The sequence below is a fragment of the Rhizobium sp. SYY.PMSO genome, from assembly GCF_046840415.1.
GTDB lineage: Bacteria > Pseudomonadota > Alphaproteobacteria > Rhizobiales > Rhizobiaceae > Rhizobium.
Genome location: NZ_CP177350.1, coordinates 627,290 through 855,516, shown reverse-complemented (window position 1 = coordinate 855,516; position 228,227 = coordinate 627,290). Strand labels below are relative to the sequence as shown.

At 61.8% G+C, this 228,227-nt stretch carries 205 protein-coding genes, 7 pseudogenes and 2 riboswitches (2 of these 214 running past the window's edge); of the genes and pseudogenes, 89 read left to right on the top strand and 123 right to left on the bottom strand.

The genetic code is table 11. The features are described 5' to 3' along the window. The 5 genes from otnK to ACJJVH_RS22340 form a co-directional block, all read left to right on the top strand. Positions 1-605, top strand: the final stretch of a protein-coding gene (gene otnK, locus ACJJVH_RS22360) for a 3-oxo-tetronate kinase (protein WP_412066161.1). The gene continues 670 nt to the left of window position 1, outside the view; only the last 605 of its 1,275 coding nucleotides appear in the window; its start codon lies beyond the left edge, outside the window; its stop codon occupies positions 603-605. After that, the gene (gene otnC / locus ACJJVH_RS22355) at positions 602-1,252 is read left to right on the top strand and encodes a 3-oxo-tetronate 4-phosphate decarboxylase (RefSeq protein WP_113369999.1); all 651 of its coding nucleotides are present in this window, start codon (positions 602-604) and stop codon (positions 1,250-1,252) included. Before otnK ends, otnC begins: the two co-directional genes overlap by 4 nt. A gap of 2 nt (positions 1,253-1,254) precedes the next feature. Next, positions 1,255-2,019, top strand: a complete 765-nt coding sequence (locus ACJJVH_RS22350) for a hydroxypyruvate isomerase family protein (protein ID WP_412066160.1) — start codon at positions 1,255-1,257, stop codon at positions 2,017-2,019. 99 nt (positions 2,020-2,118) lie between these two features. After that, a complete protein-coding gene (gene denD / locus ACJJVH_RS22345) occupies positions 2,119-3,105 on the top strand; it encodes a D-erythronate dehydrogenase (RefSeq protein ID WP_112799720.1) in 987 nt (328 codons plus the stop codon). After that, positions 3,102-3,878, top strand: coding sequence for an SDR family oxidoreductase (locus tag ACJJVH_RS22340; protein ID WP_112799718.1), 777 nt, complete (start codon positions 3,102-3,104; stop codon positions 3,876-3,878). Before denD ends, ACJJVH_RS22340 begins: the two co-directional genes overlap by 4 nt. A 59-nt stretch (positions 3,879-3,937) precedes the next feature. Here the strand turns inward: ACJJVH_RS22340 and ACJJVH_RS22335 are convergent, their stop codons facing one another. The 3 genes from ACJJVH_RS22335 to ACJJVH_RS22325 form a co-directional block, all read right to left on the bottom strand. Then, a complete protein-coding gene (locus tag ACJJVH_RS22335) occupies positions 3,938-4,900 on the bottom strand; it encodes a S1C family serine protease (RefSeq protein ID WP_412066159.1) in 963 nt (320 codons plus the stop codon). 164 nt (positions 4,901-5,064) lie between these two features. Beyond that, positions 5,065-6,648, bottom strand: a complete 1,584-nt coding sequence (locus ACJJVH_RS22330) for a diguanylate cyclase domain-containing protein (protein WP_412066158.1) — start codon at positions 6,646-6,648, stop codon at positions 5,065-5,067. A gap of 106 nt (positions 6,649-6,754) precedes the next feature. Next, positions 6,755-7,261 carry a hypothetical protein gene (locus ACJJVH_RS22325; protein WP_113356908.1) on the bottom strand — a complete coding sequence of 169 codons (507 nt, stop codon included), beginning with the start codon at positions 7,259-7,261 and terminating at the stop codon, positions 6,755-6,757. A 296-nt stretch (positions 7,262-7,557) separates the two neighbouring features. Between ACJJVH_RS22325 and ACJJVH_RS22320 the strand changes: the two genes are divergently transcribed. Both ACJJVH_RS22320 and ACJJVH_RS22315 read left to right on the top strand, forming a co-directional pair. After that, complete coding sequence (locus tag ACJJVH_RS22320; RefSeq protein WP_113393995.1) at positions 7,558-8,625, top strand: IS110 family transposase; 1,068 nt, start codon at positions 7,558-7,560, stop codon at positions 8,623-8,625. A gap of 268 nt (positions 8,626-8,893) precedes the next feature. Continuing rightward, positions 8,894-9,526 (top strand): hypothetical protein, encoded by a 633-nt coding sequence (locus ACJJVH_RS22315; protein WP_113502858.1) that lies wholly within the window; start codon positions 8,894-8,896, stop codon positions 9,524-9,526. A 171-nt stretch (positions 9,527-9,697) separates the two neighbouring features. Here ACJJVH_RS22315 and ACJJVH_RS22310 read toward each other — a convergent pair whose 3' ends face one another. Genes ACJJVH_RS22310 through ACJJVH_RS22300 form a run of 3 tightly spaced genes read right to left on the bottom strand, consistent with a single transcriptional unit; the run spans position 9,698 to position 13,456 of the window. Next, positions 9,698-10,924: a cytochrome c gene (locus ACJJVH_RS22310; protein ID WP_113503034.1), complete on the bottom strand. Its 1,227-nt coding sequence runs from the start codon at positions 10,922-10,924 to the stop codon at positions 9,698-9,700. Further along, a complete protein-coding gene (locus ACJJVH_RS22305) occupies positions 10,924-12,690 on the bottom strand; it encodes a GMC family oxidoreductase (RefSeq protein ID WP_113356910.1) in 1,767 nt (588 codons plus the stop codon). Before ACJJVH_RS22305 ends, ACJJVH_RS22310 begins: the two co-directional genes overlap by 1 nt. 10 nt (positions 12,691-12,700) lie before the next feature. Continuing rightward, positions 12,701-13,456 (bottom strand): gluconate 2-dehydrogenase subunit 3 family protein, encoded by a 756-nt coding sequence (locus ACJJVH_RS22300; RefSeq protein WP_412066157.1) that lies wholly within the window; start codon positions 13,454-13,456, stop codon positions 12,701-12,703. 691 nt (positions 13,457-14,147) lie between these two features. Between ACJJVH_RS22300 and ACJJVH_RS22295 the strand changes: the two genes are divergently transcribed. After that, positions 14,148-15,365, top strand: coding sequence for an ROK family transcriptional regulator (locus ACJJVH_RS22295; protein WP_412066156.1), 1,218 nt, complete (start codon positions 14,148-14,150; stop codon positions 15,363-15,365). 96 nt (positions 15,366-15,461) lie between these two features. Here ACJJVH_RS22295 and ACJJVH_RS22290 read toward each other — a convergent pair whose 3' ends face one another. From ACJJVH_RS22290 to ACJJVH_RS22240, 11 genes are all read right to left on the bottom strand, one after another. Next, positions 15,462-17,489 carry a beta-N-acetylhexosaminidase gene (locus ACJJVH_RS22290; RefSeq protein WP_412066155.1) on the bottom strand — a complete coding sequence of 676 codons (2,028 nt, stop codon included), beginning with the start codon at positions 17,487-17,489 and terminating at the stop codon, positions 15,462-15,464. Positions 17,490-17,511: 22 nt separating this feature from the next. Then, the gene (locus tag ACJJVH_RS22285; protein WP_412066154.1) at positions 17,512-17,982 is read right to left on the bottom strand and encodes a GNAT family N-acetyltransferase; all 471 of its coding nucleotides are present in this window, start codon (positions 17,980-17,982) and stop codon (positions 17,512-17,514) included. Between the two features lie 13 nt (positions 17,983-17,995). Further along, positions 17,996-18,922, bottom strand: coding sequence for an ABC transporter ATP-binding protein (locus tag ACJJVH_RS22280; protein WP_412066153.1), 927 nt, complete (start codon positions 18,920-18,922; stop codon positions 17,996-17,998). Further along, entirely contained in the window at positions 18,919-19,734 is an 816-nt protein-coding gene (locus ACJJVH_RS22275) for an ABC transporter ATP-binding protein (RefSeq protein WP_412066152.1), read from the bottom strand. Before ACJJVH_RS22275 ends, ACJJVH_RS22280 begins: the two co-directional genes overlap by 4 nt. Continuing rightward, complete coding sequence (locus tag ACJJVH_RS22270; RefSeq protein WP_113356915.1) at positions 19,731-20,633, bottom strand: ABC transporter permease; 903 nt, start codon at positions 20,631-20,633, stop codon at positions 19,731-19,733. Before ACJJVH_RS22270 ends, ACJJVH_RS22275 begins: the two co-directional genes overlap by 4 nt. After that, positions 20,630-21,613 (bottom strand): ABC transporter permease, encoded by a 984-nt coding sequence (locus ACJJVH_RS22265; protein ID WP_112799697.1) that lies wholly within the window; start codon positions 21,611-21,613, stop codon positions 20,630-20,632. Before ACJJVH_RS22265 ends, ACJJVH_RS22270 begins: the two co-directional genes overlap by 4 nt. A 21-nt stretch (positions 21,614-21,634) precedes the next feature. Then, positions 21,635-23,326: an ABC transporter substrate-binding protein gene (locus ACJJVH_RS22260; protein ID WP_412066151.1), complete on the bottom strand. Its 1,692-nt coding sequence runs from the start codon at positions 23,324-23,326 to the stop codon at positions 21,635-21,637. Positions 23,327-23,676: 350 nt separating this feature from the next. After that, positions 23,677-24,072: a RidA family protein gene (locus ACJJVH_RS22255; protein WP_112799692.1), complete on the bottom strand. Its 396-nt coding sequence runs from the start codon at positions 24,070-24,072 to the stop codon at positions 23,677-23,679. 244 nt (positions 24,073-24,316) lie between these two features. Beyond that, a complete protein-coding gene (locus ACJJVH_RS22250; RefSeq protein WP_412066150.1) occupies positions 24,317-26,116 on the bottom strand; it encodes an NAD(P)-binding domain-containing protein in 1,800 nt (599 codons plus the stop codon). A gap of 64 nt (positions 26,117-26,180) precedes the next feature. Continuing rightward, a complete protein-coding gene (locus ACJJVH_RS22245; protein ID WP_412066149.1) occupies positions 26,181-27,254 on the bottom strand; it encodes a 2,3-butanediol dehydrogenase in 1,074 nt (357 codons plus the stop codon). Between the two features lie 164 nt (positions 27,255-27,418). Further along, entirely contained in the window at positions 27,419-29,293 is a 1,875-nt protein-coding gene (locus ACJJVH_RS22240; RefSeq protein WP_412066148.1) for a sigma-54-dependent Fis family transcriptional regulator, read from the bottom strand. A 248-nt stretch (positions 29,294-29,541) separates the two neighbouring features. Between ACJJVH_RS22240 and ACJJVH_RS22235 the strand changes: the two genes are divergently transcribed. Together ACJJVH_RS22235 and ligD are read left to right on the top strand one after the other, a co-directional pair. Beyond that, on the top strand, positions 29,542-30,336 hold the full coding sequence (locus ACJJVH_RS22235; RefSeq protein ID WP_113356921.1) for an SDR family oxidoreductase: 795 nt from the start codon (positions 29,542-29,544) through the stop codon (positions 30,334-30,336). Between the two features lie 91 nt (positions 30,337-30,427). Continuing rightward, the gene (gene ligD, locus ACJJVH_RS22230; RefSeq protein WP_412066147.1) at positions 30,428-31,312 is read left to right on the top strand and encodes a non-homologous end-joining DNA ligase; all 885 of its coding nucleotides are present in this window, start codon (positions 30,428-30,430) and stop codon (positions 31,310-31,312) included. A gap of 15 nt (positions 31,313-31,327) precedes the next feature. On the opposite strand, the gene ACJJVH_RS22225 is transcribed toward ligD, so the two are convergent. From ACJJVH_RS22225 to ACJJVH_RS22205, 5 genes are all read right to left on the bottom strand, one after another. Further along, the gene (locus ACJJVH_RS22225; RefSeq protein ID WP_412066146.1) at positions 31,328-31,894 is read right to left on the bottom strand and encodes a methyltransferase family protein; all 567 of its coding nucleotides are present in this window, start codon (positions 31,892-31,894) and stop codon (positions 31,328-31,330) included. Between the two features lie 3 nt (positions 31,895-31,897). Further along, positions 31,898-32,635, bottom strand: a complete 738-nt coding sequence (locus ACJJVH_RS22220; protein ID WP_113434708.1) for a glutathione S-transferase — start codon at positions 32,633-32,635, stop codon at positions 31,898-31,900. Between the two features lie 171 nt (positions 32,636-32,806). Beyond that, positions 32,807-33,121, bottom strand: coding sequence for a plasmid stabilization protein (locus ACJJVH_RS22215; protein ID WP_112799678.1), 315 nt, complete (start codon positions 33,119-33,121; stop codon positions 32,807-32,809). A 38-nt stretch (positions 33,122-33,159) separates the two neighbouring features. Further along, positions 33,160-33,453 (bottom strand): hypothetical protein, encoded by a 294-nt coding sequence (locus ACJJVH_RS22210; RefSeq protein ID WP_412066145.1) that lies wholly within the window; start codon positions 33,451-33,453, stop codon positions 33,160-33,162. A 173-nt stretch (positions 33,454-33,626) separates the two neighbouring features. After that, positions 33,627-33,905: a DUF2934 domain-containing protein gene (locus ACJJVH_RS22205; RefSeq protein WP_112800262.1), complete on the bottom strand. Its 279-nt coding sequence runs from the start codon at positions 33,903-33,905 to the stop codon at positions 33,627-33,629. 96 nt (positions 33,906-34,001) lie between these two features. Between ACJJVH_RS22205 and ACJJVH_RS22200 the strand changes: the two genes are divergently transcribed. From ACJJVH_RS22200 to ACJJVH_RS22185, 4 genes are all read left to right on the top strand, one after another. After that, positions 34,002-34,256: a hypothetical protein gene (locus ACJJVH_RS22200; RefSeq protein WP_112799674.1), complete on the top strand. Its 255-nt coding sequence runs from the start codon at positions 34,002-34,004 to the stop codon at positions 34,254-34,256. Then, positions 34,253-35,716, top strand: coding sequence for a phospholipase D-like domain-containing protein (locus ACJJVH_RS22195; protein ID WP_113405705.1), 1,464 nt, complete (start codon positions 34,253-34,255; stop codon positions 35,714-35,716). Before ACJJVH_RS22200 ends, ACJJVH_RS22195 begins: the two co-directional genes overlap by 4 nt. A 123-nt stretch (positions 35,717-35,839) precedes the next feature. After that, positions 35,840-36,679, top strand: coding sequence for an endonuclease/exonuclease/phosphatase family protein (locus ACJJVH_RS22190; protein ID WP_412066144.1), 840 nt, complete (start codon positions 35,840-35,842; stop codon positions 36,677-36,679). A gap of 154 nt (positions 36,680-36,833) precedes the next feature. Continuing rightward, positions 36,834-37,631 (top strand): NAD-dependent epimerase/dehydratase family protein, encoded by a 798-nt coding sequence (locus tag ACJJVH_RS22185; protein WP_113384417.1) that lies wholly within the window; start codon positions 36,834-36,836, stop codon positions 37,629-37,631. A gap of 31 nt (positions 37,632-37,662) precedes the next feature. On the opposite strand, the gene ACJJVH_RS22180 is transcribed toward ACJJVH_RS22185, so the two are convergent. The 12 genes from ACJJVH_RS22180 to kdpF form a co-directional block, all read right to left on the bottom strand. Further along, positions 37,663-38,709, bottom strand: coding sequence for a sulfate/molybdate ABC transporter ATP-binding protein (locus ACJJVH_RS22180; RefSeq protein WP_112800261.1), 1,047 nt, complete (start codon positions 38,707-38,709; stop codon positions 37,663-37,665). An 11-nt stretch (positions 38,710-38,720) separates the two neighbouring features. Then, entirely contained in the window at positions 38,721-39,593 is an 873-nt protein-coding gene (gene cysW, locus ACJJVH_RS22175) for a sulfate ABC transporter permease subunit CysW (protein ID WP_112799667.1), read from the bottom strand. Next, the gene (cysT, locus tag ACJJVH_RS22170; RefSeq protein ID WP_113356929.1) at positions 39,583-40,440 is read right to left on the bottom strand and encodes a sulfate ABC transporter permease subunit CysT; all 858 of its coding nucleotides are present in this window, start codon (positions 40,438-40,440) and stop codon (positions 39,583-39,585) included. Before cysT ends, cysW begins: the two co-directional genes overlap by 11 nt. A 6-nt stretch (positions 40,441-40,446) precedes the next feature. Then, a complete protein-coding gene (locus tag ACJJVH_RS22165) occupies positions 40,447-41,475 on the bottom strand; it encodes a sulfate ABC transporter substrate-binding protein (protein ID WP_113356930.1) in 1,029 nt (342 codons plus the stop codon). Between the two features lie 158 nt (positions 41,476-41,633). After that, positions 41,634-42,089 carry a PTS sugar transporter subunit IIA gene (locus ACJJVH_RS22160; RefSeq protein ID WP_412066143.1) on the bottom strand — a complete coding sequence of 152 codons (456 nt, stop codon included), beginning with the start codon at positions 42,087-42,089 and terminating at the stop codon, positions 41,634-41,636. A gap of 101 nt (positions 42,090-42,190) precedes the next feature. Beyond that, positions 42,191-42,883 carry a response regulator transcription factor gene (locus ACJJVH_RS22155; protein WP_112799660.1) on the bottom strand — a complete coding sequence of 231 codons (693 nt, stop codon included), beginning with the start codon at positions 42,881-42,883 and terminating at the stop codon, positions 42,191-42,193. Continuing rightward, entirely contained in the window at positions 42,880-45,591 is a 2,712-nt protein-coding gene (locus ACJJVH_RS22150) for a DUF4118 domain-containing protein (protein ID WP_412066142.1), read from the bottom strand. The genes ACJJVH_RS22155 and ACJJVH_RS22150 overlap by 4 nt, the downstream gene beginning before the upstream one ends. Before the next feature lie 59 nt (positions 45,592-45,650). After that, positions 45,651-46,256: a K(+)-transporting ATPase subunit C gene (locus ACJJVH_RS22145; protein WP_412066141.1), complete on the bottom strand. Its 606-nt coding sequence runs from the start codon at positions 46,254-46,256 to the stop codon at positions 45,651-45,653. Between the two features lie 12 nt (positions 46,257-46,268). Continuing rightward, positions 46,269-48,356: a potassium-transporting ATPase subunit KdpB gene (kdpB, locus tag ACJJVH_RS22140; RefSeq protein ID WP_113356934.1), complete on the bottom strand. Its 2,088-nt coding sequence runs from the start codon at positions 48,354-48,356 to the stop codon at positions 46,269-46,271. A gap of 47 nt (positions 48,357-48,403) precedes the next feature. After that, positions 48,404-48,565, bottom strand: coding sequence for a hypothetical protein (locus ACJJVH_RS22135; protein ID WP_162704008.1), 162 nt, complete (start codon positions 48,563-48,565; stop codon positions 48,404-48,406). Between the two features lie 11 nt (positions 48,566-48,576). Continuing rightward, a complete protein-coding gene (gene kdpA / locus ACJJVH_RS22130) occupies positions 48,577-50,280 on the bottom strand; it encodes a potassium-transporting ATPase subunit KdpA (RefSeq protein ID WP_113356935.1) in 1,704 nt (567 codons plus the stop codon). A gap of 27 nt (positions 50,281-50,307) precedes the next feature. Then, positions 50,308-50,397, bottom strand: a complete 90-nt coding sequence (kdpF, locus tag ACJJVH_RS22125) for a K(+)-transporting ATPase subunit F (RefSeq protein WP_112799649.1) — start codon at positions 50,395-50,397, stop codon at positions 50,308-50,310. 558 nt (positions 50,398-50,955) lie between these two features. Here kdpF and ACJJVH_RS22120 point away from each other — a divergent pair. Continuing rightward, positions 50,956-51,975, top strand: coding sequence for a LacI family DNA-binding transcriptional regulator (locus ACJJVH_RS22120; RefSeq protein ID WP_412066140.1), 1,020 nt, complete (start codon positions 50,956-50,958; stop codon positions 51,973-51,975). Positions 51,976-51,999: 24 nt separating this feature from the next. Here the strand turns inward: ACJJVH_RS22120 and ACJJVH_RS22115 are convergent, their stop codons facing one another. From ACJJVH_RS22115 to ACJJVH_RS22085, 7 genes are all read right to left on the bottom strand, one after another. After that, positions 52,000-53,010: a zinc-dependent alcohol dehydrogenase family protein gene (locus tag ACJJVH_RS22115; RefSeq protein ID WP_113434718.1), complete on the bottom strand. Its 1,011-nt coding sequence runs from the start codon at positions 53,008-53,010 to the stop codon at positions 52,000-52,002. 100 nt (positions 53,011-53,110) lie between these two features. Next, on the bottom strand, positions 53,111-54,160 hold the full coding sequence (locus tag ACJJVH_RS22110) for a carbohydrate kinase family protein (protein WP_412066139.1): 1,050 nt from the start codon (positions 54,158-54,160) through the stop codon (positions 53,111-53,113). Beyond that, positions 54,160-54,831, bottom strand: a complete 672-nt coding sequence (locus ACJJVH_RS22105) for a D-lyxose/D-mannose family sugar isomerase (protein WP_412066138.1) — start codon at positions 54,829-54,831, stop codon at positions 54,160-54,162. The genes ACJJVH_RS22110 and ACJJVH_RS22105 overlap by 1 nt, the downstream gene beginning before the upstream one ends. Beyond that, entirely contained in the window at positions 54,828-55,985 is a 1,158-nt protein-coding gene (locus ACJJVH_RS22100; RefSeq protein ID WP_412066137.1) for a Gfo/Idh/MocA family protein, read from the bottom strand. Before ACJJVH_RS22100 ends, ACJJVH_RS22105 begins: the two co-directional genes overlap by 4 nt. A 22-nt stretch (positions 55,986-56,007) precedes the next feature. Then, positions 56,008-56,832, bottom strand: coding sequence for an aldolase (locus ACJJVH_RS22095; RefSeq protein ID WP_113384411.1), 825 nt, complete (start codon positions 56,830-56,832; stop codon positions 56,008-56,010). A gap of 193 nt (positions 56,833-57,025) precedes the next feature. Then, positions 57,026-58,018 (bottom strand): Tim44 domain-containing protein, encoded by a 993-nt coding sequence (locus ACJJVH_RS22090; protein ID WP_113384410.1) that lies wholly within the window; start codon positions 58,016-58,018, stop codon positions 57,026-57,028. A gap of 200 nt (positions 58,019-58,218) precedes the next feature. Next, positions 58,219-58,440: a hypothetical protein gene (locus ACJJVH_RS22085; RefSeq protein WP_113356942.1), complete on the bottom strand. Its 222-nt coding sequence runs from the start codon at positions 58,438-58,440 to the stop codon at positions 58,219-58,221. Between the two features lie 340 nt (positions 58,441-58,780). On the opposite strand from ACJJVH_RS22085, the gene ACJJVH_RS22080 reads away from it, so the two are divergent. Further along, positions 58,781-59,059 carry an HU family DNA-binding protein gene (locus ACJJVH_RS22080; RefSeq protein WP_112799632.1) on the top strand — a complete coding sequence of 93 codons (279 nt, stop codon included), beginning with the start codon at positions 58,781-58,783 and terminating at the stop codon, positions 59,057-59,059. Positions 59,060-59,382: 323 nt separating this feature from the next. Here ACJJVH_RS22080 and nrdF read toward each other — a convergent pair whose 3' ends face one another. The 4 genes from nrdF to nrdH all read right to left on the bottom strand — a co-directional run bounded on the left by nrdF (position 59,383) and on the right by nrdH (position 63,206). After that, on the bottom strand, positions 59,383-60,357 hold the full coding sequence (gene nrdF, locus ACJJVH_RS22075) for a class 1b ribonucleoside-diphosphate reductase subunit beta (RefSeq protein WP_113356943.1): 975 nt from the start codon (positions 60,355-60,357) through the stop codon (positions 59,383-59,385). 25 nt (positions 60,358-60,382) lie between these two features. Continuing rightward, positions 60,383-62,464, bottom strand: a complete 2,082-nt coding sequence (gene nrdE / locus ACJJVH_RS22070; protein WP_412066203.1) for a class 1b ribonucleoside-diphosphate reductase subunit alpha — start codon at positions 62,462-62,464, stop codon at positions 60,383-60,385. Positions 62,465-62,577: 113 nt separating this feature from the next. After that, positions 62,578-62,973 (bottom strand): class Ib ribonucleoside-diphosphate reductase assembly flavoprotein NrdI, encoded by a 396-nt coding sequence (gene nrdI / locus ACJJVH_RS22065; protein ID WP_113370036.1) that lies wholly within the window; start codon positions 62,971-62,973, stop codon positions 62,578-62,580. A gap of 11 nt (positions 62,974-62,984) precedes the next feature. Beyond that, positions 62,985-63,206, bottom strand: coding sequence for a glutaredoxin-like protein NrdH (gene nrdH / locus ACJJVH_RS22060; protein ID WP_112799624.1), 222 nt, complete (start codon positions 63,204-63,206; stop codon positions 62,985-62,987). A gap of 251 nt (positions 63,207-63,457) precedes the next feature. Then, positions 63,458-63,676, bottom strand: a riboswitch (cobalamin riboswitch). 357 nt (positions 63,677-64,033) lie between these two features. On the opposite strand from nrdH, the gene ACJJVH_RS22055 reads away from it, so the two are divergent. The 6 genes from ACJJVH_RS22055 to ACJJVH_RS22030 are packed head-to-tail and all read left to right on the top strand — an operon-like array spanning position 64,034 to position 71,339. Continuing rightward, on the top strand, positions 64,034-65,047 hold the full coding sequence (locus ACJJVH_RS22055; protein WP_112799622.1) for a LacI family DNA-binding transcriptional regulator: 1,014 nt from the start codon (positions 64,034-64,036) through the stop codon (positions 65,045-65,047). A gap of 21 nt (positions 65,048-65,068) precedes the next feature. Next, positions 65,069-66,388, top strand: coding sequence for an ABC transporter substrate-binding protein (locus ACJJVH_RS22050; protein ID WP_412066136.1), 1,320 nt, complete (start codon positions 65,069-65,071; stop codon positions 66,386-66,388). Positions 66,389-66,439: 51 nt separating this feature from the next. Beyond that, positions 66,440-67,285, top strand: a complete 846-nt coding sequence (locus tag ACJJVH_RS22045) for a carbohydrate ABC transporter permease (RefSeq protein WP_112799619.1) — start codon at positions 66,440-66,442, stop codon at positions 67,283-67,285. Continuing rightward, complete coding sequence (locus ACJJVH_RS22040; protein ID WP_112799617.1) at positions 67,282-68,115, top strand: carbohydrate ABC transporter permease; 834 nt, start codon at positions 67,282-67,284, stop codon at positions 68,113-68,115. The genes ACJJVH_RS22045 and ACJJVH_RS22040 overlap by 4 nt, the downstream gene beginning before the upstream one ends. Positions 68,116-68,145: 30 nt before the next feature. Beyond that, a complete protein-coding gene (locus ACJJVH_RS22035; RefSeq protein WP_412066135.1) occupies positions 68,146-70,254 on the top strand; it encodes an ADP-ribosylglycohydrolase family protein in 2,109 nt (702 codons plus the stop codon). Further along, complete coding sequence (locus ACJJVH_RS22030) at positions 70,254-71,339, top strand: ABC transporter ATP-binding protein (RefSeq protein ID WP_412066202.1); 1,086 nt, start codon at positions 70,254-70,256, stop codon at positions 71,337-71,339. The genes ACJJVH_RS22035 and ACJJVH_RS22030 overlap by 1 nt, the downstream gene beginning before the upstream one ends. 87 nt (positions 71,340-71,426) lie before the next feature. On the opposite strand, the gene ACJJVH_RS22025 is transcribed toward ACJJVH_RS22030, so the two are convergent. Beyond that, the gene (locus tag ACJJVH_RS22025; protein WP_412066134.1) at positions 71,427-72,233 is read right to left on the bottom strand and encodes a GntR family transcriptional regulator; all 807 of its coding nucleotides are present in this window, start codon (positions 72,231-72,233) and stop codon (positions 71,427-71,429) included. An 84-nt stretch (positions 72,234-72,317) separates the two neighbouring features. Here ACJJVH_RS22025 and ACJJVH_RS22020 point away from each other — a divergent pair, with 84 nt between their 5' ends. Both ACJJVH_RS22020 and manD read left to right on the top strand, forming a co-directional pair. Beyond that, positions 72,318-73,631 (top strand): MFS transporter, encoded by a 1,314-nt coding sequence (locus ACJJVH_RS22020; RefSeq protein WP_112799612.1) that lies wholly within the window; start codon positions 72,318-72,320, stop codon positions 73,629-73,631. Between the two features lie 30 nt (positions 73,632-73,661). Further along, positions 73,662-74,864 (top strand): D-mannonate dehydratase ManD, encoded by a 1,203-nt coding sequence (gene manD / locus ACJJVH_RS22015; protein ID WP_412066133.1) that lies wholly within the window; start codon positions 73,662-73,664, stop codon positions 74,862-74,864. A 45-nt stretch (positions 74,865-74,909) separates the two neighbouring features. Here manD and ACJJVH_RS22010 read toward each other — a convergent pair whose 3' ends face one another. The 4 genes from ACJJVH_RS22010 to ACJJVH_RS21995 all read right to left on the bottom strand — a co-directional run bounded on the left by ACJJVH_RS22010 (position 74,910) and on the right by ACJJVH_RS21995 (position 78,971). Beyond that, positions 74,910-75,953, bottom strand: a complete 1,044-nt coding sequence (locus ACJJVH_RS22010) for an FUSC family protein (RefSeq protein WP_162704006.1) — start codon at positions 75,951-75,953, stop codon at positions 74,910-74,912. 303 nt (positions 75,954-76,256) lie between these two features. After that, a complete protein-coding gene (locus ACJJVH_RS22005) occupies positions 76,257-76,811 on the bottom strand; it encodes a DUF1269 domain-containing protein (protein ID WP_113356951.1) in 555 nt (184 codons plus the stop codon). Positions 76,812-76,861: 50 nt separating this feature from the next. Further along, a complete protein-coding gene (locus tag ACJJVH_RS22000; protein WP_112799604.1) occupies positions 76,862-77,152 on the bottom strand; it encodes a hypothetical protein in 291 nt (96 codons plus the stop codon). A gap of 187 nt (positions 77,153-77,339) precedes the next feature. Next, complete coding sequence (locus tag ACJJVH_RS21995) at positions 77,340-78,971, bottom strand: Na+/H+ antiporter (RefSeq protein WP_112799602.1); 1,632 nt, start codon at positions 78,969-78,971, stop codon at positions 77,340-77,342. Positions 78,972-79,232: 261 nt separating this feature from the next. On the opposite strand from ACJJVH_RS21995, the gene ACJJVH_RS21990 reads away from it, so the two are divergent. Next, positions 79,233-79,712 carry a pyridoxamine 5'-phosphate oxidase family protein gene (locus ACJJVH_RS21990; protein ID WP_112799600.1) on the top strand — a complete coding sequence of 160 codons (480 nt, stop codon included), beginning with the start codon at positions 79,233-79,235 and terminating at the stop codon, positions 79,710-79,712. Positions 79,713-79,789: 77 nt separating this feature from the next. On the opposite strand, the gene ACJJVH_RS21985 is transcribed toward ACJJVH_RS21990, so the two are convergent. Further along, positions 79,790-80,014, bottom strand: coding sequence for a hypothetical protein (locus ACJJVH_RS21985; protein WP_113356953.1), 225 nt, complete (start codon positions 80,012-80,014; stop codon positions 79,790-79,792). 301 nt (positions 80,015-80,315) lie between these two features. After that, entirely contained in the window at positions 80,316-80,483 is a 168-nt protein-coding gene (locus ACJJVH_RS21980; protein ID WP_412066132.1) for a hypothetical protein, read from the bottom strand. Between the two features lie 172 nt (positions 80,484-80,655). On the opposite strand from ACJJVH_RS21980, the gene ACJJVH_RS21975 reads away from it, so the two are divergent. After that, positions 80,656-81,420: a nucleotide-diphospho-sugar transferase gene (locus ACJJVH_RS21975; RefSeq protein WP_412066131.1), complete on the top strand. Its 765-nt coding sequence runs from the start codon at positions 80,656-80,658 to the stop codon at positions 81,418-81,420. 34 nt (positions 81,421-81,454) lie between these two features. On the opposite strand, the gene ACJJVH_RS21970 is transcribed toward ACJJVH_RS21975, so the two are convergent. After that, on the bottom strand, positions 81,455-82,384 hold the full coding sequence (locus ACJJVH_RS21970) for a phytanoyl-CoA dioxygenase family protein (protein WP_412066130.1): 930 nt from the start codon (positions 82,382-82,384) through the stop codon (positions 81,455-81,457). A gap of 97 nt (positions 82,385-82,481) precedes the next feature. On the opposite strand from ACJJVH_RS21970, the gene ACJJVH_RS21965 reads away from it, so the two are divergent. Then, complete coding sequence (locus ACJJVH_RS21965) at positions 82,482-83,306, top strand: AraC family transcriptional regulator (RefSeq protein WP_113434737.1); 825 nt, start codon at positions 82,482-82,484, stop codon at positions 83,304-83,306. A gap of 51 nt (positions 83,307-83,357) precedes the next feature. Here ACJJVH_RS21965 and ACJJVH_RS21960 read toward each other — a convergent pair whose 3' ends face one another. Beyond that, the gene (locus tag ACJJVH_RS21960; protein ID WP_412066129.1) at positions 83,358-84,254 is read right to left on the bottom strand and encodes a helix-turn-helix domain-containing protein; all 897 of its coding nucleotides are present in this window, start codon (positions 84,252-84,254) and stop codon (positions 83,358-83,360) included. A 95-nt stretch (positions 84,255-84,349) separates the two neighbouring features. On the opposite strand from ACJJVH_RS21960, the gene ACJJVH_RS21955 reads away from it, so the two are divergent. After that, positions 84,350-85,912 carry a 4-hydroxyphenylacetate 3-hydroxylase family protein gene (locus ACJJVH_RS21955; RefSeq protein ID WP_112800251.1) on the top strand — a complete coding sequence of 521 codons (1,563 nt, stop codon included), beginning with the start codon at positions 84,350-84,352 and terminating at the stop codon, positions 85,910-85,912. Between the two features lie 10 nt (positions 85,913-85,922). Then, the gene (locus ACJJVH_RS21950; RefSeq protein WP_412066128.1) at positions 85,923-86,435 is read left to right on the top strand and encodes a flavin reductase; all 513 of its coding nucleotides are present in this window, start codon (positions 85,923-85,925) and stop codon (positions 86,433-86,435) included. Between the two features lie 183 nt (positions 86,436-86,618). Here ACJJVH_RS21950 and ACJJVH_RS21945 read toward each other — a convergent pair whose 3' ends face one another. From ACJJVH_RS21945 to ACJJVH_RS21915, 7 genes are all read right to left on the bottom strand, one after another. After that, positions 86,619-87,320, bottom strand: coding sequence for an ABC transporter ATP-binding protein (locus ACJJVH_RS21945; protein ID WP_412066127.1), 702 nt, complete (start codon positions 87,318-87,320; stop codon positions 86,619-86,621). Continuing rightward, complete coding sequence (locus ACJJVH_RS21940; RefSeq protein ID WP_112799588.1) at positions 87,317-89,032, bottom strand: ABC transporter permease subunit; 1,716 nt, start codon at positions 89,030-89,032, stop codon at positions 87,317-87,319. Before ACJJVH_RS21940 ends, ACJJVH_RS21945 begins: the two co-directional genes overlap by 4 nt. Continuing rightward, positions 89,019-89,888, bottom strand: coding sequence for a branched-chain amino acid ABC transporter permease (locus ACJJVH_RS21935; RefSeq protein WP_113356957.1), 870 nt, complete (start codon positions 89,886-89,888; stop codon positions 89,019-89,021). Before ACJJVH_RS21935 ends, ACJJVH_RS21940 begins: the two co-directional genes overlap by 14 nt. Positions 89,889-89,994: 106 nt before the next feature. Then, positions 89,995-91,176: an ABC transporter substrate-binding protein gene (locus tag ACJJVH_RS21930; RefSeq protein ID WP_113384396.1), complete on the bottom strand. Its 1,182-nt coding sequence runs from the start codon at positions 91,174-91,176 to the stop codon at positions 89,995-89,997. Positions 91,177-91,225: 49 nt separating this feature from the next. Continuing rightward, positions 91,226-92,887, bottom strand: coding sequence for an amidohydrolase (locus ACJJVH_RS21925; protein WP_412066126.1), 1,662 nt, complete (start codon positions 92,885-92,887; stop codon positions 91,226-91,228). Between the two features lie 312 nt (positions 92,888-93,199). After that, a complete protein-coding gene (locus tag ACJJVH_RS21920) occupies positions 93,200-94,678 on the bottom strand; it encodes an aldehyde dehydrogenase (protein ID WP_412066125.1) in 1,479 nt (492 codons plus the stop codon). A gap of 56 nt (positions 94,679-94,734) precedes the next feature. Next, entirely contained in the window at positions 94,735-96,189 is a 1,455-nt protein-coding gene (locus ACJJVH_RS21915) for an APC family permease (RefSeq protein ID WP_412066124.1), read from the bottom strand. 318 nt (positions 96,190-96,507) lie between these two features. Between ACJJVH_RS21915 and ACJJVH_RS21910 the strand changes: the two genes are divergently transcribed. The 16 genes from ACJJVH_RS21910 to ACJJVH_RS21835 all read left to right on the top strand — a co-directional run bounded on the left by ACJJVH_RS21910 (position 96,508) and on the right by ACJJVH_RS21835 (position 112,094). Continuing rightward, positions 96,508-97,293 (top strand): IclR family transcriptional regulator, encoded by a 786-nt coding sequence (locus tag ACJJVH_RS21910; protein ID WP_112799577.1) that lies wholly within the window; start codon positions 96,508-96,510, stop codon positions 97,291-97,293. After that, entirely contained in the window at positions 97,293-98,546 is a 1,254-nt protein-coding gene (locus tag ACJJVH_RS21905) for a Tm-1-like ATP-binding domain-containing protein (protein WP_412066123.1), read from the top strand. Before ACJJVH_RS21910 ends, ACJJVH_RS21905 begins: the two co-directional genes overlap by 1 nt. Then, the gene (locus tag ACJJVH_RS21900; RefSeq protein WP_112799572.1) at positions 98,543-99,193 is read left to right on the top strand and encodes an HAD-IA family hydrolase; all 651 of its coding nucleotides are present in this window, start codon (positions 98,543-98,545) and stop codon (positions 99,191-99,193) included. The genes ACJJVH_RS21905 and ACJJVH_RS21900 overlap by 4 nt, the downstream gene beginning before the upstream one ends. A gap of 16 nt (positions 99,194-99,209) precedes the next feature. Then, a complete protein-coding gene (locus ACJJVH_RS21895) occupies positions 99,210-100,565 on the top strand; it encodes an aspartate aminotransferase family protein (protein ID WP_412066122.1) in 1,356 nt (451 codons plus the stop codon). A 2-nt stretch (positions 100,566-100,567) separates the two neighbouring features. Then, entirely contained in the window at positions 100,568-101,851 is a 1,284-nt protein-coding gene (locus tag ACJJVH_RS21890; protein WP_112799568.1) for an aspartate aminotransferase family protein, read from the top strand. Between the two features lie 7 nt (positions 101,852-101,858). Continuing rightward, complete coding sequence (locus ACJJVH_RS21885; RefSeq protein ID WP_412066121.1) at positions 101,859-102,878, top strand: homoserine kinase; 1,020 nt, start codon at positions 101,859-101,861, stop codon at positions 102,876-102,878. A 55-nt stretch (positions 102,879-102,933) separates the two neighbouring features. Further along, positions 102,934-103,320 carry a 5-carboxymethyl-2-hydroxymuconate Delta-isomerase gene (locus ACJJVH_RS21880; protein ID WP_112799564.1) on the top strand — a complete coding sequence of 129 codons (387 nt, stop codon included), beginning with the start codon at positions 102,934-102,936 and terminating at the stop codon, positions 103,318-103,320. A 42-nt stretch (positions 103,321-103,362) separates the two neighbouring features. Continuing rightward, positions 103,363-104,880 (top strand): 5-carboxymethyl-2-hydroxymuconate semialdehyde dehydrogenase, encoded by a 1,518-nt coding sequence (gene hpaE, locus ACJJVH_RS21875; protein ID WP_412066120.1) that lies wholly within the window; start codon positions 103,363-103,365, stop codon positions 104,878-104,880. Positions 104,881-104,917: 37 nt separating this feature from the next. Then, positions 104,918-105,898: a 3,4-dihydroxyphenylacetate 2,3-dioxygenase gene (gene hpaD / locus ACJJVH_RS21870; RefSeq protein ID WP_113384389.1), complete on the top strand. Its 981-nt coding sequence runs from the start codon at positions 104,918-104,920 to the stop codon at positions 105,896-105,898. A 69-nt stretch (positions 105,899-105,967) separates the two neighbouring features. After that, positions 105,968-107,422, top strand: coding sequence for an NADP-dependent succinate-semialdehyde dehydrogenase (gene gabD, locus ACJJVH_RS21865; RefSeq protein ID WP_412066119.1), 1,455 nt, complete (start codon positions 105,968-105,970; stop codon positions 107,420-107,422). Between the two features lie 27 nt (positions 107,423-107,449). Then, positions 107,450-108,322, top strand: coding sequence for a fumarylacetoacetate hydrolase family protein (locus ACJJVH_RS21860; RefSeq protein WP_412066118.1), 873 nt, complete (start codon positions 107,450-107,452; stop codon positions 108,320-108,322). After that, on the top strand, positions 108,322-109,125 hold the full coding sequence (gene hpaH / locus ACJJVH_RS21855; RefSeq protein ID WP_113370061.1) for a 2-oxo-hept-4-ene-1,7-dioate hydratase: 804 nt from the start codon (positions 108,322-108,324) through the stop codon (positions 109,123-109,125). Before ACJJVH_RS21860 ends, hpaH begins: the two co-directional genes overlap by 1 nt. 11 nt (positions 109,126-109,136) lie before the next feature. Further along, entirely contained in the window at positions 109,137-109,943 is an 807-nt protein-coding gene (gene hpaI, locus ACJJVH_RS21850; protein WP_412066117.1) for a 4-hydroxy-2-oxoheptanedioate aldolase, read from the top strand. Positions 109,944-110,109: 166 nt separating this feature from the next. Then, on the top strand, positions 110,110-110,898 hold the full coding sequence (locus tag ACJJVH_RS21845) for an SDR family oxidoreductase (protein ID WP_112799552.1): 789 nt from the start codon (positions 110,110-110,112) through the stop codon (positions 110,896-110,898). Positions 110,899-110,917: 19 nt separating this feature from the next. After that, complete coding sequence (locus ACJJVH_RS21840) at positions 110,918-111,697, top strand: MoaF C-terminal domain-containing protein (protein WP_412066116.1); 780 nt, start codon at positions 110,918-110,920, stop codon at positions 111,695-111,697. Positions 111,698-111,704: 7 nt separating this feature from the next. Then, positions 111,705-112,094: a nuclear transport factor 2 family protein gene (locus tag ACJJVH_RS21835; RefSeq protein WP_113356970.1), complete on the top strand. Its 390-nt coding sequence runs from the start codon at positions 111,705-111,707 to the stop codon at positions 112,092-112,094. 41 nt (positions 112,095-112,135) lie between these two features. Here ACJJVH_RS21835 and ACJJVH_RS21830 read toward each other — a convergent pair whose 3' ends face one another. The 11 genes and pseudogenes from ACJJVH_RS21830 to hpaR form a co-directional block, all read right to left on the bottom strand. Continuing rightward, a complete protein-coding gene (locus ACJJVH_RS21830; RefSeq protein WP_412066115.1) occupies positions 112,136-113,080 on the bottom strand; it encodes a helix-turn-helix domain-containing protein in 945 nt (314 codons plus the stop codon). Between the two features lie 10 nt (positions 113,081-113,090). Continuing rightward, positions 113,091-113,807: an SDR family NAD(P)-dependent oxidoreductase gene (locus tag ACJJVH_RS21825; protein WP_412066113.1), complete on the bottom strand. Its 717-nt coding sequence runs from the start codon at positions 113,805-113,807 to the stop codon at positions 113,091-113,093. A gap of 15 nt (positions 113,808-113,822) precedes the next feature. Next, positions 113,823-114,539, bottom strand: coding sequence for an ABC transporter ATP-binding protein (locus ACJJVH_RS21820; protein ID WP_112799542.1), 717 nt, complete (start codon positions 114,537-114,539; stop codon positions 113,823-113,825). A 2-nt stretch (positions 114,540-114,541) separates the two neighbouring features. Beyond that, positions 114,542-115,150, bottom strand: a pseudogene (locus ACJJVH_RS21815) (ATP-binding cassette domain-containing protein); the annotation flags it as partial. 92 nt (positions 115,151-115,242) lie between these two features. Beyond that, positions 115,243-116,280: a branched-chain amino acid ABC transporter permease gene (locus tag ACJJVH_RS21810; protein ID WP_412066112.1), complete on the bottom strand. Its 1,038-nt coding sequence runs from the start codon at positions 116,278-116,280 to the stop codon at positions 115,243-115,245. Beyond that, positions 116,277-117,143, bottom strand: a complete 867-nt coding sequence (locus tag ACJJVH_RS21805; RefSeq protein ID WP_113356975.1) for a branched-chain amino acid ABC transporter permease — start codon at positions 117,141-117,143, stop codon at positions 116,277-116,279. Before ACJJVH_RS21805 ends, ACJJVH_RS21810 begins: the two co-directional genes overlap by 4 nt. A gap of 169 nt (positions 117,144-117,312) precedes the next feature. Then, positions 117,313-118,566 carry an ABC transporter substrate-binding protein gene (locus tag ACJJVH_RS21800; RefSeq protein WP_113370070.1) on the bottom strand — a complete coding sequence of 418 codons (1,254 nt, stop codon included), beginning with the start codon at positions 118,564-118,566 and terminating at the stop codon, positions 117,313-117,315. A gap of 59 nt (positions 118,567-118,625) precedes the next feature. After that, positions 118,626-120,221: a GMC family oxidoreductase N-terminal domain-containing protein gene (locus ACJJVH_RS21795; RefSeq protein ID WP_113422629.1), complete on the bottom strand. Its 1,596-nt coding sequence runs from the start codon at positions 120,219-120,221 to the stop codon at positions 118,626-118,628. 3 nt (positions 120,222-120,224) lie between these two features. After that, on the bottom strand, positions 120,225-121,631 hold the full coding sequence (locus tag ACJJVH_RS21790) for an aldehyde dehydrogenase family protein (RefSeq protein ID WP_412066111.1): 1,407 nt from the start codon (positions 121,629-121,631) through the stop codon (positions 120,225-120,227). 101 nt (positions 121,632-121,732) lie between these two features. Continuing rightward, positions 121,733-122,719, bottom strand: coding sequence for a helix-turn-helix domain-containing protein (locus tag ACJJVH_RS21785; protein ID WP_113356979.1), 987 nt, complete (start codon positions 122,717-122,719; stop codon positions 121,733-121,735). Between the two features lie 97 nt (positions 122,720-122,816). Further along, positions 122,817-123,338 (bottom strand): homoprotocatechuate degradation operon regulator HpaR, encoded by a 522-nt coding sequence (gene hpaR / locus ACJJVH_RS21780; RefSeq protein WP_113405735.1) that lies wholly within the window; start codon positions 123,336-123,338, stop codon positions 122,817-122,819. A 164-nt stretch (positions 123,339-123,502) separates the two neighbouring features. On the opposite strand from hpaR, the gene ACJJVH_RS21775 reads away from it, so the two are divergent. The 4 genes from ACJJVH_RS21775 (at position 123,503) to ACJJVH_RS21760 (ending at position 126,819) form a co-directional block, all read left to right on the top strand. Beyond that, positions 123,503-123,895 (top strand): NUDIX hydrolase, encoded by a 393-nt coding sequence (locus tag ACJJVH_RS21775; RefSeq protein WP_412066110.1) that lies wholly within the window; start codon positions 123,503-123,505, stop codon positions 123,893-123,895. Positions 123,896-124,272: 377 nt separating this feature from the next. Further along, positions 124,273-124,740, top strand: coding sequence for a MucR family transcriptional regulator (locus tag ACJJVH_RS21770; RefSeq protein ID WP_412066201.1), 468 nt, complete (start codon positions 124,273-124,275; stop codon positions 124,738-124,740). A gap of 388 nt (positions 124,741-125,128) precedes the next feature. Beyond that, positions 125,129-125,599, top strand: a complete 471-nt coding sequence (locus ACJJVH_RS21765) for a MarR family transcriptional regulator (protein WP_112799525.1) — start codon at positions 125,129-125,131, stop codon at positions 125,597-125,599. Further along, the gene (locus ACJJVH_RS21760; RefSeq protein WP_412066109.1) at positions 125,596-126,819 is read left to right on the top strand and encodes a multidrug effflux MFS transporter; all 1,224 of its coding nucleotides are present in this window, start codon (positions 125,596-125,598) and stop codon (positions 126,817-126,819) included. Before ACJJVH_RS21765 ends, ACJJVH_RS21760 begins: the two co-directional genes overlap by 4 nt. An 82-nt stretch (positions 126,820-126,901) precedes the next feature. Here ACJJVH_RS21760 and ACJJVH_RS21755 read toward each other — a convergent pair whose 3' ends face one another. Further along, positions 126,902-128,173, bottom strand: a complete 1,272-nt coding sequence (locus ACJJVH_RS21755; protein ID WP_112799521.1) for a CynX/NimT family MFS transporter — start codon at positions 128,171-128,173, stop codon at positions 126,902-126,904. Next, on the bottom strand, positions 128,170-128,847 hold the full coding sequence (locus ACJJVH_RS21750; protein ID WP_113422624.1) for a FadR/GntR family transcriptional regulator: 678 nt from the start codon (positions 128,845-128,847) through the stop codon (positions 128,170-128,172). Before ACJJVH_RS21750 ends, ACJJVH_RS21755 begins: the two co-directional genes overlap by 4 nt. A 213-nt stretch (positions 128,848-129,060) precedes the next feature. Here ACJJVH_RS21750 and ACJJVH_RS21745 point away from each other — a divergent pair, with 213 nt between their 5' ends. Then, positions 129,061-130,461: a purine-cytosine permease family protein gene (locus tag ACJJVH_RS21745; protein ID WP_412066108.1), complete on the top strand. Its 1,401-nt coding sequence runs from the start codon at positions 129,061-129,063 to the stop codon at positions 130,459-130,461. Between the two features lie 111 nt (positions 130,462-130,572). Here the strand turns inward: ACJJVH_RS21745 and ACJJVH_RS21740 are convergent. Continuing rightward, positions 130,573-133,107, bottom strand: a pseudogene (locus tag ACJJVH_RS21740) (MFS transporter). Positions 133,108-133,347: 240 nt separating this feature from the next. Next, on the bottom strand, positions 133,348-134,040 hold the full coding sequence (locus ACJJVH_RS21735; RefSeq protein WP_112799511.1) for a GntR family transcriptional regulator: 693 nt from the start codon (positions 134,038-134,040) through the stop codon (positions 133,348-133,350). Between the two features lie 316 nt (positions 134,041-134,356). Between ACJJVH_RS21735 and ACJJVH_RS21730 the strand changes: the two genes are divergently transcribed. From ACJJVH_RS21730 to ACJJVH_RS21705, 6 genes and pseudogenes are all read left to right on the top strand, one after another. Beyond that, positions 134,357-134,515, top strand: a complete 159-nt coding sequence (locus ACJJVH_RS21730; RefSeq protein WP_412066107.1) for a hypothetical protein — start codon at positions 134,357-134,359, stop codon at positions 134,513-134,515. Next, on the top strand, positions 134,512-136,338 hold the full coding sequence (locus ACJJVH_RS21725; protein WP_412066106.1) for a dipeptide ABC transporter ATP-binding protein: 1,827 nt from the start codon (positions 134,512-134,514) through the stop codon (positions 136,336-136,338). The genes ACJJVH_RS21730 and ACJJVH_RS21725 overlap by 4 nt, the downstream gene beginning before the upstream one ends. 43 nt (positions 136,339-136,381) lie before the next feature. Then, positions 136,382-137,917, top strand: coding sequence for an ABC transporter substrate-binding protein (locus tag ACJJVH_RS21720; RefSeq protein WP_412066105.1), 1,536 nt, complete (start codon positions 136,382-136,384; stop codon positions 137,915-137,917). 63 nt (positions 137,918-137,980) lie between these two features. Further along, positions 137,981-138,904, top strand: coding sequence for an ABC transporter permease (locus tag ACJJVH_RS21715; RefSeq protein ID WP_412066104.1), 924 nt, complete (start codon positions 137,981-137,983; stop codon positions 138,902-138,904). Between the two features lie 5 nt (positions 138,905-138,909). Beyond that, positions 138,910-139,758, top strand: coding sequence for an ABC transporter permease (locus ACJJVH_RS21710; protein WP_113356990.1), 849 nt, complete (start codon positions 138,910-138,912; stop codon positions 139,756-139,758). Between the two features lie 6 nt (positions 139,759-139,764). Beyond that, positions 139,765-141,494 (top strand): annotated as a pseudogene (locus ACJJVH_RS21705) (M14 family metallopeptidase). Here ACJJVH_RS21705 and ACJJVH_RS21700 read toward each other — a convergent pair. Further along, positions 141,478-142,365, bottom strand: a complete 888-nt coding sequence (locus ACJJVH_RS21700; RefSeq protein ID WP_113356992.1) for a LysR family transcriptional regulator — start codon at positions 142,363-142,365, stop codon at positions 141,478-141,480. The pseudogene ACJJVH_RS21705 and the gene ACJJVH_RS21700 overlap by 17 nt on opposite strands. 104 nt (positions 142,366-142,469) lie before the next feature. On the opposite strand from ACJJVH_RS21700, the gene ACJJVH_RS21695 reads away from it, so the two are divergent. Next, positions 142,470-143,708, top strand: a complete 1,239-nt coding sequence (locus tag ACJJVH_RS21695; protein ID WP_412066103.1) for a YbfB/YjiJ family MFS transporter — start codon at positions 142,470-142,472, stop codon at positions 143,706-143,708. 101 nt (positions 143,709-143,809) lie between these two features. Continuing rightward, positions 143,810-145,075 carry a glycoside hydrolase family 5 protein gene (locus tag ACJJVH_RS21690; RefSeq protein ID WP_412066102.1) on the top strand — a complete coding sequence of 422 codons (1,266 nt, stop codon included), beginning with the start codon at positions 143,810-143,812 and terminating at the stop codon, positions 145,073-145,075. A 125-nt stretch (positions 145,076-145,200) separates the two neighbouring features. Here the strand turns inward: ACJJVH_RS21690 and ACJJVH_RS21685 are convergent, their stop codons facing one another. Then, positions 145,201-146,265, bottom strand: coding sequence for a glycosyltransferase (locus tag ACJJVH_RS21685; protein ID WP_113384367.1), 1,065 nt, complete (start codon positions 146,263-146,265; stop codon positions 145,201-145,203). Positions 146,266-146,619: 354 nt separating this feature from the next. On the opposite strand from ACJJVH_RS21685, the gene ACJJVH_RS21680 reads away from it, so the two are divergent. Continuing rightward, the gene (locus ACJJVH_RS21680; RefSeq protein WP_113370084.1) at positions 146,620-147,222 is read left to right on the top strand and encodes an inorganic diphosphatase; all 603 of its coding nucleotides are present in this window, start codon (positions 146,620-146,622) and stop codon (positions 147,220-147,222) included. 193 nt (positions 147,223-147,415) lie between these two features. On the opposite strand, the gene ACJJVH_RS21675 is transcribed toward ACJJVH_RS21680, so the two are convergent. Continuing rightward, on the bottom strand, positions 147,416-148,015 hold the full coding sequence (locus ACJJVH_RS21675; RefSeq protein ID WP_112799493.1) for a hypothetical protein: 600 nt from the start codon (positions 148,013-148,015) through the stop codon (positions 147,416-147,418). 269 nt (positions 148,016-148,284) lie between these two features. Between ACJJVH_RS21675 and ACJJVH_RS21670 the strand changes: the two genes are divergently transcribed. Then, a complete protein-coding gene (locus ACJJVH_RS21670; RefSeq protein ID WP_412066101.1) occupies positions 148,285-148,458 on the top strand; it encodes a hypothetical protein in 174 nt (57 codons plus the stop codon). A gap of 62 nt (positions 148,459-148,520) precedes the next feature. Here the strand turns inward: ACJJVH_RS21670 and fdhA are convergent, their stop codons facing one another. The 8 genes and pseudogenes from fdhA to ACJJVH_RS21630 all read right to left on the bottom strand — a co-directional run. Then, entirely contained in the window at positions 148,521-149,711 is a 1,191-nt protein-coding gene (gene fdhA / locus ACJJVH_RS21665; protein ID WP_113356997.1) for a formaldehyde dehydrogenase, glutathione-independent, read from the bottom strand. A gap of 224 nt (positions 149,712-149,935) precedes the next feature. Next, positions 149,936-150,140, bottom strand: a riboswitch (cobalamin riboswitch). A 134-nt stretch (positions 150,141-150,274) separates the two neighbouring features. Beyond that, positions 150,275-152,329, bottom strand: coding sequence for a beta-galactosidase (locus ACJJVH_RS21660; protein ID WP_412066100.1), 2,055 nt, complete (start codon positions 152,327-152,329; stop codon positions 150,275-150,277). Positions 152,330-152,433: 104 nt separating this feature from the next. After that, on the bottom strand, positions 152,434-155,469 hold the full coding sequence (locus ACJJVH_RS21655; RefSeq protein WP_412066099.1) for an aminotransferase class III-fold pyridoxal phosphate-dependent enzyme: 3,036 nt from the start codon (positions 155,467-155,469) through the stop codon (positions 152,434-152,436). A gap of 16 nt (positions 155,470-155,485) precedes the next feature. Beyond that, positions 155,486-156,205, bottom strand: coding sequence for an SDR family oxidoreductase (locus ACJJVH_RS21650; RefSeq protein WP_412066098.1), 720 nt, complete (start codon positions 156,203-156,205; stop codon positions 155,486-155,488). After that, entirely contained in the window at positions 156,186-157,841 is a 1,656-nt protein-coding gene (locus ACJJVH_RS21645) for an amino acid ABC transporter permease (RefSeq protein ID WP_412066097.1), read from the bottom strand. The genes ACJJVH_RS21650 and ACJJVH_RS21645 overlap by 20 nt, the downstream gene beginning before the upstream one ends. A 66-nt stretch (positions 157,842-157,907) precedes the next feature. Next, a complete protein-coding gene (locus ACJJVH_RS21640; RefSeq protein WP_412066096.1) occupies positions 157,908-158,654 on the bottom strand; it encodes a transporter substrate-binding domain-containing protein in 747 nt (248 codons plus the stop codon). Between the two features lie 279 nt (positions 158,655-158,933). Beyond that, a complete protein-coding gene (locus ACJJVH_RS21635) occupies positions 158,934-159,968 on the bottom strand; it encodes a substrate-binding domain-containing protein (protein WP_412066095.1) in 1,035 nt (344 codons plus the stop codon). A 13-nt stretch (positions 159,969-159,981) separates the two neighbouring features. After that, positions 159,982-160,209: pseudogene (locus tag ACJJVH_RS21630) on the bottom strand (glycoside hydrolase family 37); the annotation flags it as partial. Positions 160,210-160,475: 266 nt separating this feature from the next. Between ACJJVH_RS21630 and ACJJVH_RS21625 the strand changes: the two are divergent. Next, entirely contained in the window at positions 160,476-161,558 is a 1,083-nt protein-coding gene (locus tag ACJJVH_RS21625; RefSeq protein WP_412066094.1) for a MerR family transcriptional regulator, read from the top strand. A gap of 57 nt (positions 161,559-161,615) precedes the next feature. Here ACJJVH_RS21625 and ACJJVH_RS21620 read toward each other — a convergent pair whose 3' ends face one another. Beyond that, complete coding sequence (locus tag ACJJVH_RS21620; RefSeq protein ID WP_113370178.1) at positions 161,616-162,950, bottom strand: aspartate aminotransferase family protein; 1,335 nt, start codon at positions 162,948-162,950, stop codon at positions 161,616-161,618. Between the two features lie 143 nt (positions 162,951-163,093). On the opposite strand from ACJJVH_RS21620, the gene ACJJVH_RS21615 reads away from it, so the two are divergent. Beyond that, on the top strand, positions 163,094-163,642 hold the full coding sequence (locus ACJJVH_RS21615; RefSeq protein ID WP_112800236.1) for a cupin domain-containing protein: 549 nt from the start codon (positions 163,094-163,096) through the stop codon (positions 163,640-163,642). 38 nt (positions 163,643-163,680) lie between these two features. On the opposite strand, the gene ACJJVH_RS21610 is transcribed toward ACJJVH_RS21615, so the two are convergent. Both ACJJVH_RS21610 and msrB read right to left on the bottom strand, forming a co-directional pair. Next, positions 163,681-165,525, bottom strand: coding sequence for a cytochrome c biogenesis protein DipZ (locus ACJJVH_RS21610; protein ID WP_412066093.1), 1,845 nt, complete (start codon positions 165,523-165,525; stop codon positions 163,681-163,683). A gap of 18 nt (positions 165,526-165,543) precedes the next feature. Beyond that, complete coding sequence (gene msrB / locus ACJJVH_RS21605; RefSeq protein ID WP_113357370.1) at positions 165,544-166,032, bottom strand: peptide-methionine (R)-S-oxide reductase MsrB; 489 nt, start codon at positions 166,030-166,032, stop codon at positions 165,544-165,546. Positions 166,033-166,628: 596 nt separating this feature from the next. Here msrB and ACJJVH_RS21600 point away from each other — a divergent pair. Beyond that, positions 166,629-167,201 carry a GNAT family N-acetyltransferase gene (locus ACJJVH_RS21600; RefSeq protein ID WP_412066092.1) on the top strand — a complete coding sequence of 191 codons (573 nt, stop codon included), beginning with the start codon at positions 166,629-166,631 and terminating at the stop codon, positions 167,199-167,201. A gap of 109 nt (positions 167,202-167,310) precedes the next feature. On the opposite strand, the gene ACJJVH_RS21595 is transcribed toward ACJJVH_RS21600, so the two are convergent. The 9 genes from ACJJVH_RS21595 to ACJJVH_RS21555 form a co-directional block, all read right to left on the bottom strand. Continuing rightward, positions 167,311-168,255 (bottom strand): isoaspartyl peptidase/L-asparaginase family protein, encoded by a 945-nt coding sequence (locus ACJJVH_RS21595; protein ID WP_412066091.1) that lies wholly within the window; start codon positions 168,253-168,255, stop codon positions 167,311-167,313. A gap of 89 nt (positions 168,256-168,344) precedes the next feature. After that, entirely contained in the window at positions 168,345-169,883 is a 1,539-nt protein-coding gene (locus ACJJVH_RS21590; protein ID WP_412066090.1) for a hydantoinase/oxoprolinase N-terminal domain-containing protein, read from the bottom strand. Beyond that, positions 169,880-170,956 carry a DUF917 domain-containing protein gene (locus ACJJVH_RS21585; RefSeq protein WP_112799470.1) on the bottom strand — a complete coding sequence of 359 codons (1,077 nt, stop codon included), beginning with the start codon at positions 170,954-170,956 and terminating at the stop codon, positions 169,880-169,882. The genes ACJJVH_RS21590 and ACJJVH_RS21585 overlap by 4 nt, the downstream gene beginning before the upstream one ends. A gap of 70 nt (positions 170,957-171,026) precedes the next feature. After that, complete coding sequence (locus ACJJVH_RS21580; RefSeq protein ID WP_412066089.1) at positions 171,027-172,622, bottom strand: ABC transporter substrate-binding protein; 1,596 nt, start codon at positions 172,620-172,622, stop codon at positions 171,027-171,029. Between the two features lie 41 nt (positions 172,623-172,663). Further along, positions 172,664-173,797 (bottom strand): DUF917 domain-containing protein, encoded by a 1,134-nt coding sequence (locus ACJJVH_RS21575; protein WP_412066088.1) that lies wholly within the window; start codon positions 173,795-173,797, stop codon positions 172,664-172,666. After that, positions 173,790-175,346 (bottom strand): hydantoinase/oxoprolinase family protein, encoded by a 1,557-nt coding sequence (locus ACJJVH_RS21570; RefSeq protein ID WP_112799464.1) that lies wholly within the window; start codon positions 175,344-175,346, stop codon positions 173,790-173,792. The genes ACJJVH_RS21575 and ACJJVH_RS21570 overlap by 8 nt, the downstream gene beginning before the upstream one ends. Positions 175,347-175,363: 17 nt before the next feature. After that, a complete protein-coding gene (locus tag ACJJVH_RS21565) occupies positions 175,364-177,010 on the bottom strand; it encodes an ABC transporter ATP-binding protein (RefSeq protein ID WP_113384353.1) in 1,647 nt (548 codons plus the stop codon). 3 nt (positions 177,011-177,013) lie between these two features. After that, positions 177,014-177,895: an ABC transporter permease gene (locus ACJJVH_RS21560; RefSeq protein ID WP_112799461.1), complete on the bottom strand. Its 882-nt coding sequence runs from the start codon at positions 177,893-177,895 to the stop codon at positions 177,014-177,016. After that, positions 177,895-178,923: an ABC transporter permease gene (locus ACJJVH_RS21555; RefSeq protein ID WP_412066087.1), complete on the bottom strand. Its 1,029-nt coding sequence runs from the start codon at positions 178,921-178,923 to the stop codon at positions 177,895-177,897. Before ACJJVH_RS21555 ends, ACJJVH_RS21560 begins: the two co-directional genes overlap by 1 nt. Before the next feature lie 136 nt (positions 178,924-179,059). Between ACJJVH_RS21555 and ACJJVH_RS21550 the strand changes: the two genes are divergently transcribed. Beyond that, the gene (locus ACJJVH_RS21550; protein ID WP_112799457.1) at positions 179,060-181,414 is read left to right on the top strand and encodes a response regulator transcription factor; all 2,355 of its coding nucleotides are present in this window, start codon (positions 179,060-179,062) and stop codon (positions 181,412-181,414) included. 24 nt (positions 181,415-181,438) lie between these two features. Here the strand turns inward: ACJJVH_RS21550 and mnhG are convergent, their stop codons facing one another. The 6 genes from mnhG to ACJJVH_RS21520 are packed head-to-tail and all read right to left on the bottom strand — an operon-like array spanning position 181,439 to position 187,448. Next, positions 181,439-181,822 (bottom strand): monovalent cation/H(+) antiporter subunit G, encoded by a 384-nt coding sequence (mnhG, locus tag ACJJVH_RS21545; protein WP_113422611.1) that lies wholly within the window; start codon positions 181,820-181,822, stop codon positions 181,439-181,441. Next, positions 181,819-182,100, bottom strand: coding sequence for a K+/H+ antiporter subunit F (locus ACJJVH_RS21540; RefSeq protein WP_112799453.1), 282 nt, complete (start codon positions 182,098-182,100; stop codon positions 181,819-181,821). Before ACJJVH_RS21540 ends, mnhG begins: the two co-directional genes overlap by 4 nt. Beyond that, complete coding sequence (locus ACJJVH_RS21535) at positions 182,097-182,573, bottom strand: Na+/H+ antiporter subunit E (RefSeq protein ID WP_113451662.1); 477 nt, start codon at positions 182,571-182,573, stop codon at positions 182,097-182,099. The genes ACJJVH_RS21540 and ACJJVH_RS21535 overlap by 4 nt, the downstream gene beginning before the upstream one ends. Continuing rightward, positions 182,573-184,192, bottom strand: a complete 1,620-nt coding sequence (locus tag ACJJVH_RS21530) for a monovalent cation/H+ antiporter subunit D (protein ID WP_112799449.1) — start codon at positions 184,190-184,192, stop codon at positions 182,573-182,575. The genes ACJJVH_RS21535 and ACJJVH_RS21530 overlap by 1 nt, the downstream gene beginning before the upstream one ends. Continuing rightward, entirely contained in the window at positions 184,189-184,527 is a 339-nt protein-coding gene (locus ACJJVH_RS21525; RefSeq protein ID WP_069610048.1) for a Na+/H+ antiporter subunit C, read from the bottom strand. The genes ACJJVH_RS21530 and ACJJVH_RS21525 overlap by 4 nt, the downstream gene beginning before the upstream one ends. Beyond that, on the bottom strand, positions 184,527-187,448 hold the full coding sequence (locus ACJJVH_RS21520) for a monovalent cation/H+ antiporter subunit A (protein ID WP_412066200.1): 2,922 nt from the start codon (positions 187,446-187,448) through the stop codon (positions 184,527-184,529). The genes ACJJVH_RS21525 and ACJJVH_RS21520 overlap by 1 nt, the downstream gene beginning before the upstream one ends. A 124-nt stretch (positions 187,449-187,572) precedes the next feature. Between ACJJVH_RS21520 and ACJJVH_RS21515 the strand changes: the two are divergent. Together ACJJVH_RS21515 and ACJJVH_RS21510 are read left to right on the top strand one after the other, a co-directional pair. Then, positions 187,573-187,811 (top strand): annotated as a pseudogene (locus tag ACJJVH_RS21515) (helix-turn-helix domain-containing protein); the annotation flags it as partial. A gap of 261 nt (positions 187,812-188,072) precedes the next feature. After that, positions 188,073-188,630, top strand: coding sequence for a cytochrome b (locus ACJJVH_RS21510; protein ID WP_412066086.1), 558 nt, complete (start codon positions 188,073-188,075; stop codon positions 188,628-188,630). A gap of 277 nt (positions 188,631-188,907) precedes the next feature. Here the strand turns inward: ACJJVH_RS21510 and ACJJVH_RS21505 are convergent, their stop codons facing one another. From ACJJVH_RS21505 to ACJJVH_RS21490, 4 genes are all read right to left on the bottom strand, one after another. Further along, positions 188,908-189,531, bottom strand: coding sequence for a phosphotransferase (locus tag ACJJVH_RS21505; protein WP_412066085.1), 624 nt, complete (start codon positions 189,529-189,531; stop codon positions 188,908-188,910). A gap of 10 nt (positions 189,532-189,541) precedes the next feature. After that, a complete protein-coding gene (locus ACJJVH_RS21500) occupies positions 189,542-190,279 on the bottom strand; it encodes an isochorismatase family protein (RefSeq protein ID WP_412066084.1) in 738 nt (245 codons plus the stop codon). A 66-nt stretch (positions 190,280-190,345) separates the two neighbouring features. Continuing rightward, on the bottom strand, positions 190,346-190,822 hold the full coding sequence (locus ACJJVH_RS21495) for a GNAT family N-acetyltransferase (protein WP_412066083.1): 477 nt from the start codon (positions 190,820-190,822) through the stop codon (positions 190,346-190,348). A 38-nt stretch (positions 190,823-190,860) separates the two neighbouring features. Then, complete coding sequence (locus tag ACJJVH_RS21490; RefSeq protein WP_113434128.1) at positions 190,861-191,247, bottom strand: VOC family protein; 387 nt, start codon at positions 191,245-191,247, stop codon at positions 190,861-190,863. A 133-nt stretch (positions 191,248-191,380) separates the two neighbouring features. Between ACJJVH_RS21490 and ACJJVH_RS21485 the strand changes: the two genes are divergently transcribed. Next, entirely contained in the window at positions 191,381-191,884 is a 504-nt protein-coding gene (locus ACJJVH_RS21485; RefSeq protein WP_113384343.1) for an NUDIX domain-containing protein, read from the top strand. Positions 191,885-192,077: 193 nt separating this feature from the next. Here the strand turns inward: ACJJVH_RS21485 and ACJJVH_RS21480 are convergent, their stop codons facing one another. Both ACJJVH_RS21480 and ACJJVH_RS21475 read right to left on the bottom strand, forming a co-directional pair. Continuing rightward, positions 192,078-192,398 (bottom strand): 2Fe-2S iron-sulfur cluster-binding protein, encoded by a 321-nt coding sequence (locus ACJJVH_RS21480; protein WP_112799433.1) that lies wholly within the window; start codon positions 192,396-192,398, stop codon positions 192,078-192,080. 34 nt (positions 192,399-192,432) lie between these two features. Continuing rightward, the gene (locus ACJJVH_RS21475) at positions 192,433-193,683 is read right to left on the bottom strand and encodes a cytochrome P450 (protein ID WP_113434129.1); all 1,251 of its coding nucleotides are present in this window, start codon (positions 193,681-193,683) and stop codon (positions 192,433-192,435) included. A 105-nt stretch (positions 193,684-193,788) separates the two neighbouring features. Between ACJJVH_RS21475 and ACJJVH_RS21470 the strand changes: the two genes are divergently transcribed. Continuing rightward, on the top strand, positions 193,789-194,670 hold the full coding sequence (locus tag ACJJVH_RS21470; protein WP_412066082.1) for a helix-turn-helix domain-containing protein: 882 nt from the start codon (positions 193,789-193,791) through the stop codon (positions 194,668-194,670). Positions 194,671-194,809: 139 nt separating this feature from the next. Beyond that, positions 194,810-195,736: a cation transporter gene (locus tag ACJJVH_RS21465; protein ID WP_113357025.1), complete on the top strand. Its 927-nt coding sequence runs from the start codon at positions 194,810-194,812 to the stop codon at positions 195,734-195,736. A 20-nt stretch (positions 195,737-195,756) separates the two neighbouring features. Here ACJJVH_RS21465 and ACJJVH_RS21460 read toward each other — a convergent pair whose 3' ends face one another. Then, entirely contained in the window at positions 195,757-196,659 is a 903-nt protein-coding gene (locus tag ACJJVH_RS21460; protein ID WP_112799425.1) for a LysR family transcriptional regulator, read from the bottom strand. A 142-nt stretch (positions 196,660-196,801) separates the two neighbouring features. Here ACJJVH_RS21460 and ACJJVH_RS21455 point away from each other — a divergent pair, with 142 nt between their 5' ends. After that, positions 196,802-198,838 (top strand): FUSC family protein, encoded by a 2,037-nt coding sequence (locus ACJJVH_RS21455; RefSeq protein ID WP_412066081.1) that lies wholly within the window; start codon positions 196,802-196,804, stop codon positions 198,836-198,838. Between the two features lie 6 nt (positions 198,839-198,844). Here ACJJVH_RS21455 and ACJJVH_RS21450 read toward each other — a convergent pair whose 3' ends face one another. Beyond that, a complete protein-coding gene (locus ACJJVH_RS21450; protein WP_412066080.1) occupies positions 198,845-200,011 on the bottom strand; it encodes an acyltransferase family protein in 1,167 nt (388 codons plus the stop codon). A 200-nt stretch (positions 200,012-200,211) separates the two neighbouring features. Then, positions 200,212-200,970 carry a phosphonate metabolism transcriptional regulator PhnF gene (gene phnF / locus ACJJVH_RS21445; protein ID WP_112799422.1) on the bottom strand — a complete coding sequence of 253 codons (759 nt, stop codon included), beginning with the start codon at positions 200,968-200,970 and terminating at the stop codon, positions 200,212-200,214. A gap of 221 nt (positions 200,971-201,191) precedes the next feature. Here phnF and ACJJVH_RS21440 point away from each other — a divergent pair, with 221 nt between their 5' ends. From ACJJVH_RS21440 to ACJJVH_RS21390, 11 genes are all read left to right on the top strand, one after another. Beyond that, positions 201,192-202,439 (top strand): extracellular solute-binding protein, encoded by a 1,248-nt coding sequence (locus ACJJVH_RS21440; RefSeq protein WP_113370110.1) that lies wholly within the window; start codon positions 201,192-201,194, stop codon positions 202,437-202,439. A 10-nt stretch (positions 202,440-202,449) separates the two neighbouring features. Continuing rightward, a complete protein-coding gene (locus ACJJVH_RS21435) occupies positions 202,450-203,334 on the top strand; it encodes a carbohydrate ABC transporter permease (RefSeq protein WP_113434132.1) in 885 nt (294 codons plus the stop codon). Beyond that, entirely contained in the window at positions 203,331-204,170 is an 840-nt protein-coding gene (locus ACJJVH_RS21430) for a carbohydrate ABC transporter permease (RefSeq protein ID WP_412066079.1), read from the top strand. Before ACJJVH_RS21435 ends, ACJJVH_RS21430 begins: the two co-directional genes overlap by 4 nt. A 7-nt stretch (positions 204,171-204,177) precedes the next feature. Beyond that, on the top strand, positions 204,178-204,978 hold the full coding sequence (locus ACJJVH_RS21425) for a PfkB family carbohydrate kinase (protein WP_113405762.1): 801 nt from the start codon (positions 204,178-204,180) through the stop codon (positions 204,976-204,978). 139 nt (positions 204,979-205,117) lie between these two features. Next, the gene (locus ACJJVH_RS21420; protein ID WP_412066078.1) at positions 205,118-205,579 is read left to right on the top strand and encodes a phosphonate C-P lyase system protein PhnG; all 462 of its coding nucleotides are present in this window, start codon (positions 205,118-205,120) and stop codon (positions 205,577-205,579) included. A 2-nt stretch (positions 205,580-205,581) separates the two neighbouring features. Further along, positions 205,582-206,127, top strand: a complete 546-nt coding sequence (gene phnH / locus ACJJVH_RS21415) for a phosphonate C-P lyase system protein PhnH (RefSeq protein ID WP_412066077.1) — start codon at positions 205,582-205,584, stop codon at positions 206,125-206,127. Beyond that, complete coding sequence (locus tag ACJJVH_RS21410; protein ID WP_412066076.1) at positions 206,127-207,221, top strand: carbon-phosphorus lyase complex subunit PhnI; 1,095 nt, start codon at positions 206,127-206,129, stop codon at positions 207,219-207,221. The genes phnH and ACJJVH_RS21410 overlap by 1 nt, the downstream gene beginning before the upstream one ends. Continuing rightward, positions 207,218-208,129, top strand: a complete 912-nt coding sequence (locus ACJJVH_RS21405) for an alpha-D-ribose 1-methylphosphonate 5-phosphate C-P-lyase PhnJ (RefSeq protein ID WP_113384333.1) — start codon at positions 207,218-207,220, stop codon at positions 208,127-208,129. The genes ACJJVH_RS21410 and ACJJVH_RS21405 overlap by 4 nt, the downstream gene beginning before the upstream one ends. After that, positions 208,129-208,956 carry an ATP-binding cassette domain-containing protein gene (locus ACJJVH_RS21400; protein ID WP_113384332.1) on the top strand — a complete coding sequence of 276 codons (828 nt, stop codon included), beginning with the start codon at positions 208,129-208,131 and terminating at the stop codon, positions 208,954-208,956. The genes ACJJVH_RS21405 and ACJJVH_RS21400 overlap by 1 nt, the downstream gene beginning before the upstream one ends. A gap of 15 nt (positions 208,957-208,971) precedes the next feature. Continuing rightward, positions 208,972-209,718 carry an ATP-binding cassette domain-containing protein gene (locus tag ACJJVH_RS21395; protein WP_112799406.1) on the top strand — a complete coding sequence of 249 codons (747 nt, stop codon included), beginning with the start codon at positions 208,972-208,974 and terminating at the stop codon, positions 209,716-209,718. Beyond that, on the top strand, positions 209,705-210,859 hold the full coding sequence (locus tag ACJJVH_RS21390) for an alpha-D-ribose 1-methylphosphonate 5-triphosphate diphosphatase (RefSeq protein WP_113384331.1): 1,155 nt from the start codon (positions 209,705-209,707) through the stop codon (positions 210,857-210,859). The genes ACJJVH_RS21395 and ACJJVH_RS21390 overlap by 14 nt, the downstream gene beginning before the upstream one ends. Before the next feature lie 284 nt (positions 210,860-211,143). Here ACJJVH_RS21390 and ACJJVH_RS21385 read toward each other — a convergent pair whose 3' ends face one another. Further along, a complete protein-coding gene (locus ACJJVH_RS21385; RefSeq protein ID WP_113357037.1) occupies positions 211,144-211,953 on the bottom strand; it encodes an SDR family oxidoreductase in 810 nt (269 codons plus the stop codon). Between the two features lie 7 nt (positions 211,954-211,960). Beyond that, positions 211,961-213,154, bottom strand: coding sequence for a phytanoyl-CoA dioxygenase family protein (locus ACJJVH_RS21380; protein WP_113357038.1), 1,194 nt, complete (start codon positions 213,152-213,154; stop codon positions 211,961-211,963). A 108-nt stretch (positions 213,155-213,262) separates the two neighbouring features. Here ACJJVH_RS21380 and ACJJVH_RS21375 point away from each other — a divergent pair, with 108 nt between their 5' ends. Next, a complete protein-coding gene (locus ACJJVH_RS21375; protein WP_412066075.1) occupies positions 213,263-214,282 on the top strand; it encodes a LacI family DNA-binding transcriptional regulator in 1,020 nt (339 codons plus the stop codon). Positions 214,283-214,319: 37 nt separating this feature from the next. Here ACJJVH_RS21375 and greA read toward each other — a convergent pair whose 3' ends face one another. Beyond that, positions 214,320-214,802, bottom strand: coding sequence for a transcription elongation factor GreA (greA, locus tag ACJJVH_RS21370; protein WP_112799398.1), 483 nt, complete (start codon positions 214,800-214,802; stop codon positions 214,320-214,322). Between the two features lie 109 nt (positions 214,803-214,911). Here greA and ACJJVH_RS21365 point away from each other — a divergent pair, with 109 nt between their 5' ends. Together ACJJVH_RS21365 and ACJJVH_RS21360 are read left to right on the top strand one after the other, a co-directional pair. Further along, positions 214,912-215,370, top strand: coding sequence for a DUF1801 domain-containing protein (locus tag ACJJVH_RS21365; protein WP_412066074.1), 459 nt, complete (start codon positions 214,912-214,914; stop codon positions 215,368-215,370). Positions 215,371-215,507: 137 nt separating this feature from the next. Beyond that, positions 215,508-217,160 carry an alpha/beta hydrolase gene (locus tag ACJJVH_RS21360; RefSeq protein ID WP_412066073.1) on the top strand — a complete coding sequence of 551 codons (1,653 nt, stop codon included), beginning with the start codon at positions 215,508-215,510 and terminating at the stop codon, positions 217,158-217,160. Here the strand turns inward: ACJJVH_RS21360 and ACJJVH_RS21355 are convergent. Beyond that, complete coding sequence (locus ACJJVH_RS21355; RefSeq protein WP_412066199.1) at positions 217,157-218,224, bottom strand: linear amide C-N hydrolase; 1,068 nt, start codon at positions 218,222-218,224, stop codon at positions 217,157-217,159. The genes ACJJVH_RS21360 and ACJJVH_RS21355 overlap by 4 nt on opposite strands. 403 nt (positions 218,225-218,627) lie before the next feature. On the opposite strand from ACJJVH_RS21355, the gene ACJJVH_RS21350 reads away from it, so the two are divergent. Next, a complete protein-coding gene (locus ACJJVH_RS21350) occupies positions 218,628-219,254 on the top strand; it encodes a LysE family translocator (RefSeq protein WP_112799389.1) in 627 nt (208 codons plus the stop codon). Here the strand turns inward: ACJJVH_RS21350 and ACJJVH_RS21345 are convergent. From ACJJVH_RS21345 to ACJJVH_RS21330, 4 genes and pseudogenes are all read right to left on the bottom strand, one after another. Then, positions 219,240-219,530: pseudogene (locus ACJJVH_RS21345) on the bottom strand (GNAT family N-acetyltransferase); the annotation flags it as partial. The gene ACJJVH_RS21350 and the pseudogene ACJJVH_RS21345 overlap by 15 nt on opposite strands. 124 nt (positions 219,531-219,654) lie before the next feature. Then, positions 219,655-220,542: an intradiol ring-cleavage dioxygenase gene (locus ACJJVH_RS21340; RefSeq protein WP_412066072.1), complete on the bottom strand. Its 888-nt coding sequence runs from the start codon at positions 220,540-220,542 to the stop codon at positions 219,655-219,657. Positions 220,543-220,919: 377 nt separating this feature from the next. Further along, on the bottom strand, positions 220,920-221,981 hold the full coding sequence (locus tag ACJJVH_RS21335) for a maleylacetate reductase (RefSeq protein ID WP_412066198.1): 1,062 nt from the start codon (positions 221,979-221,981) through the stop codon (positions 220,920-220,922). Further along, positions 221,978-222,853, bottom strand: a complete 876-nt coding sequence (locus ACJJVH_RS21330) for a dioxygenase (protein ID WP_412066071.1) — start codon at positions 222,851-222,853, stop codon at positions 221,978-221,980. Before ACJJVH_RS21330 ends, ACJJVH_RS21335 begins: the two co-directional genes overlap by 4 nt. A 97-nt stretch (positions 222,854-222,950) precedes the next feature. Here ACJJVH_RS21330 and ACJJVH_RS21325 point away from each other — a divergent pair, with 97 nt between their 5' ends. Further along, positions 222,951-223,901, top strand: a complete 951-nt coding sequence (locus tag ACJJVH_RS21325) for a LysR family transcriptional regulator (RefSeq protein ID WP_113384323.1) — start codon at positions 222,951-222,953, stop codon at positions 223,899-223,901. A 27-nt stretch (positions 223,902-223,928) separates the two neighbouring features. Here the strand turns inward: ACJJVH_RS21325 and ACJJVH_RS21320 are convergent, their stop codons facing one another. Next, positions 223,929-224,891: a hypothetical protein gene (locus ACJJVH_RS21320; RefSeq protein WP_412066070.1), complete on the bottom strand. Its 963-nt coding sequence runs from the start codon at positions 224,889-224,891 to the stop codon at positions 223,929-223,931. 452 nt (positions 224,892-225,343) lie between these two features. Here ACJJVH_RS21320 and ACJJVH_RS21315 point away from each other — a divergent pair. The 3 genes and pseudogenes from ACJJVH_RS21315 to ACJJVH_RS21305 all read left to right on the top strand — a co-directional run. After that, a pseudogene (locus ACJJVH_RS21315) lies at positions 225,344-225,565 on the top strand (winged helix-turn-helix domain-containing protein); the annotation flags it as partial. A 912-nt stretch (positions 225,566-226,477) separates the two neighbouring features. Further along, on the top strand, positions 226,478-227,059 hold the full coding sequence (locus ACJJVH_RS21310; protein WP_412066197.1) for a tetratricopeptide repeat protein: 582 nt from the start codon (positions 226,478-226,480) through the stop codon (positions 227,057-227,059). A gap of 231 nt (positions 227,060-227,290) precedes the next feature. Beyond that, a protein-coding gene (locus ACJJVH_RS21305; protein WP_113370129.1) for a TadE/TadG family type IV pilus assembly protein crosses the window boundary here: on the top strand, positions 227,291-228,227 show its 5' portion. The gene runs 20 nt beyond the window's last position; 937 of the gene's 957 nt are visible here — the first part of the coding sequence; its start codon is at positions 227,291-227,293; the stop codon falls past the right edge of the window.

Here is a 228,227-nt window from a genome sequence, read left to right as displayed (position 1 = left end):
GCGGGAGTGCCATCGCCGGCCAGCTTCCGCGACTGTATGTTGAACAGGGACTGGCCGAACGCCCCCGGCATCGGCAGGCGCTGCCGAAAGCCGCCGGCGGCCAGATCGTGCTGTCGGGCAGCTGCTCCGCCATGACGCGCAGGCAGGTTGCCACTTATGCGGCGCAGGTCGCCAGCCTGCGGCTGGACCCGATCGCGCTCGCCGAAGGCGGCGCGACCTCGGCCTGCGAATGGCTCCGCCGGCAACCCGACGATGCGCCGAAGCTCATCTATGCTACAGCCGAACCCGAGGAAGTGCGGCGCGCCCAGGAGCGGTTGGGCCGCGAAAAGGCAGGCCAGGTGGTCGAAGAAGCGCTCTCCGAAGTCGCGCGCGAAGCTTTCCGGCACGGTACGCGCCGCTTCGTCGTCGCCGGCGGCGAGACCTCGGGCGCGATCACGCAGGCGCTCGGCGTAACCCATCTGGCCATCGGGCCGGAAATAGCGCCCGGCGTGCCATGGACCTTTGCAGCCATCGAGGGTGAGGCGGTCGCGCTCGCCTTGAAATCGGGCAATTTCGGCGGCGAAACCTTCTTCACGGATGCCTTCGAGCGATTGGGGGCCGCATGAGCGAAGAAGCCGCATTGCGCGAACAGATATGCATGATGGCCAAATCGCTTTACGATCGCGGCCTGACCGCCGGGTCTTCAGGCAATATTTCCGCCCGCCTCGGCGACGGCCGCCTTCTGGTCACGCCGACGGGCAGCTCCTTCGGGCGCCTCGATCCCGCACGCCTCTCGCTGTTCGATAGCGAAGGACGCCTGATCGGCGGCGACAAGCCGACGAAGGAGATGCCTCTGCACGCGGCCTTCTACGAAACGCGACCGAAAAAGACCGGCGCCGTGGTGCACCTTCATTCCAGCCATTCGGTCGCGCTCTCGATCCTGCCCGGCGTCGATGCCGACAACATGCTGCCGCCGCTGACAGCCTATTCGATCATGAAGCTCGGCAAGGTAAAGCTGCTGCCTTATTTCATGCCGGGCGACCCGGCCATGGGCGATGCCATTCGCGGCCTTGCCGGAAAGCGCAGCGCCGTCATGCTGGCGGCACACGGACCTGTCGTCTCGGCCAGAGATCTGGAAGCGGCCGTTTACGCGATAGAGGAATTGGAAGAGACGGCAAAGCTTGCCATCCTGACGCGCGGGGCCAATCCATCGCTGCTGACGAATGCGCAAATCGCCGATCTCGTTCGAACCTATGATGTGGAGTGGGACTGAACATGCTGCGCTTTTCCGCCAATCTGGGATTTCTCTGGCAGGAGCTTTCCCTCCCCGACGCGATCCGTGCCGCCAAGGCGGCCGGCTTCGATGCCGTCGAGTGCCACTATCCGTATGACACCCCGCCCGAAGCCGTTCGCGAGGCCCTGGGCGAAACCGGCCTTGCCATGCTCGGCCTGAATACTGCACGCGGCAATGTCGCGGCTGGCGACAATGGCCTTGCCGCCATTCCGGGGCGGCAGGACGAGGCACGCGGGGCCATCGATCAGGCGCTCGATTACGCGGTTGCGATCGGCGCGCAAAACGTCCATGTGATGGCCGGCAAGGCCGAAGGCGAGGAAGCGCGAGCCACCTTCATCGCCAATCTCCGCCATGCCTGCGAGCGCGCCGCCGCCGTGGGCGTGACCGTGTTGATAGAGCCGCTGAACCGGCGCGACGCACCGGGTTACTTTCTGCAGACGGCGGACCAGGCGCTCGACATCATATCCGCAGTGGGCACGCCGAACCTCAAGCTGATGTTCGATTGCTATCACCTCCAGATCATGCAGGGCGACCTGACCCACAGGCTGCAAGCCCATATGGCGGCAATCGGCCATATCCAGATTGCGGCGGTGCCGGACCGGCGCGAACCGGATCATGGGGAGATCGACTATCGCTACCTCCTGCGTTTTCTGGAATCGCTCGGCTATGACAGGCCGATCGGCGCGGAATATCGGCCTGCGACCACGACGGACGCCGGGCTGGCCTGGCTGCAGGCTTACAGATGAAAAGACGGCCGGCACTCCGAATGACTTGCGGCCGTTAACGAGATTCACGCGGGAATTATCCCGAAGATCCATATCAGCCTGTTGGGAGGAAAATCCGATATGCATGTTCTGATCCTGGGCGCTGCGGGCATGATCGGCCGCAAGCTCGTCAACCGCATTGCCGCCGAGCCGAAGGCGCTCGGGCAGACCATCGATCGGCTGACGCTGGTCGATGCCTTCCAGCCGCCTGTGCCGGAATCACTTGCATCCGTATCGAATTCATTGACGGTGGACCTTGCCACATCAGGCGTCGCGGAAAAGCTCGTCGAAGACCGCCCGGATATGATCTTCCATCTGGCGGCCATCGTCTCCGGCGAGGCCGAGGCCGACTTCGACAAGGGCTACACAGTCAACCTCGACGGCACGCGTGCGCTCTTCGACGCCATCAGGCAGCAAGGCCTGACATCCCCCTATGCTCCGCGCGTCATTTTCGCGTCCTCCATCGCCGTGTTCGGAACACCCTTTCCCGAAACCATCGGCGATGAATTCCTGACCGCGCCGCTGACGAGCTATGGCACCCAGAAGGCAATCGCGGAGCTTCTGCTCGCCGATTATTCGCGACGCGGCATTTTCGATGGCATCGGGATCAGGCTGCCGACCATCTGCGTGCGGCCCGGCGCTCCGAACAAGGCCGCCTCCGGCTTCTTTTCCAACATCCTGCGCGAACCGCTTGTGGGCAGGCAAGCCATCCTGCCGGTCAGCGATACGGTGCGGCACTGGTTCGCCAGCCCCCGCTCCGCAGTCGGCTTCTTCGTGCATGCCGCAACGCTGGATACAGCAAAGATCGGTGCTCGGCGCAATCTCACCATGCCGGGGCTTTCAGCACTCGTCTCCGACGAGATCGATGCTTTGCGCCGCGTCGGCGGCGACAAAGCCGTTTCTCTCATCCGGCGCGAGCCGGACCCGGTGATCGAACGGATCGTCGCGGGCTGGCCGACGCGGTTCGACGCAGAGCGCGCCCGCAATCTCGGCTTCAAGGCCGAGCAGAGCTTTGACGAGATCTTGCAGGTACATATCGAGGACGAATTGGGCGGGAGGCTTGCATGACGGACATATCATCGAACACACGGAACGCAATTGCGCTGGTGACTGGCGGCGGCACGGGTATCGGCCGCGCCATCGCAAAGGCGCTCGGCTTGGCCGGCTTCAAGGTGGTTATCTCCGGGCGCCGGGCCGATGTTCTCGAAAAAGCCGCCCGCGAGCTCTCGGAGGAAACAGGCGCGGAATTTCTCGCGGTTGCAGCCGATGTCAGCGATCCGATATCGGTCAAAAGCCTGTTCGACGCCATCGCCGGCCGATACGGCCGCCTCGATCTTCTGGTCAACAATGCCGGTATCGGCCTGCCGGCCGTGCCGATGGAGGAACTGACCATCGAGCAATGGAACGCGATTGTCGGCGCCAATCTGACCGGCGCATTCCTCTGCACCCAGCAAGCCTTCCGCCTGATGAAAGCGCAGGTGCCGCAGGGCGGCCGTATCATCAACAACGGTTCGATCTCGGCGACGACGCCGCGTCCGCATTCGGCGCCCTATACGGCCACGAAGCACGCAATCAGCGGGCTGACGAAATCGACCGCACTCGATGGCCGCCCCTTCGACATCGCTTGCGGGCAGATCGATATCGGCAATGCAGCGACCGACATGACGGCGAGGATGAGCGCCGGCGTGCTGCAGGCAAATGGCGAGACCGCAGCCGAGCCGACGATATCGGCCGAGCATGTTGCCCGCGCCGTCGTCTACATGGCAAGCCTGCCGCTCGATGCCAACGTCTTGTCGATGACAGTCATGGCAACGAAAATGCCGCTCGTCGGCCGAGGGTAATCCATCATCGGCAGCGCCTATTCCGCGACGCTGCCGATGCCTTGGCGCGGCCTGTCGGCTCAGATGGCCGGACGCGCCGACGGCTTTACTTGCCTGCGTTCGATCAGGCCACCGACGCTGAAGATCAGGACCTCGATCTCCGCGTCGATCTTGTCGCCGTCGAGCAGCCTGACGACGTCGTCTATGCCCGATACCGCATGTCCGTCGATGGCAAGCAGGTAATCGCCCTCCTGCAAGCCGCTCTTTTCAGCGGGGCTATCCCTTTCGACCCGACGCAGGCGCACCGCAGTCGAATGCGCTACCCCAGCCTCCAGCGCGATGCGCCGGTGCAACTCGACCGTATCGGCGGCGATGCCGATATAGGCGCGCCTGACATGACCGAAGCGCAGAATTTCGGACACCACATGCCTGGCGGTGTTGGAGGCAACGGAAAATGCGATGCTCTGCGCACCCTGGATGACGGCGGTATTGACGCCGATCACCTCGCCGGCCGACGAAACCAGCGGCCCGCCGGAATTGCCCGGATTGAGCGCGGCATCTGTCTGGATGATATCGTCCATCAAACGGCCGCTGGCCGCGCGCATCGACCTGCCGAGCGCCGAGACGATACCGGCCGTGACAGTCCATTCGAAGCCGAGCGGATTGCCGATGGCAATCGCGATGTGGCCGCGCTTGAGCGACTTGGAATCCCCGAGCCTGGCCCAGCTTCCGGACCAGTCGTTGGCGCGGATGAGCGCAAGATCGGTATCCGGATCGCGCCCGAGCACCCTGCCCTCGACGGTCGCCCCATCCGGGGTCCTGATGCGCACCGCTTTCGCATCGTCCACGACATGATTGTTGGTGACGACGAGGCCGTCCGGCGAGATGGCGAAGCCGGAGCCATGCCCGGCGCGGCCACCCAATCGCTCGATCCGGCTGACCGCCGGACCGACGAGATCGACGGCGCTCGAAACCGATTGGGAATAGGCATCCAGCAGCCCGGCATCGGAAGACGGCTGGATGTTACGATCAATGAAGCCCATGAAAACGCCTCCGACGCAAAAGCGTCGCATAGAGGAACGGCAGCGACTGTAAAAATGCAGGAGGCTGTCAGTTCGACAGATTGAAATGGTGACTACTCAGATGAGGCGCCGCCGCCCCGAGTTCAAGAGCCGGCCGTCCACACCGCGCCGCCGGCCGCAGAACCCTATCTCGCACGCCTCGAGACAGCCGGATCGCGCTGGCCGACGCCGGCGGTCCGCCAGGTATTCCGGCCATTGGCCTTGGCGCGATAAAGGGCGCGATCGGCCTCCCGAACAAGCGTTTCCCCATCCTGACCGTTCTCAGGCGCTGCCGAAACGCCGATGCTGATGCCGATATCGACCGTGGTGCCACCGATATGGAACGAGGACCTGAAGGCAGCGATACAGCCTCTCGCCAGGTCGGCAACATCTCGCTCTTCGCCAGTCATCAGGATCGCAAACTCGTCGCCGCCCAAGCGCGCGACCATGTATCCTCCTGCCGCGTTGCGCAGCCGCTCGGCCACCATCCTGAGGACCTCGTCACCCGCCGCGTGGCCGAAGGTATCGTTCACCGGCTTGAACCCGTCGAGGTCGAGACAGAAAACGGCAACACCCTTTCCGTCATTTGCCTTCAATACTTCGCCGAGCGTCTTGTAAAAACACATCCGGTTCGGCAATCCGGTCAACATGTCGTGCTGTGCCAGACGGTTGGCTTCCGCCTCCGCGAGAATTCGATCGCTGACATCGGCGATGGTCAACAGCAAGCGGTGCTCCGGCCCTTCATGCAACTGCCGGACATAAATGAGGACATGCCGTTCGGTGCCGTCGGCCATTCTTTGCCGCCAGACCGTTCTGGCCTCGCAATCGCCCTCAAGTCTGGCAAGCGCTTTCGCAAACCGATCGGCTTCGCTCGCGACATGCATGTCGGCCGCCTTCAGCGAGAGCAGCGCCGCTTTTCCGAAACCGTAAAAATCCAATGCCGCCCGATTGGCCTGCAGAATGCCGAGACTATTGCCATCACACAGGAGCATCGGCATCGGATTGGCGTCGAAGAGCTGGCCCAGCCATTCCTCGCGCTGCTTCAGCTCACTGATATCTATCCGCATGCCGATGGCGCCGCCGTCGGGAGTGCGCCGGTCATCATGTCTCAGCCATCGCCCGTCGCGGAGCTGCTGCTCCTCCTGCGAAACGGGCTGGCGAAACTTTCGCATGCGCTGCAGCAACCAGCGATCCTTGTCTTCGACCACTTCCGGCATGCGACCGCTGGCAAGGCTGATCTTCAGGATATCTTCAAAGGCCATGCCCGGCTTGAGATGTTCGGCGATATCTGGATAGAGCGCTGCATATTTCTCGTTCCAGAGCACGTAGCGATCGTTCGCATCGAAGACACAGACGGCTTCCGGCAACATTTCGATCACATAGCGAAGACGCAGATTGGCTTCCCGTGCCACCATCGCAGCCTGACGCTCCTCGTTCTCCTGCTCGACAAGAACCGCAGTCAACATCCCGGATGCCGAAGGCCATGTCAGCGTCCTCACCTGGCAATCCTGTCGATGTCCTTCGCGGGTTACGATCAAAGGCTGCGTTACTGCCGGGGACAATGGCCAGTCCGGTATCAGGTCGGAGATGACGAGATCGCGAGACGCCTCTGCAAGTGCGAAGAGGCCGCGGGCACCGGCATTGGCAAAGACGATCGCGCCGGCATCATCGAGCACAAGTGCCGCCGTTGGACATGCTTCCAGAAATGCGCCGATTTCCGCGCCCAGCATTTTCTCGCAGTATAGCCTTTCGAAACTGTCCCTAGGTTCGACCATAGCATCCGATGGTAAAGGAATGCCGTAAGCCGCGATCATGATGTCAGCACAACCGGCGCACCTATTTCCGCGGCCATGCCAGCCTGCTCCAGTTCGCGATGTAGAATGTCGCAGCGATAAACAATCCGGACCCGATCAGATCGAGCCTATGACGTCCGAAAAGGAAAAGCCCGAACAACGCCAGCCCCATTGAGGATACGATCAGGAAAAGCGAGGGAAGGACGCTCGTGATGCGCGTTCCCGCCTCGCCTTCGGCTTCGGCTCCGCTGCCTGTGATGTGGCTGCTGGAACCTGTCGATCTGTTGCCGAGCCTGATCGTGACCTGCCCCTTCCTCGTACGAATCTTGCCTTTCGCCGTCTTTGCCGAAGTCAGCATCACGAGCATCGCCGATATGAGCATGCTGCCGAACGCCCAGGAAAAGACCGTGCATGCGGCCATGGCGGTCGCGCTCGCATAGGTTCGGTAAAGATGAATAGCCAAAAGCCCCATGCCGATGGTGACGGCAAGAAGCAGGGTGCCGACAATCAGGAATGTTATCCTGCCCGACAGTTGCGTTTCACCTTCCACACGGCCTCCCCGTCGTTCTCCATGGGCTCGAACAGCCAAAACTAGGGAGGTGCGGGCGATCTTCAAATGCCGGCGCGATTTTATCGCGCTGCCTGACGCGCCTGCATGGCCTTTACGAAGCTGCAACCAGGCATAGTTAGCTCGGATATCGGAGAATGGAGGTGGCATGAAAGAGGCCGCGCCCGGAGAGAGAACGGATCACTGAGATGCAGGTGATGATCGAGGGACAGTCACGCTTCCAGCCTTTCGGCTTATCCTGTTGGGGTTTTGGAGATCTCAACACGGGAGTTGGAAGCATGACTGCGTCCTATGAATACCATATCGGCGTCGACTACCACAAATCCTACAGCCACCTCGTGGTGCAGGATTCGGGCGGCAAGACGCTGCGCTCTGGCCGGGTGAAGAACGATCGTCAGTCGCTGGGTGGCTTTCTGGAACGCTACCGCGAGAACTCGCATGCGGTTGTCGAGGCGACGCGTAACTGGATGGTGATATACGACTGGCTCGACGACATTTGTGATGATGTCGTTCTCGCCCACCCGCTGAAGGTCAAGGCCATTGCCGACGCCAAGATCAAGACGGACAAGATCGACGCGACGGTGCTGGCGCATTTGCTGCGGGCCGACCTCGTGCCGGAAGCCTGGGCACCGAGCGAGAAATCGCGCGAGCTTCGCGTCGCCCTTCGCGAGCGGATGTTTTACGTGCGGCTGCGCACGATGGTGAAGAACCGCATCGTCACGGTGTTCGATCGCTATCCCGAACAGACGGCACAGCTGAAGATGCTTGGTGATCTGTTCGGCAAGGCCGGCCGCGCCCAACTGGCGCAGGTGAACGTCTCAGAAATCGATCGCATCCAGATTGATCGTGGTCTCGCCTTCATCGACGACATCGATGGGCGGATCAAACAGTCGGAAGCAACGATCCGGGCGATGACCAAAGCCAATGTCAATGTGAAGTTGTTGAAGACGATCCCCGGCATCGGCGAGTTCTTCGCCCGACTGATTGATGCCGAGATCGACGACATTAAGCGGTTCCGCAACCCGAAGAAACTTGCTGCCTATGCTGGTCTGGTGCCGTCGACCTATTCCTCCGGCGGTAAGACTTTCCACGGCAAGATCATCAAACAGGGCAACAAGTGGCTGCGCTGGGCCTTCGTCGAGGCGGTCGCCCCTGCCATCGCTACCGATCCACAGCTGCGCGGCCAATACGAACACCTGAAGATTAGAGGTACCAACAAAGCGCGGGTTGCCGTCGCGCGCAAGCTTTTGACGATCGCCTTCCAGGTCCTGCGTGACCAGCGCGCTTACGAGCCACGCGGCACCAGCACCGCGGAAGGCGCGTCGACGATATCCCGGTTGTCCTGATGGGTGTTTAGCGAGCCCGGTAGGACTGGGCTGCGCTCCTAATGGAGAATGGGAAACCGGGAGCCGAACGCCACTCTGTGACCGAAGCCACGAATGGGCATCAGGTTACGAATTGGAGAATGGTTCAAGACCGAAGGACAAATCCGTCCTGCGGAGGGAAGAGATTTAGCCGATCGGCGAAAATGTCGATCAAACCGCAACCGAACCCAAGGAAAAGCCGCCAACTGAAGGTGTTTTGCCCCTTGCGTTCTTTCATTGGAGGTATCCCATGAGGAATTCGAGATCCGCTCTGGCGCTAATCATCATCGGCCTGTTTGCAATGCCCGCCGGAGCCGCCGGCATCGATTGCACAAAGCCGGCCTCCTCAGGCGATCGCATGATTTGCCGGGACAAATCCCTTCTTGCGCGGGATGCGATGATGAAGGATCTCTATGCCGCCGCCCTGAAGCAGGACGATGCGGCCAGAATCCGCGACCGCCAGCGGCGATGGGTCGCGACGGTACAGGCCTGCGGCGATGCGGCTTGCATCCGGCAGGCCTATGACGACCAGATCGGCGTTCTCCTGGCGACCAAGGGCGGCAGGAGCGCGTCGAAGAATTTCATGTCGAAGGGCGCCGGAGGCAATGAAGGCAATCTTGCGATTTTCGGGCCGGTCGATGGACTCGTTGCGGTTTCGCTCGCCTCGACCTATGTCGGCCCGGGCGGCGCGGACGCCGGCGATGTCAATGCCGACGGCATGGACGGTGTCGCCCCGCTGAGGAATGGACACATCCAGCTCTCCAGAGACTCGTGCAGGATCGCCCTCGATCGTATCGACGCAAAGACATGGCGGGTGTCTCAGTCCGGCGTGTGCAATTTTGCCGACGGCGTGACCCTTCGGGGCACCTATGGCGAAGAATAATATCCGATGCACGACGGGCAGGGATCGCGCTCCCTGGCGCAATTCCTGCCCGTAACTTTGCTTCCGGAGCCAGAGTGCCTCCGCTTTTCTTCTGATCGCGAAAGCGCTCTCTCCTTTTGTTTTTACGCAATTCCGAACGGAAAACCGCTGCGCACTTTTCCTGGAATTGCTCTAGTTCTGGGCGCCTCCCCGAATATCTCGGACGTCGCTTGCACTGACCGGTGCTGCCGCATTGCCCCAGCTGTTGCGGACGTAGGTCAGCACGTCGCTGACCTGCTGGTCATTGAGCCGCCAGGCGAATGACGGCATGGCCGGCGTCGTCTGCCTGGACGGGGTGTAGACCCCCTGGCTTCCCGCCAGCACGACATGGGCGAGGGTTTCCGCGCTCGGTTGCTGAATGAGGCTGTTGCCCGCAAGCGCCGGGAACAATGGCATGGCGCCCTTGCCGTCGGCGCCATGGCAGGCGGAGCAGGTGTCGTGATAGATTGCGCCGCCCGCGACCATCCGCCCATCATCCGCCTTCAGCGGCGTCGGCTTGTCGGCCGTACCCGCAGAGAGGCTTTTCAGGTAGACAGCAATCGCCTTCAGGTCGGCATCCTTCATCTGGGAGGTCGATTGCGCGATCGCCTCCGCCATCGGCCCGGAGGCGATCGTCTTATCCGTGGAACCCGTCTTCAGGTAGGCGACGATGTCCTCCTCGCTCCAGGCGCCGATACCGACATGCGGATCGCCGGTGATGTTGGGAGCGTACCAGCCCTGCAGCGAAGCGCCCTGCAGGAATTGAGAGTCCTTGTCGGCCCCGAGGAAGGACTTGGGCGAATGGCATGTCGCGCAATGGCCCGGCCCCTGCACCAGATAGGCGCCGCGATTCCACTCGGCCGTCTGCTTCTCATCCGGCACGAAAGGCTCGGGATCGAAATTCAGCAGGTTCCATCCCCACATCGACAGGCGGATATTGAGCGGGAAAGGAAGCTGGTTGGCGACGACCTTGTTCTTCACGGGCTGCAGCGTGGTCAGATAAGCCCACATGTCCGACAAATCCCTGTCGGACATCTTGCTGTAGGCCGGATAAGGCATGGCCGGATAAAGCCGGATACCGTCATGACCCGTGCCGGTCTTCATCATGCGGATGAAATCGGCCTCGCTCCAGTTGCCGATGCCGGTTTCCTTGTCCGGCGTGATGTTCGGCGGCACGAGAGCGCCGAAGGGCGTCTCCAGCGGCTCGCCGCCGGCAAAGGGCTGGCCGCCCTGCTTGGTATGACAGGCTGCACAGTCGCCCAGCACCGCCTGATAGCGGCCATTGATGACACGATCCGCAAGATCGGTGGAATCTGCAAGAGCGGCGTTGGCGGATACCGACAAAGCGCCGAATGCGATCAGAATGGAGAGCTTCTTCATCATGCTGACACCAGGGGAGCGCCGGGGTTGCGGAGATACTTGTTGCGGATCGCGTCCGCCGCTACGAAGGCCAGGGCACCGACCGTCCCCGTCGGATTCTTGCCGGCATTGTGCGCGAATGCGGAAGCGCCGACGACGAACAGGTTCGGCACATCCCAGTTCTGCAGATAGCGATTGACGACGCTGGTCTTCGGATCGGCACCCATGATCGCACCACCGGTATTGTGCGTGCTCTGATAGGGAACGGAATCCCACCCCTTCTTGCGACGGGCACTGCTGTATTGACGCCCGCCCAGCGCCTTGGCGATATCCTCCATGCGATCGGAAACATAGTTCGACATCTTCAGATCGTTATCTGGGAAATCGAAGGTTATGCGCAGCAGCGGCCTTCCGAACCGGTCCTTGTAGGTGGGATCGAGATCGAGGTAGTTGCCCTGCGTCGGATAGCTGGATCCCTGCGAACTGTAGGTCATCGTGCTCTTGTAGGCCTGGGCCGTTGCCGCCTTCCATTTCGATCCCCAGCGCGGCGTGCCGGGCGGAACCGGGCGCATCGCAATCGGCCTGCCGTTGGTGGGAATGCAATTGATGCCGGCACCGCCGACGAAATCGACGGACCCGTGATCGAAGGCATCCCCGTTGAAATCGTCGACCGTCTGGCCGAGCGCTCCGGATGCGATGAAAGGGTTGAAGTTCTTGTCGTCGAAGAAAACCTGCATGCCGGCATTCGTCTGATAACAATAGTTTCGCCCGACAGCGCCTTCGCCGCTTTTGGGATCATAGGCCTTGCCGATGCCGGACAGCAGCAGAAGGCGCACGTTGTGAAGGCCATAGGCACATAGCAGCACCATATCCGCAGGCTGGAAGAATTCCTCGTCGGAGGTATCGACATAAGTGACGCCCTTGGCCATCTTGCCGGAGCCGTCGAGATCGATGCGCAGCACCTCGCTGTCGGTACGCAGCTCGAAATTCTTCTTCTTCATCAGCACGGGCAGGATCGTCGTCTGGGCGCTGGCCTTGGAATAGTTCGCACAGCCGAACCGTTCGCAGAAGCCACAGAGCGTGCATTCGCCCATCGCGATGCCGAGCGGATTGACATAGGCCTTCGAAAGGTTCGCGGACGGCGTCGGGAAGGGATGATAGCCGAGCTTGCGCGCCGCCTCCGCGAAAAGCGTCGGTGCATAACTCATCTGCATCGGCGGCAGAGGATAGTCACGCGCCCGCGAATCCTCGAAAGGATTGCCGCCGTCCTGGATCTGTCCCTTGATGTTTCCGGCCTTGCCGGAAATGCCGGCCAGATATTCGAATTTATCGTAGAAGGGCTCCATCTCCTCGCCGGTCACGCCCCAGTCCTGCACCTGCAGGCCGTCGAACTTCGATGCGCCATAGCGTTCGGCCAGATGCGACTTGATGCGGAAGTCACTGTCCCAGAAGCGCCAGGTATGGCCGTTCCAGTGCACGCCCGCTCCGCCGACACCGTTTCCGGGCAGGAAGGAGCCGTAGTCGCGCATCGGCAACGCCGTCTGCGATAGAGTGTTGCGCATCGTCATTGCCTCGACGCGCGGCTGAAGGAAGAGATCGCGGCGGATGCCGTAGCGCAGTTCGTCCTGCACATAGCCGATGTTGAAATCGGTCGCCGTGTCCCGCCAGGGACCGCGTTCGATGGCAAGAACATCCAGTCCCTGTTCGGTAAGCTCATGAGCAAGAATGGAACCGGTCCAACCGAGACCGATGATGACGACATCTTTACGAGGAAGGATTTTTGTCATGGCTGGCCTCCTACTTTTCCGCCCAGAACGGCTGGCTTGCTATGGAGATCGGCGGGTATGGATAGGGCTCATTGAATTTGCTGACGTGATCGCGATAGTCGTAGCGCGCGCCGGGAAAACCGATCATCTTCCATGAAGCCATGTCCTTGTTGCCGCCGTAGACCGGATCGGCAAAAAATCCCTCCATGATGCTGCCGAGAATGGTATTGAACAGCGCCTTGCCGTCGACATTGTTGTCGAGCTTGACCTTGCCGGCCTCCAGATCCGTAAGGAAGCCGTCCTGCTCCTCGGGCGGAAGGTCGGCAAAGGCCTTCCCGCCCTTGTTCTGCTTCAGATATGCGTCGATGGCGGCCAGACCCTTGCGGTAGATTTGCATCGGATTATCCGCGCCCTGATAGCCCTGCGTCGGCAAGCCGGGCAGGAAGGGCCCCTGCGTATAGAGCCGGCTGGAATTGCCGTAGGCTCCCGCCAACTGGCGATCGAGATAAACGGCGCAGCCGGCTTCCTTGCCGCCGATGCTGAGATTGTCGGCCGGAATCATCCGATCCGCGATCGCCTCGATCGCGCGCGCCTCCTGCTCAGTGAAGAACTTCCAGCCGCCGGCCGTCACCTGCCTCGGCGGATCGGCCGCATAGGACGTCCAGGGAAGGTTGCCGCCGATATACGATCGCGCCAATACGGGACCGGCGCTTCCGGCAAAAACGGTCAGGGCAACGGAGGAAAGGAAATGGCGCCGGGACAGGCGCTTGGGACAGAGTTCAGACACTGGGGGCTCCCGATTGGCAAGATGATACAGGCTATCTTCGGTCGAACGTAAGAAACGCCACCGGCCGCCATCGCAATCATCCAGCGCGGGGCGACCGGCAGGGATGCGGATCGGCCGAAGCCGATTCCAATCTCACTATACATATTCTATGTGAGGAGTCCCATACATATTATGATTCAAAAGCCAATGAAACGACTTTGGGAACTTGAGCTTTCCAATTGATTTTCAAGGGACAATAGCTGCGAGATGCAGCCTTGCCGCCGCCGCTTACCCCTCCTGCAAGAGCCGGCCATGGTTAACCGGGCCTTACTTACCTCCCGGTTGCCCACGCATCCCCGCGCCCTGCGGAGCGAAAGGTCGTGATGAAAATGGGGCTGAGAGCAAGGAGTTTGCGGCAATGTCATCGTTTGCCGGATATGTCCCCGATGAGAGACATGAAGACATCGAGCTCCGGTGCAGTGACGACCGCGGGAAAGATCGGCTGTGATCATCCGGGAAAGAGAAAAAAGCCTCTGTATTATCCCGCAACCGTTGCCCCGCCGGCCGATCGCGCCTTGAACGGATCGGCAAAAGAATGGAAAATGCCCGATGGGGGCAAATAACGGCAAGCGGCCGCCCTCCCCGTCACGCAGCGGCAAAACGTGGCAGACAACAGCAATCGAACGCCGATACAGAAATTCCCAATCATCTCATGAAGATAATTTCCGGCACGAATCTCGAACAGGCCAAGTCGCATAACCGGCGTGTCGTGATCGAGGCCATCCGCACCAACGGACCGATGTCGCGCGCAGCCATTGCCCGCATGACGGCGCTGACCACACAGACGGTTTCGAACATCGTGGAGGAATTGGCGCGTTCGCATCTGCTGATGCCAATGGAAGCGCAGAAGATCGCGCGCGGCCAGCCGATCATTCCCTATACCCTCAATCCGACGGGGGCCTATTCCATCGGCCTCGAGCTGGGTCGTCGGCGTGCGGCGGGCGTGCTCACAGACCTGTCCGGCGCAGTTTGCGCGCGTATCGAACGCCATGTCGACCGGCCGGGACCGGCTGAGGCGATGCCGATCTTTGCCGCGATCGTCAGAGATCTGCAGCTGGCCTTCTCCTTCGATCGCGACAGGCTGCTCGGGGCCGGCATCGCCTTGCCCGGGCGCTATGCCGATGGCGGCGTGACGTCGCTCAGCCCGCTCAACCTGCCGGGCTGGCAGGATTTCCCGGTCGCAAGCGAGCTGGAACGGCTTGTCGACCTGCCCATACTGGTGGAAAACGACGCGACGGCAGCGGCGATCGGCGAACGGCTCCACGGCGTCGCCCGCGGTCTCGGAAGCTTCGTCTATCTTTTCCTGGCGGGTGACGGCGGCATCGGTGCCGGCATGTTCCTCGACGGCCATCTCTACAAGGGCAGCCGCGCCAATGCCGGCGAAATCGGTCACATCATCGTCGAGCCGCACGGCCGGCTCTGCAGCTGCGGCAAACGTGGCTGTCTCGACCGCTACGTATCGCCATCCGTCGCCTACGAATGTCTCGGCATCGAGGATGCCCAGGAACTCGATCCCGACGAACTGGATGCGATGATCGCCGCAAATGGCCGTGGCCTGGAAGTCTGGCTGGAACAGGCCGTGCAGCCGCTGCGGCAGACGATCGATTTTCTGGAGCTTGCGTTCGATCCGCAGACGATCGTTCTTGGCGGCAGCGCGCCGACATCCTTGATGACCCGGCTGGCCGAACGTGTCGAGCCGCTCCACATACCGGTAAATCCGAGCGAAAAGCGAACGATCCCGCGCCTGATGATCGGCGCCACCGGCAAGGACACCGCCATCCTTGGCGCGGCAGCCCTTCCCATCTTTTCGGAAACGAACCCGCAGTTCGACGTGCTGCAGAAACCGCTGACGCATCATGGCGGCGTGTAACGGTGCGGGTCCCGCAATCAGTCCCAACTGCATGTCACCAATGGCCCTCAGACGCGACCGGCATGGGCCGCGCCTGAGGGCCATGCATCATGGCTGTCAGAATTGATGCAGGCCGTAAAGCAGCGGCATCGTGCCGGCCAGTGCCTTGAATCGCTCCCAGGATTTTGCCGAAGGCTTCGTCCAGCCGGTTTCGGCGAGCGCGGAGAGACGCGGGAAGACCAGCCTGTCGAAAACCGCGCGGTCGGTCATCGGCTCCGACCAGATGCAGGCCTGGATGCCGCGAAGCTTTTCCTTCTGCTCCTCCGTCCAGCCGCCGACGGGATCGAAGGTATAGATCTTCTCGGCATCGGAATAACCCGCCCAGCTGCCGCCCGGCTCGTCCCAGTCGGGCCGCATCGCCATGTCGAGATAATAGACCTGACCGGGGCAGACGACGATCTCGTAGCCTCGTCCGGCAAGTTCGGCCGCCACTTCGACATTGCGCCAGCTGCAGAGATAACTCTTGTCCTTGTCGATCCTGTCGCCATGCGCCGCCTCTTCCCAGCCGCCGGTCACGCAGCCCTTCGAAGCGAGGAACGCCTGGACGCGCTCCAGGAATTCGGCCTGCAGGATGGCTGCGCCGGAGCCGTGAATATCGTCGGCCCCATGCGTATTGGTGATGACGTTCAGGCGCTTGGCATGGGCATCGGCAACTTCGTCTCCGGCCAGCGCGCGCAGGCGGGCCAAGGCTTCCGGCGATCCCGACCAGGCGCCGAGCGGCACTTCATCGGCACCGATATGGATCGTCTTGAACGGGAAGAGCTCGATCAATTCGGAGAGGATGGTCTCGACCACCTCATAGGTCTTTTCCCGCGCCGGGTTGATGCAGTTGTCCGGAAAGCCCTGAACCGAATAGTAGCTGCCGACTTCGTTCGGATCGCGAAGCTCGGGGATCGCCTGCTGCATGGCATAGCAATGGCCGGGCATATCGATCTCGGGCAGGATCTCGATGCCGAAGCCCTTGGCATAGGCGACGATCTCGCGCACCGCCGCCTTGGTATAATAACCGCCGGTGCGCGCGGGGCTGGAGCCGAGAAGCGGCGGTAGCGGCAGGCCGTGGCCGCGCCATGCGCCGATCTCCGTCAACGCCGGATAGGCATCGATCTCGACACGCCAGGACTCGTCGTCCGACAGGTGCCAATGGAAGCGGTTGAGCTTGTTCCAGGCAAGCACCGCCATCAGTTTCTTGATTTCGGCCGTGCCGTAGAACTGGCGGGAGACATCGAGATGCAGGCCGCGCCAGCTCATGGATGGCTCGTCGGCGATCTCGCCTGCGGCCGGGAAATGGAAAGCCTGTGGATGCAGCCGCGCGCCGCGCCAGATCTGGCCGAGGGTCACGAGGCCATAGACAAAACCGGTCTGCGTGCTTGCCTCGACCGCGATCGCCTGCGGCGAGAAGGCCAGCCTGTAGGCTTCCGGGCCAAGGCCCGCGGCAGGCCGCAGCTCTACCGGCACGGCGCCCTCGGCTTCCGGACGCACGAGGCCCTCGGCAGCGAAGAGATGCTCGACGAGAGCGGTGAAACTTTCAGCCGCGGCCTGAGCTTCCGGCGTGCTCGCTTTCAGCGCAAAGCCAGCCGGCAACGGCCGCCGCGAGGAAACCGCGACATGGTTCGGCCATGGAATGATCGATAGCGGCACAGGCGGGTGGGCCGGCACTGGATAAATCTCGGCGCCGCGCTTCAGCGGCGCGTTGCTCGACGACGTGCGCGTCGGTTCAGCGGCGAGCGATACGGCGGTTCCATCGGGAAGCGCAAGATAGGCGCTGGTGGCGCCGTCGGTCCAGTGCCGGAACGGCCAGCTCAGGGCATGAACCGTGATGGTCCAGGTCTCTCCTCCTGCCAGCACGAAACTTTCCGGCGGCTGGAATTCCGTAAAGTTGGACAACCGCTTCGTGACCGTCGCACCCTCGACGATACCGGCCGGGTCGACGCGGCCGGGGCCACTGACACAGAGCGAAAAGCCCGAAAGCGCCTCCGGGGACAGGTTCTTCAACCGCAGGACATAGGAAAATTCCTTGCCGTCGGCTGGCGGGTTCCAAGTGGTTTCAAGCCGCAGAGCCAGGGATCGCGGTGTGGACATGAGCATTCTCTCTTCCTGAAGGGATCGTTCAAAGCTTGAGCATGCCGGCATAAATGCCGGGCGCGGAATTGGGAATCATTATGGCGCCTACCGTCTTCTCGTAGAATTCCGAGGGGCCGACATCGCCGATGACGGTATAGGCGTAACCCATCGCCTTCTGATCGTTGAGGCAGGCAAAGAGCAGCGCACGGCCGATGCCGAGACCGCGCACGCTTTCGTCGACGCCGGTCGGGCCGAAGAAGCCGCGCGCCGTCGCCTCATGGCAGGCAAAGCCGACAAGCTCCCGGTTGCGCGTGGCGATGAAGCAGGTCGGCGGTTGGCGGGTCATCGCCACCGTCGTCTCGCTTGCCCAGCCCTGGCTGAAATGTTCAGCCACCCAGCCGGTGATGAGCCTCAGCTCGGGCGGCAGCGCACGCCGGACGGTAACGCCGGCCTTCGCCATTCGTTCGGGTGACTGCGTGTCTGCCGGCAGGGTCGATAGATTGACGAGGTAATCCAAGACAAGAATCCTTCTAGTTCGATGCGACGAGCGCACGCACGAAATGATTGGGGCCGACCTGCTCGACCTTGGTCGAGACCGGCCGGCTGAGCGAGCGGATCCTCTCCGCCTGCTCGAGGAAGCGGGCGCTGCCACCGGTCACGAACCTGCGGCCGCCATCCGGCACCGCCGACAGCAAAAGCTGCGTGTAGGGATGCTTCGGACCGGCGAGGACGGCAGTGCTCTCACCCCATTCGACCATCTGTCCGGCGAACATCACCACGATCTCCTCCGCGACATGGGCGGCCGTCGCGATATCATGGGTAATGTAGAGCATGGCGAGATCGTTTTCCCGTTTTACCCGCGCCAGCAGATCGAGAATGTCCTTGCGGATCGACACATCGAGCATCGAGGTCGGCTCGTCCGCGACCAGCACGCTCGGTGCGACCGCGAGAGCACGCGCGATGTTGACGCGCTGCCGCTGGCCGCCGGACAGTTCATGCGGAAACTTCTGGCGCGTCACCGAAGGATCGAGCCCGACGCTTTCGAGCAGCTTCGATATGTCATCGTCCCGCTCGGCTTTCGGCTTGTCCTGCCCATGCAGCTGCAGCGGCCGGGCGATGTGGTGATTGATGGTGAAGGCCGGGTTGAGCGAGGAGAACGGGTCCTGAAAGACCATCTGGACGTCCTTGCGATACATCCGCTCTTCCCTGCCCGAACCGCGTGCCGTACGATCTTGGCCGCGAAAAAGGAGCCTTCCGGCCGTCGGTTTGTCAAGTCTGGCGATGATGCGGGCGCATGTCGTCTTGCCGCAGCCGGATTCGCCGACCAATGCCAGCGCCTTTCCTGCAAAGAGGGAGAAGGAGACGCTCTTCAAGGCATGCACTGTGCCGAAGTGGCGTTGGATATCATCCAGCCGGATGACGGGTTCTGCAGTCACAGCCTGTATCTGCGGTTTCATGCGAAAACTCCGGAAGGGTGAGTGCTGGCCGGAAGCTGCGGGATGGCGTTCCAGAGCTTGCGCGTGTAATCATGAACGGGCGACTGGCTGACCTGGGCGACATCGCCGACCTCGACCAGCTCTCCCTTCAGCATGATGCCGATGCGGTGGCAAAGCTGCGCCATCAGATGCAGGTCGTGGGTGATGAAGAGCACCGAGAAGCCGTAGGTCTGCTGCAGGTCGAGCACCTGCTCCAGGATCTCCCGCTGCACGACGACATCGAGAGCCGTCGTCGGCTCGTCCATGATGATGAGTTCGGGACGCAGCGCCAGGCAGATGGCAATGACGATGCGCTGGCGCATGCCGCCGGAAAACTGATGCGGATAGTCGCTAACGCGGTGCGGGGGGATGCCCACCAGCTTGAACATCTCTTCGGCACGCGCTCGCGATTCCTGACGCGAGCATCCGGTATGGCGATGCAGGACATCGTGAAACTGCGCCTCCACCCGCATCAGCGGATTGAGCGAATTCATGGCGCTCTGGAACACCATGCCGATGCGCTTCCAGCGGATCCTCTGCAACTCGCTTTCCGGCATTTTCAGCAGATCCTTGCCATCCAGGCGGATGCTTCCGCCGCTGATCCAGGCCGGAGCCTTGGAAAGCCGCGTGATCGCATAGGCGATCGTGCTCTTGCCACAGCCGGATTCGCCGGCAAGACCGAAGATTTCACCGCGGCCGATATTGAAGGACACGTCCTTCACTGCCCGGAAATCGCCCTTATCGAGCAGATAATCAATGTTGAGGTGTTCGATCTCAAGCAGGTTGTCGCTCATTGGCCTGACCTCATCATCCGATTGCGGGCGCGTGTCAGGCGGAACCAGCGGGTCAAGGCCGGGCCGGAACGCAATTGCGGATTGGCAATTTCGTCGAAGGTGAAGTTGATCAGCGCCAGTCCAAGGCCCGTCAGCGCGATGCCGATGGCCGGCACGCCGATATCCCACCAGGCGCCGACCATGATGGCCGAGGCATTCTGGGCGTTGTAGAGCATGGTGCCCCAAGTGACCTTCAGCGGATCGCCAAAGCCGAGATATTCAAGCGTGGTCTGGGCGACGATCGCGTAGATGATGCTGCCGACCAGATTGATGCCGATGAGCGGCGTCAGGTTCGGCAGGATCTCGACGAAGATGATGCGCCAGGCCGGCTCGCCGATCATCTTGGCGGCGGTGACGAAATCGCGGTTGCGCAGCGCCATCGTCTGCGACCGCGTCATGCGCGCGCCCCACGGCCAGGACGTCAAGGCAATGATGGTCATGATCGTCATCGGCCCAACCGTGCCCGCGAAGGAGGCAAGCAGGATGAGCAACGGCATGTTCGGGATGACCAGCACGGCGTTGGTGGCCAGATCGAGCGCGGCGTCGGTTTTGCCGCCGGCATAACCGGCGATCAGGCCGATGGCCGTGCCGATCACGGTGATCGCGATGCCCGTGGCAAAACCGACGGAAAGCGAGCTCCTCGCCCCCCAAACGAATTGCTTATAGACGTCACGGCCCATCTTGGTGGTGCCGAAAACGTGCTCGACGGATGGCGGCTGATGCGAGCGTCCCACGCGGGCGCCGGGTTCGCCCGGAGCGATGATCGGCGCGAAGATCGCCATCAGGCACAGGGCGGCGACGATGACGAAGCCGACGAGCGCCTTCTTCTGACTGAAGATGGATCGAAGCGAAAAACTCATCGACCGGCCTCCCTCAATCGCGGATCGACGAGGCCGTAGATGATGTCGACGAGGAAATTGGCGCCAAGGGTCGCCAGCGTCATCAGCAGCAACTGGCCCTGGATGACGGGATAGTCGCGCGCCACGCTGGCGGTAAACAGCGTCAGGCCAAGACCCGGATAGTTGAAAACGATCTCCGTGACGATCGAGCCGCCGAACACGGCGCCAAGCATCAGCGCCAGATTGGTGAGGACCGGCAGCAGCGCGTTACGAGCGCCGTAGCCGAACATGACGGCAAGGTTGCTGAGCCCCTTGGCACGCCCCATCGTCACGTAATCCTCTCCTAGCACGACGATCATCGACGATCGCATCGTCGTCTGGAATTCGCCGATCAGAAACGGAGACAGGGTCAGCACCGGCAGGATCGCATGCATGAACACGCTGCCGAAGAAGGTGAAGTTGAAGCCCGGATCGAGATTGGGGTCATAGGCATATCCCACCGGAAACCAGCGCAGCGATACCGCAAAGACGAACAAGGTCGTGAGCGCGACGATGACGGGCGGTATCGAGAACAGGATCACGGCAAAGGGCGATACGATCGTGTCGAACCGCCCGCCGCGCCTCCAGGCTGCAATCGCGCCGAGCACGACGCCGACGCACAGCGAAAAGATGATCGCGGTGACGACCAGGAAGACGGTCCACAGTGTGGCGCGGCTCAACACCTGGACCACCGTCTGAGGATAATATTTGACCGAAACGCCCAGATCGAAGGTGGCGAGCCCTTTGAGATAGTCGAGGAATTGCATCGCGATCGGCTGATCGATCTCGCCGAAACGGGCCTTGATCGCCTCCACGGCCGCGGGTGTGGCCCGCGGCCCCAGCTGGGCGACCATGGCGTCGACGGGGCTCCCCGGCATAAGCCGGGGAAGAATGAAGTTCACGACGATCGCGAAGGCCAGGGCCACCGCATAGACGCCGAGGCGCCGGCTTGAAACACGCATCTCTGCTTCCTTCGCTGTGGCCTATTGGACCGGCTTCAGGCGCAGCAGATGCATGAGACGCATGCGGTTGTTGTCGTGGTTTTCCGGGTTCATCACCGGATCTTTATCCGTGACCCAGCCGGTAAACCGCTTGCTGGAGTACTGATACCAGGTCGGACCGTTGAAGACCGGCACGACCGGGAAATCGTCGGCGATGAGCACCTGAATATCGTTGAAGATCTTCCTGTGTTCGTCATCGGAAGACGATTTCAGATATTGGTCGAAAAGCGCGTCGAGCTTCGGGTTGGAATAGCGCGGCGCTGAGACCGTGAGTTTGCCGGCATAAGCCGTCGACAGGCTCTGATAGTAGCCCTGGAATGGTGTGGCGCTGTCGGCGCGCGAGTTCATGACGACATCGAAGCTGCCATCGAGAAGCTGCTTGCGCCACTGCTCGTATTCCGGCGTTGCGACCGATGCATTGATGCCGGACGCGCGCAGCCCTTCGACGGCGATCTGCACGGCATCGATCCAGTCGGTCCAGCCGTTCGGCACGATGATGGCGAAGGTGATCGGCTTGCCGCTCGGCGTGGTGCGGAAGCCATCGGCACCCTTCTTGTAGCCGGCATCATCGAGGATCTTGTTCGCCTTGTCGGTATCGAATCCCATGAAGGCGTCCTTGTCGCCTTCGGCAGCCTTGTTACTCCAGCTTTCAAAGCGCGGCGGCAGGCCGCTGGCATGCAGGTTGACGACCGGATAGCCGAAGCCGGCGATATCGACCATCGACTTGCGATCCATTGCCAGGCTGAAGGCGTGGCGGAAATTGAGATCCTTGAACGCTTCGAGATTGCCGGCATTCGAAGACTTGAAGTTCATCTGGAAGGCCACGGTTTCCGCCGGCGGCTGCCAATATCCGTTGTGCTCGGGGTCGAGCGCGACGAAGGTTTTGTCGATCTGCGGCAGGAACGAGCCGATCCAGTCGACAGTGCCTTCCGGCAGCAGCGCCAGCATCTGGTCGTTGCCCGAAATCTGCGGCAGGCGCAGGCAATCGACATGCAGCGATGCGGCATCCCAGTAGTTCGGATTGCGGCACTGCTCGTAGACCTGCGGCGTGAAGCGGCGCACCTCGGTCATCGGACCGGAGCCGACAGGCTTTTCGTTCTTGAAGGCGACCGGATCGGCAACGTCCTTCCAGATGTGCTCGGGCACGACGGCGAGATCGGCGAGCGATTCCGGGAATTCGGAATTTACGGCCTTGAGGTTGATCTTCACCTGTGTCGGCGTCGGCGCTTCGACGGAGGCGACCGTCTGGCCGACACCGACCGTATCGACGGCCGGATTTTTCAGCATCAGGTCGATCGTGTACTTCACGTCGGCCGAGGTCAGCGGCTGTCCATCGGACCACTTCACACCGGGACGGAGATCATAGGTAATCGACAAAAGATCGTCGGAAAACTTGTAGTTCGTCGCCAGACGCCAGACCGGCTTGCCGCCATCACTGGCGTTGAAGATGACCAGTGGCTCATAAATGAAATCCATCGTGCTCTGGCGGCGACCAGCCAGATCGAAAGGATTGAAGTTGCTGACCCAGCTGGTCTGTTCCTCGATATGCATCGTCAGAATGGCCTCGGCCGCCGACGCAATGCCGGAGCCGAGAGCCAGCGAAGCGCCCAGGGCCGCTGCCGCCCAGGACGTTCGATGGAAGAGATCGCGCAATGTTCTTTTCTTCGTTCCCATTTTATCGTTCCCTCTCGTTGTTTTCGAGTAGTCAATCAAATTGATTTAATCGTGAGTTTCGAGACTCGTCAATCGCTGATTGGAAATCAACAAGGATGGTTTTCGCATTTGAAGAAGAGGGAATCGGGCACGCGGGAGCCTGCCGCGGCCGGATTGGGAAGCGGATGAGTGCCCCGTCCACGCAGGCCGTCCGCAATGACGGAAACAAAGCGGCGAGGCGCCTGCGCCGACTGATGATAGTGGGAAAAAAGCGTAAGAGCGATTGTTAGAAATAGGCCCGATGCCGGCCCATGGCGGCATCGGAACCTTGAGCTTCAGGCGGACCGGAAACGGCCAACCGATGCGCCCGCTCAGTCGAGCGGCTTATAGGCAACCACGTCCATCTCGACCTTCACATCGACCATCATTGGTGACTGGACGGTCGAACGCGCCGGCGGGTGATCGATGAAATGCTTTTCGAACACTGCATTGAAGCTCGAAAAATCGCGCGCATCGTCCAGCCAGACATTGACCTTCACCACATGCTCGAGCGTGCAATCGGCAAGGGCAAGAACATCCTTGATATTGGCGATGACCTGTTCGGTCTGCGCCACGATATTGCCGGTGACGATCTCGCCGTTGATGGTCGGGACCTGGCCAGAGACATAAACAAAATCGCCGGCCCTGACAGCCTTGGCAAAGGGGCGGCGCTGGCCGCCGGCCTGGTTGTCGGCGACATCGAAACGGATCAGCTTGTTCTTGCTCATGATATGCTCGGTCTCTCTCTGTTGTTGAAAGCCGCAGTCGCCATGGCTTCATCGTAAAGAGGCCCAAGCGCTCGACTCCCCTGACATCTTCATTATCCGCCGCAGCGTCGCCACGCCAGATCGTATCGACCGTTTCACCGATCGTTGCCGAGCGTTTTCACCGCGACCTCAACCGATACCTTAATTCGAGCATCGATCGAAATCGCGGTGGTTTCAAAAGGTTATGAAAGAATCCTGAAATCCTCTACCGTTTGTGATGAACGGCCTGCAAGCCATAGACGGGCGTCGGAATACCTTCCATCCGCGCCTTCAATTGCAGGGAAAGATACTGGGAATAGTGCCGCGACTGATGCAGATTGCCGCCGTGGAACCACAATGCTTCCTGCTGCGTCGGCTTCCACATATTGCGCTGTTCGCCTTCCCAGGGGCCGGGGTCCTTGGGTGTATCGGAGCCCAATCCCCAAACCTTGCCGACCTTGTCGGCCGTCTCCTGGTCGATCAGGTCGGCGACCCAGCCATTCATCGAACCATAGCCCGTGGCATAGACGATGACATCCGCCGGAATCTCCTTCCCGTTGTCGAGCTTCACGGAATTTTCCGTGATCTCGGCAACCTGACCTGCCGCGAGCTTGACCTTGCCATCGATGATGAGCTGGGAGGCGCCGATGTCGATATAATAGCCCGAACCGCGCCGCAGATATTTCATGAACAGGCCGGAACCGTCCGCGCCCCAATCCAATTGGAAGCCGGCTTTTTCCAAAGCCGCATAAAAATCGGCGTCGCGTTCGCGCATCTGGTTATACAGCGGAATCTGGAACTCGTGCATGATCCTGTATGGCAGCGAGGCAAAGATCAGGTCGGCCTTTGCCGTGGTCACGCCGTTTGCCAGCGCCTGCTCCGAATAGAGCGCACCGAGCCCGATATCCATCAGCGTATTGGACCGCACGATATGCGTGGTCGACCGCTGGATCATCGTCACATCCACACCGGCCTCATACAGAGCGGCGCAGATATCGTGAGCCGAGTTGTTCGAGCCGATGACCACCACCTTCTTTCCCTTGTAGCCATCCGGCCCAGGATGCTGGGAGGAATGGTGCTGCTCTCCCTTGAAATTCTCACGACCCTTGAAATCGGGAATGTTGGCCTTGCCGGACATGCCGGTGGCGAAGACGAGCTGCTTCGGCCGGAGAGTGACCTCCTCGCCATCGCGATCGACCACAACGGTCCATTCCTTTGCCGACTCGTCCCATTTTGCCGACTTGGCCGTGGACCGGGTCCAGTAGTTCAGCTCCATGACCTTCGTATAGAATTCCAGCCAGTCGCCGATCTTGTCCTTCGGTGCGAAGACGGGCCAATTCTTCGGGAAGTCGATGTAAGGCAGGTGATCGTACCAGACGGGATCGTGCAGGCAGAGCGACTTGTAGCGTTTGCGCCAGGAATCGCCCGGCCTGTCGTTCTTTTCGAGGATAATGGTGGAAACGCCGAGCTGGCGCAGCCTCGCGCCGAGGGCGATGCCGCCCTGCCCGCCGCCGATGATGACGACATAAGGCTGCTTTTCGTAGCCGAGCGTGCGGGCTTCGTCCTCACGCTCCTCCTTCCATGTCTTGGCGCCCATATTCTGGCCATGCTTGGCACCGAGCGGCCGCGTGAAGCCGGCCTTTTCCTCATGTCCCTTCAATTCGACCAGGGCTGTCAGCAGGGTCCAGATCAGACCGTTCTTGAAGCGGATGAGGCCATAGCCGCGGCCGACGCCGGTTTCGAACGAGATCCAGCTCTCGAGCACGCCATCCGCCTCCGTCGCCTCCTCGCCGGCTGCGACGCGGAAGTTGGATGGCTTCGTGCCGGCAAGCTGGGCCTGCAGCATGTCGCGGACCTGATCGCGCCCTTCGACCGTCTTGATGTTCCAGGTAAAGGCGACGAGATCGCGCCAGTAGCATTCCTCCGCAAACATGGACACGGCCCCGTCGATGTGGCCGGCGGCAAGCGCGTCGCTGAATTTATCGAGAAGTGCCTGAATACGGGTGGTCGGGGTTTTATCGAGCATTTCATCTCCTCCTGCTCTTTGAAGATTTTCGGAGCGGCTCCTCGACCGCTCCATGGGTCGGCGGTTATCGCGACAGATCGATCAATATCTTGAGGTGCTTGCCGGCGGGATCGAGCAGCTGGTCGAAGCCTCCGGTAACGGCGTCGCCGAGCGACACGAACTTGGTGACGATCCGCAGGGCCGGAATCTGGCCGCTGGCAATCAGTCTGGCGACACGCGGCCAGTAATGGGTCGGATAGGCCCAGGAGCCGCGGATATCGATATCCTTGAAGGTGACGTCGAACCAGTTCAGCGGGTTCTCATGGGGATGCAACCCGGTCTGGACGACGACGCCCTGCTTGCGCACGGCATCGGCGCAATTCTTCAGGGCGTGCTCGTTGCCGACGCACTCGATGGCGATATCGCAACCGACACCACCTTCCGTCTCGCTGCGGATGACCTCTCCGACGTTCGCCGATCGCGGATTTATGGTTCGAACGTCCTTGAGCGCTTCTCTTGCGAGCGCCAGCCGCGTGTCGTTGAGATCGGACATGAAGATCTGCGTCGCGCCGGCCGCGCGCGCCGCCATCGCCGTCAGGATGCCGATCGGCCCTGCCCCGGTGATGAGCACGCTGTTGCCTGCCGTCACACCTGCCCTGTCGCAGGCATAGACGGCGACGGCGGTTGGCTCGATGAGAGCGGCTTCCTCGTCGCTCAGGCTCTCGGGGATAGGCTGCACGTTGTAATCGTTGAGCAGCGCCGCCTCCGCCATGCCGCCCGACTGCCACGACAGGCCGGCCAGCGCGAGCTGCGAACTCAAGTGAAACAAGCCGCGGTCGGCATAATAGTCACCCTCACGCGGCATGATGAGCGGCTGAACCGAGACGCGATCGCCGACCTTCACATGGCTGACACCCTCGCCTACGGCCTTCACCACCCCGCCGAATTCGTGGCCGAGAACCTGCCGCCCATGCGCCTTGGTAAAGGGATGCGGCTCCTTCGGCACGAAGATCGGGCCATAGGCATATTCATGCAGATCGGTGCCGCAAATGCCGCAAAAGCGATTTTTGATCAGCACCTGACCGGGGCCTGGTTCGGCCGGTTGTGGAATATCCTCGACACGCAAATCCTTGGCGGCATGGAAGCGGAGAGCTTTCATTCCTGTTTCCTCCTCGTTTGCTCTTGCAACGAGAAGACAGCAAGCGGCATGCCAGATCGCGGCAGAACAGGAAATGCCGATTTTTCAAAAGCTTGCATTTCGGCCCGAGGCCCAGGCCGCGAACATGCAACACTCTTGCCGCAACAGGTGTTGCAATGAATGCGTCAGTTGAGGCGCTTCAGCCGGCGATGGATCGTGGAGCGATTGACGCCGAGCTTGCGGGCAAGCGCCGAAACGTTGTTGCCGCATTCGTCGAGCGCCCTGCGGAGATCGGCCGCAGGCTCGCCGCTTCGCAGTGCCTCGTCATCGCAGAGCGTTTCCGGCAGGCACTCCATGGTGATGACGCCGCTTTCCGAAAGCGCGGCGGCGACACGCAACGCATTGGAGAGTTCGCGGATATTCCCTGGCCAGCCATGGCGCAGCAGAGCCGCGCGGGCAGATGCATCCAGCCGATAGAAGTGTCCATTGTCCCGACCGATGCGCTGCAAAAGATGGTCGATCATGGCCGAAAGATCCTGCCGCGCGCGCAATGGCGGCAGCGCCAGGGTGACGGCATTCAGCCGATAATAAAGATCCTGCCGGAATTGCCCGAGCGCGACCAGTTCCGCCAGATCCCGATGCGAGGCCGACAGGAGGCGCAGATGCACCGGCCGCGCCTTCAATGCCCCGACGGGCAGGACCTCGTTTTCCGAAAGGACGCGCAGCAGCCGGCTTTGCAGCGCAAGCGGCATGTCGCCGATTTCATCGAGGAACAAGGTGCCGCCGTCGGCCTCTTCGATAAGGCCGCGCTTGCCTTTCTGGTTGGCGCCGGTAAAGGCGCCGGGGGCATAGCCGAACAATTCCGATTCCATCAGCTGCTCGGGGATCGCGGCGCAATTGACCGCAACGAATTTTCCGGCGGCGTCGCCGCTGTCGTGGATCGCGCGCGCCAGATATTCCTTGCCGCTGCCCGTTTCCCCCTGGATCAGGATCGGAATGCCCCGTCCGGCGAGTTTGGCGGCTCGCGCCTGCAGGCGCTCCATGGCCGGATCGCCGAAGCTGAGATCCTTGAAGGGGCTGCGAATTTTCGCAACGTCAGCGCTCGGCACGCGACGAAAGCCCGCAGCCGGCGCGATGGCGCTGGCAAAGACGGCCAGACCGCTCTTCGCCTTGAGAAGCCTGTCGCCGTTCGGTTGTCCCCGCATCAAAAGGGGAAGATCGTCGAGCTCGATATCGAAGAAGCTGTCGATCGGCTGACCGATGAACCGGCGGGTCACGATCCCGTGCATGTTCATCGCGCGGGCCAGTGCCCCGAAGCCGCCATGCGTCATGCCGGTAATGCGGCCGCTGCCGTCGAGCGCGATCGCCGCGTCCGGATCGACATCGAGAAATTCGGGCGAGCGCGCCAGCCGCAATACCCAGTCGTTGCGCGTGCGCGTCATCAGGTTGGCAAGCTCGATGCGGCGGGCGGTCGATGCGACAAGATGTGCGGCAAGCTGCTGACTGGCCTTTGCCGTCGGCGAGCGAAGCTGCGAGATATCGAGCACCGCCGTCAGATCGCCGAGCGTATCGAAGATCGGCGCTGCCGTGCAGGTCAACCCTATATGGCTGGTGTCGAAATGGTCGTCCTGATGGATGATGACCGGCTCGCCCGAGACGATGCAGGCGCCGACGGCGCAGGTTCCCGCCCGGTTCTCCGACCATTCCGAACCAAGATAAAGCCCCGCCTTGCGCAACTGGTTGTCGAAGGTCGGATCGCCCATGAAATCCACGGTCACGCCGCGGGCATCGGACAGGAGCAGCACGTAATTCTGCTCGACGACCTGGCTGAAGAGCCGCTCAAGCCCCGAACGGCCGATGCGGATCAATTCCTCCGCCTGCTCTCGATGCTCGCGAAGCTTGACCTCCGGCACGATATAAGCTTCCTGCGCGGCGGCAGGGTCCAGCCTGTAGTCGTTGAGACACCGCAGCCAAGACTGCACGACAGGCGCATCGCGAGGGCTGGTGGCCCCCATGGCGACACGCTCGATCTCCTTAATGTGCGACAATGTCGACACCATGGATCGCTCCCCCCACCCGTATGGTCGCACATTCGAGGTCCCTCAACAATGTGTCTTTCGATAGAGGAGCGGGCCTTTCGTTCGCGGACGAGCGCCGGAAATGCGCGAGACGTCTTGGCATCGACCGGCGTTTGCGGGGAAAACCGCGTCCATTTATCCGCGCCGCCCTGATTGCCTTTCCATTCCAGAGCCTGCTAAGACAAGACATATTTCGTCATATGATTGGTTGACATTCAGGAGGAGTCGTCATGGCAGAACTCGCGCAATCGCTTGCGTCCATTCGCATCCCCGATCTGGCCGGAAAGCGTGTGCTGATAACAGGCGCCTCGACCGGCATCGGCGCCGCCGTCGCGCGCGCCTTTGCGGCGCAGGGCATGAAGATCGGCCTGCACTTCAATGCGAGCCGCGAGCCGGCCGAAAAGTTGGCGGCGGAGATCAAGGCCGGCGGAGGTACGGTCCATCTCCTTCAGGGCGACGTCTCGCAGGACGGCGAGACCGAGCGCGTCGTCCGCGACGCAGCCGAAGCTCTGGGCGGCCTCGATGGTCTGGTGAACAACGCCGGCGGCATGCTGGGCCGTCTTCCCACCGCCGACATGACGGATGAGCATTACGAGCGGGTGATGAACCTCAATGCCCGCTCCGTACTCGCGGCAACCCGCGCGGCCCATCCCTATCTCAGGCGGCAGGGCGGCTTCGTCATCAACACCACCTCGATCGCCGCGCGCAACGGCGGCGGCAACGGCGCGATCCTCTATGCGGCCTCCAAGGGGTTCGTCTCGACCATTACCCACGGCCACGCCAAGGAATTCGTCAACGACAAGATCCGCGTCAATGCGGTCGCTCCGGGCGTCATCGCGACGCCGTTCCATGAGCGCTATACCAACGACGAGCAAATGGAACTGCAACGCAAAACGATCCCCATGGGTTTTGTCGGCACGCCGGAAGATTGCGTCGGCGCCTACCTGTTCCTCGCCTCTCCGACGCTGTCCGGCTATATCACCGGTCAGATCATCGAGGTCAATGGCGGCCAGTTGATGCCGTGAAATACGGCCGCTGATCGACTTTATGCGCCGGGCAATGCTAATCTGCCCGGCGCGGCGGCTTTCACGTCGCAAAAGATGGAGCGCATGCAAGATGGCAAAGACGCCCATTCACGATGGTATCGAAACGTCCGTGGAACTGACGCATCCGGACCGGATCTACTGGCCCGACGACAAGGTCAGCAAGCAGGACCTTCTCGATTACTACGCCTTGGCCTGGGAGCGAATGAAACCCTTCGTCGCCAATCGCCCCCTCGCCCTACTGCGCTGCCCCGACGGCATCGATGGGCCGCGCTTTTTCCAGAAACATGCCTGGAAAGGCATCAATCCGCACATCGAGGAAATTGCCGACCCGGAAGACAAGGATGCCGCGAAATTCCTGAAGATCGAGGATTTTGACGGTCTTGCCGCTCTTGTCCAATCGGCGGCGCTCGAAATTCATCCCTGGGGCACGACCACGGATCATTGGGAAATGCCCGACATGCTCATCATGGACCTCGATCCCGGCGAAGATGTCGCCTGGAGCAAGGTCGTCACCGCGGCAAGGGAAATAAGGGACCGGCTTTCAAGGCAGGGACTGATCTCCTTCGTCAAGACATCCGGCGGCAAGGGCCTGCATGTCGTTGCCTCGCTGAAGCCGCAGGCGAACTGGTCGCAAGTGAAGGATGCGGCCGAAGCCGTCGCCCATGCCATGAGCGCCGATAGTCCGGAGACATATTTGTCGGTTGCCAGCAAGGCGAAGCGGCCGGGCCACATCTTCGTCGATTACCTGCGCAATGGTCGCGGCAATACCGCCGTTGCGCCTTATTCGTCGCGCGCCAGAAAAGGAGCACCGGTTTCGATGCCGGTCGGCTGGGAAGAGTTGGATGGCAAGATCGGACCGGCTTCTTTCTCCGTCGGAAACGCCGCCTCTCGTCTCAAGGCCAGCGCCGATCCCTGGGCCGACTTCTTCAAGGCAGCATCGCCGCTGAAAACCTGACGCTACACCTTGTTGCTACACGAGGAACGGGATCAGCGCCGGCGTGCTCGCCTTGTAGTCGGCATAGTCGCTGCCGAATGTCTCGCTCATCCAGCTTTCCTCGATACGCACACGCCGCAGCACGGCATAGAGCATGGCAACGATCGCAAGGGCCGCGGCGATATTGCCCCGCGCAATCGCCGAGCCGATAATGGCGAGCATCAGCCCGGAATAGATCGGATGCCGGACAAGCGCATAGGGACCGGACCGGATGAGCGCATGATCCTCCTTCAGCGTAATCACGCCGCTCCAGTTGCGACCAAGATGATATCGCGCCCAGATGGCGAAGAGGAGACCGGCCACCGTCAAAGCCGCGCCGATCCCATAAGAGATCAGGTCATGCGGGACGATGCGAAGCCCCAGAGGGCCCAGCCAGGAGGGGCGGACCGCCAGAAGGATGGCGCCGATCCAGATCGGGATGGTATTGCCGAGCCTCGACAGCGGCTCCTCCTGCCGCACGCTTTTCTTGACGCCCAATGAGGCAAAAAACCAGATCATCGCCCAGATGATCCAGCATGCAGGGATGAACAGATCCAGCAGCATCGCTCACGCCATATCTCTATCCAGTTCCGGGTAATGCCGGAAAATGCCGTCCTCATTGAAGGGAATGCGGCGATCGGATCGAAGATAGCGGGCAATATTGGGTCGTTTCATGACGGCGGCATGCAGCGCGGTCAGATGCGGATAGCGGCGGTCCAGATGGGCGGTGGCGCGCGGAAAGGCATAGCGCAATCCTTCGTAGACCTGGAACAGCGAAAGGTCGACATAAGTCAATCCGTCCCCGAAGATATGGGCTGGCCCGTGCGGATTCTGCTGGAGGACGCGCTCGAAGTAGCCGAGGAATTTCGGGATGCGGTTTTCGACGAACTCGGCCGCGCGGGCTTTGGCCTCTTCCTTCTGATCCTTGTAATATTTCGATGTGGCGATGGGATGGTGGGTGTCGTGAACCTCGGCGACGAGATCGGTGATCGTCAGTTGCAGGCCGTTCAGGACATGACGTTGGCCTTCCTCCTTTGGAGCCAGTCCGAGCGTCGGCCCCAAATACATCAGGATATTCGCCACATGCGGAATGATCAGACTGCCGTCCTTCAGAAACGGCGGAGCGAAGGGCATGTTGAAGTCCGATTTTCCGTCCATGATGGCCATCATCGCGGGCGTTCCCTGCCCCTTGCCGACCGGGCCGCGGCAGACATCGACATAGGCGGCATCGGCCTCCTCCAACGCCAGCCGGACGAATTCGCCACGCCCCTGGATACCATCCCAGTAATAGAGCTCATAGGACATTCGGCTTTCCCTCCCGCGGGTGAAATAGGTTCAAAGGCCAGGATCGATGCGCAATCTGCACGCAATCCCCGTTAGCCTCTTTCGCGATCGTCTGCTTGCATTGCCGGCCCAGCGTAAGAGATCGAGCCTGCGATGACCACCCATGGCAACGCATTCTTCGGCGGCACGAGATCACGAATGAGAGCGATGCTCGTGCCGCTTGCGCGTTGCCGCGGCTTTCTTCGCGGATGCCGAACGGGCGGATGCAGGCCGGTTCGCCGACGCCTTTCCGCCGATCCTGCCGCCCTTCTCGGATGATTCATGATTTTCCGGATGGCCTCGCCCCGAGCCGGATTTCTTGCCGCCGCCGCTTTCCTTGTTCACGGTCGCCCATGCGCGCCGCTCCGCCTCCCCATGGGAAACCCCGCGGTCCTCATATCCTTCCTCGATATGCTCGGCCTTGCGCTTCTGCTTATCGGTATAAGCGGATTTGTCTCCTCGTGGCATGATCTCTCTCCTCTACGGAACGAGAGACGAACCCATCGTCATGGAAAAGGTTCCGACGTGTGACCGGGAGAATTGCGATCGGCCGGGAGTACCCGGAATCGTGGGTCATGCGGCGGCGTGGCAAGCTGCTTCGCGGAGGCCGGAAAGAACATGCCGACCGAACGATCGACGATCAGCACAAGGATGAAGGCCGCCAGGAGATAGATTGCCGCAAGGAACAGAAGGGATGTCACCGCAGCCCCCTCATGCTGTCGGAAAAGCGCCGGGAACGGCAGGCCGCGAGCATCGCCGCACCCCGTCATCTCCGCATCATCGATATAACAACCGTTCATTGCGAGGCTCCCTTCGCAATAGGTAGCATCGATGTGTGACAGCTATTTCGCGGATCGCGGCCAAATCACCGGAATTGTTGGAATATCCGCCAAGGCTGCGCGGAAGAGGAAGGAGCAACCCGATTTTCCATCGGGCCGATCCATCTCCCTCAAACCTCCTGAAGCAGGCGAGGCTATGCCTTTGCCGCAGCACCTTTCTTCGTGGCTTTCTTTTCCGCCGGTTTGGCGGCCTTCGCGTCGGCGACGGCCACTGAGGCAAGCGCCGGCTTGCTCTTGACTTTAACCTTGGGCTTGACGTCGACCTTGCTGCCGGTCATGGCGCTTTCCTCAAGCGCGATGCGCTCGCCGCTCGCCCGCTCCCAGTGCTCGACATCGCGCCCGGAGGGATACCCCTCCTCCTCCCATATGGCGTATGCCCGCTTTTGGATCCATTCGTCCCGAGATTCCAACATCTGCCGTTCTCCGTTCGCATCATTGAACAAGTTTGATGAACAACGCCCGTTCTTGAAATGCGGGCTTTCACACCTCCCCCGAGCAGCCAAGACGCCATGGCGATGAAAATGCCAAAGCTCTTTTCTTCGGTCTCGACTCTCGAACCGCAGTGGCGCTTCAAACAAAAGACAGAGTTACCGTGGGGGACGGTAGCGAAGCAGCCGAAGCGCACTAAGTATGAAGGCGGCAACAACAGGGTTCAATTAAAAATATCTAATACGATGAGTTTTCGCACCGCTATCGACACCGCCCCGAAGATCGCAAGACAGCGGATTGCAGCTTTTGCGGGCAAAGATATACTTGCGCCATGATCGACCTTCTGGCTGCCCATTGGGGCCAAATTCTCGCTGTCCTGTCCGTCGCCATGGGGGCAGCCGCCGCGATCCACGCGGCAATGACGAAGGAAGATGTGCGGGCGGCAATCGGCTGGGTGGGCGTCGTCATCCTGTCGCCCATCATCGGCGCGCTGCTCTATGCGGTCGCGGGTATCAATCGTATCCGCCGCGCATCGCTCAGCTCGCAGCGCGAGGCGTTTTTCCGCAAGGATGCGAACGGCGAGCTTGCCAGCTTCGATGCCGATGACGAACAGGTGCGGCGGCGCTTCGGCGACCGTTTCGGCTCGATGAAGACGCTCGGCGACCGTGTCGTGCGCTATACGATGAGCACCGGCAACACCATAGAAATGCTGACCAGCGGCGATGTCGCCTATGCGGCGATGAAGGCCGCCATCGACGGCGCCGAGCGCAGTATCCTGATGGAAACCTATATCTTCGATCGGGACCCCATCGGCCTGCGCATCGCCGATTCCCTGATTGCCGCCGCCAAACGCGGCGTCAGCGTGCGCGTGCTGATCGACGCCGTCGGCGCCCGCTATTCGGTGCCGAGCATCATGGGCTATCTGAAGGAAGGGGGCGTTCAGGTCGATGTCTTCAACGGCAACGTCATCATCGGCCTCAGATTGCCCTATGCCAACTTGCGCACCCACCGCAAGATTCTGACCATCGACGGGCGAATCGCCTTTACCGGCGGCATGAACATCCGCCAGGGCTTTACCCGCGAATTCGCACAGGACCACTGTGCCCGCGACATGCATTTCTGCGTGACGGGGCCTGCCGTCGCCGATCTGTTCAACACCTCCGCCGAGGATTGGCGCTTCGCCACGGGCGAAATGCTGAATAGCGAGGAATGGCGGATTGCGGCCCCCTCCAATGAGCCGGGAGCACCGGTCTTCATGCGCGTCGTCGCGTCCGGCCCCGACCGCAGCGTCGAAACCAACCACAAGATGCTGATCGGCGCGCTGTCGGTGGCGCATAAATCGATCCGCATCATGTCGCCCTACTTCCTGCCGGACCGGGAGCTGATCAGTGCGCTGGTCACGGCGGCCCGGCGTGGCGTCGAGGTCGATATCGTCGTGCCGACGGCCAACAACCTCGTGCTGGTGGACCGCGCCATGACGGCCCAGTTCGACCAGATGCTGAAGAACTATTGCCGCATCTGGCGTGCCACGGGGCCGTTCAACCATTCCAAGCTGCTGGCGGTCGACGGAACCTGGGCCTATGTCGGCTCATCCAATCTCGATCCGCGCTCCCTAAGGCTCAATTTCGAGGTGGATCTCGAGGTGCTCGATCGCGGCTTTGCCGGCACGATCGACGCACATATCGGCGCCATCCTGGACACGGCGCACCCCGTCGATCTCGAAAAGCTGCGGGCGCGGCCCTTTGTCGTGCGGCTCATCGAAAAGATTCTCTGGCTAGGCTCGCCCTATCTGTGATCGTCGGCCCCATGAACAATCTGCGTTCGTCGCAGCCTTTTTACATGACAAGCCGGACCATCGCTTTCTATACTCCCCTGCAAGTGCCCGACATGGTCTGATGAAGGAACGGTCGACGGATAGATGCGAAAAAAGAAAGAAAGTCTCCGAGCGAACATTCTGGAAAGCCTGAAGAACCGAAAGAAATCGCACCATAAGCCGGCAGGCAAGCCGGATCGCCCCGAAGGCACATTGATCGCCTCCTATAACGTCCACAAATGCGTCGGCGCCGACCGCCGCTTCGATCCGGAAAGAACCAGCCGCGTCATTCACGAAATCGACGCCGATGTCATCGGCCTGCAGGAGGCCGATACCCGCTTCGGGGAGCGGACCGGCATCCTCGATCTGCGCCGGCTCGAACGCGAGACCGGGCTTATCCCCGTGCCCGTCGCCGGCGTCTCCAAGGCCCACGGCTGGCATGGCAATGTCGTGCTTTTCAAGCAGGGCACGGTGCGCGATGTCCATCAAATCAGCCTGCCGGGACTGGAGCCGCGCGGCGCCCTGATTGCCGAACTGGAATTGGCGCGCGGCGGAAGCCTGCGGATCATCGCGGCGCATCTCGGTCTGCTGCACCGCTCGCGGGCCCAGCAGACACGCCTGATCGTCGACCTGATGAGCGACGGCAGCGAAACGCCGACCATCCTGCTTGGCGATCTCAACGAATGGCGCCTGGGCGACCGCTCGTCCCTCAGCACCTTTCAGAACGCGTTCGGGCCGCTGCCGCCGGCCGTTCCCAGCTTTCCCTCGACACTGCCGCTGCTGGCTCTCGATCGCATCATGGCCAACCGGCGCGGCATGATTTCCGCGGTCCAGGTGCACGACTCGCCGCTGGCCCGCATCGCTTCGGACCACCTGCCTATCAAGGCCGTCGTCAGCCTGGAAACGCTCGACAGCGCCACCATAATGCACTCGCGTACCGCCTAGGGCCGGATGTCATCCGAAAACCGCTTGCATCTTTCGGCATCATGCTCCGGACACCGCTGATATATTTCATGTTGACTCCGCAGACTTACAGGATGACCGCCGGTAGGTCATTTTATAGTCTGTTCGCCGAAACGACTGATCCGGGAGACAATTCATGCTGAAAACTCTGTTGCTGACCGGCGCTGCCGGTGGCGTCGGCCAGGCGCTCAGGCCGCTGCTGTCGCAAATCGCCGAGAAGGTCGTGCTGTCCGACCTCGCGTCCATCGACGACCTGCGTCCGAACGAGCGTTTCGTCGCCTGCGACCTCGCCGATCGCAACGGGGTAGAGGCACTCGTTACCGGCGTCGACGGCATCATCCACCTCGGCGGAGTCTCGGTCGAAAAACCGTTCGACATGATCCTGCAGGGCAATATCGTCGGCCTCTACAATCTCTATGAGGCGGCGCGCGCCGCCGGCAAGCCGCGCATCGTTTTTGCAAGCTCCAATCATGCGATCGGCTTCTATCGCCGGGACGAGCTCATCGACAACAGGGTGCCGACCCGGCCGGATTCGCTTTACGGCGTCTCGAAAGTGTTCGGCGAGGCGGTCGCCAGCCTCTACTTCGACAAGTTCGGCCAGGAAACGCTCTCGGTACGCATCGGTTCCTGCTTCCCCGAGCCGCGGAATACCCGCATGCTCGCCACCTGGTTCAGCGTCAGGGATTTTCTCTCTCTTTGCGGCTGCGCCTTCGATGCCCCGCGGCTCGGACACACGATCGTCTACGGCGTCTCCGACAACGACGAGCAATGGTGGGACAACGGCAATGCCGCATTCCTCGGCTGGAAACCGCGCGACAGCGCCACTCCCTGGCGGGCGGAAATCCTGTCGCGAACGCCGCCGGAGGATCCGAACGATCCGGCAGTCATCTATCAGGGCGGCGGCTTCGCTTCAGCGGCCCATCCGGAAGACTGATCGGCAAGCAGATGCCGGCGCAACGTGATCGTCAGATATCGTTGCGGAACAGTCTCCAGCGGGTGGGCCTGAAGGCGATCCGATTGCGGTCCAGCGTATCCGCCTTGTTCGGAGGCAATTCGATCTCGATGCGTTCATGGCCGGCGCCGATATCGATCTCGAGGTGGCGAGTGCCCGCGACACGCCGGCTTGCGGCAAGCAGACCGGCAATCGCGCCGCCGTCGCCTTCGCAAAGTTCGATGTCGTGCGGACGGAAGTAGAGAAAGGCCTCGCCATCGGGCTCATGCGGCGTGCTCAGCCTCAGGGGTTTGTCCTCGAACCAGATTTCGCCGCTGGCGATACGCACCTTCACGCGATTGGACTGGCCGATGAACCCGTAGACGAAGGGTGAATTCGGTGCGTCATAGATCTCGTCGGGCGTGCCTACCTGCTCGATGGCGCCCTTGTTGAGCACGACCACGCGATCGGCAAGCTCAAGCGCCTCCTCCTGATCGTGTGTTACGAAAACGGTGGTATGGCCGGTCCGGTCATGGATTTCGCGCAGCCACTTGCGCAAATCCTTGCGGACCTGTGCATCGAGAGCGCCGAAGGGTTCGTCGAGAAGCAGCACATTCGGCTCGACCGCCATGGCGCGCGCCAGTGCCACGCGTTGCCGCTGTCCCCCGGAAAGCTGTGCGGGGTAGCGCTTCTCCAGTCCGTTGAGCTGCACCAGCTCCAGCAATTCCATCGCGCGGCGACGAATTTCATCGCGCGGCGGGCGGCGCGACGCCGAGCGGACCTTCAGCCCGAAGGAAATGTTTTCCAGCACCGTCATGTGCCGGAACAACGCGTAGTGCTGAAACACGAAGCCGATATTGCGCTGCTGTACGGTTTTGCGCGAAGCATCATCCTCGCCGAAAAAGATCTTGCCCTCCGTCGGCGTCTCCAACCCGGCAATCAGCCGCAGCAATGTTGTCTTGCCCGAACCGGACGGGCCGAGAAGCGCAATCAGTTCGCTCGAACGAATATCCAGGGAAACATCATGCAATGCGGGAAAGCGGCCGAATTCCTTGCGCAGGTTTTGAACGCGAACTTCCATCGAGAATTCCTTCAATGACGCCGGCTGGCAGCGATCTCTTCGCTATAGCGCATTTCCAGCAGCGTCTTCAGTACAAGGGTGACAAGGGCGAGCAGAGCCAGGAGCGTGGCAACGGCAAAGGCCCCGGAGAAATTATATTCGTTGTAAAGGATCTCGACCTGCAGCGGCATGGTGTTGGTCTCGCCGCGAATATGGCCCGAAACGACCGAAACGGCGCCGAACTCGCCCATGGCGCGGGCATTGCAGAGCAGCACGCCGTAGAGCAGCCCCCATTTGATGTTCGGCAGCGTGACATACCAGAAGGTCTGCCAGCCATTGGCTCCCAGCGAGAGTGCAGCCTCCTCGTCGGCATTGCCCTGCTCCTGCATCAGCGGGATCAGCTCGCGCGCGACGAAGGGAAACGTGACGAACATCGTCGCAAGCACGAGCCCGGGAACTGCAAACAGGATCTGGATGCCGTAGCTTTGCAGCCACGGGCCAAGCAGGCTGTTCGAGCCGAACAGCAGCACGAAGACCAGGCCCGATATCACCGGGGAAACGGAGAACGGCAGATCGATCAGCGTCGTCAGGAAGGCCTTGCCTTTGAATTCGAACTTGGCGATCGCCCACGCCGCAGCAATGCCGCAGACGAGATTGAGCGGCACGCTGATGCCGGCGACAATCAAGGTCAGCCGGATTGCCGCGAACGTATCCTCGTCCACCAGGGCATCGAAGAAAGCTTCGATGCCCTTGCGAAAGGCCTCCACGAAGACGGCAGCCAGAGGCAGCAGCACCATCAGCGTCAGAAACGTGAGCGAAATCGCCACGAAGATAATGCGGGCGGCCCGGCTTTCCGTGATGACGGAATGCTCCGCCGCACCGGCGGCAGAAAGATCATGTGCCATAGCCATACCTCCTTCTGCTCCACGACTGGATGAGGTTGATGATCAGAAGCATGGTGAAGGAAATGAACAGCATCACCGTCGCGATGGCCGTTGCCGCCGCATAATTGTATTCCTCGAGGCGGATGACGATGAGCAGCGGCGCGATTTCCGAGACATAGGGCTTGTTGCCGGCGATGAAGATCACCGAGCCGTATTCGCCGGCGGCACGCGCAAAAGCCAGCGCAAAGCCGGTGAGCGCTGCAGGCGCCAGTCCCGGCAGCAGCACGCGGGTAATGGTCTGGAAACGGGTCGCCCCCAGGGTTGCCGCCGCCTCTTCGACTTCACGGTCGATTTCCTCCATGACCGGTTGCGCGGTTCGCACCACAAACGGCAGGCCGACGAAAATCAGCGCGATGACGATGCCGAGAGGAGTAAAGGCGATCCTTATCCCGAGCGGAGCCAGAAATTGCCCGATCCAGCCGTTCGGCGCATAGAGCGTCGTCAGCGCGATGCCGGCGACCGCCGTCGGCAGCGCGAACGGCAGATCCACCATGGCGTCGATGATGCGCTTGCCGGGAAAGCGGTAGCGCACCAGCACCCAGGCCAGAATGAGGCCGAGCACCGCGTTGACGAGCGCGGCGATGAAGGCGCCGCCGAAGCTCATGCGAAGCGCATAGAGCGTGCGCACGTCGAGGGCCAGGGCCCAGAATTTCGACCAGCCGAGAGCGCTGCTCTTCCACAGCAATCCCGATAGCGGAATGAGAACGATAAGGATGAGCCAGGCCAAGGTAACGCCGAGCGCCAATCCGAAGCCCGGAATGACGCTCGGCTGCCGTAACCGCCACCGTTTGCGGGTTATAGAATGCATTCAGCCTTATTGCCCCGGCTTGTAGACCTGATCGAAGATGCCGCCATCATCGAAGAACTTCGGCTGAGCTTGAGACCAGCCACCGAAATCGTCAATGGTTGCCAGCTTCAATGACGGGAAGCGGGCGATATCCTTGGGATCGGCCGCTTCCGGCTTGATCGGCCGGTAGTAATGCTTGGCCGCGATCTTCTGGCCTTCATCCGAGTACAGATAGTTCAAATAGGCCTCGGCGACCTTGCGCGTGCCCTTTTTGTCGACATTGCCATCGACGACGGCGACCGGCGGATCGGCACGGATCGAAAAAGACGGCGTCACGACTTCAAATTTGTCGGGACCGAGCTCGTCGAGCGAGAGATATGCCTCATTCTCCCAGGCGAGCAGAACATCGCCCAGCCCGCGCTGCACGAACGTCGTCGTCGATCCGCGCGCGCCGGTATCGAGAACCGGCACATGCTTCAGGAGCTGCGTGAGATATTCCTGCGCCTTGGCGTCGTCGCCACCATTGGCCTGCTTGGCCCAGGCCCAGGCCGCCAGAATGTTCCAGCGCGCACCGCCCGATGTCTTCGGGTTCGGCGTGATGACTTCGACGCCGTCCCTGATCAGATCCGGCCAGTCCTTGATGCCCTTGGGGTTGCCCTTGCGCACCAGGAAGACGATGGTCGAAGTGTAGGGAACGGAATTGTTCGGGAACTTGGTCTTCCAGTCGGCGGGGATCTTATGCGTCGCCTTGGCGATCGCGTCGATATCGCCTTCGAGCGCAAGCGTCACGACATCGGCATCCAGACCGTCGATGACCGAACGGGCCTGAGCGCCGGAGCCGCCATGCGAAGCCTTGATATTGATGGTTTCGCCGGTGTCCTTCTTCCATTTCGCCGCAAAGACGGCGTTGAAATCCTTATATAATTCTCGCGTCGGATCGTAGGAAACATTGAGAAGCGTCTTGTCCGCCGCCCAACTCGGCGCAATCGCCGCAACCGAGAAACTGCCGATCAGAACTGCGGTGGCGAGAAGCCGGGAAAGCTTTATCGTCTGCATGGATGCACCCCCTTCGTTTGTCCTTAAACCCTATCAACTTGGTCGTATAAAGTAACGAAGACCGTTCCCGTTTTGAGCAGCTCGGGAGAACAGCATCCCATAGAATCCGGAAAAGTGAAATCACATTCCCGGACAACGTTCCGGGCACGAACTCGCCGTCACCTCATGGTGTCGAACATAAAGACGGAATAGAGTGCATCGGCGCTCTTTGCCTGCCGCATCGCCGTCAGGATATCCTCTGTGCGCAGCCGTCGGGCGATCGCGGCAAGCACGTTGAGATAGTCGCTCCGGCCCTGCTCCCCGAACAGCAGCACGAATGCCCATTCCGTCGGCACATCGTCTATGGCCTCGAAATCGACCGCATGCGCGAAGCGCACCATCAATCCCCGCGGCCTGGTCATGCCTGCAATGGCGGCATGCGGAACCGCAACGCCATTGCCGATCCCGGTCGTGCCGAGTTTTTCGCGCGCCTCCAGGGCCCGCAGAACCGTTCCTTCGTCCACATCGAAGCAACCGGCCGCCTTCGATGACAGCATCTGCAGCGCCCGCCATTTGGTCGGGGCCGACAGACCGATGAAGACGTGTTCGGGAAGGATGATCGTGGAAAGGTCCATGGTCGCACTCAAGGTCGAGCAATCGATAGTTCCGGAATGATTTTCATCGTCGCGGGATCGCGGTCAGGCCACTCGGCGACGGGTTCCCAGCCCTTGGGATCTCAATCGGGCTCACGCAGCCGATAGCCGACACCTGTCTCCGTGGTGATATATTGCGGCTGATCGGGAACCTCTTCGATCTTCTGCCTGAGCTGGCGAACATAGACCCGCAGATACTGCACATCGGCGGCCGGCCCCCAGATCTGCTTCAGAAGAAACTGATGCGTCAGCACCTTGCCGGCATGCTGCGCCAGAACGCGCAGGATATCGTATTCCTTCGGCGAAAGCCTGATCTCCCTGCCATCGACCTTGACGATGCGCTTGACGAGATCGATGGAAAGTCCGCCGGTCTGGAAGATCGCCTTCTCGCCCTGCTGCTGCAAGCGATGGCGCAGCGCCACGCGGATGCGGGCCGCCAGTTCGTTGACGCCGAACGGCTTGGTCACGTAGTCGTCGGCCCCGCTTTCCAGCGCCCTGACGATCCCGGCCTCGTCGGTGCGGCTCGACAGGATGACGACGGGGATCTGCACTCCATCCTCGCGCCATTCCAGCAACAGGTCCTGGCCCGATTTGTCGGGCAGGCCGAGATCGAGCACGATCAGATCGGGCTGGTCCTCATCGACCGATGCCCGGGCCGACGCAGCGCTCTGCGCCTCGTTGACGACGTAGCCCTGCGCGCCGAGGCCGACGCGCAGCAGCTTCCGGATCGGCGGCTCATCGTCCACGACGAGAATCTTGACGGCAGTGGTGTTCATTTCAGTTCATCCAGCTTCGGAATATCTGTCGGTTTCGGCAATCGGATGGTGAAGACGGCCCCCTGCCGATCCGTTCTGTTGCCGGCGGAGATCGTGCCGCCCATGGCCTCGATGAAGCCGCGGCAGATGGAAAGGCCAAGGCCGGTGCCGGCGCGCACCTGGTCTCCCTTGCGCACGCGATAGAAAGTATCGAAGACTCGTTCGAGATCGCCAGGAGGAATCCCCGGCCCCTCGTCCATCACCCTGAACACGACGTTGTCGCTATCCGCCCAGGCTTCCAGGCGAATGGCCGACTCTTCCGGCGCGTACTTGGCGGCATTGTCGAGAAGGTTGAACAGAACCTGCTCGAACAGGACCGGATCGACCTTCACCATGGGCAGGTCCGCAGGCATCTGCACGGCGACGCGATGACGGGCCAAGATCTTGACCGCCCGCCGCAACGCACTGCCGACGATATCGCCGGCATAATGCAGCGCATAGTTCGGCTCCATGGCGCCGGACTCGATCTTGGTCATGTCGAGCAGGTTGGCGATGAAACGGTTGAGACGCTCGGATTCGTCGATGACGGTCGACAAAAGATCGACGCGGTCCTCATGCGGCAGCGTGTCCAGATAATCACGCAGCGTTCCTGCCGCGCCCAGAATGGCGGCAAGCGGCGTTTTCAGGTCGTGCGAGATGGACGTCAGCAGCGCGGAGCGCAGCCGATCCGCCTCGACGGCGAGCTTGGCCCGGTCGACATCGGCCACCAGCTGCACGCGCTCGATGGCGAGCGCCGCCTGATCTGCGAGCGCATCGAGCAGCCGCTGCTGCTCCGGCGTCAGAAGCGGGCCATCGCGGCGATCGCTGTCGAGGCCTATGACGCCGACGGCGGTGCGGCCGGTGCGCAGCGGAACATAGAGGCGCTTGGCGCCCGGCAACGTATCGGCACCGCGGCCGGCAGCATGATTGTGTTCCCAGGCCCAGCGCGCCGCCGCGATGTCTGCATCGTCGAGCGTGTCGTCGGGCGGATAGCCGGCGCGGACCGCGATCGTGCCGTGTTCGGGCAGAAGCAGCACGACCCGCAGCTTCAGCATGGAGGCCAGCTGAAAGGCCGTTGCCCACAATACGTCGTCAAGCGTGCCCGTGCCGGCAAGCTTCTTGGAGAAGAGATAAAGATCTTCCGTCGTTCGCGCGCGCTGGCGTGCCGCCGCCGCCTGACGCTGCACCGTCGCCGTCAGGTTGCTTGCGATCACCGCGACGCCGAGGAAGAAAAAGAAGGCAAGCACGCTTTCCGGATCGCTGATCGTCAGCGTGTAACGCGGCGGCAGAAAGAAGTAGTTGAAGGCAAGCGCACCGAGAAAGCAGGAATAGAGCGCCGGCCGCAGACCCTGCGTTACCGCGCTGGCGAGAACCGCCATCAGGAAGACCAGCGCCAGATTGCGCACGTCCAGCACCTGATCGAGAATGACGCAGAAACCCAGAGCGATGGCGACATAAAGCGTTGCCAGAACGTAGCCGCGCAGCTGGAAAGGCGGCGGCGCGGCCGCGGCCTTGACGCCGCGGCTTGCAGCGCGGCCATCCGCATCGCTGCCGGAAATGACGTGAACGCTGATCTCGCCTGCCTTGCGGATGAGATCGTAGGAAACGGAACGGCGCGACCAATCCCGCCACGACCCGATCTTCGGCGAACCGATGACGATGTGGGTCACATTGTTGCTGGCAGAGTGACGAATCAGCTCCTCCGCCACTTCCCGCCCCGGAATGGTGATGGCCTCGCCGCCAAGCTGCTCGGCGAGCCTCAGCGTTGCGGCAATCGTGTCGCGTTGCGCTTCCGTCAGGCTGATGGAGCGGTTGGTCTCGACATAGACCGCAGCCCAGGGCGCGCGCAGGCGCGAGGCCATGCGTGCCGCATAGCGCACCAGCGAGGCCGAGCGCGGATGATGATCGATGGAGACGAGCACGCGCTCCCCGGCCGCCCACGGCCCCGGGATCGCGTGCGCCTGCATATGCGTCAGGAGCTGGTCGTCGACGCGTTGGGCGGTACGCCGCAGCGCCAGCTCGCGCAGCGCCGTCAGGTTGCCCGGCGTGAAATAATTGGTCAGCGCCCTTTCGGCGGTCTTCGACATATAGACCTTGCCGTCATGCAGCCGCTTGATGAGATCGTCCGGCGTCAGGTCGATAATCTCGACATCGTCGGCAAGATCGATGACGGAATCCGGCACCGTCTCGCGCACGCGGATACGCGTAATCTGCGAGACGACGTCGTTCAGGCTTTCGACGTGCTGGATATTCAGCGTCGTATAAACGTCGATCCCGCGTTCGAGAAGCTCCTTGACGTCGAGATAACGCTTCGGGTGGCGGCTGCCCTGCGCATTGGTATGGGCAAGCTCGTCGACCAGCACCAGCTCGGGCCGGCGCTTCAGGATGGCATCGAGATCCATTTCCTCGAGCGAGCGCCCCTTGTAATCGACATGAGCGCGCGGAATGATCTCGAAGCCATCAAGCAGGGCCTGCGTCTCGCTGCGGCCATGGGTCTCGACGATGCCGACGACGACATCCACGCCATCCGCGATCTTCGCCTTGCCGGACATCAGCATCTCGTAAGTCTTGCCGACTCCGGGCGCCGCACCGAGAAAAATCTTCAGCCGCCCGCGCGTCTCGGCCAGCGCCCTTTCGAGAAGGGCATCGGGCGAAGGTCTGCTTGGTATGTCGCGGCTGTCGTCTGCCATCGGTGGATCGGCTTTCCTGGCAAGGCCGAGACGGCGGCAGCCGCCTCAACCCCTTCAACTTATTGACTCATAGAAGCATCGAGTGCCTGGTTCAATGCCAGCACATTGACCACGGGCTCGCCCAGAACGCCGAGTTCCCTGGGCTCGACGGCGGCGTCGACGAGCGCCCGAACCTTGGCCTCATCCATGTTGCGGGCCTTGGCGACGCGCGGAACCTGAAAATAGGCGTCATCGGGCGAGATGTCCGGATCGAGACCGCTGCCCGACGTCGTGACCATGTCGATCGGAACCGGCATGTCCGGGTTCTGCGCCTGCAGCGTCGCGGCGTCGCCCTTGATGCGGGCGATCAGGCTCGAATTGGTCGGGCCGAGGTTCGAACCCATGGAATTGACCGCATTATAAGGCGCAGCAACCGTTTTGGTTGCGTCGTTCGGGTCCGTTCCGGTCGTCGCCGACGGACGGCCGTGGAAATACCGGTCGCTCGTGAAGCTCTGGCCGATGAGGCTGGAACCGATCACCTTGCCGTCCTTCTCCACCAGGCTGCCGTTCGCCTGATGAGGGAAGAGCGCCTGGGCGACGCCTGTCATGGCAAGTGGATAGGCAAGACCGGCCAGGACGGTCGTGGCGACGATCATGACGATTGCGGGTCTGATTTGTTTGAGCATGAGAGAAACTCCTCAGGCAAGGCCGACGGCGGTGATCGCCAGGTCGATGGCCTTGATGCCGATGAAAGGAACGATGATGCCGCCGAGGCCGTAGATCAGCAGGTTGCGACTGAGCAGCGCGGCCGCGCCGATCGGCCGGTAGCGGACGCCCTTCAGCGACAGCGGGATCAGCGCGACGATGATGAGCGCATTGAAGATGATCGCCGAGAGGATGGCGCTCTGCGGCGTCGCCAGACCCATGATGTTCAGCATCTTCAGCTGCGGATAGAAGGCAATGAACATCGCCGGGATGATGGCGAAATACTTGGCGATATCATTGGCGATGGAGAAGGTCGTCAGAGCGCCGCGGGTCATCAGCAGCTGCTTGCCGATTTCGACGATTTCGATCAGCTTCGTCGGGTCGCTGTCGAGATCGACCATGTTGCCGGCCTCGCGCGCGGCGACCGTGCCGGTGTTCATGGCAACGCCGACGTCAGCTTGGGCGAGCGCCGGGGCGTCGTTCGTGCCGTCGCCGCACATGGCGACGAGCTTGCCCTGCGCCTGCTCCTGGCGCATCAGCGCCAGCTTCATTTCCGGTGTCGCCTGGGCGAGGAAGTCATCGACACCGGCTTCGGCGGCGATGGCTGCCGCCGTCAGCGGATTGTCGCCGGTGATCATCACCGTGCGGATGCCCATGCGGCGCAGCTCGGAAAAGCGTTCGCGGATGCCGCCCTTGACGATGTCCTTGAGATGGATGACGCCGAGCAGGCGGCCGTCGCGGGCAACGGCAAGCGGCGTACCGCCGGCCTTGGCGATCTCGTCGGCGATGGTCTGCAACTCTCGCAGCATCTCGCTCGATGTGCGGGACATGACGGCTGCCCCTTCCGCGTTACCGTTGGCCGCGCCTTCGACATAGGCCACCACGGCATCGACGGCGCCCTTGCGGATCGAGGAGCCCTCGAGGTCGACGCCGCTCATGCGGGTCTGGGCGGTGAAAGGCACGAAGGTTGCCTTCAGGCTCGTCATGTCGCGGCCGCGGATCGCATATTTCTCCTTGGCGAGCACGACGATGGAGCGGCCCTCCGGCGTTTCGTCGGCAAGCGATGCAAGCTGGGCGGCATCGGCGAGATCCTGCTCGCTGATACCCCGTACCGGGCGGAACGCGGTCGCCTGGCGGTTACCGAGGGTGATCGTGCCGGTCTTGTCGAGCAGCAGCGTGTCGACGTCGCCAGCGGCCTCGACGGCACGGCCCGACATGGCAAGCACGTTGAAGCGCACCAGACGGTCCATGCCGGCAATACCGATTGCCGACAGCAGCGCGCCGATGGTGGTCGGGATCAGAGTCACGAAGAGAGCAACCAGCACCACAGTCTGGATCGAACCGCCGGCATAGGCGGCAAAGCTCGGGATCGTGACGGTCGCCAGCACGAAGATCAGCGTCATGCCGGCAAGCAGGATATTGAGCGCGATTTCGTTCGGCGTCTTCTGCCGTTCGGCGCCCTCCACCAGCGCGATCATGCGATCGATGAAGGTCGAACCGGCGGCGGCGGTGATCCGCACGCGGATTTCATCCGAGAGAACCTGCGTGCCGCCGGTCACGGCCGAGCGATCGCCGCCCGATTCACGGATGACGGGGGCTGATTCGCCGGTGATCGCCGCTTCGTTGACGGAGGCCACGCCTTCGATCACTTCCCCATCCGACGGAATGATGTCGCCGGCTTCGACAAGAACGACGTCGCCGACCTTCAGGCTGGTGCCGGGCACCATCCTGTAGTCGGTGCGGCTGTTGCCGGCCAGAAGCTTCGCCTGGGTTTCGGTGCGCGATTTGCGCAGCGAATCCGCCTGCGCCTTGCCGCGGCCTTCGGCGACGGCCTCGGCGAAATTGGCAAACAGCACCGTGAACCACAGCCAGATATTGATCTGCAGGGAAAAGCCGAGATTGCCGCCGCCGGTGACGAGATCGCGCAGGAAGAGGACGGTCGTCAGCATCGAGACGACGGCGACCACGAACATGACGGGGTTCTTGGCAAGCGTGCGCGGGTTCAGCTTCTTGAAAGCAGCGCCGACCGCCGGAACGAGGATGCGAGAATCCAGAATACTCGCTGATTTTAACTGGCTCATAAGAGGCTCCAGCGTGAAGAGGAAAACGTCGGATCGGAACGTGCCGATCAGCCGATTAGGAATCCGAAGACGACAAGGCCGAGAAACAGGGCAACCATCGCCAGCAAAATGGCGTCGGACGCGCAGGCCGCTCCGGCCGGACCACGCCCCCTGTCGAAGGGGCGCGGATCGATGATCTTTCTAAGCCTGCTCAGAAGCGGTTGGCTCATGGTCCACTTCCTTAAAAGGTCTGGCCCGCGATCATCGACAGATGTTCGACGATCGGTCCGAGCGCCAGCGCCGGGAAGAAGGTGAGCCCGCCGACGATCAGGATCGTGCCGACGAGCAGGCCGACGAAGAGCGGGCCGTCCGTCGGGAAGGTGCCGGCGGAAGCGGGAACCGTTTTCTTGGTGATCAGCGAGCCGGCAATCGCAAGCGCGGGAACGATGACCAGGAAGCGGCCGATGAGCATGACGAGGCCGAGCGTGATGTTGTACCAGCTGGTGTTGCCGGTCAGACCGCCGAAGGCCGAACCGTTGTTGGCGGCCGCCGAGCTGTAGGCATAGAGGATTTCCGAAAAGCCGTGCGGACCTGCGTTGGCGACCGAAGCGACGGCAAAGGGCAGCACGGCGGAGATCGCCGTGAAGATCAGCATGCCGGCAGGCAGGCAAAGCACGGCAAGCATGGCCATCTTCACTTCCTTGGCCTCGATCTTCTTGCCGAGATATTCCGGCGTGCGGCCGACCATGAGGCCCGCGACGAAGATGGCGATGATGACGAACATCAATATGCCGTAGAAGCCTGCGCCGACGCCGCCGACGATGACTTCGCCGAGTTGCAGGTTGATGAGGGGGATCAGGCCGCCGATTGCGGTGAAGCTGTCGAGCATGCCGTTGACCGCGCCGCAGGACGCCGCCGTGGTGATGACGGCGAACAGCGAGGAGGCCGCGATGCCGAAGCGGACTTCCTTGCCTTCCATATTGCTGCCCTGGACGCCGAGCGCATGGATCAGCGGGTTGCCGGCTGCTTCGGCCCAATAGGTCACGATCACGCCCGCGATGAACAGGGTGCCCATCGCCGCCAGAATAGCCCAGCCCTGACGCTGGCTGCCGACCATGCGGCCGAAGACGTTGGTAAGCGCCGCTCCGATGACGAAGATCGCCAGCATCTGCAGGAGATTGGAGATGGCATCGGGGTTTTCGAAGGGATGCGCGGAGTTGGCATTGAAAAAGCCGCCGCCGTTCGTACCCAGCATCTTTATGGCAAGCTGCGAGGCAACGGGACCGACGGCAATCGTCTGCTGCGCGCCTTCGAGCGTCGTCGCATCCACGTAAGGGCCAAGCGTCTGGGGCACGCCGAGATAGACGAAGGCCAGCGTCAGAACGATGCAGATCGGCAAAAGCACGTAGAGCGTCGCGCGGATCATATCGACCCAGAAATTGCCGATCGCCTTGCCCGAGGCGCGCGCAAAGGCGCGGATCAGCGCAATGGCAATGGCAATGCCGGTTGCGGCGGACACGAAGTTCTGCACCGTCAGGCCGGCCATCTGCACCAGATAGGACATGGTGCTTTCGCCGCCGTAGTTCTGCCAATTGGTGTTGGTGACGAAGCTCGTTGCGGTATTGAAGGACAGTTCCGGGCCAACTGCCGTCATGCCGGCCGGATTATACGGCAGGCCGCCTTGCAGCCGCTGCAGCGCGTAAAGAACGAGGAAGCCGGCAAGGCTGAACAGCAGCATGGAGACGGAATAGGTCGTCCAATGCTGCTCTTCGCGCTCATTCGTGCCGGCCAGCCGATAGAGCCCCCGCTCCACCGGGCGAAGGACATAAGAAAGCAAGGTGCGCTCGCCGGTAAAGACACGCGTCATGTAGCCGCCGAGCGGTTTGACGAGCAGGAGAAGGATCCCGATGTAAATGAGGATCTGAAGCCATCCGTTGAAGGTCATGGAAGTAACTTTCCCTATCCAGCGCTGTCAGAAGCGCTCGGGGCGAATGAGAGCGTAGACCAGGTAGACGGTGAGAAAGAGCGTCACGCCGCCACCGAGAACGTAATCGAGAAGCATTGTCGTCTCTCCGGCTAGAGGCTGTCGCAAGCCCTGGTATAGGCGATGCAAAGGAGGAAGAATAAAACGCCGATCCCGACAAGAATGATGTCCATCATCGATCGCGATTCCTTGATTGTTATTGTTGAATGCAGAAACGATGGAGAGCGCCCTTGCTGGAAGCGCCTCTTTTTCCTGCCGCCGAGGAAGAGCCCTTGGGATGCATCTTCCGCACGCAATATGCGACCGAACCGCATTAAGGTTCGAGACGGCGGGAAAGCGGAAGATATAAAAATCTTATAAATGCCAGGGTGGGTGAACGTCGCCGGCCGGCCGGTTTCTCATGCTTTATCCGGGGTGCGGATCGGCGCATGAACGACGTCAACGACGCAGCGCAACGAAGACGAACGGGGATGCGATGCGCGGCAGGCCATGGTGGTCGCGAGAGCCATGGCAGGATATAAATGACCGCGCCGACGCTTGATGCCGCGTCGCGCCAATGATTTAGTCCGTAGCGAGATGATCGTGCCTCACACTTCGCCTCGTGACGATCCGACCGCCAGAAAGAAACGCGAGCAAGTGACACCCAGCATCCGACATATCGCCAAGCTTGCGGGAACGTCGGTCTCCTCGGTCTCGCGCGTTCTCAATAACAGCGGCTATGCCTCTCCGGAGCTTCGCGAGCGCGTGGAAGCCGCCATCCGCACGCTCAACTACACGCCGAGCAAGGGCGCTCGCATGTTGCGGGGGGCGCCGAGCCGGATGATCGGGCTGATGCTGCCGTCGATCGACGTGCCATTTTTCGGTATTCTTGCCCATGCCATCGAGCAGGAGCTGTTCGGCCGCGGCTATCAGACGCTGATCTGCAGCACCGCCGAAAACATGGATCACGAGGCGCGTTATATCTCCATGCTGCTCTCGCAGCGCGTCGACGGCGTCATCGTGGCAAGCGCCTTCGGCAACACCGCGCATTTCGAGGCTTTGCGCGAGACGCATATCCCCATCGTCGCCATCGACCGTGAACTTGCCGGCATCGCAAACGACGCCATCATGGCCGATCATCAAGGAGGCGGACGGCTGATGGCGCGTCATCTGATCGGGCTCGGCCATCGTGTGATCGGCATCGTCGGCGCGCCCGCCCACAGCCAGCCCGTTCAGCTTCGCCTTCAGGGCATCGCCATGGAGATGGCAGAGAGCGGTCTCGCGCCCGCCGTCGTCAGCATGGCCGAGGAGCACAGCTTTGCGGCCACCTATCCGCTTGCCAGGGAGCTGGTGGCCTCCCGGCCCGAGGTGACGGCAATCATCGGCACGACCGATATTTCGGCGATTGCCGCAATCCATGCCGTTCAGGATCGCGGCTTTTCCGTACCCCGCGACTATTCGGTCGTCGGCTTCGACGACCTGCCGGAGGCGGCCTATGTCTTTCCACGGCTGACGACCGTCGCGCAGCCCATCCGCGATGTCGGCGCGCAGGCAGTCCGCCGGCTGGAGGCATTGATAGAAGGGCAGCGGACCGGCCGTGAATCCGGAAAGGACATCGTCGTCAAAGTGCCCGTCACCTTGATCGAGCGCGACTCGACCGGTCCTGTCCGCACATGAACGGCAACGGCCCGGAGGCGAAATTCACGGCCTGACGATAACCTTGATTTCGCCGGCCGATGGCGCGTTGCCGACCACGCTCGCAACCTCCTCGAGGCCGATCGTCCTTGTCACCAGCGAATCCAGCTCCAGAATCCCGCTCGCCACCATGGCCGCAGCCCGGGAATGGGTGAAGGGATTGAGATAGGCCGGCCTGATCTCGACTTCATTGACAAGCAGATCGAACGGCAGAACGGGCACTTCGAGACCCGAGGGCGTCACGCCGAACAGCACGAAGACACCGCCGCGCCGCGCCATCCGCATCCCGGTCTGCAGCGTCTCGGGAACGCCGGCACATTCGATGACGACATCCACGCCCCCGTCGGTCGCATCCCGCACAGCGGCAACCGCATTTGTCGCCGTCGGATCGAGAGCCTGCGTCGCCCCCAGCCGCAAAGCCGCTTCCCGCCGCGACAACTGCCTCGTGATCAGAATGATCTGGCCAGCGCCCGCCAGGCGCGCCAGTTGCACCATGAGCAGGCCGATCACACCGCCGCCCAATATGGCAACGCTGTCGCCCGCGTGGATTTGCGCCTTGTCGATGGCATGAATGCAACAGGCCAGCGGCTCGCAAAAGGCGCCATGGACGGGATCGAGATCCGCAGGCAGCGCAAAAGCCTGGCCGCACGGAATCGCCACATAGTCGGCGAAGCCGCCATCGCGCGTTACGCCGATAGCCGCCAGATTGGCGCACAGGTTCGGCCGTCCGCGCCGGCAGGCGGGGCATGTACCGCAAGCAATGTTCGGGTCCACCGTGACGAGCTCACCACCCACAAATGACGAAACGCCTTCCCCCACCTCCTCGACGAGACCACAGAACTCATGTCCCAAAGTCACCGGGATCGCCGTCGGATATTCACCCTTGTACATGTGCCGGTCGGACCCGCAGATGCCGGCGGCCAGAACCCGGACGATAATCTCTCCCGGCCCGGCATTCGGCTTTTCGACCACGCGCATCGCCATGGATGCGATCGATTCCAGACGGACTGCCCTCATTCTCCTCCTCCGAGCTTAGGGTTCAATTTGTCGGCGCCACGGCGCAACTCCCATCACACCATAGCATCCCGCGACGCGCTATGCGCCCGGAAACGGGGCGCTATGCGCATGCCGGCGCCATATCCTTCAGAAGCGTCGCCATGTCGGGGATACCATCCGTCGCCGTCGCCCCTCCCAGGCAACGGGCGGCGGCGGCATGGGCCACGGCGCAGATGCGCGCAACAGGCCAGCTCTCATGCAGGCCATAGAGCACGGCGGCGCAGAAGGCATCGCCAGCGCCGACCGTACTGACGATGTCAGCCGGGTCCACTTGCGGGGAACCTGAAACAACGGGCGGAGCTCCAGGCGCAAACCAGAAGCAGGTTTCGGGGGCATGAATGATCGCGCCGCGGGCGACACCCGCCGAAAGCAACCTGCCGCCCGCCGCCAGAAGGGCCGGCACGTCCAATCCGCCCTTGGCATCCCGCACGGTGAGGCCGGTTGCCCGCCCCGCCTCCAGTTCGTTGATGATGAGGAAATCGCAGTACGGCAGGGCCGCACCGACCTTGGTGGCAAACTCGGGATCTGTGCTGGAGACAAAATCGACGCAGGTGACGAGACCGGCATTGCGCGCAGCTTCCAACAGCCGCGACGCCCCGGATCGACCCTCGGCATCGAGCGTGTCGAGACCCGGCAGCAACATCAGATAGCCGAGATAGAACAGGCGATAGCCGACGTCCGCAAAGATCGCAGGGGAGATGAGCCTGTCCGTCAACGCGTCATTGGCGCCGCCGTGATAGAAGAAGGTACGGTTCTGGCCCGGCACATTCATCACATGCGTATGCGCCGTCGCCCGATCGGAAAGCTCCTGCAGACCGCCTATGTCGATACCGGCGCGCTGAAGGCGTGTCTTGACGATCTCCCCGTCGATATCCGCGCCGACGCAGCCGGCCGCGGCGAGCTTTCCGGGAAAGCCGAGCGAAGCCAAATCGGTAACGACATTGGCGGCCCCTCCGCCAACGCCTACGTCCTGGTGCAGGATATGGGCAAGATTACCCTGCTCTGGCCAATAAGACAGCGTATGCACGCGGTCGACGATGAAGTTTCCCGCGCAGACAATACCTCCCTTGCCTTCCTTATCGCTGCTGCGAGCCTCCTCCCCGGTCCGCATCAGCCACCAGCCTCGTTCCACAGGGGCTTGAGAGGCGGCTCATCCTCCTCGACCGCCGCGAAACGTCCGATCGGCTCCAGAAAGAAGTTGTCGCTATTGTCGTCGTTGACCTGGCTGACTTCTCCGACGAACACCGGCCCGCCGCCCTTTCGCCCGTAGAAACGATGATAGAGCCCGGTGTGGATCGTCACGCTCTGCCCTGGGACAAGAACCAGCGGTTCCCATGCGGCAAGCGTCCTCGGCAAACCATCCACGGGAACGGCCACATCGTCCTGCAGCACATTGCCTTCGGCGTCGGTCGCGGCGAATTCGATCACGAGATCGCCGCCGGCCCTGTTGATGATGTCCTCCATCTTGGCCTGATGGCGGTGGGTCGGCGTCACCTGCCCTTCCTCGACGAAAAGCAGCTTTTCGGCATAGGTACGCTCGCCTTCGACACCGACGATGCCGTTGCGCAGGCAAAAAAGCACCAGGCCGCATTCGGCGAACCGGCCTGAGCCGAAATCCGTGACATCCCACCCCAGCTGGTGGCGACGCAGATAGCGCGCCGCTTCCGGATTGGCCGCGAAATCCGCCGCGGTCCAATAGCCCCATTCCGGCAGAGACCATCGCCAATGTTCGAGGGTATTGCTTGCGCGCCGCAGCGCCTCGTTGATTTCGGAGCGCTTCATCGGGCGGATTCTCCGTCATAGTCGACCGGCACGACGATATTCTCGCGGCCGGATTTCAGCGCTGCCGTCAGTACCGCATGATGAGCCTGCGCTTCTTCGGGCGTGGCGCAGGCAAAACCATTGGCGTTTCCACCTGCCAGCTCATCGACGAACGCCGCCCACATCTGCTGGATGGCGTCGGCGAAGCCGAACTCGAAGATCTTGCCGGTAATCGCCGGGAAAAGCGAGCCGTAGCCGAGGTCTTCGGTGCTCCAGGCCTGCGCGCCGCCATTGTAATCCATCCATTGCCATTGCCGCGGCGATTTCGTCGTGAAGAAGGCGCTCTTCTTCATGCCGAGGATGCGAATGTACCATGTGTTGGCCTCGCCCGGCGCAATGCGCCAGGTTTTCAGCACCATCGGAAAATCCTGACCGCCGGCGCCGACGCGGGTACTGATGGTCGCATTGTCCCAGGTGGTGCACGGCACCATGCCGCCCTTGCCGTCGGGACGCTCGGTGATCTTCTTGACCAGTTGTGCGTGCAGTGTTTGCGGGCGCCAGCCGAGCCGCAGGGGCACATGCAGGACATGCATGCCGAGATCGCCCATGCAGCCATAATCGCCGTTGATATCGGCCATGCGCTTCCAATTGATCGGCTTCTGCCTGTCTATGTCGGAGGAATGCAGAAAGCCGGCCTCGACCTCTAGAATATCGCCCATCTCGCCGCTTTCGGCGAGCGCGATGACCTTCTGCGCTCCCGGGAAGAACGGCATTTCCGACGAGCAGCGCACGAGAAGCCCGGGGTTTTCGGCAAGAGCCGCCATGATCGCCCGGTTCTGCGCCGCATCCATGCCGAACGGCTTTTCGCCGAGCAGATGCTTTCCCGCCCTCAGGATGTCGATGTAAAACTGTTGGTGTAGGACATGGGGCACGGCGCAATAGACCGCGTCGACATCGGGGTTGGCGAGCAGCTCCTTGTAGTCGCTCGTGAACTGCCGCACCGACGGCACATTGTCCCTGAACCAGCCCAGCAGTGCCGCATTGGTGTCGCAGACGGCGACGATTTCCGGCCGCGCGCTGGTGTCCGCAAGATGCAGCCAGCGTGCGGCGGCGCTCGCGAATTCGCGCCCCATCAGGCCGCAGCCGATGACGCCGAAGCGAAATATTTTCGTCATGTTTCCTCCTCCCTGGGATACGTCAGGCGAGATGCCGCGAGGCATCTTCGACGGAGGCCTCCTCATGCACGATCGCCATCAGGGCGCGTGTCATGCCCGCAGGATTGGCGTGCTGGATGACATTGCGGCCATAGACGATGCCGCGTGCGCCCTGCTCCATCAACTGTTTCGTGCGCGTCAGGATTTCCTGATCCGACACGCGGCCGCCGCCGCGCACGAGCACGGGCAAGCCCTGCGCGATCTCGATGACGCGGTGATAGTCCTTAACATCGTCGCAAGGGTCCGCCTTGATGATGTCGGCCCCGAGTTCGGCCGCCTGACGCACCAGAGGCAAGATCTTGTCGATCGCGCCGTCCACCATATAGGCACCCTTGGAATTATCCTGCATGACCAGCGGCTCGACCATCAGCGGCATGCCGTAGATCTCGCATTCGCGCTTGAGGCTGTTCACGTTGCGCACGCAGGCGCGATAGACTTCCGGCTGATCCGGCAACATCAGAAGATTGACGACGACGCAGGCGGCATCCAGCGCAACTGCCTGCTCCACCCCCCGGTCGATCATCTCGGAAAACAGCGCCGAGGGCAGCGGATTGCCGTAGATATTCGCAATATCGGTCCGCAGGACCAGAGCCGGTCGATGTTTGCCGGGGATCGCCTGAAGAATGGGCGCCGTGCCCGGCGGCAGCTGGATGGCATCGGGCGCGGCATCGGCGATCACCTTGATCGCGGTGTTCATATTCTCGATGCCGGCGAGAAAGGTCCGCTCATTGAACATGCCGTGATCGATAGCAACGTCGAAGCAATTTCCGGACACGCCAAACAGGCGGTTGAGCCGCGCGGATTTCATCCATTTCCTCCCAATGTGGTAACGTTTCCACACGCGAACATTAACGGATGCATTCATCGAGTCAAGGCGGATGCGGATATCGCTTCCACATCGCCTGCTCGTTCGAATTCCGGGTAGATGTCTATGAACTCGCCGGCCCTATCGCCCGCCCCGACGGTTCGCGGAGCGGGCTTCCGGCAATACCGATTCCCGCTTAGTGGGTACCAGTCCCCTGAATGGCGGACAGTATCCAGTCGGAGCCGGGCTTGCGCACGAAGGTCCAGAGCTCGGTCGTTTCCGAGGGGTTGCGGTCATCGCCGTCGACAAGCTTTCCTGTCGCACGATCGAGCATCGCGTCGATGCTCGAATAGCGCATGGCAAGTGTCGCGTACTCAGCATTGTCCTCGCGCCAGGCTTCGGCAATGTCGCCTTGGAGGAGACGGACATCGGAGACGCTGTTACGCACGCCATGGGTGGCGTTCTCGCCAAGTTCCTCCGCCAGATAGGACATAGCTTCGGGCGTGGTCAGCCTGCGCAGGGTTGCGTAGTCCTCCGCCCCGTAGGCCGACTGGATTTCGGTCAGAAGACGCTCGAAGCGATCGAGGTCTGCCTGCTGCAGCCCTATCTCGTCATTGGCCTGCCGTGCTTTCTGCGCGGCTGCCGCTCCGCCGCCGATAGACGGGATGGAGAAGGAGGGACGAGGCGATGCAGCCGCGTTGTTCGTGGCGCTGGTGTTGTAGGACGCACCCGGTCCCGCATATTGCGTGCGCTGGCGATTTGCGAAAAACCGCAGGGCGAAGCTGATCAGCAGCATGATCAGGCCGATCTGCAGCAGCATGCCGAGAAAGCCGAAGCCGCCGCCGAAACCGTGACCGAGCATCATGCCGAGAAGACCGCCGGCAATCAGGCCGCCGATCATCGACCCGCCGAAACCGCCAAACATACCCGGACGCGGCTGTGCGCCGAGCGGCGGTTGGATCTGGGGTTGCTGCTGAGGCCGCGGCGTCATCGTCCGGTCGATCGGAGCAGCCTGCGTGGGAGCCGTCCTCGTTATGGCCGGCGTATCGAAGGTACGCATCCCCCTGCTGCCGAACCCGCCGGATCCGGCCCGGCGCGCATCGGCGGCGTCGAAGCTCGCTAAAGACGACGCGGCGGCTAGGATAACGATGGCTGCGATCTTGGCAAAACGCGGAACGGCACTCGGCATTGGCTCTCCTGTCATCGGGCAGAAAGACGATTCCAGAGCTATATGGGAATGCGGGCTTGTGATTGTAAGGCTACGATTTTAAGTTGGCGATAATTCGAGTTTCAATCCTGGGACGTCAATCTCCCTGTCCAGGTCGAAACGTGCCTGCTGAATCCGCGGCGGAGAATGAAAGCTCCGCACCCGGCAAACAGCCGGCGCACTTACAATTCGTCCGCATTTTCGAGCAAGCCGTCGTAAACTTCCATCAGCGCATCGGTGATCGCCTGCCCAAGAGCATTGCCGGCCGCCCTGACGTCATCGTCCGTGCCGTCCCTCGCTGCCTTTGCCAGTTCGAAGCCCTGCTCGCTGATGATCTGTTTTGCAACCTCGATCGCCCAGAGACCGAAATCGCCGCGATTGCCTACATGCATCGGATCTTCCATCGCTTCCTCCTGTCGTTCGTCTTGGTCAGGCCACTATACGCCCCTTCGGGGAAAGGCCAGCCCTGATTGCACAACCGCGTCGCACATGCCCTGCCACGCCGCAAAGTTCGGGGCTTCGGCAGCGGATTCGGGCCGACTCGGAACGTCTCCGGTTGCATCCCCAACCGGCGTCCCCGCCGTTCGGCCGCTGGAATCACCCGCAGAAGAGGTGCGAAATGGCGTCCATGCGTCGGAAATTGTGGAAATGCAGGCTTTTCAGGCTTTTCAGGCCGGGACTCATGGTGACAATGAGCCCCGGCAATGGAAATGATTCCGACGTCATCAATGCGGGGGAAGCCTCATGACCACCACCAATGAAATCGCAGACAAGATCGCCGCAGAGCACAAGCTCACCAAAGTTCAAGGCAAGGCGATCGTCGAAGCCGTTTTTGCAGCCATCACCGGAGCAGCAACGTCCGGCGCCGAGACGTCGATCCCCGGCTTCGGGAAGTTCAAGGTCAAGGATACGCCGGAGCGCGAAGCACGCAACCCGGGAACCGGCGCAACCATCAAGGTTGCCGCATCCAAGAAGCTTGTCTTCACGCCGGCCAAGGCGCTGAAGGACACGCTCAACAAATAAGAGCCAACGGCTCAAAGGCAATTTCAGCATAAGCGCGCGGCGGTTTCGTCGGGAATTGCGATAAGGCGAGGAAATAGAGCGGTTCGGTAACTCCATGGAGATCCGGCCCGCCCTAGCAATTGCACGATAACAAAATGCCGGCACTTCGAAAGCGCCGGCATTTTCTGTTTCGGAGCGGTCTCTATGTCTCATTGCGCAGTGATCGGAGCGCACCGGCAAAGCAATGGCGCCGGAGCCATTCCCCGACGCCATCCAATAACAATCTCGTGCCATCCAGAGCGGGTCCGAACGGAAAACCGCTCCGCGCTTTTCCTCGAATTGCTTTAGAAGTTCCAGTCTTCGTCCTCGGTCGCGACCGCCTTGCCAATCACGTATGACGATCCCGAACCGGAGAAGAAGTCATGGTTCTCGTCGGCATTCGGCGATAGCGCCGAAAGAATGGCCGGGTTGACCTTGCAGGCCTCGGCCGGAAACAGCGCTTCGTAGCCGAGATTCATCAGCGCCTTGTTGGCGTTGTAGTGCAGGAACTTCTTGACGTCCTCGGTCAGCCCGACGCCGTCGTAAAGCGCCTCGGTATACCTGGCTTCGTTGTCATAGAGCTCCAGCAGCAGATCGAAGGCGAAGTCCTTGATTTCCTGGCGGCGCTCCTCCGCAAGCCGCTCAAGCCCGCGCTGAAACTTGTAGCCGATATAATAACCGTGTACGGCCTCGTCTCGGATGATGAGCCGGATCATGTCGGCGGTGTTGGTGAGCTTGGCGCGGCTCGACCAGAACATCGGCAGGTAGAAGCCGGAATAGAACAGGAAGCTTTCGAGGAAAACGCTGGCGACCTTCTTCTTCAGCGGATCGCCGGAGGAATACTGCTCCATGATCAGAGCCGATTTCTTCTGCAGGAACTCGTTCTCCTCCGACCAGCGGTAGGCGTCGTCGACGTCAGGCGTAAGGCAGAGCGTCGAGAAGATCGACGAATAGGAGCGTGCGTGCACGGCCTCCATGAAGGAGATGTTCGACAGCACGGCTTCTTCATGGGGCGTGACGGCATCGGCCATCAGCTTCACGGAACCGACGCCGTTCTGGATCGTATCGAGCAGCGTCAGTCCGGTGAAGACACGGATCGTGAGCTGCTGCTCCTCCGGCTTCAGCGTTGCCCAGGATTGGATATCGTTCGAAAGCGGCACTTTTTCCGGCAGCCAGAAATTGCCGGTCAGGCGATTCCAGACCTCGAGATCCTTGTCGTCCTCGATGCGGTTCCAGTTGATGGCGCGGACGCGGCTTGCCGGCTTGAATTGCATGTTCATAGAGAAGTCCTTTTCAAACCGGTCATCAAAGAGCGCAGGAAACGCAGCCCTGCACCTCGGTGCCGGACAGCGCCATCTGGCGAAGGCGGATGTAATAAATGGTCTTGATGCCCTTCTTCCAGGCGTAGATCTGCGCTTTGTTGATGTCGCGCGTGGTCGCCGTGTCGCGGAAGAACAGCGTCAGCGACAAGCCCTGGTCGACATGCCGGGTAGCCGCCGCATAGGTGTCGATGATCTTTTCCGGGCCGATCTCGTAGGCATCCTGATAATAATCGAGATTGTCGTTGGTCATGAAGGCCGCCGGATAATAGACGCGGCCGATCTTGCCTTCCTTGCGGATCTCGATCTTCGAAACGATCGGGTGGATCGAGGAGGTCGAGTGGTTGATGTAGGAGATCGAGCCCGTCGGCGGCACGGCCTGCAGGTTCTGGTTGTAGAGGCCGCCTTCCATGACGGCCTGCTTCAATTCGAGCCAGTCCTCCTGGGTCGGGATGGCGATACCGGCCTTTTCGAAGATGCCGGCCACGCGCTCGGTCGCCGGTTTCCACTCCTGCCCGGTATATTTGTCGAAATACTCTCCCGAAGCATATTTCGAGTTCTCGAAGCCCTTGAAGCTCTGCCCGCGTTCGACCGCAAGCCGGTTGGAGGCGCGAATGGCGTGGTAGGTCACGGTGTAGAAATAGATATTGGTGAAATCGACGCCTTCCTCCGAGCCGTAGAAAATGCGCTCGCGGGCGAGATAGCCGTGCAGGTTCATCTGACCGAGGCCGATGGCGTGGCTTTCGTCGTTGCCCTTCTCGATCGATGGCACGGAGGAGATATGGCTCATGTCGGAAACCGCCGTCAGCGCCCGGATCGACATCTCGATCGTCTTGCCGAAATCGGGGCTGTCCATCGCGGCGGCGATGTTGAGCGAGCCGAGGTTGCAGGAGATATCCTTACCCATATGCGTGTAGGAGAGGTCGTCGCCATATTCGCTGGCCTCGCTGACCTGCAGAATCTCCGAGCAGAGATTGCTCATGGTGATGCGGCCGGCGATCGGATTGGCACGGTTCACCGTGTCTTCGAACATGATGTAGGGGTAGCCGCTTTCGAACTGGATTTCGGCGATCACCTGGAAGAATTCGCGCGCCTTGATCTTCTTCTTGCGAATGCGGCTGTCGGCCACCATCTCGCGGTACTTTTCAGTGACAGAGATTTCGGTAAACGGCATGCCGTAGACGCGCTCCACGTCATAGGGCGAGAACAGGTACATATCCTCGTTGTTCTTCGCGAGTTCGAATGTGATGTCGGGAATGACGACGCCGAGCGACAGGGTCTTGATACGGATCTTCTCGTCGGCGTTCTCGCGCTTGGTATCGAGGAAGCGCATGATATCGGGATGGTGGGCGTTCAGATAGACGGCACCCGCACCCTGCCTGGCGCCGAGCTGATTGGCATAGGAGAAGGAGTCTTCCAGCAGTTTCATCACCGGGATGATGCCCGACGACTGGTTTTCGATATGCTTGATCGGCGCGCCGGCCTCGCGGATGTTGGTGAGGGAAAGAGCCACGCCGCCGCCGCGCTTCGACAGCTGCAGCGCCGAATTGATGGCCCGGCCGATCGATTCCATATTGTCTTCGACACGCAGCAGGAAGCAGGAGACCAGCTCGCCGCGCTGCTTCTTGCCCGCGTTCAGGAAAGTCGGCGTGGCCGGCTGGAAGCGTCCGGAGATGATCTCGTCGACCAGATCGCGGGCAAGCTGCTCGTTGCCGCGCGCCAGCGCCATCGCCACCATGCAGACGCGATCCTCGTAGCGTTCCAGATAGCGCTTCCCGTCAAACGTCTTCAGCGTATAGCTGGTGTAATATTTGAAGGCGCCGAGGAAGGTGGGGAAACGGAACTTCTTCGCATAGGCGTGGTCGAAGAGATCGCGCACGAAGTTGAAGGAATAGTGGTCGAGCACTTCCTGCTCATAATAGCCTTCCGTCACCAGATAATCGAGCTTCTCTCTGAGGTTATGAAAGAAGACCGTGTTCTGGTTGACGTGCTGGAGGAAGTACTGCTTGGCCGCCATGCGGTCCTTGTCGAGCTGGATCCTGCCCTGATCGTCATAGAGGTTCAGCATGGCGTTGAGGGCGTGATAGTCCAGCGCCGTTTCCGCCTTGGCCGGCCGGTCGCCGGCGGGATGGGAAAAAGCGTGAGGCGGCTTTTCGCCCGCGTCCCGCGTCAGAGAAGAGCTTAGCGTGTCCAAAATCGTTCCAATCCGTGTCTGACATTGGCGACATCCTCATCCGTTCCCAGGAGCTCGAACCGATAGAGGTAAGGCACCTGGCATTTGGTGGAGATGATGTCGCCGGCGATCCCGAAGGTCGCGCCGAAGTTGCTGTTGCCCGCGGCTATGACCCCGCGGATATTCGAACGGTTGCCCGCGTCGTTGAGGAAGCGGATCACCTGCTTGGGCACCGCGCCCTTGCCTCCTTCGCCGCAATAGGTCGGGACGATGAGGACGTATGGGGCAACCGCGCGAAACGCCTCTCCCGCCGCAAGCGGAATGCGGCCGGCCGGCAATGCAAGCTTTTCAACGAAGCGATGGGTATTTTCCGACCGGCTGGAGAAATAGACGATCTCGCCCATCGCCAAGCTCCTCAGGCGAGAGCGCTGATCATGTCGGGACGGAAACCGGCCCAATGCAGCTCGCCGGCAACGACAACCGGAACCTGGCGATAGCCGAGACCCTGCACCAGCTCATAGGCGGCGCTGTCGGTGGATACGTCGACGATCGTATAGTCGATGCCCTGGCGATCGAGAGCGCGGGTCGTGGCGGTGCATTGGACGCAGGCGGGCTTGCTGTAGACGGTAATGCTCATGGGATATCCTCGTATATGATGGGCATGAAAATTCGCTCGGGCACCGGACCGATGCCCGCTTGGCGGGATGAAAAACTGAAGGCGCGCCCAACCGGCGGCCGGGCGCTTAAGCGACCGTCACTCGCGCGGACGATTGTGGATATTCAAGAACATTGGACCTCACCCCGAAGCAGTTTTGGCGAGGCTTTCAGGGAAGCGATGACGGCTATCACGCCGCATGGACCATCGCTCGCCAGCCGGACACCCCGCCCGTGGACGCTATTGCTCGAGGCAGGTCTCCTGGCTTGCGGGTCGCCGCATTCGCCTCGCCTTCCCAAGACACATGGCCTCAGTGGCATTACAGAACGAATGCTCGCCGCTCACAGTTGCGGGGGCAGCTCCGGCTTGACAAACGTCATGCTTGCCGACCGGATTCCCATCTTAGCCTCCAATTCTTGCGAATCAGAGGAACCTCGAACACTATATATAGTAGTCCCGGTTAAAATTACGTCAACCGCTTCGATGGCTTCCGGTTAATTTCGGTGTCGATACGCACAGATAATTTCGCGTGACGCCTACAGGATAGCTGGGACGCGCGTCGCGCTGCATCAATATGCCGATCCCGGCTCTCCGCCTGAACCGCCAGAACTGTGAGGCGGCACCGTATGGCGCAGCAAGACGCCTGAAATCGCGTGACATGCCGGCCCACCAAGTGGGTTCGAGACGCGCTTCTCCGCCAAACCGTTTCCGCAGCCGATTGCCCACTCGCGAAAGCAAATGCGCAGCTTGACATCCAGCAATCCGCTTTTTATTAATACGTATAACTAATACGTATAAGTGATCGAGCAATGACGAACAGCCGAGCAACGCAGAAGGATGTCGCAAAGGCGGCCGGGGTCTCCCAAGCCACCGTTTCCATGGTGCTGAGCGGCGGCGGCGGATCGATCCCCGCGGAGACCTGGGAGCGCATCACCAAGGCGGCGAAGGATCTCGGCTACGTGCCCAACCGTTTCGCGCAGGCGCTCAAGACGAGCCGTTCGATGACCATTGCCTGCATCGTGCCCGATATCACCAACCCGTTCTACCCGTCGCTGATTCGCGGCATACAATCGGTCGCCGACGGGCTGAGTTACGATGTGATCACGGTCAATACCGATGGCACTCCGGAGCGCGAACGCCATTTCCTCGATTGGGCAAGGCAGGGGCGCGTCGATGGCGTGATCGGCGTCTTCTTCACGCTGAAAGCCAAGGATTTTAATCCTTTGGTCGAGGCGGGCGTTCCCGTGGTGCGCATCGAATCGTCCAAGAAGCGCGGCGGCCTCATCCCGGTCGACGATATCTATGTCGACAGCCGCGCAGCCGCGCAGGCAATGACGGAATATCTGCTCGGCCTCGGCCATGTCCGCATCGCGCTCGTCGCCGGTCGCGGCGGCCCGCAGGCCCATCGGATCGAAGGATACCGCTCGGCAATTGCAAAGCTCGGACATCCCGGTCACGTCGTCATCGACGACGAATTTTCCGAGATGGGCGGTATCCGCGCGGCCGAAAGCATTCTCGGCGGCGACTTTCGTCCAACGGCCATCTTTGCGGCGAATGACCTGATGGCGATCGGCGTCATGCAATCGCTTCGCGAGCGCGGCATCCGCATACCCGAGGACATTGCCGTCGTCGGCTTCGACGACATTTCCGCCGCCAAGCTCGTTACCCCGACGCTGACCACGGTCGCGCAGTTTCAATGGAAAATGGGAGAACGCGCCGCGCAGACGCTGATGGATCGCCTGCGCGGAGAGAAGACCGGCGCCGGAACCGCCGTCGAAATGCCCTTCGACCTGGTCGTCAGGGGCTCAACAAGCAACGAATAAAAGCAAAATTGGAGGAGACCTATGCGCAGACGTACCGTTTTGAAGGCAGGCCTCGGCCTGGCCACCTTGCCGCTCATGTCCCGCTTCGCATTCGCGGCGGATCAGAAACCCATATCCTTCTGGTATGAATCCGCCTCGCCGGAAAACCAGGACAACCTCAAGAACATCCTGATCGACCCATTCAATGCCGCTCATCCCGATGAGCTCTTGAGCATCGATTTCCGCGGCTCCGATCTCGACAAGCAATTGCGTGTCGCCATGCTCGCGGGAACGGGTCCCGACGTCGTCTTCACGGCGGGTCCGAGCTATGTCGCTGCCATGGCCCAGGCCGGCCAGCTTCTGCCGCTCGACGACTATGCCAAGAAATATGGCTGGAACGAGCGCCTGCTGCCGCTCTTCCTCGATCTCGGCCGCTACAACGGCAAACTCTACGCCCTGGCGAAGACCTACGAGACGCTCGGCCTCTTCTACAACAAGACATTGTTCGACCAGAACAAATGGAAGGTGCCGACGACGATATCGGATTTCGAAGCGCTCGCCGACGAGATGAAGGCCAACGGTCTGACGCCATTCGGCGCGGGCAACGCCGACTGGCGCCCGGCCAACGAGCACTATGTCTCGATCGCCTTCAACTCCATCGCGGGACCGGAGAATGTCTACAAGGCGCTGACGGGCGCCATTCCGTGGACCGATCCCGCCTTCGTCCACTCGATCGACAAGCTCGCCGAGTGGTGGGACAAGGGCTATTTCGGCGACAACTATTTCTCGCTGACGCTCGAGCAGGCCTTTGCTCAGATCGCCAGCGGCCAGGCCGGCATGGCGCCGACCGGCACCTGGAATTTCACCAACGTCCAGACCTATTTCCCGCAAAACAATGCGGAACCCGGCTTCGTCGGCTTCCCCAGCGAGAAAGGCGACCCGATCTTCGCTCTCGGCATCGGCTCGACGCTGTCGATCAATGCCAAGTCCGCCAATGCCGACGGCGCCGCCGCCGTTCTCGACTACATATTCACCGACGACTACTACAGCAAGATCAACTCGGCCTGGCAGGGCGAATGGAACCTGCCGCTGGCCGATCTCTCCAAGGTCAAGCTCTCCGACAAGGTACTGCCGCTCTACGAGGATGCCATGAAGGAGCTGGCGACCGCCGTCTCCGCAGGCAAATACGGCTATACGACGTGGACCTTCCTTCCGCCTGCCACGGACACCTATCTGGTCAGCGGCATGGAGGAGGTCTGGCTCAAGAAAACGAAATCGGCAGACTTCCTCAAGAAGCTCGACGAGACCTTCAAGCAGGAACGCGACGCCGGCAAGGCGCCGGCAGTTCCGCCCCGCGCCTGAAAAGCCGCAGCAGGACGGCGTTGAAAGCGCCGTCCTGCCCCGGAGGATATTATGCACCGACTCTATCTCGTTCCGACGATGGTCATCAATGTCATCATCGTCCTCGTTCCCGCTTTGCTGACGGTGGCGCTCGCCTTCTGCAATTGGGACGGCATATCGTCGCCGACCTTTGCCGGCTTCGACAATTTTCGCGCGCTTGCCGACGATCGCGTCTTCTGGCTGGCGCTCGGCAACAACATCATCTGGACGGCAGTCTTCCTGATCGTGCCGATCCTGATGGGGTTGCTGGCCGCATCGATGCTGCTGATCGTGCGCCGTGGCAGCAATTTCTTCCAGGTCGTCTATTTCCTGCCCGTCGTCATCGCGACCGCGATCACGGCGCGTATCTGGCAGGGCATGATCTACAGCCCGGTGACGGGGGTCTTCGGCGTTCTCAAGAAATACGGGATGCCGATTCCCAATCCGCTGACCCAGCCGCCGATCGCGATCTTCGGTGTCGCAACCGTCGACCTCTGGCACTGGTGGGGGTTTCTCTGCGTCATCTTCTTTGCCGCACTCCGGCAAGTGCCGCAGGAGCAGATCGAGGCCGCCCGCATCGAAGGCGCGACCTATTTCCAGATGATGCGCTACGTACTGCTGCCCGGCATCCGGCCAACCATTACGCTGATGATGATCATGACCGTCATCTGGTCCTTCCTCGCCTTCGATTTCGTCTACATCCTCACGCAGGGCGGGCCTGCCTTCTCGAGCGAGCTGCTTTCGACGCTCGCCTACCGCAAGGCGTTCTATGACCTGAACGTCGGACAGGCGGCAGCGGCGGCGCTCGTCATCAGCCTCTTCGGGCTCGTCGGGACCTTCTTCTATGTTCGCATCCAGACCAGGGAGGGCGAGCAATGAGGCTCGTGGAAAGCCGTCTGACCCTCTGGGTCTGCTACATCCTTCTCGGCATCTTCGCCTTCATCGCGCTCTTCCCGATCGCCCTTCTGGTGCTGAACTCGCTGAAACCGGCGGCCCAGATCGTGCAGAATCCGCTCGGCCTGCCGCAGCCGATCCGCTGGCAGAATTTTGCCAATGCCTGGAATCACGCGAAGTTCTCGAAGACGTTCATCAACTCGCTGATGATATCCGGCACGACCATCGCGCTCGTCTGCACGACCTCATCGCTGACGGCCTATGTGATCGCGCGCCGAAAGATCAAAAGCTGGAAGATCTTCACATTCTATCTTCTCGCCACCACAACGGCGCCGATCCAGCTCTACATCTTCCCGCTCTATTTCGGCTTCGCAAAACTTGGCCTGATCAACAACGTCTTCGGTGTGGCGCTAATCTATACCGCGCTCTACAGCCCCTTCGCCGTCATGCTGCTCAGAACCTATTTCCTTGCGGTTCCGAAGGAGCTGGAGGAAGCGGCGATCGTCGACGGCGCCACGCACTGGCAGGTCTTCTGGCGGGTCATGCTGCCGATCGTTTCGCCCGGCATCCTCACCGTGGCGCTGATCATCGGTCTGAATTCGTGGAACGAATTCCTGATCGCCACGACATTCCTGCAAAAGCAGGAGAACATGACGGCCGTCATCGCCTTCTTCCTGCTCTCCGGCCAGTACAGCTCCGACTGGGGCGAGATCATGGCCGCAGCCCTCATCATCGTCGTGCCGGTCGTCGCGCTTTTCGTCTTCATGCAGAAGCGCTTCATCGAAGGCATGGCCGGCGGCTCCGTCAAAGGCTGAACGATTTTTCCCGACTATATGGAGTGAGCAATGCAGCTTCCGAACGACTATCTCGAACGTGTCTATGCTGGCGTGCTGGGCAAGCTCATCGGCGTCTATCTGGGCCGCCCTTTCGAGGGATGGACCTACCAGAAGATCATGGAGGAGCTCGGGCCCATCGAGTATTACGTGCATGAACGCCTGAACCAGCCGCTGGTCGTCACCGACGACGATGTCGCCGGCACCTTCACCTTCATCCGCGCCCTTGAGGATTACGGCATCAAGCCGAACCTCACGGCCGAAGAAATCGGCAAGGCGTGGCTCAACTATATCGTCGAGGAGCGGTCGATCCTCTGGTGGGGCGGCAACGGCAACTCCACCGAACACACCGCCTGGCTCAACCTGAAGAAGGGCGTTCCGGCACCGCATTCCGGCTCGATCGCCACCAACGGCCAGGGGGTCGCCGAACAGATCGGCGCCCAGATCTTCATCGACGGCTGGGCCATGGTCGCCCCCGGTCAGCCGGAGCTGGCAGCCAGGCTCGCCGAACAGGCGGGCAAGGTCAGCCATGACGGCGAATCCGTCTATGCCGCCATGCTGTGGGCGGCGATGGAGGCGGAGGCGTTCGTCGCATCCGACATCGATCACCTGATCGACACCGGCCTGAAGCAGATCCCGGCCGACAGCCTGATCGCCAGGCTGATCGCCGACGTGCGAAGGTGGCACAAGGCACATCCCGACTGGCGCGACACGCGCCAGAAGATCCAGGACAATTACGGCTACGACAAATATCCCGGCAATTGCCATGTCATCCCCAATCACGCCCTGATGATCATGGCGGTGCTTTACGCGCCGCAGGATTTCCAGAAGGCGCAGATGATCGTCAACACCTCCGGTTGGGACACGGACTGCAACGCCGGCAATGTCGGCTGCCTGCTCGGCATCATGAACGGGCTCGACGGCCTTGCAGACGGTCCGGATTTCCGGGGGCCTATCGCCGACCGCATGCTGATCTCCTCGGCCGATGGCGGCAATTCCATCAACGATGCCGTGCGCCAGGCATACTTCCTGACCAATCTCGGCCTGCAGCTCGCCGGCCACACATCGCTTGAGGCGCCGAAAAACGGCGCACAGTTCCATTTCTCGCTTCCCGGCAGCCAGCAGGGTTTTCGTCCGCAAACCGGTCTCGACACGGCGAGCGGCGTGCGCGTCGGCAATGCCGAATTCGAAAGCGGTCGCGCGCTGACGGTCGATTACGACGCTCTTGGTCCGGCACAAAGCGCCGTGGTGACGACGCCGACCTTCTCGCCCCGCGAAATGCTCGACATGCGCACCTATGACCTGATGGCGACGCCGCTCGTCTATGCCGGCCAGGTGGTGAAGGCACGCGTCAAGGCCGACCAGCAGAACCGCGGCGAGATCGAAGCGCGCCTGCGCATTCGCGTCTATGACGAGCGCGACCAGCTCCGCGACATCGACTCTGATCCGGTCGCCCTTCAGCCCGGTGCCGAGGCCATCCTCGAATGGACGCTTCCCGACACGGATGGCCAGCCGATCGCCGAAATCGGCATCGCCGTGAACGGCACCGGCAGACGTGCCGATGGCCGGCTGCTCGCCGACTATCTCCGCTGGGACGGGGCACCCAGGCTTACCCTCAAGCGCCCGGCCGGCGATGGCGATTTCTGGCGCATGGCCTGGGTGAACGGCGCGAGCTTCTTCTCCAAGCGCTTCCCGGCCGCCTTCCGCATCGCCCAGAATAACGGCGAGGGCATCATCATTCACGGCACGCGCCAATGGACCGATTACCAGGCGTCCGGTCAGGTGATGATCCACCTCGGCAATTACGGCGGCCTTGCCGTCCGTGCCCAGGGGCTGCGCCGCTACTACGGCGCACGCGTGACGCGCGCCGGCAAGATGCAGATCGTCAAGGTCCGCGACGAGGACACCAGCATCCTTGCCGAGACGGCCTTCAAGACCGAATTCGACAAACACATCGCCATGAAGGTCACGGCGCAGGGCGCGCGCATCACGTTCGAGGCCGACGGCGTCTCGGTAACGGCCGAGGACAGCGCCGCCGATGCCTTCCGCGATGGCGGCGTCGGCCTGCTCATCCATGAAGGCGCCCTGTCGTCGAACGAGATCCGGATCGGAGGGGTATGATGGCGACCGTCACCATAGACGAAGCGCGCAAGGTCTATGGCGCCGTGGAAATTCTCCACGGCGTCTCCGTCGATATCGCCGACGGCGAATTTGTCGTACTGGTCGGCCCTTCCGGGTGCGGAAAATCCACCCTTCTCAGAATGATTGCGGGTCTTGAAGACATCACCGGCGGCAGGATCAGCATCGGCGGCCGCGTGGTCAACGACTTGCCTCCCAAGGAGCGCGATATTTCCATGGTCTTCCAGAACTATGCGCTTTACCCGCATATGACGGTTGCCGAAAACATGGCCTTTTCGCTGACGCTCGCCGGCGCACCGAAGGAGGAGAAGCAGAAGCGCGTGGCGCATGCCGCGCAAATTCTCGGTCTCACCGACCTGCTCGGGCGCTATCCCCGCCAGCTTTCCGGCGGCCAGCGCCAGCGCGTCGCCATGGGCCGCTCGATCGTTCGCGATCCTCAGGTCTTCCTGTTCGACGAGCCGCTTTCCAACCTCGATGCGAAGCTGCGTGTCGCCATGCGCGCCGAGATCAAGAGCCTTCATCGCCGCCTCGCCACGACGACCATCTACGTCACCCACGACCAGGTCGAGGCAATGACCATGGCCGACCGCATCGTGGTCATGAACGGCGGCCGCATCGAGCAGATCGGCCGGCCGCTCGAGCTCTATGACAATCCGCAAAGCACGTTCGTCGCCGCCTTCATCGGCTCTCCGGCAATGAACCTCCTGAATGGACGCTTTGACAGTACAGGCGGCCGGCCCGTCTTCAAAACGAATGACGGCGTCATGCTGCCGCTGCCCGACGACGCTCCGAAGCTCGCAGGCGTTGAGGGGGCCTACGGCATCCGGCCGGAATATTTCACCCTGTCGCCGACGGATGTCGGCATTCCCGCGCGTGTCGTGGTGGTGGAGCCGCTGGGCTCGGAAACGCATGTGACGGCGACCGTGGGCGAACAGACGATCGTCACCGTCTTCCACGAGCGGCTCGAAATCGAGCCGGAGGAGACGATCTGGCTGCAACCGCGGACGGACCGTATCTGCCTGTTCGACGGCAGCGGACGGCGGCTGACCGACAAGGCCAGCGGGTGAAATCCGCAACCCTCGTCAGCTCGAAGCGTCGCCGCAAGGCGGCGCATCCCCTGCTGCCGGTCACAGTCGATCCAGATAGTTATCCGGTCAGCCGATCGGCCCGGCCACGCCGGTCCTGACGGCCATATCGGCCAGGCTGACGTCGAGCGTTGCGGGGTCCACCGACTGCCGCACCTTCAACAGCATATTCCCCAGGTCGTCCATCATCTCGCGAACGAATTTCTCCGTGCGGGCACGGTCTCCCGAAACGATGAAGCGAAGCAAGGAAATGTGGCTTTCGACCGTCGCCTCCATCGGAGCACCGGGGCCGAGATATGTATGAAATATCCAGCCGGTGCGACGATAGAGCGTCTGGAGCGGAATGAGCGTGTTCGCCAGAAGCGGCTCTCCGGATGCCGTGAGGATCGCCCTGTTCAGCAGCCGGTCGGTGACGTTGAAACGCTCCAGGCTCAGATCCGCCTTGGAAGCTTCCAGATCCGTGATGAAGGTTCTGAGAATCTTGTGGTCCTGAGGGGTCGCGCGCTCGCTCGCAAGCCCACAGGCAATCGCCTCCATCTCCGTGCGCAAGGGCAGCAGCGTTCGCTCCTGGGCAAGATTGACGGGTGCGATGCGCAGGCCCGAGCGCGGGCTGACATGAATGAGCTGGTTGGAGGAAAGGCGCTTTACCGCGTCGTGAACCGGTGTGCGGCCAAAACCGGACTGCTGCTGCAATTGCTGGATCGTATAGCGGGCGCCGGGCAGCAGCTCGGTGGAAACGATCATGCTCTCGAGACGATCGTAAGCCTCCTCCGACAGGCTTCGGGACTGCTTTTCCTTCTTTACCATCGCACCGTCGATCTTTTCCCGCTCGAATTCACTGTCGTCTTCCCTCTCCCGATTCACTCGGGCCAGCATTGACTTTCGGCTCCATATATCAAAATTATTGCCTCATGTGAAATTTCAGATTAGTAGCGTGATATTTCATATAGGGAGGATTTCATGACAATCGAACACGCAACCACTGCCGGCGCCATGCGGCGGCCATCCACCAATCGACGCTGGTGGATCGGTGCACTTCTCGCGCTCGGCGTCCTCGTCAATTATTTCGACCGGGTGAACCTGACGGTGGCCTCGCCGCTCATCCAGGACGATTTTCACATCGGTCCGGCCGAGATGGGCATCCTGTTCAGCGCCTTCGGCTGGACCTACGGTTTCCTGCAGATCCCCGTCGGAATGCTGCTCGATCGCTTCGGCATTGCCCGCGTCATGCGGTGGAGCACGTTTTCCTGGGGCATCGCCTCCGTCATCACCGCTTTCTCGACCGGCATGCAGACGCTCTTTCTTTCCCGCATGCTTCTCGGCGTGGCGGAGACCCCGGGCTTCCCGGCCAATTCGAAGGCGACCGGCTATTGGTTCCCGCGCCATGAGCGTGGGCTGGCAACCGCGCTCTTCGATGCGGCGGCAAAATTCTCCAACGTCATCGCCATTCCGCTCGTCGCCTTCCTGATGCTGCACTTCGGCTGGCGCGGCGGTTTCCTCGCGACGGCCGCCATCAGCTTCGTCTTCTTCGTGATGTTCTGGCTGTTTTATCGCGACCCCAGCGCCGACAGGAACCTCTCCGACGAGGAGCGCTCTTACATAAAGGCCGGCGGCGCGGCGCAGGAAGGCGAAGCCGCCGCCAATGCCGTCGGCATGCTCGGCTACCTCCTGCGCAACCGCAAGGTCTGGGGCCTTTCGATCGGCTTTGCCGCTTATGGCTATGCCTTCGCCCTCTTCATCTTCTGGCTGCCGGATTATCTCGTCAAGGAGATGCACATGGACATCCTGAAATCGGCAAGCTTCACGACGATCCCCTGGATCTTCGCCACGATCTCGGATCTCCTGATCGGCGGCTGGCTGATCGACCATCTCATCCGCAAGGGCCACGACGAATCCCGCGTGCGCAAGACGATCATCGTCCTCGGCATGCTGATGGGACTTGCCGTCGTCGGCGCTGGGCTCACCGCCGATCCCTATTGGGCAATCCTCTGGATCACCATCTCGCTGAGCGGCCTTGCAGCTGCCGCCCCGGCCGGATGGTCGATCCCGGCGCTCATCGCGCCGAAGGGCGGTGCGGCCACCGTTGGCGGCATCATGAACTTCCTCAACAGCGTCACCGGCATCGCCGCGCCGATCATTACCGGCTTTATCGTCGGCGCCACGCAATCCTTCAGCCGCGCCTTCCTTCTGGCCGGCGTGATGCTCGCGATCGGCATCGTCTCTTATGTTTTCGTTCTCGGTCGCATCGAACCGATCGCCGATCCGAAAGCGTGATCTAGATCCTCAGACCATGAAAGGGTTCCCATGAAAATCACCAATGCGAAGGTCATCGTCTGCTCGCCCGGGCGCAACTTCGTCACGCTCAAGATCGAGACGGACGAAGGCATCTACGGAATCGGCGACGCCACCGTGAATGGCCGCGAACTGGCCGTCGCCTCCTATCTTCAGGATCATCTCGTTCCCTGCCTCATCGGCCGCGATGCGTCGCAGATCGAGGACATCTGGCAGTATTTCTACAAGGGTGCCTATTGGCGCCGCGGCCCGATCACCATGGCGGCGATCGCTGCCGTCGACGTGGCGCTCTGGGACATCAAGGCCAAGGCCGCCAACATGCCGCTTTACCAGCTGCTCGGCGGCGCCAGCCGTACGCATATGCTGACCTATACCCATGCCAACGGCGAGACGATCGAGGAAACCGGCGACAAGGTCGCAGCCTTCAAGGAGCAGGGCTGGAAGGCGATCCGTGTGCAAAGCGCAGTTCCGGGCCTGCCCGTCACCTATGGCGTCGAGAAGGTCGGCTCGCTCGCGCAGGCGGAAGACAAGCCGCGAGAGACGTTGTGGGATACACCCACCTATCTTCGGTTTCTACCCAAGCTTCTCGATCATCTGCGCGACCGCTTCGGCTATGAACTGCACCTCCTGCACGACGTCCACCACCGGCTGACGCCGCAGGAGGCGGCAAGCCTTGCAAAAGAAGTCGAGCGCCACAGGCTCTTCTGGCTCGAGGACGCCGTTCCGGCCGAGAACCAGGAATCCTATCGCCTCATCCGCCAGCATTCGACCACGCCGCTTGCGCTCGGCGAGGTCTTCAACTCGATCCATGATTGCCGCCAGCTGATCCAGGAACAGCTGATCGACTACATCCGCACGACGCCGCTGCACGCCGGCGGCATTACCCATGTGCGGCGCATCGCCGATCTCGCCGGCCTTTATCATATCCGCACCGCCTGCCATGGTGCGGCCGACATGTCGCCGATCACCATGGGTGCGGCCCTGCATTTCGACCGGTGGGTGCCGAACTTCGGAATTCAGGAATATGCCTTCCATCCCGACGAAGCGAAGAATGTCTTCCCGCACGAATGGCATCTAAAGGATGGCTATCTCTATAGCGGCGAAAAGCCGGGGCATGGCGTCGACATCGACGAGAAGGCCGTCGAGAAATATCCGTATCGCCAGGCCTATCTCGACGTCGCCCGGCTTTCGGACGGGACGATGTGGAGCTGGTGATTTGCTTTAGTGACCGGCCGGCTTGCCCAAGCCGGCCGGTTATCCTCAGTTGACGTTGCTTTCGCGGATGCGGTCGGCGAGGTCGAGAAAATTCTGGCGCATGCGGCGCAACGTGAAATCGAGACCAAACAGACGCCCGGTTTCACTGAAACCCATCGATTGGGCGGCCTCGGAACTCTGAAGAGCATTGAACGCGGCTTGGAAAGCCTCGTCCCCTGCCGAGAGTATGCCGGAATCGATCTCTCCGCCCCCGCGAAGCGCGCGGCCGCACGCCTCCGCGAAACGTGCCTGCGCCTCGAGCATCGTGCCCGCCTGCGGCCCGATCGCTTCGACGATTGCTTTGGGGAATGGCGTTTCCACTATATGGCTGACGTAGGTCATGTCATTGCGAATTCGCCAGAGCGAGCGCGGTATGGCCTCCGATATCCCCTGTCTCGTCAGCCAGAAGGCGCGTTCGCGCTGGGCATCCGTCAAAAGCGCTTCCGTGGCCATCAGCGACTGACGAAGCCCGATATTGGCTTCCGTGGCGGAGACCGCCTCACCCTTTTCGACCGCGGAGGCAAGGGTGCGCAAAATCTGCGCCATGACATCGAGGGCCGATCCGAAACGATCGAGCACCACGGTTCGCGACCGCGTCGGCAGGATGAAAAGGCTGGCGAGCACGCCGACGACGCCGCCCAATGTGATCTCGGCGATACGGTCGATCACGAAGATCTCGACGGGAACGGCTGCGGAATGAGTCAGCATGACGATCGCCGCCGTCAGTCCGGCATTGCGCAGGCGCGGCACGCGCGCCGCTGCGAAACTGGACAGGCCGACGACACAGATCAGCGCGATGCCGATGGCAAGCGGTTCGCGCGGCGTCACGAACACCGCGATGCCTCCAAGTAGGGCCCCCGCGACCGTCGCGACCAGCCGGTCGGCGGCCGCGCCGGCCGTCGCGCCAACGGATGTCTGCATGACGATCAGCACCGTGAAGACCGCCCAATAGCCCTGCTGGAGATGGAGAAGCTGCGAGACGGCGTAGGTGATCGTGCAGGCGATCATGACCCGCAACGCCTGCACCGCTGCGCGCTTTGTCTGGATCAAGGATGCTTTGGGTTTTGACGAGGGCTGGCTTTGACCAGATACGGGCTCGGTCATCGCGCAACTTTTCGTCTGGAAACGCATGCTGACAATGGCCGTCCGGGTCTTGCCCCTCCCTTGCTGCAATGCCGCCGACTATGAGACGAACCTGACGCTTACCATGACAATATTCCTCGCGATATGGAAGACGCATCGATCGGCAATCGGCCATCCGCGGCCCGGCATGCCTTGGAGGCAGCAACAGGCTACCGTGTTCCCTGTCGGGAACACGGTTCGAGATCGATCTCTACAGGCGGGATGTCACGGTCAAACCGCGGCAGGAGCTGCCGTTGGACCGGTGGACGGCGGCAACGTCTCGTCAACGAGAACCTGCCGCAGTCGCGCTTCCTGATCCGGCGAAAGCGAGGTGCGCAGCAGTCTCGCATGCTCGCCCTTGAACTCGGCAAGCACCTTCTCAGGCTGGACCTTGCGTATGAGAAGAAAGAGCGCCGAACTGTTCGTGGGAATGGTCTCGGCGAGCTTCGCGATGAGACCGTCATCGATCCCGTAATCCGCCATCGAGCCCGCCAGAGCGCCGGACCCGGCGCCGAGGGCGCCGCCGACGACCAAGCCAGCCAGCGGATTGAGGAACAACAGCCCCACGAGCGAACCCCACAATGCGCCGGAGAGCCCGCCACTCGCGGCACCGGCCGCGGTCAGATTGACGCTCTGCTTGAGGCGGACCTTGCCCGCTTCGTCGCGAACGGCAATCACGGCGTCTTCCAGGTCGATCAGATATTCCTTCTCGAGCTGAACGAGGCGGTTGAGAACGGCGTCCGCCTTGTCGGCATTATCGAAACCAAGCACTACGAGTTCTGACATCGAAATCCTCCGGGTCGTGTTGTGGAGCAGAAATTAGGGCGTCGAGCCGACTAGTGAACAGCCGTGCTGATCAACCGATAGGGATGAGTAGCATTGAACTGCGAGATCATTGCGACAGCCTGCTGCAACAACCTCTCCGCATTTTCGGGATCGTCGCGGGCGAGCTCGTCGGCGTTGACGCGAATTGCTTCCGCCATGTTGGTCGAAAGCGCCGCAAACTGCTGGTTGCCTTCGACAAGGGCTTCGCGGGCGTTACCTTCCAGCATCCTGGCAACGTCGATGAGGATTTCCTCGCGCTCTTCGATGCTGAGCTCTTCAATGGTTTTCGTCTTATCTTCCATTTTACTCACTCACTCCTGACAGACGTGATTGCAGCCGAGCTCATGAAGCCTCGGCTACCACTGACGTAAGAAGAGAGAGATTCAGGTTCAAGGTCAGACCGGTTCAGCCGCTCCCTGATGCCTTGGTCGCGCGATAGATGCAGTGCGAGCGACCGCTGTTCGCGACAGAGTCGACAAGGCCGCAGGCTCATCCGGCATATCGCGCCTCCAGCAGGTCCAGCTCCCGCACGAGCTTGGTTGCAATCTCGTTGCCGAGCTGCCTTGCGCGCAGCTTGCGAAAGATTTCGGCGCGCTCCGCCCGAACCGCAGCCAGTCGCAGCTCCAGCTCGATGCCCATCGTACGTTTGGAAAGCGCGGCCTCCTCATCGCCGCTGGTCTGGCTGCGAATGCGTTCGCGATAAAGCTCCATCACCCTCGATGCCGCATCCACATAGAGATCGGCATCCTCCCGGCCCTTCGAGAGCGAATGCTGGAGGCGGGCGATTTCCGTGATCGCCGCCTTGGCGGCATCGACCCGTGCCGCGACTTCATCCTCCTCATGCTTCGTATCCTTCGGGAGTTCGAGATTTTTCAGCAGCGGCGGCAGGAAAAGCGTCGCCAGGATCAACGACATGATGATGACGCCCATGGCGAGGCAGATCGCAAGATCGCGGGCCGGAAAGGGCGAGCCGTCCGGCAGGGTGAACGGCAAGGTCAGCACACCGGCAAGTGTGATCGCGCCGCGAACACCGGCAAAGGAGAACGCCGCGAGAATACGCCAGTTGGGCGATGTCTGGCGCTGCCGTCTCTGGCGGAACAGGGTCAGGTGAAGCGACAGCCAGACCCAGATGAACCGCAACGCGGCAAGCCCGAAGGTGAGCCCGACGACATAGGCCGCAAGCCACCAGAATTCATGATGCCCCGTGACCTGAACCGTGGCCGATGCCTTCTCCGCGATCGACGGAAGCTGTTCGCCGAGAAGCACGAAGATGGTGCCATTGGCGGCGAACTGGATCATGTCCCAAACTGCGCTGCGGCGCACGCGGGTCGCGGCCATGGCACGCCCCGAGCTCTCGGCCACGCTCATGGTCGTCCCGGCCGACACCGCCGCCAGAATGCCGGAACAATGGAGATGTTCTGCGACGAGATATGCCGCGAAAGGGATGAGGATGCTGACGAGGATTTCCGAGCCGCTTTCCTCGCCGTAGCGAAACGAAAGCCGGGTGCTCAGCCATGTAATGATCCACGTCACGCTCACGCCGATGGCAAGCCCGCCGAGCGCAGTCCACAAAAAACTGAGCGTGGCGTCATAGAGCGAGAAAGTGCCCGTCAGGGCCGCTGCGATCGCGAACCTCAGGCAGACGAGACCGGACGCATCGTTCAACAAGGACTCGCCTTCGAGTATGTGCATCATCCGCGGCGGTATGGGCACCCTCTGCGCGATCGCGGACACGGCGATGGGATCGGTCGGCGAAATGACGGCCGCCAGCGCAAAGGCAACCGCAAGCGGCATCGCGGGAATCATCCAGTGGACGAGCAGGCCGGCTCCCAAAACGGTAAAGACCACGAGCCCCAGGGCCAGTTCGACGACGATGTTCATATCCCGCCGGAGCTCGTCGGCCGGGACCCGCCAGCCATCCAGGAAAAGCAGCGGCGGCAGGAACAGCAGGAAGAAGATTTCGGGCTCCAGCCGGACGCTGAGATCGGCCGAAAGCCCCACGACGGCGCCCAGCGCGATCTGGATCAGCGGCAATGGCACGACGATCGGTATTGCCCGGGAAATCGTCCCGCTGATGACGATCGCCAGCAAGAGGACCAGCGTCGTGGTGATGATCTCCATTATCCTGCCTTTCGCTTGACATGCTCTGACGGCCTCAAGGCGCGTAAACGCCTGCTGCCGCAGCCTGAAATTCGAGACAACCTTTAAAACAAACTCGGCCGAAAATGAGAAGGGCGTCGAGGCCAATCCTCCTGCGCACCGAACCGGCGCCCGAAGCCTGCGTTCTTCGCTTCGGAACATTGAGGTTGCAGCGGGGTTTGGTCATTGCCGCTACCACGATGGCGAGTTTTGTAATCCAGACAAGGCCGAGAGGAGATAGCCATGACGGATCTCGACGAAAATGCGCGCGTTTGGGAACTGATCGACAAGATCGGCTTCTGCATGCTGACCACCCAGATATCGGGCAGTCTGCGCGCCCGACCGATGGCCGCTCATCCCGAGCCGATCGACAATGCAATCTATTTTCTGACCGACGTGGCAGGACACAAGGATGAAGAGATCGCAAGATGGCCGGACGTATGCCTGGCCTTTGCCGACACCAAAGGCCAGAAATATGTTTCGATATCCGGCACGGCCGAAATCGCCAACGACCGCGAACGCATAAAAGACCTGTGGACGACCGGCGCCAAGGCATGGTGGCGCAACGCCGATGATCCGGCCATTCGCGTGCTGAAAATCACGCCGTCTTTCGCCGAATACTGGGACAGCCCCGGAACGGTGATCAGCTACATCAAGATGGCCGCCGCCGCCGTCTCGAATTCAAAGCCCGACATGGGCGAAAACGTGAAGGTCGAGCTGTAAAGGCAGCAGGCAGCCCTGCGGCGCGGGTGCTGGGCGGCATGGCTCGCCGAGCGCTTGCGCCATGCAGGGGCGAGCATCTATTCCTCCCATTCCTCCTCATCGGCGGAAAGCAGATCTACCAGCGCGGCCACGGTGCCGGCCGGCAGGTGGCGGCCTTCTCCGATCAAGGCCTCGTCGCTGTTCACCCAGGCCCAGGCCTCGGAGAGTTCCGTGGGGGTTGCGCCCGTCGCAACGATCTCGGCAACCAGTGTTTCGTCGACAGGGCCGAGTACGGCGATGACGTCTTGCGAAGTCAATGTCATGTCCTGCTCCTCTTCCTGTTTGTCAGATCATAAACATCCTTCGTATATAGAAACCTGCCGATTGACTTCCACCGGCGGCGGCACGACGGAGGACATCGGCAAGCCGATTAATTCATTGAATAAAATCCACAAATTTTCCATTTTCATTGCCCCGAAAAAGGTTCGGCCCGAGAGCGAGCCTTCTCATCCCGCTCAGCGAAAAAGCTGCCGCAGGCCGGGGAATTCAAAGCGGATGGCGATACCGGGGATGTCGATCAGGCGATCAAGATCCCGGCGTTCAATCGCGCGATCGGCAGAGTGCTCAGAATGTCGGGCCGGCCGCGCCGCCTTTCAGCGTGAAGTAAGCAAAGGCTGCTATGAAAAACGCGATGATGGCCAGGATCGCCAGAAGACGCTTCAGCCACGGAGGCGTCTGCCTCGGCGGCTTGGGCTTGGGACGACGTTCGAACTTGATGACATTATCGGACATGACAATCGATTAGCGAAGATCAAACGGTTTGCCAATCCGCTGCGGACGTCAGAGCGGCGTTTCGGCAATCGACCAGACAGAATGCCCGGTTCATCCGAACGACCGATCTCGCCCGCATGCTTCGGGCCCTGGCGGCGTATCCGAACGGATCGGCAAAGCTCGAAAGCGACTCTTGAATATCCTCGATAAAATCCGCCCCTGGACTACCCGGCAGCGCGCCTTGATCGTCCCGTTCCCGACAGACCGGGACCTGCCGGAACGCAAATCCAGGGCGGCGGCGGCCGATGGTCCGATCGTGGCGTTTTTCACCGAGGGCAGCTTTTACGAACGGGAAAAGGAGCGCATGGTCCGCTCAGCCGAGCGGATCGGGCTGAAAGTCCATGCGACGGCATTGCCGAGCGCCGGTAGCTGGGTACTGAACGCCGGGCTCAAGCCGGGCTTTCTGCTGGAGGAAAGGACGAGGCTCTGCGGACCGCTGCTTTACGTCGACGTCGATGCCGTCTTCCACAGCAATCCCTGGCCGGAGCTTCGCGGGCTGGATTGCGATATCGCCGCCTACTACGAAGCCGACGGCAGCCTGGTCAGCGCGACCCTTCTCATCAACGATACGCCTGAGGCGGCCCATCTGCTGGAGCTTTGGCGGCAGGGATGCCTCGCCAATCCCGATATGTGGGATCAACTCGTTCTCCAGCGAATCATTGCGGAGGATGCCCGGCGCGCTCAACCGCGGTTCCGCGTCATCCGATTGCCCGTATCCTTCTGCTGGATCTTCGACCGGGTCGAAAATGAGCATGTCAGCGAGGTCTTCATCGAGCAGCTTCAGGCAAGCCGTGAGGCCACGAAGCGCAAGCGCTGGTTCGGTCGCATCGGCAAACGCCTGAAACGCCGTCGCGACCGGGTGGACGAGATAGAGCGGATCTTGAACGCAGCCCCATGATGCCGTCGTCCGACGGCATGCCGCGACACGATCGTCACAACATGTCGCCGAGCGTCCAATGGTTGTTCCACCGCGCGTCGATTTCGTCCTCGACATTCTGATATCGGATGTCGGTGGACAAACGCAGCCGTTGCCGCCCGTCCTGGTTGGTGGTCGAGGCATGGATCATGAACGGCGAATGGAGCATGATGTCGCCGGCTTCATAATCCGCCGCCAGCCAGCGCGTGTCGAATCGCTCCGCCATGTCGGGCAGATCCTTGGAAACCCAGCCGCCTTCCGTCATGTTGCGGTTGTAGGCGCTGACACGCTCTTCCACGCTCAGATCCTTGTTCTTCTCGCCAAACTCCCGCTCCATGGCGACACCGATAGCGTGCGACCCCTCCAGGTAGACGAGGCCGCCCATTTCGACAGGAATATCCCCTATCGGAATCCACGCCGTCACGACCCGGCTGGTGCCGCCGCGAAGATAGACCAGATCGTAATGGGCCGGAGTTGCTGTCGTCGTTCCGGGCCGGACATGGCGCATGATCTTGCGCTTATGCAGATAGGAAATGCCCGACAGGAATTCGTCCATGAAACGCGAGATGCGCGGCTGCGCGCAGAAGCCCTCATAGGCAACCGAGCGCACGAGGGACATCAGACAACGATCCACGTCCCGGCCCTCGGGTGCTGCAGCAGCTGCGATCCCGTCTCGCGGATCGGTTCCCGCCGCAATCAGTCCCGTTTTTGCCATATGGCCGAAGACCCAGCCGCGGAAGTCGATGACGTCGCTGCGCGGCAGGAAGCCCTTCAGCCACACATAACCATTCTCCTCGTAGAGGCGACGGATTGCGTCGACACCGATACCGGGATCGGTGGGGGTGAGAAAACCAAGCCGATCGGGCGCAGTGGAAAGAACCTTTCCATTGGCGACAAGGCCGGGGCCTTCCTGACCGGTTTGCTTGGTCTGTAAAGAAATCGACATTTCACTCGCCCATGATCTTTGCTGATTGTCGGTTGAATCTAGCAAGCAGCGGTGCTTCACTCCATGGACGAAAATTATACTGGACTTTTCGCTCATCATGAAAACGACGGATGCCATCTACCGCTCCCCGCTAGCAGCCGCCGGAGGCCTGGCCGTCACCGGCAGCGGCAGGCAACACGCCATGCAAGCCGTCAGGGACAGGAAGCTGCCGAGCCATGCGGTGGTTCTGGTGGAGAATGGCCATGGCTTTCTCGAATCGGAGGCCGGAGGCCGGCAGAGTGTGAAAAGCCCTGCGCTTTTCTGGCTCTTCCCAAATCGCCAGCACTCATATGGCCCCGACGCGGAAGGCTGGAGCGAGCGCTGGGCGCTTTTCGAGGGCTCTCTGGTGCGCGATTTTCTCCGTCTGCGCCTTATCAGCGAGCAGAATCCGGTCGTCGATCTGCGCAATCTCGATCGGGTCCAGCGTCTTTTCAACGCTATCCACGCCGATCTCCTCGAGGATACGAACCTGGCGCGAGCCTCTGCCGCCGCCTCTCTTCACCGGATCGTCGTTCTGGCCGCGCAACAGGCCAGCAAGCTCAAGCCCGCCTCTCTTGAAGGGCCGGATATTGCCGAAGTTATCGAGGCACTGCGGCGAAGAGCAACGCAATCCCTCGATATGGCAGCCTTCGCGGCGGAATACCGAATGTCGCCTGCGACGCTCCGCCGAAAGGTTACGGCGGAAGTGGGCCTGCCGCCAAAGGGCTTTCAGCTTCGCGTACGCATGGACCATGCCAAGGAACTGCTCGCAATAACGGAGGACAAGATCGAAACCGTCGCAGCGAAGATCGGATTCGAGGACGCCTTCTATTTCTCCCGGCTGTTCCACGAACGCGAGAACTGCACGCCTCGCGAATTTCGCGCGCGTTACCGAAGGACCTGAATGCCGACAGGCCCGGCTTCGACATCCCGTTTATGCCGCAACATCGCTCGTTTAAGGCCTGGATGTTTTACCGGGCAGGTCTCGTTCCAGGTTCCGGCGCCGCCAGGCCGCGGGCGCTTCACCGACCCTCTTGCGGAAAAACCGCGAGAAATAGGCGGGGTCCTCAAAGCCCACCTCGCGGCCGATATCCTCCACCGGGCGGATGGTAAACAAAAGCAGACGCTTGGCCTCCAGCAGCCGCCGGTCAAGCAGCATATCCTTGATCGTGTGCCCGAACACCTCGCGCGCCGCCTTGTCGAGCAGATGCGGCGTCGTGGACAGCAATTCGACATAGCGGCCGACGGGCCAATCGCTTTTATAGTGCCGGTCTATGGCACCGCGCAGCGCCAGGGCGAGCGCAACCGTCGGCGAGACAGTCGGCAATGCCGCGCTGCCGCCGAGCCGGTTCATCAGCGACAACACGACGCCGATCAGTCCCAACATGACCTTTTCGCTTTGGCCGCCGCGCTCGCGGTATTCGTCGCTTACCATGCCGAGCAGCGTGTCGATCTTTTGCCAGGAAGGGTCCTCCGGCCGACCCGTCAGGAAGGTCGGCACGTCGAGGCCGAGATCCGCATGCGGCGCAAGCACCTTCAGCGTGTCGTCCGAGACCGATACGACGATGGCGTCCGACTGATCGTCGACCTCGAATCCGTGGATGATGTTGCTCGGCACGAAACTGATCGTCGGAGCGGAAAAATTCCAAGTCCTGTCTTCGATGCGATATCGACCGCCGCCCTTGAACCAGTAGGTGAGCTGGCCCATCAGGGGGTGTTTATGCGCCGCGACATGCCCGAAATGTAACGTCTTGCGGTCCATGACGGTTTCCACATGCAGGAAACCGACGTCGAGCGCTCGGCTCGGCTCGCCGTAGACGAAGAAATTCGGGATTTCGCTTTTCTGGGGCATGCCGGAAAAAGTACCAGCGAATTGCCCCCTTTGTCCATGGCCGCAGCAACCCTTCGCACGTAGCATCGGCCATGATCTCAAGGGAGGAATACGAGATGCGAGCTGAAGATTACCGCAGTGACAAGACCCGTCCTTTTACCGGCGCCGAATATCTGGAGAGCCTGCGCGACGGGCGCGAAGTCTACATCAACGGCGAACGCATCGCCGATGTGACGGCGCATCCCTCGATGCGCAATTCGGCCCGCTCGATTGCGCGTATGTACGATGCGCTGCACGACGAAAAGACCAGGGATCGCCTGACCTCGCCGACCGATACCGGCTCGGGCGGCTATACGCACAAATACTTCCGGGTCGCGAAATCCTCCGCCGAGCTTGTCGCCCAGCAGGGCGCCATCGCGGACTGGGCGCGCATGTCCTATGGCTGGATGGGCCGCACCGCCGATTACAAGGCCGCCCTCATGAACACGCTCGGCGCCAATGCCGACTGGTATGGGCCATTCAAGGACAACGCGCTTTCCTGGCACAAGCGCGCGCAGGAATCCGTGCTCTTCATGAACCATGCGATCGTCAATCCACCGATCGATCGCCACAAGCCGGCCGATGCCGTCAAGGACGTTTTCGTCCACATCACCAAGGAAACCGATGCGGGCATCTATGTTTCCGGCGCCAAGGTGGTGGCGACCTCATCGGCCCTCACCCATTACAACTTCCTCGCCCAGAGCTCGGCGACGGTCACGGAAGATCCGTCGCTGTCGGTCATGTTCATCGTTCCGATGAACGCGCCTGGTATCAAGATGTTCTGCCGTGTTTCCTACGAGCAGACCGCCAATACGGTCGGGCAGCCCTTCGACTACCCGCTGTCGTCGCGGTTCGACGAGAACGATGCGATCCTGGTGCTCGATAATGTCTTCGTGCCCTGGGAGGATGTGCTCGTGCTGCGCGATGCGGCCAAGATCCTCTCCTTCCATCCGGCTTCCGGCTTCATGCATGGCTATTGCTTCCAGGGCTGCACGCGTTTCGCCGTGAAGCTCGACTTCCTCGCCGGCCTGCTCGCCAAGGCGCTGCGCGCGACCGGCGGCGATGCTTTCCGCGGTAATCAGGCGGCGCTTGGCGAGGTCATCGCGTTGCGCCACATGTTCTGGTCCTTCTCCAACGCCATGGCCTACAATCCGCAGCCCTGGGCCAATGGCGCGGTGCTGCCGAACATGGAAGCGGCCCTTTCCTATAGGACCTTCATGTCGGAAGCCTATCCGCGCGTCATCGAAACGGTACGCAAGGTCGTCGCCTCCGGCCTGATCTACCTGCCCTCCTCGGCCAAGGATTTCGGCAATCCGGAGATCGACCGTTACCTTGCCCAATATGTGCGCGGCTCCAACGACATGGGCCATATCGAGCGCATCAAGATCATGAAGCTGCTGTGGGATGCGACAGGCACCGAGTTCGGCGGGCGCCATGCCCTTTATGAGCTCAACTACGCCGGTGCACCTGAGGAAGTCCGCCTGCAGGTGCTGAAAGGCGCCGAGCGCGGCGGCCGGTTGAAGGAAATGGAAGCCTTGGTCGATCGCTGCATGAGCGACTACGATGAAAACGGCTGGACCGGCGACACCTGGCTCCCGCCGCTCGGCGATGCCTCCCCCATCCGCAACGCCGCCGAGTGAGGCCGCCGCCATGGAGGAACAACTCTCGAAAACCGAGTTCCGCAATGCCATGGCGCGGGTTTGCGCGCCGGTCAACGTGATCACCACCAACGGCCCGGCCGGCCGCGGCGGCTTCACCGCGACGGCCATGTGCAGCGTCACCGACGAGCCGCCGACGCTGCTGGTCTGCATGAACAGCCGTTCGATGCAAACCGGCCTCTTTTTCGAGAACCGCCGCTTCTGCGTCAACGTCCTGACGCAAGAGCACAAGGAACTGGCCGGCTACTTCGCCGGCCAGCGCACCGACATGGAGGAGCGTTACGCCGCGGCGGAATGGGTCAGCTTCCGCTCCGGCAGCCAGGCGCTTTCGGACGCGATCGTCTCCTTCGATTGCCGCCTGACGGAGGCACGCCGTGTCGGCACGCACCATATCTTCATCGGCGAAGTGATGGACATCCGCAGCCGCAAGGATGGGCACGCCCTTCTTTATTTCGACCGAAACTATGTGCATGTGCCGACCCAGACGGGCAGCTTTGGCGGTTAGAGCCTTCCTGCTTCTCATGACATCGCGGGGCGACGCCGTCTCCGTGTTCCGACGCAATTCCGGACGGAAAATCGCAGCGCACTGGAATGGCTCCAAGCGCCAGGGTATCCAGGAGCGCAAAACGAAAGGGGATGCGTTTGCGGATCGCATCCCCTTTTCATATTGCGGAGCGCCGTTGCGTCGTCAGGCAGCGGTGTCGCCGAGATAGAGGCGATGAAGCTGCGCCGGGTCATTGGCAAGCGTGGTGCAATCGCCGTCATAGACGATGGTCCCTCTCCGCAGCACGTAGGCCCGGTTGCCGATCGCAAGCGCAAGGGCGGCAAACTGCTCGACGAGAATGACCGCCATGCCGGCATCGGCCAATTGCCTTACCGCCCGCATGAGGCGGCTGACGATGACCGGCGCCAGCCCGGAGGACATTTCGTCGATCATGATCACCTTCGGCCGTGTCAGGAGCGAACGGGCGATGACGAGCATCTGCTGCTCGCCGCCCGACAGCATGCCGGCCTTGATGCTGCGCCGCTGCAGCAGTTCCGGAAACAGATCGTAGGCTTCCTGAAGATTCGCGGCTGGATCGAGCGCCACCTTCAGATTTTCCTCGGTGGTCATTTCCGGAAAGACGGTGCGCCCCTGCTCGACATGGCTGATACCGGCGCGGGCGCGCAGGCCGGCACGCAACTTCGGAAGCTCCGCACCGTCCATCGTGACCGAGCCGGACGCGGCCGGGATGATCCCCGAAAGGCTTTCGAGCAGCGTGGTCTTGCCGGCGCCGTTCGAGCCGAGCAGAACGCTGATCTCGCCGCTCGACACGGTGAGATCCACGCCCCGGATGACCGGAATTCCGGACCGGTTGACAACCAGATCTTTGATGGAAAGCTCGGTCATTCGGCAGCCTCCTCGAGTTCGATGCCCATATAGGCCTTCTGGACGATCGGCATGGCCAGCACGCTTTGCGGATCGCCATTGGCGATCACGCGTCCAAAATCGAACACCGTAATCGCCGAGCAGGCGCGCCGCACGAGATCCATGTCATGCTCGATCAAAAGCACGGCACTGCCGAAAGTCTGGGGAATGGCCGCGATCCGCTCGCCGAGCTTTACCGCATCGGCATAGGATTGGCCGGCGGCCGGTTCGTCGAGAAGGATGACAGGTGCGCGCGACGCGACGACCCCGGCAACATCGAGCAGGCGGCGCGTGCCGGCGTCGACGGAGGTAATCGGCGTATCGGCCGGCGGGCAATCGAACCACTGAAGAATGGCGGAGAGCTCGTCGTCACTGATGGCGCCGGCAGCAAGCCGAACGTAATTGCCGACACTGAGTTCCGGCGCGATACGGGTCGTCTGCCAGGTGCGACGGATGCCCAGCCGGGCGCGGCTCGTTGCGGAAAGCCCCTCCAGAGGCCTGCCGTTCAACTTGATCGAGCCGTCATAACGGGCCAGGAATCCGGCGATCGCATCGACCATCGTCGACTTACCGGCGCCGTTCGGACCGACGAGGCCGACGACCGTGCCCGCAGGCACCTTCAGGTTGACCTTGTCGAGCGCGACGACGGCGCCGTAGCGGACCGTAAGATCGCTGATTTCCAGCGCAAGCCCCGCTTCATGAGCCGCGGCGGGCGGCAGGCGGCCCGATTGGCCGTGCGTGGAGACGCCTGCGCGCCGGGGAAGCAATTTACGCGCAAGCCGCGTCCAGCTCTCGCTGATGGTTTCGCCGGAGGAAAGGGCATGCACGGCGCCGACCGCGAAGAAGACGTTGCCGACATCCTGCGGCAGATTGAGCCTGCGCAGGAGTTCAGGAAACAGCGTGATCATCATGCCGCCGATAACGGCCCCGAGGGTGAAATGCGCGCCGACCATCGTCGCCACGGCAAAGAGCGCCAGCGATTGCATCATCGAAAAATTTTCCGACACCAGCGTCCCGAGATAACCGGCCAGCAGGCCGCCCGACACGCCGGAAATGAAGGCGCTGATGGCAAAGGAGCTGAGCTTTGCCCGCGGGACCGACACCCCGAGCGCCGCCGCGGCGCGTTCGGAATGCCGAACGGCAAGCCAGGAGGCGCCAAGCCGCGACCGGCTGAGAAATTCCAGTCCCACCGCTATGATGCCATAGACGACGAGCACGAAGATGAAGAAGCCATAATCGCCCTCGAACAGCGACGGCCGCACGACCTGCGTGAACGTGGTCTGCCCCGGAAAGGTAATCGTCGCCAGCACGGTATCGAACGCCGCGGCGAAGCCGAGTGTGACGATCGCGAGATTGATGCCGCGCAGCCGCAGCGCCGGCAGGCCGATGGCGATACCGACCGGCACGGCCGCAAGGCCGCCTACGATCATCCAGACGACAAGGCCGCCAGGCGCTTCGATAACGTTCAGATAGCCTGTGACCCAAGCCCCGACGCCGGCAAAGGACATCTGGCAGAGCGAGATCATGCCCGTGCGCCCGGCGACGAGGCCGAGGCTCTGCAGGGCAATGCCGGTGATGAAAACGGCCGTGAGCAGGAACACCCAGTATTTGGGCAGAAGCAGAAGAATAAGGGCGCCGACAGCCGCCAGCGAGAGGACCGTCATGATGGCGGCGCGGAAACTAGCGTGCTTCATCCCAGCGGGCTCCTCTTTGCGACCATAGAAGGACGGCAAGAATGACGATGAACGGAACGGTGCTGCGATACTGGCTGACGAAATCGACCGCGCTGACGGCTCCTTCCAATACGCCGATCGTGACGCCGCCGAGAAGCGCGGCCCGGAAGCTGGCGAAGGCGCCGATCAGAGCCGCGGCCAAAGCCGGCACGACGAGCAGGCTCAGCGAGGCAAAATCCGGTGAGCGCAGCGGCGCAATGATCATGAGGGCGAAGGAGGTCACTGCACCCGTCATCGCCCAGACGCCGAGCGCCAGCAGCCGCACGCGAATGCCGATCAGCTCCGCCGCCATCGGCCGCTGAGAGAGAGCCCGCAATTGCAGCCCGATGCGGGTGCGCGCCAGAAACTGTTCCGTTACCACGGTGAAGACCACCGAGAGAAGAAGCGTGGTGACGGCAGCCCAGGTCACTTCGACACCGGCAAGGCGGAAAGCCGATCCGGCGATGAGCTCGGGGAAGTAATGCGGATGCTGGCCGCCGGTAAGCCGCAGGCCGATGGCGATGATGCCGACCAGGAGCGCGGCTGTCACCGCGGCCTTGGTGGAGGCGTTGCTATTGGCAAACCAGGTCGTCATGACGAGGCCGATCAGCACGCCGCCGACGGCGCCGGCGACAATGCCCAGCAGTGTGGCCGGCAGCAGCGGCATGCCGGCCTCGTGCAGCGCGACCATGATGAAGGTGCCCATGGCGCCGATCGCGGCCCCGGTAAAATTCACCACGGCCACCAGGCGGTAGGTGAAAATCGCACAGACCCCCAGGATGGCATAGGCACCACCTGCGGAAAGACCAGCCACAGCGGCTGTAAAGAGAGCGTTCATTACAGAACTCCGAAAACGGGCACGTCGTGCCTCGCCAGATCAGATCATCGCGTCGGACCGGTGACCGGCCCTGCCGTTGAACGGACAGGACCGGGCACACGCGCCATTACTTGGCCTTCGCCAGCGTGAACCAATCCGGCGTCTTGACGGTCCACTTGCCATCGACAAGCTGCATGACCTTGGTGGCCTTCATCGGCGAATGAGTCCTGGCGTCACCGAAAACATAAGGGCTGCCGGCCATGGAATAGTGCAGCTCCTTGCCGGCCTTCAGCGCCGCCGTCACGGCTTCGCGGTCGACGTCGCCATCGATGCCCGAGATCGTGTCGATCATAACCTTGGCCGCGAGATAGCCGCCCTGCGAAAAGGCGGTCTTTGGCAGGCCGGCCTTGTCCATGGTCTTGATCCAGTCGGCATTCGCCTCGTTGTTTTCCGTATAGGGTTCCCATTCTGTGCCGACGTAGATCGGCTGCTTGCTGTCGGCCAGCGCCTTGGCGACGCCCTCGGTATAACCGGGCGCCAGGAACAGCCAGTTGATGCCGGAAATCTTCTGGGCATCGGCGGTCTTCACCCATTGCACGACGCCCGGCTCGACCTGATTGGTGAGCACGGCATCGCAACCGGCGTCGCGCGCCTTGATGACATAAGGTGTCAGATCACCCTGCGGCGGCAGGGTCATGTCGACCAGGCCGACATTGTTGCCGCTCATCTTCTGCCATGCCGCGACCGCGTTGCCATAGGCCTCCTGCGTGCCGCCGAGGATCAGGAAAAAGGCGCAGACCTTCTTTGCCCCGAGGTTCTTCGTCGCATAATCGAGCATCGCCGTGGTCAGCGTAAAGGGGCCTACGTTCACGGGCGAGATGCTCGGTGCATTGAAGCAGAGGGGATCGACACCGACACCCTGAACCGAGAGCACGTCGTTGCGGTTGTACGTCCCCGCGTTGACGGCGCAGTCGAGCAGGCTCGCGCTGCCCGCGAGCGCAACGACGCCCTTGTTGTCGATCAGGTCGCGTGCTGCCTGGGCTGCAACCTGCGGATCGCCCTTGTCGTCGGCAAGCGAATATTCGATCTTGCAACCGTTGATGCCGCCCGCTTCGTTCAGCTGCTCGAAGACAGCCTTGGTGGCCTTCGGCGCGTCGGAAAAGTCGACCACGCCCGTAACGGTCGAGACGGCGCCGATCCTGATCGGCCCGCTCTTGCAGGTCGGACCGGCCGCGAACGCGGACGATCCCGTGAATGCCAATCCGGCGACGGCCAGCGCCAGAGCGATGAATGCTGATCTCGGTTTCATTCTGTTCCCTTTCTCTTTTTATCTGCGACGTTCCTCTTCGCCGCGCCCTCTAGCGCTGGTAGACGGCCTCACCCGCGAAATAGGTGGTCAATACTTTCGTGTCGGCGATACGATCGGCCGGCACGTCGAAAACGTTCTGATCGAGCACGATGATATCGGCCGACTTGCCCACGGCGAGCGAACCCGTTTCCTCGTCGATCCGCATCGCCTTTGCCGAATTGAGCGTGTAGATCTCGATCGCGGAGGCGAGATCGATCGCCTGCTCGGCCCAAAGCGAGACACCCGGAAAGGCGCCGGATGGGTTCTGCCGCGTCACCATCCCTTCGATGCCATTCCAGGGGTCCGGGATCGGAATGACCGGCCAGTCCGACCCGCCGGCAAGCAGTGCGCCGGTAGCCTTCAGGCTTGCGATCGGCCAGAAGCGGGTGGCGCGATCTTCGCCCATCGCCTCCTTATGACCTTCCAGGAACGTCGTCGGATACCAGATCATCGGGCAGAGATCGGCAACCACGCCGAGCGGGCCGAAACGGCCGACATCCTCATCGCGGATGTAGCTCGCATGGGCGATGTGATGCTTGATATCGGTCGGCCCGTTGAAATGCCGGACGGCCTCGACCGCATCGAGCATTTCCGTGACGGAGTAATCGCCGGTGCAATGGATCTTCAGTCCCATGCCAAGCTTCTCGGACTTGTCGATATGGCGAACCAGATCCGGATAACTGACCAGCACCTCGCCGCGATAGCCCTCGGAATGCGCGGCGTCGGCAACATAGGGATCATGAAAGGCGGCGGTACGCGCGCCGGGAACGCCATCCAAAAAGATCTTGGTGAAATTCGGCTTCACATGCGCGCTGCGAAAGTCGTCCCGCATTGCCAGCAGCGCGTCGCCCGAAAGGCCGAACATGAAGCTCGGCTCGATCAGCGGCAGCGAGGTCACGGCCCAGGCCGTCAGCTTGCCCTTCACATCCAGATGCTTGAGCGCCTTGAGGATCGGCAGCACCGAGGCGGCGTCCTGGAAGGCCGTCACGCCGTAGGAATTGACGATTTCGATGGCGCGCGCCACGGCGGCCTCGCCCATCTCCTCGGTGAAAGCCTCGGCCGCCGTCCGCTCCACGATGCCGGCAGCGGATTCGATCAGCAGACCGGTCAGCCTGCCGGTGACGGGATCGCGGCCGAAGGAGCCCTGCGGCGGATCGGGCTGATTGTCGGAAATGCCGGCCAGCCGCATCGCCTCGCCGTTGACCCAGCGATTATGCATGGTCTCGTCGCGCAGAAGAACGGGGTGCCCGAGGCTGGCCTCGTCGAGCTTCCTGAGCGAGGCTTCGCTGTTGAGCGCCGTGATCATGTCGGCGCCCCATTGATTGGCGACGATCCATTGCCCTTGCGGCACGACTTCGGCTTGCGCCCGGACGTGGGCGCAGATCGCATCGACGGAAGCGCCGGCGGGAATCTGGGTCTCGAACAGGTCGGCCTGCCCGCCCATCATGATGTGGTTGTGGATATCGACGAAGCCCGGCATCGCCATTTTGCCGGCGAGGTCGACCACCTGCGTCTGCGCGCCCTTCAGCGCCTCGATCTCGGCCCGGCTTCCGATGGCCAGGATGCGGCCGTCCTTGACGGCAAGCGCCTCTGCCCAGGGCCGTGTCGGCTCGACAGTATAGATTCGTCCATTGGTCAGAATGAGGTCGGCAAAGCCGAGCGTAGTCGTCATCGATCTGTTCCCATCTTGGTTCATTATTCGAACCATTTATTCAAATATTAAGGTGATGCAGGTCCGCCCGTTTGTCAACATAGTTCACACGTTAATTATATTGCCGGGAGTCGATTGGTGGCCACGGGCGTCCGCTCGCTCGCAACACAAGGCAAATGCCCTGGAGCCACTGCCGCCAGCCCTCGTCAGCCCGGCGGATTGTCGGAGACCTGGAGCAGCCCGCGCTTCACAAACGCTGAGCCGCTCCCTCTCTGTTTCACGCGATGGCGGATGGAAAACCGCTGGCCACTTTTCCTGGAATGCGGCGTCGCTTCAGAGCTGGATCCAGGCCGTTTTCAGATCGACATATTTGTCGAGGGCATGCAGCGACTTGTCATGCCCGTTGCCCGACTGCTTCACCCCGCCGAGCGGCACGCTGTTGTCCGCACCGCCATAGGTGTTGACGTGCACCACGCCGGCGCGGATTCCCCGCACCAGCCTGTGCGCGCGTGACAGGTTCGACGTCCAGACGGCCGAGGCAAGGCCGTATTCCGTCGCATTGGCGATCCGCAGAGCCTCCGCTTCGGTCTCGAACGGTATGATCGATAGGATGGGGCCAAACACCTCTTCCCGCGCCAGCGTCATGGACGGCGTGACGTCGAATACGGCCGGCCGCATGTAATAGCCTCCGGTCTCCTCCAAAATGCGCGAGCCGCCGGTCCGCAACGAAGCGCCCTCCGACACTGCCTGCGCAACATAGTCGAGATCTTTCCTCAACTGAACCTCGCTCGAAATCGCGCCGGCTTCCGTCGCCACCTGCAAGGGATCGCCGACCTTCATGCTCCCGGCAATATGCGCGACCTTCTCGGAGAAGGCGGCATGAATCGACTTCTCGACAAGCAGCCGGGAACCGGCGACGCAAACCTGCCCGGAATTGCGGAAGATGCCATAGGCCGATACCTTGGCCGCCAGATCGAGATCGGGCGCATCGGCAAAGACGATATTCGGGGACTTGCCGCCAAGCTCCAGATAGACGCGCTTCAGGTTCGAGCGCGCCGAATATTCCAGAAGCCGCCGTCCGACGAGGCCCGAGCCGGTAAAGGCAAGCACGTCGACTTCCCTATGCAGCCCCAGCGCCTCTCCGCAGACGGCGCCGCGCCCGGTGACGACATTGAACACGCCTTCCGGCAAGCCGGCTTCGGCGCAAATTTCGGCGAGCCTCAGCAACGTCAGCGACGCGCCCTCGGCGGGCTTGAGCACGACGGAATTGCCCGCGGCAAGCGCCGGAGCAATCTTCCACGCGCCGATCATCATCGGGAAATTCCATGGCACGATGGCAGCCACGACGCCGACCGGGCCGCGGTGAACAAGGCCGAGAATATTCTCAGCCGTCGGCGCGATCTCGCCATAAACCTTGTCGATCGCCTCGGCATAGTAGCGGAACGTGCCTGCGGCACTGCCGGGCTCAGCCTTCAGGGCCATTGAGATTTCTGTGCCGTTGTCGCGCACGCCGAGCACGGCCAGTTCGAGCGCGTTCTTCTCGATCAGCTCGGCGATCTTCAACAGCACCTTCTTGCGTTCCGTCGGCGCTGCTTTCGACCAGCTCCCCTTTTCGAAGCCGTGCCGCGCAGCCCTGACCGCGAGATCGACATCGTCGGCACCGGCATCGGCAATGGTGGTCAGCCTCGTTCCGTCGATCGGCGAAATGACCTCCATCGCCGCGCCGCTGACCGGCTGGCGCCATGCGCCGCCGATGAACAGTGCCTGCGGGGAAACGGATAATGTCCGGAGCTGGTCGATCTTGTCCTGCATCTCATTTTCTCACAAAAAGGGTGGCGGGCTCTTTCCCGCCACCGATTGACACTGCGTCAGGCTTCCTGTCCGGCACCGAGGCGGGCATAGCCTGCCGCATCCGAAGACTTGAGGCGAGCGGCCGCTATAAATCCGATGACCGCCGCGATCAGCACCAGCCCCGGCAACAACACGGCAAGCGCGCCATTGGCCCCGGCGATCGCGCCGAAATTCGCCGAAATATAATAGACGAGAGCCAGAAGAATGAGTCCCGTCACGATCGGCAATATCTTGATCGCAAGCACGTTGCGCTCAAGCCCGGGATTGCGGCTGAAGAACACCACGATCGAGAAGGCGGTGAACGCCATCAGCAGGATGATTGCCAGGGTAGCGACGTTGGTGGCCCAGGAAAAGAGCGCCAGCACCGGATCCTGCCCCGTCGCCGCAAAGAGCGCAACGACGAGTATGGCGATGACGGTCTGAATGATCGAGCCGACATGCGGGCTCTGGAAAACCGGATGCGTGACACCGACCGACTTCGGCAGAAGGCCCTCGCGACCCGCCACATACATGTAGCGTGCCACGCCATTGTGAAAGGCCAGGATGCCGGCAAACAGGCTGGTGACGAAGAGAACGCTCATCACGACGGTAATCCAGTGGCCGACGTAGCGCTCGGCTAGGCCAAAGAGGAAGGTCGTCGGATCGGCGAGACCCTGCAACGTCGGAACGAGCTTGTCGACACCGGCGCCGTTCACCATCAGCCACGAGGTCAGCATATAGAACAGACCGATGATCAGAACGGAAATATAGGTCGCGCGCGGCACGGTCTTTTCCGGTTCACGCGCCTCTTCGCTGTAGATGGTCGTTGCCTCGAAGCCGATGAAGGCGGCAAAGCAGAAGAGAAGGCCGATTGCCGGCGCGCCGCTCCAGAAGGCCGTCGGCGTGAACGGTGCTGCGGACAGACCGGCGTCGCCGCCCTTGACGAAGATCGCGGCGTCGATGACGAGCACGACGACATATTCGAGAATGACGAGCACCGTCAGTACCTTCGCCGACAGATCGACCCGACGGTAGCCGAAGACGGCGACGAAGGCGATCCCGACGTAGCTCCAGACCCACCAGGGAAGGTCGATGCCGAGCTGCTCGGCGAAAAGGCCCTTGGTGGCGGCGCCAAACAGTCCGAGAACGCCGACCTGCATGGCGTTGTAGGCCAGGATGGCGATCAGTGCGGCCGCTCCGCCCATGAGGCCGCCGAGACCTTGGGCCGTATAGGCATAGAAAGCGCCGGCATTGCGGATATGGCGGGCCATGGCGACATAGCCGACCGCAAACAGCAGCAGAATGCCTGTCACCAACAGAAAGGTCAGCGGGATGCCGGGGCCGTTGCCGAGCATCATCGAAAGCGGCACGCCGCCTGCAACCGCGGTCAGCGGTGCCGCGGCCGAGACCACGAGGAAGGTCACGGCGCCTACGCCGAGACTGTTTTTGCGCAGCTGATTTTCAGCCGTGCTCTGCGAATTTTGCGTGTTCATCTGCGTTGGTTCCCCTTTGCTTGAGAGCATCCGATCGTCGCTGCGACTATGCGCAGGCGACCTCCACCAAAACCGAACTGACGAGCGGGGCTTATGCTTTTGTTGATTTTGCCGCCGTCAGCGCTTATGGTTCATTATTTGAACCACAGCTTCAAATATAGACTTGCAAACATTCCCAACCTCTGTCAAGTTATTTCGCATGTTAAGTATCTTGGGTCGCTGCTATCGTGCCGCGGCGCAGGGTCAGCGACCTGATTTGACGGAAGGCACCGGCTGGACGCACAAAATCAGAGACTGACCAACCCAAGAGGAGGAACGATGAGCACGATCGGAAAGGCGCTTGCATTGCTGGACACCCTGTCACGGCTGGACAAGGAGGCGGGTTTGACCGACATCGCCCGCCTGTGCGCGCTGGACAAGGCGACGGCACGACGCTTTCTGGTGGAGCTGGAAAAGCACGGCTTCGTCGAACAGGATCTGGAGACGCGCCGATATCGCATCGGCTCCGCACCGGTTCGCCTCGCGCGCATCCGCGAAGCGCGCTTTCCGCTTCTGCGGATTGCCATTCCCTTCATCAGGACGCTTGCGGAATCATCGACAGAGACCGTGCATCTTTCGGAATTTTCGGCCGGCCGGCTTTCGACCGTTCATGTCGAGGATTCGCCGCGCGCGCACCGTATCACCGTCGATGTCGGCAGCTTCCTGCCCTTCCATGCCACGGCATCCGGCCTTGCTTTCCTGGCCTTCTGCCCGCAGGCGGAGATCGATGAAGCGCTCGCAAAGCCGCTCGAGAAATTCACCGACCACACCGTCGTCGATCCCCAGCTGGTGCGTGTCATGCTCGACGAGACGGCGGCGCGCGGCTTTTCCATCAGCCATAACGGCCTGGAGGCCGGCGTCGTCAGCACGGCCGCGCCGATCCGTACGCCCAATGGCCATCCGATCGGATGCGTGGCCATCGCCGCTCCGTTCTCGCGCATCACGAAAGCCGCCATCCATGAATTCGGCGCTCAGGCGGCGGCCGCGGCCAATGCAATCTCGGAAAAATATTACGGGTCGGAAAGACCCATGGGAACCATTCCAGAAATCAGGAGGACAGATTGATGAGCTCTGAGGCTTCCTCGCCAAGGATACTCGTCATCGGAACCGGTGACACCAAATGCGACGAACTGCAATTCATGGCGTCGGTCATCAAGGAAGCCGGCGGCCGGCCGGTCATGATGGATGTCAGCATTCTCGGCGATCCGCCTTATAGCCCCGATTATTCCAAGCACGACATTGCAAAGGCCGCCTCGACCACGATCGAGGACATCGCCGAAAGCGGCGACGAAAACACCGCCATGGCTGCCATGGCAAAGGGCGCATCGGCTTTGACGCGGCAGATCTACGAAGACGGGCTTGTCGATGGAGCGATCGTACTCGGCGGCTCCATGGGCACGGACCTGGCGCTCGACGTCGCGGCGGTCCTGCCGCTCGGCGTGCCGAAATTCGTGGTTTCGACCATCGCCTACTCCCATCTCATTCCGCCGGAGCGCATCGCGCCCGACCTGATGATGATCCTGTGGGCCGGTGGTCTCTACGGACTGAACAGCATCTGCCGCTCGGTCCTTTCGCAGGCCTGCGGCGCGGTCGTCGGCGCTGCGAAGCACGGAACCAGACCCGATCGCGAGCGGCCGCTGATCGGCATGACCTCGCTCGGCTCGTCCTGCCTGAAATATATGAAGTATCTTCGGCCCGAACTGGAAAAGCGCGGCTACGACGTCGCCGTCTTCCATGCCACCGGCATGGGCGGCCGGGCCTATGAAGCGATCGCCTCCCAGGGCGGCTTCGCCGCCGTCTTCGATTTCTGCATCCAGGAAGTCAGCAATCATCACTACGGGACCGTCGTCACCTCCGGGCCGGACAGGCTCGAAAATGCCGGGCGCGCGGGCATTCCGCAGATCGTCGCCCCCGGTGCGGTCGACATGGTCGATCTTCAGGCATGGCAGGCGCTACCCGAGATTTTTGCCGATCGTCCGTATCACGCCCATAACCGGCTGATCGGATCGGTCACGACATCGCCGGAGGGGCGCCGCGAGGTCGCCCGGCTGATCGGGCAGAAACTCGCGCGTGCCGATGCGAGGATCGCCTTCCTGCTGCCGAACGAGGGGCTGCAGGAATGGGACAAGCCGGATGAGCCCCTGCACGATCCGGAGGGCCTGAATGCGTTTCTCGATGAGATGCGCCGCGCCATTCCCCCCGCCGTCACGCTGCGGGAAGTCGACACTCACATCAACACGCCGGCCTTCTCGGAAGCTGCCCTTGCCATCTTCGACCAATGGGTAGCCGAAGGCGTCATTCCGGAGGGACGGCCATGACGAAAGAACGCGCTCTTATCCTCGATTTCGGCGGCGTCGTCACGCGCACGCTGTTCGAAACGCACGACGTCACGGAACGCACGCTCGGCCTTCCGAAGGGATCGCTGACCTGGCTCGGCCCGTTCGACACGACGACAGATCCGCTCTGGGTGTCGATGCAGAACCGCGAAATCACCGAGCGCGACTACTGGCTGACGCGCACGGGCGAAGTCGGCAAGATGGTCGGCGAAAACTGGACCGACATGCAGACCTTCGTGCGCCGGGCGCGCGGCGCAGAGCCGGAGCTGGTTCTGCGTCCCGAGGCGCGCGACGCCATCCTGCGCGCGAAGGAGGCGGGACTGAAGCTCGCTATCCTCTCGAACGAACTCGACCTGTTCTACGGCGTCGAGTTCCGTCAGCGCTTTCCGCTGATCGACCTGTTCGACGTCATCGTCGACGCCACCTATACGAAGATCCTCAAGCCCGATCCGCGCGCCTACGAGCTCGTTCTTTCCGAGCTCGGCCTGCCGCGTGAGGCGTGCGTCTTCGTGGACGACCAGAAGAAGAACATCGAAGGTGCCGAAGCCGTCAATCTGCCCTACGTGCATTTCGACGTGACCCGGCCCGCCGAAAGCTATGCCCGCGCCCTTGCCATGCTGGGGCTCTGAACCAAGAGGAATCGACATGCGTGAAACCAATTTCATCATCGAAAACAACGCCCGTCACCTGTGGCATCCGATGGCCCACCCTGCCGAAATGCAGGCCAACCCGCCGCGCATCATCAATTCTGGCGAAGGCGTCGAGATCGTCGATATCCAGGGCAAGAAGGTGCTGGACGCGGTCGGCGGCCTGTGGAACGTCAACCTCGGCTATTCCTGCGAGCCCGTAAAGAAGGCAATCCGCGACCAGCTCGAAGAGCTGCCCTACTATTCGACCTTCCGCGGCACGACGAACTCGCCGCTGATCGAGCTGTCCTACGAGCTTGCAGAATGGTTCAAGCCGGATGGGCTGAGCCGTTCGTTCTTCACGTCCGGCGGTTCGGATTCGGTCGAGACCTGCCTGCGGCTGGCACGCCAGTATCACAAGATCAACGGCCAGCCGGAACGCACCAAGTTCGTGGCGCTGAAGAAAGGCTATCACGGTACGCATTTCGGCGGCGCCTCGGTCAACGGCAACCAGAACTTCCGGCGCAATTACGAACCGCTGCTGCCCGGCGTCTTCCACCTGCCGGCGCCCTTCACCTACCGCAACCCGTTCAACACGACCGACGGCGCGGAAATCGCGGCCGCCATCGGCAGGCTTTTCGAAGATGTGATCGCCTTCCAGGGCGCAGACACCATCGCCGCCCTGATCGTCGAACCGGTGCTCGGCGCCGGCGGCGTCATCGTCCCGCACGAGACCTTCCTGCCGCTGATGCGCGAGATCTGCGATCGACACGGCATCCTGCTGATCGCCGACGAGGTCATCACGGCTTTCGGCCGCACCGGCGCCTGGACCGGATCGCGCCTGTGGGGCGTGCAGCCGGACATGATGTCGACGGCAAAGGCGATCACCAACGGCTACTTCCCCTTCGGTGCCGTCATGATCGCAGACAAGGTGGCGCAGGTCTTCGAGAGCAACAAGAGCCCGGTCGGCAGCATCGGCCATGGCTACACCTATTCCGGTCATCCGGTCGGCGCCGCCGCGGCATTGGCTGCGTTGAAGGAAACCAAGCGGCTCAACGTCGCCGCCAATGCCGCGGCGCGCGGCGAAGAGCTTCTGGCCGGCCTCAAGAAGCTGCAGGACAAGCATGAGCTGATAGGCGATGTGCGCGGCAAGGGCCTCATGTGCGCCCTCGAACTCGTCAGCGACCGGAAGAAGAAGAGCGCCGCCGGCAAGGACGTCATCCAGAAGGTTCAGGATGCGACCTACGACGCCGGCGTTCTGATCCGCACCTCCGGCGCCAACGTCATCATGTCGCCGCCGCTGATTATCTCGGCCGAAAATGTTCAGACCATTCTGACCGCGCTCGACGCGGGTCTCGTCGCAGCAGGGGCCTGATCATGTCCGACAATGCAGCCCTCATTGCGCGGCGCGAGCGCCTTCTCGGCCGGAACATGTCGCTCTTCTACGACGACCCCGTGCATCTGGTGCGCGGGGAAGGCGTCTGGCTCTGGGATGCCGACGGCCGCAAATATCTCGACTGCTACAACAATGTGCCGCATGTCGGCCATTGCCACCCCCGCGTGGTCGAGGCGATCACGCGGCAGGCGTCGACGCTCAACACGCACACGCGTTACCTGCATGAAGGCATTCTTGATTATGTCGAGCGGCTGACGGCGACCTTCGACAAGAGCCTCAATGCCGCGATCCTGACCTGCACGGGCAGCGAGGCGAACGACGTGGCGCTGCGCATGGCGCAGGCCGTGACCGGCAAGACCGGCGTCATCGCCACCAACCACACCTATCACGGCAATACGACCGCGGTGTCGCAACTGTCGACCCGCATGCCGCCGGTCGGCGGCTTCGGCGGTCATGTCCGGCATGTGCCGGCACCGGATAGCTACCGTCCCCTCGGCGGCGAAGGTGGAGATGCCTTCGCCACGGCCTTCGCGGCCGAAGTGGAGAAGGCGATTGCCTCGCTTCAGGAGAGCCCGCACGGTTTCTCGGCCATCATCATCGATCCGTTCTTCGCCAACGAAGGCTTTCCGGACCTGCCGCCGGGCTTTCTGGACAAGACGGTCGCAGCCGTGCGCAAGGCCGGCGGTCTCGTCATCACCGATGAGGTACAGCCCGGTTTCGGCCGCACCGGCTCGCATATGTGGGGCCACCAGCATGCCGGCATCGTTCCCGACATCGTCACGCTCGGCAAGCCGATGGCCAACGGCCATCCGGTCGGCGGCGTCGTTGCCAATCTCGACACGATAAATGCCTTCCGCAAGGCGTTCCGCTATTTCAACACCTTCGGCGGCAATCCGGTCTCCTGCGCGGCTGCCATGGCCGTACTCGATGTCATCGAGGAGGAAAACCTCATCGAGAACGCCCGCAACGTCGGCGAATACACGCGCGATGCCTTCAACAGGCTCGCACAAAAGCATTCCATCATCGGCGACGTGCGCGGCAGCGGCCTCTTCATGGGGACGGAATTCGTGCAGGACAGGCAGACGAAGGAGCCGGCCGCCGCACAGGCAACCAGGATCGTGAATGAAATGCGCGAACGCGGCGTGCTGATGGGCAAGATCGGCATTCACCAATGCGCCACGAAAATCCGGCCGCCAATGCCGTTCACCAGGGACAATGCCGATTTCATGTTGTCGATCTTCGACGACGTTCTGTCCGGCCTGTGAGGCTTCCATGGCGGATCAGTTGCCACAGACCATCCGGGACGCGCTGCAGCAGCGCGCGCTGGAAGCGCTCGAGCATTGGCCGGTGAAGGCGCATGAACCTGTCCTGATGAAATACCGGGAGAATGCGGTCTTCCGCATTGTGCTCGAAGACGGACAGTTCGCGGCACTCAGGCTGCATCGACCGGGCTATCACGACGAGACGAGCCTGCGCTCGGAACTGCATTTCATGGCGGCGCTCAAGCTCGGCGGCCTAGACGTGCCGCACCCGGTGCCGACGAGCGATCGGCAGAGCCTTGTCTGCCTTCCGGCCAACAGGCATTTTGCCGAACAACATGCGGATGTGGTGAGCTGGATCGACGGCGTTCCGCTCGGCCAGAGCGGCGTGCCACTAGCGCAATCGGCCGAAATGCAGGCGGAAATCTTCTTCCGCATCGGTCACGGCATGGCCGCCATGCACGAGCTTGCGGATGACTGGAAGCCGCCGGAGCGGTTTCACCGCCCGGCATGGGACGCCGAAGGCCTGATCGGAGAAAGACCGCTCTGGGGACGCTTCTGGGATTGCCGGGGCCTTTCGCCGGACGACACCGCCGCACTCTCGGCGCTGCGCGACGAACTGCGCCATGCCCTTGCGGACGCGGACAGCCAGACCCTCGACTATGGGCTGATCCACGCCGATCTCGTGCGGGAAAACGTCTTCCTGACCGGGAAAGACAGCAATGTCGCCTTCATCGATTTCGACGATGCGGGACATGGCTTCCGCCTGTTCGATGTCGCAACGACCCTGCTCAAGAACCGCAACGAGCCTGCCTATCCGGCAATCGAGAAAGCACTGATATCAGGCTATCGCAGCCGCCGCGCGCTCTCCGATGCCGCATTGGCGAGCCTGCCGCTCTTCATGGTGCTGAGGAGCCTCACCTATATCGGATGGCTTGCCGAACGTCCCGAAATTCCGGACGCCGCCGGGCGGCTGTCACGTTACGTCAACGAAAGTCTGGAGATGGCAAGAAAGCTCAAGCCGGCCGCTTGACATCTTCCGCATAATTATTAACGTGTTAAGTAAATAGAGGGTCGGGAGGACTCAAATGCCACATCTCGCCATCGAATATTCAGCCAATCTGGAGGGCCGTGCCGATATCGGCGCGCTCTGCGAACGGCTGTTGAAGACGGTTCTGGAGACCGGCCTTTTCGAGGTCGGCGCCGTGCGCGTGCGCGCCTTTCGCGCCGATCACTACGCCATTGCCGACAGGCTGCCCGAGAACGCCTTCGTGGATCTGAACTTCCGCATCGGCAAAGGACGCACGGCCGAAGAAAAGAAGCGCACCGGCGAAGCGATCTTTGCGGCAGCGATCGACGTTCTCCACCCGCTCTTCGAGACGCCGCATTTCGCCCTCTCGCTGGAGATCCGCGAGATCGACGCGGAACTGAGCTGGAAGAAGAACGCCATCCATCCGCGGCTTCGCGGCAAGTGACACCTCCCTTCGCGGGATAAAATAACACCAAAGGAATAGACGATGTCCAAACTGCAGGAAAACATCGCGAAGGCCGAAACCTACCTGGCCCGCTTCAAGGACAAGACGCTGCTCAACCGCATCAACGGCGAAGATGTGCCCGCCGATGACGGCTCGACCTTCGAAACCATCTCGCCCGTCGACCTGAAGCCGCTTGCCACCGTCGCCCGCGGCAAGGCCGCCGATATCGACCGCGCCGCGAAGGCCGCACAAGCCGCCTTCGCCGAATGGGCCGCCATGCCGGGCGACGCGCGCAAGAAGCTCCTGCATAAGATCGCCGACGCGATCGTCGCGCGCGCCGAAGAGATCGCCTTCGTCGAATGCATGGATACCGGGCAGTCGTTGAAATTCATGGCCAAGGCCGCCCTGCGTGGCGCCGAGAATTTTCGCTTCTTCGCCGACCGTGCGCCGGAAGCCCGTGACGGCAAGGCCATCCGCGCCGAAGGCCAGGTGAACCTGACGACGCGCGTGCCGATCGGTCCGGTCGGCATCATCACGCCGTGGAACACGCCTTTCATGCTGTCGACCTGGAAGATCGCGCCGGCGCTCGCCGCGGGATGCACCGTCGTGCACAAGCCGGCCGAATTCTCACCGCTGACCGCCCGCCTGCTGGTCGAAATCGCCGAGGAAGCCGGCCTTCCGAAAGGCGTGTGGAATCTCGTCAACGGCTTCGGCGAGGATGCCGGTAAGGCTCTGACGGAACATCCCCTGATCAAGGCAATCGGCTTCGTCGGCGAAAGCCGCACCGGCTCGATGATCATGAAGCAGGGCGCCGATACGCTGAAGCGGGTTCATTTCGAGCTTGGCGGCAAGAACCCGGTCATCGTCTTCGCCGATGCCGATCTGGAGCGCGCGGCCGATGCCGCCGTCTTCATGATCTATTCGCTGAACGGCGAGCGCTGCACCTCGTCTTCGCGCCTGCTGGTCGAGGAAAGCGTCTACGACAAGTTCACCGCCATCGTCGCGGAAAAGGCCAAGCGCATCAAGGTCGGCCATCCCCTTGATCCGGAAACGGTCGTCGGCCCGCTCGTTCATCCCGTGCATGAAAAGAAGGTGTTGGAATATATCCAGATCGGCCGTTCGGAAGGTGCGACGCTTGCCGCCGGCGGCGAGAAGGTCAACGGCCCGGGTGGCGGCTGCTATGTCTCGCCCACCCTGTTTACCGGCGCCCACAACAAAATGCGCATCGCGCAAGAAGAAATCTTCGGGCCGGTGCTGACGGCCATCCCCTTCAAGGACGAAGCCGATGCACTGGCGCTGGCCAACGACGTCCAATATGGCCTGACCGGCTATCTCTGGACCTCGGACGTCACCCGCGCCTTCCGTTTCACCGATCATCTCGACGCCGGCATGATCTGGGTGAATTCGGAAAACGTGCGCCATCTGCCGACCCCCTTCGGCGGGGTCAAGAGCTCCGGCATCGGCCGCGACGGCGGCGACTGGTCTTTCGATTTCTACATGGAAACCAAGAACATCGCCTTCGCCACCAAGCCTCACGCCATCCAGAAACTCGGCGGCTGAGCCGCCAACACATAATTACGCATAAGAGGAGGAACAAATGCCCCTGCCGAAACCCAATCTCTACCCGCCCTTCAACATCGTGCGCCTCAGCCATGTCGAATTCGGCGTCACCGATCTTGCCAAGTCCCGCGCCTTCTATGTCGATACGCTGGGCCTGCAGGTGACGGACGAAACGGCCGACACCATCTATCTGCGCGCGATGGAAGAGCGCGGCCATCATTGCATCGTGCTCAAGAAATCCGACAAGGGCGAAGCCCGCGACCTCGGTTTCAAGGTCTTCGGCGATGAGGACCTGGAAAAGGCCGCGCATTTCTTCAAGGGCAAGGGCTTGCCGGTCGAATGGGTCGAACGTCCCTATCAGGCGCGGACCTTCCGCACCCGCGATCCGCACGGCATCCCGCTCGAATTCTATTCGAAGATGGATCGCCTGCCGCCGATCCACCAGAAATACGCGCTTTACAAGGGCGTGAAGCCGCTGCGCATCGATCACTTCAACTGCTTCTCGACCAATGTCGACGAAAGCGTCGCCTTCTACAACGAACTCGGCTTCCGCGTCACCGAATACACCGAGGATGCCGAAACGGGTCGCCTCTGGGCCGCCTGGACGCATCGCAAGGGCGGCGTCCACGATATCGCCTTCACCAACGGCCGCGGGCCGCGCCTGCACCATACCGCCTTCTGGGTGCCGACGCCGCTCAACATCATCGACCTGCTCGACCTGATGGCGACCACCGGCTGGGTCGCCAACATCGAGCGCGGTCCGGGCCGCCACGGCATCTCCAACGCCTTCTTCCTCTATATCCTCGATCCGGACGGCCACCGCATCGAGATCTATTGCTCGGACTACCAGACCGTCGATCCCGATCTGGAGCCGATCAAGTGGGATCTCAAGGATCCGCAGCGCCAGACACTTTGGGGCGCACCCGCTCCCAAATCCTGGTTCGAACATGGTAGCCTGTTCGCCGGTGCGGAAGTGGCCGAGCCCGACCTGAAGGCACAGCCGATTATCGCGCCTTAAGCGTTATCCTTGAGAGCGGGCGAAAGGCGCCCGCTCCTCGTCAACGTTCGCAAGCGCGAGGAGGCAATCATGAATTTGAAAGACGCAACTTTGTTCCGGCAGGCGGCATTGGTCGGCGGCGAATGGATCGAGGCCGATCCATCCAACGCGATCAAGGTCGACAATCCGGCCACAGGCGAGATCATCGGCCTCGTTCCCAATCTGGGTGCCGCCGAAACGAAGAAGGCGATTGCCGCCGCCGAGGCCGCGCAGAAGGAATGGGCCGCCCGCACGGCCAAGGAACGTTCGGGCATCCTCAGGCGCTGGTTCGAGCTGATGATGGAAAACCAGGACGATCTCGGACGCATTCTGACGGCCGAACAGGGCAAGCCGCTTGCCGAGGCCAAGGGCGAGATTGCCTATGGTGCGAGCTTCGTCGAATGGTTTGCCGAAGAGGGGCGCCGCGTCTATGGCGACATCATTCCCGGCCACCAGAAAGACAAGCGCATTCTGGTCATGAAGCAGCCCATCGGCGTTGTTGCGGCCATCACGCCCTGGAACTTCCCGAATGCGATGATTACTCGCAAGGCCGGTCCGGCCTTTGCCGCCGGCTGCGCCATGGTGTTGAAGCCCGCCTCGCAGACGCCGTTCTCGGCGATCGCCATCGCGATTCTCGCCGAGCGCGCCGGCCTGCCGAGGGGCCTCTTCAGCGTGATCACGGGTTCGGCCCGCGCCATCGGCGCCGAGATGACCGCAAGCCCGGTCGTGCGCAAGCTCACCTTCACCGGGTCTACCGAAGTGGGCGCCGAGCTTTACAAGCAGAGCGCGCCGACCATCAAGAAACTCGGGCTGGAGCTCGGCGGCAACGCACCCTTCATCGTCTTCGACGATGCCGATCTCGATGCCGCCGTCGAAGGCGCGCTGATCGCCAAGTTCCGCAACAACGGCCAGACCTGCGTCTGCGCCAACCGTCTCTACGTGCAGGACGGTGTCTATGACGCCTTTGCCGAGAAGCTCTCCAAGGCTGTCGGCACGCTGAAGACCGGTAACGGCTTCGACGAAGGCATCAATCTCGGCCCGCTGATCGACGAGGCGGCTCTTGCCAAGGTCGAGGAACATGTCGCCGATGCGCTCTCCAAGGGCGGCCGCGTCGTTGCCGGCGGTCATCGCCATCAGCTCGGCGGACGCTTCTACGAGGCGACCGTGCTCGCCGATGTCACCCCGTCAATGGCTGTCGCTAAGGAAGAGACCTTCGGGCCGGTCGCTCCCCTCTTCCGCTTCAAGGACGAGAGCGATGTCATCGTTCAGGCCAACGATACCGAGTTCGGTCTCGCTTCCTATTTCTACGCCAAGGATTTCGCCCGCGTCTTCCGCGTCGCCGAGGCGCTGGAATACGGCATGGTCGGCGTCAATACCGGCCTGATCTCGACGGCCGAAGCGCCCTTCGGCGGCGTCAAGCTCTCCGGCCTCGGCCGCGAGGGATCGCGCTACGGCATCGAGGAATTCACCGAAATCAAATATGTCTGCCTCGGCGGCGTCGCCTGAGGCTAAGGGAAAGCCCGAGATAAAAGCATGACCCATCCAAGATTCCTGTCCTTTTCGAGAAACGACCGTCACGGCTACGGGCTTGCAGTCGACGGCGGTGTCGTCGACCTTTCGGCCCGCCACGGCGCGACATGGCCGACGCTGCGCGAAGTGATCGAGGCCGGTCGCCTCGTTCAACTCGCCGAGGAAGCCAGATCATCGAAGCCGGATTTCGCGCTCGACGACATCCGCTTCGAGATTCCCATTCCGGCACCGGAAAAGATCATTTGCGTCGGGGTCAACTTCCCCGACCGCAACGAGGAATACAAGGATGGGCAGGCGGCCCCCTCCAACCCTTCCCTCTTCATCCGCTTTCCGCGCTCCTTCACCGGGCACGAGCAGCCGCTGATACGCCCCCCGGAAAGCCCGCAGCTCGACTATGAGGGCGAGATCGTCATCGTCATCGGCAAGGCCGGCCGCCGGATTGCCGAGGCCGATGCCTTCTCCCATATCGCAGCCCTGTCGCTCTGCAACGAAGGCACGATCCGCGACTGGGTTCGCCATGCGAAGTTCAACGTTACCCAGGGCAAGAACTTCGACCGCACCGGCTCGATCGGCCCCTGGCTGATCCCCTTCACCGATGCGGCCCAGCTGGAAGACATCGAGCTCAAGACCCGCGTCAACGGCGAGGTGCGCCAGAGCGACCGCACCAGCCGGATGATCTTCTCCTTCCGCAAGATCATCAACTACATCTCCACCTTCACCACGCTCGTTCCCGGTGACGTCATCGTCACGGGCACGCCGACGGGCGCCGGGGCGCGCTTCGATCCGCCGATCTGGCTGAAGCCGGGCGATGTCGTCGAAGTCGAGGCCGATGGTCTCGGCATCCTGAAAAACACCATCGCCGACGAGGTGCTCTGATGCTGTCGCATGACGAAATCCAGGCTGCGGCCGAAAGTCTCGATCAGGCCGAGCGGACGCGCGTCCAGACAGGGCTCCTCTCGCTCAAGCATCCCCAGATGACCATGGACGATTCCTATGCCGTCCAGAGCGCCTGGGTGCAGAAGAAGATCGCCGCCGGCCGCAAGCCGATCGGCTGGAAGATCGGGCTGACGTCGAAGGCGATGCAATATGCCCTCAACATCAACATCCCCGATTCCGGCGTCCTCTTCGACGACATGATGTTCGAAGACGGTGCAACGGTGCCGGCCGACCGCTTCATCCAGCCGCGCATCGAGGCCGAGATCGCCTTCGTGATGAAGGCACCGCTCAGGGGACCGAACGTCTCGATCTTCGACGTGCTGAACGCCACCGATTACGTCACGCCCGCCCTTGAAATCCTGGATACCCGCATTCTGCGCGTCGATCCGGAAACGAAGAAGGCGCGTACCATCGTCGACACCATCTCCGACAACGCCGCCAATGCCGGCATCGTCACCGGCGGCCGCGCCGTGCGGCCCGACCAGATCGACATGCGCTGGATGGGCGCGATCGTCAGCCGCAATGCCGAAGTCGAGGAAACCGGGCTCGGCGCCGGCGTTCTCAACCAGCCTGCACGCGGCATCGCCTGGCTTGCCAATCGCCTGTCGCAGTATGGCGACGGCATCGAGGCCGGCCAGATCGTGCTGGCGGGATCGTTCATCCGCCCGATCGAGGCGCGGCATGGCGATACGATCACTGCCGATTTCGGCCCGTACGGGTCGGTCAGCCTGTTCTTTGCATGAAGGAGTGAACCATGCCGGCGCCAAGGAACCTCTTCAAGCAGGCCCTCAAGGACGGGAAAGCGCAGATCGGCCTCTGGCAGGCGCTTGCCAACGCCTATACGGTCGAGATCTGCGCGAGCGCCGGCTATGACTGGCTGCTGCTCGACGCCGAGCATGCACCGAACGACGTGCCGCTTCTCGTCTCGCAATTGCAGGCGATGAAGGGCACCGCAAGCCATGCGGTGATCCGTCCGCCGATCGGCGAAACCTGGATCGTCAAGCAGATGCTCGATATCGGCGCGCAAACCCTGCTGATCCCGATGGTCGAAAGCCGGGAGATGGCGGAAGCCATGGTCAAGGCGGTCAGATACCCGCCGCATGGCGTGCGCGGCGTCGGCGCTGCCCTTGCCCGCGCCTCCGCCTTCAACCGCATTCCGGATTACCTTGCGACGGCCAATGAGGAAATCTGCCTGCTCCTGCAGGTGGAGAGCCGCGCCGGGCTTGCTGCCCTCGACGATATCGCCTCGACCGAGGGTGTCGACGGCGTCTTCATCGGACCCGCCGATCTTGCCGCCGACATGGGCTATCTCGGCAAGCCGGGTGCGCCTGAGGTGCAGGCCGAGGTCGAAAAGGCACTTGGCAGAATCCAGTCGCACGGCAAGGCCGCCGGCATCCTCATCGGCGACCTCTCGCTTGCCAAACGCTATCTGGAACTCGGCGCGACTTTCGTTGCGATCGGCAACGACGTCACGTTGCTTGCCAACGCCACGACCAAGCTCCTCGACGATTTCAAGAAGACAGAGGCAGCCAAGCCCGTTGCCGACGCAAAGGTCTACTGATCGCTGACGCAGCCCTCTTCGGCGTCGCGCGCGTCTGTGTCTCGGCGCGCAAATTCCGGGCGCAGGCGACGCATTGTGCACGCTCAGTCAAAATGGACTGCACAGCTGGACGCGACGTCCCTGTACGCATCGGCCATGATGAACCGGAAAGCCAATAGGAGGACATATGCGTTTCAAGAACAAGACTGCCCTGATCACCGGCGGCGGCACGGGCATCGGCGCGGCGGTGGCTCGCCGCATCCGGCAGGAGGGCGGCAATGTCGCGCTCGTAGGGCGCCGTCCTGAGCCGCTTCGCGCCGTTGCCGAGGAGATCGGCGCTGCCGTCGTCGCGGCCGACGCAGCCGACGGTGCAGCCATGAAGGCCGCGGTCGAAAAGGTCGTCGAGACCTTCGGCGGCCTCGATATCCTGATCGCCAATGCCGGCGGCCACGGTGTCGGGCCGACGGTCAGCATGTCGGACGAGACATGGGATCTGGCCGTCCGGCTCAATCTCAACACTGCCTTCGTCAGCGCCCGCGAATCCCTGCCGAGCCTCATCAAGAGCCAGGGCAATATCGTCGTCCTCGCCTCGATCGCCGGGCTGTTTGCCGGTCCGGATGCGGCCGGCTACGTGACCATGAAGCACGGCTGCATCGGGCTCGCGAAATCGCTGGCGCGCGACTACGGGCGCAAGGGCGTGCGCACCAACACCGTATGCCCGGGCTGGGTGACGACCGCCATGGCCGACGAGCAGATGGAATTCATCGTCGAGAAATACAAGCTGAACAGCATCGAGGAAGCTTACGCGCTCGTGACCAAGGACGTGCCGCTCGGCCGCCCGGCAACCGCCGAGGATGTCGCCAACGCCGTCTGCTTCCTCGCTTCAGCCGAGGCATCGATGATCAATGGCGCTGTCCTGACCGTCGATGGCGGCGCCGGTACGGTCGACCTGCCGACATTGGCCTTCGTTGAATAAGCAAGGGGAGGAGATAGCGATGAACCAGAATCCCAAGGACTGGAAAACCTACGACGAGTTCGCCTATGGCATCGACACGAACCGCCTGCCGGCAACGGAGGCGCTTGTCGGCTCGTCCCACAAGATCTCGTTCGACGACGGCCGCACGCTCGAGCTTGCCTTCGCGAAAGGCGAGGTCAAGTGGTCGGACGGCAAGGAAGGCGGCACGGACAAATCCGAGGTGATCGAAGTCGCGCCGAAGACCTATTTCGTCGAAATCGTCTTCGCCGGCCGCCCCAAGGAAGCCGAGACGCTGATCATCAACACAGAGACGCGTCGCGTTCTTTCGATCTACTCGGTCGTTCGCGACCTCAAGGAGTCCGTCGGCGAGCCTCAGGTCGCTCAGATCTTCCGCGCCGGTGTCATCGATGGCGGCGTGGCGAGCGGACCGGTGCCGCATGAGAGCCGCGATCTGATCGGGCTCAGGGCGCATTTCACCTACAGCCCTAATCATGTCTACGAGCACACCTACCTGTCGTCGCAGCGCTATGCCTGGCAATGCCTCGTCGGCGTGCAACGCGGCCACGGCGACGTCGACCTCACGACGACCTATAAATTCGACGACAATCTCTACATTTTCACCTTCCGGGAATTCAAGATCGCGGTTGCATCCACATTCTTCTACAATTTCAACGACATGCGTTCGACCGGCAAGTTCCTCGGCATCACCGGCGACGGGCGCATCCAGAACAGCCCCGCCGGCGCCTTCATCCGCAAGGCGTCGATGACCTATTATCTGCCCGGCCAGGAACCGGTGTGAGGACGCCATGCGCAAAGCATTCGATATCGTAAAAGCACACTACGACGCCAACGACCGCCGCGACATGGATGGCATGCTCGCCGACATCGCTCCGGATTGCCGCTGGACGGAGATGGATGGCTTTCCCTGCGCGGGCACCTATGTCGGCCCGCAGGAGATCTTCAAAAACGTCTTCCAGGCGCTCGGTCAGGCCTTCGATGGTTACACCTTCAAGCTGGAACGTCTCCTTGACGCCGGCGATGAGGTCGTGGCTGTCGGAGACTATAGCGGCACGAACAAGCAGACCGGCAAGCCCTTCAAGGCCCGTGTCGTCCATGTCTGGGGCGTGGCGGGCGACAAGATCCGGCGTTTCGAGCAATTCACGGACACGCTGAGAGTGGCCGAATCCATGCAATGAGGAATGGCGGCGGCCTGGCGTAGCCGGGCCGCCTCGCCTGCTTAGGAAATTCGCGCCTTTCGCCATTGCGTCGGCGAGACGCCATAGCGATGGCGGAAGGCGCGCGAAAAATGCGCGCTGGAGGAAAAGCCGAGCGCAAAGGCAATCTCGGATATTTCGCCCGCATAGCCGCCTGCATCCCGCAACCGCGCTGCAGCTCTCTGCAGGCGCAGATCCCAGATATAGTCCGAAGGCGTCAGGCACTCGGCCTCGAATGCGCGATAGATATAGCGCACGGAGCAGCCCATGCGCCGCGCGATCATCGTCACGGTCAGGTCCGGACGCGCGAGATGGGTATCGATGAAATCCTTGATCCGCTGCAACAGCAGATCCAGCGGATTGGCAACCGGCCTTGCCGACGGCAGATCAGCACTGATCATGGTGCGGACGAGATCGATCATGGTCTGACCGACGCTTGCGCGCCGGGCCTCGTCGAGATGGTCGAGCTCATGCATGGTCGAGTCCATCAGCGACAACAGAATGCGGCACATGCCGTCATGCTCGGAATGTGCCGTGAAGGGTCGTACCAACCGTCCCAGGGCTGCATGGGGCAGCGCATGGCGCGGCAACTGCAACAATAGCTGGCGAACCGGCGTGCTGTTCGTCAGCATATAGGGACGGCCGGGGTCGTAGAGCACGAGCGCGTTCGGCGACACGGGCGCATGCAAACCGCCCTGCACCAGCGAGGCGCTGCCTTCCGTCTGCACGATGAGCTTGATCGCATCCGGATCGCCCGGACCGGCCATGACATGGTCGCCGAAAACGATGTGCCGATCCGCCTCCAGCCGCGTCAGCCGGCACACGCCCAGCATGGCCGACATCATCCGGCTCTTTTCCTCGTCGGCAGCGCCGAAGTCGAGCCGGACATTTCCGAACAGGTTGCGGGCAAGCCCGGCGAAAGCACGCCCGCTGGCGGTATCGACATGCCGTTGGAGTGCTGCAGCCATGATCGTATCCTTAAGAGGTGAGATAACCGCCATCGACCGGCAGGCAGGCGCCGGTGATATAGCGTGCCGCGTCGGACGACAGGAAGACGATGGCATCGGCAACTTCCTCGGCAGCACCCCATCGGCCTGCCGGAATGCGGCGCAGGATCGGTGCCGAGACCGGCTCGTCGGCAAACAGCGCCCGGCTCAAGGGCGTGACGATCCAGCCGGGCGCCACCGCGTTCACACGGATATCGGCCTGTGCATATTCCTGGGCGAGCGATTTCGTCAGCTGCATGATCGCCCCTTTGCTTGCCGCATAGGCCGGGCGGTCGGCAGCGCCGAAGGTCGAGTACATCGACGCGATGTTGACCATTGCCGATCCCGCCTGCATGCGAGAACGCGCCAGCCGGCAGCAATCCATGACCGAGGTCAGATTGATCGCCATCACCTCGTCGAAGGTCGCCTTCGCCCATTCGCCCCGATCGCGGCTGACGCCGGTGCAATTGACGAGAATGTCGATCGCCTCGACCGAGGTGAAGAAAGATTCCAGCGCGCCCGGCTTCAGCACGTCGACCTCATGGTTCTCGATCCGCCGGCTCGGCGGCGCCATCGACGCTCCAAGCCCGAAACTCAGCACGCGGGCGCCGAGATCGGCAAAGCGCCGGGCAGTCGCCGCACCGATGCCTGATGTACCGCCGGCAATGACGACCGTTCGCCCGGAAAAAAGATCGGCAGAAAAGGTCATGAAGTCTCCTTCGCTTCAGCTTGCCAGATAGGCGCCGTGAAGAATGTCCGGCTGGGCCTTGAGCGTCGCGGCAGCGCCCGAGAAAACGAGGCGCCCACGCTCCAGAACGAGCGCCTGATCGGCCAGATCGAGCGCGAGATTGGCGAACTGCTCGATCAGCAGAACGCCGATGCCGCGGTCGGCCGCGATCTTCAAAGCCTCGGCCAGACGCTTGACAACGGCCGGCGCGAGGCCAAGCGACAACTCGTCGACGATCATGAAGCGCGGCCTGGCGACGAAAGCCTGCGCCATCGCCACCATCTGCTTCTGACCGCCGGAAAGATCCGATGCCGATTGACGCCGCCGTTCGGCCAGCTCCGGAAAGATCCCATAGGCATGGTCGAGACCTTCGCGGCGCGCAGCCGCCGAGCCGTCGAGCGCCGCCACGAGAATATTGTCCTCCACCGAAAGCCGCCCGAGCACGCGATGCCCTTCCGGGACGAGCGCGAGACCGGCGCGGCGGATGCGGTCAGGCGAGAACCCTTCCAAGGCCGTGCCGCCCAGACGCACGGAGCCGCCCCGCGGCAGGACGCCGGCCATCGCCATGACCGTGCTCGACTTGCCGGCGCCATTGGCGCCGAGCAATGTCGTGATCTTGCCGGCCGCGACCGAAAAGGAAACCTCGTGGATGACGCGCTTGCCGCCGCGCTCGACGACGAGCTTTTCGACTGTGACTTCGGAAATGTCGCCCATTCTCAGAACTCTCCCAGATAAGCGCGCCGGACGTTGGGATCGGCCAGCACGGTCTGCGTCGGGCCGAGCGCCAGAAGCTTGCCGTAGTCGAGCACCATGGTTTCGCTGCACATGGAGCGGATAAGCTCGACGTCATGGTCGATGATCAGGACCTGCGCCCGGAATTCCGTCGGAATGCGCAGCACCAGCTCACGAAAGGTCTTTCCTTCCTCTTCGGTCAGGCCCGCAGCCGGCTCATCGAGCAAAATGAGCTTCGGCTCGCCGGTCACGCATTTTGCCAGCTCGACAAGACGGCGCTGGAAGAGATTGAGGGATTGGCCGAGCCGATCGGCAAGATCGGTCAGGCCGACGAAGGAGAGAGCCTGCTCGACTGCGTGGGAATGATGTCCGGTGCGGGCGACATGGTCGGCAATTGCGGCAATGTTGCCGGCCACCGTCAGATCCTCCACCACCTGCTCGGTCTGGAACGAACGGCGCAGACCTGCCCGCACCCGCTGCAGCGGCGTCATTGGCAGCAAGGCCCGCTCGCCGAGCGAGACCGAGCCCTGGATTGGCTTCACGAAGCCGGAGAGCACGTTGAGCAATGTGGTCTTGCCCGCGCCGTTCGGGCCGATGAGGCCCGCGACCGGTGCCGTCAGCACCGCACTGAGCTCGTTGATCGGCCGGACGCCGCCGAATTGAACGACGAGATTATCGATCTTGATCATCGTGTCCTCCCCCGGGAGAGACCGGCGCTCAGCCGGGCAATGAGAGCCGATATCTGCCCGGCAATGCCCGAGGGCGCCGTTGCCAGTGCCTGGAACAGGGCGACCCCGAAAATCCCGATGGTAACGTAGCCGTCGATACCGAGATCGGTCAGCAGCGCCGGCACCGCGCGCAAAAGCAGGCCCGCGATAACGGCCCCATACCAGTTGAAGACACCGCCGACGATGGCGAGCGCAAAGAGATTGAGGCTTTCGAAGGCGCCGAAGGCGCGCCCGTCGAGCTGGCCCACATTGCCTGCCAGCAATCCGCCGGCCAGACCGGCGAGAAAACCGCTCAAGGCGAAGGCCCAAGCCTTGTAGATCAGCACGTTGACGCCGCTTGCGACCGCAACGGTCTCGCCCTTGCGGATGAGGGCCCACGCCCGGCCGGGACGGGCAAGCTTATGGCCCTGCGCGATCAGGAGTCCGATCGTCGCGACCGCGCAGACATAGAGGAAATAGGAAACCTCGCCGCCCGCTATTGCAGGTCTTGCCAGCATGGCCCGGCCGGAGCCATCGGCCCTTCCGAGGAAACCAGGGCCGCCGTCGGGGAACCCCCAGGCGCTGATGACGATCTGGAAGCCGCCGGCAAGCATCAGTGTCACCAGCGCAAGATAGAGACCGCGCAGACGCAACGCCGGCACGCCGAATGCCAGCCCCACCACCGAGGCAACGACACCGCCGGCAAGCAGGCTGACCTCGAAAGGCGGATGAAAGGCGTGGCCGACGCGAAGCGTCATCCAGCCGCCGACGCCGACAAGCGCAAACTGGCAGAGAGAAACGAGGCCAAGCTGGCCGTAAAGAATGGCAAGCCCGGCAACGGACAGCGACAACGCAACGGCGGACGTCGCGGCGGACAGCCAGAAGGAATTGGCAAGGCAGGCGACGACGATCGAAAAAATCAGCATCGTCACAGGCACATGAAGAAGCTGCTTGGGCAGACGCACCATCGATATGCTTTCGGCGTTTGGGGCGATTGTTTGCTCCTGAACGGTCATCTGTCCTTCAACGCGGCCTTGGCCGTGCCTCCGAGAATCGTGACCGCGACGAGCGCGATGATGAAGGGCGCCGCTGCGCGATAAGGCGATATCCAGGCAATCGGCGTCAGCACGGCCTCGGCAATGCCGATCAGAATGCCGGCGACGGCCGTTTGCCACAGCGACTGCAACTGGCCGAGGATGGCCGCGGCAATCGCCGGGATCACCAGCAGGGTGAGAAACGTTCCCTGAAGCCGGACGAGATCGGCCAGCAACAGGCCGGCAAAGCCGGAGAAGATACCGGTGATGATCCAGGCGGCGGTTTCCGTATAGAGAATACGCACGCCGAGAATGGCGCTGAGATCGCGATCGTTGGCAAGGGCGCGCATGTCGAGGCCGAGACGCGTGCGGCTCAGGAGCAACGTGATGGCGACGACCATGACGACGGCCAGAATGATGGCGATGATGCGCGTGAAGGTGAGCCGAACGGCAAAGAGCGAGATAAACATCTGGTCGGTCGGGAATTGCAGCCGGCGCGGCAGTTCACCCCAGATGACGCCCATGATCGCGATCAGGACGAGCGCGGGCGCCAGGGTTCCGACGGCGCGCACGACGATATCGCGATGCGACAGCATGGGTGCGAAAACGCGGCCATAAAGAAAGCTGATCGCCGTCGAGACGAGAACGGCGGCGAGGATCGCGACTGCGAGCGGCATCTTCCACTCCAGCAATTGCCAGGCGCAATGCGCTCCGATCGCACCGAAGGCACCGAATGCGAAGTTGAGAACGCCGGTTGCCCGAAACAGGACGACAAGACCGACACCGGACAGCGCATAGACGGCGCCGATCCCCAGCCCGGAAATGACAAAGGGTAGAAGGTTCATGGATCGATCCTCTACGGCGCAGCGCGTCTTTCAGACGCGCAAAGAACGCCGTAACGCTTTAGATCAACGCATCGAGCTTTCCGAAAATCGATCCCGATCTTCGGGCCGATGCGTGGGGTCGCTCGGTTCCGCGGCTTTTCCGCCGCGGAACCGATGGCAAATGTCGGGCTCAGTTGATGCCGGCGGACTTTTCGAAGGCGCGGACGTCCTTCAGCTCCGGATCCGGCGACGGCGCGCAATCGGAAACGACCTTCCACTTTCCGCCTTCGCTGACGGCCATGCGCGTCGTCGAATTGGCGTTGTGGCGCGTCTCGCCATCACCGAAGTACCAGGGAGCGCAGAAGATATCGCTCTTGAAATCCTTGATCTGGCGGACGGCGGCCGAAGCGGTTTCACGGTCGATCTTGGCCGGGTCGAGCGTCATCAGCGCCTTCTCGGCGATGCGGGCAGCCAGATAGCCGGCCTGGGCGAAGGTATCGCGCGGATCGGACTTCTGACCGTACTGGTCCATGACGGCGAGCCAATTCTGGTTGTCCGGCGTCTGCGCGTTCAGATCGTTGAATTCCATGTTGACATAGAACTTGTCGTCCCAGCCGGGGCCGATGGTGGCAGGAACGGAAAGATCATAGGCAGAAGCGGCGCTGAGGAAGGTGATCGTCTGGTTGAGTCCCTGCTCCTCGGCAGCCGTCAGCAACGGTACGGCCACCCCTTTGGACAGGCCGAGGACGATGACATCAGGCTTGCTGGAAGCGGCCTGGAGGATGATCGACGTGGCATCGGCCGAGCCTGGATCCATTAGGATCGTCTGCGCGGCAAATCCCTTTTCCTTGGCGAGAAGCATCACGCCGTCGCAAGACCAGGTGCCGACATTCGGAATGTTCGGGCCGATGCAGACCACCGACTTGGCATTCAGCTTGTCGAGCGCATAGCCCATCGCACCGAGCATCGAGACGCGCGGTCCGGCATTGGTCGGCGCATAATTCTCGGCAAAGTAGCACTCACGCGGTACGCCGACGCCGGCAACGACGAGAATCCCCGACTTCTTGTAGAAATCGGCGTTCGCTCCGCATTCGACATAGCTGGAATTGCCGACCATCAGCACGGCTTTCTCGTCGTTGACGAGCTTTGCGGCCAGCTGCGCGGCGATTTCCGGATTCCACTGATCGTCTTCGACCAGATATTTGACCGGCCGGCCCTTGATGCCGCCATTGGCGTTGAGGCAATCGAAATAGGCCTTCGCCGCCTTGGTGGAATTCGAAAAGTCATCCGGTCCGGTCTTGCCGGTGATGGCGCCGATGATGATCGGCTCGCCGGTTGCCGGCTTACCGGTGTTATCGCCGCAGGATGCGGCCGCATGCGCGCTGAACGCCGAAACGAGCGTCAGGAAAAGGCCGATTGCCAGCCCTCTTATTTTGATAGGCATAGTCTCCTCCAGTTTGTTGTCCCGCTCCCCACGGGCTCTGTGCTTCACCGACTTCCGGCTCAGCCGGAAATCGCCTTTCCTGTCATGAAGGCGGCGGCCTTTGCCGCAATCATCATCGTCGGGGCATTGGTGTTGCCCGACACCAGCGTCGGCATGACGGAGGCATCGCAGACGCGCAGCCCCTCGATCCCCCGCACTTTCAGGTCCGGCCCGACCACGGCCATGCGATCGTCCGCCCGCCCCATGCGGGCCGTTCCCGCAGGATGGAATACGGTCTTGCACGATTGACGGATGTAATCGCGCAAGGCTTCGGGATCTTTCTCGACACCGGGCTTCGGCAGCACGCGGCGCTTGACCAGCTTCGCGAGCGCCGGCGCATCAAGGATGCGGATCGCCGTTTCGACACCGCGCACCAAAGTCTCGATATCGGCAGGATCGGAAAGCAGGTTGGCGTTGAAATCCGTCTGCTCGGTCGGATCGGCACTCTTCAACCGTATCCAGCCGCGCGATCGCGGACGCAGATAGCATGGGCCGATGCTGAGGCCGTGGCCGGGTTCCGGGTCGCGGTCGACAAAGCCGATCAGGACGGGAAGGACATGGAACTGGACATCGGGCTGTCCTGTTCCGGCCGTGTCGATAAAGCCGCCGCACTCGACGACGTTGGAAGACAGGAGCCCGCGATGCGAAGTCAGATAGCGCAGCATGTGACCGGCGGCCCGCAGGCCCTTGTCATGGCCGAGGATCGAGATCGGCTCGCGCGTCTCGCCCTGCACCGGCACTTCCAGATGGTCCTGATAGTTGGCGCCGACGCCCGGCAGGTCGGCAACGACCTTGATGCCGAGCGAGGAAAGATGCTCGCCATTGCCGATGCCCGAGAGTTGCAGGATCTTCGGCGTCGCGATGGCGCCGGCGGTGAGCGCGATCTCGCGAGATGCCTTGAAGATCGTGCCGTCGAGCAGCTCGACGCCGACGGCCTTCTGCCCCTCGAACAGGATGCGAGCAACCTTGCGCTGCGTCAGCACGGTCAGGTTCGGTCGCTTCTCCGCCTCGCGTAGAAAGGCCTGCGCCGAACTCCAGCGACGGCCACCATAGGTCGTGCTTTGATAAAAGCCGACGCCGGCCTGATCCGCGCCGTTGAAATCGTCGTTAAGAGGAATGCCGATCTCGGTCGCCGCCTTGATGAAGGCTTCGCTCAACGGATGGCGGTGGCGGGGATCGGAAACGCGCAGGCCACCCTTCCTGCCATGAAACTCCCCGTTCAGCCGCTCGTTGTTTTCCAGCGAGCGGAAAGCCGGAAGCACATCCTCGTAGGACCACCCCTGGCAACCCATCTGCGACCAGGTGTCATAGTCGTTGCGATGACCGCGGATGTAGATCATCGCATTCACGGAGCTGCCGCCGCCCAGTACGTTGCCCTGCGGCACGATGCTCGGCCGGCCGTTCAAACCCTTGTCGGGGTTCGAGGCATAGGGATGGATATCGATGCCTTTGCCCAGCACCTTGAAAAACGTTGCGGGGATATGAATCCAGGGATCGGAATCCCGCCGGCCGGACTCGATCAGCAGCACCTGATGCGCCGGGTTTTCCGAAAGCCGGTTTGCCAGCACGCAACCCGAGGAGCCGCCACCGACGATGATATAGTCGTAACTCGCCATGGCTCAGCTCAGCACGGTCTGGATTGTGGTGAATTCCTTCAGCCCTTCCGCGCCGAACTCGACACCGATGCCGGACTGCTTGACGCCGCCGAAAGGCGCGTTGGGCTGGATCGTGCCGTGCTTGTTGATCCACACCGAGCCGCACTCGAGCTGCATCGCATAGCGCTTCGCCTTTTCCGCGTCGGAGGACCAGACGGAACCGCCAAGACCGGCCGGATTCCGATTGGCGCGGGCGACCACTTCGTCGATGTCGCTGTAGCGGATGATCGGCAGGGCCGGACCGAACTGTTCCTCATCGACCAGCCGCACGCCATGATCGACATCGGCGACCAGCGTGATCGGATAGAAATAGCCGGGGCGATCCATCGGTGCCCCGCCGGTCAGGATGCGGCCGCCACGAGCGCGCGCATCGTCGACGAGCTCGCGCACCTTGTTGAACTGCATCTCGTTCTGCACCGGCCCGAGAATGCTCGTCTCGTCCAGCCCGTCGCCGACATTGATCCTGGAGGCGTAATCCGCAAGACCGCGGCAGACGTCCTCATAGATGCTGTCATGCACATAGAGACGCTTCAGCGCCGCGCAGGTCTGGCCGTTGTTGATGAAAGCGCCCCAGAACAGTCCTTCCACGATCGCCTTCGGATCGGCATCGGGCAGGACGATGCCGGCATCGTTGCCGCCGAGCTCCAGCGTCAATCGCTTCAGGGTCGCAACGGCCGAGGCCATGACCCTCTTGCCGGTCTCCGTCGAGCCGGTGAAGGTCATCTTGGCGATGCCGGGATGGGCGGAAAGAGCGGCGCCGATGGCGTTTTCGCCGGTGACGACGTTGACCACGCCAGGGGGCAGAACCTCGTTCATGATCTCGACGAGGCGGATGGTCGACAGCGGCGTCAAAGGCGATGGCTTGATGACGACGGTGTTGCCGGCCCGTACCGCCGGCACGATATGCCAGCAGGCGATCATCACCGGCCAGTTCCAGGGCGTGATCGAGCCGACGACGCCGATCGGCTTGCGATGCAGCTCCACACGTCCCTCATTGTCGTCCTGCAGGATTTCAACGGGCAGATCGAGTTCGGCGGTGTGGCGCGTCCAGGCAAGCGCCCCGCCGATCTCGAAGCGCGAGCCAAGACCGTTCAGCGGCTTGCCCTGCTCGCGGGTCAGGATCTGGGCGAGTTCTTCGGCATGCTCATTGATCTTTTCCGCAACGGCGCGGCAGGCTGCGGCCCTCTCCTCGCTCGAAGTCTGCGACCAGCTCCTGAAGGCTTCCGCCGCGGCAGCGACGGCACGATCGAGATCCGCTTCGCTGGCGAGCGGCATGTAGCCGACCACATCGCCGTTCGAGGGATTTGCAACCGGTGCATGATGGGACGTGGCGACAGCCTCGCCACCGATAAGCAGGGTATACTGCTTCACGACATTCTCCTCCCGTGACTTTCGAGAGGACTATGGCCGCTGTCGCAGAACCCGTCTTGGGGAGAAACGCGCCTCGTCTTGGACTGGAGCGCACCTGCGCTTCAATCCAGCCTGTGGCCCGGCTCAACCGCGCGAAGCAGCTCGCTCGGGGCACAATCGAACAGGTCCTTGAAGCTGCGATTGAAATAGGAAATGTCGTTGAATCCGGCCGAATAAGCGACTTCGGCTATCGTCGTCGGGTTGCGCTGCTCCTTCAGCTGCTCGATCTTCTCGCGCGCGAAGCGGAGACGCTTGTCACGGATGACGGTGGTGCAGGTCATGCCCATGCCCTGGAAATCCTGCTGCAGGGTGCGGATCGACACGCCAAGCCGCGTCGCCAGCCATTTGGCGCTGAGGTCGCTGTCGGTAAGGTGCCGGTCGATGAGGATGTCGACCATCTGCATGCGCCGGCTGGCGCTTTCGTGCAGCGTATTCAGGCTCTCCGCCTGAATACCGGTCGACAGAAACGCCTGACGCGTCGTGTCGAACATCAGCTGGCGCAGATGCGGAGAGGCCACATCGTTTTCCGGCGTCGTCATCATCTTGGCGATCAGCGCGCGCAGCATCATGGCCATCGGATCGCTTGCCACGAGCTTGCGGGCGACGTCGAAATCCACCTTGCTGTTCGAATACATCAGCTGCCGCGGTAGATGCAGCGACAGATGGTTGGAGAAGTGCCCGCGAAAATAGAATGTCGTCGGCCGCGTGGAATCGACGAGAATACACTCGCCGACATCGAGGATATTCTGCTGGCCGGAATGCTCGACGCCGCAGACGCCTTCCAGCTGCAAGATCAGGAACAGGTGCTCGTTGGCATCGCGGCGAATGTCATCCCAGTCGCGGTGGACGTAGTCGAGATCGTTGGAGACATGGGCGAACTCCATGCCGCAGACGTCGATGCGGCTGGCCGTACCGACAACGCTGTCGCCGCGCTGCACCGTATGCGGATTGAAGTTCCCGCAAATGCTTTGAAGATCGTCAACCCATTGATCGTAGGGTGTCGGCGACCAGGTCCGGTCAACCAGGCTGCGGTTCTGCAACAGGTCCAACTCCGCCTCCCAACAGTGTCAGCACTGCGAAAGACTGCTACAGATCCCCTGGCGCGTCAATCAAATACTTAACACATTAACAAAGCCGGAGCAGCTTTCATTCCTCGCCGGTCGAACCGTTCTCCAATTTCAGGGACGCCAGCTCTTCCAGCATATCGAGGAGCTTTTCCACGCGCTCCACGCCAAAGCGGGCGTCGATATCCGCATAGACCTTCAGGCTCTCCGGCATGACGTCCTCGACGATCGCCTCTCCGGCGGGCGTAATCTGCAACAGCACCCTGCGGCCGTCGGCATCGTCCTTGTGCCTGGTGATGAAGCCGCGCTCCTCAAGCGAGCGAAGCATGCGCGTCAGGCTCGGCGCCAGGATGGAGGCCTTGTCTGCAAGTTCCGTGGCATCGAGCTTGCCTGCCTCATGGAGGATACGAATGACGCGCCATTGCTGCTCGGTCACGTCATGCGCCGCCAGGATTGGCCGGAAATGGCTCATGACCGCTTCGCGAGCGCGCAGAAGTCCGATCGCCAGGGAACGGCGGCGATCCCGCGACGGTCGCTTGGAAGGTGCTTTTGTGACGTCGGGCTCCGGTGATTGCCGGACGTCCCGGTCTGATTTGTTTTGCATTTCGACATATTCGCTTAGATGAAGGCTCTCACTGATTAACATGAGAATCACTCAGTGCAAGGCGTTGCGAGAATTACCGCCCAGTGCGCGGCAATTCTGCGCAGTTGGCGGGACGCCTGCAAAAACCGGTTGAAACCGCGTCGTGAATCCGATGGAGTTTGCCAATGACGAAGACGATACGCATAGCGGCTGCCCTGCTGCTGCGCCCGGATGGCGACACATTGCTCGTGCGCAAGCGCGGCACCACGGCATTCATGCAGCCGGGAGGAAAGGTGGAGCCGCAAGAAACAGCCGAGGCGGCGCTTGTCCGAGAGCTGCTCGAAGAGCTCGGCCTCGCCACGGAGACGAAGGATCTGATCTTTCTCGGCCGCTTCCAGGCACCTGCCGCCAACGAGCCGGACCATCTCGTCGTTGCGGATGTATTCCGCCTGCATGTGAGCGATGCCGGGATTGCGGCAACGGCCGAGATCGAGGAAATCCGCTGGGTGTCGCCTCAAAACCCGGGAAATATCATCATGGCGCCACTGACCGAGCACCATATCCTGCCATATCACTGACGACAGGACATGTCCTCGAACTGACCCGGCCGAGGATCATGGCCGTATCAGCAAACGGCAAAAACCATCACGCCTGCGCCGCGGAAATGCCGATATCGGGCCAGCGCAGAGGCGACCGGAAATCCGCCACACCGCTGCCTGCAAGCTGTGCCGCGCCATCATAAGCCATTGAATACCCGGCCTCCTTCGGTCAATTGGCGTGGGTAGAATTCAAGTATTGTGACAAAACGAGAAACCTATAATCTTAAACTTCTAAAAAAGCATATTTACTATGAATATAAACCACCAACATAGAATATATTAAGTTGCCTCATTTTTTATTGAAAGTAAAAATGACATTCGATACACAAGTAAAAAAGCACTGCATGAGGCCGGGAATGAAAAAGGAAAATAACGCCAGCTACGAGAGGTTCATTGAGCTAACGAGCAAGATCGTGTCCGCCTACGTACTTCGCAATGCGACTGCACCGGAAGATTTGCCAAGGCTCATCATCGAAACGTATTCGGCGTTGACCGGCTCTTTACAACCCGCATCGGCGGCATCGGAGAAATCGCCGAAACCGGCGGTGCCGATCAAGAAATCCGTTACCGACGAGTATCTGATCTGTCTGGAAGACGGCGGGAAGTATAAATCGCTGAAACGACACCTGAATACCAAATACGGCCTCAGCCCGGAAGAATATCGAAAGAAATGGGGATTGCCCGTGGATTACCCCATGGTCTCCGCCTCCTATGCGGCCACGAGGTCGACACTGGCAAAGAAGGCGCTTCTGGGCCATCCGAAAAATACGACCGAAGTCCCTCAGGCCGTCGCGCGCACCCGACGCAAACGGGATGCCGGCTGAGGCGAAGCTATTCATGAACAGCCTGTCTTTCGCATGATCTCTCGCTCTGCGAAATCAAGGGAGCGGCAACCATTCGCCCTCGCCTGCAAATGCGACGACTGTCATGCGTTCGCCCTCCCGAAACCTCGGCGGCACTACCCCTGAGAGAATAGCCAAAGTCCTTCCGCTTTCTTCGAATAGCGAAAACACCTATCCTTACCCTTTGTTTTTGGGCACTTCCGACCAGAAGCCGCCCGGCGCTTTCCCGGAATTGCTCTCGGAACGTCGTTATACCGAGCCGCCATATCGGCCCGATCCACCAGGCATTCGTTTTGAAACGCCTCCCATCTTGCAATTAATTTGCATGCCATCTAATTAGTTTGCACACAAACTAATTGGGGAACTTTGCATGCTCGACAAGCCGAATCCGGAATTTGCCGGCAGGCGACTTGGGACATTGATCGGACTTGCCGCCCGGCAGTGGCGTCGGGCGGTGGATCTGCGGCTGCAGTCGTTCAACCTCACGGAAGCAACGTGGTTGCCCCTGCTTCGCCTCGCCCAGGCGGATGGGCCTATGCGGCAGAAGGATCTCGCCGCAATTCTGACCCTCGATACATCCTCGGTCGTGCGCATTCTCAACAACCTCGATGCCGCCGGCCTGATCGAGCAGCGCGAAGATCTGGAGGACCGCCGCGCCAAGGCGATCGAAATCACCGAGGCGGGCCGGACGTTGGTGCGGCAGGTCGAAACGGTCTCGCAGGATGTCGAGGGAGAGGTCCTCAAGGGGATGCCGCCGTCTGACCTTGCGGCAACCCGCCGCGTCCTCGAACAGGTCTGCCAGGCATTAATATTGTCGAACGACGGAAGCCATAGGTCATGAGCGTTGGATTGCGACAGCCGCGGCAGCAGCCCGAGGAATTGCCGGCGGCGGCCTATACGCCTCTGTGGCTTCTGGCGCTGATCACGCTCAGCGGAACTTTGGCCATGCACATCTTCGTGCCTGCCCTTCCGCTTGCCGCAGAGGCCCTCGGCGCGACCACTCACGCCACACAGCTCACCCTTAGCGCCTACATCGTCGGCCTCGCCCTCGGGCAACTGGTCTACGGTCCCGTTTCGGATCGCTTCGGTCGCCGGCCGGTGCTGGTCGCCGGCATGTTACTTTATACCGCCGCGAGCCTCGCGGCCCTCTTCTCGCCGACCATCGATCTCCTGATCGCAGCCCGATTGTTTCAGGCGCTTGGCGGCTGTTCCGGCCTTGTGCTCGGCCGCGCCATCGTTCGCGACGGCGCCTCGGGCGCCGAAGCCGCGCGAAAACTCTCGCTGATGAACCTGATGACCATGGCAGGGCCTGGGCTTTCGCCGCTCCTCGGCAGCGCGCTTGCCGAAACGACAGGCTGGCGCTCCATCTTCGTTGCGCTTACCGGTCTCGGCCTCGCCAACCTCCTGCTTGTGCTCTACCTGCTGCGTGAAACCACCGGACGCCAGGGCCACGGTGTCGGACAGGTCGTCAGCAACTACCTTCAGCTTCTCCGCTCGCGGGCCTTCCTCGGCTACACGATCGGCGGCGGATGCGCCACGACCTCGGTCTATGCCTATATAGGCGCCGCACCTTTCATCTTCGTCAACCAGCTTCATCGTCCGATTTCAGAAGTCGGCATCTATCTGGCCATCAACATTGCCGGCATCTGGCTCGGCAGCCTCGCGGCCAGCCGCATCGTGAGCCATATGGCCATGACGCGGGTGATGATCATGGGCAATGTCATCAGTTGCATCGCCGCCTTCGTCTTCCTGACGGGAGCCGCAACGGGTCATCTCGACGTGGCTCTGGCCGTTGCCTCCATGCTGTTCTTCAGCTTCGGCGCCGGTATCGCCTCGCCGGCAGCGCTTGCCGAAACGCTGAGCGTCAATCCGCAGGCGGCGGGTTCCGCTTCGGGCCTCTACGGCGCCGCTCAGATGGCAATCGGCGCGATCTGCACGGCGCTTGGCGGTCTTGGCGACAATCCGGCGCTGGCCACCGGCTGCGTTCTGCTCAGCGCCGGCATCCTGTCGCAACTTTCTTTCTGGATCGCCAATCGCAGCAGAACCACGCTGGCCTCCTGAAAGATTCCGCGATCGGGCAGGCAAGTCATCCCATCCTGTTACCGCCGTTCGCCGGCTGCCATCGACATGGCGGCGCAGCCGATCATGGCGTTTCGACGATCCTCGCGTTGACGGTGATCGCACGGCCAGCGAACCAGCCGTTGAACGCGGCACCGAGACCGAGCAGCACGAACAACACGGAGCTCCAGGCGAAGCTTCCCGTCCAGCCATGGATCATGCCGACGACCAGCGGGCCGACCGCTGCGAGCAGATAGCCGACGAATTGCGCCATGCCGGAGAGGTGCGCCGCGACATGCGCGTCAGGCGAGCGCAACACGATGACGGTCAGTGCCACCGCGATCAAACCGCCCTGCCCGACACCTTGCAGCACGGCCCAGAACCAGACCATCCAGAGCGGCGCAAAGAGCAGACCCAAGAGAGCCGCGACCGCGATCACGCAGAGCGCGACGTTGATGGCGCGCTGATCCCTGCCCTTGACGGCGATGTGCGGCGCGACGAGGCAGGCTGCCGCCTGCACCATGACCGAGACGGAGACGATGGCTCCCGCCGTCACACCGTCAAGTCCGCGCTCGCGCAATATGGGCACGAGCCAACCGAAGACGCAGTAAGCAAGGGCGGACTGCAATCCCATGAAGAGCGTCACCTGCCAGGCGATGGGGTCGGTCCAGAGACCGGAAACGCGGAAACCGCTGCGCCGGACCTGGCTGCGCGCGCCGATCACCTGCGGCAGCCACAGGAGCCCGACCACGAAAGCCGGGAGCGCCCAGGCGGCAAGCGCGCCGCCGAGCGATCCGCCAAGGGCATGCTCGATAGGAAGCGTGAGGCCGGCGGCACTGGCCGCGCCGGCGCAAAGCGCCATCGTATAGCAACCCGTCATCAGCGCCGCCTTGTCCGGAAAATCGCGCTTGACGACGCCGGGCAGCAGCACGTTGCCGATGGCGATGCAGGCACCGGCCAATGCCGTACCGAAGAACAGCAGCGGGACGGAGGAAAAACCGCGCAGCGCCGTGCCGAGCCCCAGCAGAAAGATCATGCCCAGCAGGACGCGCTCGGTTCCGATACGCTGCGCAAGTCTTGGCGCCAGCGGCGAAAACAATCCCAGGCAGACGACCGGCAAGGTCGTAAGGATGCTGGCGCCGAAGGAGGAAAGGCCGAGTCCGGTCCGAATCTCCGGCAGAAGTGCCGATGCACTCGAAAAAACGGGTCGGAGATTGAAGGAAATGAGCACAAGGCTCAACCCCAGCAGCAGCCTGCCGATCGGCGATTTGCCCCCATGCGGCTGCGGCGGCGGAACTTCGTTGGCCTCGGCATCGATCAATTCGACGGAGGCAGGATCTTGCGAAGGCATGGTCATGACATAAGCAACCGATCAAGAGTGGCGACAACGGGGGCCATGAAGCGGCGTACGGCGCTATCGGCCGCCTCGGGATCTCCGGCTTCGATGGCATCGACAATGGCGATATGCGCCTGCATATCCGGCTCGGGGATGCTCTCGCCGAGCGTCGCCGCGATGGTCTCGGCAATCGAAAGAGAGAAGAACTCGTAGATTTCGATCATCGCCCTGTTCTGCGAGGCCGCAACGACAGCTTTGTGGAAAGCAAGGTCGCGCTCGACGAAAGCGGCCTTGCCACCGCCAGCATAATTGCCACGGGCAGCCAGCAATGCGCGCAACTGCGAAACGACGGCAGGAGAATGCCGAGTGGCGGCAAGCCGCGCCGCCTCGACCTCAAGGGCGAGCCGGGCCTCGAACCGATCCCTCAATCCGGCGCGCCGCGCCATGTCGAGGGGGCGGCTGACATCCGCGGTCGAGAGCACATAGGTTCCGGACCCCTGCCGCGTTTCGAGGAAGCCTTGGGAAACCAGCACTCGCACCGCCTCGCGGATCGTGCCGCGGCTGACGGATAGCATGGATGAAAGCGAAGCCTCGTTGGGCAGTTTTTCACCGACAAGCCAGCGTTGGGCAATAATTTCGTTGCGAATTGCCTCGACGGCTGTATCCGCAAGGGTGGTTTTGGTGAGGGCGCGCATGATCGGATTTCATCAAGTCATCAGATGACTTTATGATTTAGCGGACGAACGGCCTCTCGTCAACGGCTGTCCGCAGCGCAGCTTTCAATCCCCGAAATGCCGGCCGGCCCGCTTCCCGACCGCCTGTCGAAGTAAATGTATATACACAAATGCTCCTTCCCCTATATAAGGCGGCCCCGTGAGTATCCGAATTTCCCCCAGGAGGAAGGCACCATGAGTGACGGCAGAGCAAGCGACGGGCTTGCTGAACGCAGAACAATAGACAGAATACCGGAAAGCGAGCGACACGGTTCCCCGCGGGATCAGTTCACGCTCTGGTTCGGCGCCAACTTGCAGATCACCGCCGTTCTGGATGGTGCGCTTGCCGTTGTCTTCGGAACGGAGGCGATGACCGCAATCGTGGGGCTGGCCGTCGGCAACATCCTGGGCGGGATCGTGATGGCGCTTCACTCCGCCCAGGGGCCTCGCCTCGGCCTGCCGCAGATGATCAGCAGCCGCGCGCAGTTCGGCGTCAAGGGCGCGACCCTTCCGCTGCTCCTCGTCATCCTGATGTATCTGGGCTTTGCGGCGACAGGCACGGTGCTTGCCGGCGAGGCCATGAATCTTCTGCTTGGCTCATCCAATCCGGCTGTCGGCATGGTCGTCTTCGGTGTGCTTACGGCGGTGATCGCGCTCGTCGGCTACAAGGTCATCCACATCATGGGTCGGATCGCCACGGTCGTCAGCGTTCTGGGCTTTGCCTATCTCGCCTATCAGCTGTTCCATCAATACGACATCCACTCGGCCTTCGGCCAGAAGCCGGCGACGGTGGCGACCTTCCTTCTGGCTGTCTCGCTCTCGGCCGGATGGCAGCTGACCTACGCGCCCTACGTTGCCGACTACTCGCGCTATCTCCCGTCCTCGACGCCCGATGGCAAGGCATTTTTCTACACGCTGCTCGGCTCGGCGATCGCCTCGCAGCTTGCCATGACGTTCGGCGTGCTCGTCGCGGCCCTCGGCGCCAAGTTCCTTTCAAATCAGGTTGGCTTTCTGGGAACGCTGGCGGGTGAAGGCGCGGTTCTCGTCTACGTCGTCATCATCTGCGGAAAGCTGACGATCAATTGCCTGAACGCCTATGGCGGCTTCATGGCGATCCTTACGACCTTCACCTCGTTCAGCAACCAGACCCGCATTTCCAGGGGCGCCCGGGCGGTTTACATCGTCGGCTTCGTCGCTTTGTCGGTTCTGATCGCGGTGCTTGCCAGCGCCGATTTTCTGTCGGCATTCAAGAACTTCGTCCTGATGCTGTTGGCGGTGTTCGTCCCGTGGAGCGCGATCAATCTCGTCGACTACTACCTCGTCTCGAAGGAGAAGGTGGATATTCCAGCCCTCTATGATCCGAATGGTCGCTACGGCGCTTACAATTGGACAGCGCTGGGATGCTATATTCTCGGGGTCGTCGTTCAAATTCCGCTTCTCAATCAGCCCCTCTACGAAGGCCCGATCGCGGTCATGCTCAATGACGCCGATCTGTCCTGGGCTGTCAGCCTCATCGTGACCAGTGCGGTCTATTACGTCCTGCAACGCAAGGCGAAGATTGCGCCGAAGGACATGATACTGGACGTCAAAGCCTGACGCTTAACCGACAGCCGGGTGATTGCGGCAACGCATTCACCCGGCACCGACGTACGTGAAGCAACTCCAGGAAACGCGCGTGGCGGCATTCCCGGAGCTGCCCGTCGGTCCCTAACGCTTGCCTTTTTCGAAGAAAAGCAGCAAGGCAAGTCCCAGCAGGCCGGCCACAGCTCCGATAAGAGCCGTTCCGGAATAGCTGCTGATCGCCGTGCCAATGGCGAAAAGAAGAGCGCTCAAGCCGGCGCTCAGGAAAATATTGACCGATATCAGAGCGCTTCCGAGACCCGGGCGCTCGGCAATCAGGTCCTGCAGGTAGGTGATGGGGATGCTGATGAGCGCCGCCGCCCCGATCCCGCTGATGAGGGTCAGCGCATAGACGTGCCACGGCGCCGAAGCCAATCCAAGCAGAACCAGATAGGCCACATAGATGACCGTGCCGATCGCGAGCGCCCTGACATGGGTCATGATCCGCTGAGCGCGTCCCCAAACAATGATGAAGACGACTTCGAGAAGGGCGACGATCCCCACGAGAATGCCGATATCGGCGACGGTCCCATGCGCCGCACCGGTGACGATGAGCGGCAGAATGGCGCCGTTGACATGCAGCGTGCTGCTGATCAGCGCCACCGCGATCAGGCGCACGAAGACCGGCGGCGAAATGACCTCCCCGAGCGCTGCGAGATAGGAGAGATGGCGCGCGGCCGCCTTGTCGGTGCCGTCCTGATGCGGAAGGAAAACGGCGATCAGTCCGAAGCAGGCCGCACAGGCGAGACCCGCAAACAGATAGGCGGGCAGCATGCTCGCGGAGTTCGCAAGCAGCGCGCCGGTAATTCCGGGCACCAGAACCCAGGAGAGCGAGATCATCGCGCGGACGCCGGAGTTGACCGTGGCGACCTCGTTGCGCTCCATTCCGCCGGTCGCGACCCTGACATTGGCAAAGAGCAGCGAGTTGAGGGAGCCGTAGACCGGCAGGAAAAACAAGGCGCTCAGAATGAAGGTCGCCTGTGCCGGAACCGCAAAGACGGCGCCGTAACCGACTATGCCGAAAATGGCGACCGTCAGCATCATCGGGCGATATTTGCCGAGACGATCCGCCAGATTTCCCAGCAGAATGCTGACGACGACGTTCACCGCAGCCGCACAGAAGATCAGCGTCGAATACAGTCCGTTGCTGAGCCCGAGTTCGCGGATGCCCACGACCGACTGATAGGGCGACGTCGCGGCGCCGGCGAAACCAAAGGCGAAAATGGCGAGCATGCTCACCCGAATGGTCGGGTTGCGAAAAACGTCAGGGAGAAGGCGGGTCATTGGCGGGTCGAGGATCTGACAAATCACCCGGTATCCGGGCGATGGGCTTGTAGCAGGTTTGCGACTGCCCGGAACCTGCCAAAACGCTCAATAGCGACGGCGGCACAAAAAATCTCACCTGATGGCGCCCGACCGCGCCATGGCCGCCAGGCCGATGGCAGCCGCCAGAGAGAATATCGCCGGAAGATAGAAAACGTTCGGGAGCCCGAGATAGGCAACCCCGACACCGCCCACGCCGCCGCCGAGCGCGCTGGCGAGAGCCGAAGAGCTCATGAAGATCGCCGAGGCCGTCGCGACGGCACTCGGGAGGAGCCTTTGGGCAACGATCAGCCCGAGAACCATATAGAGCCCCCACACCCCGCCCATCAGGATCTGCCCGGCAAACATGCCGGCGGCCGTCGGCCAGGCCGCAAAGCACAGATTGGCCATCACGCCGCAGATCGCCGCGATGCACATCATCCACAGAATGCCGATACGCCGCGCCAGCAGGACGCTGAACGGCATCAGGATCAGCTCTATGAATGGCTGCGTCCCGATCACCGATCCCTGAATGGAGGGATCGAGCTTGAGCTGGTCCTGCATATAGAGCAGCAGGAAACCATATTTGATCGGCTCACCGGCATAGACGAGGACGTAGAGGCCGGTAAAAGCAAGCAGGGGCAGCATTTCGGACCAGCCGACCCGATCGGCCGCCTCGATCTCTTCATCCGCTCGCTGCCTGGAATCGGCAAGAGCGCGCATGGTTCCCAATGGAACGATCTGCGCAAGGAAACAGATGGCCGTTCCCCAAAGCATGGCGCGAAGACCAATTTCAGCAGCGAACCAGGCGCCCAGAAACGGCCCGATGACCCATCCGGCCGTCAGCGCCATCCGGATAATCGCGACAACGCTATCGTTCGCGCCCGCGCCCTCCGCTTTGAGATCGTCGTGGATGGCGGTGAAAAGCTGCGAGGTCGCAGATCCCGAAAAGCCCAGAATGACGGTGCCGATCGCGAACGGCATCCATGGCTTGGTCGAAAGGGCGATCCCCGCCCATCCGAGAGCACCGGCCACGGCGCAGAGCCGGAAGAGGCCGAGACGTTGCCCGGTCCTGTCGGAATAGCTGCCGACGAGATAGCCGGCGACCGGCGCGGCAAGGCCGGTCAGATAGTAGAGACCCGCCACCGGCAGGGATGTTCCAAGCTCCTTCACGAGAAAGAGGACGATCTGCGGCAGCGAAGCCGACGTAGCCAGCCCGGAGAGAAACAGTGCGAGCGTCGCGCCGCGATAGAGTGGCGAGGTCCAAACCTGCCGCAGCGCCGTAACCCTGCTGGAGGTCGTCAGGGATGGCGCGTCCATAATCTCATCATCCGTCTTAACCGGGTTGCCGGAATGCCTTCTCCGGCCAAACGGCACACGACGATCCTGATCGATTGCAGCCAAACCGGTGTTTGCCGCCCGACGGACATCACGCCTTCATCCGGGATATCGCCTATCCTTCGCCAAAGCCGGTCGGAACGCAAATGGTCGCATCGCGCATTTCAGCAGCCGACGCGCATTATCCACATCATTCATCATATCAATTGCATCGACCGGATCTCAGCCGGGCATCGCGCGGGAATAGGCGGCCAGAATGAAGCGTTCCGACTGGAACAGGTATTTCTCCAGCGCTTCGGCGGCACTCGCGGCAGACCCCTCCTCAAGATGCGAAAGGATGGTCGCGTTCTGGCCGACGTAAGGGGCGTGGAGATATTCCGGATCGCGTATCAGACCGAAAACGAGACGCAGCTCCAGGGAGATCTGCGCATAGAACGCTGAAATCCGCGGGCTGTCGGCCAGTTCCACGATGGCGGCGTGAAAGGCGATATCGGCGCTGCCGACCTCCAGCCACTCTCCACGGTCGCGGTGCCGGACGGCGGCCTCGATGGCTGCCCGCATCTTGTCGACGCTCGGATGGCGATGATGGGCATTGGCAAGTGCCGAACATTCGATGAGACGTCGAATATGGAAGATGTCCATGATCGTCGAAATGCTGGGCGTCGTTACGAAAACGCCGCGATTGGCTTCATGACGCAGCACGCCTTCCTTCGTCAGCAGCCGGAACACCTCGCGCAGCGTATTGCGCGAGACCTGCAGTTCCTCGCAAAGAGCAGCCTCGGACAGATGACTGCCCGGCGACAGCGTGCCGTTGATCACGCGCTCGCGGATGCGAGCGGCGGTGAGTTCCGCAACCGTCTGGCCGGTCTCCGCCACCGCCGTCGGCTCGATGCTCGCAAGATTTGTCTGCTTCATTTGCTCTCCGGCATTCGCGCTCGACCGTCTGCCCATTTCCCGCCTGATGTCGCAAGCAAACAAGCAGCTTCGTGCTTGCTCGCAGTGGGCGGAATGTCCCCAACAGAGAAATCCGTTGAACGATTTTGCGCGAATACCCCCATTTTTTGATTGGCATCTTGAAAATTGTTCAACAATATAGACCAGATTGTTGTTTGATGCTATCTCATACCCTAACAAATATAATGGGGATACGGACACAGCTACTCATGGAACGCTTGGTTTGGAGAAAAACGCCGGCTGGCCTGACCAGCCTTGAACGGGCATGGACGCGAGCATGCTAGTGTCCGATCCTAACGGCGGGCCCGGCGACACCTTCAGCCTATCCAATGCAGACGGCGGCGGCATTGCCGCGCCCGCGATTTCGACGCGCGCCGTCCTTCCGGTCTTCTTCAACGCCATGAACGAGCTTCCCGCTGCCGAGGTAAAAGCATGACGAATGCTGCAGGCGAAAACAAGCCGCTTCTGTCTGTCGCGGATCTGACCGTACGGTTTGGCGAAAACCGTGTGGTCGACGGGCTTTCCTTTTCGGTCGAGCCGGGCCGAACGCTCGCGGTCGTGGGGGAATCCGGCTCGGGAAAATCGGTAACTTCGCTTTCGATCATGCGCCTTGCCGATGTGATGGGTGCGCGGTTCGAGGCCGGCAGCATCCTCTTCAACGGCAGGGACCTGCTCAAGCTGCCGCAGAAAGAAATGCGCTCGGTTCGAGGCAAGGAGATCGCCATGATCTTCCAGGAGCCGATGACCTCGCTCAACCCGGTCTTCACCATCGGCGATCAGATCTGCGAAGTTCTTGTTCTCCATGAGAATATCGGCAAATCCGCCGCCATGACCGAGGCCAGGCGCCTTCTCGAAATGGTGCGCCTGCCGGATGCGGAGGCGCTGTTGAAGCGCTTTCCGCATCAGCTTTCCGGCGGCATGCGCCAGCGCGTGATGATCGCCATGGCGCTCGCCTGCCGACCGAAGCTCCTGATCGCAGACGAGCCCACCACCGCGCTCGACGTGACCATCCAGGCACAGATCCTCAACATCATGCGCGACCTGCAGAGCGATCTCGGCATGGGCATGATCTTCATCACCCACGACATGGGCGTCGTCGCCGAAATGGCTGACGACGTGGTGGTCATGTGGAAGGGCAAGAAGGTCGAGGAAGGCCCGGTTCGCGAGATATTCGCCAATCCAAAGCATCCCTACACGCGCGCGCTGCTCGCCGCGGTCCCGAAGCTCGGCAGCATGAGCGGCGAGGATTTTCCCAAGCGCATGCCGCTGACGGTGCTCGACGGCGGAGAGCCGAAGGTCGTCGGCGAGGAACGGGTTCAAAATACCGCCCGCTACGACCAGCCGCCGCTGCTGTCGGTGCGCGATCTCTTCGTGCGCTTCGATATCAAAAAGAACATATTCGGCCAGGTCACGCATCGCTGCAGCGCCGTTCAGAAAGTCGCCTTCGACATTCATCCCGGCGAGACGCTGGCTCTCGTCGGCGAATCCGGTTCCGGCAAATCGACCATCGGCCGCACCATCCAGCAGTTGCAGAAGGCGCGCTCCGGCGAGATCACCTTCAACGGCAAGAGCTTCGCCGTCATGTCGCAAGCCGAGCGTTTCCGCCTGCGCCGCGACGTGCAGTATATTTTCCAGGACCCCTTCGCTTCGCTCGACCCGCGCAAGACGGTCGGCTTTTCGATTGCTGAACCGATCAACACGCATGACATCATTTCCGGGTCGAGGGAGGTTCGCCGCAGGGTGGACGAACTTCTGGAACGCGTCGGCCTGACATCGGCGCACGCCGACCGCTATCCGCACGAGTTTTCCGGCGGCCAGCGCCAGCGTGTCTGCATCGCCCGCGCGCTTGCCTCCAACCCGAAGCTCATCATTGCCGATGAAGCGCTTTCCGCCCTCGACGTGTCGATCCAGGCCCAGATCATCAACCTGCTCATGGACCTGCAGGCCGAGCGCGAGCTTGCCTATCTGTTCATCAGTCATGACATGGCCGTCGTGGAGAAGATCAGCCATCGCGTCGCCGTCCTCTATCTCGGCCAGATCATGGAACTCGGCACCCGGCGGCAGGTCTTCGAGACGCCGATGCATCCCTATACGCGACGCCTGCTCTCGGCCGTGCCGATCGCGGATCCGACACAGCAGCGCAGGACCGCTTTGATCGAGGGCGAGATCCCCAATCCCGTCCGCCGCGTCGGCGACGAGCCGCCGATCCTGGCTCATGAGGAAATCGCCTCGGGCCACTTCATCGCCAAGAGCGCCTGAACGACCATCAATCACCGCACCGATCTGAAGAGGAAACAGATTCATGATAAAAACGAAATGGGGACTGAAGACCGCTCTGACAGCACTTGTCCTGTCGAGCGTCGCCATCAACGCCGAGCCCGCTTTCGCGGCGGGCAAGCTGACGGTTTCGTCGCCGCAGGATCCCGGCAGCTGGGACCCGATCGATACTTTCCTTGTGGCATGGGCGGCCGTTTCGACCAATATCTTCGACGGGCTGACCTATCGCGGCCCCGATCTCAAGCTGGTGCCGGGCCTTGCCGAATCCTGGGAAGAGCTCGACCAGGGCAAGCGCATCCGCTTCAAGCTCCGCCACAACGTCAAATTTCATGACGGCGAGCCCTTCAATGCAGAGGCGGTGAAATTCACCTTCGACCGCCTGCTCGGCGAACAGGGCGCCAAGGGCCCGCAGCGGTCGAACTACACCGCGATCGAAAGCGTCGACGTCATCGACGACTACACGGTCGACATGAAGCTGAAGGCGCCCGATCCGGTGCTGCTGACCAAGCTTGCCGGCTACGGCGCGATGATTGTTCCGCCGAAATACATCAAGGAAAAGGGCGAGGATTATTTCAACCTCAATCCGGTCGGCACCGGCGCATTCAAGTTCGTATCCTATTCGCCGAAAGTGAATATCAAGCTCGAAGCCAATCCTGACTACTGGGGCGGCGCGCCGAAGATTTCCGAGCTCGAATACCGCTTCATCAGCGAGCCGGCGACGGCCGTTGCCGAGCTTCAGGCAGGACGCGTCGACCTGGTCATTCCGCCGACCATTCCGATCGGTATGCTCCCGGTCATCCAGGGCGACTCCAAGCTGGAAATCGCCAGCGTTCCCGGCCCGACCGTCGATGCGCTGCGTTTCAACACCCGCGACGGCATCACCGCCGATCCGCGCGTGCGCAAGGCCATCATCATGGCCGTCGACCGCGACACGATCGTCAAGTCGATCCTGGCGGGCCAGGGAAGCGAGATCGTCAGCTTCCAGAATTCTCTCTCCTTCGGCTACGATCCGGATCTGAAGCCGCTGCCCTACGATCCGGCAGGCGCCAAGAAGCTGCTGGCCGAAGCCGGCGTGAAGCCCGGCGCCGCGGTTCAGATCGATATCCGCGGCAATGACACGACCATGAACGAAGTGGCGCAGGTGATTGCGAGCTATCTGCAGATGGTTGGCCTCACCGCCACCATCAAGCCCTATGAAACCAACGTTCTCCTGAACGACATCATCCCGCAGGGCAAGACCGGCGCGATGTTCCAGCAGAAGTGGGGCGGCTGGACGTTCGACTACGACAACACCGCCTATTCGATGTACCATTCCGGCGAGAAATGGAATCCTTACGAAAAGGATGCGACGCTGGACAAGCTGCTGGAATCCCAGCGCCCGCTCACCGATCGCGCCGAGCGTGAAAAGGTGCTGAAGGAAATCGGCAAGTACGTCGCCGACAAGGCGCTGGAACTGCCGCTCTACAACAGCAACGCGATCTACGGCGTCAGCAAGCGGGTCAAGGGCTTCGTGCCTGCTCCCGATACCCGCATCAAGCTGAACGAAGTCACCGTCGAATAATCGTCAAACAGGACGCCGCCGGCACCGCCAGCGGCGTCTTCCGAAAGCTCTCGGGGTAAGAACGTGGCCGGTTTTCTCATCAAGCGATTGCTGCAGGCGATTTTCGTCGTGATCGCCATCACCCTTCTCGTCTCATTCGCCATCCGCCTCACGGGCGACCCCGCCCTGATGATGTTCCAGGGCGGCGGCAGCATGACGGAAGACGATCTCGCGCGCATTCGCGCCGCTCTCGGCACGGACCAACCCTTCATCGTGCAGTATTTCACCTTCCTGAAGGGGCTGCTGACGCTCGATTTCGGCCGCAGCTTTACCGGCGGCACGCCGGTCTCCCAGCTGATCGCCAACGCACTGCCCGCGACGTTGCTGCTTGCCTTCATCTCCATGGTGGTGTCGATCGCGCTTTCGATCCCGCTGGGGATCAAGGCCGCGACGGCACGCGGCAGGACCGCCGACCAGATCATTCGCGTTCTCTCGCTGCTCGGTCTTTCCTTCCCCAATTTCTGGCTGGCGCTCATGCTGGTCCTGCTGTTCTCCATCACACTCGGCTGGCTGCCACCGAGCGGCATGGTCGGAATTTCGAGCTATGTCATGCCGGCCGTGACGATGGGCGTGATCCTGACGGCGACGAATGTGCGTCTGGTCCGCACCGCCATGCTGGAAACGCTGCGGTCGCAATACATCATGGTTGCGCGCGCCAAGGGCCTCAGCGAGAGCAAGGTGCTGTACAAGCATGCGCTGCGCAATTGCGCCATTCCGCTCATCACCTATTTCGGCATTCAGTTCGGCGGGCTGCTGGGCGGCATCGTCGTCATCGAGCGCGTCTTCAACTGGCCGGGTCTCGGCACGCTGGCATTCGATGCCGTCGGCGCCCGCGACTACCCGGTCCTGCAGGGCGTGATCACCGTGCTGGCGCTGTTCATCGTCGGCGTCAATCTTCTCGTCGACATCGCCTACGGGCTCGTCGACCCCCGCATCCGCACGGAGTAACGCCCATGGCCGCCACCACATCAAGCCGTTCGCGTTTCTGCAGCTTCGAATTCATAGCGGGGGCATCGATCACGGTCGTCATCTGCCTTGCGGTTCTTCTGTCCGACGTCCTTTTTCCCGGCGGCGCGGAAAAAATAGACCTGATGGCGAGGCTCGCGAGGCCCTTCGCCAGCCTCGCCCATCCCTTCGGCACCGATCCTCTGGGCCGCGACGTGCTCGCCCGCGTCGTCGCGGGCGGCAGGATATCGCTGACCGTCGGCCTCACCTCCGTCATCGGCGGCGTGGTGCTTGGCGTGCTGGTGGGCCTTGCGGCGGGCTACTATCGCGGCATCTGGGACGTGCTTTTGATGCGCTTCGCCGATATCCAGCTCGCCATGCCCTTCATTCTTCTGGCGATCACCTTCATCGCCATCGTCGGCGGCAGCCTCACCAACACCATCATCCTGCTGATCGTGTCGCAATGGGTGCAATATGCCCGTCTCGTGCGTGGCTCCGTGCTCAGCCTGCGCGAGCGGGAATTCATCCTCTCGGCGCGCGCGATCGGCGTCAAGGACCGGCGCATCATCTTCCAGCATTTGCTGCCGAACCTCATCGGACCGGTGATCGTGCTGATGACGCTGAACATCGCCAACAACATCCTGCTGGAAAGCAGCCTCACCTTCCTCGGGCTGGGCGTCGATCCGACCATTCCGAGCTGGGGCGGCATGCTTGCCGACGGACGCACCTATCTGCAAACTGCCTGGTGGGTGAGCCTTTTCCCGGGCGTCGCAATCCTGCTGACCGTGCTCGGCCTCAATCTCCTGGGCGACTGGCTGCGCGACAGCCTCGATCCAACCGGCAGAACGACAAGGTAGGACATCATGACCCTGATTTTCGAAAGAAGCTTCGAGCGCACGCTCTCGCAGCTCGTCGCCAACGCAAAAGCCGGCCAGAATTTCGAGGCGTGGACCTTCGATGACCGGCAAAGCCGTCAGGATGCGGAGCGCAGGCTGAAGGAAATGGGTGTTCAGGCGCGTATTCGCAGCGCCTACAAGCCACTGGTCAACGCCTTCCTCGAGGAAATCGATCTGCAGGACGTGAATGCGATCGAAATCCGCTATCCGGTGCATCCCGACGCGCCGGAAAACCGGTTCCGGCTGGAAGCCTATCCGCTTGCGGCAATGGTGGGGAAGCGCGAGATCGCCTTCGTTGCAAGAGCCGACAGTGAATTTCACTATGACGTTCTGTTGAAGACCAGCGCCGGCGGCGAGCGCCGGTGGAAGGTGCCGGTGCCCAATCGCGTGCATATCGATGCAGCCGGCGAGACGAGCGTCTCTCCGACCGGCTGGCTCGTCCGGGATGGCAATGCCGCGGGCGAACGGCTCCTTACGGACTATGAAGAGCTTTTCGAGGCGACCATCGCCGCGATCACCCGCTACGACTGGGGGGCGACCGAGCCCTATTTCGAGGAGCTCAATATCCGCATCGCCCTGCCGGCATCGGATGAGACATTGCCGCTCGGCGACGAAGTCATGAGCCTGCGGGAGGCGCTGCACGAGGACTTCTACTTTTCGTTGCTCGAATTCTTCCAGAAGAAATCCGGCCGGCCGCTTGGCGACCGCGGATTGAAACCGGGACAGATCGTTCCGCAGATCCTGCAATCCTCCGGCGGCATTACCGCCAAAGTGGAAACCCAGCCGCTTTCCTCGCGCTACTGGGATGGCGCAGAGCAGCAGATCGAGACGGCAACGGAACCTCTGGCCGCGCAGCAGATCGAGGCCGAGCTCGGCAGGATCGGCGGCGAAGCGTTCGAGGCCGGCACCCGCTCCGGACGCACGGTGAAGGCACGCTATATCAAGGGCAGCGATGCGGCCGTGATGATCAGCGGCGGCCAGCACGCCAATGAGACCACCGGGGCGCCGGCGCACTTCGGGCGGCGCGACAGCTCGCCAGGGTCGCAGGCGCCCATTTCACCATCTCGCCGCTGGAAAACCCCGATGGCTACGCGCTGCACCAGCGCCTGCGCAAGGACAGCCCGCGCCATATGTATCATGCCGCGCGCTACACCGCGCTCGGCGACGACCTCGAATATCGCACGCAGGACAATGCCGGCCCCTATCTCTACGAGAAGAAGATCCGCTTCGAGGCCGAAGCGCTGAGCGGCGCGCAGCTGCACGTCAATCTGCACGGCTACCCGGCCCATGAATGGACACGCCCGCTTTCCGGCTATGTTCCCCGCAATTTCGCCATGTGGACGCTGCCGAAGGGCTTCTTCCTGATCGCCCGCTATCACGCCGGCTGGGCAACGCAGGCGGAACAGCTTCTGGACAAGGTCACGAAGCACCTCGGCACCATTCCGGGGCTTCTGGGCTACAACGACCGCCAGATCGCGCTCTATGAAATCCATGCCGGCGAAACGGGCTTCCGCATCATCAACGGCTTTCCCTGCCTCGCCGATATCGACGATCGCCATACGGTGCCGATGACATTGATTACCGAATATCCGGACGAAACCATCTACGGCGAGGCGTTTGTCGCCGGTCATACGGCCCAGATGGAAACCGTGCTTTCGGCATACCGCGCCTGGCAGGAGATCATGGCGTCGAGTTAAGCGCAACCGGCTTCGGCCGCGCCATATCGAGAAGTGCAGCCATGGCGCTGGACGTGTAGGCATCCGAACGGCGTACGAAGAGCGTTTCGACAAGGGAACGCTCGGGCGGGAGCCGGTGGATCGCCACCCTGCCCTCCCCATGGGCGGCGGCAACCACACCTTGCGGCAGAAGGGTGATACCGACGCCGGCCGATACGCAGCTGACGATCGCATCGAGGGAACCGAATTCCAGCGGCTTCGACGTAACGATGCCCATGTCGGCGAGAAGCGACTCCAGCCGCTGCCGATAGGAACATCCGATCTGGAAGACAATGCTCTTCAAATCGGCGATACCGGCCAGATCTTCCATTGCACCGACAGCGGGCGACGTAACGAGAACGAGCTCCTCCCGAAAGATCACCTCATGGTCGAGATCGGGATGGCTGACGGGACCCGCCACGAATGCGCCCTCGACCCGGCATGCGACGACATCGTCGATCAGCCTGCGGGTCGTGCCTGTCGTGACGACGAGGCGCACCTGAGGGTAAGTCTTGGCAAATCGTCCCAACAGCGGCGACAGCCGCAGCGCCGTTGTCGTCTCCAGGCTGCCGATCGCAAGCGTCCCGGCCGGAGACCCCTCGTCCTGCGCGGCTATGCGCGCATCGGCCAGGAGTTTGGCAATGCGGCCGACGAACGGCAGGATGCGCTGCCCGGCCGGCGTGATCGACACGCCCCTCGCATGCCGCTGAAACAGGCTGACGCCCAGTTCCTCTTCGAGTGCCCGGATACGTGCCGTCACATTCGATTGAACCGTATGCAGCTCCTGCGCTGCCCGGCTCATGCTCCCATGCCGCGAGACGGCCTCGAAAACCCTGAGATCGGATGCGTCCATAGTCGACATATCTCCTTTAGAGATAGCTACTCTCATAATAATTCATTTTTTATGATATAGCTTGCGGCCTATTCTCTCAAGCACCGCCCTTTGAGAGAATTGCGATGACCGACGCAGCGCCCCGTGAAATCGACCGGAACCATCATGGCAGCCAGACGGCATGGCGCGCGATCCTCTCGGCGTTCTGCGCCTGCCTGATCGGGATCGGGCTTGCCCGGTTCGCCTATACCCCGCTTCTGCCGGCTATCGTCGATGCGCATTGGTTCGAAGCCTCCGCTGCCGCCTATCTCGGCGCGGCCAACCTTTCCGGCTATCTGGCCGGCGCCTTGCTCGGGCGACCGGTCGCTGCGCGCATCTCCACCGTCCTCGCCCTTCGCATCATGATGCTGGCCGCAACCGCGGCATTCTTCGCCTGCGCTTTCCCGATCGGCTTTCCATGGTTCTTCGCGTGGCGTTTCGCGGCCGGCCTTGCCGGCGGCGCCTTGATGGTATTGGCAGCGCCGACCGTCCTGCCGCTGGTTCCGCCGCTCCGCCGGGGCCTTGCCAGCGGCGTAATCTTCATGGGCATCGGCGCCGGCGTTGCACTGTCGGGCACGCTGGTTCCCCTGCTGCTTCAACAAGGGCTACGCCAAACCTGGCTTGGCCTCGGCATCCTGTCGCTGCTGCTGACGGCCATGGCCTGGACCGGGTGGCCACATGACAATGCAAGCCGTTCGGCACCGGCGCGGCATGCCGCGCACGCGCCGAAACGCTGGACGCTGCGCGCACTCTATGTCGAATACGCGCTGAACGCCGCCGGCTGGGTGCCTCACATGATCTTCCTCGTGGATTTCGTCGCGCACGGATTGGGAAGCGGCCTGCGGGTCGGTGCGGAATACTGGGTATTGTTCGGCCTTGGCGCAACGATCGGCCCGATCCTTGCCGGTCATCTTGCGGACCGCACCGGCTTTGCCGCCGCGCTGCGCTTTGCATTTCTCCTCGAGGCTGCCGCCGTCGCCATTCCCGCTTTCGGCCTCGGGCAAGCCTGGCTCATCGTCTCGAGCCTGATCGTCGGCGCATTCGTGACCGGTACGGTTCCCCTGATGCTCGGCAGGATCGCGGAACTGCTGCCGCACCATCCGGCGCAACAGAAAACAGCCTGGAGCCTGGCGACCGTATTCTTTGCGCTGTTCCAGGCAGCCGCCGCCTATGGATTGTCCTTCGTCTTTGCCCGAACCGGCGGAAACTACTACATGCTCTTCTTCATCGGCGCCGGCGCCATGGTCCTCGCCTTGGCGATCGATCTCTGCGTCGCCGCATTCGTCCGCGCTCCACGCGAACTCCCTGAGGTTCGCGACGCGTAAAGGCGAAAGGATCATGCCGGCAAAAATTGCAGCGCGCGATTTCAGGCGCCTACGCAGCATCATGCCCACATGGCGACAAAGTTTCGGGCGACTGGAAATGCATGAGGCACTTTCCGCTGTTGCTCGCCAGCCTGTCCGTCGCCTGCCTGACCTCATTCGGGCTGCCGGCGCATGCGGAGGGATTTGTCCGCGCCGATCACCAGCAGATCGTCGATGGCAGCGGTAATCCGCTGATCCTGCGCGGCCTTGGCCTCGGAGGCTGGATGGTGCAGGAAGGTTACATGATGGGCCTTTCCAACCTGAAGGCACAGCACGTCATTCGCCACCGCATTTCCGAGATCGTCGGCAAGAAGAGGGCCGACCGGTTCTATCGGTCCTGGCGGGACAATGCCGTAACGAAGGCCGATATCGACGCGATGGCCGGATGGGGCTTCAACAGCGTGCGCCTGCCGATGCACTGGAAGCTGTTCATCAAGGACAGACGCGACAGGAATGGTTCAGGGGATATCGTCTGGAACGAGGAAGGCTTCCGGCGGATCGATGCATTGATCGGCTGGCTGAAAGCCAATCACATGCTGCTGATCCTCGATCTGCATGCAGCGCCCGGCGGCCAGGGGCACGATATCGCCATCTCCGACCGCGATCCGAACGAGCCTTCGCTCTGGGATAGCAAAAAGGACCAGGCCACGATGATCGCGCTCTGGAGCGAGATCGCACGTCGTTACAGGAATGAGACCACCATCGCCGGTTATGATCTGCTCAACGAGCCGAATTGGGGCTTTCAGGACGAGAAGGACAAGGGCGGATGCCGTGAAACCGGAAACCGGCCGCTGCGCGATATCTATCAGCGCACCATCCGCGCCGTGCGCGCCATCGACACCAAACACATGCTGATTATCGAAGGCAATTGCTGGGGCAACAATTATGCCGGCGTGCTGCCGATCGAGGACCGCAACACGACGCTCAGCTTTCACAAATACTGGACGCCGACGACACAGGAATCGATCGAGCCCTTTCTAAAGCTGCGCGAGCAATATGACATGCCGCTATGGAACGGCGAATCCGGCGAGAACAACAACGATTGGTATGCCCGCGCTGTGGCGCTGCAGGAAAGAAACGGCATCGGCTGGTCATGGTGGCCATTGAAGAAGATGGGGCCCGGCAATCCGCTCGAAATCAAGGCGAATGCCCGCTACCGGCGCCTGACCGCCTATCTTCGCGGCGAGGGCAGGAAACCTTCGGCCAGGGATGCCTTCGCGGGGTTGATGCAATTCGCCGCCGATAGCCGTTTCGCGCGGAACATCCATCATCGAGCCGTGATTGACGCATTGCTGCGCGCGCCGCACAAATCCGGCACATCCGAATAGAGCGCTTCGGCTTTCTTCGAATCGCGAAAACGCTCTATCCTTTTATTGCTGCGCAATTCCGAACGGAAAACCGCTGCGCATGTTTCCTGGATCCGGCAATCCTTGGATAAATTCCCTGCGACGCGCTAACCCATCGCATGGCGGATGGTTTTCGACAGGCGCAGCAGAAGCCGGGGCCTCGACGAGGCAACGAGCTTCCAGGATAAGACCGCCTTCGCCATTCGGCGAGGAAGAACGCCGACGGAAAGAAACCAGGCCGCCAGCATCGCGCGACGTCTTGCGGATGCATTCATCTCCAGGCTGGCGACCGCTCCGGCGGCGGCAAGGGAGAGCCTGGAATCGCTGGAGACCGGATGCCGTTCCCTGTCGATGCAAAGCGACGCCAGGCGCTCCTCCAAATGCACGGGATCGTGCAGACCGGCATCGCCGGGCACGTCCAGCCCGATCTCGGTTGCCTGATCCGACAAAGCCTCCAGCCGCCGGAAATCATGCTGTATGCGCCAGCGCGCGCGCTGACCGAGTTTCTTGGCGAAGACGGAATGATTGGCGCCATGAATGCGGTAGGCACCAAGGCAATCATCGATGGACGTCACCTCGCCATAGAGGGGCGCCACCGTGGCAAGATATCCATCGGCGCCCTGCCGAAACTCCTGCTCGGGAACGGGCATGACCTTGTCCAGTACCGAGCGCCTGAACGCCAGACCGCTCGTCACCGTCGTCTGGTAGCGACCCTTTCGCAGCAATTGGGGGGTGACATCGCCGGAATCGAACGGCAATTCCTCCGGCGGAAAGACGTCCCTTACATGCATGTCTTCATCGACGATGTGCAGCCGGAACTGAACCTGTGCCGTGTTCTCTTCCCACGCGTCGACAACCTCCGAAACAGCATTCGGATAGAGATAATCATCCGCATCGAGAAACAGCACGATCTTGCCGCGACTGGCGGCAAAGCCTGTGTTGAACGCGGCGGCATGCCCGCCATTCACCTCTCGCAGGCATGTCTTTATGCGCGACCCATAGGAGGCAACGACGTCGGCGGTTGCATCCGTCGATGCATCGTCGACAACGATGACTTCGGCGTCGCCGTAGCTTTGCTCCAGTGCGCTGTCGATGCTGCGCTTCAGGAAGTGTGCGTAGTTGTAGTTTGCAATAACGATGGAAACCGGAATACGGTCTTGAATGGAATACATCGCATTGAACCTCGCAGATATGCTTTGGTCGCGGCGAACCTTCTCATCAGGTCCTTGTGATTGAACTCGCTGCCGACAGGAGTGCGTTGCAACGCACGAGATAGCGCATCGAAAATAGTCGGGCAGCGGCTGCATGGATCATGCCGATCCGTCTTACCCTACCGAGCCTCGTCAGTTTTATGGCTTTTGAATGACCGGCTCCCATGATGTGAATGCCGGCCTTCATCGCTCCCGATGATGATCTCCCTCTGCGGGAAAGCCCGGCCATTCCCTGTGCATTCATCGATATATGTCACAAGCCCGTAACACCCCTTGATTAGGGCGATATTGTTCAACCTTGACGCGGGGGCGTGTATGAAAAAGCTTATTTCCATCGTTGCACTGACGATCCTGTCCGGCACCGTTGCCTCGGCTGCCGACTATGTATCCTATATCGACTATCCTCAGCCGAAGGACGAAAGCCGGGAATTCTACACCGCTATCGAGATCCCGGCCGGCAGCTTCACCAAATATGAGATCGACGCCAAGACCGGTCATATCGTCGTCGACCGGTTCCAGTCGATGCCGGTCGCCTATCCGGCGAACTATGGTTCCATCACCAGTTCGCTCGGCGGTGACGGCGATCCGCTCGACGCCATCGTCTATACGCGCGAACCGATCGTTCCGGGCGCTATCGTTCGCGTGCGGGCAATCGGCGTGCTGAAGATGATCGATGGCGGCGAAGTCGACGACAAGATCGTCGCAGTACCGACGACGAAGATCGACCCGACCTACGACAGCATCAGGGAAATCTCCGATCTTCCCAAGGTCGAGCAGGACCGTCTGCAGGCGTTCTTCCGCGTCTACAAGCAGCTTCCCGATGCCCGCAAGATCGTCGAGGTCGGCGGTTTCGAGAGTGCGGAAAAAGCCCGGAGCGAAGTTGCCTCCGCCATCAAGGCGTATAGCGAGAAAAAGTGAGATCGACCGAAAGGAGCGGCAAATGCCGCTCCGATCCGTTCGCTTCAGCGTAGCTGACGCCGAATTCGCGTCTCACCGTATCCGGTTTGCTTCGCCGCGACCTGGGCACTGCCAAAAACAGGTTTGGTGAAGCGACCCTTGCAACCATTCAGCAATGAGGAAATGAAGCCCGCCGAAGCGGGCTTCATCGTATTTACTCAGCTGCGTCTGCAGCCTTCGGCTTGCGGGTGCGCTTCGGCTTTGCCGCTTCTGCGGCTGCCGGCGCCGGAGTTGCTGCGGGAGCAGCCTTTGCCCGGGTGGCCTTCGGCGCAGCCTTGCCGCCTGCAGACTTGGCCGCGGTGGACTTGGCTGCTGCCGGCTTCGCTGCTGCAGGCTTGGCTTTCGCCTTGCTCTTCGAGCTAACTGTATCGTCTCCGGTCTTCGCCGCATTCAGAAGCGCGACACGACGCCGGCGGTTCTGCTCGAGAGCCTGCTGAAAGCCGACATCATTCTCAGCATGATAGGCGAGATCGTCGAGAAACTCTGCCACATCCTTGACAGCTTCGACGACGACATAGCTCAACCCATGACCGGCATTGACGGAGTCACGACCGACGGTGACGCCAAAGCCGCCGGGGACGCGCTGGAACCAGGTGGAGCGCCACTTCTTGAAGCCGGCTGCATCGCGCTCATACTCTTCCAGATATGCTTTCTGTTCGGCTACTCTTGCACGAAAGGTATCGACGACATTCCGTGCACCAGCCTTCGGCTTATCGGCCTTCTTCGAAGACCACTTATCAAGAAAGTTTGCCATTTGTCTTTTCTCTTCAGGTTAGCGTTCCTTGCCAGGCCGCCGTTGCTCAGGAAGCGATGACGGAGCTCCTCCATAGGGATGCCCGTATAAATGTAAAGGATAGATGTATAATGGCAACACCATCCGTTATTATCTGTAATAATTCGTCTTCCCGGCCGTACCGTAGCCGCTCCGGGATGCCATGGGAATGTAAATTTGTGGTTCAAATCATGAGGAAGGGCAGCGCCGTCTGCTGAACCGAGAAACCTTATTTCCGATCAGGATCTCGAATGTCGACGGACAACTGCCTCCACGGATATCTGCTTGCGATCAGCGACGGCACTGCCGGAATCTGCATGATCGGTGCTACTGATCTGACTTCGGCATCTGCATTTGCCGCCTCTTTGTTGTCCGGCAAACTCATCGCTGTTTGCCCAAACGATACCGGGAGCGAAGATATGTAATTCCGCTCCCGGTCTATGCTCACCTCAACGTCGATCTGCGATCGCGTGAGGTTCGTTTCTCCCTATGCTGCCTTCAACAGATCGCCATGCGGGTCGAGAACGAACTTCGTTGCCGCACCTTGATCGAAGCTTTCATAGCCTTGCGCCGCATCTTCGAGTGAAATGATCCTGGCGTTGACGATGTCAGCGATCGGTAGCCTGTCATGCAGGATAGCCTGCATCAGTTGCCGGTTGTACTTCAAAACCGGTGTCTGCCCGGTATGGAAGGATTGCGCCTTCGCCCAGCCGAGACCGAAGCGCAGAGACAGGCTGCCATGCTGGGCCGCGGCATCCGCTGCGCCCGGATCTTCCGTCACGTACAATCCGGGTATGCCGATCGACCCTGCTGCGCGGGTGATCTCCATCATCTGATTAAGCACGATTGCCGGCTGCTCGCCGCCGGAATGACCGCGCGCCTCGAAACCCACGGCATCGATTGCGCTGTCCACCTCGTTGGTGCCGACAACCTGCGCAATCATGTCGCCGAGACGATCGCTCTTGGAAAGATCGATAGGTTCGAAACCGACTTTGGCTGCATGCGCGAGGCGGTCCTTGTTGAAGTCGCCGATCATGACGACGGCAGCGCCCAGGATGCGGGCGGAGGCGGCAGCCGCCAGGCCGACCGGGCCGGCACCTGCGACATAGACGGTGGACCCCACGCCGACTCCCGCGCGGACCGCACCGTGAAAGCCGGTCGGCAGAATATCCGACAGCATGGTGAGATCGCGGATCTTGGCCATGGCCTTGTCGCGGTCGGGAAACTTCAGCAGGTTGAAATCCGCGTAGGGCACCGTGACGTAGCGCGCCTGACCGCCGATCCATCCGCCCATGTCGACATAGCCATAGGCGCCGCCGGCCCGCGACGGATTCACCGTAAGGCAGACGCCCGTGTCCTGCGATTTGCAGCAGCGGCAGCGACCGCAGGCGACGTTGAACGGAACCGAGACGATATCGCCGACATCGAGCATCTCGACGTCGATGCCCTTTTCGATGACCTGTCCGGTTATCTCATGCCCGAGCACGAGACCCGGCATGGCGGTCGTGCGGCCGCGCACCATATGCTGGTCGGAGCCGCAGATATTCGTGGAAATCACTTTCAGGATTACGCCATGCTCGATGCGGCGGCCATCCGGCGCCTCCAGTTTCGGATCGTCGATATCGCGAACCTCGACCTTGCCGGGTCGCATATAGACGACGCCTCTGTTCCCTGTCATGCCATCTCCTCCTTGATAGTACGCTTGATCATCGTCGCCCGGAATCCCGGGCATCTTCGGATCGGCCCGCTCCTCAACGGGCTGAACAGCAGCGAAATCAGTCCCGCGCCCGCAACTTCGGCGGCGGCCGGGCCGGCGCATGCATGACTGTTACGAAAGCTGCGAGATTGGAACCGGACCGCTTCAAGATGCCCGCATTCGCCTCCCGATCACCCGCCGTGATCAATCAAGCCTGCCGTCAAGGCTGGTTTCCGGGCTTCGGACCTGTCCGTTCGGACGCTCCCGACCACCTTCCCGGCAATTTTGCCAGTGGCATCGGTCGACAGCATTCGGTCCGCTACCGTTGCGGGGGCAGCACCGGCCTGCGACCGGTTTCCCAATTATCCCTCGGCACGATTTGCCAATGGCACCTTGAACACGGTCAGAAGATCATGCCCGGCGCCATGGCGCGCACAGGAAAACGACATCGGCGCCCTACAGGACGACATCGGACGTTTTGTCGATATTACCATAAGAATACCGTCGCACCGCGAACGGCAGGACGAGCCTGCCGTCGAGGCGCGTCACTCGGCCGTAGCGCCCTTGTCCCCATCGAGCCAGACGGCCACGCCGACAGGCGCAAGCTCACGGTTGCCGATGAGAAATTTGGCATCCCGCGCCGCGGGTACGGCCGCCACCGCGCTTCCATAGTTGAATGCGAAGTGCAGCCTTCCGCGCCGCGCAAGGCGAAGATCGCCGAGATCAGGCAGGCCGTTCACGCCAGCCCAGGCAAACGTGTCGCCCATCAGCTTCAGCAGGAATTCGTCGCGCGGCAGCGTGGCACAATAGCGCGCGACATCGTTGCCGATGACGGCGGGCGAACCCGGCCGATAGTCTCCCTGGAACGTCGCCAGCACCGTTTCCGTGGTCCGGACCGTTTCCCGCCATGTGGAGGTCTCGTGGCTCGAATTGCCATAGAGAACAGTCTCGGACTGGAACGGCGGCAAGGACTCGACGCGCGTGACGCGGAAATCCAGGAGGTCGCCAAGCACGCCCGGCGGCAGATCGGCGGGAATGTGCATATCGCGGGTCTTGCTGCCGCTGCGAGGCCCGAACAGCGCCTTGGCGCCGGAAGCCTTGAGGCGCGCAATGAAATCCGGTTCCGGGATGACGAGATCCGGCGCCAGTATCAGCTTGTATCCTTCCAGATCGGAATGCTGGCCGATGACATCGATATCCACGCCGAGACGCGAGACGGCGGAATACCAGTCGAGCGCGATGGCGGAGGCGGCATAGTCGCGGCCCTGCGGCAACGCGCGGGTGGCAAAGCGCGATTCGTAATCGAGCAGCAACGCAACGTCAGCCCTGCCGCGCGCCTCGCCCTTCGGCAACAGCTTCATCTCGGCAATGACCTGCGCGACTTCCCGGTAGCCCTGATCCTCGTCGCTGTTCGGCAGGAGAAGACCGGCGTGGAATTGCTCCTGCGCGAACGGCGCCTGCCGCCAGCGGAAATAGGACACCATGTCGATGCCGTGGGCATAGGCGAGCCACGTCCACAAGCGCACCATGCCATCGGCCGGAGACTGGTTGTGCGAGGCCCAGTTCACCGGCCCCGGCTGCTGCTCCATGACCCAGGCGCGGCCGCGGCCGACTGCCCGGTAGAGATCGTGATTGAAGGCCGTTTGATCGGGATCGCCGACGCGTAGATAGCGCCGCTTCTCCTCGGCGCTCAGCCGCCCGTTCATGAGCCCGCCCATGGGATAAACGTCCCACGAGGCGATATCGATGTCTTCGCCGACCTTGTAGTGATCGAAATCGGTGTTCTGCGACATGAAATTATGCGTGACCGGCCGACCCGGTGAGTGGCGGCGGATGATGTCGACCTGCGCCTTGTTGAAGCTCTTCACCTGATCCGACGAGAAGCGGAAATAGTCGACAAGATGGGTCGGGCTCGGCTCCTCCACGAGATTGTTGGGCAGATCCACCTCGTCGAAGCCGTTGTAATGCATGCTCCAGAATGTGGTGCCCCAGGCGCGGTTCAGCTCCTCGATCGTGTCGTATCGCGCGGCCAGCCATTCGCGGAAAGCGTGGAGAGCGGCTCGCGAGTAGCTGTGAATCGTGTCGTGATCGCCATACTCGTTATCGGTCTGCCAGGCATGCACGAAGGGATGCCCGCCATAGCGCTGCGCCACCGCCTCGGTGATGCGCGCGGCCTCCAGGCGATAGCGCTGGCTCGAAAAGCAATAGTGGCGGCGCGCGCCGAACTTGCGAACGGCACCGCGCGCGTCGACAGGGAGAATATCCGGATAACGATCCACCAGCCACTTCGGAGGCGCCGCCGTCGGCGTGCCGATGATGACCTTCAACCCCGCCTTGCCGAGTACGTCGATCGCGTCATCGAACCAGTCCCATTGAAAGACACCGGATTTCGGCTCGATATGCGACCAGGCGAATTCGCCGATGCGCACCCAGGCAAGCCCCAGCTCCACCATGCGCGCGGCATCTTCCTCCCATTTCGTCCGTGGCCATTGCTCCGGATAATAGCAGACGCCAAGCTCCAGCATGCCAGCATCCTGCCGGCTGGGATCGAAATTGTTCTGTCTGGCGAGCGGCTTGTGCACTGTCTTGTCCTTTTTCATTCAAGTCGCCGAACGTCGGGCATCACCCTTGTCGCAGTCGAAATTTAAACGTTTATACCGCCGCCGAAATCGTCGCGGCGTGATCGCTGCTCTGGATCGGAGGGTTAGCGAGGAGGCAAACGAGACAGGGTGTCGTCGAGCCCGTCGAGGAACCGGTCGCAATCCTCGGCGCTGAACGGGGCCGGCGGCTTCACCTTCAGCACGTTATGATGCGGCCCCTCGCTGCTGAGCAGGATGTGATGCCTGCGCTTCATCTCGGCGATCACGAAATCCAGCTCCGCTGCGGCAGGCTCCAGCGTCTCGCGATCGCGCACGAGCTCGACGCCGTTGAAGAGACCGTGACCACGCACGTCGCCGATGATCTCATGGCGCGCAGCAAGCGCGCGCACGCCATCCATCAACCGGTCGCCGATGACGCGGCAATGATGCATCAGCCGCTCGTCGCGGATGACGTCGAGAACGGCAAGGCCGATCTCGGCGGAAACCGGATTGCCGCCGAAAGTGTTGAAATACTCCATGCCATTGGCAAAGGCCGCCGCGATCGCTTCCGTCGTCACGACGGCAGCCATCGGATGGCCGTTGCCGATCGGCTTGCCCATCGTGACGATATCGGGCACCACACCCTGCAATTCGTGAGCCCACATGTGGCTGCCGACGCGGCCGAACCCGACCTGCACTTCGTCGGCCAGGCAAAGACCGCCCGCCGCCCGGACATGGGCATAGGCTTCCTTGAGATAATCGGCCGGGAGCGTCAGCTGGCCGCCGGTCCCGAGGATACCCTCGCTGAAGAACAACGCCGGACGCCGGCCTTCCACCGCCAAAGCCGCAACCTGATCGCGCACGTCCTCGGCATATTTGCGGCCGGCCTCCGCATCGCCGTAGCGGAACCTGCCGCGATAAAGATCAGGCATCTCCGCAACGCGCACATGCCGCGGCCGCCCTTCCCCGCCCTTGCCGGCGAACTTGTAGGGACTGACGTCGATCAGGCTCGACAGATGTCCATGATAGGCGTGGTCGACGGTGATGATGTCACGGTTGCCGGTATAGGCACGCGCCAGCCGGATCGCGAGGTCGTTCGCCTCGCTGCCCGAATTGACGAAGAAGCAGACGTTAAGCGGATCGGGCAAGAGGTTTGCCAGGCGACGGGAGTATTCGACGAGCGAGTCGTGCAGATAGCGCGAGTTGGTATTGAGTTTGGCGATCTGCGCCTGCGCTACCTTCACCACCCGGGGATGGCAATGGCCGACATGGCAGACGTTGTTGACCATATCGAGCCAGCGGGTGCCTTCCTCGTCGATGAGATAGGCCCCTTCGCCGCCGACGATCTTCAGCGGCGTTGCGGAATAGGCGATACTGAGCGAACGGCCGATCCGCCGGTGACGCTCGCGCACCAGAAAATCCTTGTCGCGCGCAACGATGACCGAAGCGGGCGTGGAAAAGCCGAACACCACGCTCGGGTCGGGACTGATGGCCCGCCAGACCTGCCATTTATCGCCCACCCCGACACCGTGCATCCGTGCGCCGAGGCCGAGATGGTCGGTGACGATCTGGAAGTGCAGATGTGGCGACCAGTTGCCGTTTTCAGAGGCCTCGCCAAGGCTGCAGAAAGCCTCGCCTCCCGCGACAGCCTGCCCTACCGCCAGCCTGGCAACGCTCTGGCGCGAAAGATGGCCGTAGAGCGTCCAGAAGATGTCTCCCTCCTCCGTGCGATGTTCCAGCATGACCGTGGGGCCGAAACCGAACTCGACCGCATCGTCGTGAATGAAGGCGACCGCACCGGCAAAGGGTGCATGAACGGATTCATGCGCCGGGGCAAAAACATCGATGCCGAGATGGATCGTCCGGCGCTGCCCGGCGGTCGGCGTCTCGTAGGCATCGCCCTTGTAGATGATGCGATCCTCTGCATAGAGGCCGATGGCGAAATCGGCTCCGGCCTGGGCCACGCGCTCTTCGATCAGCCGTTCGGCCCCGTCGGCATCGAGCGTCGTCCACGCCCCGGCATCCGGTCCGGCCGCCGTCAGATCGAGCGCAAGCACCTTCGGCTTGGCAAGCGACGGCTTGAGAACTCTCGCAAAGTCATGAGCATTCCTTTCCAGCCAGCGCTCGATGCGAACGCCATGCGGGACCGGCTCGAAGCCGCAGGCATCGCGGATGCGGGCAACCGCCAAAGAGCGGTTCTCGCGCTGCAAGCGTTGCAATTCGCGCCAGACATCCTCCTGGCTGACCAGCAGATAGGTGTTTTCCGGATTGTCGCGGATCTGCTTTGCCGCCATGCACATGCTGACCGCGTAGCGCGTGCAGGTCAGATCGAAGATGAGCTCCGCTTCGGTGTCGCTGACAGGATTGACCGCGTGATAGGCGCCGGCAAGACATGCGATCGCATCCACCGGATCATCCGCGCCGATCAGCGCATAGGCACCGGCGACGGCGATCTCGACGACGCGCCATGTCTCGACCACGTCGCCGAAATCGAGCAGGCCGCTGACCGTGCCGGCTTCATCCAGCAGAACGTTATAATCGTTGGCGTCGTTGTGAATGACCTGACGCGGGCATTGTCTCAGCCGCGGCAGCACCTCATCGACGAAGCGTTCGAGAACCGCTCTGACGACCGCCCGCTTGTCCGCATCGGTAATGAAGGCGAGGTTTTCCAGATGCATGTCGGCACGGCCGATATCCCAGGCATAGGAGCGCGTGGCGCCCGGATGGCTGAAGCTTTCGAGACTGCGATCCATCTCGCCCAGCAGCCGGCCAAGCGTGACGACACTTTGCCTGCCGCGTGCCGGCGACTTCGACCAGACGCTGCCGTTCAGCCAGGTCAACAGGCGTGCCGTACGCCGACCGCGCAACTCGGCGGCAATTGCCGTAGAACCGTTTTTGTCCGGAAGAGCGCGCGAAATCGGAAGCTCCGGGGCGGCATGAGCGAGGTGATCGAGCACGGCGATCTGCATGGCAAGGTCGTCCGCATCGCCCGGAGCGTGCAGCTTGAGCAGGAAACGCGTTCCGTCCTCAGCCTCGATGCAATAATTGAGGTCATGCTCGCCGGGCAGCGCGATAATCCTGCCCGAGATGCCGTAGCTATCGCGGAGAAGCGCGTCGATTGCTTCGCTCTCGCTGGCACCCTGCCTGTTCGCGTCGGTCATTGCCCCGCCCTTTCCCTTACCAAGATACAGTCTTGCCGTCGTAGGCCCGGAAACTGCCGGTGACGGCCATCGTCGTCTTGTCGATCAGGGCCTTCAACCCTTGCGCACTTTGCGCGATATCGACGACGGCATCCGGCCCGCCCATGTCCGTACGGACCCAGCCCGGATGGAGCGAGATGACGGCGATGCCGTCACGCTGAAAATCCTGCGCGAGCTTCACCGTCGCCATGTTCAACGCCGCCTTCGAGCACCGATAGGCATAATCGCCGTCATCGTCATCGACGGTGCCTTCCGCGAGCGAACCGGCGCGGCTGCCGATATTGACCACGAGCTTGCGTCGGCCCGCGAGGAGATTGGGCCGGAGCGCCCGCGCGATCAGCAACGGCGCCAGCGCATTGATGCGCATGACCTCCAAGAAATCATCGGCAGCGAGCGAGTCCAGACCGCCTGTGTCGCCACGAATGGCGGCATTGTTGATAACGATATCGATCGCCTCGCCTTCGAGAGCTTTGCCGAGCGCCTTGATCGACGCGGCATCTCCCACATCGAGAAAATAGGGCAGCATGGAAGCCTTCGGCTCCGGCGGCATCTGGCGCATGCATGCCATCACGCGCCAGCCCGCTTGGGCATAGAGCGAGGCGAGCGCATGGCCGAGGCCGCGCGACGCGCCGGTCACAAGGACCGTGCCGGCGGTCGTGTACGACCCTGCGGAACGATCAGCGATGCTTGACGTCATACTTCTTCTCGACGAGGCTAACGAAGCTTGCGGCGGCAAGCGTCAGCAGGATGTAGAGAACCGCTGCGGAGTTATACGGCGCAAACGGCAGGAAGCTCGCCGACTGGAACTCGCGCATGCGCTGCGTGATGTCGCGGATCGACAGGATCGACAGCAGCGAGGTGTCCTTCAGTATGGCGATGAGTTCGTTGCCAAGCGGCGGGATGATGATGCGGAATGCCTGCGGCAGGATGACCAGCCGCGCAGTCTGCCAGCGATTGAGCCCGATGCTTGCCGCCGCCTCGATCTGGCCGGCCGGGATGGCATTGATGCCGGAGCGGAAGATTTCCGCAAGGTAGGCCGAATAGGCAAGCGCCATCGCGACGATGCCGCGCATCAGGTTCGGGGGATCGAACACACCCTGCGTCGCATCCTTCAGGGCGCCGCTCAGCGGCAGGCCGACATAGAGGACGATGACGAGCATCGGAATACCGCGGATCGTATCGACGATGAACTCGGAACCGATCGACAGGGGATGGCGGCGATGGAGAAAGCCGCCGAGGGTCAACAGGCCGATCACGATGGCAACGACCGCAAAGGTGATGCCCGCCGCACGATCACGATCGTTCAGCGCCTGCGTGCGCCAGATGACGGGCCAGTCGGAAGGAACCGATGCAGCCGGCAGCAGCGCACCGCTGACATCCTGCTTCTTGCCGATCGCGTCGATGGCCTGCTGCGGGGTCACAAAGGTCCTGACCGGCGTCTCCGTCTTGGGAGCACCCTCGTATTGACCGAAGCGCACCGCGCCGATGAGACCTGACGGAGTGTTGGTGACGATGCCGATCTTGCCGCCGAGCGTGCCGGCAAGAACATAGCCGTCGCGCGGCTGCAGCAGGAACCACGCCGAAAGCGCGGCAAGGCCGACCGTCATGACGATGAAGACCATCAGGCTCGAACGCGTATAACGCAGCTTCTGCAAACCGACCCAGACAAGGCCGAGAGCCGCGGCGAGAAGATAGGCGGCGATGGCAGCCCGGATTGTCGTCGCAAGACCGGAAGCGAAAGCGACATAGGCAATCAGGAACACAAAGGCGAGGCCTGCGCCATTGACGACGGCAAGGAGCCAGACGCCTGCGCGGCGCACGGCACTTTCGGCCGGCACCACGGCACGATTGCCGGCAGCGAGCAATCCGAGGCCGGCAACCAGCAGGAGCGCATAGGCCGGCCAGATCCAGGCTTCGACATGACGCACCATGACATCCGCCTCCGATGTCAATTGGCGCGGCGTGACACCCTTGACCACGAGGTCGGACTTGAATGGATCGACGCTATTGGCCACCACGGAGGCGATGAAGGGATGAACCATATCGCCGGCAAGGATGGCTGCCGTCGCGACCAGGCCAAGAAGCGCCGCAGCGATCGTCAGGCGCGGCCGCGCCACCTTCATCTTCGATAGAACGAGGACGGCGAGACCGGATGCGAACGCGATGGAAAGCAACAGAAATCCGGGCACGAAGGCCGAGGATCCCGGCTCCACGCCGAGGATCGCCTGCAGCGAGCGCTGATAGTCCGGAGACGATGCGAACAGATAGACGATGAAGGGCAGCGCCGCGAGAATGATCAGGTTGCTGGGCCGCACGCTTTTGATGAACAACATTCCGGCCTCCAGCGCCAGATCGAGCGGATGATGCCGGGAGCGCGGCACCGCGCGCCCGGCAAAAACTTACTTGAGACCCCAATACTTGGCGATCAGCTTATCCAGCGTGCCGTCCTTCTTGATCTCCTGAAGGCCCTCGTTGAAAGCTGCGACATTCTCGTCGCCCTTGCGGAAGACGAGGCCGATCGGATCCGATTGCAGGCCCTTGATGGAAGCGACCAGTTCGCCGGCAAATTCTCGCTCATAGGCGGCGGCGTTGGCGCCATTGATGACGACGCCGTCGACATCCTTGTTCTTGAGCGCGATGATCGCCGCGCTGAAGGTGTCGTAGGCGACGACATTCTCCTTGCCGACGAGGTTTTCCGCCACCTGCGCATCCGTGGTGTTGGCCTGCGCGGAAAGCTTGCGACCCTGCGCCTTGAACTGATCCATCGTGATGCCCTGATCTTCGACCCGCGTCAGTACGACCTGGCTGTTGACGATGTAGGGATCGGAGAAATCCATGGCCTTCTTACGCTCGTCGGTGATCGACACGCCGGAAGCCACCAGATCGAAATTGCCCTGATCGAGCGCGGCGAAGATGCCATCCCAGCCCGTCGTGACGAATTCGGCCTGGCAATGAATCTTGGCGCAGATCGCGTTGACGACATCGACATCGAAGCCGACGATCTGACCGCTGGCCGGATCGACGCTTTCCATCGGTGGCGACGTCGTGTCGGAACCGACCTTGAGCAGCTTGCCGCCGAGATCGGCGGCGTGGGCCGCGCCGGTCGCCAGTACGGCCAGCGCAAGCGTCACGACAAATTTCTTCATTTTCTTCCTCCTCAACCGTCGGCACCGCCACCCCGGCGGACACGACAAAACCCTTCAGAAGACCCAGCCCCTCGACGCCACCAATCCGATCTTCGCTTTACACTCTGGCTTCCTAACAAGGAATATAAACGTTTTCAATACAAATATAAACGTTTTTATCTACAAAACTCAAAGCTCCAACGAAGAAGCGCAGACATTGGAAAAACAAATGCAGGACCGATTCCGAAACAGGGAAAATGCCTCGGATGACGACAATCAGATGCGGGAACCACAGCCTGCTCAGCGCTTCGGAATCACGCGATCGTCCGAACGCTCGATCAGCTTGGGCATGATGAGCGCCTGAAGAGCCTGCGGCGGCTCGCCTTCCATCCGGCGCAGAATATAGGTTCCCAACAGCTCGCTCGGCTCGTTGATCGGCAGGAAATAGGTGGTGATCGGCGGCGCGAAATACTGACTGACATTGAGGTCGTCGGTCGCGTTGATCACCGCATCGCGCCCATGCACGAGGCCGCGCTCGTGAAAGCCGGAAAAAGCCCCGAGCGCAGAGGCTTCGTTGGCGCAAATATAGGCCGTGGGCGGATCGGCCAACCGGGACATCGTCAGCACGCTTTCGCGGCCGAAGGCGGGCGTCAGCCGGTCGTGGACCACAAGTTCCGGGTCGAACGGCAAGCCGGCGATGTCAAGAGCACCCCGATAGGCGTCGAGCCGGGTGATGGCGTAGCTCAGATCCGCCATCGGATTGATGAGCGCGATGCGCCGGTGGCCGCGCTCGACCAGCCGCGCGACCGAACGACGGATCATCTGCTCGTTGTCGGCATCGACATAGGCGTGCGGATCGTTGTGGATCGTCGTGCCGTAGGTGACGAAGGGAAAATCGGCGTCCTGCATGATGCGGATGCGGGGATCGTCGGCGCGCGTGCCCGAGACGATGATGCCATCGGCCTTCTTGAGCGAGACGATCTGCCGGATGGTCGCAAGGCTCTCCTCGAAATTGCGAACGGCGTAGAGGGAGACGCGGTAAGGACTTTCCTCGAGCGCCCAGGAGATGCCGCTGAGGAGCTGGGCATATTCGACGCCTTCCCATTCCTGCTGCTTCGGGCCGGGCGCGGTCATGATGGCGGCCACCTGATAGGTCTTGCCGGTGCGCAGCTGCACGCCGTGCATGTTCAGCTCGTAGCCGACGCGCTCGGCGGCCGCAACGACGATCGCGCGGGTTTCCGGGCGGACCTGCGGTGAATTCTTGAGAGCCTTCGATATGGTTGCGATCGAAAGGCCCGTCTCCTGCGCGATAGTCTTGATCGTCGGTCTCTGCATGCAGTTCGGCTCGCTACGGCTGTTTCATGGTGAGGAAGGCGGCCAGCAGGGTATGGACAGCGGATATCCAGGCGAAAGCCCGGTCGCGCAATCCCCTCCCCGACCGAGCGTCGAAGTTTTCGGCCATACCGCTTTTGGCGGCAAGAGAACAGAACTTTTCCGCGATCGCTCGCGCCACTTCCATCTCCCATTGCTTGCGCAGACCATCCCGGCCCAACAGCATCGACGGCGCCCGGATCGGTGATGCGCAGGATGTCAACGAGGGAGATTATCGATGCGAATGGGCGCCAACGGTTCCTCCTGCCGGCGATGTGGGCGCCGCGCTAAACGCTCACAGCAAAATAAAAACGTTTAACTCCTTTGTAAAGAGCCCAGTATCGTGTTTCCCGGGAGGTGTGGATGGCCGATTGGGAGACACCGTCCAGTCAAGTTTACCCATCACGCGAATTTCTCGCTTGAGCCGAACCTAACGTCATACCTTATGAGATAATTCCGAAGGAGTTCTCCATGTCAGGACACGCACACGACGAAGTTTTGATCACGGCTCTCGAATGCGCCGAGCGGATAGGGATAACTGTTCGAGCGCTGAGGCTCTATGAACAGCATGGTCTGATCTCGCCACGCCGCACCTCGAAACAATGGCGCCTCTACGGTCGCAATGAAATTACGCGCCTGAACGAAATTTTGGCCCTCAAAACCCTCGGCCTCAGCTTGCGCGACATCGAAAAACTCCTCCGGAACCATTCGACGGACTTGACCCATACTCTCTCGCTTCAGCGCGACGCCTTGAAGGAGACGAGAACGCGCGCAGAGCATGGATTGCAGGTGATCGATGCTTTGCAAGCGAAAATCGGATCGGGTGCCGTCGTCTCCATCGACGACCTAACGCATCTAGCAAGGGAAACGAACATGATCGAATCGTCAAAAGACACACCGGCCTGGCGCCGCTACGAACAGATGCGTCCGAGAACCGAAGTTGTCATGGATCCAGCACGGTTTACCAGCTTTGCCGGCGCCTACAGCACCGACGATGGCACGATTTCCCTAGTGTCCGAACGCGACGGCAAGCTTTTCTATCGCATCGTCGGACAGCAGGACATTGGTATATTCCCTGAAAGTGAAGACCGGTTCTTCATGAAGGAACTTCCCGTACAGATCTCATTCAATCGAGACGGCAATGGCAATATCCAAAGCCTGATCCATCACCAAGGCGGCTTTGAAGATCATGCGCAGAAAATGGACCTTAATCTTGCGCGGTCCATTGAGCAGAAGGTGACACAGCGCATTGAAGATCAGAGGCCAATGCCGGACAGCGAACTCATCCTGCGACGAGTGATCGAAGACCACGCGCGGGGAGAACCCGATATCGACGGCATGTCTCCCGGATTAGGGATCCTTGCAACAGAACAGAAGAATTTCATTCAAAGCGAGTTGGAGAGGGCGGGGCCGGTAAAAGCACTGTCGTTCAAGGGGGTTTCGTATGGCCTCGACATTTACGATGTCGAGTTTGAAAACTCCAAAATGGAATGGGGTTTCGCCCAAACGTTCAGGGGAAAGATCAGTCATCTCTATCTGCGTCCGACTTTTTAAAGCAGCGCGACCATGCCTCTGGCCAGCGCCAATCGCACCGGCCAGAGGCATGGATTGTCAGGCAGCTCGCTTCAGCGCGTCGCCGAGCACGGAGACGATCGTTTCGATCTCGGATCGCTCGATGATGAGCGGCGGGGAGAGAGCGATGATATCGCCGGTCACGCGTACCAGCAGGCCTTTGTGGAAGCAATCGACGAAGACGTCGTAGGCACGCGTGCCGGGAGCGCCGTCGCGCGGCGCAAGCTCGACGGCGCCGACGAGGCCGAGATTGCGGATATCGACCACATGCGGCAGGCCCTTCAGCGAGTGCAGCGCCGTCTGCCAATCGTCCGCCAGCTCGGCTGCACGCGTCAGCAGCCCTTCCTCCTCGTAGATCTCCATCGTTGCAAGGCCGGCGGCGCAGGCGACCGGATGTCCGGAATAGGTATAGCCGTGGAAAAGCTCGATCTGGTTTTCCGGGCCGGTCATCAGGCCATCATAGATCTTGCGGCTGGCAAAGACCGCACCCATCGGAATCGTGCCGTTGGTGATGCCCTTTGCCGTCGTGACGAGATCGGGAACGACGCCGAAATAATCGGTTCCAAAAGGCGTGCCGAGACGGCCGAAGCCGGTGATCACCTCATCGAAGATCAACAGGATGCCGTATTTGTCGGCGATGGCGCGCAGGCGTTCCAGATAGCCCTTGGGCGGCAGGATGACGCCGGCGGAGCCGGACATCGGCTCGACGATGACGGCGGCGATCGTTTCAGCGCCGTGCAGCGCAACCAGCCGCTCCAGATCCTCGGCAAGCTCGATGCCATGCGCCGGCAGGCCCTTGCTGAAGGCGTTACGCTCGACGTCGAGCGTATGACGCATGTGATCGGCGGGGATTTGCGGAAAGACGCGGCGGTTGTTGACGAGGCCACCCACGGAAATGCCGCCGAAGCCGACGCCGTGATACCCCTTTTCACGACCGATGACGCGGGTGCGCGTGCCCTGCCCGATCGCCCGCTGATAGGCGATGGCGATCTTGAGCGCGGTGTCGACGGATTCGGAACCCGATCCGGTGAAGAACACGCGGTCGAGCCCGCTTTCGGGGCCACCCGGCGCATGCGCGGCAAGCTTGGCGGCGAAATCGAAGGCGACGGGATGGCCCATCTGGAAGGTCGGAGCAAAGTCCATCGTGGAAAGCTGGCGCTCGACCGCCTGCACGATCTTCTTGCGCCCATGGCCGGCGTTGACGCACCAGAGACCCGCCGTACCGTCGAGTACCTTGTTGCCGTCGACATCGGTGTAATACATTCCGTCGGCGGCGACGATCAGCCGCGGCGCGGCCTTGAATTGCCGGTTCGCCGTAAACGGCATCCAGAAATTATCGAGAACAGGGGTATTGGGATGAGTGATCTTGTCCATGGTCGCCTCCATTGCGCTATCCCTGACATCAGCGATTTTCCTGTTCCGAACAAGTCCTTTTCTTATTGCCATTAACCTATTGATTTTACTTGATCGAAATGGGATGTTTTCGATATTTCGAACATCAGAAACCGGAGGCCGCAATGTCTGTCGATATCGGCAATCGCCTGCGTCATCTGCGCCTGGCGCGCAACCTTTCCCAGCGCGAGCTTGCAAAGCGCGCCGGCGTGACCAATTCGACAATCTCGCTGATCGAATCCAACTCGGCCAATCCATCCGTCGGCGCGCTGAAGCGCATCCTCGACGGCATCCCGATCGGTCTCGCCGAATTCTTCGCCTTCGAACCGGAAACGCCGAAGAAGGCTTTCTATGCCGCCGAGGAATTGGTCGAGATCGGCAAAGGCCCGATTTCCTACCGCCAGATCGGCGAGAATCTTTTCGGCCGCAGCCTGCAGATCCTGAAGGAGTGCTACCAGCCGGGGGCCGATACCGGCAAGGTGCCGCTGGTGCATGAAGGAGAGGAAGGCGGCATCGTCCTCTCCGGCCGCCTCGAAGTTACCGTCGACGACGAACGGCGCGTTCTCGGCCCCGGCGACGCTTATTATTTCGAAAGCCGCCGCCCGCATCGCTTCCGCTGTGTCGGGCCGGTGCCATGCGAGGTCATCAGCGCCTGCACGCCGCCCAGCTTCTGATGGTTGCCGGGCGGGTTCGCGGGGACTGACGAAATCCGTCAGCCGAACGTAAACGCGTAGGCCTGAGCGCCGGGATCGAGGAACTTGATCTCGAACGTATGGTCCGAAACCGGGCCGCTAGCGCGGACGAGCTGATAGAGCCGCTGGCCCGTCACCACGCCGTTGCCGTTTGCATCCGTATCGACGCCGTGACTGTCTGCCGGCGGCTTGCCATCGACGGTGATCTGGAAGCGCACGGGTTTTCCATCCGCCGACGGCCCCAGCACCAGATGCAGATCGCGGGCGTGGAAGCGATAGTAGAGACGGCTGTCGGCGCTGTTGGACGTGGCCTCCTGCGGACCGACGGTCCAGTTGCCGGCAAGGCCCCATTCGTTGAGTTTCGGCGTCGCCGCGACATAGTCGTGAGACGTATCGTTCACGGTGCCGGCATCGTCGACGAAGTTCTGGGCGCGAAGGTAGCCGACATAGGTTTCCGGCGACTGGACATCGGCCTCGTTGGAAGCGGCTTCGGCACCCGTCGCCTTCACATCGACGATATCATTGGACACGTTGGCCCTGCCCGCCTCGGCGAGGAGTTGCTGGATCACCCTTTCGGACTGATCGTAATCGCCTTCGCCGAAATGATGGTGGCGCACCTGCCCCTGGGCATCGATGAAGTAGTGGGCTGGCCAGTATTCATTGTCGAAGGCGCGCCAGATCGCATAGTTGTTGTCGATGGCGACGGGATAGGTAATACCGAGATCGGCAATGGCCTTCTTCACATTGTCGACGTTCTTTTCAAAGGCGAATTCGGGCGCGTGGACGCCGATGACGACGAGGCCCTGATCCTTATATTTCTGCGCCCATGCTTCGACATAGGGAATGGCACGCAGGCAATTGATGCAGGAATAGGTCCAGAAATCGACAAGGACGACCTTGCCTTTCAGACCGGCGGCAGTCAGCGGCGGCGAATTCAGCCATTGCACGGCGCCGTCGAGCGGAGGAACCGGCCCCTCGACCGGCAGCTGCGCTGCGGCAGGCTTCTGCGTCATTGCCATGGAGCCGCCGCCGGCCGCTCCATCGGGCTTTGCGTTCATCATCATCTGGTTTGTCGCGCTCATCATCGCGCCGCCGTCATTCTTCATGACGACGGATGAGGGCTTGTCCCTATCCTGGGCATGGAGGCGGTCGACCAGATCCTGTTCGAGCGATGCCGTGCTTGCGAGCGATGCCCGGGTCAGAAATCCCGTGTCGAGCCCCATCGCAATCGCCACCACCGCAACCAGCACGGCAATGCCGACACCGCGGCGCAGCCATTCGCCGACGCCGAGCGATTGCTTCATAGCCTGATAGACCTGGCCGCCGATCAGAAGCGCAAGCGCCAGCGATGTGGCGGCGCCCAACGCATAGGCGAGCAGCAGCAACGTCGTGCCGACGCTCGCGCCCTGCAGCGCGGCGCCTGTCAGAATGAGGCCAAGCACCGGACCTGCGCAGGGCGCCCAGAGCAGACCGGTCGCCACCCCCAGCAGCAGCGATGCCGCAACCGCTGACCCTCCGCTCCGGCTTGAGCGGTCGGCCGATTGCGACAGCCGCGCGCCGAGTGACACGAGAGGGCGCGTCAGACGATCCGAAAGCGACGGAAACAGGAGGACGATGCCGAAAAGCGCCAGCAGCGCCATCGCCGCATAACGCCCGTATTCATTGGCCGCAACGGCCCAGCCGCCGCCGAAGGCGGCAAGCGTCGCAACGGCGGCAAAGGTCGCCGCCATGCCGATCAGCATCGGCAGTGTGCTGCGCAGGAATGGCTGCCCGGCCCGCGCAAAAACGAATGGCAGGACAGGCAGAATGCAGGGGCTGACGATCGTCAAAACGCCGCCGAGGTAGGCAAGGATAAACAGAAGCATCGTTCGGTTCCTGATCGTTCAGGCAGTCGCTCTATGAAATTTCATGGCAACGCCGTTCATGCAGTAGCGAAGGCCGGTCGGCTTCGGCCCGTCATCGAAGACGTGGCCGAGATGGCCGCCGCAACGGCTGCAATGCACTTCGTCGCGCACCATGCCGAAGGACGCATCGCGCGATGTCGCCACGGCTCCGTCGATTGGCGCCCAGAAGCTTGGCCAGCCTGTACCGCTATCGAACTTCGTGGCTGACGAGAAGGCTTCCTGATCGCAGCCGGCACAAGCAAAGTTGCCCTTGCGATGCTCGTTCAGCAATTCGCTTGTGAAGGGGCGCTCGGTCCCCTCCTCTCTCAGAACGGCATATTGGTCGTCCGTCAGTATCTTATGCCATTCCTCGTCCGTGTGGGAAACGGGGAAATTCGCTGCATCCTTTGCTGCGGCGGAACCATAGCCCAGCCGCAAACCAAGGGCACCCAGAGCCGTTGCCAGAAGCATTCCTCGTCTGTTCAGCATCGAACCGTTCTCCTTCAGCGGATAGGCCGCCGGCTTCAGGGACATTTCCGGGCAGTGCCGTGCCCCCTCACTATGGATTACGGAAGAGAGGGCCATCTTGTTACACACATGCTGGTGAGAACACCAAAACGTGATCGGCGCCATTGTCTGCAAAGACCGGTTGCAGCGTTCAACATGCCGGGTATCACGGCGAAGGAAGGAGATTTCCGCAGCTCGCAGGCCCTGCGGTCATCAAAACCCGGGCGCAGGAACGTGGCCATTCAGGCATCGCTCGGCGAGAAAGGACCGGACCGCGAAAGGGGGTTCGCCCCTCGTAAACGGAACGCTTTCACGGCCGGTCCTGCCTTTCCTGCCGGCCAGGCCCGCAGGAGGCGGCGCTTTTGCGCGCTCATTGCGGCAACATATTGGCTGATGCTAAAGAATATGCGGCCCGCTCGGATCGCCCGACGCGGCGCAAAGGGCCGCATCAATCGCCTTCCCGCGGTCTGCGCGACATCGGCCGCAGATAGCGGTTTTCATTGCCGCCACACGCGCGGATACTCGGCTTCCACATCCTTTGGTTTCCATGGATAGGATTCATTGTCAGGACGTTCAGAATGACTGCACCATCGATCCCTCGTTCCTGCATGGAAACCGCTCGGCTCCGCTTGCGCCCCACATCGGCGGCGGACGCAGGGCGGGCATGGGAAATCCAGAGCGATTGGAACGTGACGCGCATGCTCAGCAACGCCACCTATCCTGCGAACGAGAAAGATATGGAGGAGTGGTTTACCGGTCACGAACGCGAATGGAAGGACGGCACCGCCTACCGCTTCGCCATCGAGCGGGCGGGGAGAATGATCGGTATCGTCGACGTCGACGGCATTGTCTGCGGTGAGGGCAGCCTTGGCTATTGGCTGGAAAAAACGGCCTGGGGCAAAGCCTATGCGTTCGAGGCAGCGCAAGCGCTGATCGGCTTCGCCTTTCGTGACGTCGGCCTGTCGCGGCTCGAATCCGGCCATGCATCCGACAATCCGGCATCCGGCCGAGTGCTGGCAAGACTGGGCTTCGTACCGACCGGCAGCAGGGAGCTTTTCTCGCGCTCGCGCCGCGAAACCATCGTCCAGTGCTGCTACACGCTTGAAAGGGATGCTCCGCATATCGGCCCCAAGACCGATACGACGGTTTGAGGATCTGCCTTCAACGCCGCAGGCTCGAAAGCGTCACCATTGCAAGGACGAAATGCAGCGACATGCCCCATCGGACGCTTGAGCTACGGCTTCGCGCCTGAGGCTTCCGTCACAGATCGATTTCGTGGACCTGCTCATGGGTGGCAACGAAAGCCTTGCCTTCGGGTGTCACCCAGCCGCGAAACATTCCCGGTGTATTGTAGGGCGCAACGGCCACGCCCTCGGCGTCTATGGCCACCAGTCCCGCGCCGATCTGATAGGGCGCCAGATCCCGGTGGACGAGGCCATCCGTCGCAGCCGCTATATCCTGCCGCAGATAGGCCATGCGAGACGCGATCTCGTGCCCGACGACGTAGCGGATGAAGAATTCGCCCTTCCCCGTGCCGGAAACGGCACAGACGCCATCGCGCGCATACGTGCCGGCGCCGATGACGGGGCTGTCGCCCACGCGCCCGTCGGGCTTGTTGGTATAGCCGCCCGTCGATGTCGCCGCGGCGAGATGGCCGGCGGCATCGAGCGCCACGGCGCCGACCGTGCCGTGTTTTTCGTTTTCGGTCGCTTCCGTTCCGGCAGCGGCATGGCGTCTCATCGCCTCCAGCGCCTCGACCCGCTTCTGCGTGTTGAAATAGGATTGCGGCTCGACCTGCAGGCCCTTGGCTTCGGCAAAGCGATCGGCGGCGGGACCGGTCATGTAGACGGCGCGACCATCCTCCATCAGAGCGCGAGCCGCCTTGATCGGATTGCGGATCGCCCGCGAAGCGCTGATGGCGCCCGCCTCCAGCGTCGCGCCGTCCATGATCGAGGCATCGAGTTCGTGTACCCCGTTCTCATTGAGCGCGGCGCCATGACCGGCGTTGAAATGAGGACTATCCTCCATGACCACGACGGCGGCCTCGACCGCGTCCAGCGCGCTGCCGCCGGCCTTCAGCCGCGCATAGCCTGCACGCAGGGCAGCAGCCAGGTCGCGGCGCGCGCCCTCCCATTCCTGTGGTGTCATGCTGTCTTCCGGCATGACGCCGCAACCACCATGAATAGCCAGCGCAATTTTCGTCATTTCCCGCTCCGTTTCGGCGTCGGCATACCGCTCTTGCCGATTGCCGCTCCCATGAATGACGCACGATCCATCCGGTCGGGCGCGTTATATCAATCGAAGGCGATATCGCCGATGACCCTTACCCTTACACGACGCGCGCCGCCGGGCAGATAGGCGATCGGGATGTCCTCGACTTCGAGTGTCTTCAGGCTGGCGCGGCTGGCGCCAGAAGCGACGGCGGCATCCTGCGCCTCCGTCTCCGCACGGGCGATGGCCTCGTCACGGCTCAATCCCGAGAACACCTGATCGACCTCGCCGGAAACTTGCGCCATCGCGGCACCGAGCGCATTGGCAACGCCGGCATTCTCGACGCGGAGCACTTCCGAAGCGCCCGCGATCTTCTCGGGGATCAGGAAAGCGCCGCCGCCGACGGCGATCAGCGGCACGTCCTGCGCCGAAGTCTTCATCTGGTCGAAACTATCCGCGACCATGTCGCGGATTCGCCCCAGGCTTGCCTTGACGAAAGCCGGATCGAGGTCTCGCACGCGATCTTTGTCCCCCATCTCGATCAGGCCGGCGGCGACCGCGACATCCGACGTGGTGAGCGTGTTGCCGCCGAACACGCGTGCCTCCGTCAAGATACGGTAGCCGACCGAACGCGGCCCGATCCTGCCGGTTTCCGGATCGATGATCGTTCCGCCGCCAAGGGCGATCGGCAGGAGATCCGGCATGCGGAACAATGTCCGCACACCGCCTATATGAACGATATTGTTCGCCTCGCGCGGAAAGCCGCCGACAAGGCAGCCGATATCCGAAGTCGTGCCGCCGACATCGACGACCATGGCGTCGCTCAAGCCTGTCAGGAAGGCGGCGCCGCGCATCGAATTCGTCGGACCTGAGGCAAAGCTGTGTACCGGATTTGCCGCGGCGACATCCGCCAGCGCGACCGTGCCGTCATTCTGCGTCAGGTAGAATGGCGCGGCAACGCCGGCCTCGCGCAACGCATCCGAAAAAGCCTGCACCGTCGTCTTGCCGAGCGACTGCAGCGCCGCATTGAGCAACGCGACGTTCTCGCGCTCGAGCAACCCTATGCGCCCAAGCGTATGCGACAGGGTAATCCTGGCATCGGGGATTACCGAGCGAACGATCTCGGCCGCCTTGACTTCGCATTCGGTCGTCAGCGGTGAAAAGGTCGCCGATATCGCGATCGACGTGATGCCGGCATCGCGAATCTTCGTGGCGGCTTCGCGGATCTCGTCGGGGATCATGGGCACGAGCGGGCTGCCATCATATTCATGGCCGCCATGAACCATGAATATGAGTGGATCCACTGCTGCCCGCAGATCCTGCGGCCAATCGCACATCGGCGGCAGCGAGGAACCGGTCGGCAGCGCGACACGGATCGCCGCCACCCTCTCCAGCCGCGCCCGCTCGACGACGGCGTTGGTAAAATGCGTGGTGCCGATCATGACCGCGTCGATCGGTCGGCCGGATGCGCCGGCATGGCCGGCCACATGGCTCAGCGCCGCCTTCACGCCCGACATGACGTCCTGCGTCGTGGGAACCTTGATGGAGGCGATGATCTTCTCACCGTCGATCAGGACAGCATCCGTGTTGGTGCCGCCGACGTCAATACCGATGCGTTTCATGCGAATACCGATCTGAAATCAATGTCATAGCCGAAAGCGCGGGGACCGACGGCGGCGATCCCCGCAGGAGAGGTCAAAAGCTCGGGAGCCGGCAAGGCAACGACGGTCACGCGTTGGCCATAACGCACCGATTCCGTGCCGATCGCGCTGCCCGAAATCGTATCGAGAAGGCATAGAAGATCGGGCGTCATCGCCACAGGCTCGCCATCGCGGAAGGCGACGGCCCATTCGTTCTGGAAGGCCAGTTCCATGCGCGCGCCCTTGTCGGCATCGATCCCTTCGATGACCGTGCGCCCGCGGAGAAAGCCGCCGGTGGTTTCGCGCGCCACGTCGATCACCTTGCCGCGGAACAATTGCTTGCCGCCTTCATGATCGAGGACCGCCTTGACCGGATCGTCATGACGCGCGCGCGCCTCGATAACGGTGCGGCCGAGTTCCGTCGCCTTGGTAATGGTGTAGTGAATGCCCCACTCCTTCACCTCGCGGCCGGTACGCGGCGCCTTGCAGGTGGCGGCCGTAGAACCGACTTCGGTGCAGACCTTGCGTGAAATCCGCTCCATCCATTTCCAGGAAGCGGCCTTGGTGACGATGACCTCATTGTCACGCACATCGACCAAGGAGAGCGGATACATCGGCAGGTTGCCGATGGCGAAGGAGGTCATCTGCGCCTCGGGATAGGCGCGCCCCATCGCATCGGCGTTGACCACCGGACGGCCCAGTATCGCGGCGGCCAGAAAGGAGGAAAGTGCGTTCGAGCCGCCGATCTCGACGCTCATGATCGCGCGGAACGGCTTTCCAAGATAATCCTCCATCACCTCGACGGCCCGGGCAAGATGCACGGGATCGCCGAGACGCTCCTGACCCACCAGCGGCGCGCCCATCTTCGAGACGACGGCAACCATATCGTCATCGTCGAGCGCCATCGGGTCCATCACCTGGACACGACGGCCTTCGGCATAGAGCCTGCGAAGGTTGAGGGTCGAAATATAGGGATTGCCACCGCCGCCGGTTCCCAGAATCCAGGCTCCCGTCGCGAGCGGCTCGATATTTTCTTCGGAGAATTCCTGAAGCATGTTTCACCTTCGGCAATAGCTCTCCCGACCCCAGGCTTGGGGCCGGGCCCATTCGTCCTGCGTGCGAAAATCAGTTCGCCTTGCAGTCCCAATGGAAATTCGAGAAGTTCAGATCCCAGCTCTGCATGGGAATGAACTCATAACCCTGGAGGCATTTGCTCGCCGCGTAGCGCCGGTTCGGCGCCACGGCCCACACATCCGGCTGCAGCTCGGCAAGCTTTGTCTGCAACGTCTTGTAGGTGGCGTTCTGCTCCTTGAGGTCGGTCGTCGCCCTCGCTTTGTCGATCAGGGCATCGACCTCCGGATTCTGCAGCCATTCCATCGACATCCAGGTGCCGGAAGCCTTGGAGTGATACTGGTTATAGAAAATCGCGTCCGGCGACGGATAGTTGGGCGAGATGTTGACCTGTGTCGACGCCGGAGTGGTCTCCGGCTTGGAGGAAAGCTCGACGATGCGGTTCCAGGGCTCGGGCTTGATGTCGAGCGTGATGCCGATCTGCTCGAGATTGGCCTGCATCAGCAGCGCCACTTCGGATTCGAAGGCAAGCGAGGCGACATAGCTGTTGACCAACGTGATCTTCTGGCCCGCATATTTCGACTTTGCCAGTTCTTCCTTCGCCTTTTCGAGGTCGAAGACTCCCGGCTGGATATCGTCGTTATGAGCGTCCTTGAATACGGTCGAAAGCGGACCGGTCATGTCGAAGCCCGGATAGATTGCCTCCTGAATGGTCTTGTAATCGGTGGCATAGGCGATCGCGCGCCGCACATGCACATCGTCCGTCGGGTAGACCTTGGTGTTCAGCTTGATGACGAAGCCGCCGGCCGTAGCCGTCTGGAGCAGCTTGTAACCAGGCATCTTGCCGATCGTCTCATAGGTATCGTTGCCGAGGCCGTGCGAGGAAAGGCCGAGTTCGCCCTTTTCGGCAAGTGCCTTGACGGTGGCATCGTCGCTCGTCTGGATGAAGCGTACTTCGTCGATCGGCGTTCCCTTGGTCCATCCGAGAAAATAATCGGGATTGCGCGCGATCACCATGTCGGCGGAGCGATTGTAGCTGACGAGCTTATAAGGACCCGAGCCGGCGGAATGCTCGCCGACGTAGGCTTCGCCCCATTTGTCGTCCGGCTTGCTGTTTGCCTCAATCAGCTTCTCGTTCAGCGCCATCATCAGCGGCGTCACCGCCATGAACGGCGAGAACTGCCGGTCAAGCTTGACGATGACGGTCTTTTCGTCGGGTGCGGTGACATTGCCGGGCTGCACGAGACCGACGACGAGGTTCGAAGGCCCCTTGTTGATGCCGATCAGGCGACGGATCGACCAGACGAAGTCGGACGCCTTGACGGGGGTCCCGTCCTGGAACTTGGCATCGTCGCGAAGATGGAAGGTATAGGTCAGGCCGTCCTGGGATATCTCCCAGGATTTCGCCAGATGGGGCACGATCTCGCCCGCGGGACTGACGGTCGTCAGGGCGTCATACATGTTCACGATGGCCATGTAGCCGGTATAGTCCGTGACCTTCGCCGGATCGAGCGAGCTGAAGATCTGCATCGTGTTGACGGCGATCGACACCTTGTCGGCTGCCGACGCCGTAACCGAAGTCAGCGGCAACGCCATGGCGCTGCCGAGCAGTAACGCCGAGAGACGCAGACTTTTGGAACCCATCTTCATTCAAGTTCTCCTCTTGGATGCGGGAACTGCCCCGCTTATGATCACGCTGCCTTGCGCCCGGGAGCCGGCAGCGGCGAATAGGTGATGTCGGGATAGCCGAAGGCCGACGGACCGACGACGTCGAGCGCACGCGCGCTGCGGAGCAGCTCGTGGCAGGGGATGGCGACGACGGCGACGCGCTGGCCGTAGCGCAGCATTTCGGTGGTGATCGGATAGCCGGTGTCGACATCGAGCAGAACGATCAGGTCCGGCACGGACACCTCGACCACGCCATCACGGCGGAAGATCAGGAATTCGTTCTGGATCGCGACGCTTGCCGTCTGGCCGTTGCAATCGTCGAAGCCCGCGAGCTCCATGTCGCCGACCGCAAAGCCGCCTCGCAGGTGGCGCTTGAGGTCGGTGATCTTGCCGTTGAAGATACGCCGGCCGCCTTCGAGGGCGCAGACCGCCGCAATCGGGTCTTCCTGTGCCTTGCGCGCACGGATCACCGCCTCGCCGAGCGCGATCGCCTTGGTGAAGCTTTTCGGGATACCGTATTGATGGACGTAATAGGCCTGCATGGGCGCCGTCGCCAGCATGGCGCCGCCGCCCTGCGCGACCACGCAGGCGCGCGCCATGCGCTCGTGCCAGACTTCCGATACGGCGTGGCTGAAGATCACGGCATTGCCATGCAGATCGCACATGACCGACGGCGTCGAGCTATGGCCGTAGATCGAAAAGGTCGTCATCTGCATTTCGGGGAAGGCTCGGCCCATCCCGTCGCAATCGAGGATGGGCAGGCCGCCGAGAGCGGCGGTGACGAGCGGGTTCATCGAATTTGCGCCGCCGATCTCCTCGCAGACGATGGCGTCGATCGGCGTACGGATGAGCTCTTCCATGGCGCGCAGGCAGCGCAGGCCCTCGCGCCCCTCGCGGATGCGCTCGACGCCGACGACGGGTGCGCCGATGCCGCCGATGGACATGCACAGGGCATCCGGTTCTATGGCGTCTGTCGCAAGAACCTTCATCTCGTAGCCGGCCTTCATCGCCTCGAGCACGAGAAGCTTGCCCTGATAAGGGTTGCCGCCGCCGCCGGTGCCGAGAATGCCCGCTCCGATTTCCAGGGCGTCGAGATCCTCGGGCGTGAGCAGGCGCACAGCGGCGTCATCGTATTTCTGCTTGCGCGTCTCAGGCATGATGGCCTCCCATTTCACCGACGACTTTGACGTGAATGCGCGTGGCGTTGCCCGGCAGATAGGCAAGCGGCATGTCCTCACGCTCGATAACTTCCAGGGTTTCGGCAAGCGCACCGGCGGCGATCGCCTTGTCGCGGGCCTCGGCCTCGGCTTCGGCGAGCGCGCTTTCGCGCGTGCGCCCGTCCACGAGCGAGAAGACGCGATCCGTCTCGCCGCTGATCTGGGCAATGGCGGCGCCCACCGCATTCGCCACGGCAAAATTCTCCGGGCGGATGACGTCGAGATCGCCGATGCGGTCGGGCATCAGGATCGAGCCGCCGCCGACGGCGATGACCGGCACCGGAGACGAGGAAATCCGGCTTCGCTCGACGCACGCCTCAAGCATGGCGTTGATCTTTGCGACAGCGGCGGCGACGAGCGCGCGATCGAGATTGGCGACCAGCGCCTTCTCGCCGACATCGGCCTTGCCGGCGGCAACCGCGATATCGGTAGCGGTCAGGGTCGATCCGCCGAAGCAGAGCGCTTCCTTGCGCACGCGATAACCGACCGATTTCGGGCCGACAGCGATGCCTGTTTCACCCCTGACGACGAGCGAGCCACCGCCCAGCCCGATCGAAAAGACATCGGGCATGCGGAAGTTCGTGCGAACGCCGCCGATGTCGACGGTCGTCGACGCCTGACGCGGAAAGCCATGCGAGAGTGCGCCGACATCCGAGGTCGTGCCGCCGACGTCGACGACGACGGCATCCTTCAATCCGGTCAGGAATGCGGCACCACGCATGGAATTGGTCGGGCCGGAAGCAAAGGTCAGCACCGGAAAGGCCCGCACGACATCGGCGGCCATCAGCGTGCCGTCGTTCTGCGTGATGTAGAACGGGCATGGAATGCCGGCCGCCGCAAGCGCCTTGCCAAAAGCGGCAACGGTCCGATCCGCAAGGGAGAGAAGGCTCGCATTCATGATCGCGGCACTTTCACGCGCGAGCAGGCCGTGACGACCGATATCCTTCGACATGACCACCGGCAGGCCGGGGCAATGCTGCTGCAGGATTTCCTTGGCCCGCACTTCCATGACATCGTTGATGCCGCTGAAGACGCAGGTCACGGCCGCGGCCTTCAAGCCCTTCGCGCGGATTTCGCCGGCGATACGCACGATGGCGTCCTCATCGAGCGGCGAAAGCTCGCGCCCGTCGAACTCGTAGCCGCCCTTGACCTGATAGCCGTGATTGCCGACGATCTCACGCAGGTCGTCGGGCCAATCGACCATCGGCGGCAGGCCGGCGCCCGACGGCAGGCTCAGGCGGATGGCTGCAACCTCGTCCATGTGGCGGCGCTCGATCACCGCATTGGTGAAATGCGTGGTGCCGATCATGACGGCCGCGATGCGAGACCGATCGATGCCGGAGGCCTCTATGACCTTTTCCAACGCCTCGATCACGCCCGAAGTCACATCTTCGGTCGTCGAGGCCTTGACCCCGGCCAGAACGGTCTTTCCCTCCAGTACGACAGCATCCGTATTGGTGCCGCCGACGTCAATTCCAACGCGATACACGTCAGGCTCCTCTTCGATCAGTCTGTGGTTTTGACGAGGAAGCGCTTGCGCTCCTCCTCGGTCACGGCGGGCTTCAGGCGCTCCTCCTCGTCGGTAACGACGGGAATCGCGGCGATCAGCGCGCGTGTGTAGGGATGTTTCGGCATGGCGAAGACTTCTGGCGTCGGCCCCTCCTCGACGATCTCGCCGCGCAGCATGATCGCGATGCGCGAACAGAAATTGCGCATCAGCGACAGGTCGTGCGAGATCATCAGATAGGTGAGGCCGAGCTCCTCGCGCAGTTGCAGAAGCAGTTCGATCACGGTTTTCTGCACCGACACGTCAAGCGCCGCCGTAGGCTCGTCGAGGATCAGGATCCTCGGCTCGGCGGCAAGCGCGCGGGCAATCGCCACGCGCTGCTTCTGGCCGCCGGAAAGTTCATGCGGGTATTTTGCCAGATAGGATTGCGGCAGGCGCACGAGATCCATGAGCTGCTTCATCCGGGCCTCGCGAGCCGGACCATCCATGCCGATCGACTTCAAAGGCAGAGCCAGCGTTTGCTGGACGTTGCGCTTGGGATTGAGCGACGTGCCGGGATTCTGATAGACGATCTGCGTCAGCCGCTTGCCGCGGCCCGGTGCCGGCGCGTCGATGGTGACCTTGCCCGAAGTCGGGCGCGACAGGTCCATGATGATGCGGGCGACCGAGGTCTTGCCAGAGCCGGATTCGCCGGCCAACCCGAAGATTTCACCCTGGCGGAGCGTCAGGTTCACATCGCGGACGGCATGGAAGCCGGGTTTCCTGCCATAGACCTTGTTCAGCCCTTCGACCTTGACGATGGGCGCGCGGTCGCTCTGCGGCAGATCGTTGACGCGCTCGCCGTAAAGCGGCGGCACGGCTTCCAACAGCGCCTTGGTATAAGGCTGCTTCGGGCTGGTCAGAATCTCGCCGCACGGACCCGCCTCGACGATATCGCCGTGATGCATGACCACCACCCGGTCCGCGACCTTGCGCACGACACCGAGATTGTGGGTGATCATCAGGAGAGCCATGTTCTCCTCGACCACCAGCTGGTTGATCAGGTTCAGGATCTCGTCCTGCGTCGTCACGTCGAGCGCCGTGCCGGGTTCGTCGGCGATCAGCAGTTTCGGCTGGTGCAGCAGCGCAAGCCCGATCAGGACGCGCTGGCGCATGCCGCCCGACAGCTCCGAGGGATAGGCATTCATCACACGCTCGGCATCGGCAAGCTGCACGCGGCGCAACACCGCGGCGATTCGCGTACGACGCTCCGCCTTGGAAGAGCTGACACCATCGCGCTTGTCGGCAAAGCGCATGACGTCATCGAGATGCGTACCGATCCTGAACACCGGATTGAAGGACGAGAGCGGGTCCTGCATGATGAGGGAAAAGGCGGTACCCTTCAGCGCCTCGCGCTCCCTGCGCGGCATCGTCAGGACATCGCGCCCCGCGACCGAAATCGCGCCTGAGCCGATCGTGGCGTTTTTCGGCAAGGTGCCGATGATCGCCTTCGCCGTCACGGATTTGCCCGATCCCGTTTCGCCGATCAGCGCGACGCGCTCGCCGGCGGCGACGGAGAAAGCGATATCGCGCAACACCTGGCGGGTGCGGCCGTAGGTCGTGAACGAAACGTTGAGAGCCTCGATCTTGAGGAGCGGCTCGGTCATGTCTCAGCTCTCCACATCAAACATGTCACGCAAGCCATCGCCCAATAGATTGAAACCGAGCGTCACGTAGAAGACTGCAGCTCCTGGGCAAACGACTTCCCACCAATAATCGGGCATGAACTGGCGTCCATCGGCGACCATGGACCCAAGGTCCGGAATGGGCGGCTTCACGCCAAAACCGAGAAAGCTGAGCGTGGCGCCGAACAGGATGACGAATGCGGCATCAAGCGTCGTCTTGACCGAGATGACCGCGACGCAATTCGGCAGGATTTCGCGAAAGAGAATATGCATCGGCCCGGCGCCGGCGAGCCGCGCCGCCTCGATATAGTCCTCCGAAGCAATCGACTTGGAGACCGAATAGATCAGCCGCGCATGCCAGGTCCACCACAAAAGGGTAATGGCGATCATGGCGTTCATCAGCGTCGGCTCGAGCAGGTTGGACACGGCAAGCGCCATGACCAGCGGCGGCATCGCCAGCATGACATTCGTCAGACCGGTGATGATCTTCTCGACCCATCCGCCGAAATAGCCGGCGACAAGACCGAGAATAGTGCCGATCGGCACGGAAATGCCGAGAACGCCGATGACCAGCAGGAGCGATACGCGCAGGCCGAAGATCGTTCGGGAGAAGATGTCGCGGCCGACCTTGTCGGTGCCGAACCAATGGGCCGCATCGGGCGAAACGTGCCGGGCACGGAAATCGACCACAGCCCCCACATGCTTCGGATAAGGCGTCAGCCACGGCGCGAAGACCGCCAGCACGACGACCGAAATCAGGATCAGCGTGCCGATCACCGCAGCCGGATTGCGGCTGAAGCGATACCACATCATGTAACCCGTGCTCAGTCCGCGATCGGACGCATCAAGCATCTTCATATCGGCCATCAGCGTGCCTCCTTACGCCGCAGGCGCGGGTCAATGATCGAGATCAGGACGTCCACGACCAGATTCGCAACGATGAAAAACAGGCCGGCGACCAGCACGACGGCGGTAACGGCATTGAGATCCTTTTGCAGGATGGCGTTGAGACCGTAGGAGGCAAAACCGCCCCAGGCGAAGACCATCTCGATGACGAAGGCATTGCCGATCAGCGATGCGAATTCGAGGCCCATGATCGTCAACGGTGCGATCGACGACAGCTTGAGCAGATAGCGGAAGATGATGACCCGCTCCGGCACACCGAAGCTCTGCAGGGTCAGGACATGGTCCTTGCGCTGGTTCTCCAGCATGGAGGAGCGGGTAATGCGGGTAATCTGCCCGATGCCGGCCATGGCCAGCGCAAAGGCCGGCAATAGCAGGTGCTGGAGAGCGTCCACGAACACATCAAGACGCCCGGCCAGCAGGCCGTCGATCAAAAGGAATCCCGTAGGACCCTCCTGGAAGCCCAAAGAGTGGTCGAGGCGGCCGATGATCGGCCAGTTCGGCAAACAGCGGGCCGCAAGCAACTGCAGGCTGATCGCAAAGAGGAAGCTCGGAATGGTGACGCCGGTCAGCGACAGGATGCGGCCGATATGATCCAGCGCGCGATCCTTGAAATGCGCGGTGATGACGCCGAGCGGGACGGCTACCACGAACATGAAGATCACGGAGACGAGCACGAGCTCCACGGTAGCCGGCACCGTCTGCTCGAGATCGGTCGTGACCGGACGCTGCGACACCAGCGACATTCCCAGATCGCCATGCAGTGCGTTGCCGACATAATCGACGTATTGCACCAGAAGCGGCTTATCCAGACCCATCTGGACGCGCAGCGCATCGACCTGCTCCTGCGTCGCTGCCGGGCCGAGGGCCATGCGCGCGGGATCTCCGGGCACGACCCGCGCCAACGCGAAAATCATGATGGAGAGCGCGATCATGACCAGCATGAAAGCACCGAGCCGCGTCAGGATCGCGACCAACGGGTGTTGCTGCATCGATGGGAGGTTCCTTGTTCGCCAGCTAACTGACGGACAACAATCCCCATCTGGGGAAGACGGGCAACCGGCCGAAGGTATAGTTTTTTTGCCTTATGGTATAGGTTATTTTTCGAAATGCCCTTACAACCGCCGCATGGACAGCCTGATACCCCGCCCCCGCCTTTGCCGCCGCATCGCTGCTGAACGAGCCGGCGTGATCTTCCTGCGCGCGCCGGCCGGCGCGGGGAAAACCACCGTCCTGTCGATGGCCGCCAAGACGATGGGCAGACAGGTCTGCGGCCTGCAGCAGCCGCGCATGAGCGACGTCGAGGACGGATGGCTTTTCTGGGATGTGCCGGTTTCGGCGCGCTCGGCGCGCCTTTCCGCCCAGCTGGTCGAAACCATCGACGTTCTGGTCATCGCCTGTCGCCCCGATCAGCGCATCAGCGGGCTGGCGCGGCTCATCCTTCATCGAGGCTCCGCCACGCTCGGCGCCGAAGATCTGACGTTTTCCCCGGAGGAGCTGCACGACCTGCCCGCCGATGAGGCCGGTTGTTTCATGAAGGAACTCGCCGGCTGGCCCGCGTTCCTGTCGTTGACGCATCTGCAGGACCCGCGGCTGTGCATCGACTATCTGCGCGAAAATTTTCTGGGGCACCTTTCTCCGGGGAAGACGGCGTCCCTGTCGATCTGGCTTGAGACGCCTTCCCCGGCCTCGGCGGCGGAGTGGACAGGATTATTGCCGCCCCTGCTCGCCAGGTCTCCCGATGAACATCCGCAGCTTCTGACGCTTCTGGCCGTCGCCGTGCGCGAACGTCTGGCGAGCTTCGAGACGACCGTCGCGGTGATCGAGGTCGCCGCCGCCTTCGAGCGGGCGGGGCGGGCGCTTGCCGCCATGTCCCTGCTGCTCGATCATGGACACGAGGCCCATGCGGCACAAATTCTCGAACGCGCCCGCGGCCTGGAATTGATCTACCGGAACAGCCTCGAAACCTTCCGCGATATCATCATGCGGTTTTCCCACGAGATGATCGCAACCAACGAAGTCGTGCTTTTCGCCCTGGCCCGCACGCTCCTGAAGCTCGGGGAACTGCAGCGGGTGCGCCATCTTGTCGGCAAGCATTTGGGATCGGACTATCTCGATCCGCTCAAGGTGCTGCTGCGCGGATCGCGCTTTTCCTTTGCGGCCCGAACCTTCAGGCTCAATCTGATGATCTCCGAGGACCTGGTGCCGACCGACGCCATGATCACGCGCTTGGGCGAATTCATGGCGGATTATCCGATGGGCGACCACGGCAAATGGGCCGCCTATTACAATGCGCTGCTGGAATTCGAGATTCGCCGCCGCAATTTCCGCGAGGCGGAAGCCGCCGCTGCCCGGGCCCTGATCTATCTCGGCCATATGGGCGGCCAGCCGCTGCTGGAGTTTTTCATCCACCTGCATCAGACCGTGCTGCGCCTGATGAGCGGCGACGCGCTCTTTGCCCGCCGCGCGGCGCAGGAGGCCCGGCAGAAACTGGAGCAGGTGCCGCACGCGGCGGAGGCGGAATTTCGCATGCTGCGGCTCGCGGAAGCCTGCCTTGCCTATGAGGCCGGCCAACCCCGCAATTTGCTGCAATTCGTTCAAGGCGAATTCGATAGTTTCGCCGCCGCCGAAATCTGGCCGAGCCTGATGCAGTTCGCCCTTCATTATGCGTCGCAGGTGCTGGCGGACCACTTTCCGATGGTCATCAGGCCGGGCTTTCTCGACGGGCTCTGGATCCACCTGTCGGAGGGCCTGCAGTTTCACGCCATGATGGAAATCCGCACGGCCATCGCCTACCAGAACGCCAATCGCTGGAGCGATGCGGCAGCCACGCTTTCCGCGGTCCGCATGCGCATCGGCCGCAACTGGGTCGAAAGCGCCGACGAGGAGCTGACGCGCCTGACCAGGAGGGATGAAATATCCTACGCCATGGCGTGGCTGCGCGACTCCGTGCGTCTTTCGACACCGCGTCCCTATCTCTCGCGCCAGATCGATGCGCTCATCGCCAACCCGAAAGTCACCAACCGCGAGAAGGTCGCGCTGCAGCTGTGGCAGAGCTATGCCGCCTATCAGCGCCGCGACAATGCCGCGACGCGGACGCATCTGTTATCGGCGCTCGAGGGCGCCACGCGCCTCGGCTGCAATGGCGTGCTCTCCGAGGAGCGGATCTTTTTCTCGCCTCTTCTCAAGAACCAGCGCATCCGCAGCTTCATCGAAACCTCCTCGGATGTCCGTTCCGCTCTTTCGCTCTTTGCCGCCTCGGTGAACTCGCCGCAGGCGAAGGCATTGCAGGGCGGCCTGTCGCAGCGCGAGGTGCAGATGGTTCAGCTGATTGCCAGCGGCATGTCGAACAAGCGCATCGCCCTCACCCTTAACGTTTCCGAAGTGACGGTAAAATTCCATCTCGGGAATCTGTTCCGGAAGCTGGGCTGCCATCGCCGGGCTGAGGCGATCCGGGCGGCAACGGCGCTCGGTTGGCTCTGAAACTTCGAAACGCGGACAGGACGACTACGGCGAACGCCCTTCGGCCGGCGTTTCTTCAGGCGGTTGCTTGGGCGGAACATTGCCGTTCTGTTCGGCGCGATCGCGATGCAGCGCCGCACGGGCAAGCAGCATGAAAGTGACCGGCGTCGTCACCGTCACGAAAATGCCGATCAGGAGTTCGTGGACGACCAGCGACCGCGTCGATGCCGAGAAGAAGATCATCGAGGCGATCATGATCGCGCCGATGCCGCCGCTCGTGCCCAATGTCGGCGCGTGGATGCGCTCGTAGAACGTACCGAGCCTCAGGAAGCCGACGGCGCCGATCAGGGTGAGGAAGGCACCGACGACGAGCAGTCCGCCGACGGGGATGGCGGCCCATAGAGGTATGCTGTCAAATGGCGTAGTCATTCGATCACCTCCCCGCGCATCAGGAATTTCGCCAGCGCAACGGTTGCGACAAAGCCGAGCATGCCGATGACGAGCGCGGCCTCGAAATAGACGACACGCCCGGTGCCGATACCGAAGGTCAGCAGCAGCAGCATGGCGTTCACGTAGAGCGTGTCGAGCGCGATGATGCGATCCTGCGCGCGCGGCCCCCGAAACATGCGGATCGAAGCGATCGCCATCGCAGCCACGATCATCAGCTGCGCGGCCGCAACGGATATCTGGATGATCGTGGCGCTCATGCGAATATCTCCATCAGCAAGTTTTCATACCGATTGGCAACGGTATCACGCCATTGCGCCTCGTTCTCGAGGTCGAGGACATGCAGCAGCACCGTATTGTCGTTGGAATCATATTCCAGCCAGGCGGAGCCAGGCGTGCTGGTCAGGATAACGGCCAGCAGCGCGAGCGAGATCTGATCCCGCACCCTCAACTCAAGGACGACGAAACCCGGCGTTGCCGTGCGTGACTGCCCTCTCAGAATGATCCAGGCCACATGCACGTTCGATTTCAGAATATCGAAAACGACGCGGAAAAAGAGCTTGGGCAGCAGATACCATTTTCGCAGCCGCGGCTTTTCCGGCCGCAGCGACGCCATGCCCCAGGAAGCGAAGACGGCGACAATGATGCCAAGCACAAGCTGGCCGAGCGTGAAGCCGTTCAGCAGCAGCCACATCAGGATCAAGCTCAGCGCCAAAAGCGGATAAGGCAGCATCACAGGCCCCCCGCTTTGCTTGCGTCAGCCGGCGCCACCGCCGCATTGCGAACCGCATCGACGTAAACGCCGGGATCGCTGAGCGTGCGGATGGTCGCATCCATGTAAACCATGACCGGACCTGCCCAGATGGTCAGCGCCAGCGTCAATGCGAGCAGGCCCATGACCGGCAGTATCTCGATGACGAGCACGCGCGGAATAGTGCCCTCTAGCGAACTCCAAAATGTCCTTATGCCGGCGCGCGTCATGGCGATCAGCGCGGCGATGCCCGAAAGAATGACCAGCAGGATCAGGGTCCAGACGGCAGCGCTCGGCGGAATGCCGATCGCACCGGTTCCCATCATGGCGGAGAGCATGGCAAACTTGGCCACGAAGCCCGAGAGAGGCGGCAGTCCGGCAAGCAGGATGCCGCAGGCGGCAAAGCAGATGCCGAGTATCGCCATGGTGCCCGGCATGGCGACGCCATCGCCCTCCGCCGGCTCCTTCTCCTCGGCGTCCCCGTATGCCTCCATCGTAACGGCGAGAACGCTGGCGCCCGCATCCTGTCCGCGCTCCACGAGCTCGATCAGCATGAAGAAGGCGCTGATCGTCAGCGTCGAGCTGACGAGGTACATCAACGCGCCGGAGGAGATGGAACCGTCGTTGATACCGATCACCATCAGCAGCGTCCCGGACGAGACGAGCACCGAAAAGCCGGCCAGGCGGCCGAGCGCCTGCGACGCCAGTACGCCGACGGTGCCGAAGATCAGCGTCGCCATGCCCCCATAGAGAAGCACGGTCGCGCCGAATCCCGCGGAAGGACCGGTGCTGAACAGCAGCATCGTCAGCCGCAGGATGACGTAAATGCCGAGCTTGCTCAGAATGGCGAATATGCCCGCGACCGGCGCCGTGGCCGCGCTGTAGGCCGTGGGCAGCCAGAAGCAGAGTGGCCACATGCCGGCCTTGATGAGAAATGCGATGCCGAGCACGCCGGCGCCGGCCTGCATGAGCATGCGGCGATCGGCAGACATTTCCGGGATACGGACGGCGAGATCCGCCATGTTCAGCGTTCCCGCAGTGCCATAGATCAGGCTGACGCCGATAAGGAAGAGCAGTGCCGCCGCAAGGTTGACCGCAATGTAGTGCATGCCCGCCTTGACCCTGAGCGGCCCGGAGCCGTGCAGGAGCAGGCCATAGGACGCCGCCAGCATGACCTCGAAGAAGACGAAGAGGTTGAAGAGGTCTCCGGTCAGGAACGCGCCGTTGACCCCCATCAGCAGCAGCTGGAACATGGTGTGAAAATGCGCGCCGACCGCGTGCCAGCGCGCCAGCGAGAATATCAGCGCGGCGGCAGCGACGATGGATGTCAGCAGCAGCATGAGCGCCGAAAGCCCGTCGAGCACGAGCACGATGCCGAAAGGCGCGCTCCAGTTTCCGAGCAGATAGGCGCGCTCCTGCCCGGCCGATGCGCCTTCCGTGCGGAAGAGTGCGAGCGCGATGACCACCAGCAGGAGCGTGGCGGCCAGGCTCACGAGCGCCTTCAACGTTCGCGAGCGCTCGTCGATGAACAGAAGCAACGCGGCCGCGACCAGCGGAACGAGGATCGGCGCGATGATGAGATGATGCGACCAGCCCGTCATTTCCGATCGCTCCTTCCATCCACATGGTCCGTGCCGGTCAAGCCGCGCGAGGCCAGCAGAACGACCAGGAACAGGGCGGTGGTCGCAAAGCCGATGACGATCGCCGTCAACACCAGGGCCTGCGGCACGGGATCGGCCAGCGCGCGCGTCGCGGTGCCGTCACCAAGCAATGGCGGCACGTTCGTCTTCACGCCGCCCACTCCGAAGATGAAGAGATTGACCGCATAGGACAGAAGCGACAGCCCGATGATGACCTGATACGTGCGCGGCCGCAGGATCAGCCAGACACCACAGGCCGTCATCACACCGATCGCAATGGACAAGATGAGTTCCATCAATCCCCCTTTGCCTTGTCCGCTTCGAGCGCGCGCAGGCGGTTGATGCGGATCGACTGGTGCGCGAGGGCGACGAGGATCAGGACCGTGGAGCCGACCACGAGCAGGAAGACGCCGAGATCGAAGAGCAGCGCGCTGGCGGCCGGCACCTTGCCGATCAACGGCACGTCCAGATACTGGAAATGCGACGTAAGGAAGGGATAGCCAAAGAACCAGGCGCCGATGCCGGTTGCCGTTGCAACGAGAAGCCCGGCTCCCATCCAGCGCAGCGGCAGGATACGGATGCGATCCTCCGCCCAGCGCGTACCGCCGGCCAGATATTGCAGCAGGAAGCCGATCGAGAGCGTCAACCCGGCGGAGAAGCCGCCGCCCGGAGCATCGTGCCCGCGCATGAAGATATAGACCGAAAGCGCGATCACGAACGGGAACATCCACTGCATGATCACCGAGGGCACCAGCAGGTAGTCGCGCACGGTATCGCCGGCCGAACGCTCCGGCCGTTCCTCGTCGAAGCGGTTCTGGATCTGCTGCTGCTCCGGCATCTCCATGCTGTCCGGCGCAGGCCGGAAACGACGCAGCAGCGCATAGACCGTCAATGCGACGACGCCGAGAACGGCGATTTCGCCCAGGGTGTCGAAGCCGCGGAAATCGACCAGGATCACGTTGACGACGTTGCGGCCGCCACCTTTCGAATAGGCGTTCTCAAGGAAGTAATTCGCAATGGCATCCGGCACCGGCATGGTCATGACGGCATAGGAGATAAACATCATGCCGACGCCACAGACGACGGCGAGCGCAAGATCGCGAAAGCGGCGAAAGCGGGCGCGCAGGTCGACCGTATCGTCGATCCCCGCGTTTCGCTTGGGCAGCCAGCGCAATCCGAGCAGAATGAGAACCGTCGTGACGATCTCCACGAGAAGCTGGGTGATGGCAAGATCGGGTGCGGAGAGCCAGATGAACGTCATGCAGACGATGAGCCCGACCCCGCCGAGCATCACCAGCGCCGCGAGCCGGTGGTATTTGGCAAAGAAGGCGGTGCCGATCGCCAGGCAAATGCCGATCGCCCAGATCGCCGCGAAGACGGGATCTGCGCCTGAAAAGGCAAAATGCGGCGCTTCGAAGCCGGCCAGATAGAGCGGCAGCAGGCCGGCGGCAAAGCCGGTCACGACAACCCAGCGAAGCTGCGGCTGCAGCTTGCGCGTACCGATCCGCTTTTCCGCGATTCTCGCCCAATGCCAGGAGACCTCCACCAGCACCCGCTCGAAAATACGCTGCCCCTTCAGGCGGCGGAAAATGGGCGGGCCATCTTCGCATTGGCCCAGATAGTCCTTGAAAGCAAAGTAGAAAACCGTTCCGCCGACCAGTGCGATGATGCTCATGACGAGCGGCAGATTGAAGCCGTGCCAAAGCGAGAGGCTGTATTGCGGCGTATCGGCATGCAGAACGCTGACGACGGCTGCCTGCAGGAAGGGTGCGATCGAAAGAGCCGGAACGATGCCGACGACGAGGCACACCACGACCAGAAATTCGATCGGGAAACGCATCCAGCGCGGCGGCTCGTGCGGCTTGGCGATCGGCAGGTCCGTCGGAGCCGGCCCGAAGAAGACCGTCTGGATGAAGCGCAGGGAATAGGCGACGCTGAAGGCGCTCGCCAGCGTCGCCACATAGGGAAGCATGCGATCCAGAATGGAATCGGCATGAGTCTCGATGGCCTCGGCGAAGAACATCTCCTTCGACAGGAAGCCGTTGAGCAGCGGAACGCCGGCCATGGCGGCGCTCGCGACGATCGCAAGCGAGCCGGTGAAGGGCATATAGCGGAAAAGGCCGCTCAGGCGGCGCATGTCGCGGGTGCCTGTCTCGTGGTCGATGATGCCGGCCGCCATGAACAGCGACGCCTTGAAAGTCGCATGATTCAGCATGTGGAAGATGGCGGCGACCGTGGCCAGCGGACTGCCGAGGCTGAGCAAGGTGGTGATGAGACCGAGATGGCTGATGGTCGAATAAGCGAGCAGGCCCTTCAGGTCCTGCTGGAACATCGCGAAATAGGCGCCGAGCAGCAGCGTGATAATCCCCGCCGCGCCGACGATATAGAACCACTCGTTGGTGCCGGCGAGAACCGGCCAGAAGCGCGCCAGCAGAAAGACGCCCGCCTTTACCAGCGTCGCGGAATGCAGATAGGCGGAAACCGGCGTCGGCGCCGCCATGGCATTCGGAAGCCAGAAATGGAAGGGAAATTGCGCACTCTTCGTCAGCGCTCCCAGCAGGATCAGCACCAAAGCCGGCAAATACAGCGGATGGTTGCGGATGACGTCGCCCGAGGCCAGGATCTTGTCCAGATCGTAGCTGCCGACGATATGGCCGAGCAGGATCAATCCGATCAGCAGGCAGAATCCGCCGATCCCCGTGATTGTCAGCGCCATGCGGGCGCCGTCTCGCGCCGCCGCGGTATTGTGCCAATAGCTGATCAGCAGGAAGGAGAAGATGCTCGTCAGCTCCCAGAATATCGAGAGCAGGATGACATTGCCCGACAGCACGATGCCGAGCATCGCTCCCATGAAGGCCAGCAGGAAGGAAAAGAAACGCGGAACCGGGTCCTCTTCCGACATATAGTAGCGGGCATAGACGATGACGAGAAAGCCGATGGCTGTGATGACGAGCGAAAACAGCCAGGCGAAGCCATCCATCCTGAGGCTGAAATCGAGCCCCAGCTGCGGCAGCCACTCTATGCTGTAGCGGATCACGCCACCGTCCTTGACGGCGGGATAGAAGCTCGCTGAAATCAACAGCGCCAGAAACGTCACCGTGCCGGCGATCGAGGCCGGACCGCGCCGCGACTGCGTGCGCAACAGACATACGGAAAGAAGACTTCCGATAAACGGCAGAGCCAAAAGTGCTAGAATAAAAACAGGCTCGCTGGTTATCCCAAAACGTCGTTCCTTCGCTAGGCCGGATCTATGTCAGACTGCCACGGCGGCAAAACCCCTAGAAAACCGGCAAATTATGTCCTATATGATAGATATTGCCCAATATGGGCAGCTTTGAACCCTGCGTCAAGGTGAAATGCGATGATTTTGACACCAGCGCTCTGCCGAGCAGCCCGCGGCTTCCTTGATTGGACGCAGATGGACCTTGCCGACCGCTCGGGCGTGTCGCGCAGCACGATCCGCGACTATGAGGGCAATCGCCACAGCCTGCATCGGGCAACGGAAGCGCAACTTCGGCAAGCGCTCGAGACGGGAGGCATCGCCTTCTTCCGCATCGAGGGCCACGAGATCGGCATCTGTACCAAGGCTCTTCCCGCGGAGGCGCCTGCGCCGGCACATACGGAAAGCTGCGAAATCCTCTCCGCATCCGGTGAGCGGGGCCAAGCGACTTCTTCGAAAGCGCGACAATAGCATCGACCGTCGCCGCGCGCGCTGTCGGCCCGTCGACCCCAATGCCCTTCCGCTCGCGAGAAGGTGAACGGGCGAGCCCTCAAATCAGCCATATTCCGGCCGATCAAACCTGCGCGCCGCATCCCCCAGACGACCGGAGAAATAAAACATATGTCCGTCACCACCGAAGCCTCGGCAACCGTATCGACCACCCGATACCGGCCATCGCAACGGATCCTGCATTGGCTCATGGCGATCGTCATCATCTCGGCGCTCGTCATCGGCCTTTATTGCTCGTACCTCACGCCGGGCGTAGCGCTGCGCCGCGCCCTTCTCGACGTGCATAAATCGCTCGGCATGACGGCGCTCGTCCTCATCGCAATCCGGCTGCCGCTCAGGCTTTCGCTTGGCGAGCCTGCGTATCGGCGGCCGCTTGGCGGCCTCAACCATCATGCCGCCCGAGCTGCACATATCCTACTTTACGCGCTGATGATCCTGATGCCCCTTGCGGGCTACACCACCTCCGCCGCCGGCGGCCACGATCTGCCCTGGTTCGGCCTCTTCCAATGGCCCAACCTGCTGCCGCTCGACAAAGGGTTGGAGAGAACCGCCGCCGGCATCCATGAATACAGCGCCTATTGCCTGTATGCCGTCGTCAGCCTTCATATCCTGGCGGCCCTCTGGCACCATTTCTTCCGCAGGGACGAAGTGCTGCGCCGCATGCTGTAGCCGGCATGCGCAACACTGGAGCGATCTGTCTCGCAGACCGCTATCGCATGCCGAGCCGGGTCAAGATGAGGCGCGACTGTTCGCAGAGCGCCTCGTTCCTTCCGCCTCGATAGTAGCTCAAGGCGATGACGGCAGCATAAAGCGCCCAGCCCTCCGCGCGAAGCCAGTCGGCATCGCCGATACCACAGGCATGGCGAAAGGCAGCACGTGCCGAAGGATCTACCCAGGTCCACGGGGCGGCATAATCGGCGGCCGGATCGCCGACCGCGCAAAGGCCCTAGTCGAGAACCCCCGTCAGCCGGCCGTTTCGGGCGATGAGATTATCCGCCTTGAGATCGCCGTGCAGCCACACCGACGGCCCGCGGTGAACGGTGGCGCAGGCCCGCTTCCAAAGTCGGATCGCCGCATCGGCATCGATTTCGTCCGCAAGAATGTCGATGGCCGGAAGCGTGACCGACGACAGGGCGTCCAGCGCCACGCCGCGCCGATGGTTGCCTTCTCCCGCTGGCGGCGCTCCTTCCGTCTCCACGAGATGCAGGGCGTTCAGGAAGTTCGCCAGCGCAAGCGCTGCCGCAAGCGGATCGGCGATATTGCGCGGCGACGCAATATCGCCTTCCATCCAGTCGAAAATGCCGAAATCGCTTTTCCAGCCGAAATCGATAGTTCCGCGAAAACGCAATCGCGGCACGTCGAGCGGCAAATCTGCAAAACGAGGCAGCCAGTCAAGCTCCTTGGCTATCAGATCGGCCGCGGCCTCGCGGCGGGGAAGGCGCAGCAGCAGCTTGATACCCAATCGATAGATCGCGTTGTCTGTGCCCGAAGAGGCAAGGCGTTGAACGGGAAGATCGGCCCATTGCGGCGCTACCCGCGAGAGCAGGCTCCGAACCGCAGAATCTTCCAAAACGATATCATCAAGCATCGTCGAGCCGATCAGCCGTCTGTCGTTGCAGGAGGCGGACGATCTCCTCCGTCGGGCGCACATCGCCAAAGCTGCGATAGATATTATGCAACGCCGCATTATGGTCGTGGTCACGTCTTGCCGCGGTGGCGTCGGCCGCGAAGACCACTCGAAAGCCGGAGGCGAAAGCGTCCCTTGCCGACGACTCGCAGCATATGTTCGTCAGCGTACCGGCAATGATCACCGTGTCGATTCCCCGTTCCCGCAGCATGTGCGGCAAATCGCAGGAGCCCGGAAAGAAGGCGCTGTAGGCGAATTTTTCCAGAAGGAGGTCGCCCGGGGCCTGGCGAAGACCTGACCAGAGTCTCGCCGCGATCGCTCCCGATCCTCCCGATGTCCGGAACAGCTCTGCGATATCCGCGCCATAGAACTCCTCGGCCAAAGCGGGGTGAAGCTGCACGGAACCCGGCACCACCCAGGAGACAAGGCCATCGCCTGCCCGGACGGCATCGCCCAGCCGCTCGATATTCGCAACGATTCCCCGGCAGTAGCCGCTTTCCGCGACAAAGAACGGGATCATGTCGATGACGACCAATGCGGTCTGACGCGGTGTAATTCGCTCGAAAGCAAATCGCCGGCCTCGCCTTTGCTCCTGCCGCTCGTATTCGCGAGGTTCGATACGCCAATCATGCAATTTCGGCGCAGGGACTTCATGCTCCGTCGTTGTCGCAACCTCGTGATTCAAAGCCATCCCACCACCGTTGACGCTGAAGCCTGCGACTCTCGTTAGCGATGGTCGGATGGCTGCAACCAGCTGTCAATCCGCTGAGCAGACAGCCTTCTGCCCTTGCCATTGAAGCCGGTGGGTGTGGCCAGCTTGCGGATGATGCTGGAAGCCCATCGTCTCCCAGAATAAGGCCGCGCCGGCATCGTCCGTATTGACGGTCACGATTGTTCCAGCCGCGATCGACCGGCTCAGGAGCGTCATCGCCAGCTGACGACCGATGCCATGGCGCCGGTGGGATGGACGAATATAGAAGCGGCGCATGCGCATGGCGGACGTCATGCCGGGGTCGACCGTCAATCCGCCGATCCCGGCAAGATCGCCATTCACCCGGGCCGTCATAAGAGCTTCATGCACTCCGGTAAAACGCTGCTGGCCGCTTTGCCATTCGGCATACAACCTCTCGACAAACCGCTTGCCCTCGCAGGCGGCATCGTGGCGCAGTATTTCGAAATCGCACGGAAGATCGACGGCAAGCTCTTCGAATTGGAGATCCTGTCCGAACGGCATCCTCATTCTCCTCCGTTTCAAGCCGAAGAGCAAAGGCGTCAGTCGGCCGCCAAGTCAAGCTGAAGCTCGCCGATTTCTACCGCATGGCCGTCAGGGTCATAGAAGCGGAACACGCGCTGCCCCCATTCCTGTCTCTCGACGGGATGAATGAGGTCTACATGCGGTGCGATCGCCTCGAACGCTGCATCCACGTCCTCATGTTCGAAATAGAGAAGAATGTTTCCGCGGCCATATGGCTCAGATGTCTCATCGCTTTTCTTCCAGATCGTTCGCTCCAGCGATTTGCCGTCGTGAATCGCAAAGCCGGTGTCGAAGAGCACGAAGTTGCCGAAGTCGTGCACAATCCCGAGGCCAAGCAGCTCGCCGTAAAACGCCTTCGAGCGGGCAATGTCGGTCACGAAAGGAATGGGATTGACGAAGCGCATCACCAAAATCTCGTCCAATGGGGAGGATGAACCGGCAGGAAAGCAACCTTTAAACGACTTCGATACATCCCAGAATAGAGTGGGTATAAGTGGAGGCGATTCTTATCCTATCCCGCAATCGGAGGGCCGATCCATGGCAGAAACAGCACGAACCATGATTGTGATGGATTCGGCAGAATCCCGCTTTCAACTGCGGGCAGGTGCATTGATCCGCTCCGGCAGCCATATCCTCGTGCATCGCGTGGTTGGAGACAGATACTGGTCTCTGCCCGGTGGCCGGGTGGAGTTTCACGAGGCTGGCGCCGAAACGCTCGCCCGCGAAATCGAGGAGGAAATCGGCTGCAAGGCGACTATCGGCCCCCTGCGCTTCATCATCGAAAACTTCTTCGACCTTTCCGGCCGCCGCGTTCACGAAGTCGGCTTCTACTATGAGGCGGAGCTGTCGCAGCCTCTCCCGTTTCACGAAACGGAAATCGTGCATCGGGTAAGGGACGGCAATGCCGATCTCGAATTTCGCTGGGCACCCGCCACACAGGCCGGGCTCGACCGGTTTGAGCTGGTGCCGCCGACATTACGCGATCTGGTCGAGTCAGGCTCCGGGAACATTCAGCATCTGGTGCGCCGGGACGAAGCCTGAGCCCAGCATCACGGCCAATCCGCCCGATCCGCTCCTCTGCGATGTCGGCCAGCGCCGGTTCCACAGCCGGCTTGATGCACCCGGATCTGGCCCGCATCCACCATGCGGACCGTCCGGCATCGAAATGCTTGCCCATGAAGGCAGATACGCAATTCCGAACGGAAAACCGCTATGCGCTTTCCCTGGAATTACTTTAGTGCTGGCTGTCGGGAACGACGACACGCATGCCGTCGACGACGGCATTGGCAAGGACCTGACAGCTGAGGCGGCTGTTGGCGGTCGGCTCCATCACGAATTCGATCATCGCCGCTTCCTCTTCGGAGGGCGGCGGCAGGAGATCGAGATGGGGCTGCTCGATATAGCAATGACAGGTGCCGCAGGCCAGGGCGCCGCCGCATTGCGCCACGATGCCGTCGATACCGTTTCTGACGGCAACAGCCATCAGCGTCTCGCCGTCTTCCGCACGCACACGGGTCTCTCGACCGGCGGAATCGATAAACACGATTTCACACATTGTATTCATATTCTCCCTGCTTTGTCGGTTCGTCTCAAGCGGCATTGAGGCGGAGGTCGAGGCGCTTCGGACCGCGCACCGATAGCCCGCGCTTGTAGGCAGGGCTTTCCTCCAGCAGATCGATGGACCGGGTGCGCTGCAAGAGCGTCGAGAAAATGATCTCCATGTCCAGCCGAGCAAGGTGATTGCCAAGACAGAAATGCGCGCCGCCGCCGAATGCCAGATGGCGGTTGGGGGTGCGCTCGATATTGAACCGATCGGGCACCTCGAACTGCTCGGGATCGCGATTGGCGGCGCCGTAGAGCAGGCCGACCTTCGCGCCCCTCGGGAGATGCCTGCCGGCAATCGTCTTGTCTTCCGTCAGATAGCGATGGAAGAACGGCAGCGGCGATTCGAAGCGGAACATTTCCTGAATGGCGGTCGGCATCGCGGCCGGCGTCTCCCTGAGCTTTGCCAGGGCATTGGGATACTGCAAGAGAGCGTGCATCCCGCTGCCGAGTACATCGATCGTCGAGCCGTGTCCGGCCATCAGGATCAGCATGCAGGTGGAAACGAGCTCGTCCTCCGTCAGCTCGCCGGCGACATGCGCCTCGGTCAGCCGACAGAGAAGATCTTCGCGCGGACTGCGCACTCGATCGGCGATGAGCTCCTTGAGAAGTTCATAGAATTCGGTCGTCGCGCGTTCGGCGATCGCCTTGCGTTCGGCGCTGCGGTCGACGTCGAAATATTGCACGACCTCTTCGGACCATTTGCGCAACTGTCCCGCATATTCCGCCGGCACGCCCAGAACCGAGCCGATGATGTGGCCCGGAACCTGCGAGGCGAGATCCTCGACGAAATCGATAGTGCCGGCTTGAAGAAGACGGTCCAGCAGCCGGTCGACGAAATCCTGTATCATTCCGCGCTGGCGCGCGACGAGTGCGGGGGTAAATTCACGGAACACCTTGCGGCGAAGCCGGTCGTGGGTCTCGCCATCGGAATCGAGCAGGCTGAACTGCACGAAACGCGAATGGTTCGGCATATCGTGCCAGTTCTGGCGCACCTTCTGCTCCTCTATCTCCTCGGGGGAGAGGAAGAATTCGAGGGAACGCACGAGCGTCTTGTCGGCAGCCGCGGCAGCGACATCCTGATAGCGCGACAGGAGCCATACGTCGAAATGCTCGTAATAGACCGGGCCGGGGGCGGCGCGCAGCTCACGGTAGGAAGCATAGGGGTCATCCGCGAACGCTTGCGAGAGCGGGTCGAATACAGGGGTTGCCGTCGTCACGATCAGGACCTCGTCCATTGTGGTTCATCCCGGACAGAATAAATGACGAGACGGCAGAAAGACATGGATGCAAACCGCGGCTATATGGATAAAACTCTCATCCCCGAACAAGGCCGACTTGCCATGAACGATGAAGCAGCCCCGGACGATATCCCTGCTCTGGACGAAGTCTTCTTTCAAACGCCCGGCAGACTATCGCGTGCCCTGCCCTATGCGCTTCTGGCCGCCGGCCGTCGGACCTGCGCACCCCGCGAAATGCCGATCGCCCACCGCTTCAACCAGCATACCCTGATCTTCACTCTAAGCGGCAAAGGCGTGCTGGATGTCAACGGCCTATCGAGCTTTCTGCACGAAGGGACCATCGCCTGGCTGGATTCCTCGATGCTGTACTCGCATCGCTGCGACCCGCGTCACTCACACTGGTCCTATCTGTGGCTGGGCTTTATCGGCTATGGGCTCGACACTCTTTTCGACAACCTGGGCGTGATTGCAAATCCGGTCTTCGACATGACGAACCCGCGCGGTCCGCGCGCCTTGTTTGCGGAGATTCTCGACGAGGTGAAAGGCAACGCCTTCCTGGCCGACAGCCGCTGCTTTGCCTTGCTTGCCCAACTGATCTCCTCGCTGGTCTCGGAGCGCGCCGACGGCGGCGATATCGGCGACGCCGTTCAGCGCCTGCAGAGGGTCATGCAGGTGGTCCGCGCCGATCTGACACATCCCTGGACCGTACGGGAATTGGCCACCGCCGCCAATCTCAGCCAGGCGCAGTTGTTTCGCCGCTTTCGACAGCGGATGGGAACGACGCCGGTCGATTGGCTGCGCCACGAGCGCATAAATGCCGCAAAGCCGCTGCTGGTCGTCTCGGATGAGCAGGTCGGCAGGATCGCCGCCAGATGCGGCTATCCGGACCCCTTTCACTTTGCCCGCGACTTCAAGAAGCTGGTCGGCGTCACACCGAGCGAATTCAGGCGGCAGGGACGGAGCGTCAGGCCACGCGAATCCTGACGGATCGAACAGTCTGCTCGACATTGCAAGACGAAGAAGGCGCGTCTCGGATTGGCGCGGGCCACATGACACGATAAGACTCCGGCCTGCCTATGAAATCACAGGCGGCGCCGAGCGCGCCTCCACCGGAGATTGAAAAGTGATAACCGAACAAAGCGTCCTGCGCATTTCCATTATCGTGACGTTCGTTCTGGCGGCCGCCGGCATTGTCTTTGGACTTCTCTCCGGTTCCTACGCCATCGTGTTCGACGGCGTCTATGCGCTCACGGATGCGAGCATGACGATCGTTGCGCTGATCGTCTCCAACCTGATCATATCCTCCGCGACGAACAGCACGTCCGCCGGCAAGTTCGCCAAGCATTTCACCATGGGCTTCTGGCACCTCGAACCCATGGTGCTCGGTCTCAACGGCATTTTGCTGACGGGGGCAGCGATCTACGCCCTGATCAACGCGATCGGCAGCATCATGGCCGGTGGACGGCATCTTTCCTTCGATCAAGCCATTATCTATGCCGCGCTGACCATGCTCATTGCTCTCCTGATGGCTGCCTATGGCAGACGGGCGAACGACGAGCTCAGATCCAGCTTCATTGCTCTGGACGTCAAGGCCTGGATAATGACGGGAAGCCTCAGTGGCGCGCTGCTGCTTGCCTTCATCTTCGGCTTTCTCATTCAGGGCACAAGCCTGCAATGGATGTCGCCCTATGTCGATCCGGTCGCTCTCGCCCTGGTCTGCCTCGTCGTCATTCCCATGCCGATCGGAACGATCAAGCAGGCATTCGCCGACATCCTCCTCGTGACGCCTTCGGACCTGCGAGACCATGTCGACCGCGTGGCGACCGACATCGTTCGGCGTTACGATTTCGAATCCTACCGCTCCTATGTCGCGCGCGTCGGCCGCGGCAAACAGATCGAGCTTTATTTCATCGTACCGCCAAACGGGCCGGCGAAGAGACTGGAGGAATGGGATCACATCCGCGACGAGATCGGCGAGGCAATCGGCGACGAAGGCCCGGACCGTTGGCTTACGATCGCTTTCACGACCGATCCCGAATGGGCCGATTGAACGGCTGCGCAAGCAGGCCCCTATACCCTCCAGTCCTTGAACACCTCGGCGAGGAAATCGACAAAGCTGCGCACCTTGCGATCCGAGGTCGCCCGCCTCGGAAAGAGCGCGTTGAGCTCGATGTCATCGGCGCGCTGCCATTGCGGAAGAACGGCTTCGAGCTCGCCGCGCGCAAAGTGCTGCGAGGCAAGCTGAGGCGATATCAAGGCTATGCCGGCTCCGGCAACGGCCTGCCGAATGATGGTCGTCGCCTCATTGGACATCAGGATCGGCTTGACGACGACCTCGGTTACGTTGCTGGCTTCATCGAGCAACCGCACCGTCGCCAGAGAAGTCCCGGCACCCATGATCATGATGGCGTGCTCCCTCAGATCCTGCGGACGCTCCGGACGGCCAAACCTGTCGAGATAGGCTGGGCTTGCGGCAAGATGGGCGCGGGACCTTCCAAGCAAGCGCGCGGAATAGCCGGAATCGGCAAGCGGCCCCGTTCGCAACGCGACGTCGAAGCCATGCTCGATCAGATCGAGGGGGTAGTTGTCATAGGTGAGAGCAAGCTGCACCTTCCGGTAATGCTGGCGAAACTCGCCGAGCCTGGGTTCGACCACGCTCAGGCCGAGCGTATAAGGCATGAGGACGCGCAGCATCCCCTGCGGTTCGATGCGCACCGCGCGGGCGGTCTGGTCCGCCTCCTGCAATATCTCTTCGGCGCGGATGCAACGCTCATAATAGTCGCGCCCGGCATCCGTGACCCATACGCGCCGCGTCGTGCGATAAAGCAATTGAACGCCGAGATCGTCCTCGAGCTGCTTCACGCGCCGGCTCGCGCTGGTCAAAGGCAGCCGCAGCTGCGCGGCGGCGGCCGTGAAGCTGCCGCGCTCCACGACCCGCAGAAAAATCCGAATGCTCTCGAGGTCCGTGATCATGCTTTACCTTTCGAAAGGATCATGTTCGCCGGCCCGGCGCGGCCTTCGCGGGCGATCGCTTCAGATAATACCATTTTCAGCAATAATATGTCCTGAAATTACGATATTATCTTTACCGGCCGACACCGTTATGGCTCCGGCCATGACAGCGGCATTTTTCAATTCGTCGAAGTTCCTGACCCCCTTGGCCCGCGGCATCGCGCTTCCGGGATGGTTGACGTGGCCGGCGGTCGGTTTCGCGCTGCGAACGACGGCGGCGTCGCTGGTGGCGCTCTACATCGCCTTCCTGCTCAATCTCGACGATCCGAAATGGGCGCCGATGACCGTCTGGATCGTGGCGCAATCCAGCCGCGGCATGAGCCTTTCCAAAGGCCAGTACAGAATCCTGGGCACGGTCATCGGAGCTGTCGCCGCGGTGACGATGGTCGCGCTATTCGCACAGGTGCCGGAACTGTTCATTCTATCGCTCGGCCTGTGGCTGGGGTTGTGCACGGCGCTTGCCACGGGCTTGCGCAACTTCCGCTCCTACGGCGCGGTGCTTGCCGGGTATACGGCAGCAATCATTGCCTTCGATTCCATCAGCTCGCCGCTGGAGGTCTTCGACATTGCGATCGCCCGCGTGATCTACATCGGTCTCGGGATCATGACGGAAGCGGTCTTCACCACCATTTTCGCCCCCGGAACTCCGCTGCTGGACATCCGCAACCGCCTGGCGACATATCTCGGTCAGGTCGCCGATCTCTGCGCCCGCGCTTTGCGCGGCCAGGCCAATACGTCTGGCTTCCAGCGGCTGCTGACGGGAGCGCTCGAACTGGATGTCGCCGCGGAATATGCGGCGGCCAGCTCCAGCTCCGTGCGCAGCCGCTTCGGCCATTTGCGCGGCGCGGCAGTGGCGATGTTCACGCAGATGGCCATTGCGCAGTCCCTCCGCGAGCATCTCGCGGCACGACCGGATCTCGACGACCCCCTTGTCGGAAAAACGGCGAGCCTGCTGGATGCTATCGGCTCCGGCGCAGAGGTCCGTCCGGACGCGGTTGCCGCATTGCGATCCGAGGTCCGGGCCGCGCTGTCCGAAACGCCCGTCAGCACCGGCCATGCGATTTCGCCACGGCTGGCTATTCTCGATCATCTCGACAGGCTGCTCGAAGCCGCGCATGGCGCGCTCATCCGCCAAACGCTGTTTTCGGACGAGAAGGCGCCGCCCTCAAGGCTAAAGCTCTCTTTTCATGTCGATCATCTCCTTGCCCTTCACAACGGCATTCGCACATTCGTCGCCATCGTCATCGGATCGTGGTTCTGGATCGCGACGGCCTGGCCTTCCGGCCCCAGCTTCATCGTCATCCTGGGTGTCATCTGCGCCCTGTTCGCAACCCGGCCCAATCCGGTGGTCGGCGGGATGGGCTTCCTGAAAGGCGGTATGGTCGCGGTGCTTGCGGCCGCGATTTGCAATTTCGCCATCCTGCCGATGCTGTCGGACTTTACCGAACTGGCCGTTCTCATCGGCGTCATCATGTTTGCGACGGGCCTTGCCATGCGCAATGCCGGCACCGCCGCCCTGGCGACGAGCTTTGCCTTCCTGTTCCTGGATCTGGTCAGCCCGGACAATACCAGCCGCGCCGATGCGGCATCCTTTCTCAACGGCGCTCTGGCGCTGCTGCTTGGCGTCGGCGCAGGCGTCCTGGTCTTCACGCTTCTGTTTCCACCCAATCTGCCGGCAAAAAGGCAACGCCTACAGCGCGCTACGCGCCATGACCTCGCGGATATCGGCCAGACGCCTGCGCGCTGGACGAGAGACCATTGGCTCAGCAGGACGGTCGATCGCCTGGGCGGCCAGGCCGCAACGAACGCGGGCGTCTCGGAAAAGCAGGCTGAAGAGGACCTGCGCGGAATGCTCGCCGCCCTTACGATCGGCGAGGCGGCAATTACATTATCCGAGCTGGCACGCGAGCACCCTCGCCTCTCCAAACCGTTGAATGCCGTCCTGCGCCGGCTCGGCCGCAGCGATCCGCTGCGCCTGGCCACGGTTTCTCGCAACGCCGGCAACCATCTTGCCTATTGGATCAATGAGCCCGACGCACCGGCACGCCATATCCTCATCCGCGCCGCGACGCAGCTGGACGCCGTGGCCTCGGCCGCTGCGAACCATGCCGGTTATCTCAGGGGAAAGCGGGCCGCCTGAAGAGAATCATGCACTCTCTGTGTCAACGGCCGGACGAGGGCCGGCTGGCACACGCTTGCGCCGTACAGAACCGAGCACGATCTTCTGGACGCGGCTCGTCAGCGGCTTTTCGACGCCCCTGAACAGCGCCAGGGCAAATATGGCGGCGCCAAGCGTCGCGCATACAACGAACATGCCAAGAGGAAGACTGCCGCCGATCGTTTTCGCCCAGACGGCACGCATCGGCCGCAAGACGAAGGGATGGGAGAGATAGAGGCTATAAGAGGCGTCCCCCAAGGCCACGGCCCAAAGGACGATCCTCTTTTGGGGCAGGACGGGACCGATTGCAGCTGCCAGAACGAATAGTGCCGCGGGCATGCCGCTTCGCAGGAATTGCGGCAAGGCCGCATCGTTCCACGGCGTGGAAATGCGCACGAATCCCAGCAGGCCGATAGCCGTCAGCCCAAGCGCCGTCGCGCCGCCCATCCTGACGCCGCTGCGAAAGATCAAGGCGACATGAACGCCGAACAGAAACTCCAGAATGATCGGGTTCGTCCAGAAGGCGATCTGGACCCGGCCGGAATCGACGAGATTTCCGAGCAGCGCCATCCCGATCATGAGCACCGACAGCCAGATGATACCCGCCCTTATCGGCAACAGGAGCGCGGCTGCGAAGAACACGTAGAACAGCATTTCGTAGTTCAGCGTCCAGCCCAGCGCCAGCACCGGCCTGATCTCGTCCACACCGCGCCCGGACGGAATGAAGAAGTAGGACGCCAGAACATGCGAAAAGGAGCCGATGGGAACCGCAAGCAGTGACGGAGCCACGAGCGCACCCAGCAACATGACGCTCGTCAGCAGCCAATAAAGCGGGATCACACGCGCGCACCGCCGCAGGAAGAAGCGCAGCGGAGCGCCGCCCTTGCCGAATTCCGACGCCGCCGTATGGGTCATGATGAAGCCGGAAAGAACGAAGAATATGTCGACGCCGAAGCCGAGATTCCATGCGGAGCCATCGACCGCCGCGCGGCCCGTTACGCTGGCCAGTGCCTCGTTCTCGTGCAAGGCATGGGCGACGACGACGGACAATGCCGCAAGCGCGCGCAGCACCTGAAGGTTCAGGAGCAGGCGCGATGAATTGCCGGCATCCGTGCCCGCATTCCGGCCCTCGACCATGTCCCTGTAAAACCGCACCAGAAATCCCAGCAGAATTTTTCTTGGATCTCCATCTGGTATATCGAACGGTATAACAACTCGTCGCCGCGCGCATAAATCGCTCGCGCTGCTTTAAATCATAGTTAGTCTTGAGTTAAGCTTGCCGATGCCAAACGCTCGCCAGGATGCCGGCGCGTCATTCCGTCTCCGCAGGGAGCGCAACGCACCGGACCAATCCGTCAGCCCGCGTCGCCGCGCGCAAGCACATCCAGAAGCTGGCTGGTATTGTCGATCGAGAACTGAACGCGCTCGCCCGGCCACACCGACTCGGAATAGGAGATCGGGGTGCCTTTGAGATCGACGTCCACCTTTTTCAGCGCCACCACCGGCTGGGACATGGACTGGCTAAGCTGCTTCGCTTCCTCGCTCGTCGGCAGGCGGACGACGATGTCGGTGCGCAGGCGGATATAGTCGGGTATGCCGTATTCGGCCAGAATGACGGTCACGCTTCGCCCACTGCGCCGCGCCTCGTCGAAGCCCGGAAAACGACGCACGGGATAATAGGCGTGCGAATAGTTGATCGGCTCCTCGTCGGCGAAACCGCGCCTGACGATATGATAGACGGGTTCGCCATGCGGAAGCCGCAACGCTTCCGCGATCGCCTCGGACGCCGGAACCACCTCTTCATGGATGGCCTGTCCGAGCGGCTCCCTGCCCTGATCGAGAAGATTCTGGGAAAAGCGCGTGCGCTCAGACAAACGGTAGTCGAGACGGCTGTCCCGGACAAAGGTTCCGCGCCCCTGCTCGACCAGCACGAGACCGCGGCTCTCAAGGCGGGAGATGGCACGCCGGATGGTGTGGCGCCCGACGCCGAAACGCTCCATCAGATCGGTTTCCGTCGGAAGCTGTGCCTTGGGCGAGAGACGGCCGGTCAGAATATCCTCGGCAATATCGCTCTCGACCTGCTGCCATTGCCCGTGCGGCGACTTTTTCTCCATGCCTGCCTTCCGAATTCACCATGTCATTCGAATGTCATATATCGGCTACAGCATCGCTTTTCAATCTCCGAACAAGGATCGAGATCCAACAAACAGCAATAAAAGTCAATTTCATCCGCGTGTTCTGAAATTTGTCCGCCTTCCTCTTCACATGGATGTCACTTGTCGTCGTTAGATAAATATCCGGATGTTTTATTATTCATTCGGATAATGAGGATGAGATGGTAGGGTTTAATCGTCGTCAATTTATCGCGGGCACGACCGCAGTCATCGGCACATCGATCGCCATGGCCGGCAAGGCCCGGTCCGCCGATGCGGCCATCGAGATTTCAAGCACCTGGGGCGCCGACAAGCCGTTCCAGAAGGTTGTGGATGCCTTCAACGCCAGGCAGCTCGGCGTGACGGTGACAAACCGTTTCGACGGCGATTATGAAGCCGTGACCGCCAAGGCAGTCGCCAGCATCGCCGCAGGCCGCCCGCCGGCCATGATGGTCACCGGCTGGAAGTTCGGCTATTTCGCCAAGCGCACGCTCGGCGCCCGCGACCTGCGCGAGATCAATTCCGCAAAGGCCGAAGCAATCCTTGCCAACTTCCGCCCGTCCGTATTGCCGCTGGTCACCATCGATGGCGCGGTCATCGGTCTTCCCTGGGCCATGTCGACGCCGATCACCTATATCAACAGCGAGATCTGGAAAGCGGCCGGCCTCGATCCCAACCTGCCCGAAACGCCGGACACCAAATGGCTTTATGAGAGCGCACGCAAGCTCGATACCGCCTTGAAGGGCAAACACCCAACCTACCGCTCGCCAATCTCGCTCTCCAACAACGAATGGACGAGCCAATCCTTCATCCAGAATGCCGGCGGCTTCATCATCGATCCCGATGGCAAGCTGGCGCTCAACAGCCCCGAAGCCATCGCCGGCATGAGCGAATATTGCGCCCCCGCGCATGAGGGCCTGTGGCTGCCGGTCAGCGACAAGGAACAGACGGCGGCCTTCCAGTCCGGCGCGCTCGCGATCTGCACGACCAGCTCGACGGCCGCCGTTACCTTCCCGTTCGGTGCGGCCAAAGCCGTCACGACCAAGTTCCCGGGCATGCCGGGGCATGCGCGCAAGATGAACAGCGGCGGCAACTTCCTCGCCGTCTACACCCGCAACAAGGAACAGGCGGAAGCTTCGCTTGCCTTCTTAGAATTCTGCGCCTCGAAAGAAGGCCAGGCGCTCTGGTCGGAAACCGGCTATCTCAATACGTCGGTGCACGACATTCCGCTGATCAACGAATTCATGAAGCCGGCCGCCGCACAGCTTTCCGACGGCCTGACCGCCGAGACGATCTGGCCGGGCAAGCGTGGCCTCGAAGGCCAGACCGTATGGCGCAAGTGGGTTTCGCGCATGCTGCTCAAGGAAACGACCGTTGCCGATGGCATCAAGGGCGCGCACGACGAACTGGCAGGACTGATCCAGGCATAGGCTCCGCATCATGCCATTCCGTTTCAGATCACTGGCCCCATACCTGTTCGTGGGGCCGGCCGTTCTTTCCGTTGCGATATTCCTCTACGGCCCGCTGATCGCATCGATGCTGCTGTCGGTGGTCGACTGGAACCTGCTGTCGGCAGACATTCGCTTCGCCGGCGTCGACAACTACGCATCCATTTTCGACAATCCCGATTTCCGCATGGCCGCGTGGAACACGCTGCTTTACTGCGCCGTGCTCATCCCGGCCGAGATCGTCATCCCGTTGATCTTTGCCGTCATGCTGCATTCGGTGCGCAAAAATCCTCTACAGGGGCTTTATCGCGGCAGCCTGTTCCTGCCGACGATCGTGGCCTATTCGGTCGCGGGCGTTGCCTGGTCGTGGCTGTTCAACCCCGTCAACGGTCTGTTCAACGAAATCCTCGGCCATTTCGGTTTTCCGCCGTCGCGCTGGCACACGGACCCCAACCTTGCGCTCCTCTGCGTCAGCCTCGTGACCTTCTGGAAGACTTTCGGCCTCAACATGCTCCTATGGCTGGCAGCGCTGGCAAACCTGCCGCATCAACTGCGCGAGGCATCGCAACTCGACGGCGCCAGCGCGGCGCGGCATTTCTTCAACGTCAGCCTGCCGTTGATGACGCCGACCGCCTTCTTCATCAGCGTCACGACCTTCTTCCATATCCTGGACGATATCGTCGGCATCATCGACGTGCTCACCCATGGCGGGCCCGCGGGCAGAAGCTCGAGCCTGCTGTATTTCCTGTGGCAACAGGGCCTGCTGTTCTTTCAGTTCGGGCCGGCCAGCGCCGTCGCCGTCATCATCATCGTTCTCGTGCTTGCCATTACATGGCTGCAGTTCCGTGTCAGCGAAAAGCGGGTTCACTACAGATGAGCGATATTGGCCATAGGCTTCACAGGTTGCTGCTTCATGTCGTGCTTCTGGCAATCTGCATCGTCACCGTGTTTCCGCTGGTCTGGATGGTGTCGGCCGCCTTCACCCCCAATGACATGATCATGGCGAAGGCCCTGCGCTTCTGGCCGGAAAACCCGACGCTGTCGAATTTCACCGCCGCCGCAAGCCGCCATCCTATCTGGATGTGGCTATGGAACTCCATGCTCACCTCCACCCTCATCACGGTCGGAAAGCTCGTTCTTTCCGTACCCGCGGGTTTTGCCTTCGGGCGGCTGGAGTTTAAAGGGAAACAGGCACTGTTCTGGTTCGTCATCGCCACCATGTCCTTTCCGAACGTGCTGGCGATCATCCCGACCTATATCGCCGTGGTGAAGCTGCAGGCCTTCAACACCTACGGCGCGATGATCATCCCGTCGATCCCCTATATCGGCTTCTATGTCTTCTACATGCGGCAGGCGTTCCGGTCACTGCCGGCCTCGATATTCGAAGCGGCCCGCATCGATGGAAGCGGCCTCTGGCGGCAATTCATCGAGATCGGCGTTCCGAACGTCATTCCGGCGATATCGGCGCTTTCTGTCATTTCCTTCATGGGTGCCTGGAATATCTATCTGTGGGGCCAGCTCGTGCTCGATGACGCGTTCAAGAAAACGCTGACGACCGGCATCGCCTCCTTTGCCGATCTCGAAGGCGCCGATCGCGCCTGGGGGCCGCTCATGGCCACGAGTTTACTGTCGATCGTGCCCGTTCTTCTGATATTCCTGCTGGCGCAGCGTTTCATCGTAGATGCGCTCGCACCCGGCATTGACGACAGATAGGCAAAGCATGCCCCGTGTAATTGTAATCGGATCGGTCAATCACGACCGCATATGGCAACTGGACGCACCGCTGGTTTCGGGCGGACGGATACAATTTTCGTCCCGCACGACCCGGCTCGGCGGCGGCGCCTTTTATACCGGGCGGCAGCTGCTGGAATTGGGAGCCGATGTCGCCATCGTCTCGCGGCTGATGCAGGACGAGCAGGGAGAGGCAGCGCTTCAATCGCTCAGAGCATCCGGTTTCGACACCGGCTACATAACGATGACGCCGGGAGAGACGGCGCCTCTGGAAATACTCCTCGAGCCGAGCGGGGAGCGGACGATCATGGCGCCAGCGGGACGCTCCAGACCGCTTGTGGCCGCCGGAAAGCTGTCGGGCGCCGGCGTCTATATCAACGCGCTCGCCCTCGACAAGGACCTTGTCGAACAGATCGACGGTCAACCCCTGGTCGTCTCGCAATTTCCGCTGCGGCCGGCAACGCCGCGTCCGGCCGACTATGTCATCTCCTCCCGCGACGACGTTCCCGATGATGTCGCGCTTGCCTGGCAGCGCGCCGGTGAAATTGCCGGTTCTCGGCTGAAGATGCTCGTGCTGACCGATGGCACGCGCCCGATCACGCTGTTCGACGGCTCCGCGACCAGCGAGGTCGAACCGGCGGCCAGGGTCGACACGGCAAACACGATCGGCGCCGGCGACCGGTTCGCGGGCTCTTTTCTGTTTGCCCTGCTGGACGGGCAGCCACCCGCCGCAGCGGCGCGCGAGGCAAGCCGGATCACGGCAGAATGGCTGCGCCGGCGCGGCGACTGAAGAGCCGGCGCCGCTTCAGAAATCTCTTTAGGCAAGCCAAAACGTCGTGGACAATTCATTCGAATGATTATACTAATCATTCGAATAATTCAGGCGAATCCTCGCCGATCCCAGACGAACCCTAAGGCCTAAGGAAAAGATGATGACTGAGGAGAAGACCGGTAGTCCGGTCAGCGCATCCTACGATCATGCGCAGGCGCTGGAAATTCTCGCTGCCGCCCGTCCGGCAAACATAAAGGCATCCGCCGAAAAGGTGCTCGACACGCTCGGCGAGGTCGACGTTATCGTGAACCGTACCGGCCTCGCGATGCTGCCGCTCGTCGATACCGTTCGCAGCACCGCCTTTCATCTGGGCGAGGTCCTGGTGTCGGAAGCGCATATCCGCGTGCCGGATCGCGCCGTGGAAGGCTACGGCGCGGTGGTCGGCCGGGATCTCGAACATGCCATGGCGATGGCTGTCATCGACGCGGCGATCGCAGCCGGCCATCAGGCCGATCTCATTCTCGAACTCCTGAACGCCGAACGGCTTCACCAGCAAGAGGAAGACCGGCAGCTGCTGCAAAAGGTGGAAGCGACCCGCGTGCAGATGGAGACATTCTGACCATGGCGCACAATCTCCTGCCCACCCTGGACGACACCCGCACGAACGCCACCTTCGACGAGCTCCTATGGGCGCTGAGCCGCCCCGGCCAGTTGCGCGAGCTGCCAGCCGAAGGCTTCTGGCCAATTGCCGAAAGCCTGCTCGATCGCGAATGCAGCTTCCATGTGACGAACGATCCCTCGCTGGATCAGAGGACGATCGCAACCGGAGCAAGACGGATGCCGCTTGCCCATGCGGGTTACGTCTTTTCCTCCATCGACTCCGCCGAGAAAGTCGAAGCCTTGTCGGCATTGCAGATCGGCAGCCTCCTCTATCCGGACGATGCCGCGACCCTGTTTGCTCCCGCGCGTTTCGGCTCCGGGCAACGGCTGCGTCTTTCCGGCCCCGGCATCAAGGACAGCCTCACGATCGAAATCGGCGGCGTCGATCCCGGCTTCTGGCAGATGCGCGCAAAAGCGATCCGCTACCCGCTTGGCTGGGATCTCTATCTCGTCGACGGCAAGCGCCTGCTCGGCATTCCCCGTTCCACGAAAATCGAGGTGCTCTGATGGCTTATGTAGCAACCCGTGGCGGCGAATATGCCATCGAACAGGCGGAGCGGCTGTTCCGCGCCGATCTCGGCCCGATCACGCGCGAGCGCGTCGAGGCCGTCCGGACCGGCCTCCCCTATCTCGTCGACCGGCTGATGGGCGAGGCATCGCTCTACGAGCCGGATCTCGCAGCCCTGGCGCTCGCCCAGGCCGGCGGCGATCTCTATGAGGCGATCCTACTGCTGCGCGCCTACCGCACGACCCAGCCGCGTATTGCCGTCGCTGAGCCTGTGGAACAGCCGGATCTCTTCACCGTTCGCCGCATCTCGGCCGCCTTCAAGGATATTCCGGGTGGCCAGATACTGGGGCCGACACTGGATTACTCCCATCGTCTGCTTCAGGTTGAGGTGCTGCAGGGCGAAGACTACGTGCCGGAAGCGGTGATCCCGGCCGCCGAACCGGCGCCGGCGACCCAACCGTCGCTCACCAGCTGGCAGAAGGCGCAGGGGCTTATTCCGGACCATCCGGTCGAAACGGTCGCACCGGAGGAAATCCCCGACCTGACGCGCGAGCCGCTGCTCTTTCCGGCCGCACGCGCCCACAAGCTTCAGAGCTTGGCCCGCGCCGACACCGGTGGCACGCTGGCGCTCGGCTATGCGACGATGCGCGGCTACAGCGCCGTGCATCCGACGGTCAACGAGCTGCGCCTGGCCTACGCCCCGGTCCGCCTGCGTCATCCCTCCGGCACGATCTTCAGCGCCGGTCGCGTCCGCGTCAGCCAGACCGAAGTCATCTCCAAGGCCAGGGAACTGCAACTGGGCTTCTCGGCGACCTTCGGCTGGAACGAGGTGAAGGTGATCGCGGCGGCAACGCTCGATCTCGCCTCCAGCCAGCCCAATCCGCACCCGGCCGCCAATGAGGAATTCGTTCTCTATCACACCGAGCCGGTCGAAAGCTCCGGCTTCTGCATCCACTTCAAGCTTCCGCACTATGTCACGTTCCAGTCGACTCTCGATGCTCTGCGCCGCGTCAAGACGGACAAGGACGCCGCCGCCGCAAAGCCGGCCGAAGCCGAAAAGCTTGCCTCGCACCAGCAGGAGGTCGCGCTATGAAACTTCAGGAATTGACCAAGCCCTGGATGGCCTTCAACTACGGTTTTCTCGATGAATCCGCCAAGCGGGAAATGCGCCGCCGCATTCTGAAGGCGGTCGCCGTTCCCGGCTATCAGGTGCCCTATGCCAGCCGCGAGGTGCCGATCGCGCGCGGCTGGGGAACCGGCGGTCTGCAGGTCACGCTGACACTGCTCAAGCCTACCTCCGTCGTGAAGGTCATCGACCAGGGGTCCGACGACTCGGTCAATGCCAGCAGCATCCGCAAATTCGTGGCGCGGGTCGGCGGGGCGGTGGAAACGGAAGACACGATGGCCGCGACCATCATCCAGTCCCGCCACCGCATTCCCGAGGAAAAACTGCGCGAGGACCAGATCCTGGTGCTGCAGGTGCCGAACCCCGAGCCATTGCGACCCGTCCAGCCTGACATGTCGGTCGCACGCGAAATGCATGGCGATGCCGATTACGGGCAGCTCTGGCTCGTGCTCTACGAACAGCTCGTCAAATCGGGACGGATCATGCAGGGTTCGAGCTATCCGAGCATGGTCAACGGCCGGCATGTGATGACGCCGTCACCCATTCCGCGCTGGGACGTGCCGAAGCTCCATCAGGCCGATCACCTGACGATCCTGTCGGCCGGACGCGAGAAGCGCATCTTCGCCGTGCCGCCCTATACGCGCGTCGAACCGCTCGTCTTCGACGATGTGCCTTACCGCGTCGAGGATCATCAGGACAAGACCTGCTACCGCAGCAGCGTCACCGGCTATTTCATGAACGAACTTCCGCAGGAGGACGGCTCCTCGCAATACGAACTGTCCGACAGCCATTTCGGCGTGAAGCACATCCGCAAGGCTGAGGCCGAAACGGTCGAGATCGGCGAAACCTGGTACAAGAATGGAAGGATGGATTGATGGCCGCGCTTGACCCCACTCAATCGGCGGAGCTGACCCGCCAGCCGCCGCGGCTGATGATGGCCGAGCCGATCCTGACCATGCGCGGCATCGCGCGCAACTACGGCGACGTCACTGCCCTTGGCGGCGTCGACGTGACCGTCTATCCGGGCGAGGTGCTCGGCATCGTCGGCGAATCCGGCTCCGGCAAGTCGACGCTGCTGAGAATGATGAACCTTGAGGATACGCCGGATACCGGCACCTACAATCTCGCCCTTCCCGGTCATGAGGGCCGCAACCTTTTCACACTCGACCGCTTCGAGCGGCGGATGCTGAGGGCGCATCATATCGGCATCGTCTATCAGAACCCGCATCTCGGGCTGCTGATGAACCATACCAGCAGCGGCAATGTCGCCGAACGGCTGCTGATTGCCGGCAACCGCAATTTCGCCGAGTTGCGCGAAAGGGCACGCCAATCGCTCGACGCTTCGGAATTTCCGATCGAGCGCATGGACGCCCGGCCGAACGAGCTTTCGGGCGGCATGCAGCAGCGCGTGCAGCTTGCCAAGGCGATCGCGCTGGAGCCCGCCGTGCTGCTTCTCGACGAGCCGACGACCGGCCTCGACGTCAGCGTTCAGGCGCTGGTCCTCGATACGTTGAAGCGGCTGCAGCGTGAGCGTTCCATCACCATGGTTCTGGTCTCGCATGATCTCGGCGTCATCCGCACGATGGCGGACCGGGTTATGGTCATGCGGCGCGGCAAGGTCGTGGAGCAGGGTCTTGCCGACCAGATCTTCCAGGATCCGCAGCACGCCTACACGCAGCAGCTCGTTCACGCCAAGCTTTGAAGGAAACAAGAAGAAATGAATATTCAGGTTTCCACCCAGCGGAACGCGACCCCGGTGTTGCGCGTGCAAGGCCTTTCGAAACAATTCGAAATGCATCACCTCAGGCGCACGCTGTTCGCCTTCGAGAATATCGATTTCGAATTGAACGCAGGTGAGTTCATCCTGCTTAAGGGCGAGAACGGTGCGGGCAAATCGACGCTGCTGCGTACGCTCTACCGCTCCTACCTGCCGCGCGCCGGCCACGTTTACTATCATACCCGGGAAGGCGTTATCGATCTGGCGACAGCCGCGGACGTCGATATCGCCGTTCTGCGCCGCCGCGAAATCGGCTTCGTCACGCAGTTCCTCAATGCGCGCCCGCGCGTTGCCGCCGAAGAGATCGTCGCCGAGCCGCTAAGGCTTGCCGGCAGGTCGCATTCCGAAGCCCTGACGGAAGCCCGGCGCTGGCTCGATGCCTTCGGCGTCAAGAGGCAGCTCTGGTCGGCCTATCCCTCGACATTCTCCGGGGGCGAACAGCAGAAGGTCAATCTGGCCCGCGCCCTCATTCTGCCGCAGCGCCTTCTGCTGCTCGATGAGCCGACGGCCTCGCTGGATCATGCAGCCCGCAAGGCGCTGGTCGAGAGATTGGCGCAACTCAAGACCTCCGGCGTTGCAATGATCGGTGTCTTTCACCACCCCGAAGATGTAAGGGCATTGATCGACCGGGAACTTCATCTCGAAGCCATCAAGATCGAGGACGAGCAGGACGATGTGGCTGAGTAATTTCGAAATTGTATTGCAGGACCGCGTGATCGAACGTGGTGCCGTCAGAATTGAGGATGGGTTGATCGCCGATATCAGCGAGCGGCCCGTCGAAGGAGCGGAGATAGACGGTCACGGTCGGCTTATGCTGCCCGGTTTCGTCGACATGCATGGCGACATGATCGAAAAATGCGTGGAGCCGCGCGTCAATGTCCGCATGCCGCTCGAACTCGGTGTCTACGACCTCGACAAGATGCTTGCCGCCAACGGCGTGACGACAGCCTACGCGGCAGTCGCCTTCACGCCTGCAACCTATGGCCATGTCCGGTCCATCGAGCATACCCACGCAATGATCGAAAAGCTTGCGTCGATGCGGGACGAGCTTTTGATCGACCATCGCGTCCATGGCCGCTTCGAAGTGACGTTCCTGCCGGCCGTGAAGGAAGCAAGAACCCTGATCGATGCCGGCGCGCTTCACCTGATCTCGCTGATGGATCACACGCCGGGCCAAGGGCAATATCGCGATATAGAGCTGCACATCGCCAACACGGCGAAGGTAAAGAAGATCAGCGAGACTCAGGCGGCGGAGATGGTCAAGCAGCGCATGGCCGCCCGCTCCGAGCATGGCGACAGCATGGACATCATCAAAGGTCTGTCCGAACTCGCGCGCGAGCACGGCGTCGTGCTCGCGTCCCATGACGACGACACTGTCGAGAAAGCCGCACTTCTGCACGGCCTCGGCGCGGCCATCAGCGAGTTTCCGATCAATATCGCAACGGCGGCCGAAGCAAGGCGGCTGGGATTGGCAACGGCGATGGGCGCCCCGAACGCGCTGCGCGGCCTTTCCTATTCCGGCAATCTTTCCGCGCGGGAAGCCTACGAGGCCGGCGTGCTCGATATTCTTGCGAGCGATTACCATCCATCGGCCATTCTTCCGGCTGTCATCGCACTTGCGGAGATCGGCACCGGCGGTCTTGCCGCCTCAACGGCACTGGCAAGCGCCAATCCCGCAAAGGCGCTCGGCCTCGATGATCGCGGCCGGATCGCCGAAGGGTTGCGCGCCGATCTCCTGATCGCCGAGCGCGGCCGCGTGCCGCGCCTGCGCAGCACGATCCGCGGCGGCAAGTTGGTCTGGTCGGACGGCACGATCAAGGGCTTCTGAGCCGGGATTTAGGGGTGGCTGGCACTTTGCTGCCATACACGGCATCTGCTCGCCGGCTAAGGGTATTGCAATGACGTAGAGTCATTGCCGCATGACCCCTTCTCCCCGAGGGGAGAAGGTGCCGACAGGCGGATGAGGGGGCCCCGCCAAGTGCACAAAGGCCGGCTGTTTCAAAACGGTGCCCCCTCATCCGACCCTTCGGGCCACCTTCTCCCCGAGGGGAGAAGGAGTATGCGGCTACGGTCGTCGGCGGGCGGGTCTTTCCCTTCCGCTGACTGCCTTCCTCACATCGCTTGCTGCGGATGCGGCGTGCCCTCGTAGGCGCCCCAGATCGACTGATCCAGATTGATCGTGGCGCCGGTCATCAGGCCGGATTCCCCGGACGACAGGAAGGCAACGGCGCGTGCGACCTCGGCGGGATCGACGAGCCGGCCGAAGGGTTGCTCGGCGGCGGCTTTTGCAAGCCAATCCTCCGCTGCGCCATGATATTCGCGCTGAATACGGTCCTCGCCGTCGCTCGACATCCAGCCGATATTCAGGGCGTTGACCCTGATGCGGTTTCTGAGCAGCGCGAAGGCGGTATTCCTGGTCAGCGTGTCGAGCGCGCCTTTGGAGGAGCAATAGGCGCTGATGAAGGGCTGACCCGCCATCGACGACATCGAGGAAATGTTGACGATCGTGCCTTCGATACCATTGGCGATCATGTTCCTGATCGCGTCCTGCATCAGGAAGAACGGCGCGCGTACATTGACTGCGAACATCCGGTCGAACAGTTCCGGATCGGTATCGAGAATGGTGCCGCGGTCCGTAATGGCAGCGACGTTGACGAGCGCATCGATGCGGCCGAATTTCTCGACCGCTGTCGCGATGACCTTGCGGCAATCGTCGACCTTGCCGAGATCGGCGGTCACGAAGACGACCGGTATTCCATAGCGTTCGCCGATCTCCCTTGCCTTGGCTTCGCCCTTGGCGGTGCTGCGGCCGCAAATCGTCAGCCCCGCCGCTCCGCGTTCGGCAAAGAGACGGGCGACTTCCGCACCCAGCCCCTGCGTACCGCCGGTCACGACCGCGAATTTTCCATCCAGTCGGCTCATCGTATCCTCAAGCCTCCCTGCGTGCGGCATGGGCGGCTATCAGCTCGGCGAAATGCCTTGCATCCATCCGGGCATCGAGCGCCTCGGCCATGATCCGGGCCTGTGTTTTCGGCGCAAGCCCCCCGACCGGCGGATCGCTGTCCAGATTGGTGGGAAAGGCATAGCCCTCTGCCGTCGATGCGATCACATTTGCCGCCTCGGCACGGCTGACTGCGCCGGCTTCGAGAGCCGCAAGAAGCGCGGGATAAGCCGTCACGGACATGCGGCTGCGATTGACGCTCTCCATCGCCCGCCCGAAGGCCGATGACACCTGCAGCAGGTTGGCCATGCGGTAGATGTCCTTCGAGACATTGTTGCCGGCGCCATGCATGACGGCCGGGTTGAAGAAGACGGCATCGCCCTTCTTGAGCGGCAATTGCACATGATGCTCGGCAAAATAAGCCTGGAACTCCGGCCGGCCGAAAGCAATGTACCCTTCGAAAAAGGTCTGCGAATAGGGCAGGAACAGCGTCGGCCCGCTTTCGAGCGGCATGTCGCAATGCGCGACCGCGCCCTGCAGCGTCAGGAGCGGCGAAACCGCGTGGATATGGCCGGGATAAGCCTGCATCTGCTGCGGCGACATGAAGCCGAGATGATAATCGCGGTGCGGCTTCTGTGCGGTGCCGCCCGGATTGACCCGGTTCATCTGCGCCGTCATCTGGTAGCCGGCTCCGAGCCAGGCTTCCGACACCATGGCGACGGCCGTGGAGGCATAGTAGCGGGCAAAATTCTCCGGATCCGCCAGGCAGTGCTTTTCCAGCGCATTCCAGATGCGGTCATTGGCGCCGGGTTTGGCAAAGTGATCTCCCGCCCCTTTACCCTTTTCTTTTTCGTCGCGGACGATGGCTTCGAACACGGCGGTTGCGCGATCGACGACGGCCATATCGGGCATGGCGTTCTTGATGACGACGATGCCGGGGCCAGTGGTGAAGGCTTCCACCCACTCGGCCATCAGGACGCGGCGTTCGTCTTCATTCGCTGCAGCGCTGCGAACCCTGTCGCCATCATAGATGAGAATGTTCTTCTCGATCCCCGCCGCCAACGGCCAGTCCGCCGGATTGGCGGTCTTCTCGACCAAGCTCCTGAAAGTATCGAAACTGCCGCAATCGGCCGAAAGCCAAACCTTCTGGCTGCGCCGGCTGGCGAGCGTCTGAGCGTCCATGGTGATCTCCTCCCAAAATGACGTTGGACTTATGAGATTGATCGTAGCCCCGACCCGGCCTATGAGAAAGATGCAAAACACCTCAAAAAAACCTCAGAAAGCTGCGCCTTGAAATCGCGTTTCCCATTGAAAGACATCGCGCTTCAAGCGGGCCTCAGTCTTGCGACGGTCGACCGGGTCATGCATGAACGCGAAGGCGTCCGCACTGTGACCCGTGCGCGGGTGGCAGCGGCGATTGCCGAGCTGGAGCGGCAATATGTACAATCCGGCCTTGCCGGACGGCGCCTGGTGATCGATGTCGTCATGGACACGCCGCAGCGCTTCTCTGCCGCCGTGCGCGAAGCCTTCGAAGCGGAATTGCCCGGAATGCGGCCGGCGTCGTTTTCCGCGCGGTTTCATGTGGCCGAGACGATGAGCGAGGCGGAGCTTCTCGCCATCCTTCGCACCATACGCCGGCGCGGCAGCCATGGCGTCGTTCTCAAAGCCGCCTCGACGCCCGTCATTGCCGAGCTTGCCGCTCAGCTCATGGCCGCAAAGATCCCTGTCGTCACGCTCGTCACCGATCTGCCGGAAAATTCCCGCATCGGCTATGTCGGCATGGACAATCGCGTCGCGGGGGCGACATCAGCCTATCTGCTCGGCCGCATGGCCGGAGAACGGACGGGCAAGGTGCTGGTGACGCTATCGAGCAGCCTCTTTGCCGGCGAGGATGAGCGCGAACGGGGATTTCGCGACGTTCTGGCGGAGCGCTTCCCTCATCTTTCGGCCGTGCGCGTTTCGGAAGGCTTCGGTGTCGACCGCACGACGGAACGCCTTGTCCGCGACGCGCTGGCGCGCGAGCCTGACATCCGCGCCGTCTATTCGGCCGGCGGCGGCAATCGCGCCATCCTGAAAGCATTCGCCGAGGCCCGGCGCGAATGTACGGTGTTTGCCGCCCACGATCTCGACCAGGACAATGTCAGGCTGCTGGCCACTGGCGAGATTACATTCGTCATCCATCACGATCTTCGCCATGACGCCCGCAGCGCCTGCCAACTCATGCTCGCCTATCACCGGATGCTGCCGGCCGACTTCCAGGTGGCGCCATCGCGGGTTGCGATCGCGACTCCGTTCGAGCCGGCCGGCTAAGTCAGCTTCAACCCCTACATTGGAATGGCGATGGACACTATTCGATCGCGGTGATCTCCAGTTCTTCCTTGCCAAGGATCACGACGTCGCCAACCGTCTTGCCCATCAAGAGCCCTGCGACGGGTGACACATAGGAAATCGACCCCGCCTTGGGATCGGCCTCGTCTTCTCCAACGATGCGATATTTCTGCACGCGGCCATCCTCGCGGCAATAGGTCACGGTGCTTCCAAAGGCGACGATGTCACTTGAGGCCGGCGTCGGCTTGACTTCGGCGGTGCGCAGCCTTTCGGCGAAATAACGCGCATCGCGCAGGGGGATGGCGGTTTGCCGCCGGCGCTCGTTGATGTCTTCGATGGCGCTCGCGGCCTCATAAGCTTTGCGTGCCTCCTGAAGCTGAAATTCCAAGGCCTTCAGGCCCGCCTCCGTGACAAAGTTCGGATGCGGCGAAATGGGCCGGTCGGGCAGCACGGTTTCGGCGGCCGTTTCGGCACTCTCTTCCTTCATGAACGCAGTGCTCAATTTCGAACTCCATTCCGACGCGTCTAAGTTTCGGGCATTCGGGCGACGCCCTCCCGATTGGCAGATCAGCCCTATACTATAGATCAGATAACAACCTTGGAGAAATACGATGGCCGATAGAAAGCCCAAGTCGCCGACGAAGGCCGCATCCACGGCGGCGGCATCGGAGGCAAAATTGCTTTCGGGCGGCAACCCGCAGATCGCCAAGGGCGACGGCGATGCACCCGTGCAAGCCTATATCGCTGCCATGCCGGGCTGGAAAAGCGATATCGGACGCCGGATCGATGCGCTCGTGGTCAAGACCGTTCCTGACGTGCAAAAGGCGGTGAAATGGAATTCGCCGCTCTACGGCATGAAGGACGACGGCTGGTTCCTGGGCATTCATTGCTTCACGAAGTACATCAAGGTGGCCTTCTTTCGCGGCACATCGCTGCATCCGATCCCGCCGGGAGAGTCGACGAGCAGTCAGACGCGTTATCTCAACATCCGCGAGAACGACGTGCTGGACGAAGCGCAGTTTATCGACTGGGTGAAGCAAGCAAGCCGGCTACCCGGCGACCGCATGTAAGCGCCCTCCGGCATCGCCGCAAATATGTTGCCGCACGTTTCTTGGCATTCGGGACGCCATTGCGTAGCATCGCGCGAAGTCGCAACACGCCCTGCGGGCAAATCCGGTCCGCTCCCCGGTTAGAACAAAGGATCGCCATGCGTCGTCTGGACAAGGAGATATTCCGCTCCCTTTCTCTCCTCGGCATGGTCTTGGGCCTCATCTTCTTCGCGGCTTCGCTCACGCCGAGCCTGATGCCCCGCTCTTATCTCGTTCAGGGCGCCTTGTCCGGCATAAGCGCCGGCGTCGGCTACACCATAGGCACCGCACTGACCTGGCTCTGGCTCTATCTCCAGCTCCCGGTTCCCAAGGGATCGCTGAAAGCGGCCCGGTGGTCGATCGGCATTGCCTGCCTGATCCTCTGCCTCGCCGCTCTCTGGCATGCCACCTTCTGGCAGAACTCAATCCGAACCTTGTGGAAGATGCCGCCGATCGCCAGCGCCGACCCCTATTGGCTCGCGGCCGTGGCGGCCGCGACTTTTCTGGTCGCGCTTGTCGTCGGCCGCCTCTTTCGCATCGCCTGCCTGCTGTTTTCGCAATGGCTCTCGCGCGTGGTGCCCAGCCGCCTTTCAAAGGTGGTCGGCGCCCTGCTTGCGGTCGCGTTATTCTGGTCGATCGGCGAGGGCATATTGCTCCGACTCGCGCTCGACGCCGCGGATGCCTCGTTCCGCCAGGCGGATGCGCTGATCGAGGACGACCAGCCCATGCCGCAGATTGCAACCAAGACCGGCAGCGCCGCCTCGCTCGTCGCCTGGCAGGGATTGGGACGCCAGGGCCGGTATTTCGTCGCATCAGGTCCCGGAGCTCGCGACATCGAAAGCTTCTGGAACACGCCTGCGAAGGAGCCGCTTCGCATCTATGTTGGCTTGAACAATGCCGAGGCCAGCAAGGAGCGCGCGCAGCTGGCCTTGAAGGAGATGATACGGCAGGGAGCCTTCGACCGGCCCATGCTTGTCGTCATCGTGCCGACCGGAACGGGCTGGATAGACCCCGCCGCCATGGATACGCTCGAATATCTGCAGCACGGCGATGTCGCCAGCGTCGCCGTGCAGTATTCCTATCTGACGAGCTGGATGTCGCTGCTTTTCGAGCCGCAACAGGGCGAGGAGACGGCGGTCGACCTCTTCGATGCCGTTTACGGCTACTGGTCGAAGCTCCCCCACGACAAGCGGCCCAAGCTCTATCTGCACGGCCTGAGCCTCGGGGCGCTGAACTCGCAGCTCTCGCTCTATATCTACAATGTCATCGGCGATCCCGTGAACGGCGCGCTCTGGAGCGGCCCGCCCTTCCGCAGCGCCCGATGGAAAGCGGCGACTGCGGCACGAAACCCGGACACGCCGGAATGGCTGCCGAGATTTCGCGACGGATCGGTCATCCGCTTCGCAAACCAGGAACACGCGCCGGACCAGTTCGCCGCGCCCTGGGGACCATTGCGGGTCATCTATCTGCAATATGCCAGCGATCCGGTGGTCTTCTTCGATGCCGCCTCCGCCTTCCGCGAGCCGGAGTGGATGAAATCGCCCCGCGGGCCGGATGTCTCGCCGCAACTGACCTGGATACCGGTCGTCACCATGCTCCAGCTCCTTTTCGACATGATGATCGCGACGACGTCTCCGGTCGGCCACGGGCATATCTATGCGCCCCAGCACTATATCGATTGCTGGATATCGCTGACCGACGCGCAGATCTCGTCAGAAGATATCACGCGCCTCAAATCGCTCTTTGCTTCCCGCTTCGGAATGGCGCCCTAAAGCCCGAGGAAGCGGAAGGCAGGGGCCTCCTTGAAGGATGAGGTCGCGTCACCGGAATAGGTATGGTCCTGGTTCTCGCCGAGATCCAACTTCCTGACCTTGCTGCTCTGCGAAAAATCGATCCTCTTGAGATCAACCCAGAACGTATTGGGTGTCAGTGCGGATTCGAAGAAATAGAGCTCGCGCTTGTGATCGAAGACGGTACGCCACCGGGTCGACGATATGTTCGGCTCCTCTGACGTATTGAGCCCGTAGGGAACGGAGACATTGCGGATCACGCTGAAGACGCTGGCAAGAGCGTGGTTCGGATCTTCTCCCTTCGGGATCGCGTTGACGTAGAAGGACGCCCGCGCGAAACGATCGGAGGCGCGATTGGTGCCCGGAAGGAAGACCGTACCGCCGATCTGCTTCCAATAGGCATTCAGCGCCAGCTGCTCGTCGAATGTCGGCGAATTCGTCATCACCTGATAGTCGCGGCTGTGATGGATGACCTGCCTGCCGTGGATATATTCGACGATCGCGCTGTCGCCCGACGCATCGGACATCGACAGGTGCAGCGTCGTCAGGCGGTTCTCGCCGGGAACATTGGCGGTGACGATGGTGAAGGGCTCCTTTTCGAGAGCTGCTACCGCCTCATCGACGGTGGCGAAATTGTCGAGCACGTACTGGGCCCAGGCGGCGATCGTCAGCCCCGGCTTGCTATCCTTGCCGAACGTGGGATAGTCGGACTCCACCAGCCAGAGCAGATTGGCTTCCAGCCCTTTTTCGTTGACGCCGTCCGTTGTGGAAACGTCATAGCCCGTCGCCACGACACTTCCGTATTTCGCTGTCCACCTGATGGAATTCGGCCCCGCCTCGCCGCTGCGGGAAATACCGCGCGGCAGGATCCACAGATTGGTCGCGACGTCGCTCTTCCAATCCATCGAGCGGGCGGTGATCACATTACCGTTCGACCCGAGATAGACCAGCCGGGTACACGCGCTTGCCCCGACGTCCGAAAGGACAAGCGAAAGGGAGGCCAGGCATGGCAGGAGGAATTTCGTCTTGATCCGGCAAAGACGCATCATGAACTCCTTCACGGTAAACCGTTGCTGCAAAGGGTTGAAGGCCCGGCGACATCGCCCTGCCGGCCGGGATATCCCGGCACGGTTTGCTGCCTCCGTGCAGTCGCCGTTCTTTCAGTCCAGTCGATGACAAATGCGTACGGCGGAGCGCGGCAGCTCCCGAACCGCCATCCATCCGCTTTGAACAGGATAGCGCATGAAAGCGGCACCGCAATCAAAAGTCTCGGCGACCGATGTCGCGCGGCCGTGTGCTACCGGAGACAGAAAATGGCCGAAGCACCGGCGCAAAGGCGGCTGTTGCATCGTTTCTGAAATTGACTAGTCTTCAGCCAGCCAGAAATGCCGGATGCAGAGTTTCCGCGTCGCCGGGACCTTGCCACAAAGCCAAACTTCTGAGGGATCGATGGTCAGCCTTGGTGTTTTGACAACTTATATACTGGTGGTGCTCGGCCTGATGGTCATCCCCGGGCCGGCCACACTGCTCACTCTCGCCCGCGCCGTCAGCGGCGGCAGGCGTGCCGGGCTGGCGACCGGCCTTGGCATCGCTGCCGGCGATCTTTTCCATACGATGATGGCAACCTTCGGCCTGTCGGCGCTGCTGGCGACCTCCGCACTGGCCTTCGAGATCGTCAAATATGCGGGTGTCATCTATCTGATTTATCTCGGCTTCAAGGCTTTTGTCGAAAAAAGCGGCAGCATAGACGTGCCGACGGCGCAAGCCATCACGCCCAGCCGCGCCTTCAGGCAGGGTTTCTTCACCGAAATCCTCAACCCCAAGACCGCCCTCTTCTTCCTGGCCTTCCTGCCGCAGTTCATTCACCCGGAGGGCGGATCGGTCATTGCGCAATTCGCGTTGCTCGGGGCCATCTTTGTCGTCCTCAGCATCGGCGTGACCTCGCTTCTGGCAATCGGCGCCGGATCGATCGGCGGCTGGCTGCAACGCAACCGCACCGTCGGCCGATGGCAGGGAAAAGTCATCGGGACGATCTATATGGCGTTGGGCCTAAGGCTTGCTCTACAGCAGCAGTGATCCGGCTCTACGGTCGCCGGCCCGGGATCGGACCGACTGCCGTTTGACGACGCAGAGGTTCATTTCCGACCGCAGGCGAAAGCCATCGCCTCACAAAGCGCGATGGCCGGTGCGTTCGTAACATAGGCGCGCAGATAGGCGGTTTCGCCTCGCGCCGAGATTTCGCCGGCCACGAAGCGAAAGAGCAAGGAGCCAAGGCCGCGCCCCCTGGAAATCCGCATGGTTGCAAAGACCGCTAAGTCCGGCAAATCCCGCCTGCCGCATGCTCTGGCCGGCCTACTTTCACGTAATTCTTAGGTTGTCTTGAAGAATCGGGTTGCCTATCGGCGACAATAAGCCTCCGTATGGAGGCGAATAGATCAACCGCCCGGCGCTCAGGAAGAAGTGCCGCAGGGCTCGATCATCTGGTTCTCTCCGGCGCCAGCACGAAATCGTGCTCGACCTGCCAGAATGGTCCGCGAAAGCCAAGTTCCCCGGCGCGGGCGGGATCATCCATCAGCCTGAACTCGGCAAGCAGGCTTTCCTTGACGCCGAACACCGCATCGGAATGAATATACGGATCGTCGGGATCGAAGATATGGGTCGTCAGCGTCTCGAACCCGTCCGCCTTGATGATGTAATGCAAATGAGCCGGCCGATAGGGGTGGCGGCCGAGCGCACCAAGCAATTGTCCAACAGGGCCATCGTCCGGGATCGGATAGTATTTCGGCTTCACCGCCCGGAACCAGTATCGGCCATCCCTGCCGGTGCGGAATATGCCGCGCAGATTGAAATCGGGCTGGAGGCCCTTCTGCTGGACGTCGTAGAACCCTTCGTCATTCGCCTGCCAGACGTCGAGCACCGCATTCTCGATCGGCTTGCCTTCGGTGTCGAGGATACGGCCGCTGATCACCATGTCCTCTCCCTTGTGGTCGAGGCAGATATTGGCGCCCATGGGAAGCTCCGGTGCATCCGCAACGTGGAACGGCCCGAGAACCGTGCTCTCCGATGCGCCCGACGGCTTGCGGTTGTTGATCGCGTCGACCAGCATCGAGACGCCAAGCACATCCGAGAGCAGGATGAATTCCTGCCGCCAGTCGGTGCAGGTATGGCCGGTGCGGGTGAGGAAGAGGATCGCCTCCATCCATTCGTCCTGGGTCGGTTCCAGTTCCTTTACCGCTTCGTGTAGCTTGCGGGTGACGACTTCCATTACCTGCTTCAGCCGGGCATCCCGGGCATTCACGTTGCGGCTGGTGACAACCTCGACGGAATTTTCCTCTGTAAAATAGCCCTTTTCTTCGATGCTCATAGTCGCCTCACCTATCCAGAATTACCTTCAATACACGACGCAGCCCGATCTCGGGATCGGCGACTGCTGCCTGCCGCGCCAGCCGACATGGCGGCCAGGGCGCATGAGCCATGCGCCGGAGCGCGGATTTTCCGTACCCGTGCCCAGCCGCCAGTCAAGCACTGCCGCTCCTGACGCGGGCCGCTCCTGTGAGCGGTACTCGCCAGGCCCGGCTCCCTCGACAGCGCCTTTGCCGCTGCGATCCGGCCGTCGCCGCCGATGCCGGTCGATGCTGGAAAGTCGTCATGGCCGTCGTCTTCGGAACATCGCGTCTCGTGAACATGTTTCCTCCCCTCATCGTCTCTCCTCCCAAACAGCACGCCTCCCGGCGCTATGCCTCAGTCCCCTGGCCGCCGGCCCTCCCACGCATGCTGCAGCAGCAGACGGATCGACGCCCGGTCGATCGGCCGCGGATTCCAGTATGGATTCTCGACGGCAAGCGAAGCCGCGCGATCGAGATCGGCCTGCGTCAACCCGAATTCCCTGAGAGACAGCGGCGCTCCGAGCGCCTTGGCAAAATCCCAAAGCCCGCCGCCGATCGAACCGCCGAACATGTCGGCCGCTTCCGCCAGTTCGGACGCGGCGGCAACCGCGTTGAATGCGGCCGTATGCGGCAGCATCACCGCATGGGTTTCGGCATGCGGCGTATCGAACGAGCCGCCGAGCGTGTGGCAGATCTTGTGATGCAACGCCATGCCGACCGTGCCGAGCACCGAGCCGCAAAGCCAGGCGCCATACAGCGCATCGCTGCGGGCCTCCCCGTTCTTCGGATCACCCGCGATGACAGGCAGGCTCCGCGCAAAGGCCCGTAGGCCCTCCAGTGCCATGAGGCTCGAAATCGGGTTGCGGTCTCGCGCGTACAGCCCTTCGACCGCATGCGCCATGGCGTTGAGGCCGCTGGTGATGCTCATGGCAACGGGCAGTCCGAGCGTCAGCAAGGGATCGTAGATGACGATCTCCGGCAATATCCTGGCGTCACGCACCGTCGTCTTGCAGCCTCCCTCGGTCTGCCCGAGGATCGGCGTGACCTCCGAACCGGCATAGGTCGTCGGCACGACGATCTGCAAAAGGTCGGTACGATAGGCGATCGCCTTGCCGAGCCCGGTCGTCGATCCGCCGCCGAGAGACACGACGCAGTCCGCTCCGGCCTCCGCCACCACCTTCATCGCCGCTTCGGTCACTTCGACAGGCGTATGCATGGTCGCGCCCGTGAAAACACCGCAGGCGAGCGGACCGATCTCCCCGGCCAAAGCCTCGGCATCGGCCCTCTGGTGCGGCGTCGACAGAACCAGGGCCCGCTTGCGGCCCGTCTTAGCGACCCATTCGGCCACCGCGCTGCGCGTGCCCGCGCCGAAGACGATCTGGGCCGGACTGCCCGCATAGGAAAAATCTCGCATTATCCTGCCCTCCCCGGCTTTGTTCTCACCATGACGAAGGTCAGGTTGACTGCCTTCGCGCGCTTTCCATCGATTTCGGCAGGCTCGAAACGGACGACGAGGTCCGGCCGCACGCCGAACAGGGCATCCTCGGCAAGATGCGGGTCGCTCGCATCGTAAATATGGGTCGTAATGGTCTCGAAGCCCTTGGCGCGGATGACGAAATGCAGGTGCGCCGGGCGACGCAGCGGATAGCCTGCCCCGGCAAGCAGCCGCCCGACCGGCCCGTCATCCGGTACGCCATAGCCGGAGGGCATTACCGAGCGATAATGAAAGCGCCCTTCGCCATCCGTGCGGAAGAGGCCACGCAAATTGTGTTCCGGCTGCAGGTCCGGCTGCTGATTCTCGTAGTAGCCTTCGGCATTGGCCTGCCAGGTTATCACTTCGGCGCCGGCAACCGGCATACCGTCGAGATCCTGCACCCGCACAGACACCATCAGCGGCTCACCGATGCCGTCGAGCGAGATCGAAGCCCCCGATGCCCGCTCGGGCGCGTCATTGCGGAAGAACGGGCCGCGGACGGTGTTCGGCGTTGCCGCCTTCGGTCGCCGGCAATTGACCTCCTCGACCAATGCGGACGCGCCGATGAGATCGGACAGCAACACCCATTCCTGCCGCCGCTCGTCCGAGGCGTGGCCCACCTCCGTCAGGAAGGCGATGACCTTGCGCCACTCTTCCCGGGTCGGGCGAAACTGCTTGATGAGATCGTGAACATGCGTAACGGCCGCCGCGATCAATCGCGGCAGATCGCCGTCATTGTCCGCGCCAAAGCGCTCGGCGAAAGCTTCTGCCGACGTCGTCTCGCTGAATGTGAGCGCCTTAGCACGCTCCACCATGCCCATCCTCCAGGATCTCTCATGTATGGGAAGGAACATTAGCAGCCGGGCGGGTATGGATTGATGATTTTATTGTCAGTCAATATAACATATCGTTATGAAGATAGATGAACGACACCTCATCCAGCTTGCAGCCGTCGTGAAGACGGGCGGCGTTACGGAAGGCGCGGCGCTGCTGGGCCTGGCGCAACCCGCCGTATCACGCACCTTGTCGCTGCTGGAAAAGCGTGTGGGAGAACCGCTCTTCGTCAAGGGCCGGCGGCCGCTGCAGCCGACGCCGCTTGGCCTGTCGCTCGCCGAGCATGGTTTCGCAATGCTCGCGGCCTCGCGCAAGGCTTCCGATCTCGTAGAGAGCTTCCGCGTTGGCAAGAGCGGGGTCGTGCGGATCGGCGGCACCCCCTTCTTCATGGACGCATTGATCGCCCGGCTGTGCGCGGAGTTCCAGGCAAGCCATCCGGACGTGCGCATCGACCAGAGCTACGGCTATTTTCCGGACCTGCGTGCGGCGCTCAAGGCCGACCAGATCGATCTTGCCATCTGCCCGATCGATATTCTCGACGAGGGCTCCGGCCTCGAATTCCAGCAGATCCTTCCCGGGCGCAACGTCGTCGCGTGCCGGGTAACACATCCGCTGTTGCTGAAGCGCCGGCCGCAGCCGAGCCACCTTCTCGACTACCCCTGGGTCGCTCCGCCGCCGGGAAGCCCGCTGCTGGCAGACCTGCGCGCCCTGCTCCTTTCCTTCGGCGCCACCGAAATCAAGATCCGCTACTCGGGCGGCTCGCTGATGAGCGTGATCAATTATCTGAAATCGGCGGATGCGCTGACCGTCATGCCGCACAGCGTCGTCTTCGCCCAGCGCAAGGAAAAGACGATCACCGCTCTGCCCGTCACGATTCCGCATCCCGAGCGCGCGCTTGCCATCCTCAAACGAGTCGATGCGCCGCGCGCTCCCGCCGTCGACCAGTTCGCGGATTTCGTTCGCCTGGGCTTTCAGGAGCTGCGGCATCTGATCAAGCGCCACGAGGAATCGGTGATCTGGGGGCTTTGACCAGTGCGGCCCTGCGCTCCGCCGCGATCAGATGTCGCCGGTCACCATCGACTTTTCGGGTGATGGCGCCAGAGCCGACAACGCCTCGGCCAAAGCACTGTCCAGAATCTGCAGCTTGCGTGCGTGCGCCCGCGCATATTCCCCGTAAAAGCCTCGCGAGAGCCAGATCTGCGAGTGACCACGCCGGCCGCTCCAGCCGATGCCGCCGATGGTTTCCGCCGCCGCGAGCTTGCGGCTGGTATGGGCGCGGGACAGGCCGAACGATCGCGCCAGATAGGAGATCGAGCTTACATCGGTCAGGAACCTGTCCCGCCCCGCCGGCATCTCCGGATCTATTCCGGCAATCAGCCTGTCCATGAGAAGCCCGCCGGCATCGGTCCAGGTGAAGATCGCGTACAGCGGACCGGGGCTGCGCACTTCGGGACTGGAAAGAAGCGCGTGTGCGGCAATCGGCTCCACCAGAGCCAGCAGCGTCTCCGGCTCAGAAAGGAACAGTACCGACCTGCCTCCGCCGTCGATGAGATCGAGTGCCTGAAAATGCACCGCGTACCACCGGATCAGCATCGAAAGCGTCGCCGGTGCCGGTGCGGCCTGCTCCGATTGACCGTGCCTGGCGCCGGAAACCGGGCTAATGATATCGTATTTCAATGCTTCGTCGAAAAACGCATAGGCCGTGTTCCGGCTGGCAATTCCGTATTGCAAGGCAAGATTTCCGAGATCCCGCCGGGTCAATCCGGCCTGAGCCCTCTGAAAGGCCGTGAAGTAATTGCCCAATGCGGCATGGCACAGGAGCCAGCGCTGCTGAGCGGCGAAAAGTGCCGCAATGCGGGGAGAAGCCCCGTGAGCCGTAATGAAGCTGCGCGCCAGAAACATGATCGCCCGCGAAAACGCCGCTGCCCCGCTCGGGCTGTCCGTCCCGGCGGTCGGCATTTCGACCGCACGCATGGCGTCCGCCGATCGGGAAACCGGAAAATCAAGCACCGTTCCCATTGGGAAACTCTCTCATCATTGCCGGCTGTCCGATGTCCAACTCGCGGCCATGCCGTTGCGGAACGCTCATGAATATTAGGAACATCAAATCTGAAGATGCGCCATGTAACACATAGAATAGTCTTGTTTCTTTCTCCATGGTAACCAGCATGTCCCCCCGCTCACGAGTAAATCGCCGTTAACTCTCCAACAGCCCGGATCGTACTGGAATCGGCGTGCCGGTGTCTTGATACCGCCCCGGCCAGGTTCTGATATTTTCTGATATTTTTCTGAAATCCGCGATTTTGCTCGAAAAATCGACATTTAATCGGGCTCTCCGCCGCGATCCGACTGTGTTTGCGCACGACGATTTGTTTTTCCGGATACGGATGGCCGCACATTGACTGTCGAACTAAGCTTTCCCTATACTGGGCCGTATTTTGAATGCTGCAGTTGAGGATCGTTGCAAGCCGGTGTTTTGTTTTGCTGGGTTCGTTCTTGATCCGGATCGTGCCGAGCTTCATGGGCCTGACGGCTCCGCGATCCGGCTGCGGCCCAAAGCCTTTGAACTGCTGAGGTTCCTCGTCACCAACAACAGGCGCGTCGTCGGCAAGCAGGAGCTGATGAACGCAGTCTGGCCGGGGATACACGTCGCAGAAGACAGTCTGTTTCAATGTATCCGCGAGATCCGCGCGGCATTGGGCGACACGCAGCGGCACATGGTCAAGCTCGTGTCCGGCCGCGGTTATCTCTTCAGCGCCGAGGTGTCTCTCACGCCGGACGCTCCGCCCCGCGGATCCGCGCGCAATATATCGGCTTCCGACGCGGAGTTGGTCATCGAACCGGCAAGTCCGGAACGCCGGCCCGGTTCGCACAAGACATTTGCTTTCGGCGCATTCACAGCCCTGCTTGCAGTCGCCGTTGTCGGCCTTGTCTTCTTTTCCTCGCGGGGGAACAGCGGTTTCAGATCGGATGGCCCGGTCATCGAAGTCCCGCCGATTGTCGACAGCACCGCCGATCCTCAAAGTAACGCCCTGGCGCAAGCTGTCGCTGCGGAAATGATCGACGGTCTGGCAAGGATCGACGGCATTCGCCTCATCGCTTCCAAGAAGCAAGGTCCGGTGGCGACGGCCGAAGCGATCCCGGCGCGCGCCCATGGCGCCGATCTCTTCCTCCAGGAAGAATTGCAGAAAGGCCCGCAATCCTGGATTTTCCGGACACGCCTCATCAACGTAGCCAGCCGCGAGATTGAATCCGTTGCCGAAGTCAGGCTGGATGCCGGCGAACCCGACAAGCAGCGTCTCGCATCCCGGCTCGCTGCCCGCGCGGGCTATCAACTTGCAATCCGCCTGAACAAATTCGGCGAGGCCGACAGCGGACCACAGGCGGATGCCGCAGACGTCGCGATACAGCAGGCCACCGCCTCGATTAATCACACGACCAAGGAACGCTTCGCGACGGCGCGCGCGATCCTTGAAAAATATCTGAGCGACCAGCCAAACAACCCCGACCTGCAGATCGCGCTCGCCGCGTTGCATCTGCGCGGAATCCAGCTGGCCTGGTATAGCCCGGCGGAGGGCAAGGCAGCGGAAAATGAGGCAAGATCCTTGCTTGAACATGCCCTGCGAAGCCGGCCGAACTCCATCCCGGTGCTTGGGACCTATTGCCGCTTTCTGACCGTGACGAACCAGTTTTCGGAAAGTCTCGTCGCCTGCGCAAGAGCGCTGAGCCTCAACCCGTGGGATGGCACGGCATTGTTCCATCTCGGCCTTACGCAGATTCAACTGGGACGGTTCGAGGACGCCCTTGCGACATTCGCGCAAGCCGACCGCTTCGACACTCCGGACGTATCGCGCTGGACCTGGTTATTGGCGGCGGGATGGGCCGATGTGCTTTTAAATCGCAATGAAGATGCTATCGAGTGGCTGCAACGTTCCATCGCAATCACGCCGGGAACGGGACGCGCCCACATGCTCCTGGCAACCGCCTATCAGCGGCTGGGTCGATTGGACGAAGCAAAGCAGGCATTGGCCAGGGGGGTGCTGCTAAGGCCAGGCTCCACAGCCGCCAATATTGGCCTGCCCACGCGCAACACCAGCCCGATCTATCTCGAAGCCCGCCGGAAAATCAACCAGACGCTGATCGCAGTCGGCCTGCCGGCTGGCGAGGATGACCAGACGTCAAAATGATCGGAATGGACCAAGATGCTCATTCGATATATCTGCCGCTGACGGCACAGACATAAATCATGCGCCATATCTAATATTAATGGACGCGAAGTGGCGCATTCAAAGAATTCAAACCTGATTGATACATGTTGAAAATATCGACCGGTCGATAGAACTTGATCTTCCTTTTAAACGGCGTCTTTATACTTATCGTCATACCGTCCGGCAAATTTTAAACCTTTTCCGGCAAAGATGATGGGCATCGGCTTTTTACGGCATATAGGCCATCTGGCCGGCGATCGCGGCGGCAATTTTTCCACGATGACGGCACTGCTTGCCGTCCCGCTGGTCGCGGCTGCCGGGATGGCCGTCGACTATTCCTCGGCGATATTTCAGCGGGCGAATTTGCAGGAAATCGCCGATGGTGCGGCGCTGGCGGGCGGCAAGGTCTTCGATGGCACCAATCTGGCTGCGGCACAGGCGGAGGCAAGCCGTTTCATCGCCGCTTACGCGGATACGACGCCCGCCAATCTCAGCTACACCATCACGGCGAACGGACGCGTCCTTTCCGTCAACCTGACAGGAGCCGTGCCGACGAACCTGATGCGCATCGTCAACATCAACAGCGTCGACATCGGTGTAAACTCTCAGGCCACGGCTCCGGCAAAACCCGATATCGTGACGCTCACGCCGACACAGGCCCAGGGCTGGTACTACAAGGTCATCACCATTCGCGTCGTCAGGCCGAATTCGACGGCAGAAACGGTCGTCGGCACGGTGACCTATCAGCCGACGACCCATAACGACAGCGGACAAGGCACGATGACAGCCGTACCCTCAGGGCCGATTACCCTTGGCCAATATACCAAGCTGGCGTTGCAGATGGACGTCAAGGACGATGGCTGCCCGCTCGGCAAGGCGGCATCGGTATCGAACAACAATGCCGTCAGTTGCAGCAAGTCTTCCTCCAGCACGAAATATGACCTGACCTTGCGAACGGACGATCCGAATACTTCGAACTATCTCTTCGTCGACGGCAGCGAGCTTCCCAAAGGCGTGACATTGCCGATCGAGAACTATTTCGGCTGTCAGGCCGCGCAAAAACACGCCTGGGAGGACGGTGGCGGGTGGGATCGGCAGGATTTCTTCTACACGATCTCGTCGCAGTGCTCCTCCGCCGATGGCGATG

Coding starts and splice junctions, on each gene's coding strand:
- ACJJVH_RS21470 (WP_412066082.1), top strand. CDS start 193,789: ATGAACGATGAAGCAGCCCCGGACGATATCCCTGCTCTGGACGAAGTC.
- nrdF (WP_113356943.1), bottom strand. CDS start 60,357: ATGAACATGCAATTCAAGCCGGCAAGCCGCGTCCGCGCCATCAACTGG.
- hpaE (WP_412066120.1), top strand. CDS start 103,363: ATGTCCAAACTGCAGGAAAACATCGCGAAGGCCGAAACCTACCTGGCC.
- ACJJVH_RS21395 (WP_112799406.1), top strand. CDS start 208,972: ATGAATATTCAGGTTTCCACCCAGCGGAACGCGACCCCGGTGTTGCGC.
- ACJJVH_RS21655 (WP_412066099.1), bottom strand. CDS start 155,469: ATGACCGACGCGAACAGGCAGGGTGCCAGCGAGAGCGAAGCAATCGAC.
- ACJJVH_RS22020 (WP_112799612.1), top strand. CDS start 72,318: ATGACAATCGAACACGCAACCACTGCCGGCGCCATGCGGCGGCCATCC.
- ACJJVH_RS21590 (WP_412066090.1), bottom strand. CDS start 169,883: ATGAAACGCATCGGTATTGACGTCGGCGGCACCAACACGGATGCTGTC.
- ACJJVH_RS22350 (WP_412066160.1), top strand. CDS start 1,255: ATGCTGCGCTTTTCCGCCAATCTGGGATTTCTCTGGCAGGAGCTTTCC.
- ACJJVH_RS21940 (WP_112799588.1), bottom strand. CDS start 89,032: ATGAAGCACGCTAGTTTCCGCGCCGCCATCATGACGGTCCTCTCGCTG.
- ACJJVH_RS22050 (WP_412066136.1), top strand. CDS start 65,069: ATGCGCAGACGTACCGTTTTGAAGGCAGGCCTCGGCCTGGCCACCTTG.
- ACJJVH_RS21475 (WP_113434129.1), bottom strand. CDS start 193,683: ATGGACGAGGTCCTGATCGTGACGACGGCAACCCCTGTATTCGACCCG.
- ACJJVH_RS22255 (WP_112799692.1), bottom strand. CDS start 24,072: ATGAGCAAGAACAAGCTGATCCGTTTCGATGTCGCCGACAACCAGGCC.
- ACJJVH_RS21550 (WP_112799457.1), top strand. CDS start 179,060: ATGGACAGCCTGATACCCCGCCCCCGCCTTTGCCGCCGCATCGCTGCT.
- ACJJVH_RS21695 (WP_412066103.1), top strand. CDS start 142,470: ATGACCGACGCAGCGCCCCGTGAAATCGACCGGAACCATCATGGCAGC.
- ACJJVH_RS22340 (WP_112799718.1), top strand. CDS start 3,102: ATGACGGACATATCATCGAACACACGGAACGCAATTGCGCTGGTGACT.
- ACJJVH_RS21955 (WP_112800251.1), top strand. CDS start 84,350: ATGCGAGCTGAAGATTACCGCAGTGACAAGACCCGTCCTTTTACCGGC.
- ACJJVH_RS21650 (WP_412066098.1), bottom strand. CDS start 156,205: ATGACGTCAAGCATCGCTGATCGTTCCGCAGGGTCGTACACGACCGCC.
- ACJJVH_RS21510 (WP_412066086.1), top strand. CDS start 188,073: ATGTCCGTCACCACCGAAGCCTCGGCAACCGTATCGACCACCCGATAC.
- ACJJVH_RS21690 (WP_412066102.1), top strand. CDS start 143,810: ATGAGGCACTTTCCGCTGTTGCTCGCCAGCCTGTCCGTCGCCTGCCTG.
- ACJJVH_RS22160 (WP_412066143.1), bottom strand. CDS start 42,089: ATGGACCTTTCCACGATCATCCTTCCCGAACACGTCTTCATCGGTCTG.
- mnhG (WP_113422611.1), bottom strand. CDS start 181,822: ATGACTACGCCATTTGACAGCATACCTCTATGGGCCGCCATCCCCGTC.
- ACJJVH_RS22200 (WP_112799674.1), top strand. CDS start 34,002: ATGGCGATGAAAATGCCAAAGCTCTTTTCTTCGGTCTCGACTCTCGAA.
- ACJJVH_RS21925 (WP_412066126.1), bottom strand. CDS start 92,887: ATGACGACTACGCTCGGCTTTGCCGACCTCATTCTGACCAATGGACGA.
- ACJJVH_RS21575 (WP_412066088.1), bottom strand. CDS start 173,797: ATGCCTGAGACGCGCAAGCAGAAATACGATGACGCCGCTGTGCGCCTG.
- ACJJVH_RS21730 (WP_412066107.1), top strand. CDS start 134,357: ATGCTAGTGTCCGATCCTAACGGCGGGCCCGGCGACACCTTCAGCCTA.
- ACJJVH_RS22005 (WP_113356951.1), bottom strand. CDS start 76,811: ATGTCAGAACTCGTAGTGCTTGGTTTCGATAATGCCGACAAGGCGGAC.
- ACJJVH_RS21325 (WP_113384323.1), top strand. CDS start 222,951: ATGAAGATAGATGAACGACACCTCATCCAGCTTGCAGCCGTCGTGAAG.
- ACJJVH_RS21900 (WP_112799572.1), top strand. CDS start 98,543: ATGACGAAAGAACGCGCTCTTATCCTCGATTTCGGCGGCGTCGTCACG.
- ACJJVH_RS21490 (WP_113434128.1), bottom strand. CDS start 191,247: ATGCGCTTCGTCAATCCCATTCCTTTCGTGACCGACATTGCCCGCTCG.
- ACJJVH_RS21530 (WP_112799449.1), bottom strand. CDS start 184,192: ATGACGGGCTGGTCGCATCATCTCATCATCGCGCCGATCCTCGTTCCG.
- ACJJVH_RS21495 (WP_412066083.1), bottom strand. CDS start 190,822: ATGCCGTTCGGACAGGATCTCCAATTCGAAGAGCTTGCCGTCGATCTT.
- hpaH (WP_113370061.1), top strand. CDS start 108,322: ATGCTGTCGCATGACGAAATCCAGGCTGCGGCCGAAAGTCTCGATCAG.
- ACJJVH_RS22145 (WP_412066141.1), bottom strand. CDS start 46,256: ATGCTCAAACAAATCAGACCCGCAATCGTCATGATCGTCGCCACGACC.
- ACJJVH_RS22220 (WP_113434708.1), bottom strand. CDS start 32,635: ATGTCCTATGAGCTCTATTACTGGGATGGTATCCAGGGGCGTGGCGAA.
- ACJJVH_RS21360 (WP_412066073.1), top strand. CDS start 215,508: ATGCGTCGTCTGGACAAGGAGATATTCCGCTCCCTTTCTCTCCTCGGC.
- ACJJVH_RS21860 (WP_412066118.1), top strand. CDS start 107,450: ATGACCCATCCAAGATTCCTGTCCTTTTCGAGAAACGACCGTCACGGC.
- ACJJVH_RS22155 (WP_112799660.1), bottom strand. CDS start 42,883: ATGAACACCACTGCCGTCAAGATTCTCGTCGTGGACGATGAGCCGCCG.
- ACJJVH_RS22135 (WP_162704008.1), bottom strand. CDS start 48,565: ATGAGCCAACCGCTTCTGAGCAGGCTTAGAAAGATCATCGATCCGCGC.
- ACJJVH_RS21340 (WP_412066072.1), bottom strand. CDS start 220,542: ATGAGCATCGAAGAAAAGGGCTATTTTACAGAGGAAAATTCCGTCGAG.
- ACJJVH_RS21980 (WP_412066132.1), bottom strand. CDS start 80,483: ATGTCCGATAATGTCATCAAGTTCGAACGTCGTCCCAAGCCCAAGCCG.
- ACJJVH_RS22245 (WP_412066149.1), bottom strand. CDS start 27,254: ATGAAAGCTCTCCGCTTCCATGCCGCCAAGGATTTGCGTGTCGAGGAT.
- nrdI (WP_113370036.1), bottom strand. CDS start 62,973: ATGGGCGAGATCGTCTATTTCTCCAGCCGGTCGGAAAATACCCATCGC.
- ACJJVH_RS21965 (WP_113434737.1), top strand. CDS start 82,482: ATGAAAACGACGGATGCCATCTACCGCTCCCCGCTAGCAGCCGCCGGA.
- ACJJVH_RS22085 (WP_113356942.1), bottom strand. CDS start 58,440: ATGGAAGATCCGATGCATGTAGGCAATCGCGGCGATTTCGGTCTCTGG.
- ACJJVH_RS22335 (WP_412066159.1), bottom strand. CDS start 4,900: ATGGGCTTCATTGATCGTAACATCCAGCCGTCTTCCGATGCCGGGCTG.
- ligD (WP_412066147.1), top strand. CDS start 30,428: ATGGCAAAGACGCCCATTCACGATGGTATCGAAACGTCCGTGGAACTG.
- ACJJVH_RS21990 (WP_112799600.1), top strand. CDS start 79,233: ATGACGGATCTCGACGAAAATGCGCGCGTTTGGGAACTGATCGACAAG.
- ACJJVH_RS22210 (WP_412066145.1), bottom strand. CDS start 33,453: ATGAACGGTTGTTATATCGATGATGCGGAGATGACGGGGTGCGGCGAT.
- ACJJVH_RS21720 (WP_412066105.1), top strand. CDS start 136,382: ATGATAAAAACGAAATGGGGACTGAAGACCGCTCTGACAGCACTTGTC.
- ACJJVH_RS22295 (WP_412066156.1), top strand. CDS start 14,148: ATGAAGATAATTTCCGGCACGAATCTCGAACAGGCCAAGTCGCATAAC.
- ACJJVH_RS21410 (WP_412066076.1), top strand. CDS start 206,127: ATGGCTTATGTAGCAACCCGTGGCGGCGAATATGCCATCGAACAGGCG.
- ACJJVH_RS21970 (WP_412066130.1), bottom strand. CDS start 82,384: ATGTCGATTTCTTTACAGACCAAGCAAACCGGTCAGGAAGGCCCCGGC.
- ACJJVH_RS21685 (WP_113384367.1), bottom strand. CDS start 146,265: ATGTATTCCATTCAAGACCGTATTCCGGTTTCCATCGTTATTGCAAAC.
- ACJJVH_RS21805 (WP_113356975.1), bottom strand. CDS start 117,143: ATGAACCTTCTACCCTTTGTCATTTCCGGGCTGGGGATCGGCGCCGTC.
- ACJJVH_RS21710 (WP_113356990.1), top strand. CDS start 138,910: ATGGCCGCCACCACATCAAGCCGTTCGCGTTTCTGCAGCTTCGAATTC.
- ACJJVH_RS21635 (WP_412066095.1), bottom strand. CDS start 159,968: ATGCAGAGACCGACGATCAAGACTATCGCGCAGGAGACGGGCCTTTCG.
- ACJJVH_RS22330 (WP_412066158.1), bottom strand. CDS start 6,648: ATGCTGGGCGCGGAAATCGGCGCATTTCTGGAAGCATGTCCAACGGCG.
- ACJJVH_RS21320 (WP_412066070.1), bottom strand. CDS start 224,891: ATGGGAACGGTGCTTGATTTTCCGGTTTCCCGATCGGCGGACGCCATG.
- ACJJVH_RS22100 (WP_412066137.1), bottom strand. CDS start 55,985: ATGACGAAAATATTTCGCTTCGGCGTCATCGGCTGCGGCCTGATGGGG.
- ACJJVH_RS22000 (WP_112799604.1), bottom strand. CDS start 77,152: ATGGAAGATAAGACGAAAACCATTGAAGAGCTCAGCATCGAAGAGCGC.
- ACJJVH_RS22105 (WP_412066138.1), bottom strand. CDS start 54,831: ATGAAGCGCTCCGAAATCAACGAGGCGCTGCGGCGCGCAAGCAATACC.
- ACJJVH_RS21880 (WP_112799564.1), top strand. CDS start 102,934: ATGCCACATCTCGCCATCGAATATTCAGCCAATCTGGAGGGCCGTGCC.
- ACJJVH_RS21905 (WP_412066123.1), top strand. CDS start 97,293: ATGAGCTCTGAGGCTTCCTCGCCAAGGATACTCGTCATCGGAACCGGT.
- fdhA (WP_113356997.1), bottom strand. CDS start 149,711: ATGACAGGGAACAGAGGCGTCGTCTATATGCGACCCGGCAAGGTCGAG.
- ACJJVH_RS21820 (WP_112799542.1), bottom strand. CDS start 114,539: ATGGGCGACATTTCCGAAGTCACAGTCGAAAAGCTCGTCGTCGAGCGC.
- ACJJVH_RS21390 (WP_113384331.1), top strand. CDS start 209,705: ATGTGGCTGAGTAATTTCGAAATTGTATTGCAGGACCGCGTGATCGAA.
- ACJJVH_RS21765 (WP_112799525.1), top strand. CDS start 125,129: ATGCTCGACAAGCCGAATCCGGAATTTGCCGGCAGGCGACTTGGGACA.
- ACJJVH_RS22185 (WP_113384417.1), top strand. CDS start 36,834: ATGCTGAAAACTCTGTTGCTGACCGGCGCTGCCGGTGGCGTCGGCCAG.
- ACJJVH_RS21455 (WP_412066081.1), top strand. CDS start 196,802: ATGACAGCGGCATTTTTCAATTCGTCGAAGTTCCTGACCCCCTTGGCC.
- ACJJVH_RS21960 (WP_412066129.1), bottom strand. CDS start 84,254: ATGCCCCAGAAAAGCGAAATCCCGAATTTCTTCGTCTACGGCGAGCCG.
- msrB (WP_113357370.1), bottom strand. CDS start 166,032: ATGCTGAACAGACGAGGAATGCTTCTGGCAACGGCTCTGGGTGCCCTT.
- ACJJVH_RS21930 (WP_113384396.1), bottom strand. CDS start 91,176: ATGAAACCGAGATCAGCATTCATCGCTCTGGCGCTGGCCGTCGCCGGA.
- ACJJVH_RS22180 (WP_112800261.1), bottom strand. CDS start 38,709: ATGGAAGTTCGCGTTCAAAACCTGCGCAAGGAATTCGGCCGCTTTCCC.
- hpaI (WP_412066117.1), top strand. CDS start 109,137: ATGCCGGCGCCAAGGAACCTCTTCAAGCAGGCCCTCAAGGACGGGAAA.
- ACJJVH_RS21830 (WP_412066115.1), bottom strand. CDS start 113,080: ATGGCTGCAGCACTCCAACGGCATGTCGATACCGCCAGCGGGCGTGCT.
- manD (WP_412066133.1), top strand. CDS start 73,662: ATGAAAATCACCAATGCGAAGGTCATCGTCTGCTCGCCCGGGCGCAAC.
- ACJJVH_RS21420 (WP_412066078.1), top strand. CDS start 205,118: ATGATGACTGAGGAGAAGACCGGTAGTCCGGTCAGCGCATCCTACGAT.
- ACJJVH_RS21330 (WP_412066071.1), bottom strand. CDS start 222,853: ATGGTGGAGCGTGCTAAGGCGCTCACATTCAGCGAGACGACGTCGGCA.
- ACJJVH_RS21670 (WP_412066101.1), top strand. CDS start 148,285: ATGTCGACGGACAACTGCCTCCACGGATATCTGCTTGCGATCAGCGAC.
- ACJJVH_RS22270 (WP_113356915.1), bottom strand. CDS start 20,633: ATGAGTTTTTCGCTTCGATCCATCTTCAGTCAGAAGAAGGCGCTCGTC.
- kdpA (WP_113356935.1), bottom strand. CDS start 50,280: ATGACCTTCAACGGATGGCTTCAGATCCTCATTTACATCGGGATCCTT.
- ACJJVH_RS21610 (WP_412066093.1), bottom strand. CDS start 165,525: ATGCTTCTGTTTATCCTTGCCTACCTCGGCGGCGTTTTGACGATCGTC.
- ACJJVH_RS21890 (WP_112799568.1), top strand. CDS start 100,568: ATGTCCGACAATGCAGCCCTCATTGCGCGGCGCGAGCGCCTTCTCGGC.
- ACJJVH_RS22115 (WP_113434718.1), bottom strand. CDS start 53,010: ATGAGGGCAGTCCGTCTGGAATCGATCGCATCCATGGCGATGCGCGTG.
- ACJJVH_RS22240 (WP_412066148.1), bottom strand. CDS start 29,293: ATGGTGTCGACATTGTCGCACATTAAGGAGATCGAGCGTGTCGCCATG.
- ACJJVH_RS21825 (WP_412066113.1), bottom strand. CDS start 113,807: ATGACCTTTTCTGCCGATCTTTTTTCCGGGCGAACGGTCGTCATTGCC.
- gabD (WP_412066119.1), top strand. CDS start 105,968: ATGAATTTGAAAGACGCAACTTTGTTCCGGCAGGCGGCATTGGTCGGC.
- ACJJVH_RS21775 (WP_412066110.1), top strand. CDS start 123,503: ATGACGAAGACGATACGCATAGCGGCTGCCCTGCTGCTGCGCCCGGAT.
- ACJJVH_RS21920 (WP_412066125.1), bottom strand. CDS start 94,678: ATGCAGGACAAGATCGACCAGCTCCGGACATTATCCGTTTCCCCGCAG.
- ACJJVH_RS22265 (WP_112799697.1), bottom strand. CDS start 21,613: ATGCGTGTTTCAAGCCGGCGCCTCGGCGTCTATGCGGTGGCCCTGGCC.
- ACJJVH_RS21430 (WP_412066079.1), top strand. CDS start 203,331: ATGAGCGATATTGGCCATAGGCTTCACAGGTTGCTGCTTCATGTCGTG.
- ACJJVH_RS21945 (WP_412066127.1), bottom strand. CDS start 87,320: ATGACCGAGCTTTCCATCAAAGATCTGGTTGTCAACCGGTCCGGAATT.
- ACJJVH_RS21355 (WP_412066199.1), bottom strand. CDS start 218,224: ATGCGTCTTTGCCGGATCAAGACGAAATTCCTCCTGCCATGCCTGGCC.
- ACJJVH_RS21365 (WP_412066074.1), top strand. CDS start 214,912: ATGGCCGATAGAAAGCCCAAGTCGCCGACGAAGGCCGCATCCACGGCG.
- ACJJVH_RS21460 (WP_112799425.1), bottom strand. CDS start 196,659: ATGATCACGGACCTCGAGAGCATTCGGATTTTTCTGCGGGTCGTGGAG.
- ACJJVH_RS21350 (WP_112799389.1), top strand. CDS start 218,628: ATGGTCAGCCTTGGTGTTTTGACAACTTATATACTGGTGGTGCTCGGC.
- ACJJVH_RS22320 (WP_113393995.1), top strand. CDS start 7,558: ATGACTGCGTCCTATGAATACCATATCGGCGTCGACTACCACAAATCC.
- hpaD (WP_113384389.1), top strand. CDS start 104,918: ATGCCCCTGCCGAAACCCAATCTCTACCCGCCCTTCAACATCGTGCGC.
- ACJJVH_RS22225 (WP_412066146.1), bottom strand. CDS start 31,894: ATGCTGCTGGATCTGTTCATCCCTGCATGCTGGATCATCTGGGCGATG.
- ACJJVH_RS21755 (WP_112799521.1), bottom strand. CDS start 128,173: ATGACCATGCCTTCGCAAGATCCTGCCTCCGTCGAATTGATCGATGCC.
- ACJJVH_RS22190 (WP_412066144.1), top strand. CDS start 35,840: ATGCGAAAAAAGAAAGAAAGTCTCCGAGCGAACATTCTGGAAAGCCTG.
- ACJJVH_RS21585 (WP_112799470.1), bottom strand. CDS start 170,956: ATGCTTCAGGAATTCTCCGAAGAAAATATCGAGCCGCTCGCGACGGGA.
- ACJJVH_RS21725 (WP_412066106.1), top strand. CDS start 134,512: ATGACGAATGCTGCAGGCGAAAACAAGCCGCTTCTGTCTGTCGCGGAT.
- ACJJVH_RS21845 (WP_112799552.1), top strand. CDS start 110,110: ATGCGTTTCAAGAACAAGACTGCCCTGATCACCGGCGGCGGCACGGGC.
- ACJJVH_RS21425 (WP_113405762.1), top strand. CDS start 204,178: ATGCCCCGTGTAATTGTAATCGGATCGGTCAATCACGACCGCATATGG.
- ACJJVH_RS21810 (WP_412066112.1), bottom strand. CDS start 116,280: ATGACCGTTCAGGAGCAAACAATCGCCCCAAACGCCGAAAGCATATCG.
- ACJJVH_RS22055 (WP_112799622.1), top strand. CDS start 64,034: ATGACGAACAGCCGAGCAACGCAGAAGGATGTCGCAAAGGCGGCCGGG.
- ACJJVH_RS21405 (WP_113384333.1), top strand. CDS start 207,218: ATGAAACTTCAGGAATTGACCAAGCCCTGGATGGCCTTCAACTACGGT.
- ACJJVH_RS21985 (WP_113356953.1), bottom strand. CDS start 80,014: ATGACATTGACTTCGCAAGACGTCATCGCCGTACTCGGCCCTGTCGAC.
- ACJJVH_RS21935 (WP_113356957.1), bottom strand. CDS start 89,888: ATGAACGCTCTCTTTACAGCCGCTGTGGCTGGTCTTTCCGCAGGTGGT.
- cysW (WP_112799667.1), bottom strand. CDS start 39,593: ATGGCACATGATCTTTCTGCCGCCGGTGCGGCGGAGCATTCCGTCATC.
- ACJJVH_RS21535 (WP_113451662.1), bottom strand. CDS start 182,573: ATGCTGCCTTATCCGCTTTTGGCGCTGAGCTTGATCCTGATGTGGCTG.
- ACJJVH_RS21735 (WP_112799511.1), bottom strand. CDS start 134,040: ATGAAGCAGACAAATCTTGCGAGCATCGAGCCGACGGCGGTGGCGGAG.
- ACJJVH_RS22315 (WP_113502858.1), top strand. CDS start 8,894: ATGAGGAATTCGAGATCCGCTCTGGCGCTAATCATCATCGGCCTGTTT.
- ACJJVH_RS22195 (WP_113405705.1), top strand. CDS start 34,253: ATGATCGACCTTCTGGCTGCCCATTGGGGCCAAATTCTCGCTGTCCTG.
- ACJJVH_RS21835 (WP_113356970.1), top strand. CDS start 111,705: ATGCGCAAAGCATTCGATATCGTAAAAGCACACTACGACGCCAACGAC.
- ACJJVH_RS21380 (WP_113357038.1), bottom strand. CDS start 213,154: ATGGACGCTCAGACGCTCGCCAGCCGGCGCAGCCAGAAGGTTTGGCTT.
- ACJJVH_RS21485 (WP_113384343.1), top strand. CDS start 191,381: ATGGCAGAAACAGCACGAACCATGATTGTGATGGATTCGGCAGAATCC.
- ACJJVH_RS22030 (WP_412066202.1), top strand. CDS start 70,254: ATGGCGACCGTCACCATAGACGAAGCGCGCAAGGTCTATGGCGCCGTG.
- ACJJVH_RS22095 (WP_113384411.1), bottom strand. CDS start 56,832: ATGAAATCCGCGCGGCTCAACCGCCTGTTTGGCGTGTCCGGAAATTGC.
- ACJJVH_RS21950 (WP_412066128.1), top strand. CDS start 85,923: ATGGAGGAACAACTCTCGAAAACCGAGTTCCGCAATGCCATGGCGCGG.
- ACJJVH_RS22275 (WP_412066152.1), bottom strand. CDS start 19,734: ATGAGCGACAACCTGCTTGAGATCGAACACCTCAACATTGATTATCTG.
- ACJJVH_RS22310 (WP_113503034.1), bottom strand. CDS start 10,924: ATGAAGAAGCTCTCCATTCTGATCGCATTCGGCGCTTTGTCGGTATCC.
- ACJJVH_RS21640 (WP_412066096.1), bottom strand. CDS start 158,654: ATGAAGAAATTTGTCGTGACGCTTGCGCTGGCCGTACTGGCGACCGGC.
- ACJJVH_RS21675 (WP_112799493.1), bottom strand. CDS start 148,015: ATGGCAAACTTTCTTGATAAGTGGTCTTCGAAGAAGGCCGATAAGCCG.
- ACJJVH_RS21745 (WP_412066108.1), top strand. CDS start 129,061: ATGAGTGACGGCAGAGCAAGCGACGGGCTTGCTGAACGCAGAACAATA.
- ACJJVH_RS21525 (WP_069610048.1), bottom strand. CDS start 184,527: ATGGAACTCATCTTGTCCATTGCGATCGGTGTGATGACGGCCTGTGGT.
- ACJJVH_RS21540 (WP_112799453.1), bottom strand. CDS start 182,100: ATGAGCGCCACGATCATCCAGATATCCGTTGCGGCCGCGCAGCTGATG.
- ACJJVH_RS22305 (WP_113356910.1), bottom strand. CDS start 12,690: ATGACAAAAATCCTTCCTCGTAAAGATGTCGTCATCATCGGTCTCGGT.
- hpaR (WP_113405735.1), bottom strand. CDS start 123,338: ATGCAAAACAAATCAGACCGGGACGTCCGGCAATCACCGGAGCCCGAC.
- ACJJVH_RS21600 (WP_412066092.1), top strand. CDS start 166,629: ATGACTGCACCATCGATCCCTCGTTCCTGCATGGAAACCGCTCGGCTC.
- ACJJVH_RS21645 (WP_412066097.1), bottom strand. CDS start 157,841: ATGTTGTTCATCAAAAGCGTGCGGCCCAGCAACCTGATCATTCTCGCG.
- ACJJVH_RS21595 (WP_412066091.1), bottom strand. CDS start 168,255: ATGACGAAAATTGCGCTGGCTATTCATGGTGGTTGCGGCGTCATGCCG.
- ACJJVH_RS22250 (WP_412066150.1), bottom strand. CDS start 26,116: ATGCTCGATAAAACCCCGACCACCCGTATTCAGGCACTTCTCGATAAA.
- ACJJVH_RS21840 (WP_412066116.1), top strand. CDS start 110,918: ATGAACCAGAATCCCAAGGACTGGAAAACCTACGACGAGTTCGCCTAT.
- ACJJVH_RS21660 (WP_412066100.1), bottom strand. CDS start 152,329: ATGAAAAAGGACAAGACAGTGCACAAGCCGCTCGCCAGACAGAACAAT.
- ACJJVH_RS22090 (WP_113384410.1), bottom strand. CDS start 58,018: ATGCCGAGTGCCGTTCCGCGTTTTGCCAAGATCGCAGCCATCGTTATC.
- ACJJVH_RS21760 (WP_412066109.1), top strand. CDS start 125,596: ATGAGCGTTGGATTGCGACAGCCGCGGCAGCAGCCCGAGGAATTGCCG.
- ACJJVH_RS21440 (WP_113370110.1), top strand. CDS start 201,192: ATGGTAGGGTTTAATCGTCGTCAATTTATCGCGGGCACGACCGCAGTC.
- kdpF (WP_112799649.1), bottom strand. CDS start 50,397: ATGCTTCTCGATTACGTTCTCGGTGGCGGCGTGACGCTCTTTCTCACC.
- ACJJVH_RS21500 (WP_412066084.1), bottom strand. CDS start 190,279: ATGGCTTTGAATCACGAGGTTGCGACAACGACGGAGCATGAAGTCCCT.
- ACJJVH_RS21625 (WP_412066094.1), top strand. CDS start 160,476: ATGTCAGGACACGCACACGACGAAGTTTTGATCACGGCTCTCGAATGC.
- ACJJVH_RS22235 (WP_113356921.1), top strand. CDS start 29,542: ATGGCAGAACTCGCGCAATCGCTTGCGTCCATTCGCATCCCCGATCTG.
- ACJJVH_RS22040 (WP_112799617.1), top strand. CDS start 67,282: ATGAGGCTCGTGGAAAGCCGTCTGACCCTCTGGGTCTGCTACATCCTT.
- cysT (WP_113356929.1), bottom strand. CDS start 40,440: ATGCATTCTATAACCCGCAAACGGTGGCGGTTACGGCAGCCGAGCGTC.
- ACJJVH_RS22150 (WP_412066142.1), bottom strand. CDS start 45,591: ATGGCAGACGACAGCCGCGACATACCAAGCAGACCTTCGCCCGATGCC.
- otnC (WP_113369999.1), top strand. CDS start 602: ATGAGCGAAGAAGCCGCATTGCGCGAACAGATATGCATGATGGCCAAA.
- ACJJVH_RS21680 (WP_113370084.1), top strand. CDS start 146,620: ATGAAAAAGCTTATTTCCATCGTTGCACTGACGATCCTGTCCGGCACC.
- ACJJVH_RS21565 (WP_113384353.1), bottom strand. CDS start 177,010: ATGACCGAGCCGCTCCTCAAGATCGAGGCTCTCAACGTTTCGTTCACG.
- ACJJVH_RS22215 (WP_112799678.1), bottom strand. CDS start 33,121: ATGCCACGAGGAGACAAATCCGCTTATACCGATAAGCAGAAGCGCAAG.
- ACJJVH_RS22280 (WP_412066153.1), bottom strand. CDS start 18,922: ATGAAACCGCAGATACAGGCTGTGACTGCAGAACCCGTCATCCGGCTG.
- phnH (WP_412066077.1), top strand. CDS start 205,582: ATGGCGCACAATCTCCTGCCCACCCTGGACGACACCCGCACGAACGCC.
- ACJJVH_RS21580 (WP_412066089.1), bottom strand. CDS start 172,622: ATGAAGATGGGTTCCAAAAGTCTGCGTCTCTCGGCGTTACTGCTCGGC.
- ACJJVH_RS21400 (WP_113384332.1), top strand. CDS start 208,129: ATGGCCGCGCTTGACCCCACTCAATCGGCGGAGCTGACCCGCCAGCCG.
- ACJJVH_RS21480 (WP_112799433.1), bottom strand. CDS start 192,398: ATGTGTGAAATCGTGTTTATCGATTCCGCCGGTCGAGAGACCCGTGTG.
- nrdE (WP_412066203.1), bottom strand. CDS start 62,464: ATGCTGAACCTCTATGACGATCAGGGCAGGATCCAGCTCGACAAGGAC.
- ACJJVH_RS21915 (WP_412066124.1), bottom strand. CDS start 96,189: ATGAACACGCAAAATTCGCAGAGCACGGCTGAAAATCAGCTGCGCAAA.
- denD (WP_112799720.1), top strand. CDS start 2,119: ATGCATGTTCTGATCCTGGGCGCTGCGGGCATGATCGGCCGCAAGCTC.
- ACJJVH_RS21885 (WP_412066121.1), top strand. CDS start 101,859: ATGGCGGATCAGTTGCCACAGACCATCCGGGACGCGCTGCAGCAGCGC.
- ACJJVH_RS22035 (WP_412066135.1), top strand. CDS start 68,146: ATGCAGCTTCCGAACGACTATCTCGAACGTGTCTATGCTGGCGTGCTG.
- ACJJVH_RS21700 (WP_113356992.1), bottom strand. CDS start 142,365: ATGGACGCATCCGATCTCAGGGTTTTCGAGGCCGTCTCGCGGCATGGG.
- ACJJVH_RS22260 (WP_412066151.1), bottom strand. CDS start 23,326: ATGGGAACGAAGAAAAGAACATTGCGCGATCTCTTCCATCGAACGTCC.
- ACJJVH_RS22290 (WP_412066155.1), bottom strand. CDS start 17,489: ATGCTCATGTCCACACCGCGATCCCTGGCTCTGCGGCTTGAAACCACT.
- ACJJVH_RS21435 (WP_113434132.1), top strand. CDS start 202,450: ATGCCATTCCGTTTCAGATCACTGGCCCCATACCTGTTCGTGGGGCCG.
- ACJJVH_RS22080 (WP_112799632.1), top strand. CDS start 58,781: ATGACCACCACCAATGAAATCGCAGACAAGATCGCCGCAGAGCACAAG.
- ACJJVH_RS21615 (WP_112800236.1), top strand. CDS start 163,094: ATGTCTGTCGATATCGGCAATCGCCTGCGTCATCTGCGCCTGGCGCGC.
- ACJJVH_RS21770 (WP_412066201.1), top strand. CDS start 124,273: ATGAAAAAGGAAAATAACGCCAGCTACGAGAGGTTCATTGAGCTAACG.
- ACJJVH_RS21895 (WP_412066122.1), top strand. CDS start 99,210: ATGCGTGAAACCAATTTCATCATCGAAAACAACGCCCGTCACCTGTGG.
- ACJJVH_RS21750 (WP_113422624.1), bottom strand. CDS start 128,847: ATGCGCGCCCTCACCAAAACCACCCTTGCGGATACAGCCGTCGAGGCA.
- ACJJVH_RS22045 (WP_112799619.1), top strand. CDS start 66,440: ATGCACCGACTCTATCTCGTTCCGACGATGGTCATCAATGTCATCATC.
- ACJJVH_RS21795 (WP_113422629.1), bottom strand. CDS start 120,221: ATGGCGAGTTACGACTATATCATCGTCGGTGGCGGCTCCTCGGGTTGC.
- ACJJVH_RS21995 (WP_112799602.1), bottom strand. CDS start 78,971: ATGGAGATCATCACCACGACGCTGGTCCTCTTGCTGGCGATCGTCATC.
- ACJJVH_RS21620 (WP_113370178.1), bottom strand. CDS start 162,950: ATGGACAAGATCACTCATCCCAATACCCCTGTTCTCGATAATTTCTGG.
- kdpB (WP_113356934.1), bottom strand. CDS start 48,356: ATGAGCCAGTTAAAATCAGCGAGTATTCTGGATTCTCGCATCCTCGTT.
- phnF (WP_112799422.1), bottom strand. CDS start 200,970: ATGGAGAAAAAGTCGCCGCACGGGCAATGGCAGCAGGTCGAGAGCGAT.
- ACJJVH_RS22165 (WP_113356930.1), bottom strand. CDS start 41,475: ATGCAGACGATAAAGCTTTCCCGGCTTCTCGCCACCGCAGTTCTGATC.
- ACJJVH_RS21800 (WP_113370070.1), bottom strand. CDS start 118,566: ATGCCTATCAAAATAAGAGGGCTGGCAATCGGCCTTTTCCTGACGCTC.
- ACJJVH_RS21555 (WP_412066087.1), bottom strand. CDS start 178,923: ATGCAGCAACACCCGTTGGTCGCGATCCTGACGCGGCTCGGTGCTTTC.
- nrdH (WP_112799624.1), bottom strand. CDS start 63,206: ATGAGCATTACCGTCTACAGCAAGCCCGCCTGCGTCCAATGCACCGCC.
- ACJJVH_RS22025 (WP_412066134.1), bottom strand. CDS start 72,233: ATGCTGGCCCGAGTGAATCGGGAGAGGGAAGACGACAGTGAATTCGAG.
- ACJJVH_RS21910 (WP_112799577.1), top strand. CDS start 96,508: ATGAGCACGATCGGAAAGGCGCTTGCATTGCTGGACACCCTGTCACGG.
- ACJJVH_RS21385 (WP_113357037.1), bottom strand. CDS start 211,953: ATGAGCCGACTGGATGGAAAATTCGCGGTCGTGACCGGCGGTACGCAG.
- ACJJVH_RS21560 (WP_112799461.1), bottom strand. CDS start 177,895: ATGGCCGATATGAAGATGCTTGATGCGTCCGATCGCGGACTGAGCACG.
- ACJJVH_RS22110 (WP_412066139.1), bottom strand. CDS start 54,160: ATGCGGACCGGGGAGGAGGCTCGCAGCAGCGATAAGGAAGGCAAGGGA.
- ACJJVH_RS22205 (WP_112800262.1), bottom strand. CDS start 33,905: ATGTTGGAATCTCGGGACGAATGGATCCAAAAGCGGGCATACGCCATA.